A 168,297-nucleotide genomic window follows, 5' to 3' on the forward strand; every position below is an offset into this window, starting at 1 on the left:
GATCGCGAGCACCGCCACGGTCCGGCCGCACGCATCAGCGTCTACCCCGCGTCGGTGCCCGCCGCCGAACAGCCCGCAACCCGGCTCATCCCCAAGCGGCACACCGCCGTCACGATCTCCTGGCCCTGACCTGCGACGGCAGGCCCAGGCGTCCCACCGTCACCGAACACAGGGAGGAACCCACGTCATGTCCGCCACGACCGTGACCGCGTCGGCCATCGCACCCGAGACCGGCGCCGACGACCTGTTCGACCTCGACATCAGCGTCATCGAGTCCGGCCCGGTCATTCCCGAGCTGCTGCGCAGCACCAGCGACAACTGCGGCGGCACCTGCGCGTCGGCCTGCACGAGCTGCAGGTCGTAACCCCCATTCGGTGGGTCCGGTGCCAACGGCGCCGGACCCACCGCCACCCTGCGGGAGGCAACCGGTGTTCCAGGCACTCGACGCACTGCTGATCCGCGCGTCGACCCGTCCCGTCACCTTCGACCTTCCTCCTTGGCCGGACCTGACCGGCGAGGTCCGCCCCGACCTCGTCAGTGACTGGCTGACTGAGGTGTGGAGCCGGCAAGATCTCGCCGCGGCCATCACCGCCGCGAGCCCGACGCTGGCCGATCAGGTCGAGCGGATCCGCACGGGGCAGTGTCACGACGTACGTCAGCTCCGGCGAACCGTGGCATCGACGGCTCGGTACCTGCTACGGGTGACCGGTCGAAGCACCCCGTTCGCGCTCTTCGCCGGAGTCGCTCCTGCCCAGCTGGGCGCGAAGCCGGCTGTGCGGTGGGGTCAGCTACACCAGCCCGTACTACGAGCCGACGGTGCATGGCTCGCTGGCGTGATCGCCCTCCTAGAGGAATGCCCGGCGCTGCTGCGCCGGCTACCGGTCGGGCTCAACGACCTGGCCGAGGTACGCGAGGACCGCGTAGTCGTGCCGTTCGTAAGGCCTCCCGCCACCCAGGACCGGCCCGATGACGCGCCGGCTCCCGTTGATGTGTCGGTCCGGCGCACTGCCGCTGTAGCGGCCGTGACGGCCTACGCGCGGGGGCCCATCGTGGTCGCCGACCTGATCACAGAGCTGCGCACCGACTTTCCGAGCTGTTCGGCATCGGCCGCCGAGGCGGCAGTCGCACGGCTGGTGCGGACAGGGGTGCTGCTGACGGCGTTGCGGCCACCGATGACCGCCACTGACGGGCTCGCGCATGTCCTGGCGCAGCTGGCAGCCGTCGAGGCCGAAGCAATTCCGGAGCTGACTGACTCCGTCCGAGCATTGATGGCCATCGGCGATCAGATCCGAAGCAGCCGCCACGGCTCGGCCGCCCCAAGCAGCGGGCTTCACCGCAGACTCGTGGACCAGATGAACGCGGTGCGTGCCGGCATGAGCCAGCCGGCCGTCGTCGACCTCAAGCTCGACGCCACCATCACGCTGCCCAACACACTCATCAGGCACGCCCGCGAGGCTACGGCGGCGCTGACCCAGCTGACCCCGTACCCGCGTGGACTCCCGGCCTGGCAGGAGTACCACGCTGCCTTCCTCGAACGCTACGGCCCTGGCGCCGTAGTGCGGTTGCTGGACGTAGTCAACCCGGAGATCGGGCTGGGCTTCCCCGCCACCTACCGAGGGTCCGACCGGACCGTTCCGGCCGCGCCGCTGAGCGAGCGGGACCGCAACCTACTACGGCTGGCCCAGCAGGCGACGACGGGCGGCGGTGACGAGTTGTCGCTCGATGAGCGCACCCTCACCGACCTCGCCGGCCCCAACCGACCGCCGGTGCAGGCGCCACCACACGTCGAGATGTTCGTGCAGATCCACGCCAGCGACACAACAGCACTGCGCGAAGACCGTTACTCGCTGGTCGTCAGCGGCGCGGCTCGCGCCGCCGGTGCGACAACCGGCCGCTTCCTGCATCTGCTCGACGCCGCCGACCGGGACCGCTTCCGGGACGCCTACTCGACCGTCGCGACCATGCGCACGGGTGCGGTACCGGTCCAGTTGTCGTTCCCGCCGCTGCAGGCAGCGTCCGATCATCTCGCCTGCGCCCCGTCGATGCTGCCGATGGTGCTCTCAGCAGGCGAGTGCTCAGACGGCGATCAGGTTATCCGGGTCGAGGACCTGGCCGTCGGAGGTGACGCCGAAGGCATGTTCCTGGTGTCGCTGCGCCACCGGCTGCTGATCGAGCCCACGGTGCTCAACGCCGTGGAGTTCCGCTTCTTCAGCCATCCCCTGGCGCGCTTCCTGTGCGAACTGCCCCGAGCCCGCGCGGCGGTCTACATGCCGTTCTCCTGGGGTGCGGCGGCAGCGCTGCCGTTCCTCCCCCGCCTCCGGTATCGGCGCACGGTACTCGCCCCGGCTCGGTGGAACCTCACCGCCGGTGACCTCCCACCAGCGGACGCGCCTCGGCAGCAGTGGCAGCAGGCGCTGGCCGAATGGCGGTATCGGTTCCGCTTGCCCGACCGCGTGTACCTGGCCGAGGCGGACAACCTCCTACCGATGGACCTGACCGAGGACCTGCACCAAGAGCTGCTGCGCGCACACCTCGACCGTCACGGCCATGCTCGGCTCGATGAAGCCCCGTCCGTCGACGCGTACGGGTGGCTCGACGGTCACGCCCACGAGGTCGTCATCCCCTTGACCTGCACGGCACAGACGGCGGCGGCTCCACCTCTGGCCCGCGTCCGGACCGTGGAGCACGACGACGGGCACCTGCCAGGCGCCTCACCCTGGCTGTACGCGAAGCTGTACACCGCCGCCGATCGGATCGTCGACCTCGTGCACGACGTGCCGGATCTGCTCGTGACCTGGGACGGTCCCGCCGAATGGTGGTACCTGCCGTACCGCGACCCGGACCCCCATCTGAGGCTACGGATCCGACTACCCGACGCCGACGCCTACGGCCCTGCCGCTGCGCAGGTCGGCGCATGGGCCGCTCGACTACAACGGGGACGGCGTCTCGGCCGGCTTCAACTGGGCACCTACCACCCGGAAACCGGCAGGTACGGTCACGGCGCCGCGATGGCTGCCGCGGAACGCGTCTTTGCCGCCGACTCCAGCGCAGCGGTTGCCGAGCTGAACGCTGCCGCCGCGAACTCGGTACCGCTGGACGCGCTGGCGGCGGCGAGCCTCGTCGACATCGTCATGGCCTTCGCCGGCGAGGCCGCCACCGCGATGACATGGCTCACGACCCACCTGCCCAAGGAGACCGCTCCGTCCGCACGAGCGACGCACCACCAAGCCGTACGCCTGGCCGACCCGACGCAGGAATGGTCGGCGCTGTGCTCCAGCATCGACGCTGGGCCGGTCCTTGACGCGTGGCGATATCGCCGAGTCGCGGTGCAGGCGTACCGCGATCAGCTCGCCGCGCAACGTGATCCCTGGTCCGTCGTGCCGTCCCTGCTGCACATGCACTGCATCCGCCTGCACGGCGTCAACCCCGACCGCGAGCGTCTGATCCGCAAGCTGACCCGCGCCGCAGCCCTGCGCTGGTCCGCGCTTCACCTCGCGGAGGCCCGATGAACCCTGCCGCGCCGACCTTAGCCACTCGGATCGGCAACGCCGTGACGGCCGCCGCCGACCATCTCGCGGTGCCACCCACGCCACCAGGACGACCGGAACAGGCCCAGTCGCTGGCCGACGGGGCAGCCGGAATCGCGCTGTTACACATCGAGCGAGCCCTCACCGGGACCGGCACGTGGACCACCGCGCACCGCTGGCTACGCGCCGCCGCCCATGGCAGCGTGCTCGCCACCATCGAGAGCAGCCTGTTCCGTGGCGCACCTGCCCTGGCGTTCGTGCTCCACGCCACCACCGACCAAGCCGGCCGCTATGGCAACGCGCAGCACGCACTGCATCGGGCAGTCACCGCGCTGGCGCACCGCCGGATCGACCAGGCGCTCGACCGCATCGCCCGCGCCGAGCTGCCACGGATGGCGGAGTACGACATCATCTCCGGGCTGACCGGAATCGGCGCCCACCTCCTCCGGCACGCCCCGGACGATGAAGCCTTCGGGCGCATCCTGGCCTATCTCGTACGGCTCACCGAACCGCTGCGCCACGACGGCGAGGTCATTCCTGGCTGGTGGACCGAACAGGATCCCCACGCGAGGATCTCCACCGCCTTCCCGGGAGGCCACGCCAACTTTGGCCTTGCCCACGGCATCACCGGGCCGCTGGCCCTACTCGCTCTCGCCAAGCGGCACGGCGTCGTTGTCGAAGGGCACCTCGACGCCATCGAGCGCATCAACGCCTGGCTGGACAGGTGGCGGCAGCACGACGACAACGGAACCTGGTGGCCCCAATGGATCACTCACCAGGAACGTCGTACCGGCCGGCCTGCGCAGCCCGGCCCGCTGCGGCCATCCTGGTGCTATGGCACCCCGGGGCTGGCTCGCGCACAACAGCTAGCCGGACTGGCCCTGAACGACCGTGACCGTCGGCGGCTCTCGGAGAACGCGATGCTTTCCTGCCTGACTCAGCCGCGCCAGCTTCGACGCATCAGCGACGCCAGTCTCTGCCACGGCTGGGCTGGCCTCGCGCTGACCGCCTGGCGAATGGCCGAAGACGCCGCAGATACCAGGATCTCCGACCTCCTGCCGGGCGTCATCGACCAACTGCTTGATCACGCCCACCTGACGACGGACTCCGGCGATGGTTTCCTCGAAGGCGGGGCCGGCGTCGCTCTTGCGATGTTCGCCCTCGCACGTGACGCTCCACCGGCTTCGGGATGGGACGCATGTCTGCTGATCACCTAACCGAGCCGGGCAACGAACGAGCCCAGGACTACCGGCCACCGGCAGTTCCACCGCCGGTCGGGGACCTGACGAGTTCTCCGACGCTGGAGTCAGCGGTACTGGCGTTCCTGGCCGGGACGCCAGCACCGCTCGCCGCCGCCCGCGCAGTGGTCCCGGTTGCCGAACTCATCAAGCTGGCCAAGCGCTATCAGGACGCCGGGCGGGCTGCCCTCGCCTCGGATCGAGCCGCCAACTGGTACCAGGTCGAAATCGAGTTCCCCGATCGGTACGCCGCCGAGCGCACCGTAGCGACGCGGATCGCGCCGAGGCTGCACCTGGCCGAAGAATCGGGACTCATCACGTCGTGGTGGTACATCCGCAAGACTCCGTACTGGCGCCTACGGTTACATTCCGGCGAGTCCCATCGGCATTCACGAACGTTCGTCACGCAGATGCTCGATGAGCTGGCGTCGAAGAGATTCGTTGTCGCCTGGTCCTCCGGCATCTACGAGCCCGAGACATGCGCATTCGGGGGCCCCGAAGGCATGGAGGTGGCTCACCGCCTCTTTCGCGTCGACAGCGCCAACGCTCTGGCGTACTTCAGGCGCGTCGACTCCCCGCGAGATCCGCAATCCCCGCTGCTCGGCCGTCGAGAGCTTTCCATGCTGCTGTGCACCACGCTGCTCCGCGCCGCAGGCCAGGACTGGCACGAGCAAGCAGACGTCTGGCATCGGGTAACTCGTACCCGCCCCCTGGTTACGAAGCCTCCAAGCAGCCGTCTATTCGGCCTGGCTGGGCAGGTACATCGTCTCCTCGCGCTCGACGTCGAGCGAACAGCCCTGATGAATGACGGTCAGGACCCGCTCGCCCCCGTGCAGCCCTGGTTTGCCGCGATGAGCGAAGCCGGGATGGCGCTCCGCAGCCTCGCGCACACCGGCGTCCTAAGCCGAGGGCTTCGTGACGTACTGGCCCACCACGTGATCTTTCACTGGAACCGGGTCGGCCTTACCACCATGGTGCAAGCCGTTCTCGCTCACGCGACAACAGTCACCATGCTGGGTTCCCCCGCGGACGGCGATGCCTTGACCAGGGGATGATCTCGATGTGGCCGGAGCCCTCTGATCCCGCCGTCGTCCTGCGTATGCGGGCAGCGCACGCTCGCGCATGCGCGGCCCTTCACCTTGACCCAGCGACCGGAGGCACGGAGGCATGGGGCTGGAACGGCCGCACGCTGGGAAGGCCGGTCACCACACCCGACGGCCCGGCATGGTTGCGGGTGGCAAGCGCTCCGGCAGGCCAGATCATCGACACGTACTGGAACGGTGCTATCGAAGCCCAGGAGTCGCTTCCGCCGTCGATCCCACGACCACAGCTCTGGCACTGGCACGACTGGACCGACCAGACGTGGGCGTACCGGAGCGAACTGTACGAGTACGTCGCCGCCGACACCGTCGCCATGCACGCCGTCATCACCGCCCCGCTGAACATGCCGGCCGATTGGTGGACATCGGCTCGCACGGCGCTGCAGAACATCACCACGATCGACACGGCCCGCGTGACGGTACAACCCGGATTCCTCGCGTGGGCGATGCCTCGTTATCTCGGGATCTCTGCGAGTGACTACACCGCGCTTCCGTGGGCTCCCGCTCACGGCGACTTCCACTTCGCAAACCTCTGCGCCCCGGCCCTCCGAATCCTTGACTGGGAGGGCTGGGGGCTCGCGCCAGCCGGGTACGACGCCGCGATGCTACATAGTTACAGCCTGCTCACACCGGATGTGGCCAACCGTGTCCAGCACGAACTGGCTCATCTGCTCGCCACTCCCGCAGGTCGGTACGCCGAACTGACGGTGATCGCAGAGCTCCTGGACGCCGCTGAACAGGGGATAAACCGAGAACTCACCGAGCCACTTCGCCGCCGCGCCGCCACCATCTTGGGACGGTCGGCGGTGGCTGCCGGCGGGTCCGGATAGTGCGTGATCCGGCTGCCGGACTACCCGGCGTCGTCGGGTTCGGAGGCGGACTCATGGACGGTCTCGCCGTTGTTCCACGCCCGCCTCCCCCTGTCCCGGCAGCCTACGGGGGAGCCGGCTAGCTGCGGTGCGCGGCGAGCACGGAGCCGACGACGATCGCGCCGAGCCCGAGGACCGCGGCAACGCTGATCTCCTCGCGGAGGAAGACCACGCCGAAGGCGACGGCGAAGGCTGGTGACAGGTAGAACGCCAGTGCCGCGCGGGCGGGGCCGACGCGGGTGATGAGTGTGTAGAACAGGGCGAGCGTCGCGCCGGTACAGACGATCCCGAGGACGAGCAGGGCAGCTGTCGCGTCCACGCCGGGCAGCCTGGCCGGGGCCGTCGTGGAGGCGGGTACGACCACGGCTGCGGTGGTGACGAGCATGGCGGAGGTGGCGACGCCGAGGGGCGGAGCCTCGGCATACCTGCGGTGGATCATCATGGCGCCGGCGGCGTAGCACAGCGCGGCGGCGAGGATGAGCGTTCCGCCGAGCAGAGCCGTCCGGCCTCCGCGCAGATCGACGCCGAAGAGCATGACCAGCCCGGCCAGGCCGAGGACTATCCCGGTCAGGCCCCGCCAGCCCTGCGGGCGTTCGTCGGGTGCGAATCGGAGGGCGAGGAGCGCGACGAACAGTGGTTGTGCGCCGACAAGGATGCCGGCGACGCTGGCTGAGACGTACTGCTGCCCGTAGGTAAGCAGCAGCAGCGGGGCGGTGGACTGCACCAGCACCGTCTCGATGATCGCCCGGGGGTTGCTCCAGACGGGGCGGAGTGCGTCCCGGCGCAACGCGAGAGGAAGCAGCAGCAGCGCGGCGAGCAGCACCCGCCCGAGGACGACGAGCGCTGGCGGGAAGTCGCGCAGAGCGACGGTGATGAGCGGGTACACCGCGCCCCAGAGGGCCGACAGGACGACGAGGTCGATCCAGGAGCGGCGGGTCACAGCGGGTCGTGGCGGGTCGACGTACGCACGCGCTCTAGTTAATCAGGACCTGCCGGTACAGGCTCTGCACGCAGTCGAGACCACTCCAGGGCAGCAGGTCGACAAGGAGTTGGCGTAGCCGCTTGCGGTTGCGCTCGGATCCGGTACGTCGGGCGAGCACGTCGGCCTCGGTGGCGGCGTGGCAGGCCTGTTCGATCTGGTTCATCTGCGTGTACGCGACGGCGAGGTCGATGAATGTGCCGGAGCGTTCCCGCACGAACTCGGCGGGCAGCAGGGTCAACGCCTCGTAGAGGGAGCGGGTCGCGTCGGTGGGGCGGCTCAGCCGGGTCAGGCAGCGGCCCTTGAGGCGGGCGGCGTGGCAGTCGGCGTTGAAGAAGCTTAACCAGGCGGGGGTGTTGTCCCTGCTGACGCCATCGAAGGCCCGTTCGGCCTCGGCCAGGGCGATCATTCCCCGGTGGGGCTCGTCGAGGAGTCCGTACGCCTCCCCGGTGGCCTCGCCGAGCCAGGAGTTGACGGCGGCCGGGACGCCTCGGCCGGCGACGTCCCGGGCGGTGCCGAGCAGGCTGAGCGCGGTGCGGCCGTCCCCGTTGTGGAGGTGGATCTGGCTGAGAACGCCCAGGCCGTACGAGTGCAGGGCCCGGTCGTCCGCCTTCTCCGCGAGCGAGATGGTGAGCCGGCAGTATCCGTGCGCTTGCTGGTAGCGCTGCGCATCGATGGCGAGCCAGGCGGCGAGTTGGGCTGCGTCGGCGGCAGCGCGTAGCAGTCGGCGGTGGGTGCCGGTGCTCGTCGTGCGGTTGCTGACCTCCAGCATGCGGTGCAGATGGGTGCCGACATCCGCGCTCACCTTGCCGGCACCCTGCCGGTAGTCGAGACGCCGGTAGGTGTCGGTCAGGATCTCCAGGTCCTCGATCACCCGTTCGGTGACCCGTGTCAGGACGGTGCCGGAGGGCAGCGGAACGCCGGTGGCACGTTCGCTGGTGGACCGGCTGGCCGGCGCTTCCGGTGTGCCCGCGCGGAGGGCCTCCGCATCGAGGTGGCTGTGGTCCTCGCCGCCGAGCAGGTCGCCGGCGGCGCAGCGGTAGAGGAACGCCAGCTTGTTCAGCGTGTCCAGCGACGGTGCCCGGCCCGCCGGGCCCGGCCAGATTTCCCAGTACGAGATCTGCTTGGCGGTCTTCGGCGCGTCCGCGTCGGGCCACTGCTCGTTCCAGCGGCGCGCCACGTCGGCCTGCGTGAGGCCGTGGGCGAGGCGGAACGCCACCCTCGGGTTGATGCGGTACCGCTGCCGCCAGTGCGAGGCGATCCGCCGGTACGTCCACCCGATGGCCCGCAGCTCGTCGGCCTCCCGCTGGAAACTGCGCGCGCTCCTCGCCATCCCTGCCTCCGAAAGTGACCGCCACCAGGCCGACCGTCGGTAGCACGTTAGCGATCACCGTCGCCGTGACGGAAGCCATCGACACGCTACTCCCCGTGATCCGGGGAGTAGCGGTAGGTCGAAGGTCCCCACCAGCTGGGGTCGATCTTCCCCGCTGCGGACGGAACCCTCGAACACGACGCGGAACGCCTGCTCACGGCACCTGCTCACGACGGTGGCCCCCTCCACAACCTCCGGCGGCAGGCGATGACGGCGGCGCACCACAGACAGCTCGACCATGACCGACGAACGACGTCGGGCACTTCGCGCTCAACGGCACCGACCACCGCAGCCCCCCAGAGCAGGACGCCGCGATCGGCGCCTACATCCGATGGCGCAACCAACACGCCCGACCGAAATCCGGGTTCGCGATCCACTCCACGATCCGCCACCCCGATCACCCGTTCAAGGCTGCGTGACGAGGCACTAGATTTGGCGGGCCATCGGGGCACGACCCGGGCCGGGTCAGATGTCAGATAGCGACAAATAGCCAAACATCCCAAATTTCTCTCTCAGGCATCTACTGCCCATATCGCGGAAGCTTTGATCCATGCCGCCAAATTGATCATTGCGTCGAGGCTTACTATCGTCATTGGCGGCCAGCGGCGGGCGCGTTGCTATCGATCGCGCCACGGGAATCGCGGTCCGACGTAAATCATGCATCCGTTGCTTTAAATCTTGAGGGAGGTCCGGATGAACATAAGATCTCCTTGAAGTGCAGCATCGTGGCCCTGGGTCGGGTTGGCGACCGAGGGCTGAGCTACCTGCAGCGCCAGTGGTCCGCGTTTTCATTAATGAGAGTATAGCAATTACGTCACTGATGCTTTGAAGGACTAGGGGGCAAGGATGCTATCGAGTTTCCCCTTCCGGTGCCTAGCGCGCCGCGCCGGCGGTATTGCGATCGTAGCTGCTACCGTGCTAGCGCTAGCCGGGGTCGCGCCCACGCCCGCGCAGGCTGCCGGCGAGGTGTGCACTCCCTGGACCCAACTCCAGTACGCACCCAATTTTTATGGCATGGCCTGCGTCAGCAGCACCGACACGAACTCCACCAAGGTGTGGGGTCAGATGTACAATGGCAGCATTTTTACACCTACCGTCGATCTGGTCGGCTACGTCAACACTGATCCCACTGTGCGGTTCACCTGTGGGATAGGTGGCCCGAATGGATTCAAGCCCGGCTACACCACGAACTGCCAGTTGGGTGCCGGGTTCTGGAGCGCATCCCCTCGGTACGGCCGTGTTGATTTCTCCGTTAACCTCAGCCCTGCCGGGACGCTGTACACCCCCTGGCTGTACTGAAATCTACTCGTGACGGCCCTGGCGGCATGCCTTCTAGGTGGACGCCAGGGCCGGATTATCCGGGCGAGAGCTTTCTTGGCCTGCTGGTTTCTCGGCGGTTCGTCGACTGGCTCTTCTCATCGACATGTCACTCTCTTGGTGACCTTGGGTTCGCCTGGTCTGGCCCCGATGCTGGGCCGCCGCGACCGTTGGCGGATCCCGTTGGCGGTGGCGTTGCCGTAGCGCTGATGGCGTTGCTGGCGGATTGCTGATCTGCCCGGAGACCTCGGCGTGGACGCAGACGTGGCCAGTCATGACGGGGCCGGAATGCGGTGCCTCGCCATCACGGCATGTCGCTCGAACAGTTGTCCATGGCTGTCTAGAATCCGGCTCAGGTTTGGGCGACTTGGGGAGACGCATTCCCGTCGAGGAAGGTGAGGACGAGGAGTCCCGTCGTTTCCGGGAGCGCGGGTTGTTGCACGCGATGTCGGCGGGTGCCGGATCCCCGCGGCCCGCGCGGCTGCGCTACCCCCTCGCCGGGCTGCTCGCGGTCGCGGTGTGCGCGGTCATGGCCGGGGCGGCCCCTCGGTGACCGTGATCGCGGACTGGCTGCACGTTGGCCCGCCATCGTTGTGGCGGTGCGCCTCTACCGTCGTCGATATCGCTACTCGGGTAGGGGAGGTTCGATGTCAGGTGGTGGGGACGCGTTCATCCGACGTGATGCCTGGGGCAGCCGGTTCGACAAGGTGTGGTGGTTCGGTGGCCCGCTCTTCTACGGGTCGCCCTTCCTGGCGTTGCTGATCGGTGCGGCGCTTGCCGGAGATGCGATCGCGGTCGCTATCGCCGGCTCGCTGGTGGTCGGTGTCGGCCTCTTGAACTGGAGAATCCGCTCCAGACAGGACGGACGGCTGCTCGTCGAGATCAACGACGAGGGCATCCGATTCCATGACGGCCGCCCGATGCTGCCGTGGAGCACGGTGGCCTCGGTGGGCTTCGCCTGGACTGGTGGCTACGGTACGGTCGCGCCGAGCCGGACGCTTGTGATCCACCTGGTCGCTGGTGGGCAGGTCCAGCACGTTCTGGATGAATTCCGGATCGAGGGAATACATGCCGACGTGTGTGCGGCCATTCGCAGGTTCGCCCCGCAGATTCCGATCTCTGACGGCGACAAGCCACCCTCCGATGTGGACTAGGCGTCCGTCGGACTGCCGGAGCGGGCGGTCACCGGGGCCGGGGTGAGTAGCGGGTCGGCGTGGTCGGTGGTCATCAGCATGATCGGCCCGGTCGCGTCGTCGGACGTCCAGGTGTTGGGGTCTGCGAAAGCTGCGCGTAACAGGCGCCCTACCACGAGCACTTCCAGCACCGACGCGCCCCTGCTTGGCTGCTCAGGCCCCCTCGATCACGATGACAATGGCTCATTGAGATCAGGGCCCGCTGCCAGCCCGGCCGGCCATCAGAGATGCCTCCGTGACCAGCCGGACCAACTTACGGAACTGGGCGGGCTGCAACCCGGTGAGCGGGAGAATCCGTCTCGGACGGGTGTGCGGACCTACCGTCAGATGATCACCAATACACCCGGGGACTGACGTACCGGCCGTGGAAGGCGCCGCTGCAGGTGTAGACCTCGACTACGGTGACAGCGGATCCGTTCCGGTAGGGCATGGTGACGACCGGATGGGTCCGGGGGCCGAATCGGCCGGTTCGGCCCAAGGCTTCGGTCCGCCAACTGCTGTTGCCGGTGGTGGTGCTCTCGATGCGCCACAAAGCGGTGCATCGACTCCCGTCCGGCGTCGCATTCATGTAGAAGTCGCCAACGGCGTTGCTGCCGCTGAACGAGATGCACGAGCTGATTGGATAGGCACCCGTGCAGCCACCCCCGCTTGCGGCTTGGGCTGCGGTCGGCATCATCAGCCCCAGGCAGGCGGCGGTGGCGGCGGCTGCCGCGACGCGGCGAACTCGACTGCGCATGGAGGTCCCTCCGGTATGTCCGGCCGGCGGCCGGATGACTGCTGCCACCGTCACCCACACGTCTCGGCAGAAGCTTGCCGAAACCTTGCTGACGTTGTGATCTTGGAACCTAAGAGACCGTTGTGGGGTTCAGGGCCTTCAGGCCGATCGAGGTCCGGGCAGCAAGGCGTCGGGTCGACCTCGGGCCTGCCGAGCTCAAGATCGAACGGGGCGCCGGCTACGCCTACGGATCGACGGCGAACAGGTAGACCTCCGGCCGCTTCCACCGGCTTGTCGAGCTGTCCGGCCAACCACGATCTCTCTTGAAGATCTGGCCCGCACCCTTCAGGCGAACGGCACACGGCCGATGGGCCCGCCGGATCGACGGGCCCCGCCGGCCGGTCACGTCTCTCCGGCGTCCGTGAACCGGCGACGGACCCGCTCGGCGTCGGGGTGCCCGAGGTCGTCGAGGATGTCCAGCGCCGCCTGCCAGTTCCGGGTGGCCTCGCCCGGGTCACCGGCGTCGACGAGCGCCTCCGCCAGGTGCCCCAGCGTGTCCGCCTCGTAGTACCGGTCCCGGAACTCACGGTACAGCGCCAGCGCGTGCCGGTACGCGGCCACCGCCTCCGCCGGCCGCCCGGCACGGTGCTGCGCGTACCCGAGGGTGTCCCAGGTGGCCGCTTGGCCGTGCCGGTCGTCGAACTCGCGTAGCAGCGCCAGCCCTTGCTGGCACGCCTCGACCGCGGCGTCATGCTCGCCCAGCTGGGCCCGGTACCAACCGATCGCGTTCAACGCCATGGCCTGCCCGTACCGGTGTCCGGCCGCGCGGTACAACCCGAGCGCCGCCTCGGCGTTCTCGACCACCTCGACGCGTCGGCCCTCCCGGTCGGCCACCTCGGCCAGGTCCAGATAGGTGTGCCCCTGATTGGCCAGGTCGTTCAGGGCCCGGAACAGGTCCAGTGCCCGCTGGAGCTGACCGAGTGCCTCGTCGAGTCGGCCCAGCCGGGCCTGGGCCCGGGCGAGGCTGCGGTGCGCGTGCGCCTGACCGGCCGCATCGCCAATGCGGCGCGCGGCGACGAGCGCCGTACGCTGCACCGCGAGCTGGTCGTGCCAGCCGCCCTGCCGGTCCAGGAAACTGGTCAGGCTCCACGCCAACTGCCAGGCGTGCCGGTCGAAACCGCTGGCCGCGCACCGTTCGACCAGAGCGATGAGCACCTCCCGCTCCCGGGCGAACCACGCCGCCGCCTCGTCGTGGTCGGCGACCTTCTCCGGTCGCACACCGGCGGCGGCCGGGGGCAGCGTCACCGGATCCCAGTGCGGGTGCAGCAGCGCGGCCGCACCGTGTGCGCTGTGCAGGTAGTGGTCGAAGAGTCGGGCCCGCGCCTCGGCCCGGTCGCCGGCCCGGTCCTGCTCGCCTGAGAGCTCGGCAGCGAAGACCCGCAGTAGGTCGTGCATCCCGTACCGGTCGGGTCCGCGCTCGATCATGAGGTGCGCGTCGACGAGTTCGGCGAACAACGCCCGAACGTCGCGGCGCTCGGCACCGGCGAGGCTGGCCCCGGCCGCCGTACCGACCGGCACATCCGTACTGCCCCCGACCAGCCGGAACAGTCGAGCCGCCGGCTCGGTCAGCAGCCGGTAGGACCAGGAAAACGCCGTCCGCACGCTGCTGGCGTCCTCGCCCGCGTCCAGCCCGTCCAGCCCGCCGCCACGCAGCTGCGCCCCCAACTCGGCGAGGGTGAGCTGGGGGCGGACCACCGCCCGGGCCGCGACCACGACCAGGGCCAGCGGCAGCCGGTCGCAGAGCCGGACCAGTTCACCGACGGCGGGCCGCTCCGCCTCGGCCCGCGCTCCGATCCGCGCGTGCAGCAGTGCCCTCGCGTCCTCGGCGGACAGCAGGTCCAGCACCAGCGGCTCGGCACCCTCGGTGGCCACCAGGCCGGTCAGCCGGTCCCGGCTGGTCACCAGCACCAGGCAGCGGGCCGACCCGGGCAGCAGGGGACGAACCTGCGCGGCGTCTCGGGCGTTGTCCAGCAGGACCAGCATTCGTCGGCCGGCCAGCAGGCTCCGGTAGAGCGCCGTCTGTTCCTGCGGGTCGACCGGCAGCTCCCGGGGCGCCACACCGAGCGCGGCCAGGAAACCTCGCACGACCTGATCCGCGCTGCGCACCACGCCGCTGTGGCTGTAGCCTTCCAGGTTCGCGTAGAGCTGCCCGTCGGGGAAATGCCCCTCCACCCGATGCGCCCAGTGCACGGCCAGCGCCGTCTTGCCCACCCCGGCCGGTCCGGAGAGCAGCGCCACCGGCACCGCCCCGGGGCGTGCGTCGGCAGCCGCGCGCAGCGCGTCCAAGCGGGCCAGTTCCGCCCGCCGCCCGGCGAAGCCCCGTACGTCCGACGGTAGCTGCGCCGGGACTGGGCGAGACGGGTCCGGCCGTGCGACAGGGCCTGCCGTACCGGTTGGCGGGCCCGGCTCGGCGGGGGCCGCAGGCACGGTGATCTCCCCGCGCAGGATGGCCTGGTGCAGCTGGCGAAGCTCGGCGCTCGGGTCCGCGCCGAGCGCGTCGGCCAACCGGTCCCGAACCCGGGCGTAGTACGCCAGCGCCTGCGCGCCGCGCCCGGCCGCGGCCAGCGCGTGCACCAACGCGGCGGCGACCGGTTCGTCCAGGGGGTGGTCGTCGGCGAGCCGGGTCAGCGGGTCGATGACCGCTTCCGGTTCGCCCCGGCGTAGCAGGCTGCGAGCCCACAGCACGGCGGTGTCGGTGTGCCGGCGGTGCCAGTCCTGCCGGATCCGGGCCGCCCACTCGCCGGGCAGCCCGGCCAGCGGCTCACCCCGCCACAGCGCCAGCGCCCGGCGCAGCAGCTCGACCCGTTGCGGGTCGTCGTCGGCCAGCACGTCGGCCCGCTGCCGCAGCGCGTCGAAATGGGGACCATCCACTGTCGCCGGCGGCACGTCGAGCAGGTACCCACCGGAGCGTCGTACCAGTGCCTCCGGAGCTCCGGCGTCGGCAAGCACCCGGCGGATCCGGGCGAGATAGACGTGCAGGTTATGCCGGGCCCGGGGAGGTGCCGTGTCGCCCCAGACCCGATCCATCAGGGACTCCGCGCGGACCGGCCGGCCCACGTCGACCGCCAGCGCGGCCAGGACGGCGCGCTGGCGCGTCGCTCCCGCATCAATCAGCCGGCCGTCCGTCCACACCTCGACCGGTCCGAGCACCCGAATCTCCATGAACCGCCACTCGCCTGTGCCGCCGGTCGAGCAACCCGGCCCCGGGGCGGTCGGATTGAGGTTCCGGCAGGAATCCGTCGACCTTCCGCGCAGATCATCGTAGGCACAGCGGCACCTATCAATCTGATGTCGTTCATTCGACTCACGGCCAAGGCGGTCGTGACGACACCCGGAGGTCACAACGTGCGAAGCGCTCTACGAAGGCTCATCCCCGCCGCGGCCGGCGTGGTAGCTCTGATCGCCGTGACGGCGTCCCCCGCGGCGGCCTCCCCGCCCCGCGCCGCCGCGGCCAACTACCCCTGCTACGCCAACCTGCTCTGCCTGTACGACGGCATCAACTTCACCGGCAGGGTGGCCTACTTCGAGGTGGGGTTCGCCAACGACTGCCGGGACATTCCGGTGCCCCCGGACTTCGCCAACAAGGCCCGGTCGATCATCAACAACCGGCCGTCCGGCACCGTCTCCACCTTCTGGGACAACGCCAACGCCACCGGGCTGCTCGGCTACCAGCACGCCTACGGCTACCGCGCAAACCTGGCGTACGACTCGGCCGCGATCGGTGGCAACTGGGACCGGCGCATCGAGGCCGTACGGGTCTGCTGACGGTCGGTGCCTCCGTCGCGGGAGGGGCCGGAGGCGCCACGGCAGACGCCGGCCGGAGTCCAACGGGGGACTCCGGCCGGCGGCCTGGGATGGGTCAGCCCGGGTAGTAGCACGTGTTCGGAATGACAGGACCACCGTTGACCCCGAAGATCGCGAAGCCCATGTACGCCCGGGTCTGCGGGCCGTACTCGCCGTCCTCGGCGATGTTCGCGTACACGAAGGTCTCATTGATCTGGTGCTGTGCGGCCCGGACAGCATTGCGGGTATTGGTCCCGTACTGACCGTCGAGCCTCAGGGACTGGGCGTAGCAGTTGTTCAGCGCCTCCTGCAGCACCTTGACCGCGCTGTTGGAGTTGCCGTACTTCAGGTAGCAGGTCTTGTTACCGTCCTGCCAGCCGATAGTGGGTACGTGCATGTCGGCACCGCCCGGGTAGCCGCCGACGCGGTAGTAGGTCAGGCTGGTGCAGGTGCTGGCCGCCTGCGCCGAGGTCGGCGCGAGTACGGCCAGGCCGGCGCTGGCCAGCACGGCCAGCAGGGTGGCGGCTGCGCCACGGCGTCCGGTGCGACTGTCGAGGATCGGCATGGTCTCCTCCTGGATGGGGCTTGACTGCTCGGGTTGGCCCGGCACATCCAGAAGATCGCGGCCGGCGATCTATGGTTTCTTGCTCGAACGTCAATCCACCGACGCGCGAAAGCTCGGCCAGGGACTCTCCGGCCGTGCGTTCGCCTACTGGACGGGAGCGGGGCTTGGGCAAGGGCCCGAGCCCCGCTCCCGTAGCGGAGAGACTCTCTCAACGGCGATGGCGGGAAGATCGGCCGCCCGTGGGCGCGCACACCGTGACCTGCGCGAACGCCTCGACCTCGCCCCGGACGAGATCACCCAGCGACTCAACCGGCTCCTCGCACGCTGCCACTACGACACCACGGACGTCGACATCTAGGCTGACCACCTCGGCAAACACACGCCGGCACTTCCAACGCCGCTGCCTGGGACTACTCGAACAAGCGGTAGAAGACGGGAAAGCCGAGCCGTCCCACATGGCCTACCTGACCGACCGCGTCCGCCGCGCCGAGGGCAAACCACAGCTGTACGGCACCCAGTTCTGGCACGGACCCGACAGTCCAGCTCGATCACCGACGGGTCGGGATTGCATCGGCATACCTGGCGTCGGAGGCGCGCACTGGCCGACCGGCCCGAGCGCCGACCGGGACGCCGACACCAACCCGACCACCGCCGTGGTGGCCCGCTTCGGTCCGCGCGACTGGCGGCAGCAGGGTGCCCAGTACGTCATCCGGCACACCCTGCGCGACGTCGGGGCCGACAGCTACCTGCGGGTACGTGGCACCAGCACCGACGAGGCCGAGCCGCTGGCCGACGGGCTGGAGAGCCCGTGGAGCGATCTGTGGTTCTACTCCAACCCGGTGTTCGTCCGGGTGCGCTGACCGACCGGTCTCGGCCCGCCCTCGGTGGGCCGGGACCGCCGGCACCGGGAAGCCGGGGCCACGGTGGACGCGCAGACTCGCCACCAAACGCCCGCATTAGGTCGGGTGTGGGGCAGTTGACGAATCGTGTACCGGCCGCCGGTTGTGAATCTTGACCACCCGAAAGCGCAGGTCATACGCTCCGGGCACCCTTGATTCATTTCCCGGGAAGGGAAACGGGACACCCATGCGAACTGCCCCACTCCGCTCTACATTGCATTCCCGCAAACGGCTGGCGAGCGCCACCGCAATCGTACTACTGGCTGGAATGACCCCTCTGGTGGTCGGCCCCTCGGCCGCCGCCGCGCCCCCGACAACCTGTAGTACCGATCCCACCGACCGGTTGGCCTCGGTGCCCAGCCCGGAGAGCTACCTCGGCTTCCCGCTCGGCACCGGCCAGGAACGGGTGGTCACCAACGAGGAGGTGCGGGGCTACCTCGACGCCGTGGACACCGCCTCCAAGCGGGTCGTCACCGGCGTGATGGGCACCAGCGTGCTCGGCCAGCCGCTGCCGTACGCGATCGTGTCCAACGAGCGCAACGTGCGGCCGGCCGTGCTCAAGGGCATCGCCGAGGACGTCCGCTCGCTGCGCGACCCCCGGGTGGTCAACCAGCAGCGGGCCGGCGAGATCGCCGAGGCGGCGCCGGCGATCGTCTGGGTCACCGCCAACGTGCACGGCGGCGAGAAGAGCGGCACCGACGCCGCCCTCAAGACGCTGTACGAGCTGGCCGCCGGGCTCTCCTGCGAGGTCCAGCAGCGCAACGACAACCTGATCACGATCATCGTGCCGACGCAGAACCCGGACGGCCGCGACGCCAGCCGCCGGCAGAACGAGTACGGCTTCGACATGAACCGGGACTGGTTCGCCCGGACCCAGCAGGAGACCGACGGCAAGCTCGAACTGATGCGCAGGTATCCGCCGCAGGTCTTCATCGACGCGCACGAGATGGGCGGCAGGCAGTACTTCTTCCCGCCCAACGCCGACCCGATCCACCACGAGATCTCCGGCGAGGCGGTCGACTGGATCAACCGGATCGGCGAGGCCAACAAGGCCGGCTTCGGCTACAACGGCGCGTGCGGCGGCGCGGTGACCACCGAGTGCTACTTCAACTACTCCACCTACGACCTGTTCTTCATGGGGTACGGCGACACGGTGCCGGCCGCCGGCTTCGGGGCCGCCGGCATGACCTTCGAGAAGGGCAGCTCGTCGGCGGTGGCCGACCGGGTGCAGCAGCAGTTCCACACCCAGTGGTCGACGCTGGGTTGGGCGGCGGCGCACAAGGGTGAGGTGCTCAACGGCTGGTACAAGGTCTGGAAGGACGCCCTCGCCCAGGGGCGGGCCGGCACGTTGGAGCCCAACGAGGTGGTCCAGCCGACCAACACCGTCCAGTTCCCGGTGCCCGCGCAGACCGTCCGGTCGTACTTCCTGCTGCCCGACCGGCAGCTCGCCGACGCCCGCCAGCTCGTCGAGCGGCTGCGCCGGATGGACGTCGAGGTCTACCAGGTGAAGAAGGCCGTCAAGCTGCCCACCGCCAAGCTCTTCGGCGGCCGGTCGGCGACCAACCTGACCGTGCCGGTCGGGTCGTACTGGATTCCGATGAACCAGCCGCAGAAGCACTGGATCCAGGCGATCATGGGCGAGGACCCGTACACGCCGTTCCCGTACTTCTACGATGTGTCGTCGTGGAGCAACCCGCTGCTGATGGGCGTGAACGCCGTCTACACCGGCGCGGACGTCAAGCCCAACGCGGAGCTGATCGACAAGATCCAGAACACCGGTGGCGGCAAGATCCTGGCCGCGCCGCCGTTGAAGGGCTCCTACACCTACGAGCTGGACTCCGCCGCCGCGGCCGAGTTCACCTTCACCCTGCTGGGCCGGGGCGTGAACCTGGTCCGGGACCTCGACGACGGCCAGGTGGGGATGCCGGCCGGCGCGTTGACGCCGGAGCTGAACACCACGGCCAAGAAGTTGGGGGTGACCCTCACCCCGTACACCACGGCGGCCGTCGGCACCCCGATCAGCCGGCCGGACGTCGGCCTGTTCCAGGGCACCGGCATCTCCACCACCTCCGGCTCGCACGGCGAGGCCCGGTACGTGCTGGGCAAGCGGTGGGGCCTGGACCTCACCCCGGTCACCACCGCCGACATCAACGACAACACCCCCGCCTTCACCGGCCGGACGGTGCTGCTGGTGCCGGACGGCAGCAACGCGACAGGTGGGCTGACCGCGACCGGGCAGGCCAACCTGCGCAACTGGATCGCCCAGGGCCACACCTACCTGGGCCTGCGCAACGAGGGCACCCGGATGGCCCGCGCCGCCGGTCTCACCTCGACCACCGAGAAGCCGAAGCCGACCGGCTACACGGTGATCGGCTCGCACCTGCGGGTCGACGTGGACGCCGACAGCCCGGTCGGGCTGGGCCGGCCGGCGGAGGACTTCGAGTTCAACAACAACGACCCGATCCTCACCCCGAGCAGCACCGGCCGCAACGTGCTGCGCTACCCGAGCGGGGACACCTTCTGGGCCAACGGTTACACGGTGCAGGGTGACGCGCTCAAGGGCACGGTCGCGGTGGTGGACGAGCCGACCGGCGCCGGTCGGGCGGTGCTGTTCGCGTTCAACCCGCTGTTCCGGGCGTACAACGAGAGTGGCCTGCACCTGGTGGCCAACGCGCTGCTGTACCCGAGCAGCGGCACGGCGGCCCGGACCGCCTCGCCGGTCCGGGTCGACCCGGCCCGCGCCGCCGCGGCGGCCACCCCGGTCGCCGAGAACCTCGGCGGCGAGTGGCGGCCGTTCACCATCCAGGTGGCGGCCGGCGACCTGGCCCGCACCGAGGCGGTCGTCGACCGGTACACCGACACCGCGCGGGTCTCGGTGGCGAACGGCTCGGCGTACCTGGTGATCCCGAACCCGGAGGGTCTCCAGATCGACGAGCACCCGTTCCTGGGTGACCTGGTGCGGACCCTGCGGGCCGAACAGATCCCGCTGCGCTCCGTGGTGGGCTGACACCGCGGGTGGGGGCGGCACCTGCGGGTGCCGCCCCCACCCGCCCCGTGCGGAGCCGGGCGGGCCGCGTCGGCCAGGAACGGTGCATGTCCCGCTACCTGCTGTTTCCCGGCCGACATCACCTGCTGACCCGGTTCCAGGCCGACTATCTGCACCGGCTCGCCACCGCCGGTCACCACGACGCGCCGGACGGCGACCGCGCCACCCCCGACGGCGGGCCGACCGCCCCCGCCGGCGACGAGTCGTGGTTCGTGAGATCACCTCGCGCCATACCAGGCTAAACGAGCGACGCTCATGATCCGCAAGACAGAACCTGGGGCGTCGTCGCCCCGGGGCCGGTGGTGGAGGGTGTCAGGTCAGCGCTCCTGGCCGATGTGGAGCATGGTGGGATCCGGACACGGACACGGCCCCGGCCACGGCCAGGGTGGGAACACACGGCAGCAGACCAGCAGAGCGGCGCTGACCTGCGCCGGGGACAGGGCCGGGTTGGCCTGCAGGACGCGGGCGGCGGCGCCGGCCACATGAGAAGAGGCCATTGAGGTGCCGCTGATGAGGTTGGTCGCGGTGTTGCTCGTGCTCCATGCCGAGAGGATGCCGGTGCCCGGAGCATAGAGGTCGACGCAGATGCCCCAGTTGGAGAACGAGGACCGCGCGTCGTTGCTCATCGTGGCGCCGACGGTGATCGCGGTGGGGACCGAGGCCGGCGAGTAGTTGCAGGCGTCGGCGTTGGAGTTGCCGGCCGCCACCGCGTAGGTGATGCCGTCGGCGATCGAGTTCGCCACGGCGGTGTTCAGCGAGGCGTTGGGCGCGCCGTCGAGGCTCATGTTCGCCACCGCCGGCTGGCCGGCCTGGTGGTTGGATGTCACCCAGTTGATGCCAGCGATGGCCTGCGCCCAGGTGCCGCTGCCGGCGCAGTCGAGCACGCGGACGGCGACCAGCGTGACGTTCTTGGCGACGCCGTAGGTGGTGCCGCCGACGGTGCCGGCGGTGTGGGTGCCGTGGCCGTTGCAGTCGTCGGCGGGCAGCGCGTTGTCGATCGCGTCGTAGCCGTGGATGGCCCGGCCGCCGAAGTCGGCGTGGGTGGTCCGGATGCCGCTGTCGATGATGTACGCCGTCACCCCGGCGCCGGTGGTGGTGTAGCTGTAGGAGTTGCTCAGCGGGAGGGACTGCTGGTCGATCCGGTCCAGGCCCCACGGCGGGTTGCTCTGGGTGGTCGTGGCCTGCACGGTCCCGTCCTGCTCGACGTAGGCCACCGCCGGGTCGGCCGCAAGCTGCTTGGCGGTCTTCTCGGTGGCGTGTACGGAGAAGCCGTTGAGGGCGTCACCCCAGACGTCCCGGACGGTGGCGCGGTAACGTTCGGCGAGGGTGGTGGCCCTGCTGGCGACGGCGGCCTTGGCGTGGCCGGCGGTGCCGCCCACCGCGCTGTCCTTGAGGACGACGATGTAGCTGCCGGCGACGGCGGTGGCGCTGCCGGCGTTGAGAATCGTGCCGGTGGTGGGGGCGGCGACGGCGGGCGTGCCGATCATGGCGGTGACCATCGCCGATGCGGCGACGGCTCCCAGGGCACTCCTTACTGTGGCCGTCCTCGATTGGCGAGGCGCGCCGGCGAGCAGGGTGAGGGTGGATCGCCGTGCGCGTTGCCTCAGACGTGTGGACATGCATCCTCCCGGGGATGGGGTCGCCGCAGCCGCCTTGCCGGTGGCGGTTGCGGGTGGACACCCTTACCGAGAGGAATCTATCGATAGAAATACGTTCCGTGAGGGGGCATGTGTTCAGATAGTGATTGCTCGAATTCAGATAGTGTGGGAGATCGCGCGCGGGGTGACGCCGCACCCGCTTCCGGTGGCGTGGCGGCTGGGGGTGAGTGGTGAGGCGTCGCACGGTGCGGTCGTGACGAAGGCAAGACGGCGGCCGGGAAACGCCGTGGGGCGGGTGCCCCGGCGCGCGTGAAACAGACCGGCGGTGCCGGCCGCCCATGCCTGTCTTCTCCCACTATGGCGTCGACCCATGGGTGCCCGAGGTCGGCGGCGCTATCGATCCCGAGTCCGAAGCCCACGACCTGATCATGAGCGTGTTCGGCGGCATGTCCAAGGGCGAACGCACCCGCGTGAAGGTCCGCATCCGCACGGCGATGACCTCGCAGGCGAAGATAGAAGGACGGTTCCTCGGTGGGCGCTCACCCTACGGGTACCGCCTCGCCGACGCCGGACCGCACCCCGAACCCAGGCAAAGCCGCCGACGGCCGCCGCCTGCACAAGCTGGAACCCGATCCGGTCACCGCGCCCGTCGTCCAGCGGATCTTCGCCATGTGCCTCGCCAACAACGGCTACTTCGCCATCGCCGAGGCGCTCACCCGCGACGGCATCCCTTCCCCGTCAGCCGCCGACCCCGGCCGCAACCCCCACCGCACCGGCGAAGGCTGGGCCAAGAGCGCCGTCAAGAACATCCTGTCCAACCCCCGCTACACCGGCCGCCAGGTGTGGAACAAACAGCGCAAGGACGAGGCACTCCTTGACGTCAACGACGTCGCCCTCGGCTACGAGACCCGGATGCGCTGGAACGACAGGGACTCCTGGGTGTGGTCCGACATGATCGCGCATCCGCCGCTTGTCACTGTCAACGACTTCGAGCTGGTCCAGAGAATCATGGCGGCCAGCGGCCGGGGTCGCACCGGCACGCGACAACGAAAGGTGCGCCGCCATTACCTGCTTCGCGGCCTCATGCTCTGCGGACTCTGCGGACGCAAGAGGCAGAGCCACCAGGCACACGACGCCGCCTACTACCGGTGCCGCTACCCCAACGAGTACGCCCTCGCCAACCACGTCCAGCACCCGCGCAACGCCTACGTCGCCGAGCGGGACGTCGTGCCCGCGCTCGACAACTGGCTCCTCAAGGCGTTCGCCCCGCACCGGCTCACCGATACGATCCGCCGGCTTTACGCCGCCAGCCCAACGCCGGACCCGGCTCCGTCGCGCCGGATATCGTCGCGGCGAACAAGATCATTGCCGCGTGCGACGCCAAACTCGTTCAGTACCGCGCCATTGCCGACGCCGGAGGCGACCCCGCCACCGTCGCCGCCTGGATGGCCGAGGTCAACGCCCAACGCGCCGCTACCATCGCCCAACGCGACAAAGCAGCACGAGAACCTGCTCCCCGCCGCCTCACCGAGAACGACGTCCGAAGCCTCGTCGGCAGCTTCGACGACATCCGTAACACCCTGCGCGACGCCCGGAGCGAGGACAAGAGCAACATCTACCGCGAGCTACGGCTCGCACTCACCTACAACCCCGGTCAAAACAAAATCAGCGTCGAGGCTAAGCCTGACGCTGATTACTGTGGGGTAACTGTACGTGTCCGAGGGGGGATTCGGCCACTCGCCCGTAGCACCCAGATACAAGAATGGGTGCTCATGCGATTATCCTAGCAGGTCACAATGGGTGAACCTACAGGAATCATCTGCCCGCCGTCTAATCGCCATTGATGTCACTCCCGACGTGACTGAGAAGCGCCGAAACGAATGTATGGCCGTCGCGGTCGGCGTCCTCTGTGGTGTCGAGGCGGTTCGGGGTATCTCCGGGTGGGAAGGTGACCTCAGCGCGCTGCGGCGGCAGTTCGACGACTGACCCATCGACGGGCTGAAGGAACTGGCCGTGGTGCAACCCCGACGGTACGATTCAACAGATCATCCGGCGAGACTGAGGAAGGCGGGGCGGACATGGGCGTCGAGTTCCGGCTGATCCTCGCCGGCCATCCACCCGTCGACGAGATCGCCGCCCTCACCGCCGCGCACCCCGACGAGACACCGCGACCGACAGCGAACCCGCGGCTGTTCACCGGCCGCCTCTACGACCAACGCGGCTACGCCATCACCGTCCGCGCCGGCACCCACGGCTTCTACGAAGCCGAAACCGACAGCGGTGCCCGCTGGGAATGGGAACCCGACACGTACGTCAACATCACCTTCTTTCCCCACGCCGACGACCTCGCCGACAAAGCCATCCCCAACATGATCACCACCGTGTCCAGGGTCCTTGCCGGACGGGAGGGCGACGCCGCCCTCATCCAGGACGGCAACCACCTCCTCCTGACCCGCACCAACGGCGTCATTCACCTGCACCACCACACCGGCTGGTGGGACCACTACCACCTCACCCACCTCATCACCGGTTGAATCCACGCATCGCTCCGCACCACCTAGGCGGCACCAGACCAACGTTCGGGAGCGCAACTCGCACCAGGCCATGACTCGTCGCAGTGTTCAGGTCGGTCAGGCGATGGCGTTGACGCGGAATCTGGGTGGAACGATCGGGTCTTGACCGGTGAGGATCGGGCGGTGTCCGTTCCCGTACGTCAGATCCGCGCCCACTACTCGGCGACCACCATCACCGTGTACCAGGCGTACCCACCGCAGATCGTGCTACCGGCGGTGGCGGCCGGCCGTTTCGTCGCCCCGTTCAAGCGGGACCGGATGACGTGGATCAAGCCGTCCTTCCTGTGGATGATGTACCGCTGCGGCTGGGCCACCAAGCCAGGGCAGGAGCGCGTGCTGTCCATCGACATCACGCGGGAAGGGTTCGAGTGGGCGCTGGCACGAGCCTGTCTGAGCCACTACGACCGCGACGTGCACGGCGACAAGGCGACCTGGTCGCGGCAGCTGAAGACCAGCTCGGTCCGGGTGCAGTGGGATCCGGAGCGGTCCCTGCATTTGAACGCGTTGCCGTGTCGGCCTCTCCGGCGAGGCCGTCGACCGGTACGTCGACGACTGGATCATCGCCGTCACGGACATCACCCCCACCGTCCAGCGAGTCCGGGACCTGCTGCGCCACGGCGACGAACAGGCAGCGGCAGCTCACCTACCCGTCGAACACGTCTACCCACTTCCGCATCCGATCGCCGACGGCCTCAACGCCAGCCCGGACGCCCCCATCCGAGCAACAGCACAAACCCCGATAGTCGATCAGCAGAGGGCTGCTCCAGCCGTCCCGGTCGCGGCATGTCCGGACGGTCGGGGCCTGTCTCGCTGACGGTATTTCCGGCGATCTTGGTTAGTAGGCTTCAGCGGCTGGGAAGCGGTCGCTGACGCCCGGGGGCGCCTGGCCGCGGTCGTGCACACCGCCGGCGTCTCTGGGGCCACGCCCACCCCGGCCCGGATCATGCAGGTCGACCTGGCCGGAACCGCGTATGTGATCGACGCGTTCGAGCAGGTGGCGGAGCCCGGGATGTCTCTGGTCTGCGTGGCCAGTATGGCCGGGCACTACGCGCAGCTCAGTACGGGACGATGAGCAGGCCCTGGCCACCGCCCCCGCATCCGAGCTGGCCGCCTGGCCGGGGCCGGACGAATCGGTGGCCGCCTACATCCTGGCCAAACGCGGCAACCAGGTCCGGGTACAGGCAGCCGCACTCGGATACAACCGGCGTGGCGCACGGATCAACACGATCAGCCCGGGCGTCATCTCCACCGCGATGGCCAAGGCCGAGCAGGAAGCGTCCTCGGGCGAGCACATGATGGGAATGCTGACCGCGTGCGGCATCGGCCGGACCGGTACGCCGGCAGAGATCGCGTCGGCGGTCGCGTTCCTGACCGGCCCGGAGTCGCTCTACATCACCGGCGCCGCTCTGCTTATCGACGGTGGTCAGGCGGCGTGGATCTGCCGTCACCGCCCGCGGTAGGTAGCTGGGCGTGAATGGTGTAGGTGCCGTCCGCGCCCATCCCGCAGGTGAGCCGGCCGTCGGCGGCCTCGGCACCAAGCCAGATGCCCACCATTCAGGACGCAACGGCAAAGGTCAGGCCAACTGGCGGAAACTGTTGACCGTCGGCCCGGCGCCCCACCGCCGTACTCGCTCCGGGTCGGCTGGCCGCCGGCCACCGGCGCCCGTCTGTGACCGCGCGGACAGCCGGAAACGCGTTTCTCCGATTGGCGTTTCGCTGCGTAGGATCTCCGGCGATCAAGGGGGATGAAACGGTGGGCGATTTCCAGCAGTTCGTGACGGATGTGACTTCGCGTCTGTCCACGATGTCCAAGGGTGAGTTGTACGCCGTCGGCGACGGTCTCGACCGGGACTCACTCTGGCTCACCTTTCTCGATTCCTTCCCCGCCGGCACCAATCTGCGGTTCCGTGAGCGATCCGAGTACGACTGCTCGACCTGCCGCGGTTTCATCAAGCACTTCGGCAACGTCGTCGAGATCCACGACGGGCGGGTCCGTACCGTCTGGTCCGGGGTGTCGGCATCCGACCCGGTCTTCTCCGTCGTCGCCGCCGCTCTGGACGAATTCGTTCTTTCGCTGCCGTTGTCCACCATCTTCCGGTCCACTCAGGCTCAGTACGGGACGAAGACCACCCGAACGCTGCGCGACGGCCAGGTCGAGGTGTGGCACCACCTGCACGGCCGGGTGGAGAAGCGGCATCGCATCGAGGACGTCGGCGCGGCACAGGGCAACTTTGACGCCGCGGTGCAGGTCTTCCAGCGTGGCCTGGCCGAGCTGACCCGGCACGCTCTGGACACCGTCGTCGACCTCATCGACGACAACGCCCTCTACCGCGGCGCGGAGCATCGCCGGACGGTGACCGAGTTCCGCTCGCTGCAGAACCGGTGGACCCAAGCGACCGACCGACGTGCCTTCGTCTTCGCCAACGCCATGAACCCGGCGGCCCGGTTCCGCAACACGGTGATCGGCACCCTCGTCCAGGATCTCTCCGCAGGCGTCGACCTGGAGCAGGCGGTCCGGTCGTTCGAGGCGAAGGTGGCGCCGCAGAATTACCAGCGCCCCACGGCGTTGATCACCCCGGGCATGGTCAAGGCCGCCATGAGGACCATTGCCGAGCTGGGTATCGAGGAGTCGTTGCAGCGACGGTTCGCCCGGCTGTCCGACGTGTCGGTCACCAACGTGCTGTGGGTCGACAACGACACCCAGGCACGGATGAAGGACGGCATCGAAGGGCTGCTCATGCAGGCGGCCACCACCCGGTCGTCAGGTGCGTTCCTACGGGACGCCAGGCCGGAGGAGATTCCCGTGGTCTCCTTCATGAAGGACATCCTGCCCAGCGCCGCCACCATCGACCTGTGGGTCGCCAACACCTACGAGCCGCACTTCGTCAGCCTCACCACCGGCCGGCACCCGACTGCTCCGCGGTTGTTCAAGTGGGACAACGATTTCGGCTGGTCGTACGGCGGCAACGTCACCGACTCGATCAGGGAAAAGGTCAAGCGGGCCGGCGGCAACGTCACCGGCAAGCTGCGGGTGAGCCTGTCCTGGTTCAACCACGACGACCTAGACCTGCACGTGTACGAACCCAACGGCGACCACATCTGGTACCAGGAGAAGCGCAACAAGCTGGACGTCGACATGAATGCCAGCGGGACGCTTTCCCGCGAGCCGGTGGAGAACGTCACCTGGACCGACCGTGTCACCGACGGTGAGTACCGGATCGAGGTAAACCAGTACCGCAAGCGGGACAGCACCCAGGTCGGATTCGTGATCGAGACCGAGAGCAACGGGAAGATCGAGCATTACAGCCACAATCGTGCGGTCGGCCACAAGGAGACCGTCGAGGTGGGCCGGATGACGGTTGCCGGCGGGGTGATCACCGCTTTCCGGCCGGGTAAGGACGTGCAGCGGGGCAGTGCGGGCAAGGAGTTGTGGGGCATCACCACCGAACAGTTCGTACCGGTGTCCACCATCATGTACTCGCCGAACTACTTCGACGACAACGAGGTCGGCAACCGGCACTACTTCTTCATCCTGAAGGGGTGCGTGAACGACCAGCCGACGCGGGGGATCTACAACGAGTTCCTCCGCAGCGATCTGCAACCGCACCGCAAGGTGTTCGAGGTTCTCGGCGACCGCACCAAGTGCGAGCCGTCTCCGGATCAGCTTTCCGGCCTCGGCTTCAGCTCCACGGTCCGCAGCTCTGTGGTCGCCAAGGTGACCACGACCGGTGGCCGGCGCCGCCTTATCAGCATCCAGTTCTGATTCCCTACCCAGATACTTCAGAGAGGCTACCGTGACCATTTTCGAGAAGGCCACACGGGAGAAGTTCCGCTATCCGTCGGCCAAGGGACTGCTGACCACGGAACAGCTGTGGGAGCTGCCGCTGACCGCCAAGTCCGGCTTCAGCCTCGATGATGTGGCCAAGGCGGTCAACGCCGAGCTCAAGGCCGTCGACACCGAGTCGTTCGTGGCCACCGAGGCCAATCCAGCCAAGGCAACCTTGGAGACCAAGCTGGAGGTCGTCAAGCACGTCATCGCCGTCCGCCTCACAGAGGCCCAGGCGGCGAAGGCGGCGGCGGCCAAGAAGCTGGAGAAGGAGAAGCTGCTGGCGGTCCTGGCCCGCAAGCAGGACGCGGTCCTGGAAAACCTGACCGAGGCAGACCTACTGGCCCGAATCAACAACCTGTAGCCCGCCGACAATCAGCGTCTGCCAGCGGACCCGCACATCGCCGAGAAGTACGGTCGCCATGCAAGACCTGTGCGGCCAGGCCGACGCTCACGGCCACTTCTCGGCGAACTCACATCGGTACAACAACGACCGCGACGCCCTCTCTGAGCCACCCCCGCTTTCGTGGAGCTTCTTGATCATGGTCTGATGGCCGTGGGGAGGAAGACTCTGTGGCAGCACCGAAGAAGTACCCCGATGAGCTGCGTCAGCGCGCTGTGCGCTTGTACCGCGAGTCGGCGTGATCCGACGCCTGGCAGAGCAGCTTGGCGTTCATCACGAGGCGCTCAGGAACTGGATCCGCCAAGCCGAGGCTGACGCCGACGAGCGTCACGACCGGCCGACCAGCGAGATGGCGGAGGAGAATCGCCGGTTGCGCAGGGAGGTCGCCGAGTTGCGGCGGGCGAACGAGATTCTGAAGGCCGCGAGCGCGTATTTCGCGGCGGAGCTCGGCCCGACCCGGCGACGGTCATGAGGTCCATCCACGAACATCGTGACCAGTTCGCGGTCGCGCCCCTGCTACGGTTCCTCAACGTCGGCGCCTCGACCTATCACGCGTGGGTCAAGCAGGTCGAGCAGCCCTGCGACCGGGACGTGGTCGACCTGGGGCTGATCTCCACCATCCACGAGATCTGGGAGACCTCCGGGCGCACCTACGGCGCGGACCGGGTCCACCGGCAGCTACGCCGCGACGGCATCCACGTGGGCCGCAAACGCGTCGAGCGGCGCCGCCCACACGGCAGGAACCACCCCTTGAAGTTACAGAAGCATCTCAATGTCTGCCTAAACGGGGCAGGCCCAGAGGAGAACCTCCGTGTTCGTGCGTACCCGCGCGCGGTGTCACCACCGCGTGCCCGGCGTGCTGACGGCTACCCCGGCGGGTCGCGTCAGTCGGGTGACGACGGCCCGGCCGAAGGGGACATCGACTGGGTACCCGTACGCCGGGAGTTGGTCGCCATTGGGTCACTCAACGCCCAGCTCGGTACGTCACCTGCTCGGCGGAACTCAGCAAGTCGCCCTACCCTGCGGCGTCGCCGGGCGGGGACTTCTGCCTCCGTACGTCGAAGGGGAAGGTCGGGTTCGTCACCATCACCCGCACCTGTGACGACCACGCCTTCGTGGTCCACGTGGTCGTCTGGGACGGGTCGGGCGCGTAGGGCGGGGCGGCGGCGTCGACCTGGATGACACAGCGGGGATCCTGGAACGTCGCCGGTCGCTGCCGACGGGCCAGGGCCTTCAGCAGCGACTCGCGCAGCGGCAGTCCGAGCACCGTCGCTGAGTCGCCCGGCAGGTCGGTGAAGCTCGGGCAGGAGGTGCGGGACAGGATGTCCGCGTTGGGCACTATTTCCACCCCGCCCGCGTCGGACAGGATCGTGGTGGACTCCTCGTCGACCGAGACGACGTATCCCCGCAACTGCCGCACCGACGTGGTCTCGGAGCCGGCGTCCGGATCGGCCACCCTCGTGGTCGTCGAGTGCGGCGCCGGTGCGCCGACGGGTGCCTGCGGGCGGCTGACCTGGATCGCGGTCGACGGGAGGATCGGGGTGGTCACCACCGTGTAGAGGACGCCGATGGCGAGCAGCGCGGCCAGCGTGCCACTGGCCCGCACGAAGCGCGCGACGTCGCTCCGGCGTACCGCCGCGTCGACGCCGAGCAGCAGGACCGGTGCGGGCCAGCCCGCGACGGCGGCCAACACGGGCTCGTCCTGGCCCAGCGCCGCCCAGGCGATCGCGGCGGCCACCCCGGCGAGGAGCAGCCCGACCAGCGGACGCACCCGCGGTGCCGTGCGGTGACGGGTGGCGAGGTGCAGGGCAAGCCCCCAGACCGGGAGGAAGACCAGCGGCGTGCTGACGGCGGCGGCGAGCACGCTGGCCCCGACCAGCCAGCCGGGTGCCCGGGCGGTCCACCGGGCCACCGCGTACCGGCGCGACAGCAGTCGCCGGTCGGCCGGGTCGGCGGCGCTGCCCAGCACCACCGCGCCGACGGTGAGGACCACCGCCGGCACCGCGAAGAAGATCCATACGACCGAGAGGCTCACGGTGGCCAGGAAGGTGATCGGGTTGACGCTGTCGGCCAGCATCAGCGTGAACTGGCGGTCCCCGCCGGACTGGATCCACAGGTAGAGCGCGGACACCGCCACCGGGACGCCCAGCAGCAGGGACCAGAACTGGGACCGGTCGGTCGGTCCGGTGCCGGCCGGGGCCTCCGGCGACGCCGCCATCGGGCGTTCGGTGACCCGGCGGCGCCGTCGGCCCGAGTGCCGCCGGGCCCGGTGCCGCAGCGTCCGCCGCTGTCGGGCCGGTGTCGAGGCGGGCGGTGCCACGGCCGGCGGCACCCCGCTTACCGCGCTCACCGTCTCCTGGCCGTCGCCGGCGCCCCGCAGCAGCGTCCCCTCGGGCTGCGGCTGCCGGTTGAGGTAGCCGGCCCGGGCGAGGGTGTGGTTCATCGCCTGTTGCCAGGCGCCGGCCTCTCCCTTGGCGTAGCTGGCGAGCAGGAAGGAGTCGACGAGGGCCCGCAGATGGCGGTCACCCCAGGCGACACCGATACCGTAGCGCTGCACCGGCAGAGCACCGCCGAGCGGAAAGATCCGCAGGGCGCCACCGGAGGCGTAAGCGCCGCCGCGCAGGAGGACCTCGTCGCCGGCGAACGCGTCGACGCGCCCCGACCGCACGTCGGCGAGACAGTCGAGGGGGTTATCGCGGCGTTGCACGACAGCCGGCCGGCTGGTCAGGGTGAGGTCGGCGGTCGTGCCGGCCACCGTGCAGAACCGGCTGCCGCTGACCCGGCCGGACCAGGTCCGGCGGGCCAGCGCGACGAGGCCACCCTGCAGGTACGGGCCGGCGAAGTCGATCAGCCGCCGACGCTCGGTGGTCATCAGCAGGGCGGCGAAGACGACGTCGACCCGGCCCTCGGTCAACGCCGACAGGCGTTCCGGCGGGGCCAGCGGCACGAAGACCGGTGCGACGCCCAGCGACCGCGCCAGGGCCGCGGCCAGCTCGACGTCAAACCCGGTGCGCCGGCCGTCCGGCTCGACCTCGCTGAGCAGAGGCTGGTCGGCGAGCACGCCGACCCGTAGGTCCCGGCCGGCGATCGAGGAGCGCCGCAGGACGTCCTCGACGGTCGCGCCGCGCTGGCCGCCGAGGCTGAACGCCAGCGCGGAGGCGGCTACCAGGGCGAGGCTGAGGAACAGGCTCCACCCCCGGCGGCGGTGGAAAGTGATGCCGCGGCGCGTGCGTTCGGTGTCAACCAAGGAACCGTCCCGGCTCGTGACCAGCGGTGCCGGCTACCGCACCGGCCCCGGAACGGCCGGCGGCCGTACCGGTCACCAGCCGACCAGGTGGGCTGCGGGCGGCGCATCCGCCGTGCCGCCAGGTCGCCTGTCGCCAACCCGACTGCACGGGGTGATGGGGGCGGCGGCGTGCCGGGACACGCCGCCGCTCCGCTCGGTCAGGGGTGGCTGACCGCACCGGGAGGGCTCCGGCTCGGCCGCCAGGAACACCCGGTCACCGGCGGCCAGCCCACACCACTGCCGCACCACGGCCGGCAACCGCAGGCGCCCCTCCTTGGTCACGGCGAACACACCCGCTCGTCAGCAGCCACAACGATCAGCCCGCGGTGTTCCCGGATGTCGAGGCGACGGCCCGGAGCCCAGCCCAGGGCCCTCATCACCGTCCGGTCGGCCATGCGTCCATGACAATCCAGCGTCACCAGGGCATAGACCGTACGCGCAACGCGGCGGGGGAGCCGCGAGCCTGGCCAGCGGCAGAGGCGGCCGCCGGGTGGCTCCAGTGGATGATCTCCCGCTACCAGCGTTCACCTGGCCGGGCAGGACCACAGCCGGAATGACAGCGGAAGCAGAAGGGGTACTCACGATGCCCACCGCCCCGCCAGCGGGACCGTCAAGGGCTTACAGAGAGTAAACGAGGGTGGTTGAAGCCGCTCAACCACCGCTCCGCACAACGTCGCATGAATGCTACGCGGGAGTGTCCGAGGGGGGACTTGAACCCCCACGCCCTATACGGGCACTAGCACCTCAAGCTAGCGCGTCTGCCATTCCGCCACCCGGACCTACTCGCTCAACCTACCGTGTCGACCGAGGGTGATTTCGCCACCCTCCGGCCGCCCCGGTGGGCCGCACGGGGGCTTACTTTACACGGCCCGCGTGGATCATGCACATCACCCTCGGGCCGCGGTGGCCGCCCAGCTCAGCGGCGGCGATGGCCGACCGTGAGGCGCCTTGGAACGATCATGGCCGACACGGCGGGTGGCGTCGGGACGCCCTCTCCGGGCAGCATGGCTGACGTGTCACAGCCCTCTCCCCTGGCCGCACTCCAGCACCGGGCGCTCGCCCTGCGCGCCGCCGGCGACGTCGCGGGTGCGTGCCGGCTGTTGGCCGACGCGATCGACCCGCTGAGAGCCAGCTTCGGCGAGGACCATCCGGAGGTCCTGGGCACCGCCCACCTGCTGGCCCGGTTGCACCGGGAGGCCGACGACCCGGCCGCCGCGCGGCGCGTGCTGGAGGAGGCCCTCGCGGCCGGCGAGCGCCGGTGGCATCCCGCGGACCCGCTGATGCTCGCGTTCTCCTTCGACCTCGCCTCGGTGGCCGAGGAGTTGGGCAACCGACACGAGGCCCGTCGCCACTACTCGCGGGTGGCCGACGCCGGTCCGGCCGTGCTCGGCGCGGACCACCCGGCGGTGCAGGCGGCGCGGCACTACCTCGGGGGCACGGGGGCGGGCACTCGGCCGCTCCCGCCACCGCTGCCGGTGTCCGGCCCGCCGCGGCAACCGCCACAACAGCCGCCGCCTCCGCCCCGGATCCCGACGCCGTCCCGGTCGCCGGAGTCCACCGCGCCGGTCACCGCCCGGCACGTGTCGGGGCCGCCGCAACCGGCGGCGGTGCCGGGCGTACCGTCGGTGCCGCCGGCGGCCGGGCCCCCGGCGGCTGCGGCCCAGCCCTCTCCCGGCAGCGACGCTCCGCCGCAGCCGCCGGTCTCGCCGTGGGCTCCCCAGGCGGCTCCGCCGGCACCACGGATCCCGGCTCCCTCACGGCCGGGATCGGCGGGGCAGGGCGGGCCGGTGCCGCACCCGCCGGCGCCAGCCGCGCACGGCGGGGCGGTCGCGCACGGCGGGGCGGTCGCGCACGGCGGGGCGGTCGCGCCGCGACGGGCGCAACCGGAGGCTACGTCGGCCGGCGGTTCCGCGCCGGCCGCCACGGACTCGGCGTGGGCGCCGCAACCGGCCGAGGGCGGTCGCCCGGCGCCCGCGCCGCAGGCTCCGATGCCGGCGGTCCCGGCCCCACCGAGCGCCGCAGCGGCCCCGCCGGCACCGCGCGTGCCCGCCGAGGCGGGGCCGCAGCCGTCGCCGCCGCCCGGGCCGGCACACGGTTGGGACAAGCCGACCATTCAGGTACGGCAGATCGATCCCCTGCTGCGGGAGGAGGCGATCCGGCAGGAGGCCGCCCGGGCGGCGACCGAGCCGAGCGGCGGCCCCTCCCCGGCGCCGGCGATCGGGGCGGGTCCTCCCGTGGGCGCTTCCCCGATCGGCGCTCCGGTGCGCGACGGGGCCGCCGACGCCCCACCGGCGAGCGACCCGCAGGCCGGCGGTCGACCCGTCAGCGGGAGCCCAGTCAGCGGGAGCCCAGTCAGTGGGAGCCCGGTCAGCGGCGTACCCGTCAGCGGCACCCCGGTCAGCGGGTCGCCCGTGCCGCCGTGGGGGATGACCGCACCGCCCTGGGGCAGGCCCGCTTCGCCGCAGCCGCCGGCTGAGCCGGTCGGCGGGGAGCCCACCGCCCTGGGCCCGGACGGGGCCGGCCACCCGCCGGCCGAGGGCACGGGCCTGCCGTCCCTCGGGCCCGTTCCCGGGCATCGCGCGGCCCCGGCGAGGCCCGGACCGGACGCCGTCGCGACGCAGCCCGCCGCGCCACCGCCACCGCCACCGCTGGCGTCGCCACAGCCACAGCCACAGCCACGGATGGTTCAGGACCATCCGGAGCCGATCGGCCGGGGCCACGGGGACGGGCCGGCGTGGCCCGAGCGGGGTGACGGGGGAGCCGACGACGGTTACCCGTCCCCGCGCGAGGCGTGGCAGACGACGTACCCCCAGGAGGAGCGGGCCGGGCGCGGCCGGGTGATGGTCGTCGTGGCCGTGGTGGTGGCCCTGGTCGTGCTCGCGGTCATGGTCGGCGTCGCGGTGCTGGTGCTCGGCCGCGACGCGCCGGCGCCCCCGCAGGCCACGCCGCCGCCGGCGGCGGCCGGGCCGACGGTGGGCGGGCCGCCACCGGGTGACCTGGAGCTGCGCGACGACAGCAGCACGATCACCCTGACCTGGACGGACCCGTCGGCCGGCGCGGTGCCGTTCATGGTGGCCGGCGGCCGGGCCGGGCAGAAGCTGGGGGTGATGGCCACGGTGGACCCGGGGCAGACCAGCTACACGGTGAACGGGCTGAACGCCCGGGTGGACTACTGCTTCACGGTGCTCGCCGTGTACTCGACCGACGCGTTCGCCACGTCCGGGCAGGTGTGCACGCAGCGGGAGCGGACCGCGACGCCGCGCTGAACGACCGTCCACTCGGCATGCACGCTGGGTGCGCACGGGCCGACGGTGCGGGTTTCCCCTGTCTCAGGGTGGCCATATGATGGCACCCGGCTCACGGGAGGGTCGCCGGTGGACGGCGCTCACCTGCCACGACGACACGGGGAGGCAGCCGCTTGTGGCCACCATCGACGACGCCGTGAGCACGGAACCGGGCGCCTCCCGCCGGCGCTGGCGCGGTGGCCTCGTCACCGTCGGCACGGTGTCCGCGCTGCTGGCCGCGATGGGCCTCACCGTCCTCGGGTTGGGCGCCGCCGACAACGCGGTGGCCAACTACGACGCCAGCAGTTGGCTGTGGAGCGCGGCGCGCAGCGAGCTGGCGCGGGTCAACGGCGTGACGGCGCGGGTGGACACGCGGGTGGAGGTGCCCGACTCCCGGCGGCACCCGGTGCAGGTCGTCCAGACCGACCGGCTGCTGGTCCTGCGCGACCTGAACACCGGGCAGGTCAGCTCGCTGGACCTGGCCACCCTCCAGATCACCGCCACCACCCGCACCACCCCCGGGCTGGGCGTCAACGTGGCGCTGCACGAGGACGCCGCGTTCGTGGTGGACGCCGTGCAGGGCATCGTCCGGCAGCTCGACCCGCGTTCCCTGGCCCCGGTGGGCGAGCCGGTGCGCTACCCGCCGGGCATCACCGGCGGCGCGTTCGACGGCGAGGGCCGGCTGTGGGTCGCCGTGCCGGCCGAGGGCACCGTCTCGGCGGTCACGGCGGCGGAGCTGCCGTCCGAGCCGGGTTCGGCCGCGCCGCCGGGCGGCGGCATCTCGCCGAAGAGGATCGAGACGTACGACGTCGCCGAGCCCAGCCACGAGCTGGTGGTCTCCACGCTGGACGATGGTGTGGCGGTGCTCGACCGCACGGCCGGGGCGCTGGTGCGGGTGCAGCGCGGCGAGGTGGCCCGCACCCCGCTGACGATCGCCGGGCCGGGGGCGCTGCCGGCGCGGACGAGCGGGCCGAAGGTGCCGGTGACGGTCGCCGGCGAGCGGAAGGTGCACGTGATCGGCGCGGGCGGCGAGGAGCGGCAGTTCACCGTGCCGGGCCGGGGCGACAGGCTCAGCCCGGCCGTGGCGTGGGCGGACCGCTTCTACTGCGCCGACGAGTCGACGGGCACCGTCTACTCCTTCGACGCCTCCGGCCAGCTCGTCGACACGATCGGCGGCAGGGGCTCCACCGGCCCGCTGGAGCTGGAGGTGCGGGAGAACCGGCTGTTCATCAACGCGCCCGACTCGTCGACCGCCCGGGTGGTCGACGACAAGCACCAGGTGCGCGAGGTCAACAAGTACGCCAACGACGTGCTCGGCGGCGACCCGCCGCCGGTGCCCCCGCCGCCCCCGCCGAAGAAGCCGAAGGTGGGCAAGCCGAGCGCGCCGCGCAGCGTCACCGCGTCGGCCGGTAACGCGCGGGCCCGGGTGAGCTGGCGGCCGGCGGCTGCGAACGGCGCGGCGATCATCCGGTACGTGGTGGAGGGTGCCGGCGCGCGCCGCGAGGTGGGGGCCAACCAGCGGTCGGTGGAGGTTACAGGGCTGACCAACGGCGAGACGTACCGGTTCTCGGTGCACGCGGTCAACGCCAAGGGCGACGGCCCGGCGCGGTCCAGCAACCCGGTGACGCCGACGGCGGCGGTGCCGGACCCGCCGTCGGGCGTGACGGCCGAGGCCCGGCCCGACGGGACGGTCCTGGTGAAGTGGCCGGCCGCGAACGGCCAGGGCAACACCATCGCGAAGTACGCGGTGACGGCGACCTCGGCGGGCGCCAACGCGCCGGCCGGCGAGTCGTCGAAGACGGAGCTGGTGGTGCCGGCCGGCGAGCTGGAGTACGGCACGCAGTACGCGTTCACGGTCGTGTCGGTCAACGACAAGGGTGCCGGGTCGGCGGCCTCCCCGGTGAGCAACAGCGTGGTGCCGTTCGCCGCGCCCGGCGCGCCGGTCGACCTGCGGGCGACGACGGTGGCGAACCGGCCGGGCACCGTGGCGGTGCAGTGGTCGCCGGCTGCGGCCAACGGCCGACCGGTGACGAAGTACCTGGTGGACGCGGGTGGCCGCAGCAGCGAGGTGACCGACACCCGGGCCACCGTGGACGGCCTGGGCGACGGGCAGAGCGTCACGGTGACGGTGAAGGCGGTCAACGAGGCGGGTCCGGGGGCGGCGGCGACGGGCACCGCCCGCACGGTGGCGCCGCCCCGGGTCACGGTCACCGGTTCGTCGGCGACGGCGACGGCGGTCACGGTCACCTTCACGGTGGACGCCGGCGGCGGGCAGGCCACCTGCACGGTCAGCGTGCCGGGCGAGAAGCCGGTCACCGCCCGCAACTGCGCCAGCGCGACCGTGTCGGGGCTGACGCCGGGCACGGCGTACACGGCGACGGTGACGGCGAGCAACGCCGCCGGTGAGGGAACGGCGAAGCGGGCGCAGAGCACCGACCCGCTGTACGGGATCGCGACGTGCAACAACGGCCCCGACGGCGACCAGCGGACGTACTGCGACAAGGACGTGGCCGGCCGCAACGGCAACGAGATCTTCTCTGTTCCCCAGCAGGACAACGACAAGCAGGTTGGCTGGGCCCGACCGGGCAACCGGCTGAAGGCGTACTGCAAGCGGCAGGGCGAGAACGTCGACTCGTGGATCTACAACGACCAGAAACAGAGCAGCTGGTGGGTGCGGGTCGAGTTCGAGGGGAAGAACTACATCCCGTGGGCCTGGCTCAACCTCGAAGGCGGCGACAACATCAACGTCCTGCCGACCTGCTGACCGCGCCACCAGGCAAGGAGCACCGCCGTGAACACGCACGAACCGCTCACCCAGCCGGAGGTGCAGGGCTTCGCCGCCCTCGCCGCCCGGCTGGCGGAGAACGTCAACTCGGTGGTGCTGGGCAAGCCGCAGGTGGTCCGGCTGGCGTTGACGGCGCTGTTCGCGCAGGGGCACGTGCTGCTGGAGGACGTGCCGGGGGTCGGCAAGACCACCCTCGCGCGGGCGATCGCCGCGACGGTGAAGGGGCGGTGGCGGCGCATCCAGTTCACCCCGGACCTGCTGCCCTCCGACGTGTCGGGGGTGACCATCTTCAACCAGGCCACCCGGGGTTTCGAGTTCCACCCGGGGCCGGTGTTCGCCAACATCGTCATCGCCGACGAGATCAACCGGGCGTCGCCGAAGACCCAGTCGGCGCTGCTGGAGGTGATGGAGGAGCGCACGGTCACGGTGGACGGGGTGCGGCACCCGGTGCCGCAGCCGTTCCTGGTGGTGGCCACGCAGAACCCGGTGGAGATGGACGGCACCTACCGGCTGCCGGAGGCGCAGCTCGACCGGTTCCTGGTGAAGCTGTCCGTCGGGTATCCCGACGAGGCGGTCGAGGTGGAGGTGCTGCGCGGGGCGACCGTCCGCTCCCCCGAGGCGCTGCCCGCGATCACGGACACCGACACGGTCGGTGAGATGGTGCGGATGGCCCAGCGGGTGCACATCGCCGAGCCGTTGTACGCGTACGCGGTCCGGCTGGCCGCCGCGACGCGCGGTCACCCGCAGGTGCGGGTGGGGGTGAGTCCCCGGGGCGTGATCGCGTTGACCAGGGCGGCGTGCGCGTACGCGTTGATCGACGGGCGGGGCTGGATCATGCCGGAGGACCTGAAGGCCCTCGCCGAGCCGGTGTTCGCGCACCGGCTGCTGCTGACCTCCGACGCGCAGGTGCGCGGGGTGAGCGCCGCCGAGGTGCTGCGCCAGGCGGTCGCCTCGGTGCCGGTGCCGCTGCCGTCGGGCCAGGTCGCCCCGGCCCCGGCTTCGTCTCTGGCGCAGGGCTGAGGCGGCTGCGGGGCGTGGGGATCACCGCCCGGGGCGCCGGGCTGCTCGTGGCCGCGGTGGTGCTGCTCGGCGCCGGTTTCCGGTTCGCCTATCCGGAGTTGACGCTGCTGGGCGTGGCGGCGGCCGGGGCGGTGGGCTATGCGCTGCTGGTGGCGCTGTGGCGGCCCCGGCTGCAGGTGACCCGGCGCGCCGACCCGGACCGGGTGTCGCGGGGCGAGCCGGCGCGGATGGTGCTGACGGTGCGCAACGCGGGGCGGTTGCGGGCGGCGAACCTGCTCGCGGAGGACCGCTGCGGCGACCGGACGGTGCCGGTGCCGGTGCTGCGGTTGCGGCCGGGGCGGGACACGACTGTCGACTACGACGTGCCGACGGAGCGCCGGGGGGTGGTGCCGGTCGGCCCGCTGCGGGTGACCCGGCGTGACCCGTTGGGGCTCGTGGCGTTGGCGCGGTCGTACTCGGCGGCGGTGCCGGTGTGGGTGCATCCGCGGATCCACCCGCTGACGGCGGTGCCGACGGGGGCGGGGCGCAGCCTCGACGGCCGGGTGGACGGGGTGCCGCAGGGTTCGATCACCTTCGACTCGCTGCGGGAGTACGTGGTGGGTGACGAGCTGCGCCGGGTGCACTGGCGCACGAGCGCGCGGGTGGGCGAGCTGATGGTGCGGGAGAACGTCGACACCAGCCTGCCCCGGATCGTGGTGCTGCTGGACAACCGGGCGACCGCCCATCCGGGCCGGGAGCCGGAGTCGTTCGAGTCGGCGTGCGAGGCGGCGGCGTCGGTGGTCGCGGCGGCGCTGCGCGCCGACCTGCCGGTGTCGTTGCTGCTGGTCGCGCCAGAAGGGCTGTTGGTCGCGCAGGAGGGGCTGCTGGCCGCGCCGGCGGGGCCGGCCGGGGAGGCCGCCGGCGCGGGGATCGGGCCGCTGGACCGGCTCGCCGCCGCCCGGCTGGACGCCGGGGACGCCACGGCGGCGTTGCGCGCGGCGGCGACCCGGCTGCGCCGGGACCGGCTCGGCGACACGTTGGTCTTCCTCACCGGGCCGGGTGGCCGGGGCGAGCTGGGGCACCTCGGCGCGCTGCGCGGGGCGTACCCGTCGGTGGTGGTGGGGGTGTTCGGGGCGGCGGAGCCGACGCCGGCCGGCGCGACGGGGATGGTGGTCGTGGACGCCGCCGACGGGGCGGCGTTCGCGGCCGAGTGGGACGGGGTCCGCCGGTGGTGAGGGTGTTACGGGCGCTGCGGGCCGCGCCGCTGCCGCTCGCGCTGGTCGCGATGGTCACGCTGACCGGGGTGGTGCTCGGCCGGGTGTACGCGGGTGGACTGCTGACCCGGCTGGTGGTCGGCGCGGCGGTCGGTTCGGTGCTGGTCAGCGTGGCGGCGCGGCGGCTGCCGTCGTGGCTGGTCGCCCCGCTGTCGGTGGCCGGTCTGGCCGGTTTCACGGCGTGGTCGCTGCGGGTGTCGGCCGACGCGGCGGGGTTGCCGGGCTCGCTGGTCGAGGTGGCGGCGGACGCGGCCCGCAACGGCATCCCCCGGCTGCTGACCGCGATGATCCCGGTCGAGCCGACGCCGGACACGGTGCTGGTGCCGCTGGTCGCGGCGTGGCTGGCCGGGCTGGCCGGGGCGGAGGTGGCGCTGCGGGCCGGCCGGGTGCTGCTGGGCTACCTCCCGCCGGCGCTGCTCTACGCCGGCGCGGTGTACGTGGTGGGGCCAAACGCTGATCCGGCGGTGTGGCCCACGGTGGCGTTCGCGGCGGTCGCCGCGCTGGGGCTGGCGGTGCCGTCGGGGCGGACGGGACCGTCCGCCCCGGACCCGACGGCCGGGCTGGCTCCGGGGGTGCGGGCGGCCGTTCGGGTGCGCCTCGCCGCCACCGCCGCCGCGGGCCTCGTCGTGGTGGTGGGGCTGGCGGCCGTGGTCGGGCCGGTGGTGGCGGGCCGGGTCGACGGGCGTCCGGTCGACCCGCGCCGGTACGTGGAGCCGCCGCAGGTGGAGTCGCTGGACGAGAACCCGCTGATCCGGATCTCCGGCTGGGCGCTGAACCCGCAGCAGAAGCTGCTGGACGTGGCCACCGAGCGCCCCGATGCCCCGGCCGGGGCCGCCGGTCCGGCGGGGGCCCCGGAGCCGGCCCGCTCCCCCGCCGGCCCGCCGGGTGACGCCGGGGAGACCGCGGGGGGCCGGTCGGTGCGGATCCGGCTGGCGGTGCTCAGCGACTACGACGGGGTGACCTGGCGGGTCGGTGCGACGTACCGCAACGCCGGCCGGATCCTGCCGGCGGCGCAGCCCGCGCCGGGGGCGACGGTGGAGACGGTCCGGCAGGAGATCACCGTGGCGGACCTGAGCGGCCGGCTGCTGCCGGCCGTGGCCACCCCGCGTGAGGTCGGCGGGGCCCGGGTGGCGTACGACCCGTTGACGGGGACGCTGATCCGGCCGGAGGGGCTGACGCCGGGGCTGCGGTACACGGTCACCTCGGCGGTGGAACGGCCCGACAACAACCTGCTCGCCACGGCGGACGTGCCGGCCGGGGAGGAGGTGGCCCGGGTGCTGCGGGTGGCCGACGGGGTGCCCGACCCGGTGCGTCGGCTCGCCGCCCAGCTCGCCGAGGACAACGGGGCCCCGTACGCGCGGGCGGCGTCGATCGAGCAGTTCCTCGCCGAGCACTACCGGGTGGTGGCGGACGCGCCGAGCGGGCACGCGTACCCGAATCTGAACTTCTTCCTCTTCGGTCCGCGCAACGGGGGCGGGCAGCGCGGCACGTCGGAGCAGTTCGCGGCGGCGTTCGCGGTGCTGGGCCGGCTGTCGGGGCTGCCGACCCGGGTGGTGGTGGGCTTCTCCTCCCGCGGCGACGGGCCGGTGCGGGCGGCCGACGCGTTCGCCTGGCCGGAGGTGCTCTTCTCCGGGCTCGGGTGGGTGGCGTTCGACCCGCTGCCCCGCCCAGACGACGAGCCGCGCCCGGTGGAGGAGGACTTCCGTCCGGCGCCGGAGGACCCGCCGCCGTCGGAGGTGCCGGAGCCGACCGTGGAGCCGACGGAGGCGCCGCCGCCGCAGGCGGGGCCGGTGCGGCCGGCGGAGTCGGGCGGGCTGGCGACGCCGGTGCTGGTCGGTGGCGGCGCGGGCGGCCTGCTGCTGGTGGTGGGGGCGGTGCTGGTGGCGCTGGCCGGGCTGCGTCGGGCGCGGTCGCGGGCCCGGCTGTCCAGGGGCGACCCCGGCCGGCGCATCGCCGGCGCCTGGCGGGAGGTGACCGACGCGCTGCGGCTGGCGGGCCGGCCGGTGGGCGGGGACCTCGCCGCCACGGAGGTCGCGGAGCGGGCCCGCGCCGCCCTGGCCGACGCCCGCGCCACCCGGACCGACATCGGGGGCTCCCGCGACGCCCGGTCCGCCCCGGCGGATTCCCGGGAGGTGCCGCCGGGCCTGGCGGAGCTGGCCGGGCTGCTCAACCAGCTCGCCTTCGCGCCGGGCGCGGTCGCCGACGAGCAGGCGGACCGGGCCGCGTCCCTTGCCGGCGAGTACGTCGCCGCCCTGCGCGCCGCCCGCCCCTGGTGGCGCCGGCTGCTCTGGTCGGTCCACCCGGGCCCCCTCCGCTGGCGCCCCTGACCCACCCACCCACCCCGCCCACCCCCACCCCCCGCTTCGGTGATCAAGAGCTTTGCGTCACCGGCGCGGCGACGCCTGACGCAAACCTCTTGATCACCGGGGCGGGCGGGACGGCGGGGGGCACGCGGCGGCGCCGAGGGTCAGGCGCGGGGTCAGGCGCGGAGGCGGCGGACCAGTTTGCGGAGGCCGGCCTGCCAGCCGTCCGGGTCCTCGGCGCGGCGACGGGCGTGCTGGGCGACCTCGGGGTGGGGCAGGATGAGGAAGCGCTCCTCGGCCAGGCCGGCGATCACCGCGTCGGCCACCCTATCGGGGTGCAGCACCGCGCCGGAGGCGGCGATCACCCGCGCCCCGAGGTGCCCGGTGGCCAGCCCCTCGGCGAGCATCGGCGTGTCCACCCCCTGTGGGCACAGCGCGCTGACCCGGATGCCCTGGTCCCGGTAGGTGACGGCGAGCCACTCGGCCAGGCCCACCGCCGCGTGCTTGGTCGCGGTGTACGGGGCGTCGCCGACGGCGGTGAGCAGCCCGGCCGCCGAGCAGGTGTGCAGCAGGTAGCCCTGGCCCCGGGCCAGCATCCCGGGCAGCACGGCCCGCGTGGAGTGGACGTGGGCGAGCACGTTGACCCGCCAGGCCCGGTCCCAGTCGGCCTCGGGGGCGTCCAGCCCCGCCGCCGTGGCGACGCCGGCGTTGGCGCAGAACAGGTCGATGTGGCCGTACCGCCGCTCGGTGTCGGCCACCAGCGCGCGGACCTGGTCCTCTGCGGTGACGTCGAGGCCGGCGGCGTGGGCCACCGGGCCGACGGCTGCGGCGACGGCGCGGGCGGCGTCGGCGTCGAGGTCGGCCACCACGACGGCCGCCGCGCCCTCGGCGGCGAACCGGTGCGCGAGGGCCGCGCCGATGCCGCCGGCGCCGCCGGTGATCACGGCCACCCGGCCGGTGAGGTTCACGCCGGATCCCCGCCCCCGACCGGCCCGAGCCGGGCGATGAGGTCGGTCAGGGCCGCCGGGCCGCCGGCGGCCAGCTCGGGAGTGGGCAGCAGGGCCAGCACCGGTACGTCCACTCCGGCGTCGGCGTAGCGGCGCACCTGGTCGCGGCACTGCTCGGGTGAGCCGTGCAGCACGAGCGCGTCGACGACCTCGTCGGGCACGGCGGCTGCGGCGCCCCGCCGGTCTCCGGCCGCCCAGGCCCGCCACACCGGGTCGAGGATCTCCGCCCGGCCCAGCCAGCGGTGGAACGCCGCGTACGCGGGCACCGTCAGGTAGGTGGTGATCAGCCGACGGCCGAGGGCGCGGGCGTGGCCGGAGTCTGTGGTGGGGCAGACGAAGATGCGGGCGATCACCTCGAACCCGGCGGGCCGCCGGCCCAGCTCGGCGACGGCGGTGGGCACGTCGTCGGCGGCCAGCCAGTTGAGGATCACCCCGTCGGCCTCGGCGGCGGCGAGCCGCAGCATGCCCGGGCGCAGGGCGGCCAGCAGCAGCGGCGGCGGCACGGCCGGCGGCCGTTCCAGGGCGAACCGGCGCACCGCGAAGGTGTCGTACGCGCCGTCGACGGTCTGCCCGGCCAGGGCGGCGCGCAGGAAGCGCAGCACGTCCCGGGTGCGCTTGAACGGCTCGTCGAAGGCGACGGCGTTCCAGTCGCCCACCACGACGGGCGAGGACGCTCCGATGCCGAGCGCGAACCGGCCGGGGGCGGCCTCGGCCAGCGCGGCGGCGCTCATCGCGAGCAGCCCGGGGCCCCGGGTGAAGGCGGGGGCGATGGCGGTGCCGAGGCGCAGCCCCGGCTGCCAGGCGGCGGCCAGCGCCAGCGGGGTGAACGCGTCGGCGCCGTTGACCTCCGACGACCACACGTCGGTGAAGCCGGCCCGGTGCAGGGCCGCGTAGGCGGTGGCGTGGTCGGCCAGCGGGAGGCCACCCAGCGGCACGGTCATGCCCCATCGGTTCGTCACCGGTCGATCCTGCCCGCTGCCCGGGGTCGCGGCAAGGGCGGCGGATCTGCGGATCCGGGGAACCGGGCCTGGGCGGCGGGCCGGGGTGCTACGACTGCCAGGTGGAGCGCAACGACGGCGGGACCCGCTGAGCATGGCCGCCGGGGCGGACCGGCCCGGCCGGTGGTGGCGGCGCGCGCCCCCGGCGGGCTGGGTGAGCAGGCTGGAGCCGGCGAGCGGGGGAACCACCCGGGCCACGTTCCTGGAGCTGTTCTTCGACCTGGTGTACGTCTTCGCGCTCACCCGGGTCTCGGCCCGGGCGTTCGAGGACCTCGCGGTGGAGGTGGGCGGCACGAGCGGCTGGTCGCCGTTCACCGGCACCGGGAAGACCCTGCTGCTCCTGCTGGCGCTCTGGTCGGTGTGGCAGGGCACCGCGTGGGCCACCAGCCGGTACGACCCGTACCACTTCGGGTTGCAGGCGGTGGTGGTCACCGCGCTGGTGGCGAGCATGGTGATGGGGGTGGCGATCCCCCGCGCGTTCACGGTGGGCGGGTTGGCGTTCGCCGCCGCGTACGTGGTGGCGCAGGTGTTCCGGCCGCTGGTGCTGCTGCTGGTGCTGGGCCACCACGAGTACCGGCAGCTCAAGCTGCGCATGTTGATCACCTATCTGTTCCTCGGGGTGCTCTGGTTGGCCGGCGCGTTCCTGCCCACGAATCCCCGGGTCGTGCTGTGGGCGGCGGCGCTGGCCGGCGAGTACCTCGCTTCCCGGTTCGGCTGGCCGGTGCCGGGGCTCGGTCGTTCCGTGGTCAACCGGTGGCAGGTGATCGGTGAGCATCTCGCCGAGCGCTACCAGCAGCTCTTCCTGGTCGCGTTGGGCGAGACGGTCCTGGTGGCCGGGCTCGCGTACAGCGGTGACCCTTCCGGGCTGGCGCGCACGGCCGCCTTCGGCACGACCATCGTGATCTCGGTGCTGGTGTGGCGGATCTACTTCCAGCGGGCCGGGCAGATCCTGCCCGCGGCGGTGGCGAAGGCGACCCGGCCGGCGCTCATCGGCCGGTCCGCCGCCGACACCCACCTGGTGATGGTGATCGGCCTGACCGCCACCGCGCTCGGCTACGAGCTGACCATCGACCGCCCGCTGGGTCATCCGGCGGCGGCCTGGATCGCCATGGTGGTGGGTGGTCCGGTGATCTTCCTGGCCGGCCGGGCCCGCTTCGAGTACGAGGTCTTCGGCCGGGTGTCGCCGTCGCGGTGGATCGCGGCGCTGGCGCTGCTGGCGGCCGTGCCGATCCTGCTGCACCTGGCGACGCTGGTCTCGGCGGGCGCGGTGGCCGTGGCGCTGCTGGCGGTGGCGGTGGCCGACGCCCGGCGGGCCTGGGGCCGCCCGCCGGAGCAGCCGGCGCCGCCGTTCTGACTCCCGGCGGGACCGGGTTGCCGGCCGATCGGCAGGCCCGCGGCGGAGGTCAGCCGCCGAAGGCCAGCAGGCGCACCCCGGCGGCCTCGATCGCGGCCCTCTCCCGGTCGCTCAGCGGGTCCCGGCCGGTGGCCTTGCGGACCGTCGTCAACCGGTCCCAGCCCAGGTCGGGCGGCACGGCCCGGCCGCCGGTCAGCAGCGCCGTGACGACCTCGGCCGCGGCCGGGGTCAGCCACGGTTCGCGGCCGAGGGCGGCGGCCAGGTCCAGGCCGTGCACGCCGACCTCGACCACCCGGGTCACCAGGAACTCGGTCAGGGCCATCGGGTCGCCGTGCCGGGTGCGGACCACCCGGTCGACGGGCTCGCGGGCCACCGCCGCGTCGGCCGCGCGCCAGTCCCGGTCGAATGCGGCGGCGATGCCGGCCGGGTCGGTCGTCCCGCGGGCCTGTCGGCGGGCGCTGTCGACCCGGTCCCGGTCGACCTGCGGGGTGAACTTGGCCGCGCCGAAGTAGCCGGCGGCGTCCACCTCGGCGCGGGGCGGGGCCGGGGCGGCGAGCATGCCGGCGAGCCGGCCGGCGCCGGTGTGCACGTGGGCGATCAGGTCGCCCACCGCCCAGGGCGGGCAGCCGGTGGGCCGACCGAGGTCGGCGGGGGTGAGCCCGCGCAGGACGTCGCCCAGCGCCGTGCACTCGTCGCGGAACGCCGCCCGCGCCGCGTCGTGGACCGTCCGCACCGGTTCCCTCCCCCGCCGTCGACCTTCCGCACCCTCTCACGGATCGTTTCGCCCGTGCCCCGCCGGGTACCCGCCGCACGGACGAGGAGAGGGGGCCGCAGATGGCCGGCATCATGCTGCGCAGCACCGCGTTCACCGACCACGACCTGTTGCCGGGGCGTTTCGCCCACGAGGGTGGGAACGTCTCGCCGCCGTTGCAGTGGGCGGACGTGCCCGACTCGGCGCGGGAGCTGGTGCTGCTCGTCGAGGACCCCGACGCCGGGCGTGAGCCGTTCCTGCACTGGCTGGTCACCGGCATCGCGCCGGGCTCCGGCGGGGTGGCCGAGGGCGCGGTGCCCGACGGCGGCCGGCAGTGGCGCAACGGGGCCGGCGGGACCGGCTGGAGCGGCCCGAACCCGCCGCGCGGCGACGACCCGCACCGGTACTTCTTCCACCTGTACGCGCTGGACCGCCCGCTGGAGCTGCCCGCGGAGCCCTCCGCGGAGGACGTGCACCGGGCGGTGGGCGACCGGGAGCTGGCCAGCGGCACCACGGTCGGCACCTACCGCCGCTGACCGACCGACGCGAGGCTGCTGAGGCGGCGCGAGGCGAGCGGGACGGCCGGCGCGAGGCGAGCGGGGCGAGGAGGCCGGCGCGGGTGTGCCGTCAGCCCTTCACGCGGGGCACCAGGCGGTGCACGACGGCGAGCACCAGCGCCGCCACCACGGCCATCGTCCCGGCGATGCCGGCGGCGCTGCCGGCGTAGCCGACGAACAGCGACCGCCGGCCCATCTCGTCCGGGTCGAGCTGGGGCAGGTCGACCAGCCAGGACAGGGCCAACGCCGAGGCCACCACGGCGATCGCGCCGCCCAGGCCGAGCACGACGGCGGCGATCCGGTGCGCGTCGGCGGGCTCCACCTGGGCCTGTTCCCGCTGGGTGACCAGGAGCAGCAGCCCGGCCAGCGCCGCCCAGACGCCGACGACGAGGAACGCCGCGACGGCGTCGCTGGGCCGGTGCCAGCCGGCGGAGAGCGTCGCCACGCCGGCCACGGCCGCGTACGCGGTGCCGAGGTACGCGCCGAGCACCCGGACCGTGGGCGGGAGGACCAGGATCAGCGCGAGGGCCACCGACGCGGCCACGGTGGTGTGCCCGCTGGGCAGGCTGTTGCCGGCGGCGGCCCGCTCGGGGTCGATGCCGACGTCGGGCCGGTCCAGGAAGTGCTTGAGCAGTTGGGTGGACACGTTCGCCCCGGCGATGAGCAGGGTCGCCGTGATGGCCAGGGCGACCCGCCGGCGGATGAGCGCGATGAAGCCGATCACCGCCGTCGCGGCCAGCAGCGACAGCGCCGACATCGTGTTGAGGATCCGGTTCACCGGCTCGGCGATGCGGTCCTGGCCGATCCGGTTGCCGGTGAGCGCGACCGTGTCGAGCCACTGGCCGAGCTCGGTGTGCAGGGCGGCGCGCCAGACCACGAGGAAGGCGGCTGTCTGGGCCAGGGCCAGCACGACCAACCAGACCGCCGTCCAACCCCTCGCCGTCGCGCGCACCCGCACACCGTAGCGGCACTCGCCGGGGCGTCCCCCGGTGGCCCGCCGGGGCCCTGCGGTTAGTTTGGGACGGACGCACAGGAGGTTGCCGGTGACCGCCGCACCCGGGCCCGGAGGGCCGTCGCACCCCGTTCCGTCGCCGCCGGCCGACCGGCCCGAGTCCCTCGCCGACCTGCTCGGCGGGCGACGCGGGGCGGTGGACGCCACCGCGCCGCCGGTGGCGTTCGCGCTCGGTTGGCTGGTCACCGGCCACTCGCTGGTCGGCGGGGTGGCCGCCGCCGTGCTGACCGGCACGGCGGTGGCGGCGTGGCGGCTGCGCCGGGGCGACCGGCCCCGGTCGGTGCTGATCGGGCTGCTCGCGGTCTGCGTGGCCGCGCTGATCGCGCTGCGCACGGGGCGGGCCACCGACTTCTTCCTCGTCCAGGTGCTGTCGAACGTGGCCAGCGCGCTCGCCTGGGTGGTGAGCATCGTGATCCGCTGGCCGCTGCTGGGCGTGCTCGTGGGAGTGGCGGTGCGGCAGGGGGGCCGGTGGCGGCGCGACCCGGCGCTGTTGCGGGCGTACGGGCGGGGCAGTTGGGTGTGGGCGGCGACGTACGCGCTGCGGGTGGCGGTGTTCGTGCCGCTCTACCTCGGCGGGCAGGTGGTGGCGCTGGTCGTGGCGCGGGTGGCGCTGACCTGGCCGCTGGTGGCGTCCGCGCTGGCGGTGAGCTGGCTGGTGATCCGCCGGTCGCTGCCGGCCGGTCATCCGGGGTTGCGGCACCCGGTGGCCGGGCCCGGCCCCGCGCCGGAACCCGGGACGGAACCCGGTGCGGGGACAAAAAGGGAGAGGCCGCCACGGGGGGAGCGGCCTCTCCGGTGACGTACGTTACTCCGTCGGCGACCGTCACGTGATCCCTGGACGGTCACTTTTTCCGGGGCTTTTTCGCGGCAAGTTCGGCTTCGGGCGGTGGGGCGGGCCGGCCGGTCCGCTGCGTTGACCGGACGGCCGGCCCGCCCCGGCCTGACCGTGGGAGTCAGGCCGTCCGCCGACCGGGCTCATAGTTCCCCCGGGCCCGGTCGGGCTCCGGGTGGACGGGCCGCGCCGCCCACCCGGAGGGGTTGGGTCACCCGTTCGGGAAGAGCATCCCGTAGTCGGCGTACGCCATGGCGACGTCGGACTGGGCCCAGAACCGGTGGTAGTTGAACGTCGGCTCGGGGCCGCCGTCGAGGTACGCCTGCACCTTCGGCCAGTCCGGGTCGTTCTTGTAGAACGAGCGGATGTCCAGGAAGCTCTTGCCGGCGGCGATGGTGTCGCCGTTGGGCATCTTCCCGGTCCAGCCCGGGGGCACGTAGAGGCCCTGGCCGTCGGCGGCGTTGTAGACGTCGTCGAAGCGCTTGTAGTCGCCGCGCTTCTCCGTCGTCGAGACGCCCTTGCTGTCGGCGGACGCGGACAGGGCGTCGAGCAGGCCCTTGCCGGTGGTCTTGGCCGCGGTGTTGCCGGACTTGGCCGCGTACGCGATCAGGGTCCGGGCGAGGGAGGCCGTGACGCCGACGTCCTGGCCCTTGGCGGTGACCTCGACGTGCAGGTTGGTGTTGGCCGCCGGGCTGCTCGGGTTCCAGTTGGCGGGCTGGCCCGTCCACTTCAGGTCCGACGGGACCGACCAGTTGGCGCCCAGCGTGGTGTTCGCGATCGCCCACGGCACCCACTTGTCGAGCAGGGCCTTGGCCTTGGCGTTGCCGGTCTGCAGGTACAGCTCGGCGATGCGCTGCATCGACCAGACCTGCATGCCGAACCACTGGTTCGACGGCGGGTCGTTGTAGACCGGGTCGACGTCGTAGAACATGCCGTAGAAGGTGGCGGTGCCCGACGGCGGGGTGCCGTAGTTGCCGTCCCAGCTGTTGGTGGCGCCGCCGGCGATGCCGCCCTCGGACGACTGGAGCCAGGTGTAGAACTCCAGCTGCCGGTCGAGGCTCTTCTGCCAGTCCGAGACCGCGGTCGGGGACTTCGGCTTCAGCTCGTCGACGTTGGTCATCGCCCAGGCCGCGAACGGGTTCTGGTAGCCGAAGTGGCTGTGGCTGGAGCCGATCCGCCACGACCAGTTCTGGCTGGTGTCGTACGCGCCGCCCCAGGCGTAGTACCAGGACAGCAGGTAGTGCGCCGAGTCCCGGCCGCTGCCGGCGGGGCAGGTGCTGGCCCCGACGCAGTTGCCGATCTTCTTGAAGTACTTGTCGAACATCGCGTACCGCAGGTAGTCACCCATCTTTGCGGCCTTGGCCACGGTGGCGGCGACGTCGGTCTGCTTGTTCTGGGCCTTGGCCCAGGTCAGCGCCCAGTACGCGGCCTGCACGGCGCGGGCGTCGGCGTCGGGGGCGTTGGTGTACTTCCACTGCTTGGCGGGGGCGCCGGTGTCCTTGACGAACAGGTCGAGGTAGCCGTACTGCCCGCCGTGCTTGAAGGTGTCGCAGGACGGCTGCGGGATGGTCTCCCACACCGACTCCTGCGTGCCGCGCTGGAAGGTGTTGATGTACGCCGGCCGGGTGGTGCCGTCACCGCAGCGGCCGTAGCCGTAGGTGTTGTCGACGTCCATCAGCCAGTGCATGCCGTAGATGTCGCCGGTGCCGTAGGTGCTCTGCAGCTCCGAACGCAGCGGGTCCTGGCCGACCGCGATGTTCGGGTTCAGCGCCGAGGGGTACTGGCTGGGCAGGTTGTACTCCGCGGCGTACTGCGGGGTGCCGGCGGAGCCCGCGGTGGGCTGGTCGGCGTGGGTGGGGATGATGTACTTCTCCATCACCGTCCACGCGTTGTTGAACGGGGCCCAGTTCTGGGTGGCCCGGCCGTAGTACGCCTCCAGCCACAGCCAGTAGCTGAACGCCTCGGAGGTGGTCTCGTGGCCGTGGTCGGGCGCCTCGACGATCAGGGTCTCGATCGAGTGGTACGGCACGCCCTCGGGGCTGAAGTAGCCCGAGTTCTTGATCTTGCCGTACTGGTCGAGGAACTTCTTGATGTAGTCGTTGTCCCCGCCCGGCACGTCGTTGTCGACCTCGGTGGCGGTGATCGCCAGCGGGGCCAGGCCGGTGCCGGAGGCGGTGATGGTGGCGGTGCCGCCGACGGTGTCGGAGTCCTCCGCCGCCGCGACGGTGATGGTGACGCCGGTGTTCCAGTTCGCCGTCGTGAGGGTGGCCGAGGTCGGCGTGACGGTGATGTCGGTGTCACCGGTGCGGGTCAGGGTCACCGGGACGCTGGCCGACGGGGCCGCGCTGAGCTTCAGGTTGAACGTGGCGGTGCCGCCCTCGCTCACGCTGACCGCGGACGGGGTGGCCACCAGGCGGGGGCCGGAGGCCGCGCTGACGGTGAACGCCTTCTCGTCGACGGCGATGCCGTTGGCGTTGTCGTACGCCTTGGCCTGGACGGTGTAGCTGCCGGCCGGCAGGTCCTCCAGGGTGTAGCCGTACGGGGCGGTGGTGTCGGTGTTGACCAGCAGGCCGTTGCGGTAGAACTCGACCTTGCTGATCGTCCCGTCCGGGTCGCTGGCCGTGGCGGTCAGCGGCACGTCCGCCGGCGCCTCGAACGGCCCGCTCGGCACGCCGAGGGAGACCGTCGGCGGCTGGTTGGCGGGGGTGCCGTTGCAGGGGGTGCCGTTGAGGGTGAACGCCGTGGGCTTCGGGTTGCTGCCGGAGTAGCTGCCGTTGAACCCGATGGTGGTCGACGCCCCGGTGCCGAGGCTGCCGTTGTACGACTCGTTGGTCGCGGTCACCTCGCTGCCGGTCTGGCTCCACTTGGCCGACCAGCCCTGGACCACCCGCTGACTGCTGTTGGGGAAGGTCCACTTGAGCGTCCAGCTGCTGACCGGGTCGCCCAGGTTCTTGATGGTGACGTTGCCGGTGAAGCCGCTGCCCCAGTCGTTGGTGGCGTAGACCACGTCGCAGGCCGGGGCGGCCTGCGCGGCGCCGGCCGGCAGGGCGATGCCGCCGACGACCAACGTGGTGGCGGCGAGCATCGCCGTCCGGCGACGTCTTGCCATGAGTCTCATGTGCGCGGTGTCTCCTCGGACCAGGCCGGGGCCGCGGGGCCCCGGCGGGGCGCCTCCACGCACGCAGGGCACGGGGGGACGGAGGCGCTCGGGAATGGTGGTCGATCCGGCCCGGCCGGGGGTTCGGGTGTGGCGCGTCGACGCTGGTCGACGACGCCGTGGCCCTCCTGGGGTGCCGTCCGGATGACCGGATGCCCTCGGCGACCCGCACTCACGCGAGCTGGCTCCTCGTCGCAGTGTTCGACAGTCTTGCATGGAAGCGCTCCCACGACAAGAAGAGTCCACGAACGAGCAGCTACTTGTTTCGATCTCGTTTTGGGGCTTTCACAAACCGGTGACGGGCGTTACAGTCGCTGCATCGCCGATGGGAGCGCTTCCATCGACGGAGGTCACAGAAGGTGTTGACCGGGAGCGTCGTGCCCGCGACGTCCCCGGCACATTGCCCGAAGGCTGACGGCGGGCCAGCCCGGACGCCGCCGCCAGCCACCACCCACCGGCAATGGAGGGAGGTGGAACCAGAGCCACTCGCGTGGCCCGGCTCCCGCGCGACACGCACGACAGGACGCCAATTCCGCTCGTGCGTGTGTGCAAACAAAGGTGGGGACGGGGGTTGCCCTCCCCCGTCCCCACACTAAACCCCCCGACACCATGGGAAAAGAGGCCGACGGGTCAGGCGTGTCACGCCACCCGGCCGGCCTCGCTCGTTATGGGCGTAGCCGGCGGGCGTCTCGCAGCCACGCCCGACGCCCCGACATCGCCTCCCACCAGCGCATTCGCGCAACCGGCCACGCGCCGGGCCAGCCCGCACAACAGAGCCGACCCGCCATAGGCGGGCTCGGTCGCCCCCGCCTGCCTTATGCTGGGAGCGCTCCCGGCCGTGCGGCGGTGGGCACCCATCACGAGGAGAAGGCCCCATGTCGATGCTCACCCGGCGGCGGCTGCTCAGCCGCGCCGCACTCTCCGCCACCGCCGGGGCCACCGGCGCCGGCCTGCGCGTGGGCGGCACGGCCGCCACCGCCGCCGTCTCCGGCGGCCTGGCCACCGGATGCGACGCCGACACCGACCCCGACACCGACCCCACCGGCGGGTCCCGGGGCGACCTGCGCTTCCCGACCGGCTTCAGCTGGGGCGCGGCCACCTCGGCGTACCAGGTGGAGGGCGCCACGAAGGAGGACGGCCGGGGCGAGTCGGTCTGGGACACCTTCAGTCGCACCCCCGGCCGGACCCGCAACGGCGACACCGGCGACATCGCCGCCGACCACTACCACCGCTACGCCGACGACCTCGACCTGATGCGCGACCTGGGGCTGCGCAGCTACCGGTTCTCCATCTCCTGGCCGCGCATCCAGCCCGACGGCACCGGCACGCCCAACCAGCGGGGTCTCGACTTCTACCGCCGCCTCGTCGACGGGCTGCACGAACGCGGGATCTCGCCGATGGCCACCCTGTTCCACTGGGACCTGCCCCAGACGTTGCAGGACGCCGGCGGCTGGGAGAACCGCGACACCGCCTACCGGTTCGCCGAGTACGCCGAGGTGCTCTTCCGCGGCCTCGGCGACCGGATCCCGGTCTGGCTGACGATCAACGAGCCGAAGACCGTGGTGCAGAACGGCTACCTCCACGGCCACCACGCCCCCGGCTTCCAGGACCCGCAGGCGGCCTACCTGGTCGCCCACCACCTCCAGCTCGGGCACGGCCTGGCCGTGCAGACGCTGCGGGCCACCGGCAGCACCGCCCGGATCGGCCCCGCCCTCAACCTGCACCCCTGCTACCCGGCCGACGACAGCGCCGAGGCCGCCCGCGCCAGCCGGCTCTACGACGGGTACGAGAACCGCCTCTACCTCGACTCGATCCTCAAGGGCAGCTATCCGGCGGACGTGCTGGCCGACCTCGGGCCCGACAGCCGGATGGCACGCGGCATCCGCGACGGCGACCTGGAGATCATCTCCGCGCCGATCGACCTGCTCGCCGTGCAGTACTACACCCCGTACTACGTGACCGCCACCGGCGGCACGGTCATCCGCCTGCCCACCTCCCAGGCGGACTGGCAACAGATCTACCCCGACGGCATGTACGACATCCTGACCCGGGTGACCCGCGACTACGGCCCGGTCCCGCTGACCGTCACGGAGAACGGCCTGCCGCAGGCGGACACCCTCTCCCCGGACGGGACCGTCGACGACTCGGGCCGGATCAGCTTCCTGCGCGACCACATGGCCGCCGCGCACCGGGCCGTCACCGACGGGGTGCCGCTGGAGAGCTACCACGTCTGGTCGCTGCTGGACAACTTCGAGTGGGCGGAGGGATACGACCAGCGCTGGGGCCTGGTCTACGTGGACTACCCGACCCAGCGCCGGGTACCCAAGCGCAGCGCGCTGTGGTACCGCGAGGTGATCCGGGCCAACGGCCTGTAGCCGGGGGCTCCCCGCCGGGCGGACACGGTCGCTCCGCACCGCCCGGCGGGCGTTCTCCCGGGGCGGCGAACCGGCCGGGTCCACCCGGTCGCGCCGCTCAGCCCAGCGGGGGCAGCGCCTGCTGGAGTTCCGCGCGCAGCGCCGGGGTGAGCATCTCGCCGGCCTGCTTCGCCAGCCGCGCCATCTCGTAGCCGACCACGCCGATGTCGGCGTCCCCGGCGGCCAGCGTGGCCAGGATCGAGCCGTCGCGCACCTGCATCACCAGGAAGTAGCCGCGGCCCATCTCCACGACGGTCTGCTTGACGACGTCGCCGTCGAACATCTGCGCCGCGCCGGCGGTGATGCTCATCACCCCCGAGGTCACGGCGGCCAGCTTGTCGGCGTGGTCGCGCGGCAGGTGGTCGGAGACGGCGACCAGCAGCCCGTCCGAGGAGACCACGATGGCGTGCGCCACCCCGGGCACCCGTTGCGCGAACGCGCTGACCAGCCAGCTCACGTCCCGCGCCTCCTGGCTCAACGTCGTCACTGATGTCCCCCTTCGGTGCGTCCGCCGGCCGGCGGCAGGAAAATCTCGGTGGTCTCCTCGGCCTCGGCCCGCCGTACGCCGCTGTAGAGCCGCGTCAGCATGCCGCCCACGGCCTCCGGGTCCGGATCGTGCCGCGGGGCCGGCGCCTGCGGTCGCGCCGGCTGCGTCACGGCAGCGAGCTGGGCCATCGGCACCCGGACCGGCAGCCCGCGCTCGTTGACGCCCCCGGTGACCGGCACCGCGGGCGGCGCAGGATCGGGTGCCGCCGCGCCGGCCGCCGGGCCCTGGCGCGTCCACCAGCCGCCCCCGCTGGAGGCGGCCGGGCCGGCGGCCGGGGTGAGGACGTCCTCCGCCCGCACCGGCACCGGCCGTGCCGGCCTCGGCACGGTGGCGCTGCGCGGCCGGCGGCCCGCCACCGGCAGTTCCGCCGGGTCCGGGGGCGCGGCGACGCCCGGCGGCCGAGCCGGGCCCTGGACGGCGGCGACGCCCGGCGGCCGACCGCCCGCCACCGGGGCCGGGTCCTCCGCCAGGGGGGCGGTTATCCGGGGCAGGTTGGCCAGGGTGGTGGTCAGCATCCGTGGGGACACGGGCGGGTCCAGCTCCGCCGTCGGCGGGGCGGCGGTGAGCAGGGGGGCCGGGATGCCCACCCGGGCGACGAGGCCCTCGGGGGCGGAGCGCAGGCGCACGGCGACCGCGTGCCGGGCGGCCAGGTGGCTGACCACGAACAGGCCCATCCGCTCCGACGCCGCGACGTCGGCGGCGGGCGGGGTCGCCAGCACCTCGTTCGCCTCGGCCAGCGCGGCCGGGCCCATGCCCAGCCCCCGGTCGACGATCTCCACCACCGCGCCGTGCCCCTCGGGCCGGGCGGTGACCGACACCACGGTGTCCGGCCGGGAGAACGTGGTGGCGTTCTCCAGCAGCTCGGCGAACAGGTGCACCAGGTCGCCGATGACGTGCCCGACGACGTGCAGGTCGGCCACCTGCTCGTGGCGTACCCGCTGATATTGCTCGATCTCGGCGCTGGCGGCCAGCAGCACCGCGCCCAGCGCCACCGGCCGGTTCCACCGCCGGGTCGACTCGCTGCCGGCGAGCACCAGCAGGCTCTCGTCGTTGCGTCGCATGCGGGCGGCGAGGTGGTCGAGCTTGAACAGGTTCTCCAGCTGGTCGGGGTCGCTCTCCTCCCGTTCCAGGGCGTCGAGCAGCTCAAGCTGCCGCTCCACCAGGACCTGGCTGCGCCGGGCGAGGTTGACGAACATCAGGTTGACGTTGCGGCGCATGGTGGCCTGTTCCACCGCGACGCTCACGGCGCTGCGGTGCACCGCGACGAACGCCTCGGCCAGCTCGCCGACCTCGTCGAGGGAGCGGACGACCGCCGCCGGCACCTCGATGTCGGGCACCCCGCCGGTGACCTGCCGGAGCCGGTCGAGGGCGTCGGGCAGCTCGATCTGGGCGATCCGCAGCGCCTGGCCGCGCAGCAGCCGCATCGACCGGGCGATGGCCCGCCCGACCAGCACCGAGATCAGCAGGGCCACCAGCAGCACCGCGACGATCCCGCCGGCCACCAGCAGGGTGGTGCGCAGCTGGCCGGCGCTGGCCCCGTCGGCCTGGCCCACCGCGTCGTCGACGACGCTGGCCTCGAGCTGCCGCAGCAGCTCCTGGCGCTGCTCGCTGGCCGCCCACCACTGCGGGGCGGGCAGCACCCTGGGCTCCGCGCCGCCGGTGGGCAGGCTCTGCTCCTCCAGCCGTGCGGCGGCCGTGAACGCCGGATCGACGGAGACGGCGTCGTAGCGGCGGATCTGCTCGGTGGTGGCGGCGACCCGGAACGCGCCGAGCGCGGTGAGCTGCTGCGCCCGCAGGTCGGTCAGCTCGACCTGGTCCTCCACCCCGTAGCGGCCGGCGCGGGCGGCGGCGTACAGCTCCGCGCGGACGCGGGAGGAGAGTTCCTTGACCCGGGCGAGCTGGACGTAGCGCAGCACGGCCTCGTTGAGCGCTCGGCGGCCCTCCCCGGGTGAGGGCTGGGCGAGCAGGTTCAGCAGGGCGGAGACCGCCCGGTGGTAGTTGCTGAGGATCGTGTCGCTGGCCAGCACCGCCGGGGGCACCGCCGCGCGGATGTAGACGACCTGGTCGTACGCCTCCAGCGCCGCCGAGTAGGCCACCTGCCAGGCGGCGTCGGCGTCGGCCAGCGGGCCGGCCGCCCGCCGCAGCTCCTGCACGGCGGCGTCGGTGCTGGACTGCAACGGCTTCAGCGCGGCGGTCGCGGCGTCCCGGGCGGCCCCGCCGCCCCCGCTGCGGCGCAGCTCGGCCAGCTCGCCGGCGGTGCGGTCGCGTTCCTGCTGGAGCTGGTGCACCGCGTCGGTGATCTGCCGGCCGATGCCCACCTGGCGGGCGAAGTCGCTCAGCTCGGTGGTGCGCCCGACCAGGCCCTGCGTCTGCACGCCGGCCAGCACCAGGAACGCCACGGAGGGGATGACGAGGACGGTGGCGAGCTTGGTGCCCATCCGCCAGTCCCGCAGCCGCAGCGGCGAGCGGCGGCGGTGCGGCACGACGCGGACGTCGAACCGACGCCTGCGGTGGTTCGACACCCCGTTTCGCGCCGGGTCGGGACCTGCGCCCACACCTGCCTCCTAGGTCCCCGCGCCCGCCGCACCGGACAGCGGGTCCATCCAACCAGGCCCGACGGCGGTGTCAACGGGCCGACCTGAGGCGGGGCTCAGGAAGGACACCGGGGGTGGCGCTGTCCTGACGGGGTCGGCGAGGGCAGCTCATCCGTCCGGCCGATGGCCACGAGCGGCACCGCCGCGTCCAGCCGGCGCAGCGCCACCCGGGCGGCGCCGGTCGCACCGACCTCCGGGTCGGGGTGGTGGTAGACGCGGCGGGGCGCGAGGACGGCGGCGAACGACTCCCGCCACCACGCGGAGGCCCCCACCGCCCCGCCGCCCAGCACCACCTCGACGGGACCGCCCACGGTGGACTCCAGCTCGGCGAGGTCGGCCGCGACCAGCCGGCACACCCCGGACATCAGGCCGGCGAGGATGTCGACCGCGCCGGTGCCGAAGCTCAGCCCGCCCAGCCCGCCGGAGCCGGCCGGCGCGTGGCCGGGCGGCCGGTCGCCGCCGAAGTGCGGGTCCGCCGCGACGCCACCGCCCCGGGGGATCCGGGCCAGCGCGGCGTCCAGGGCGACGCCCCGGGGCAGCCGCAGTTCGCGGTCCGCCCAGGCGAACAGGTTCCCCCCGGAGGAGTACGCGGCCCCGGTGACCACGTGGTCGTGGTCGACCCGGTAGCGCCACAGCCGGTCCGGCAGCGGCGGCAGCTCCGCGCCGGCCGGCACCGCCTGCACCAGCCGGACGGCCGAGGAGGTGCCGACGGTCACCGCCGCCCGGCCCGGGTCCACCGCGCCGGAGCCGACGTTCGAGGCGGCCCCGTCGCCCACCGGCGCCGCCCAGGCCGCGTCGGCGATTTGCGGCCAGCGGCGGGCGTGCTCGGGGCGCAGCCGCCCGCGCCAGCCGTCGTCGGCCAGCTCGGGAAGCTGCCCCGGGCCGGCGGCGGCCAGCTCGCACGCCTCGGCGTCCCAGGTCAGGGTGCGCAGGTCGAGCAGGCCGGTGCCGGAGGCCTGGGAGACCGACATCGGGGCCGCGTCGAGCAGGCCGCCCAGCACGTACTCGGCGAGGCCGACGAACCGGGCGGGCGGGGCCGAGGCGTGCCCGCGCAGCCACGGCAGCCGCACCGACCAGTAGCAGCGGTGCCACCAGGTGCCGGTGCGCCGGTGGAACGCCGCCGCGTCGGCCGGGCCGGTCGCGCCCGCGGGGGGCTCCGGGCGGGTGTCGAGCCAGGTGAGCACCGGCCCCAGGGGCTCGCCGGCGCGGTCGACCGGCAGCACCGAGTGCCACTGGGCGCTGGTGGCGACCAGGCCGACGTCGCGCAGGTGCCCGCCGGCGGCCAGCTCGTCGAGGCACTCGGCGAGGCAGGCCAGGTAGGTGGGGGCGTCCAGGGTGCCCGCGCCGTCGTCGTCGACGGCGACGCGCACCTTCCGGCGGGCGAGGGCGCCGGGGCGCGGCACGGCGTCCGGATCCAGCACGAGGCCGCGCACCGAGGAGGTGCCCAGGTCGAGGGCGAGGATGTTCATCGTGGATCACCGTACCGGGCGCGCGCCGGGCCGGCCGGGCGCTCGACGTCGGCGCGGGTGCCCGGCCGCCGGTTCCCGTACCCCGGGATCGGGTTCCCGGGCCCCGGCGGCGCGCGTAGGGTGACGGCATGCCCGCGCACCCGACCTGCTGGTGGCCCGCCGACCCGGCGGCCCACCCCCGCGCGTAGCTTCCCACGCGGCCGCCCCACGAGGCGGTCGCCGGTTCTCCACCCGGCCCGGGGCCGCCACCGACGGCGTCGCCCGGCCACCACCAGGAGAACCCGATGACCCGCCTACACGACCTGCTCGCCGCCGTCGCCGACGGCGTCGACCCCGGCCCCTTCGCGCTCGTCCGCCGCGAGGGCGCCGACCACCTGGAGCTGTTCACCGGCACCGTACGCGCCGTCGACCGGCTCGCCGACGTCCCGCTGCCCGCCGGCCCGGCCGGACCGCGCACGCTCGCGCTGGTGCCGTACCGGCAGGTCACCGAGCGGGGGTTCGCCTGCGTCGACGACGGCGCCCCGCTGGAGTGCCTCCAGATCGCCGGGCACGTCCGGCTGCCCCTGGCCGACGTCGTCGCCGCCCTGCCCGACGCGCCGGTGGCGACCGCCGACGCCGGGTTCGACATCGCCGACGCCGAGTACGCCGACACGGTCGCCCGGGTGCTCGCCGAGGAGATCGGCCGGGGCGAGGGGGCGAACTTCGTCGTCCACCGCACCATGCGCGCCACCGTGCAGGGCTCCCCGCTGCGCGCCGCCCTGGCCGCGCTGCGCCGGCTGCTGCTGCGCGAGCGCGGCGCGTACTGGACGTTCGTGGTGCACACCGGCACCCGGATCCTGGTCGGGGCGAGCCCCGAGCGGCACGTCAGCGTCGACGACGGCCTGGTCATGATGAACCCGATCAGCGGCACGTTCCGGCACGGCGGCACGGCCGACACCGCGTCGCTGCTGCGTTTCCTCACCGACCCGAAGGAGGTCGACGAGCTGTACATGGTGCTCGACGAGGAGCTGAAGATGATGGCCACCGTCGCCGAGCGCGGCGGGCAGGTCGTCGGCCCGTACCTCAAGGAGATGTCCCACCTGGCGCACACCGAGTACCTGCTCGCCGGGCAGAGCTGCCTGGACGTGCGGGACGTGCTGCGCGAGACGATGTTCGCCCCGACGGTGACCGGCAGCCCGATGGAGAACGCGTGCCGGGTCATCGCCCGGCACGAGCGCACCGGGCGGCGCTACTACGCCGGGGTGCTGGCCCTGCTGGGCCGCGACGACGCCGGCCGGCAGACCCTGGACGCGCCGATCCTGATCCGCACGGCGGAGATCTCCCCCGGCGGGGAGCTGCGGGTGCCGGTCGGGGCGACCCTGGTGCGCCACTCGACGCCGGAGGGGGAGGTCGCCGAGACGCACGCCAAGGCGGCCGGGGTGCTGGCGGCCCTCGGGTTGCGCCCCGACGCCCCCGACCCCGGGCCGGGCCCGACGCCGCGGCTGGCCGACGACCCCCAGGTACGCGCCGCGCTGGCCGCCCGCAACGCCCCGCTGGCCCGGTTCTGGCTGGACCAGCGCCCGCCCGGGGCGGTGGCCCTGCCGGGGCTGGCCGGCCGGCGGGCGCTGATCGTCGACGGGGAGGACACCTTCACCGGCATGCTCGCCCACCAGCTGCGCGCCCTCGGGCTCGCCGTCGAGGTGGCCCCGTGGCACCGCCCGGCCGGCGACGACGGGCACGACCTGGTGGTCGCCGGCCCCGGCCCGGGCGACCCGAGGGCGGTGGACCAGCCGAAGATGGCCGCCCTGCGCGGGCTGCTCGCCCGGCGGCTCGCGGCCGGCGCGCCGACCCTCGCGGTGTGCCTGGGCCACCAGTTGCTGGCCGGGCTGCTCGGGCTGCGGCTGCACCGGCGCGACGCCCCGTACCAGGGGTTGCAGCGCGACGTCGCCATGTTCGGCACGAGCCGCCGGGTGGGGTTCTACTCCACCTTCACGGCCGTCGCCGCGGCCGACCGGGTGGCCAGCGCGTACGGGCCGGTGGAGCTGGCCCGCGACCCGGTCGACCACGCGGTGCACGCGCTGCGCGGGCCCGGCTTCGCCGGGGTGCAGTTCCACCCCGAGTCGGTGCTCAGCCAAGACGGCCTGGCGGTGCTGGCCGACCTGCTCGGCCACCTGCGGTCGGTGCCGCCGGGCCGGTCCCCGGCCGTGGCCCGCGCCAGGGGGTAGGGGGTGCCGGCCGCCGGCGGTCAGCCGGCGGCCAGGCCCCGCTTCAGCGCCGCGCCGATCTCCACCGCCCGCTTGGCGGTCAGGGCGGTGGCCGCCAGCGCCACGTGGTCCGGCGGGACCTCGCCGTTGTTGCTGGTGTGCGAGGCGCCGTAGGGGTTGCCGGCGACGAACTGGCTCGGGTCGGTGTAGCCGGGGGTGACGACGACGCCGCCCCAGTGGTAGAAGACGGTGAGCAGCGACAGCAGCGTGGACTCCTGCCCGCCGTGCGAGGTCGCCGTCGACGTGAACGCGGAATAGACCTTGTTCGCCAGCGCGCCGCGCGCCCACAGCGGGCCGGTGGTGTCGATGAACTGCTTGAGCTGGGCGGCGACCATGCCGTAGCGGGTGGGCGCGCCGAAGATCACCACGTCGGCCCAGGACAGGTCGTCCGGCTCGGCCTCCATGACGTCCTGGGTTTCGAGACGGTGCGCCTGCCAGCCCGAGTTGGACCGGATCGCCTCGTCCGGTGCCAGCTCACGCACCTTGCGCAGCCGCACCTCCGCGCCGGCCTCGCCGGCCGCCTCGCTCGCGGCCTGTGCCATCTGATACGTGATGCCGGTCGCGCTGTAGTAGATCACCGCGACCTTGATCCGGCCCTCCATCGGGTCCTCCTCGCTCGGGTTCAGCTCCCGCGACTACCCGTTGCTTGCGGCGTCAAACGCCGGCTGGCGAGCGTGGTGGACGGCCCGGGTCCGCCGGGCGATAGCCTGGTGCGGTGATCCTGCCCCTGCCCGACGGCGAGTTCCGGGCGTACCTGTTCGACTGCGACGGCACCATCGTCGACTCGATGCCCCAGCACCACACGGCCTGGCGGCGGGCCCTCGGCGAGTGGGGCTGCGACCTGCCCGAGGACCTCTTCTACGCCTGGGCCGGGCGGCCGGTGGCCGACATCGTCGCCGACCTCAACGCCCGGCACGGCCTGGCGATGCCGGTGGACGCCGTCGCCGCCCGCCGGGAGGCGCTCTACCAGGAGCTCCTGCCGACGGCGACCGGCGTGCCCGGGGTGCTGCGGCACATCGACGACGCCCACGGGCGGGTGCCCTTCGCCGTGGTCTCCGGCAGCACCCGCGAGTCGGTCACCGCGTCGCTGGGCGCGCTCGGCATCCTCGACCGGTTCGACACGCTGGTCTGCGCCGGCGACTACGCCCGGCCCAAGCCCGACCCGGAGGCGTTCCTGCTCGCCGCCCGGCTGCTGGGCGTGCCGCCGGCCGACTGCCTGGTGTTCGAGGACGCCGACCTGGGCATCCAGGCGGCCACCGCCGCCGGCATGGCCTCGGTGCGCGTCCCGCAGCCCCGGCGGGGCTGACCCGCCCGGAGCGCCTCGCTCAAGTTTTACGCAAGTTCCACGGCTCGCCGGTCCCCGCCGGGCCGCCGAGCGCCATCCTGATCGCACCGGCGTCGGCGGCTCGCGCCGCCGCCCGTGCGCCGGTCGACCTGAACGGGGGATCGCGCTCCGTCGGCGACGAGGCCGGCGTAGCGCGGTCAGGGGCCGCAGTGCCCGACGGATCAGGGGCCGGCGCGCTCAGCGGACCAGGGCGTCCAGCAGCCGGTCGAGTTCCGCCGCCGGGTCGGCGGTGAGCCCGGTGTGCACCGGCCCGGTCTGGATCATCGTGCTGCGGGGAGCCGCCAGCCAGCGGAACCGCTCGCCCCGCCGCATCCGCCCCGCCGGGCCCTGGCCGACGCACGTCCGGTCCCAGGAGCCCAGCGCCGCCGCGACCTCGGCGAGGTCCACGTCCGGCGCGAGCGCCCGGACCCGGTCGGCGTCGAGATGGGTACGCGCCGCGAGGAAGTCCCGGCCCTGGCAGTAGAGGATGACCCCGACGTTGATCTGTTCGCCGCGCTCGACCCGGGGCACCAGCCGGATCACCGCGTACTCGAAGGGTTCTCTCACGCGGCGCTCCCCTGCGGCAGCCAGTCGGCGGTGCGCGCCACCCGGCGGGCAAGGTGGTCGGCGTACGCGGCGCGGGCCGCGTCGGCGGAGTCGAAGTCGGTGCCGGCCAGCCAGGCGTCGGGCACCAGCGCCAGCACCTCGGCCAGCAGCCCGGGGGTGACCCGGGGCGTCAGGTCGGCGTCGGCCTCGGCCAGCCGGCTCGCGTAGGGGGCGAGCACGTGGTCGTCGGCCCGGTACGCCCGGCGCACGGCCGCCTCGGCGCGCGGCCAGTTGTGGTGGAAGTAGAGGCAGGCGCCGTGGTCGATCAGCCACAGCTCGCGGTGCCAGATCAGCAGGTTGGGGTTGCGCCAGCTCCGGTCGACGTTCTCGGTGAACGCGTCGAACCAGAGCACCCGGGAGGCCAGCTCGGGGGCGACCGGGTGCGCCACCGGGTCGTAGCCGAGCGCGCCGGGCAGGAAGTCCATCCCGAGGTTCGGCCCGCCGCTGCCGCGCAGCAGCTCCTGCACCTCCTGGTCGGGCTCGGCCCGGCCGATGACCGGGTCGATGTCCAGCACCACCAGCCGGGGCACCGACAGCCCGAGCCGGCGGGCCAGCTCGCCGCAGATCACCTCGGCGACCAGCGCCTTCGGCCCCTGCCCCGCGCCGGAGAACTTCGCCACGTACGTGCCGAGGTCGTCGGCCTCGACCACGCCGGGCAGCGAGCCGCCCTCGCGCAGCGGGGTGACGTACCGGATTCCGGTGACCTGACGGAGCACGAGGCCCACCCTAGCCGGAACCTCGCCGCCGCCCGCGCGGGCCGCTGCCGGCGCTCCTATTCGCGACCGGGCCCCGGAATGCTCCGGGTGCGGCTCGGGTAGCCACGGCGTGACCCACGAGAGGAAGGACGAGCCAATGCGACTGACCGAGCAGCAGGTCCGCTCGCTGTACGGGCAGGACGTCCAGGACCGCTCGGGCGCGAAGATCGGCAGCGTGGGCCAGGTATGGGCCGACGCCGCCGGCGAGCCGACCTGGGTCAGCGTCGCCACCGGCATGATGGGCCACCACGAGTCGATGGCCCCGCTGCAGTCGGCGCGGTTGCAGCAGGACACGCTGAGCCTGCCGTACGACAAGGCGACCGTGCGTGGCGCGCCCAGCGTGGAGTCGGGCACCGACGAGCCGCTGGACGCCCGGCAGCTCGCCCAGCTCTACGCGCACTACCAGCTTCCGCCGCCCGACCCGCCGACGCCGCCGCGCCAGCAGGCCGCCGGCTACCCGCGGGGGCCGGAGCTGACCCGCTCCGAGGAGCGGCTGCTGGTGGGCACCGAGAGCGAGCCGGCCGGAACCGCGCGGCTGCGCAAGCACGTCGTCGACGAGGACGTGCACACCACCGTCCCCGTCGAGCACGACGAGGTGCGCGTCGAGCGCGAGCCGATCGCGCCGGGCGACCGGGGGGCGCGGGCCGAGATCGGCGACGAGCAGCAGGAGGTACGGCTGCGCGCCGAGCACCCGGTGGTCAGCAAGGAACAGGTCCCGGTCGAGCGGGTCCGGCTGACCAAGGACGAGGTGGTCGAGGACCAGCCCGTCGACGAACGGCTGCGCCGCGAGCGGGTGGAGGCGGACGTACCGCAGGCGGCCCGTCGCCGCTGACGCGACGCCCGGCGGGCGGCACCCGCCGCACGGCGTGGCCCCGGGCGGGCGGGATCCCTGGTGATCCGCCCGCCCGGGCGGGCCCGTCGGGTGTCGGTGGCCGGCCCTAAGCTGGGGCACCGAGACGGAGGGTGGGCTGACGACGTGGCGACGAGCGGCGCGAGGCGACCGGCGGGCGGGGCGACGCGGCAGGCGGGCGCGGCCCCGGTGCCCGGCCGGGCGGCGCTGACCGGCGCGCAGGCGCTGGCGCTGCGGATGACCGCCCTCTTGCTGCGTCCCCACCCCACGGCCCGCCCCCGGGACGTGGCCGGGGTCGTCGAGTGGTTCGGCGCGATGCAGGCGCAGGACGCGGCAAGCGGCCTGTGGTCGCTGGGCCTGCGCCTGCCCGGCTGGACACAGGCCGACGTGCAGGAGGCCCTGGAGCGGCGGGAGGCGCTGCGCACCTGGCCGATGCGGGGCACCGTGCACCTCGTGCCGTCCCGCGACGCCCGCTGGATGCTGGACGTCACGGGCGTGCGCGCGCTGGCCGCGGCGGGGCCCCGCCGGGCGTTCCTCGGGCTCAGCCTGGAAGAGGCCGACCGGGCGGCCGACGTGCTCGGCGAGGCGCTGGCCGGCGGGGCGCGGCTGACCCGGGCGCAGTGCCAGGCCGCCCTCGACGCGGCCGGCATCGACACCGCCGGCCAGCGCGGCTACCACCTGCTGTGGTACGCGGCGCAGAAGGGCGTCACCTGCATCGCCCCGCATGTCGGCGGGGAGCAGACGTTCGCGCTGCTCGACGAGTGGGTGCCCGACCCGCGCCGCCCCGACCGTGACGAGGCCCTGGGCATCCTGGCGCTGCGCTACTTCCGCAGCCACGGCCCCACCACCCGGCAGGACTTCGCCGGCTGGACGGGCCTGACCGCCGCCGACGCGAAACGGGGCATCGCCGCGGCCGGCGACGCGCTCACCACCGTGACGGTCGACGGCGCCGAGGCCGTGGCCGAGGAGGCCCTGCTCGACGCGCCCCGCGCCCCGGTCGACGACGTGCACGCCCTGCCCGGCTTCGACGAATACCTGCTGGGGTTCAAGGACCGGTCGCTGATGGTCGCCCCGGAGCACAAGCAGGCGATCATCCCCGGCGGCAACGGGGTGTTCCAGTCGACGGTGGTGCGCGACGGCCGGGTCGCCGGCACCTGGAAGCGCACGCTGGGCAGGACGAAGGTGAAGGTGGCGGTGCGCCCGCTGGTCGACCTCGACGCCGCCACGCGGGCGCGGGTCAACGCGGCGCTGGGGGCGTACGCGGCGTTCGTCGGGCTCCCGCCCGTGGTGGAGTGGCCCGGCCCGGCCTGACGTCCACCGGCGAAATGGGGCGGTGAATGGCCCCTGTTCGACCTGACCTGCACCCGTGGCCCCGATTGGCCCGAGACCAGCCGATCGCCCGCTCTGTCGCGCGGGAAACGCGCCAGAAACATCATGCGGTCGCCGTCCGAGGCGGAGAGTTGAAAAAAACACTCGCACTTACATTGAGAAAGTTCTCTTGGTAAAGTCTCACCTCGACACCCCGTCAGCCTGGTCTTCCACATTCTGGGAAGCTCCGGAGGCATCACCGCAACCAACGCAGCCACAACTGAGTTGAATCATGCCATAACCGGAAGGTCGAGGTCGGTTGTGCGTACGCTGCTGCTCTTCGACGGCATTGGCAGCACCAACGAGAATCTGCTACCCGCGCTACGTGAACTGTATTCCGCCCCCGAGAACGCCGCATTCTTCCAGGCCGCATTCGACGCATTCGACGAGGTGGCCGCCTACCTCGACCCGCCGGCCCGGGCCCGGCTGTGCCCCGACGGTTCGGCGCTGCGGCAGTGGCTCGGCGCGGTCGGCGGCGCGCCGCAGGGCTCGGTGGCCGCGGGGATCTGCGTCCACCTCTACCAGGCCTGTCACCTCCAGCCCGCCCGGGGCCACCCCGACGGCGTGGTCGGCTCGCTGGGCCACAGCATCGGGCTGCTCGCCGCCATCCTCGCCGGCCTGCGCCTGCGGCGGATGGACGAGTTCCTGGGCGTCGCGACCGCGCTGCTGAGGCTGGTGGCGGTCAGCCTGGTGCGCGCCCACCAGCTCGACGACGGGCCGACCCCCGACGCGGACGCGGTGGCCCGGTACCTGACCCGGGGCCACCGGGGTGTCGGCCCCGGGCCGATGGCCGCGCTGTCGGGCGTCCCCCGCGCCGAGCTGCGCGGCATGGTCGCCGCCTTCAACGACACCGGCGGCTCGCTCACCGTGGGCCTGGCCAACTCCCCCGGCTCGCACGTGCTCAGCGGGCTGCCCGCCGAGCTTCTCGCGTTCTACTTCGCCCACGAGCCCCGCCTCGGCCGGGCCGGCGTGAGCTGGGCCTTCCTGCCCACCACCATCCCCTTCCACAGCCCGCGCCTGACCCCGGCGGCGCGCCGGATCGACGACGACCGCCGCTTCATCGGCCCGCTGCCGGCCGGCGACCGGCTACGGCTGCCGGTGTACGCCATCGACGGCCCGCGCAACCTCCAGGGGTCGCCGGACCTGGTGGCGGAGTTCCTCGCCCAGGTGCTGCTGCGACCGATCGAGTGGGAGGTCGCGGCGCGCCACGCCGTGTCCGACGCCGCGGTCGACCGCGTCGTGGACTTCGGCCCGGGGCCGGCCGCGCGCCGCTTCACCAGGGAATGTCTCGACGACGTCGGCCGACGCCTGCGCTTCGAGCCGGTTCGACAGTTTCCGCGCCCCGGGCGCTAGGAGGAAAGCATGCGATGTCTACTGTTTCCCGGCCAGGGCGTGCAGCGGCGGGGAATGGGAGCAGACCTTTTCGAACAGTTTCCGGACATCACCGCGCTGGCGGACGAGATCCTCGGATACTCGATCGAAGAACTGTGCGTCCGAGATCCCGAACGCAAGCTGCGGGACACCCGGCACGCCCAGCCGGCGGTGTTCGTCGTCAATGCACTGCTCGGCTTTCGCCAGGTCGCCGAGGAACCCGACGGATACCCGTTCTTCGCCGGGCACAGCCTCGGTGAATACAACGCGCTGGTCGCCGCCGGCGTACTCGAATTCGAAACGGCGCTGCGGCTGGTGAAACGGCGCGGCGCGCTGATGGCGGCCGTCACCGGCGGGGGGATGTCCGCGGTGCAGGGTGTCCCGGCGGCCTTCGTCCAACGCGCCCTGCGGGAGACCGGCCTGGCCAACGTGCACGTGGCCAACTTCAACGCCGACACACAGACCACGATCGCCGGCGACCGGGTGGAGGTCGCCGTGGCCGCCAAGGCCATCGGCGCCCTGCCCGGCGCGCGCGTCGTCCCGCTCAACGTCAGCGGCCCGTTCCACACCCCGCTGATGACGCCGGTCGAGTCGCAGTTGCGCGCGGAGTTGCGCGACTGCGTGTTCGCCTCCGGCCACGGCACCGTGGTCTCCAGCGTGACCGGTGAGGTCTTCGCGCCCGCGCAGGGGCCGGACCTGCTGGCCCGCCAGGTGACCGCGCCGGTGCAGTGGGTGCGCGCCGTCGCCACCCTGCGCGCGGCGGGGGTCACCCGGTTCGACGAGGTCAACGGCAGCACCCTCAACGCTCTCGTGAGCCGGATCCACTGAAGGGACGCACCATGAGCATCGCGATCGTCGGCACCTCGGTGGAACTGCCGGGAGTGGCCGGCCTGGACGCCCTGTGGCGCGTCGTCAGCGCCGGCGTCAGCCTCACCCGGCCGTTCCCCCAGCACCGCCGGGACACGTTGGGCGAGTACATCCACTTTCTGCGGGCCACGTCCGTCGAGCCGGTCGAGGACACCGACATCGACTACCACAACGGGTGCTACCTCGACGCCGTCGACAGCTTCGACTACACCGTGTTCGGCATGACACCCCGGCAGGCGGCCCTGACCGATCCGCATCACCGGATGGTGCTGCGCGCCATGTTCCTCGCGCTGGAGGACGCCGGATACTCCGCCGACCGGCTGCGCGGCAGCCGGACCGGCGTCTTCGTGGGCTTCGCGACGAACCCGGGCTCGACCTACCTGGACTACCTCTCCCGGGTCGACCCGTCGATCAACCAGCAGGCGATCACCGGCAACATCCCGGCCATGCTGGCCAACCGGCTGTCCCACCTGCTCGACCTGCGCGGCCCGAGCCTCGTCGTGGACACCGCCTGCTCGGCCACCCTGGTCGCCGTGCACCAGGCCAAGAACGCCCTGCTGGCCGGTGACTGCGACATGGCCGTGGTCGGCGGGGCGCGGATCGTCTTCGCCCCGGTCAAGCACCCGCATTCGGCCATCGGCATCGAGTCGTCCGACGGCGTGACCCGCACCTTCGACGAGGCCGCCGACGGCACCGGCTTCGGCGAGGGCTCCGGGGCCGTGGTCCTCAAGCGGACCGAGCAGGCGCTGGCCGACGGCGACCAGATCTATGCGGTGATCCGGGGCAGCGCGGTCAACCACGACGGCCACACCGACGGCATCACCAGCCCGAGCGCCCCGGCCCAGGCGGACCTGCTGCTGCGGGCCTGGGAGAACGCGGGGATCGACCCCCGCACGCTCGGCTACTTCGAGGCGCACGGCACGGCCACCCGGGTGGGCGACCCGATCGAGCACGAGGGCATGAAGCTCGCCTTCGCCCGGCACACGTCGGACAAGGGCTTCTGCGCGGTGGGGACGGTCAAGGCGAACGTGGGGCACCTGTTCGAGGGCTCCGGCGTGGTCGGCCTGCTCAAGGCCGTGGCCGTGCTGCGCAACCGGATGCTGCCGCCGCAGGCCAACTTCGTCAACCCCAACCCCGCCCTCGACTTCACCTCGGGGCCGCTGTTCGTCCCCACCGCCCTGCGGCCGTGGCCGGCGGACGGGGGCCCGCGGCGCTGCGGGGTGAGCGCCTTCGGCCTCGGCGGCACCAACGCGCACGTCGTCGTCGAGGAGTACGAGGCCGCGCCGGCGCCGCCGTCGGAGCCGGGCGAGCACCTGTTCACGTTGAGCGCGGCCACGCTGCGGTCGCTGACCGGGCTGATCCGCAGCTACCTGCGGTTCATCGACGACGGCGGGCTGGACGACCTCGACATCGCCGACGTCTGCCACACCACCCGGGTGTCGCGCTCCGCCCACCGGCACCGGATCGCGCTGGCCGTCGCCGACGCCGACGACCTGCGGCGCGGGCTGGAGCGGATCCTCGCCGACGACCCGCCGCCCGTGACCGGCCCGCTGGCCGAGGCGGCGCGGGCGTACCTGCGGGGCGGACCGGTCGACTGGCGGGCGTCGGCGACGGGCCGGGCCCCCCGGGTCGTCCGGCTCCCCTCGTACGTGTTCGACGAGACGACCGCCTGGGTGCCGTTCCCCGACGACTGGCGGCAGACGATGTCGCTGCAACGCGCCACCGAGCGGCACCCCGTGACCCACGACGTCGAACTGCGGCCGGCGCCGACGCCCGAGGCGGCCACGACGCGGGCGGGAACCGTCCTCGCCCTGGTCGACCCGGCGACCGACGCCGAGGCGGCGCTGGCCCCGGCGCTGCCCGCCGGCAGCGGGATCCTCCGCCTCGGTGAGCCGGTGGCCCCCGGCGGCGAGGTGTTCGCCGCCGACAGCGGCGCGTCGTTCGACGCCGTCGTCCGGCTCGTCGAGGAGCGCGACGTCACCCACCTGGTGTACGCCCTGGCGTTCGAGGACACCCCGGCGGGCGACGTCGAGGAGGTCGAGCGCCGGTCGGCGAAGAACCTGTACGGCCTGTTCCACCTGGCCCGGGCGCTGATGTCGGCCGGCGCGAAGCTCGACCTGGTCGTGCTGACCCGCAGCGCCGTGAGCGCGCACGAGGGGGACACCGCCGCGGTGACGGAGAACGCCGCGCTCGTCGGCTTCGGCAAGGTGCTGGTCCGCGAGTACCCGTACGTGAAGGTCAAGAACATCGACGTCGACCCGGCCGTGCCCCCGGCGGCGCTGTGCGCCGAGATCCTCGCCGACGAGCACGGCCTGTCGGTGCTGCGGGGCGAGCAGCGGCTGCGGGAGGTCTTCGTCGAGGTGCCCGACATCGACCTCGCCACCGGCGCGCAGGAGCCCCGGCCGTACCTGCGCGCGGGCGGCACCTACCTGATCACGGGTGGCACCGGGGCGCTCGGCCTCGCCGTCGCCCGGGACTTCGCCACCGCCCAGCCCGGCATCACGCTGGTGCTGCTCAGCCGGTCCGGGCTGCCGCCACGCGAGGAGTGGGACGAGCTGGAGGCCACGTCCGAGGGCCGGCTGGCGGAGCGGCTGCGGGCGGTGCGGGACCTGGAATCGCGGGGGGCCACGGTGGTCGGCGTGTCGGCCGACGCCGGCGACAGCAAGGCGTTCGCCGAGGCGGTCGCCCAGGTGCGCCACCGGTTCGGCCGCATCGACGGCGTGGTGCACGCCGCCGGGCTGCCCGGGGGCAGCACCCTCATGTTCCGCCGGCTCGACGAGTTCGACGCCGTGGTGCGGGCGAAGCTGCACGCGGCGTTCGTCCTCGAGGAGGTGACGCGCGAGAACCCGCCGGACTTCGTGGCCCACTTCTCCTCGGTCGCGTCGGTCTTCCCGGCCCCCGGGCAGGCCGACTACGCCGCGGCCAACTACTACCTGGACAACCTCGCCCGCTCCCGGGCGGGCGGGCGGTGCCACGTGCTCGCCCTGGACTGGGTGGCCTGGAAGGAGATCGGCATGGCCGTCGACTTCGGCACCAACGGCGACACCATGTTCAAGGCGCTGCCGACCGCCGTGGGCCTGGCCGTCCTCGACGCGGGGCTGCGGTCGCGCCGGTCGCGGCTGTTCGCCGGGGAGCTGAACTACGCCGGGGAGCTGATCCACCTGCTGCGCTCGTACGACGTCGGGCTGAGCCCCGACATCGAGGCCACCGTCGCGCAGCACATGCACGCGCTGGAGGAACGGCTGGCGAAGGCCACCGAGAAGATCCAGTCGACGGTCGCGGCCGTCGTGGTGGAGCTGGACGGACGGCCGGGCGGGGAGTACACCGACACCGAGCTGTCGGTGGCGCGCTGCCTCGCGCTCGCGTTCGGCTACGACCGGCTCGACGTCGAGGCCGACTTCTTCGACCTGGGCGGCGACTCGCTCATGGCGACCACGGTGGCCAACAACATCGCGGTCTGCCACGGCGTGCCGTACGACGTCGCGGACCTGCTCGCCGACCGCACCGCCGCCGAGATCGCCTACCACGTCGACGAGTTGCGCGAGTTCGGCGCGGACGCCGGGTGAGCCACCGACCACGATGGAGGACGTCGTGACCGACATGACCACGGGACCGCCGCTACGCCGGATCGTCGGTTTCGCCCTGCCGCTGACGGTGGCCAGCCTGTTCCAGCAGGTCTACCTGCTGGTCGACAGCGTCGTCGTCGGGCGCTACGTCGGCGTCGACGGGCTCGCCGCCGTCGGGGCCAGCGGCCCGCTGTTCTACCTGCTCAACGCGATGTTCATCGGGCTGGGCACCGCGTTCACCATCCGGCTGGCGCACCTGCGCGGCGCCGGGCAGGACCGGCAGCGCCGCGATGTCGTGGTGGCGCTGGCCGCGGTGACGGTGTGCTGGACGCTCGGCTGCGTGCTCCTGGTCACGGTGCTCGCCGAGCCGGTCCTGGCGCTGATGGGGATCACCGGGGCCCTAGCCGAGCAGTGCGCCCGCTTCATCGGGGTGCTGTCGCTGGGCTTCCCCGGCATCTTCGGCTCCGCGGCGGTCAGCGCCTACCTGCGCGGCCTGGGCAACTCGCGGGCGGCGATGTGGGTGCAGGCGTGCGGGAACCTGCTCAACATCGGGCTGGCCCTGCTGTTCGTCGGCGGCCTGGGGCTCGGCATCGCCGGCGCCGCCCTGGCCACGGCGGTCGCCGCCAGCGTGGCCACGGTGGTGGGGGTCGCCGCGGCGGCCCGGGCGTACCCGCTGCCGCGCGGACGGCCGACCCGCCGGGCGGTGCGCGGCGAGTTCGTCGACGCGGTCCGCCTCGGGGCCCCGCTGGCCACGCAGCACGTCATCCTCGCCGTCGGCATCATGGTGCTGGTCTGGATCATCGAGCCGTACGGCGAGGTGGTGATGGCCGCGTTCACGGTGGTGTCCCGGGTCGAGGCGTTCAGCGCCATCCTGTTCCTGTCGTTCTCCGGCGCGGTCACCACGTTCGCGGCGCAGAACCTCGGCGCCGGGCACGTCGAGCGGGCGCGGCAGGGGCTGCTGCGGACCCTCGGGCTGACGGTCGGGCTGACGGTGCTGGTCTCCGCCCTGGTCCTGCTGGCGCGGGGGCCGGTCGCCGCCCTGTTCACCGACGACCCGACGACCCGGCGGGTCACCGGGCAGTACCTGATGATCATCTTCCCCTTCCTGTCGCTCTACACCGTCATGGTCGTGCTGCACGGCTACCTCAACGGCGCGCGCCGCACCACCGCGCCGCTGATCTGCACGATCGTGGCCTTCGCGCTGGTGCAGGTGCCCTTCGCGTACGTGCTCAGCCGGCCGTTCGGCATCGAGGCGGTCATGTGGGCCGTGGTCGCGAGCTGGAGCACCGGCCTGGCGTACTCGATCTTCTGCCTGCGGCATGTCCTGACGCCGCGCCGGGCCCCGGCCCGCGGCCATCCGCCCACGCCCGTGGAGGTGCGAAGCTCCCCATGATCACCATCCGTACGACCGACGTGGACTTCCACTGCGGGCGGCCACGAACGGCGCCCCTGACCTGGGGCCAGGAGGTCATCTGGGACCTCGTGCGCGACTGGGACGACGCGCGCTCCTACGCCGTGCTCACCCGGTGGCTGCCCATCCCGCTGCTGTTGAGCGTCGGGGACGTGCTGCAGTGCGTGGCCGAGCTGCTGCGGCGGCACGAGGCGCTGCGCACGATGTACCGCCCCACGACCAGCGGCGACGCCACCCAGGAGGTGCTCGGGTCGGGCACGCTCCCGGTCGAGCTGTGCGACCGGCCGACCGACGACGACACCGACTGGACCTCCATCGTCACCGACTGCCTCGTCCGGGCCGCGCAGGCGGGGTTCGACCACGACAAGGAGCTGCCGATCCGGTTCTCGGTGATCATGAAGGACGGCATCCCGATCCTGCTCTCCTTCGCCGTGTCGCACCTGTCCGCCGACTTCGTCGCCGCCGACCTGCTCGTGGCCGACCTCACCGCCCTGCTGCAGGCCCGGGTGGACGGCCGGCCCGTGCCCCCCGCCCGGTCGGCCCTGCAACCGGCGGACCTGGCGGCGCTAGAGAACCAGCCCGAGGGCCAACTGCTCAACATCGAGGCGGCCCGGTTCATCCGGCGGCAGCTCGACCGCGCCCACCCCGGGATGCTGCCCGCGCGGGCGCAGCCGGCCACGCCACGGTTCTTCCGGGGCCAACTGGAGTCCGACGCGGCGGCCGTGGCGGTGGGCCCGGCGGCACGCCGCTACCGCAGTTCCCCCTCGGCGTTGCTGCTGGCCGTCACCTCGGCGCTGATGCGCTGCGTCTGCCCCGGCCCCGCCTTCCCGGTCGACATCATGCAGGGCAACCGCACGCTGCCCGAGCTCGCCGGCACGGTGTGCACGCTCAGCCAGAGCATCCCCACCGTGGTCGACCTGACGGCCGGCACCTTCGCCGCGCTGACGGAGCACTGCGCTGCCGTCCTCGCGCAGGCCCGCAACCACGGCCGGCACCGCCACCGCGTCGTCGCCGCACTCGCCGACGAGGCGGGGGTCGGCTCGGCCGCCCACTTCAACGACATCTGGTCGCACCTGCCCGGCCGACCGACCAGGCCGCCGGCCACCCTGGAGGAGCTGACGGCCCGCACGGCGACCAGCCACTTCTCCTGGCCGGAACGGGTCGACCTGAAGAACAAGGCCCTCTTCATGGGCGTCCGGGGCACCGCCGAACGGGTCCACCTCTCCCTGTTCGCCGACACGGCGGTGCTCCCGCCGGGCGACATCCGGGCGTTCCTGGACACGTTCGAGCGCACGGCGGTGACGCTCGCCTACCAGGACGTGCCGCTGGAGCAGGTCGCGGCCTGGTACGCGGAGAGCCGCACGCGGTACGCGGACGTCGACCACGGGTGAACCCGGCCGTCGGGGCCGGGCCGGCGCGCGTCCGGCGCGGCGGGCCCACGCGCACGTCGCCGTGGGCCCGCCGCGCGGATCAGGAGCCGCCGAGCGCGCCGGACGACCGCCCCTCGTGCAGGGTCAGGTTGCGTCCGGTGCCCGGGTCGAACAGGTGGATCTTGTCGAGGTTGAACCAGACCCGGCGGTCCTCGCCCTCGCGTACGGGCGACTCGGCCGACAGCCGGGTGACGAGGCTGGCCCCGCCGCCGCTGAAGTCGGCCCCGGCGTCGGCGGCCAGCTCCTCCAGCTCGGCGGCGCTGGCCCGCTCCCCCTCCAGCGTGAAGTAGACGTACTTGTCGGAGCCCATCGACTCGACGATGTCGACCGGCGCGGTGAACTCGACGCCCCGGCGGCGGGTGTCGTCGTCGACCAGCTCGGCGTCCTCGAAGTGCTCGGGACGGATGCCGAGGATCAGCTCGCGCGGGGCGTCGCCGGCCTCCAGCTCCCGGCGGATCCGGTCGCCGATCGGCACGTCGCCGATGGCGGTGCGCAGCTTCCCGTCGTCGACGGCGGCGTGCAGGAAGTTCATCGACGGGGAGCCGATGAACCCGGCCACGAAGAGGTTGCGCGGGTGGTCGTAGAGCTCCTGCGGCGGGCCGACCTGCTGGATCGCGCCGCCCCGCATGATCACCACCCGGTCGCCGAGGGTCATCGCCTCGGTCTGGTCGTGGGTGACGTAGACAGTGGTGGTGCCGAGCTGCTTCTGCAACCGGGACACGACCGTGCGCATCTGCACCCGAAGCTTCGCGTCGAGGTTGGACAGCGGCTCGTCCATCAGGAACGCCTTGGGCTGGCGGACGATCGCCCGGCCCATCGCCACCCGCTGCCGCTGGCCGCCGGAGAGGTTGGCCGGCTTGCGGTCCAGCAGCGGGGTCAGCTCCAGCACCTTGGCCGCCTCGTCGACCTTGGCGTCGATGGTCTCCTTGTCCAGCTTCGCCAGCCGCAGCGGGAACGCCATGTTCTCCCGGACGGTCATGTTCGGGTAGAGCGCGTACGACTGGAACACCATCGCGATGTCCCGGTCCCGGGGGGCCTTGTCGTTGACCCGCTGGCCGCCGATGCGCAGCTCGCCGGAGCTGATGTCCTCCAGCCCGGCGATCATGTTGAGGGTGGTGGACTTCCCGCAGCCGGACGGGCCGACCAGGATGACGAACTCGCCGTCGGCGATCTCCAGGTCGACGTCCCGCACCGCGACGGTCCCGTCGGGGAACGACTTGCTCACCTTGTCCAGCACGATGTCAGCCATGACTACACCACCTATCCCTTGACTGCGCCGGAGGTCAGGCCGGAGACGATGCGGCGCTGGAAGAAGAGCACGAACGCGATGATCGGCACGGTGATCACCACGGCGGCGGCGCAGATGGCCCCGGTGGGGTCCTCGAACTGCGACTCGCCGGTGAAGAACGACAGCGCCACCGGCACCGTGCGGGCCCGCTCGGTGGAGGTGAGCGTGATGGCGAACAGGAAGTCGTTCCAGCAGAAGATGAAGACCAGGATCGCGGTGGTGAACAGCCCCGGCGCGGCCAGCGGGGCGATGACCCGCCGGAACGCCTGGCCCTGGGTCGCGCCGTCCATCTTCGCCGCCTTCTCCAGGTCCCACGGGATCTGCTTGAAGAACGCCGACAGCGTGTAGATCGCCAGCGGCAGCGCGAAGGTGATGTACGGCAGGATCAGCCCCGGCCAGGTGTCGAAGAGCCCGAGCTGCCGCTCGATCTCGAACAGCGGCGACACCAGCGACACCTGCGGGAACATCGCGATCAGCAGGGAGACGCCGACGAGCAGCTTCTTGCCGGGGAAGTCCAGCCGGGAGATGGCGTACGCGGCCATCGCGCCGAGCACCACGGCGACCAGCGTGGCGATCAGGGCGATGCCGATCGAGTTGACCAGGGCCCGGACGAACTGGTCGGTGTCGAAGATCGACCGGTAGTTGTCAAGCGTCCACTCCCGGGGCCAGAACTTGCCGTCGGTGAGGGTGGCCGGGGTCTTGAACGACAGCGAGGCGATCCAGAGCACCGGGACCAGCGCGAAGACGACGACGATGACGTCCAGCAGGCCCCAGCGCAGCTTCGCCCGCGTGGTGGTGTCGGCCATGTCAGCGCCTCTCCCCGTCGTCGCTGCCGGGGGCAGCGGTGCCGAACAGCTTCACGAAGACGAACGCGATGACCGCCACCGTGAGGAAGATCAGCACGGACATCGTGGACCCGATGCCGAGGTTGAGGCCCCGGATCAGGTTGTTGTAGGCGAGCATCGACACCGAGGAGGTCTCGTTGCCGCCGGCGGTGAGCACGTAGATGTTGTCGAAGACCCGGAACGCGTCGAGGGTGCGGAACAGCAGGGCGACCAGGATCGCCGGCTTCATCACCGGCAGCATGACCTTGGTGAACCGCTGCCACGCGGTCGCCCCGTCGGTGGACGCCGCCTTGAGCAGGTCCTCCGGCACCAGGGCCAGGCCGGCCATCAGCAGCAGCGCCATGAACGGGGTGGTCTTCCAGATCTCCGCGAGCATGATGATCGCCAGGGAGCTGGCCCGCTCGGTCAGCGGCGCGCCGTCGCCGAACAGGTTGGCCAGGTAGCCGGTGCCCGGCGTCCACGCGTACCGCCAGGAGAACGCGGCGACGACCGTGACGATCCCGTACGGGATGAGCGCGGCGGTGCGCACGATGCCCCGGCCGACCAGGGTCCGGTGCATGATCAGCGCGAGCCCCATGCCGAGGACCAGCTCGACGGCGACGGTGACGACGGTGATCAGCATGGTGACCCCGAACGCCGTCCACCAGAACTCGTTGGTCAGCACGGTCGCGTAGTTCTCCAGCCCGACGAACTTCCGCTCGTCGGGGAAGCGCAGGTCGTAGCGCTGCAACGACAGCCAGATCGAGTAGCCGATCGGGTAGGCGGTGACCAGCACCATGACCAGCGCGGCGGGGGCGCAGAGCAGCCAGCCGAGCTTCCGTTCGGCCTTCTTGTTCTCGCTCAGCGCAGCCCTGGGCGGCCGGCCGGCCCGCTGGGCGGGGACCGGGGCGCGCCGGCCGGCGGTGTCGGCCCCGTCGGCCGCGACCGGAGTGGCGTTGACACTCACGGCGCCTCCTTCGTTCGCGACTGCGGGGCTCGCAGACACCGCTCACTCCTCACGCTCACGGCAGCACCCCCTTCGATTCCAGGGCGTCGGCGATGGCGTCGCGCAGCTCCGTGGCGGTCTGCTCGGGGCGGATCGCCGACGGCGGCGACAGGATCGCCGACATCACGGTGGAGATGCTCTGGTAGGCCGGGGTCAGCGGGCGCGTCGCCGGCTCCTTCAGCTCCTCCAGGATGGTCTCCTTCATCGGGTACGCCTCGGTCATCTCCGGGTCGTCGTAGACCCGCTCGATCGTCGGCGGCACGCCGTCGTTGACGGCGGAGAACTTCTGGTTCTTCGCGTTGCGGAGGCACTTGGCGGCCTCGAAGGACTCCGCCGGGTGCCTGGAGTAGGCGCTGACGGCCAGGTTGACGCCGCCGATGGTGACCTTGCTGGGGGTGTCGGCGTCGATCCCCGGGATCCGCGCCCACTTGACCTTCTTCGCCAGCTCCGGGTCGGCCTCCTGCAACGCCGGGTAGACGAAGGGCCAGTTGACCTGGAACGCGCCCTTGCCGGACTGGAACTCGAGCCGGACCGGGTCCTCGGTGGCGTTGCTGAACGACGGCGACGTCACGCCGGACGTGGCGAAGCGGCGGAGCTGGTCGAGCGCGGTGACGGTGCCGGCGTCCATGACCGCCTGCCTGCCGTCGTCACTGAGGATCCTGCCGCCCGCGCTCTCGGCGAGGGTGTTGTAGAGGACGACGAGCCCCTCGTACTGTGCGCCCATGGTGAGCACCTGGTACGGCTTGCCCTGCGCCTTCAGGTCCTGGGCCTGCTTGATCATGTCGTCCCAGGTCTTCGGGGCGTCCGGCGTCAGGTCGGCGCGGTACCACAGGAGCTGGACGTTGGTGTTTTTCGGCGCTCCGTACAGCTTGTCCTGGTAGCGGGCGGTGTCCAGCGGCCCGGCGAGGGTGCCCTCCTCCACCTCGGCCCGGTCCTGCCCGGTCCACTCCCGGATCCAGTCGGCGCTGGCGAACTCCTGCGTCCAGGTGACGTCGAGGCCGAGCACGTCCATCCCGGTGTCCCCGGCGGCGAGCCGACGGACCAGCTGCACCCGCTGGTCGTCGGCCTGGCGCGGCAGCACCCGGTAGGCGATGCGGTAGCGCCCCTGCGCCTGGGCGTTGCAGTCGTCGACGACCTTCTGCAGGTTCTGCTCGGGCGGGTAGTACAGGTTGATGGTGGGCGTGCCGCCGTCGCCGCCGGAGCCGCACGCGGCCAGCGGAGCGACCAGCGCGAGCGCGGCGGCGGCCACCGCCGCGCGGGTTGCGGGTCGGCGGCGATGTCGGGCCGGATCTGTCATGGCCCTCCCCCTTCCTTCGGCCAAGATCCGGGGAGGTCGCCCGTGCCCCGGCGCACGGCGAGACGGTCGGGAGCGGACCGGCGCCGACCGGTTCACCCCGGGCGTTTCGTGCGGGCAACACTGCCCGACCCGCCGAGCCGCGAAACCTGCCCGCAACGCGCGCGACCCGCAACCGCCGTTCGTCCGGTTCGTCCCGCCCCTGACGCCCCGCCTCGGCGGATGCCCGGGCGACCCGGGTGACCCGGCACGTCCGGCGCGCCGGACACGTGCGCGGGGAGGCTACCGGGCGCCGGTCGGTTCGACTAGCGTTTGCTGGGAGTTCCCCCGGACTCAGTTGCCAGCGCGTCGCCGCCGAAGTCGATACGCCTCCGGCCCATCCCGCCTGCCCGAACGGTGGGTAATCGAGCGAACCCCCCGCTGCCGGTCCACCGGTTGGGCAGGATCGTTGACGACGAGGAGGTGCCGTCGTGCAGGACACCCGCGCTCTCGCCCTGACGTTCGAGGTGAGCGGCCTGCCCCCGGTGAAAACCGAAGCCCTGTCCATCTTCGCCGCCGGCCACCGGCAGGCGACGAGGGTCCGGGCCCTGCTCCTGGCGGCCTGCTCGGCGGCCCAGCGCACCGGCTGGACCCCGCTGGGCGGGCCGGTGGAGGTGGAGTTGACCCTGCGGTGTCCGCCGGGGCACCGCACCTCCGACGCCAGCACCCTGCTCGGCGGGATCTGCGCGGTGCTGCAGGACAAGAAGCGGGTCGCCACCATCGGCCTGACCCACCTCGGGGTCCTCGCCGACGTCGCCCTCTACACCGACGACCGGCAGATCCGCCGGCTGTCGTACCTGGAGGAACCGGCGGAGGAGTTCTCCTACCGGGTGCGGGTGGCCGCCGTGCCGGCCGTGGTTTGACCGACGTCCGCGGCGGGGACCGCGGACGCCGACGAAGGGAGCGCCGATGTCGGAGCCACATGTCACGCTCGATCCGAGCGGGCTCGACCCCGTGCAGCAGAAGCTGCGGGGCCCGCTGGAGGACCAGCTGACCTCGGCCCTACAGGCGGCCACGGGCCGGGTCCGGTCGAGCTACGCCGGCGAGCCGGTCGAGCAGGTCTGCCAGCGGCTGCTGGACGAGACCCGGTCCGGGCTGCACCCGGACATCGCGGCCGGCTTCCAGCCGGACATGGACGAGTTCTGCCGGGTGGCGGTGGCGATCGTGCGGGGCGAGGTCTCCTGACCGCCGCCGCCCGCCGGCACGGTCAGGACCGGGTCCGCAACTCCCCGGTCCTGACCCACCAGCCGTCCGGTGTGGCAGCGGAATCGCCGCCGGTGGGCGCGCGGGCGGGACACGCCGCCCACGCCGGGCCCACCGGCGACGACGCGGCCCGCCTGCACTCAGCTCCACGGTGCGCCACCGCCGGACTTCGGCGCGTTCCGGCTCACCCCGAGGAGCCGTGAACGCCGGGCCAGGTTAGGCAGCGCGAGGCGGCCCGTACAAGCCGTCCAGGCCGCCCGCGGCGGCGTTTGTCGGCCACGCCGAAATCCGGCAGGAGGGCGTAACACGGGCAGCCGCGCGGGCGCTGTTCCCGATCGGGAGCGGGTGCGTCCGGCGGGACCGGCGCGGGGTGGCCGGGGGCCTCAGAAGTGCCGCAGCAGGTCCCCGAACGCGGCCAGCCGCAGCACGCCGGTGTCGGTCGGGTCGAGGTCGTCGTCCTCCAGCACCCAGGTGTTCTCGTTCGGGATGAACACCGCCCACATGCCGGCGGCCCGGGCCGGCAGGATGTCCGACTTCGGGGAGTTGCCGATCATCCAGGCGGACGCCGGGTCGAAGCCGTGCTCCCCGGCGAGCCACCGGTAGGTGTCGACGTTCTTCTCCCGCACGATGTGCGCGGCGTGGAAGTGGTGCAGCAGCCCGGAGGCGTCGAGCTTGCGCTGCTGCTCGGCCCGGTCGCCCTTGGTGAGCAGCAGCAGCCGGTGCCGCCCGGCGAGCGCGTCGAGCGTGTCGGCCACCCCGGGCATCAGCTCGACCTGGTGGTTGACCAGCGCCTCGGCCAGGGCGTCGATCTCCCGACGCTCCGCGGCGGAGGCGGGCCGCTCGCGCAGCCGCTCCAGGCACTCGCCCAGGCTGCGCAGGAAGACCTTGCTGCCGTAGCCGTGGACGGCCGCGTTGGCCCGCTCGATGTCGTCGAGGATGGCGCGGATCTGCGCCCGGTCCAGCGTCGGATGGTCCAGCCAGCCGAGGAAGTCGTCGATGACCCGCTCGAAGACGACGTTGTTCTCCCACAGCGTGTCGTCGGCGTCGAAGACCAGCACCTGCGCGTCTCGCCGGACCGGCGTGTCCTGTCGCATGCCTCTCCCCTCCCGTGGCCCGGGACACCGTACTGCGGGCGGCGCGGCTCGGGCACGCCGTTTCACGCCGGGTCGGCCCCCCTGCGGTGGCGCAGGGTGAGGATGAGGTCCGCGACCAGGGCGGTCCAGCCCGTCTGGTGCCACGCGCCCAGGCCCGCGCCGTTGTCGCCGTGGAAGTACTCCGGGAAGCTGATCAGATCCCGCCAGTCGGGGTGGGTCTGGAAGAGCTGGGCCGCGCCGTAGATGGGCCGCCGCCCCCAGCCGTCCCGGGTGAACAGCGAGATCAGCCGGGCGGAGAGGTCGTCGGCGATCTCGTCGAGGGTGCGCTTCACCCCCGAGCGGGTCGGGTACTCCACCTGGAGGTCGTCGCCGAAGAACGCCGCGTAGTCGCGCAGCGCGCTGATCAGCAGGAAGTTGGTCGGCATCCAGATCGGGCCGCGCCAGTTGGAGTTGCCGCCGAACAGGCCGCTGGTCGACTCGGCCGGCTCGTAGCCGACGCTGAACTCCTGGCCGCCGAGGGTGACGGCGAACGGCTTGTCGAGGTGGGCGCGGCTGAGCGTGCGCAGGCCGTACTCGGAGAGGAACTCCTCGGTGTCGAGCATCCGGGCCAGCAGCCGGACCACCTTCTCCGGGCCGACCATGGTCAGCAGCCGCTGCTGGCGGCCGTCCGGGCCGATGCGGCGGGCGCCGATCACGTCGGCGTACTCGGGACGGTGGGTGAGGAACCAGCGCAGCCGGGCCCCCAGCTCGGGCAGCCGGCGCAGCGTACGCGCGGTGAGCCGGGTGGTGGCCGCCAGCGGCAGCAGCCCCACCACCGAGCGGACCTTCAGCGGCACCTTGCTGCCGTCGGCCAGCCGCAGCACGTCGTAGAAGAACGCGTCCTCGTCGTCCCAGAGCCCCTGGTCGTACGCGGCGGCGGCGATGTAGGCGAAGTGCTCGAAGAACTTGGTGGCCGTGTCGACCCAGGTGCGGTCCTGCTCGGCGAGCACGACGGCGATGTCGAGCAGGTTGAGCGCGTACATGGCCATCCAGCCGGTGCCGTCGGACTGCTCCAGCGTGCCGGCCACCGGCAGCGCCGCCGAGCGGTCGAACGGGCCGACGTTGTCCAGCCCGAGGAAGCCGCCCTCGAAGACGTTGTTGCCGCCGGTGTCCTTGCGGTTGACCCACCAGGTGAAGTTGAGCAGCAGCTTGTGCATGACGCGGGCCAGGAACTCGTGGTCGCGGGAGCCGTCGATCTCGAAGACCTTCAGCGCGGCCCAGGCGTGCACGGGCGGGTTCACGTCGCCGAACGCCCACTCGTACGCCGGGATCTGTCCGTTGGGGTGCAGGTACCACTCCCGCAGCAGGAGCAGCACCTGAGACTTGGCGAACCCGGGGTCGACGCGGGCGATGCTGACGCAGTGGAAGGCGAGGTCCCAGGCCGCGTACCAGGGATACTCCCAGGGGTCGGGCATGGAGATCACGTCGAAGCTGGTCATGTGCCACCAGTGGCTGTTGCGCCCGTGCCGGCGGCCGGCCGGTGGCGCGGAGCCGGGGTCGCCCTCCAGCCACCGCTTCACGTCGAAGTGGTAGAACTGCTTGCCCCACATCAGCCCGGCGATGGCCTGCCGGGCGACGAGGGCCTCGTCGGCGGTGGCGGCGGCCGGGATGACGCCGTCGAAGAACCGGTTCGCCTCGGCCCGCCGCGCCCACACCACCGCGTCGAAGCCGGTGGCCAGGTCGGCGGCCGGCGGCGGCGTCCCGCCGGGCGGCGGCGCGGTGCGGGTCAGCCGCAGCCGGATCTGCCGGTGCCCGCCGGCCGGCACGTCGAGGACGTAGTGCAGCGCCCCCTTGGTGCCCTCCCGCCCGGGGTTGACCGTGGCCGCGCCGTTCACCACGTGGTCGTTGATGCCGTCCTTCGGGTACGGCGAGCGGCCCGGCAGCCCCCAGAGCCGCTCGGCGTTGGTGTCGTTGTCGCACAGCAGCGGCACCGGGTCGCCGTCGCCCTCCAGCAGGATCTGCCCGAGCACCCAGTGCTCGCCGACGAGCCGGGCGCCGACGCCGGCCCCGGCGGCGGAGCCGACGAGCCGGGGCACCCGGTCCCCGCCGGGCAGGCCCCACGCCCACGTGTTGCGGAACCACAGCGACGGCAACACGTGCAGCCGCTCGGCGGTGTCGCCCCGGTTGGCGACGGTCACCACGATGCACATGTCCGTCGGGGACGCCTTGGCGTAGTCGACGGTGACCGCCCAGTATCGGTCGTCGTCGAAGATGCCGGTGTCGACCAGCTCGTACTCGGTGTCGTCGCGGCCACGCAGCGCGTTGACGGCGACCAGTTCGTCGTACGGGAAGGCGGCCTGCGGGTAGTGGTAGCGCCACCGCATCCACGAGTGGGTCGGCGTGGAGTCGAGGTACCACCAGTATTCCTTGGCGTCCTCGCCGTGGTTGCCGCCGTCGCCGCCGAGGCCGAACATCCGCTCCTTGAGGATCGGGTCGCGGCCGTTCCACAGGGCGAGGGCGAAGCAGAACGTCTGCCGGTCGTCGCAGACGCCCGCCATGCCGTCCTCGCTCCACCGGTAGGCTCTGGACCGCGCGTGGTCGTGGGGGAAGTAGTCCCACGCCGTGCCGTGTTCGCTGTAGTCCTCCCGTACCGTCCCCCACGCCCGCTCGGACAGATAGGGACCCCATGCGCGCCAGTCCTGCTCCCCGGAGTCGGCCTGGGCCAGCCGGAGCCGTTCGGCGTCGGGTGCGGGCGCGGAGGAGGGGGGCACGTCGGTGATCACGTGCCTATCTTCGGTGCCGCCGGGGTACTTCACCACAGCGGCCATTCTCGTCGTGGCGTGTTACACCTCGCCGCCGCTGGAGGAAAGTTGATCGACATTCGTTTCGGTCCGCAGGTGTGCGGGGAGCTGACGGGCGGGGCCACCAGGGAATGGTTGGTCCCGGACGGCCTGGGTGGGTACGCCATGGGCACCGTGAGCGGACTGCGCACGCGCCGCTACCACGGGTTGCTGGTGGTCGCCGGACAAACCCCGGCGTCCCGGAACGTGGGACTGGTGAGTCTCGATCCGGCCGTCACCCTCCCCTCCGGGGCGCGGCTGCGCCTCGGCGCGCACGAGTGGTCCTCCGGCGACGTCGACCCGCGCGGCTTCGAGCTGCTGGAGCGCTTCGACCTGGCCGACGGGCTGCCGCGCTGGCGGTGGCGGATCGGCGACGTGGTGATCGAACGCGAGCTGGCCATGGCGTACGGGCGCTCGTGCGTGGCGGTGGTGCACCGGCTCGTGTCCGGCGGCCCGGTCCGGCTCGACCTGTCGGCGGCGTGCACCTGGCGCGACGCGCACGGCGAGCGGCGCGCCGACGGCCCCGCGCCCCGGGTCGAGCCGGTGGACGGCGGCGCGGTGGTGGAGGGCGCGTTCCGCCTCGCCGGGCCCGACTGGGCCCCGGAGGGGCAGTGGTGGCTCGGGGTGCACCACCGCGAGGAGGCGGCCCGGGGCCTGCACCCGGACGACGACGTCTGGCACGCCGGGCGGTTCTCCGGCGCGCTGGAGCGCCCCGGCGACACGGTGTCGGTGCTGGCCTGGGCGGGCGACCTGGCCGCCACGCCGCCCCCGGCGGAGGAGGTCGTCGCGGCGGCGCGGCGGCGCAACCGGCAGGTGGTGGCGCGGGCCGAGCCGGCGGACGCGGTCGAGGCCACCCTCGCGCTGGCCGCGGACGCGTTCGTCGTGCGCACCGCCGCCGGCCCGGACGTGGTCGCCGGCTACCCGTGGTTCGGCGTGTGGTCGCGGGACACCATGACCTCGTACGAGGGGCTGTTCCTGTGCGCGAACCGGGCCGACGAGGGCCGGGAGCTGCTGCGGGCCTACGCGGCGACGCTGTCGGAGGGGATGCTCGCCAACACGGCCGACACCGGGCGGGTGGAATACAACACGGTCGACGCCGCCCTGTGGTTCCTGCACGCGGTGAGCCGGCATGTCACCGTCACCGGCGACACCGACCTCGGCGACGAGCTGCTGCCGGCGCTGCGCGGGATCGTCGACGCGTACCTGGCCGGCACCCGGTACGGCATCGCCGTCGACCCGGCCGACGGCCTGGTCACCCAGGGCGGCACCCCGGGCACCGCGCTGACCTGGATGGACGCCCGCGTGTACGGGGTGCCGGTGACCCCCCGCACGGGCAAGCCGGTGGAGATCAACGCGCTGTGGGTCAACGGGCTCGCGGGGCTGGCCGAGCTGACGGAGCTGGCCGGCGGCGACGCCGCCGAGCTGTGGCGGCTGCACGCCCGGGCCACCGCGTCGTTCGCCGCGCGGTTCCCGTCCCCGGTCGGCTGGCTGCACGACGTGGTGGACGCGCCCGCGCCGGCCTACCCGCTGGGCGGCGCGCCGTTCCACGACGACGACCTGCTGCGCCCCAACCAGCTGCTGGCCTGGTCGCTGCCGTACGCGCCGCTGGAGCCGGACGAGCCGACGCTGCGCCGGGTCGCCGGCGGGCTGCTCACCCCGCTGGGCCCGCGCAGCCTCGCCCCCGACCAGCCCGGCTACACCGGCCGGCACCGGGGCGGGCCGGCCGAGCGAGACGGCGGCTACCACCAGGGCACGGTGTGGCCGTGGCTGCTCGGGCCGTACGTCGACGCGGCCCGCCGGGCGAAGCTACCGGTGGACGACCTGTTCGTCGGCGTGGAGGCCCACCTGACCGAGCACGGGCTGGGGTCGGTCAGCGAGACGGCCGACGGCGCGGCCCCGCACGCGGCGACGGGCTGCCCGTTCCAGGCGTGGTCGGTGGCGGAGGTGCTGCGCGCCCGCCGGGCGCGCCGGTAGCGCTTTACATCCCGGCAACGGCGACGTCTCCGCCGGTTATCCCATGGCGGGCAAGATGGGCCGGAGATCCAGGGCGCGTCGGCGGCATCCGTCCCACGGGTGCGGCCGACGCGCGCGCCGGAGACAACTCCAAGGGGGCCGCATGTCACCTGACGCCGAAGTTATCGACATCAACCCGGCCCGGCGCCAACGGGTGCTCATCCTCTCCTGGGAATATCCGCCGGTGCTCGTCGGCGGCCTCGGCCGCCACGTGCACGCCCTCTCCGTCGCCCTCGCCGCCGCCGGCCACGAGGTCACCGTCGTCACCCGCCACGCCGACGGCGCACCCCTGGAGGAATACGCCGACGGCGTCCGCGTCCTGCGCGCCGCCGAGGACCCCGTCGCCTTCCCCCTGGCCACCGGCAGCCTCCTCGCCTGGACCATGGCCTTCAACCACACCCTCACCCGCGCCGCCCTGCGCGCCACCGAATCCGGCACCTACGACGTCATCCACGCCCACGACTGGCTCGTCGCGCACACCGCGATCACCCTCGCCGAGCACCTGGACCTGCCGCTGGTGACCACGATCCACGCCACCGAGGCGGGCCGGCACCAGGGCTGGCTGCCGGAGGAGATGAACCGCACCATCCACGGCGTCGAGCACTGGATCAGCGGCGAGTCGACCCGGGTGATCGCCTGCTCCGGCTACATGCGCGACCAGATCTGCCGCCTGTTCGACGTGCCGGCCACCCGGGTCGACGTGGTGGCCAACGGGGTGGACGACCGGGTCTGGCGGGCCCGGCCCCGGGCGGTCGCCTCGGCCCGGGCCCGGTTCGCCGGCGACGGCCCCCTGGTCGGGTACGCGGGCCGGCTCGTCTACGAGAAGGGCGTGCAGCACCTGATGCACGCCGTGCCGCACCTGCGCGAGCGGCACCCGGGGCTGCGGGTGGTGATCGCCGGCGACGGCCCGTACCGGCAGGAGCTGGTGGACCAGGCGCACCGGCTGCACCTGGGCGACACGGTGCGCTTCGCCGGCTTCCTGGACTCCACCCAGCTCCCGGCCATGCTGGCCGCCACCGACGCGACCGTCGTGCCGAGCCTCTACGAGCCGTTCGGCATGGTCGCCCTGGAGGCCGCCGCGGCCGGCGCGCCCCTGGCGGTCGCCTCGACGGGCGGGCTCGCCGAGATCGTCGAGCCCGGGGTGACCGGGGTGACGTTCCCGCACAGCGACCCCGACGCGCTGGCGGGCGCGGTCGACCGGCTCATCGGCGACGAGGTCTTCGCCCGCCGGGTGGCCCGCCGGGCCCGGACGATGGTCAGCGAGCGGTACGGCTGGGCGACCATCGCCGCCCACACCGCGAGCAGCTACGCCGCCGCCCGCCGCGAGCACGGCTCGTTCCAGGCCCGCCGGGCGGCGAGCCGGCTGGGGGCGGGACGGCCCCGGATCGCCATCCCGGAGGGGAACCTCCTGGCGGCCGGGCACGCGGCCTGCTGACGAGTTGCCGACCTGTCGTCCGATTGGTCCCTGCCGATCCGCTGGCTATGGTGTACGTCCGCCAGCGGTGAGGAGAACGGTGCAGCAGGTAGTGATCGGCGGCCGGTACCGCCTGCTCGACCTCGTGGGTCGCGGCGGCATGGGCAAGGTGTGGCGTGCCAGGGACGAGATGCTGCACCGCGACGTCGCGGTCAAGCAGGTCGTCCCGCCGGCCGTGCTGGCCGGCGACGAGCTCGACGAGTTGCGCCAGCGCACGCTGCGGGAGGCGCGCACGACGGCGCGGCTCAACCACCCCAACGTGGTCCGGGTCTACGACGTGGTGCCGGTCGACGACGACCCTTGGCTGATCATGGAGTACGTGCCGTCCCGGTCGTTGCAGCACATCCTGGACACGTCCGGGCCGCTGCCGCCGCGGCGGGCCGCGGCGATCGGGCTGGCGCTGCTGGCCGCGCTGCGCGCCGCGCACCAGGCCGGGGTGCTGCACCGCGACGTCAAGCCCGCCAACGTGCTCGTCGCCCACGACGGCCGGGTGATGCTCACCGACTTCGGGCTCGCCGTCTTCGACGGCGGGGACGGGGTGATGACCCGGCCCGGGCTGGTGCTCGGCTCCCCGCAGTTCGTCGCCCCGGAGCGGGCCGCCGAGGGGATCTCCAGCGTGGAGGCCGACCTGTGGTCGCTCGGCGCGACGCTGCACGCGGCGGTCGAGGGCAGGTCCCCGTACGCCCGCAGCACCGCGATGGCGACGCTGAGCGCCCTGGCCACCCGGCCGCCGGACCCGGTGCCGCACGCCGGGCCGCTGCGGCCGGTCCTGGTCGGCCTGCTGCGCCGGGACCCCCGCCGCCGCATCGACCACGACGAGACGCAGCGCCGGCTGGCCCGGGCCGCCGCCCCGGGCGCCGAGCCCTCGCCCGTCGCGGTCTCCCCAGGGGCCACGGTGGTCCCGCCGGACGTGGTCTCGCCGGACGGCCCGGCCGGACTCACCGACGCGGGCCGGCTGGTCGTGCCGGGCTGGTCGGCCGGGCCGCCGGGACGGGACGGGCCGACGAAGGAGCCGACGGGCAAGGAACTGATGCGGGACGGGCCGACGGACCACGCCGCCTCGGCCGCCCCGGTGTCGGCCGACCTCCCGTTCGTCATCACGCCGACCGGGCCGGCGGACGCCGCCGCGCCGGCCGGCCGGCTCGGGCCGCTGGTCGTGTCCGGGGTGACGGTCACGCTGGTGGTCGCGCACCTCGTCGTGTTCGCGCTGTTCCGCCCGCACGCCGGCCGCGAGGCGGCGCCCCCGGCCACCCCCGGGGCCGAGCCGAGCCCGTCGGCGGCCGGGCCGATGCTGCCGCCGCTCGTGGCGGGTGTCCCGCCCCCGCCCTTTCCCTGCCTGCGGCCCTACCCGTTCGGCGAGCCGCCCCCGACCGTCGCGCCGGCCCAGGACGAGCCGCTGCGCCCGCCGCCGGGCTGGTCCTGGTACGCCGATCCGGCCGGCTTCCGGCTCGCCGTGCCGCCCGGCTGGCGGCAGTACCGGGACGGTGCCGCCGTCTGTTTCCAGGACCCGTCCGCCCGCCGCGTCCTGACCGTCTCCCCGGTGGACGACCCGGGCGTCGCCCCGCTGGAGCAGCTACGCGCGAACGAGCGCCGGGCGCAGGAGGCCGGGGCCCTTCCCCGCTACGCGAGGATCCGGCTGGCGGAGGTGACGGGCCGGGGGGCGGAGTGGGAGTGCGCCTGGGACGCGCCGATGGGGGCGCGCCTGCGCGGGGTGCAGGTGATCCCGGCCGGCGTCCGCTCGTGGTCGCTGGCCTTCAGCGGCCCCGAGCCGGACTGGGACGCCGGCGCGGCCGAGCGGGACACGACGCGGTCCAGTTTCCGGGCCGGCGGCACGGCCTGAGCCGGCCGGGCCGCCCGGTCATCCGCCCGAAGCGCGACACCGTCCGGTGTGGACCGTCCAGGTGATTGCTCCCCGGCGGCGACTCTGCCAGAGTGGCCTAGTTTGTGGATCAAGACCCTGGGGAGGGCGAGGCGTCATGATGGGACCGTCCCACGCGCTGTCGGGCGCGGCGGTGTGGCTGACCGGCTCCTGGGCGCTCGACCAGTTCGCCGACTATCACCAGTCGCCGCTGGCCCTCGCCGTCGGCACCGCGGTCTGCGCGGGCGGGGCGCTCTTCCCCGACCTCGACCTGTCGGGCAAGGTCACCCGCAACCAGGGCGGGGCCACGGTGGCCCGCACCTTCGGGGTGGTCAGCCTCTTCGTCGCCGAGGTGACGGAGAAGATCTCCCTCGGCGTCTACTACGCGACCAAGCTGAGCAAGGACCCGCGCCGCAACAACGGCCACCGCACCCTGACCCACACGATCCCGTTCACCGTGCTGGTCGGCTGGGGCACCACCGCGCTGTGCACCGCGTACGGCAAGTGGGCCGTGGTCGGCATCCTGTTCTTCATGTTCGGGCTGGCCCTGCGCGGGCTGTTCGACCGGTGGGCGGAGCGCGCGGGCTGGGTGATCGTGACCCTGGCCTCGGCCGCCGCCGCCTGGTTCACGTTCGCCAACCTGCCCGGCGACCGGGGGTACCCGCTGATCGGGCTGGCCGTGGGGGTGGGCTGCTTCGTGCACATCCTCGGCGACATGATCACCCGGGCCGGGGTGCCGATCCTGTGGCCGATCCCGATCAAGCGCCGGATGTGGACGATGATCGGCCTGCCGAACAGCATCGCGCTGCGCACCGGCAGCAAGACCGAGGTGGTCGTGCTGCGCGGCGTGCTGACCGCGATCTCCGTGCTCGCGGCGGTGGGCCTGGTCGCCCCGTCGGTGCTGCGCAAGTTCAACATCGAGATCTGAGACCGGGCCCTTCGCCGGGCCGGTCCCGCCCTCGGGCGCGGGCCGGCCCGGCGACCCATTTTCGTCATCGGCTATTGACGCCCTCGTAACACGTGCCCTACGGTCTGTCGAAACGCTTCGACTAACCGTTTCGACTAGCCGTTTCGACGCCGGCCGGGCCCGTCCGCCGGGCCGTTCGAGGGAGGTGCGCGATGGCCACGATGCACGACGTCGCCCGGCTCGCGCGGGTCTCCGTCAGCACCGTGTCGTATGTGCTGACCGGCGCGCGGCCCATCTCCCAGGCCACCCGCGACAAGGTCCGCGCCGCGATGGCGGAGCTGGACTACCAGCCGCATGCGATGGCCCGGGGGCTGGCCAGCCGGCGCAGCCGGATCCTCGGGCTGCTCCTGCCGATCGACGACCGCGGCCTGGGCGCCACCGAGACGGCATTCGTCACCGGCGCCGCCGCGGCGGCCAGCACGGCGGGCTACCACCTGCTGCTCTCCCCCGTCGACGCCGACGACCTCGACGGCCTGCGCCGGCTGGCCAGCCAGAGCATGCTCGACGGCGCGCTGCTGATGGAGGTGCAGCTCGACGACGACCGGGTGGCCGTGCTGCGGGAGGCGGGCGTGCCGCTGGTGCTGATCGGCCGCACCGGCGACACCACCGACCTGTCGTACGTCGACATCGACTTCGACCGCACCGTGCGCGACGCCGTCGCGCACCTCGTGGGCCTCGGCCACCGACGCATCGTCTACGTCAACCACTCGGCCGCGACCATCGCCGAGGGCTACGGCCCGGCGCTGCGCACCCGCGACGCGTTCGCCGCGGCGATGGCCGAGCACGGCATCGAGCCGCTGATGATCCCCGCCGAGGACAGCGCGGCGGGCGGGCGGGCGGCCCTGGCCACGGCGTTCGACCGGGCCCCCGACCTGACCGCCGTCCTCGCCATGAACGAGCGGGCCGTGTTCGGCATCCTCGGCGGGCTGGCCCGGCGGGGCCTCACCGTGCCCGACGACGTCTCGGTCGTCTCCATGGTCACCTCGCCGCAGGTCGCCGAGCTGGCCACCCCCGCGCTGACCGCGATGACGTCGCCCGGCTCGGCGCTGGGACGCATCGCGGTCGAGGCGCTGCTGCGCCACCTGGAGCTCGACAGCGCCCCGATCCACCAGGAGCTGCTGCCGTGCACGTTGGAGGTCCGCGGATCCAGCGGCCCTCCCGGTCGCCCGACTCCGGACACCACCGGCGAGGCCGACGCGGCCGACCCGGAGGCGTCGGGCGCGACGAGCAAGAACACAGCCCGTCGCCGCGCTGCCACGCGACGACGGGCCTAGAGGAGTACCGGCTCGATACTCACGAGGAGAATGGTAATGCAACGATTCCGCACAGTCGTCGCGGCGGTGACCCTGGCCGTCGCCGCGGCGGCGTCCCTGACCGCCTGCGGTGACGACGCCGACGAGGGCGCCAGCGGCGCGAAGGTGCTCAAGCTCTGGCACTACGAGGGCGAGACCAGCGCCATGGGCGTGGCGTGGGACAAGGCGATCGAGGTCTTCAAGCAGGAGCACCCGGGCGTCGAGGTGCGCTTCGAGCGCAAGGCGTTCGAGCAGATCCAGCAGAACGCCGGGATGATCATCAACTCGTCCGAGGGCCCGGACGTGATGGAGTACAACAAGGGCAACGCGACCGCCGGCCTGCTGTCCAAGCAGGGCCTGCTCACCGACCTCACGGCCGAGGCGACCAGGCGCGGCTGGGACAAGACGCTCAGCCCGAGCCTGCAGACCACCGCCAGGTACGACGACAAGGGCGTGATGGGCTCCGGCAACTGGTACGGCGTGCCCAACTACGGCGAGTACGTGATGGTCTACTACAACAAGGACCTGTTCGACAAGAATGGCGTGAAGGTCCCGACGACGCTCGACGAGCTGACCGCCGCGATGGACACGTTCGTCGCCAAGGGCATCACCCCGCTGGGCACCGCCGGGGCCGAATACCCGGCCGGCCAGCTGTTCTACCAGCTCGCGCTCGCCAGGGCCGACCGGGCGTTCGTCGACAACTACCAGCTCTACAAGAACCCGGTCGACTTCAAGGCCGACCCGCTCAAGTACGGCGCGGACACGTTCGCCGAGTGGGTGCGGAAGGGCTACGTCGGCAAGGGCGCCGCCAGCGCCAAGGCCGAGGACATGGGCACCGCGTTCATCGCCGGCAAGACCCCGATGATCGTCTCCGGGAGCTGGTGGTACGGCCGGTTCAAGGCCGAGATGAAGGCCAACTGGGACAGCTTCCTGTTCCCCGGCAACAAGCTGCACGCCGGCTCGTCCGGCAACATCTGGGTGGTCCCGGCGACCAGCAAGGCCAAGGACCTGGCGTACGACTTCATCGACATCACCATGCGCCCGGAGATCCAGGCCCTGATCGGCAACAACGGCGGCGTCCCGGTGGCCGCCGACCCGTCGAAGATCGCCGACCCCAAGGACAAGAAGCTGATCGAGAACTTCAACGCGATCAGCTCCACCGACGGCCTGGCCTTCTACCCGGACTGGCCGGTCCCCGGCTACTACGACGTGCTGGTCTCCGGCTTCCAGGGCCTGATCAACCAGTCGAAGTCCCCCGACCAGGTGCTCGACGCGATCGCCAAGCCGTACGACGAGGGCGTCGCGGAGATCAAGCGCGGCTGACGAGGACGCCCGGCGGGCGCGCCCTGCGCGCCCGCCGGCGCACCGGAGGGACCATCATGGCTGCAACCGACGCCCTCGTCACCCGACGCCGGGGCGACACCGACCCGAAGGGCCGCCGGGGCCCGCGCCGCCGCCGCGGCGACGCCGGATACTGGCTCTACCTGCTCCCCGGCGCGGTGCTCTTCGCGCTGGTCATCGGCGGGCCGCTGCTGTTCACCGGCTACCTGTCGCTGACTCGCTGGTCCGGCATCGGCGACCCGACGTTCGTCGGGCTGGAGAACTATGAGCGCCTGCTCGACGACACCGTCTTCTGGCAGTCGTTCCGCAACACCCTCGCCATGATCGTGGCGATGGTCGTGGTGCCCACCGTCGTCGGCCTCGTGCTCGCGGCGGTGCTGTTCGACACCATCGGGCGGCGCTTCAAGCCGCGCACCGCCAACGCGCTGCGGGCCGCGTTCTACCTGCCGCAGGTGCTGCCGGTCGTCGTGGCCGGCATCGTGTGGGGCTGGATCCTGCGCCCCGACGGGGCCCTCAACGGACTGCTCGACGCCGTCGGGCTGGGCGCGCTGTCGCACGACTGGCTCGGCGACCCCGACACCGCGCTGCCGGCGGTGATGGGCGTGATGATCTGGGTGCAGATCGGCTACCCGGTGGTCGTGTTCATGGCCGCGTTGCAGCGGGTCGACCCCGAGCTGTACGAGGCGGCGGAGATCGACGGCGCGGGCTGGGCCCGCCGGTTCCGGGCGATCACCCTGCCGCAGATCCGGCCGGAGACGTTCGTCGTCGCCCTGACCTGCACCATCGCCGCGATGAAGGTGTTCGGGCCGATCTACGCGCTGACCCGGGGCGGCCCGGAGAACGCCACCAACGTGCCGTCGTACTTCGCGTACTACACGTTCTTCAAGAAACTCCAGGTCGGGTACGGGTCGGCGATCTCGACCGTGCTGACGCTGATCATCGTGGTGGTGGCGCTGCTGTTCATCCGCGCGCAGCACCGCTCCGAGCGACGGGACGGGAGCGCCTGATGTCCGTCACCGCAACCCCCGCCAAGGTCCCCGCGGAGACCGGCCGCCCCGCCCGGGCGCCCGACCGGCACCACCGCGGCATCGGCCGGTGGATCGTGCTGGCCGTGGTCACCGCCGGCGCGCTGCTCATGCTGGTGCCGTTCGTGTTCATGCTGCTCAACGCGTTCAAGACACCCGGGCAATACTCGACGGACGGGCCGCTGAGCTGGCCGTCGGAGTTCTACACCCAGGGCCTGCGCACCTACTGGACGCAGGTCGACTTCCCGCAGAAGCTGTGGAACTCCGCGCTCATCGCCGGCTCGGTCGCGGTGCTCGCCGTCGCCGTGTCGCTGCTCAACGCGTACGCGCTGGGCATCGGCCGGGTCCGGGGCCGGCTCTGGATCGTCGGGGCGTTCCTGCTGGCCAACATGCTGCCGCAGGAGTCCCTGGTCTACCCGCTCTACTACTTCGCCAAGGAGGTGGGCCTCTACAACACCCGGCTCGTCGTGATCATCATCTTCACGGTCATCCAGAGCGCGTTCGGCACGTACCTGCTGGCCTCGGTGCTCGGCACGTTCCCCAAGAGCCTGCTGGAGGCGGCGGCGCTGGACGGGTCCGGCAAGTGGACGATCCTGTGGCGGGTCGTCCTGCCCAACGTCCGGCCCACCCTCGCCGTGCTGCTGGTCTTCTTCTTCATCTGGACCTGGAACGAGTTCCTCATCCCGCTGGTGATGCTCATCGACAACCAGACCCAGACCATCCCGGTGGCCCTCGCGTCGTTGCAGGGCGACCGGCTGATGGACGCACCCACCACCAACGCCGGGGCGCTGATCAGCCTCGTCCCGGCGATCGTGTTCTTCCTCATCTTCCAGCGCACGCTGAGCCGCGGCATCACGGTAGGAGCCGAGAAGTGAAGTTCACCGACGGGTACTGGCAACTGCGTCCGGGGGTCACCGTGCTGCGCCCCGGCACAGTCGAATCGGTGGAGCCGGACGAACGCGGCTTCACCGTCTTCGCGCCGACCGGTCAGATCACCGGGCGGGGCGACACCCTCAACCGCCCGGTCGTCACCGTGCAGTTCTTCTCCCCCGCCCCCGGCGTGATCGGGGTGACCGTCGGGCACCACAGCGGCGGGCTGCCCAAGCAGCCGCGCTTCGCCCTCGCGGCCGGCGACGACCACCCCGTCACCGTCGAGGTCACCGGCGTCAGCGCCGCCCTGACCACCGGCGAGCTGACCGCCCGCGTCACGCTCGTCGACCGGTGGCGGGTCGACTTCCTGCGCGGCGACCGCCTGGTCACCTCGTCCACCGAGCGCAGCGTCGGCGTCGTCACCGACGGCGAGGGCCGGCACTTCGTGCACGACCGGCTGGCGCTGGGCGTCGGGGAGACGATCTACGGCCTCGGCGAGCGGTTCGGCCCGTTCGTCAAGAACGGCCAGACCGTCGACATCTGGAACGCCGACGGCGGCACCGCCAGCGAGCAGGCGTACAAGAACGTGCCGTTCTATCTCAGCAGCGCAGGCTACGGCGTCTTCGTCGACCACCCCGAGCACGTGTCGTTCGAGGTCGGCTCGGAGGTCGTCTCGCAGGCCCAGTTCAGCGTCGAGGGGCAGTCGCTGACCTACTACCTGATCGACGGGCCCACCCCGAAGGACGTGCTGCGCCGCTACACCGCGCTCACCGGCCGCCCGGCCCGCGTCCCGGCCTGGTCGTACGGGCTGTGGCTGTCGACGTCGTTCACCACGTCGTACGACGAGAAGACCGTCACCGAGTTCATCGACGGGATGGCCGAGCGGGACCTGCCGCTGTCGGTGTTCCACTTCGACTGCTTCTGGATGCGGCAGTTCCACTGGGTCGACTTCGTGTGGGACCCGGCGACCTTCCCCGACCCGGAGGGGATGCTGCGCCGGCTGCACGAGCGCGGCCTGAAGGTGTGCGTCTGGATCAACCCGTACATCGCCCAGCGGTCGTACCTGTTCGAGGAGGGCCGGCAGGCCGGCTACCTGGTGCGCAACCCCGACGGGTCGGTCTGGCAGTGGGACAAGTGGCAGGCCGGCATGGCGCTTGTCGACTTCACCAACCCCGACGCGGTGGCCTGGTTCTCGGGCAAGCTCAAGGCGCTGCTCGACATGGGCGTCGACTGCTTCAAGACCGACTTCGGCGAGCGCATCCCCACCGAGGTGGTCTGGCACGACGGGTCGGACCCGCAGCGGATGCACAACTACTACGCCTACCTCTACAACAAGGCCGTCTTCGAGCTGTTGGAGGCCGAGCGCGGCGTCGGCGAGGCGGTCGTGTTCGCCCGGTCGGCCACGGCCGGCGGGCAGCAGTTCCCGGTGCACTGGGGCGGCGACTGCGAGTCGACGTTCCTGGCGATGGCCGAGTCGCTGCGCGGCGGGCTGTCGCTGTCGGCGTCCGGGTTCGGCTACTGGAGCCACGACATCGGCGGCTTCGAGGGCACCCCCGACCCGGCCGTGTTCAAGCGGTGGATCGCGTTCGGGCTGCTCTCCTCGCACTCGCGGCTGCACGGCTCCGGCTCCTACCGGGTGCCGTGGGCGTACGACGACGAGGCCGTGGCGGTGCTGCGCCACTTCACCCGGCTCAAGCTGAGCCTCATGCCGTACCTGGCGGCGGCGGCCGAGGAGGCGCACCGCGACGGGGTGCCGGTGATGCGGCCGATGATCGTGGAGTTCCCGGACGACCCGACGGCCGCGTACCTGGACCGGCAGTACATGCTCGGCCCGGACGTGCTGGTCGCGCCCGTGATGAGCGCCGACGGGGAGGTCACCTTCTACGTGCCGGCCGGCGTCTGGACCAACCTGGTCAGCGGCGCGCAGCTCACCGGGCCGGCGTGGGTGACCGAGAAGCACGGCTACGACAGCCTGCCGGTGCTCGCCCGCCCCGGGTCGGTGATCCCGTTCGGCGCGACGCACGACCGGCCGGACTACGAGTGGGCCGACGGCGTGCGGCTGCGGCTGTTCGCGCCCGTCGAGGGCCAGCGGACCCGGGTGCGCGTCCCGTCGCCCGGCGGCGGGCCGGGGGCCGAGTTCGAGGTACGGTACAACGGCGGGACGGCCGCCGTGGACGTGGTGGCCGGCGCGTCGTCCGGCTACCACTGCGACGTGGCAGGGACGGAGGAGAACCGGTGACGCGAGTGTTTCCCGAGGGCTTCGTGTGGGGCTCGGCCACAGCGTCGTACCAGATCGAGGGCGCGGCCACCGAGGACGGGCGGGGCCCGTCGATCTGGGACACCTACAGTCACACCCCCGGGCGCACCCTTAACGGGGACACCGGCGACGTGGCCGCCGACCACTACCACCGGTGGGCCGAGGACCTGGGGCACATCGCCGAGCTGGGGCTGTCGGCGTACCGGTTCTCGATCTCCTGGCCCCGGGTGCAGCCCGGCGGCTCCGGGGCGTTCAACCGGGCTGGGCTGGACTTCTACTCCCGGCTCGTCGACGGGCTGCTGGAGCGGGGCGTGCGGCCGGTGGCCACCATGTACCACTGGGACCTGCCGCAGGAGCTGGAGGACGCCGGCGGCTGGCCGGCGCGGGACACCGCGCTGCGGTTCCAGGAGTACGCGGCCGGCATCGTCGAGGCGCTCGGCGACCGGGTGCACACCTGGACGACGTTCAACGAGCCGTGGTGCTCGGCGTACCTCGGCTACGGCTCCGGGGTGCATGCGCCGGGCCGCACCGAGCCGGCCGGGGCGCTGGCCGCCGTACACCATCTCAACCTCGCCCACGGCCTCGCCGGCCGGGTGGTGCGCGAGCTGGCGCCGGCGGCGGAGCTGTCGGTGACGCTCAACCTGCACGTGGTGCGGCCGGCGTCGGGCTCGGCGGCCGACGCCGACGCGGTGCGCCGCATCGACGCGCTGGCCAACCGGGCGTTCCTCGGGCCGCTGCTCGACGGGGCGTACCCGGTGGACCTGCTCGCCGACACCGCGAAGGTGACCGACTGGTCGTTCGTGCGCGACGGCGACGAGCGCACGATCGCGGTGCCGCTGGACGTGCTCGGCGTCAACTACTACTCGACCACCCTGGTGCGGGCCTGGGACGGGGTCTCGGCCCGCTCGGACAACGACGGGCACGGCAGCTCGGCGCACACCCCGTGGATCGGCGCCGACGACGTGGACTTCCTGCCGCAGCCGGGCCCGTACACGGCGATGGGCTGGAACATCGAGCCCGCCGGCCTGACCGAGCTGCTGCTGCGGCTGCACCGGGAGCACCCCGGGCTGCCGCTGATGATCACCGAGAACGGCGCGGCGTTCGACGACGTGGTCACCCCCGACGGCCGGGTCCACGACGACCGCCGGCTGGACTACCTGTACCGGCACGTCGAGGCGGTCGGCGCGGCCATGGACGCGGGCGCGGACGTGCGCGGCTACTTCGTCTGGTCGCTGCTGGACAACTTCGAGTGGGCGTGGGGCTACGACCGCCGCTTCGGCATCATCCGCGTCGACTACGACACGCAGGAGCGGATCTGGAAGGACAGCGCCCACTGGTACCGGGGCCTGGCCGCCACGGGCCGGCTGGAGCCGCCGGCCGGCGACTGACCGGCCTCCTCGCCGCCCGCCGCCGCCCGTCCGCCGGGCGGCGGCGGGCGGCGCCTTCCGTCAGCCGGGCTCGGCCATCGCCGCGAGGCGGCGGGCGAGCCGGGCCAGGGCCTGTCGCAGCTCCGCCGGCTCCAGCACCTCCGCCTCGAACCCCAACCGGGCCACGTGCAGGGCGAGCCAGTCGAGGTCGTCCCCGCCGACGACGAGCACGCACCAGCCGTCGCGGTCGCCCTCGACGCGCCCCACCTGCGGCGGCACCAGCTCCCGCAGCACGTCAGGCGGGGTGTGCACGCGCACCCGGGCGAGGTGCCGGTACGGTGCCTCGGCCACCGCCCGCCGCACGTGGGCGACGGGGTCCGGGTGCTCCCGCGCCCGGAAGCGCCACGTCGTCGCCGCCGTCTCGCGCATCCGGTCCAGCCGGAAGGTGCGCCAGTCGTCGCGGTCGACGTCCCAGGCCATGAGGTACCACCGGCGGCCGGTGGTGACCATGCGTACCGGCTCGACCGTTCGCTCGCGCTCCGCGCCGTCGCGGCCGGCGTAGCGGAACCGGACGCGCACGGTGTCGCGGCAGGCCCGCGCGAGGGTCACCAGCAGTTCCGCGTCGATCTCGACGCCGGGGCCGACCAGGGTGTCGGTGGCGGCGTGCACCGCCCGCACCTCGGCGCGCAGCCGGGCGGGCAGCACCTGGTCGAGCTTGGCCAGCGCCCGCAGCGCGGCCTCCTGCGCCCCGGCGACCGTGCCGGCCGAGGCCAGCCGCAGGGACACCGCCGTCGCGATCGCCTCCTCGTCGTCGAGCAGCAGCGGCGGCAGCCGGGTTCCCGCGCCGAGCCGGTAGCCGCCGCCGACGCCGGCCGTCGCGTGCACCGGGTAGCCGAGGGCGCGCAGCCGCTGCACGTCGCGGCGCACGGAGCGGTCGGTGACCCGCAGCTCGGCGGCGATCTCGGCGGCCGTCCAGGACGGTCGCCGTTGCAGCAGCGCCAGCAGTCGCAGCACCCGCTCGGTCGTCGCCTCGACGGTCACCCGTCGATCGTTGCACAGGTCTAGGAACGAGCCTGTCCGCGATATGCCGGAGGCTGGCACCCATGACCGACGTTCAGATCACGTTCGACTGCGCCGACCCGGCCGCGCTGGCGGCCTTCTGGGCCGAGGCCCTGGGCCATCAGGTGCAGGCCCCGCCGCCCGGCTTCCAGTCGTGGGAGCAGGCGCTGGAGGCGATGGGCGTGCCGCCCGAGCGCCGCAACTCCGCCTCGGCGGTGGTCGACCCCGCCGGCGGCGCGCCGCGGCTGTTCTTCCAGCGGGTGCCGGAGCCCAAGCGGGTCAAGAACCGGGTGCACCTCGACGTGCGGGCCGCGCCGGGGCTGGTCGGCGACGCGCGGATGGCGGCCCTGGAGGCGGCGGCCGAGCGGCTCGTCTCGCTCGGCGCGACCCGGTTGCGCCGCCACGAGCCCGCCGCGCCGCTCGACGCGGGGCACATCGTCATGGCCGACCCGGAAGGCAACGAGTTCTGCCTCGACTGATCGCCCCGACCGAGCGGGCCGGCCACTCGCCGCTTGACCACGCTGCGCGATGATCGCTGGCCTTCTGGGGTGCAGGCCCGCCGGCGTGACTCTTCGTCACATTCGCTCGACCCCACGCGACATCTCGCGCCCCCTTTGCTCTGCACCCAGATCCGCAACACCGGGGATGGAATGCCAACATTCACGGCTTGGAATGGACCGAAGCATCCGACGGTCGACTGCGTTGCGTGCCCGTTGCGTACTTGGGTGCAGAGCAAAGACGGCGGAGAGAAGGGGTGGGGGGCGGCGGGTGCGACTGCATCGAGTGACGAGCGACCGGCGCCGCAGCTCGCGGGAGCGCGCTACGCGCCGACGCGCTGGGGCGGGACGGTCAGCCCGTACAGGGCCATCAGCTCCGGGGTGTCGACGCGGCTGCCGTCGGCCACCGAGTCGCAGGAGATGTCGACGATCTGGTCCTTGTGCGCCAGCAGGTACGGCCGGGCCCCGACGTCGGCGCTGGCCAGGGTGGCGATGCCGGACCAGTGCCGGCGGCCGAACAGCATCGGGTAGCCGCGCAGCCCGTCGTAGGTGGCGCAGACCAGCACGTCGGGGTACGGCAGCGCGGCCACCCGCCGCACGGCCTCCGGAGTGAGCCCCGGCATGTCCACCGGGACCACGGCCACCGCCTCGATCCTCTTGTCGGTCAGCGCCGCGAGGCCGGCCCGGATCGACGAGCCGACGCCGGTGCCCCAGGCGCGGTTGACCACCACCGTGGCCCGGGTCAGGTCGGCGGCCTGCCGCACCTGGTCGGCCGCCGCGCCCAGCACCACCACGATCTGCGCGCAGCCCGCCTCGGTCATCGTGTCGATCATCCGGTCCACCAGGGGCTGGTCGCCCTGGTGGAGCAACGCCTCGGGTCCACCGAGGCGGCGTCCCCCGCCCGCCGCGATGATCATTCCTGCGATACGCACACCGGGTGCAACGAGCACCCCCGGGATGAGTGTCGGGGCGAAACGGATATTTGCCGCACTCGGGGTGCCGTCGGCCGGTCAGGCGTCCGCGTAGCAGTCCACGACCGACAGGTCCAGCGGGAACCGCACCGGAGTGTCGCCGAACAGCAGGGCGGTGGCCCGCGCGCCGCTGGCGCGGACCGCCTCGGCCACCGCGTCGGCCTGCCCGGCCGGGCAGTGCACGATCACCTCGTCGTGCTGGAAGAAGACCAGCTCGGCGTCGCTGCCGGCCAGCGCCGTGCGCAGCGTGGCCAGCAGCGTGGAGGCCCACTCGGCGGCGGTGGCCTGGATGACGAAGTTGCGGGTGAACCGGCCCCGGGAGCGGGCCGCCCGCGCCCGGGGACCCTGCGGGTCGGCCGCCGCCTCCGGATCGACTGCCGCGTCGTCGCCGTCGGCGAAGCCCGCCGTGCCGGGCGGGCAGGTGCGCCCCAGCCAGGAGCGCACCAGGCCGCCGGCCTCGCCGGTGCGGGCCGCCGCCTCCACGTAGGCGAAGGCGGTCGGATAGTTGCGGCGCAGCACCGCGAGGGCGGGGACGGCCATCCCGCCGGTCTGCCCGTACATCGCGCCGAGCAGGGCCACCTTGGCCCGGGGCCGGTCGCCGCCGAAGGAGTCCCGGGCCAGGGCGGCGTAGAGGTCACCCGCCCCGCCGGCGGCGGCCAGCCGGGCGTCGCCGGAGACCGCCGCGAGCACCCTCGGCTCCAACTGGCCGGCGTCGGCGACGACGAACCGCCAGCCCGGGTCGGCCACCACCGCCCGCCGGATCACCTTGGGGATCTGCAACGCGCCGCCGCCCCGGGTGGCCCACCGGCCGGAGACGACGCCGCCGGGGACGTACTCCGGGTGGAACCGGCCGTCGCGCACCCAGGCGTCACGCCAGGCCCAGCCGTGCGCCGTCCAGATCCGGTAGAGCTCCTTGTGCTCCAGCACCAGCGGCACCGCCGGATGGTCGACCCCGCGCAGCACCCAGGCCCGGGTGTTGGGCAGCTCCACGCCGGCGCGGGCGAACGCCCGCAGCAGCTCGGCCGGGGAGTCGGCGTGCACCTGGCGCAGGCCGAACGCCTCGGCGATGCGGGCGGTCAGCTCGGCCAGCCGGCGGGGCGGGCCGCCGACCGGGGACGGCTCGCCGAGCAGCCCGGTGAGGATCTCGTCGTGCACCTCGGCCCGCCAGGGCAGGCCGGCCGCCCCCATCTCCGCCGCGATCAGCGCGCCGGCCGACTCGGCGGCCACCAGCAGCCGGAACCGGCCGGGGTGGGCGGTGGCGGCGATGCGGTCGAGCTGGTCGGCGTACACCCGGGCGAGGGCCTCGACGCCGGGGCCCGGCGGACCGGGCAGGGTGTCGAAGAGCGCGCCCTGGCCGTGGCCGGGCGGCTCGGCCGCGCGGGGCGGCGGATCCGGCGGCACGGGCGCGCCGGTCAGCCGGGCCCACGCGGCGGCCGGCGAGCGGGGCTCGCCCCAGCGGCCGGCGTGCCCGAGCAGCAGCGACTCGGTCAGCTCGACGTCGTGGCAGCGGTCGAGCCGGACCCCGGCGCGCAGCAGCGCCGGGTAGCCGGTGACGCCGCTGCCCCAGAGCCAGCGGGGGCGCTCGGCGGCCTCCCGGGCGGCGACGGCGGCGGCGAGGTCGGCGACCTGCTCGGCCGGGCCGGTGGGGCGGCCGGCGGGGTCGAGGGGCAGCAACGCTCCCCCGCCCCGGTCGTCCGCCTCCACCGCCACCAGCACGGACGCGATTCTGCCTCCCCCGTACGACGATCGCGTACGGCGGCTACTTGCTCACCCCGGCGGTCAGGCCGGACTGCACCTGACGCTGGAACACGATGTAGACGATGAGCACCGGCAGCATCGCCATCGTCACCCCGGCGAACAGGCCCGACCAGTCGGACTTGTAGCCCTGGTTGACCGACAGCTCGATGAGGCCCTGGGCGATCACCTGGTTCTTGGGCTCCCCGGCCACCGACTGCATGAGCAGCGTCGGCAGGTACCACTGGTTCCACTGGCCGAGGACGTTGAAGATGCCGATGCTGATCAGGCCCGGCTTGGCCATCGGCAGCATGATGCTGAAGAACAGCCGGCTGTGCGAGGCCCCGTCGACCATCGCGGCCTCGGCGATCGAGTCGGGCAGCGTCCGGAAGAACGAGTGCATGAAGAAGACCGTGAACGACAGCGACCAGGCGACGTAGACCAGGATCAGCATGAGGTGCTTGTTCGGGCCCAGCAGCGGCAGGGCGATCCCCGTGTTGTAGACGCCCTTGAACAGCGGCACGGCGGCGAGGTAGATGGGCAGGGTCAGGCCGGACAGGAACATGTAGTAGATCAGCCGGTTGCCGGGGAACTCGTAGCGCGCCAGCACGTACGCGGCCATCGAGCCGAGCAGCATGGTCAGGAAGACGCTGCCGACCAGGACCAGCAGCGTGTTGAGGAAGAACGCGCCGAGGTGCCCCTCGCCCCAGGCGCGGGTGAAGTTGTCCCAGTGCAGCTCGTCGGGGATCAACGACAGCGGCTCGCGGATGACCTCCGAGTCGTCCTTGAACGCCGACATCACCACCCACAGCAGCGGGTAGATCACCATCACGGCCCAGACCACCAGGAACAGGTGGGAGAAGCCGTTGAAGACGCGCCCGCCCAGCTCCCGGCCGCGGCTGACGAGGCCCCGGCTCGGCGCGGGGCGGGGGGCCGGACGCCCGGGGCGGGCCCGCTCACCGGACGGGTGGGTCACCGTGCTCATCGTCGGGGTCTCCTCAGTACTCGATCCGCTCACGGCGGGTGATCCGGAGCTGGAGAGCGGCCAGCAGGATCGTGAAGATGGCCAGCGCCACGCCCATCGCGCAGGCGTAGCCGAACTGCCCCTTCTGGAACGCGGTGAAGTTGAGCACCGACGCGAAGATCTCGCTGGCGTGGTTCGGCCCGCCCTGGCTCGGGGTCATGACGAAGACCAGGGCGTACATGTCCAGCGCGATGAAGCCCAGGTAGACCCAGGCCACCGAGATGGTGTCCCGCAGCAGCGGCAGGGTGATCCGGAAGAACGTGTGGAACCGGCTCGCCCCGTCGAGGAGCGCCGCCTCGTAGATGTCCTTCGGGATCGACTGCATCGCCGCCGAGAAGAGCACCATGTAGAAGCCGGCCCCGCTCCACACGGCGATGAACAGCAGCCACCACAGCACCGCGGGCACGCCGAGGAACGGCTCGGGGTCGGCGGTGAACCCGATCGGGTTGTCGGCGTCGACCAGCCCGATCTTCATCAGCAGCCCGTTGATCAGGCCCTGGCTGTCCGAGCGGTAGATCTGCTGCCACATCACGGCGATCACCACGAGCGACAGGACCTGCGGGAAGAAGAAGATGACCTTGTAGAGCCCGGAGCCGAAGACCCCCCGGATGCCGGCCCTGTCCTCGCGTCCGCCCACGTTGAGCAGGAACGCGAGGAACAGGGCCAGCGCGATCGTGAACAGCGGCACGGTGACCAGGAAGAACACGTTGTGCCAGAACGCCTTCCTGATCAGCTCGTCGGAGAACAGCCGGACGTAGTTGTCGAGCCCGACGAACTCCTGCTTGTCGGAGTAGCCGCCCCAGTTGGTCAGCGAGTATCCGGCCGCCTGGGCGAAGGGCCACACCACGTAGAAGAGGTACAGCGCGACGGGGAGGGCCAGGAAGCCCGTGACGAAGCGCGCGACACCGTGCCGCATTCCACTCACTCTCTCGAACGGATCAGTGGGCCGCCACCGGGATCAGGCGCGGGTCTGCTTCTTGACCGACGAGTCCTTGGCGACCTTGTCGGCCGCCGCCTGCATCTTGTCGACGAACTGCTGCGCGGTGAGCCGGCCGGCCATCAGCTCCTCGGAGAGGTTCTGGCTCTCCTTGTCCAGGTCGGCGTAGAAGTCGAAGAGCTTGGTCTTGATCAGGTCCTTCGGCGCGTTGCGCATCAGCTCGTTGGCGCTGGCCAGCGCCGTGTCCTGCACCCCGTCGCCGGAGCCCTTGGTGGAGGCGAGCGACTTGGTCAGCTCGGCGAACTTGGTGGAGCCGGACTTCGACAGCACGGCCCGCAGGAACTCCTTCGCCGCCGCCTTGTTCGGGGCCTTGCTCGGCACCACGAGGCCCTCGCCGGCGCCGGCGAAGACGTCCTTGGGCGCCTTGTCGGTGGCACCGAGGCCCCAGTAGTCCGACAGCTTCATCTCGAAGCCCGGCGGGATCGTCGCCGCCATCTCGTTCTTCAGCCAGGTGCCGACCTGGATGAACGCGGCCTTGCCGTCGAGCCACGCCTGCTGCGACTGGGTGTGGTTGAGGTTGCCCGGCAGCAGCAGCCTGTCCTTGACCAGCTTCTCCCACGCTTGGAGGGCGGGCAGCACCCCGTCGGCCTTCCAGGCGTTCTCCTTCAGGTTGTCGATGTCGACGACCGCCTGCTTGCCGGCGGACTTCCAGATCGTCGCCATCAGCGCCCAGCGCGGGTAGTAGCCGTGCACGGCGTCGTGCACGTACGGGGCGATGCCCTTGGCCTTGATCTTCGGCGCGAGGGCGAAGAACTCGTCGAACGTCGTCGGCGGCTGCCAGCCCTCCTTGGCGAACAGCGCCCCGTTGTACCAGTTGCCCCACACGGTGAAGGCCACGTTGACGACGTAGAACTTGCCCTGGAAGGTGCCGTCCTCCACCGTGCCGGGCAGCAGCGTGTCGGCGACGGTGCCCTCGCTGTCCCACGCCGGCGCGGTGAGCAGGTCGTCCAGGGGCTCGATCGCGCCCTCGTTGACCAGGGTGCTGATGTCCATCATGTCGGCGCCCGAGTTCATGACGAGGTCGCTCGGCTGCGTCGCCATCTTCGGCTGCTCTTCGGTCTTGATCTTTTGGGTGGAGCTCATGTTGACCGTCACGCCCGCGTGCTTGGCGCTGAAGACGGCCTTGTCCTCGTTGGCCCACTGGTCGCCGAGGCCGCCGTTGAAGATGACGACCTTGACGGCGCTGCCGTCCTTGACGCCGAACGGGTTGTCCTTGCTCTTGGCGGCGCCGGTGTCGTCGGACTTGCTCGGCTCGCTGCCGGCGCAGGCGCTGAGCAGGCCCACGGCGGGGGTGACGAGCAGGCCCGCCGCGGCGGCGCGGCGCAGCAGGGTCCGGCGGCTCAGGTCGGCCGGGTGCTCGGGGGTAACCGACATCGTTGTCTCTCCTTGAGGTGTCGAATCAGGCGGTGCGCCGGAGACGCCCGGCGTACCGCGACTCGAGGGCGAGGTTGTGCTCGTCCCCACCGGGGACGTTGGCGGAGAGGTAGATAGGGGGTACCTCCCCGGCCTGATGGAACCGTCGTACGACCTCCGCGGTCACCAACTGCGCCAGCAGCGCGGCGGTGACCGAGGAGACCGCACAGACCGCGCCGCCGCCGGAGAGCGGCAGCAGTGCGTCACCGTACGGCGCGCCGTTGTCCAGCACGACGTCGGCGAGGTCGACGAGCCGGCGCCCCGAGGGGTGCCGTGGGGCGACCCGCGAGGTGTGCTCGACCGAGGTGACCGCGATCAGCGGGTGGCCGTGCCCGGTGACCAGCGTCGCCAGCTCGACCACCGAGCCGTTGATGCCGGACTGGGACGCGATCAGGAACACGTCGCCCGGCTGCGGGGCGGCGAGGGCGTAGAGCTGGTGGGCGACGGCCGGGTCGCGTTCCAGCTTGGGGTCGGCGAGCACGTCGCGGGGCGCGTCGCCGTGCAGCACGAGGTCGTGCAGGGAGATCCGGTTGGTGGGGACCAGCCCGCCGGCCCGGGCGACCAGTTCGGCGGCGAACGCCTCGGAGTGGCCGGCGCCGAACGCCTGGAGCACCCCGCCGGCGCGCAGGCCGGCGGCGATCAGGTCGGCGGCCCGGCCGACCGCCGCGGCCTGCGAGTCGACGAGCCGGTCGAGGACGGGCCGGACGGCCTCGGCGTACCCCTGTGCGCTGATCATGCGGTGGCCCCCTTCGCGGCCTTGTGCCCGTCGACGGCCTGGGCGGTGCGCCGGAAGGCCGCGTGGGCGCGGTCGTGGGTGCGCTGGGCGACGGCGATGTAGAGCAGGTCGAGCACGACGAGCTGCGGGTGCCGGGCCGACAGCGCGTCGGGGCGGAACGTGGTGGCCTGGCTGGCGGTGAGCAGCACCAGGTCGGCCAGCTCGGCCAGCGGCGAACGGGGGAAGCCGGTGAGCGCGACGGTGGTCGCGCCCCGGCTGCCGGCCTCGGCGAGCAGTTCGATGGTCTCCCGGGTCTGCCCGCTGTGCGAGATGCCCAGCGCCACGTCGCCGGGGCCGAGCAGCGCCGCGCTGGCCAGCCCCTCGTGCACGTCGCTCCAGGCCCAGGCGGCCACCCCGATGCGGTGCAGGCTGAACTGCATCTCCTCGCCGACCAGCGCGCTGCCGGACGCGCCGAAGATGTTGACCCGGCTGGCCCCGGCGATGGCCACCGCCGCCCGTTCCACCTGGGCGAGGTCGAGCAGCGCGGCGGTGTCGTGCATGGCCCGGGTGTCGGCGGCCATGATCTGGCCGAGCACCCGCTCCAGGGGGTCGCCGGGCTGGATCTCCCGGCCGATGTCGACGGTCCAGCCGGCGGAGCGGGCCCGGCCGGTCTCGGCGGCGATGCCGAGCCGCAGGTCGGCGTACCCCTCGAAGCCCATCGCCCGGCAGAACCGGGTGATGGTGGCCGGGGAGGTGCCGCTGCGCTCGGCCAGCTCGACGATGGTGGCCCGCGCGGCGGCCTCCGGGTCGCTGAGCACGTGCTCGGCGACGCGGCGCAGCGCGCCGGTGAGCTCGCCCGCGCCGGCCCGGACGCGGGCGAGCACGCCGTCGCCGGGCAGCGCGCCCCGCCGATCGGCCGGGTCGGCGTCGACCACGGCGGCGCCCCGGGGGGTGTCGACCTCGTGATCCACCATGCGACGCCTTTCCGAAAAGAGTGTTAACTGTTAGTGGTAAAAGTTCTTACTGAAGGGCCCTCCGTGTCAAGACCGTGGTCGAAGTTTTCAAACTGTTACCTGACGCACGGCCCGCGGACCGGCCGGGGATCTTGCCCCGCGCAGCCGGGTCGACCAGCATGAATCCGCCCGCACCGCCGACCCGGGAGGCCCACCGGATGTCCGACACCGTCGTGGTCGGCCTCGACGTCGGGGGTACGTCCACCCGGGCGCTCGCCGTGACGCTGGCCGGGGAACGCCTCGGCACCGGCCGGGCCGGCGGCGGCAACCCGACCAGCCACGGCGCCCAGCGGGCCGCCGGGGAACTTGTGACCGCCCTGCGCGCCGCGCTGTCCGGCGTGGACCCGGCCCGGGTCCGGGCCGGCACGATCGGGCTGGCCGGGGCGGGGCGGCTGCTCGCCGACCCGGCCGGGCGGGCGGCGTTCGACGGGGCGTGGCGCGACGCCGGCCTGCGCTGCCCGTACGCGGTGCGCGGCGACGCCCTCGTGGCGTACGCCTCCGGCACGCCCAGCGCGCACGGCACGGTGCTGATCGCCGGCACCGGCGCGATCGCCGCGCAGGTCCGCGACCTGCGGCTGGACCGGGTCGCCGACGGCCACGGCTGGCTGCTCGGCGACGCCGGCTCCGGGTTCTGGCTGGGCCGCGAGGCGGTCCGCCGGCTCCTGGCCGACCTGGACGCGGGCCGGCACCCGGGGCCGCTGGGCCGCCGGGTGCTCGCCGAACTGGTCGGCGTCGACCGGGTCGCCGACCGGCCCCGGGACACCGTGGACGCCGTGGTGCAGGCCGTCACCCGCCGGCCGCCGGTCGAGCTGTCCCGGCTCGCGCCGCTGGTGGTCGCCGCCGCCGTCGAGGCCGAACCGGTCGCGGCGGGGCTCATCGGCGAGGCCGCCGGTCACCTGGCCGACAGCGCCGCGCGGGTCCGCCCGGCCGGCGCGGCCGACCCGGTGGTCCTCGGCGGCGGGCTGCTCACCGGCGGCACCCCGCTGGCCGCCGCCGTCCGCGCGGAGCTGGCCCGGCGGTGGCCGGCCGCGCCGCTGACCACGGCCGGCGACGGGGCGGCCGGGGCGGCCTGGCTCGCCGCCCGCGACCTGCCCGAGGTCGCCGACCCGGCCGCCCTGCACGCGCTGCTGGTGCCGGCGACGCCCTGACGATTCATCCCGCCGCCGGGGCCCGATCGACGTACGCACGGACTGCCGCCTACGCTGAAGGGCCGGGCCCCGCCGTCACGGTGGGAAGCCCGGCCCTCTGGCCCGATGGTCCGCGTCGGGCGCGCCCGCGCGTCGCGCCCGAGGTCAGGCGCGCGTGCTAATGATCGACGTCCAGCACTGCCGATCCGCGTCAGGACTGTCGCAGATCCGCAGCTTGATCAGGCTGTTCTCGTGCATGTCCTTGTTGCAGTAGCCCCACCCGGCGGACGTGAAGGTGCAGGTGCCCTGCCGGTAGAGCGTGCTGTCGCTGGGGTAGTAGTTCCACCACACCGCCGTGGGCGTGTCACCGAGCGAACTGTTGTTGGAAACCCACAGCACGTCCCCGTACGGCTGCCAACAGGCGACGGAGTTGCTGAACGGGTCCGCCGCCGTGCAGTCCTTGGCGTAGCCGTTGTCGACGGTTCCCCTGGTGGCCTGGTTCCGCTCCCAGCTGACCGCGAGGGCCGGGCTCGACCACGACACGGCGGCGAACAGACCCATCGTCAGAGCGACCACACCCGCAGCCGCCCGCCTTGCCAGATCCATCTTCTTCTCCCCTCGACAGACACGCCTTGGACATCCCTTGGTGCTCCGGACGCTCGGCCCGGTGCCGCCCGGTGCCGGGCGGCACCCCCCGTCGGGCCAAACGACCGGCGCGCGGCGGTCGCCATCCGCACAGGCTGGGCAGCCCTCGACGCCCCTTACCTCGACCAGGATGGCGACCCGGCACGCTCCCGCCCTCGATCCTGGACGTCCATGGACGATGTCGGACGCCGATGGAAGGATGCGACCGTGACCAATGGCTCGGCTGATCCGTCCGCAAACGATCCACTGGGGACGGAGGGCGAGCTGCTGGCGGAGCTCAACCGGCTGCGGGTCCGCGCCGCCCGCACCCGGGGAAAGGCCCGGCTCTCCCTCCAGGACCTGGCGGCGGCCACCGGCGTGCCCAGGAGCAGCCTGGCCAACTACCTCAACGGGCGCAGCGCGATGCCGATGGACGTGCTCGACCGCCTCCTGCTCGCCCTCGGGGTGACGCCGGCCGAGGCGGGCGCGTGGGCCACCCGGTGGGAACGGAGCGTCGGCGAGCGCCTGGCGCCGGGCGGCTCCCCGCGCGCGGCCACGGCCACCGCCGCGCCGGACCCGGGGCGCCCGGCAGCCGACCCGACGCCCGGGGCCGGGCCGCAGGAGCAGTCGGCCGCGGCCGGCCCGGGGCCGGCCCTGCCGGTGCCCGCGCAGCTGCCGCCCGCCCTCGGCGCCTTCACCGGTCGGCAGGACGCGCTGGCGCAACTCGACGGGCTGCTCGCCGACGCGGACGCCAACCCCGCCGCCCCGGTCATCGCCGTCGTCACCGGCACCGCCGGGGTCGGCAAGACCACGCTGGCGACGTACTGGGCGCAGCGGGTCCGCGACCGCTTCCCCGACGGGCAGCTACACGTCGACCTGCGCGGCTTCGACCCGCGCAAGCCGCCGGTGCCGCCCGCCGAGGCGGTCCGGGGCTTCCTGGACGCCTTCGAGGTGCCCCGGCACCGCGTGCCGACCGGCGCGGACGCGCAGGCCGCCCTGCTGCGCAGCCTGCTGACGGGCCGGCGCGTGCTCATGATGCTGGACAACGCCCGGGACGCCGACCAGGTCCGCCCGCTGCTGCCCGGCGCATCCGGCTGCCTGGTGCTGGTGACCAGCCGCGGCCACCTGCCCGGCCTGATCGCGGTGGAGGGGGCCCGGCCGGTGCCCGTGGGGCTGCTCGGCCCGGCCGAGTCGCGGGCGCTGCTCGCCGCCCGGCTGGGCCCCGGGCGGGTGGATGCCGAGCCGGGGGCGGTCGACGAGATCGTCGGGCGGTGCGCGGGCCTGCCGCTGGCCCTCGCCGTCGTCGCCGCCCGCGCCGCCGCCCACCCGAGCTTCCCGCTGGCCACGATCGCCGCCGAGCTGCGGGAGGCCCCGCGCCGCCTCGACCCGCTCGCCGGCACCGACCCGGGCATCGACGTACGGGCCGTGCTGTCCTGGTCGTACGCGCTCCTCGGCGCGCCGGCCGCCCGGCTGTTCCGGCTGCTCGGGCTGGCCCCCGGGCCGGACCTCGGCACGGCCGCCGTGGCCAGCCTCGCCGGGACGTCCGTCGCCGGGGTCCGGCCGCCGCTGGCCGAGCTGGTCGGGGCGCACCTGGTCACCGAGCACCGGCCCGGCCGGTTCACCTGCCACGACCTGCTGCGCGCGTACGCCCGGGAGCTGGCCGACGCGGACCCGGCGGCCGACCGGGCGGCGGCGACCCGCCGGCTGCTCGACCACCACCTGCACACCGCGCACGCGGCCGAGCGGTTCCTGGTCCCGCCGCGGGGCCCGATCGCGCTCGCCGACCCCGCGCCCGGGGTGACCCCCGAGCGCGTCGACGGCCGGGCCGCCGCGCTGGCCTGGTTCGCCGCGGAGCACCGTTGCCTCGTCGCCGCCGTCGAGCACGCCGCCAGCACCGGCCACCACACGCACGCCTGGCAGCTCGCCGCCGCCTGCGTCAGCTTCTTCGACCTGCGTGGGCACTGGTCCGACTGGACGTCGACGCAGCAGATCGCGCTGCGCGCCGCCCGCCGGCTGGGCGACCGCGGCGCCGAGGCGCACGCGCACCGCTTCCTCGGCGGGGCCGCGACCCGGCTCGGCCGGCTCCTCGACGCCCGCGCCCACCAGTCGCGGGCGCTGGTGCTGTTCGACGCGCTGGGCGACCGGCTCAACCAGGCGTTCACGCACCGCAGCCTGGGCTGGATCGCCGAGCGGTCGGGCGACCACCGCACCGCGCTGGACCACGACCTGCGGGCCCTGGAGCTGTTCCGGCGCGCCGGCCACCGTGGCGGCGAGGCGGCGGCGCTCAACTCCGTCGGCTGGTGCCACGCCCAGCTCGGCGACCACCGGCGGGCGATCGCGGACTGCGAGCAGGCCCTGGCCCTGTTCGACGAGCTGGGCGACCTCGACGGGGTCGCCATGACGCTCGACAGCCTCGGCTACGTCCACCGCCTCCTCGGCGAGCACGCGCGCGCCGCCGAGCTGTACCGGCGGGCCCGGGGGCTCTTCGCGGCGCTCGGTGACCGGCACGGCAAGGCCGAGGCCGGGGCGAACCTCGGTGACACCCTGCACGAGGCCGGCGACCACGAGGGGGCCGCCGCCGCGTGGCGGCAGGCGCTGGCCATCCTCGACGACCTCGGCGACCCGAAGGCCGACCGCGTCCGGGCCAGCCTCGACGCGGCTGTCTGCGCCGAGCTGGACCCGGATCCCCCGGGTGCGACCCGGCGCTGACCGATGCGGCCACCGGCCGTCCGGCTGGCCTGGCTCCAACGCCGGTGGTGGCCGCGGCCGTCTTCAGGCGAGGCCGCTCAGCCCAGCGTCGCCTGGAGACGGCCGCCGCCGCAACTGGCGCTGCTGACGTCGATGGATCCACGGGCTCGGCCGTTGGCGATCGTCACCCTCATCGACCCGCCCTGGACGGTGTACGGGCACGCGAGGATGCCGTTGGCCGCCGTGAACAGGCTCATCCCGGTCGACGCCGTCATCGGGTCCGCCTTGACGGTGATGGTCGCGCCGGAGACTGCGACCCGCCCCATGTCGAAGGTGTTGCTGCTGTTGGGGTCGCACACCGTGTTGCTGAGGAACTGAACGGCTCCCACCTGGGGCGCCCCGAGCGGGAACCCCGAGATCAGGCACACGTCGACGGGGTTGCCGCCGGCCGGCTTGGCCACGTGCACGGTCCCGGACCGGCGGAAGCCGACGCCGTTGACAGTGCCGTCGAGGGTCACGGGGTACGACCCGGGTCGCGGCCCCGTGTAGTGCGGTGGGATCTTGACGCCGGTCCTGACCCGGACCTCGCCCTGGACCACCGAGACGCTTCCCCCGCCCATCGGCTGGCCGCCGGGAACGGCCGCTTCGAACGCGTTGCTCTCCCACAGAAAGCTCACCTCGGCCGACATCAGGTCCATCGTGCCCTCGACGTGCGCGGTCGTGCTGGTCCCCGTCCCCGCGCTGGACGATCCCGAGGCGCGGAACGACACCGTGGTCCCGGCGACCGAGTAGGTGCCGACCAGCGGATAGAGACTGGCGATGACGTTTGTCGAGTCGAAGGTGAACCTGCCGCCGCGGAAGTCCCACATCGCGTCGGCGACCCGCTGCCGCTGATCACCTGTCGCGCCGGTGAGCGAGAGGACGGCGCGGGTGCGGAAGGTGCCCGGGATGCTCGCCACGGGCCCGGGCGACGTCGTGCTGACGACGACCGTGGTCGGCGGCGGCGCGGGTGTCTGCTGGCCGTCCTGGCTGCCGGTGGGCGACGGGTCCAGGCTCGGCGCGGACGCCGAGGGGCCCGGACCGGGGTCGTCGCCGCAGCCCGACGCCCCCACGAGCAGTGCGGTCGCCACCAGAACGGAGCAGACGCGACGGACGGTGCTCATGACTGACCTCATCTCATGCTGGCTGCTGACGTGCCGCGCGGTTAAGGCCGATCCGCACGGATATTCTCCCGTGGCGCGGGTGTCATTCAGCCGCTGAGTTGCTCATCCGACAACGGCGTCACTGCGCGCGGAGAATGGCCTCGACCTCATAGGAGGTTGTCGTAGCAAGCGCCGTGGTCGTCAAGGTCAGTCTGATTACCGGCTCGTTGCCGCTGAGATCCAACATGCCACCGACAACGGCGTCGGCCGCGGTGACTCCCTCACCCGACGAACGGTGCCCCGAGAGGACATAAACCGGAGCAGCGCGGACGACCGTCCCCGTTACCGGGAAGATGTCGGTGCGCGAATCCGGTGGATCGTAGACGAAACGGCCGCCATCCCGCGCGTCGACGATGAGCACCGCTCCCGAAAAGCGCGCTCGGGCCCTCTCGACGAACTCCGGGCTGCCCTGCAACCGACGGAACGAGGTGATCGTCTTGACGGTGTAGCGAATGCCCGCGACCTGCTCGCCAGGTCGGCCGGACGCGCTGGCGTCGGCGACCGGAGCGGGGGCGATCGGGATCGACAGCAGCGCTTCAGGATCCTCGGAGACCAGTGTCGCGGCCAGCGTCGCGGTGAAGGTGCTGCTGCCGCTTCCACCGAAGGCGTGCAGGCCCTGCAGACTGATGCTGCCCTCGATCTTCGACCCGGCAGGACGAAACCGGATCTCACCCCCGTCGGGAACGTATGCCATGGACGCGATGCCGCTCGTGGCGATGAACGCGTTCATGCTGTCCCTCAGCGCCGGGGGCGGATTCACCGGGACCAGCACCACCTCCCCCGCGCTCTCGGCGAGGGTGACGACCGGCGCGTCCGCTCCCGCACCGAAGCAGGTGCCGTTGGTGCCGAACAGGATCGCGCCGGGGACGGGATTCCCCCACGGGTCTCCGACCCTCAGGCACCACTCGTACGGCAGCGAGTCCGTCGCCTGACGGATCCGCAGCTCGCCCTGTTGCTCGAAGGGCGAACCGCCCACCACGCTCCCCCGAATGGTCACCGTGTAGGCGCCTGTCCGCACCGGATCGATCCGTCGGCCGTTGGCATCGCGGGCCGCCACGATCAGCACGGCGATGCCGCCGGTCGCGAGCAGGACCATCAGCGCGATGAGCCACAGCAGCCATTGATGACGCAACAGGTGAGACCCGACCCAGACCCTGTTGCGGTCTCCGGTGATGACCGGAGCGCCCACCGTGCCTCCGACATGGACGGAACGGTCGACGGCGGTCGGCTCGCGCCCGGCGTTCGTCACCGAACTGATTTCGGCTGCACGACGACATTGTCGTCTCCCGTGATCACCGGCGCTTCGACGTCACCCTCGACACGAACAGACCGGTCGGTGGCCGGTGACGCCGGCTCGGGTGTTCCGGAAATCGAAGTGTCACGTGGCCCACGGAGAGTGAGAATGCCCATCAGCACGCCCACGAGGCCGAAGGCCACGGCGGCGAACCCCGCGAACACACTCGACCAACTGTCTGCCTCCTGGAGGGTCTTCCCCGACAGGAACCAGACCCATCCGCCAATTCCCGCAGCGCACGCGATCAACGCCAGCGCCAGGACGGACTTCGTGCGAAATGTCAAACCAGACCACCCCACCCCGACCAGAGCGGTCAAAATGGACCAAGCTGCTCGATGAGTCGAGACGCATTTCATTTTACCGTCGAGGCACCATCAGACACAGCCCGGAACTGCACGGATTCGGCACGGGGCCCGGTCTGTGCCCGAGGTTCCCACCGAACTCGCCGCCGGCCGCCCCGGCCTGGCATAGCCTGGGCCCATGCGCCGCCTGCGGCAGCTCGCCGAGCGCACGCCGGCCGGGCGGGAACGCTACGTCGACCTGCTGCGGGCCGTCGCCATCTGCATGGTCGTCGCCGGGCACTGGGGCGTCACCGTCATCGGCCGCGACGCCGCCGGCCGGCCCACCGGCCACTCCGCGCTCGGCGACCTGCCGTGGACGTACCCGCTGACCTGGGTGGCGCAGGTGCTGCCGGTGTTCTTCCTCGTCGGCGGGTTCGCCAACGCCGCCTCGCTGACCGCGAACCGGGCCCGCGGCGGCGACGCCACCGGCTGGCTGCTCGATCGCAGCGCCCGGCTGGCGTCGCCGACCACCGTCCTGCTGCTGGTGCTGGCGGCCGGCGCGGGCGGGGCGTGCCTGTGGGGCGCCGGGCAGGCGCGGATCCGCACGGTGGTCTGGTTCGCCACCATCCCGCTGTGGTTCCTCGTGCCCTACCTGGCCGCCGTCGCGCTCACCCCGCCGATGCACGCCCTGCACCGCCGCTTCGGGCTGGCCGTGCCGGCGGCCCTGGTCGGCGTGGTCGCCCTCGGCGACCTGGGCCGGTTGGCCGGGCCCGCGCCGCTGGCGTACGGCAGCTACCTGGCCGGCTGGCTCGCCGTGCACCAGGCCGGCTTCGCCTGGTACGACGCCCACGCCGCCGCCCGGCCGCCCCCGGCGGGCGGGCGGAACACCGAGGGCGCCCGGCACCCGCTGCCGACGTCCCGGCCGGCGGCGGTCGGGCTGCTCGCCGGCGGCCTCGGCGCGCTGCTGCTGCTCACCGGCGTCGGGCCGTACCCGGTGGCGATGCTGCACGTGCCCGGCGAGCGGCTGGACAACGCCAGCCCGCCGAGCCTGGCGCTGCTCGCCCTGGCCACCGCCCAGCTCGGGCTGGTCCTGCTGCTGCGCGACCCCGCCGAGCGGTGGCTGCGCCGGCCCGGCCCGTGGCAGGCCGTCATCGCGGTCAACTCGGTGGTGCTGACCGTCTTCCTCTGGCATCTCACGGCCGCCCTGCTGCTGGTCGGCGCGCTGGACGCGCTCGGCCTGCTGCCCACGCCCGCGGCGGGGACCGGCGCGTGGCTGGCCTGGCGGGTGCCCTGGCTGCTGCTGCTCGCCGTGGTGCTGGCCGGGCTGGTCGCCGTCTTCGGCCCGGTCGAGGCGCGGGCCGGCCGGCGGCGGCGCGCCGGGGAGGGTGCGCGTCGCCGCCGGCCGGTGGAGGGCGGTCGCCGCCCGGCCCGCACCGGCCTGGTGGTCGCCGGGTACGCCGCCGTCATCGCGGGGCTGCTGGTCAACACGGTGACCCCGAAGGCCGCGCCCGAGCCGCTGGGGCTGCCCGCCCCGGCGCTGGTGGCGTACCTGGCCGGGGCGGGGCTGCTGCGCATGCTCAGGTCTGGGTGGGGAACCCGAGGTTGACCCCGCCGTGGCGGGGGTCCAGCCACCGGCTGGTGACCACCTTGCCCCGGGTGAAGAAGCGCACCCCGTCCTCGCCGTGGGCGTGCAGGTCGCCGAAGAGGGACGCCTTCCAGCCGCCGAACGAGTAGTACGCCATCGGCACCGGGATCGGCACGTTGATGCCGACCATGCCGGCCTCCACCTCGTGCTGGTAGCGCCGGGCCGCGCCGCCGTCGTTGGTGAAGATCGCCGTGCCGTTGCCGTACGGGTTGGCGTTCACGAGGTCCACCGCCTCGTCGTACGAGCCGACCCGCAGCACGCCGAGCACCGGCCCGAAGATCTCGTCGGTGTAGATCGACATGTCCGGGGTGACCCGGTCGAACAGGGTCGGGCCCAGCCAGAAGCCGTCCGGGTCGCCGTCCGGGGCGACGTCGCGCCCGTCGACGACGGGGACGGCCCCGGCGGCCACGCCGGCCTCGACGTACGCGCGGACCCGCGCGGCGTGCGCGGCGGTCACCAGGGGGCCCATGTCGCAGCCGCGCCGCCCGTCGCCGGTGCGCAGCCGGCCCATCCGCTCGGCGATCCGGGCGACCAGGGCGTCGGCGACCGGCTCCACCGCGACCAGCGCGGAGATCGCCATGCACCGTTCCCCCGCCGAGCCGAAGCCGGCGTTGACCGCCGCGTCGGCGGCCAGGTCCAGGTCGGCGTCGGGGAGCACCACCATGTGGTTCTTCGCCCCGCCGAGCGCCTGCACCCGCTTGCCGGCGGCGGTGCCGCGCTGGTGCACGTGCCGGGCGACCGGGGTGGAGCCGACGAACGACACCGCCCGCACCCCCGGGTGGTCGAGCAGCGCGTCGACCGTCTCGGCGTCGCCGTTGACCACGTTGAGCACGCCGTCGGGCAGGCCGGCCTCGGCGAACCACTCGGCCAGCAGCAGCGCCGCGCTCGGGTCCTTCTCGCTGGGCTTGAGCACCACCGCGTTGCCGCAGGCCACCGCGACCGGCACGAACCACAGCGGCACCATCACGGGGAAGTTGAACGGGGAGATCACCGCGACCACCCCGAGCGGCTGGCGCAGGCTGTAGGAGTCGACCTCTGTGGACACGTTCTCGCTGAACCCGCCGCGCAGGGCCGAGGGGATGCCGCAGGCGTACTCGATGACCTCCAGGCCGCGCTGCACCTCCCCGGCGGCGTCGGCGAGGACCTTGCCGTGCTCGGCGGTGATCACCTCGGCGAGCCGGTCGCGGCGGGCGTTGACCAGCTCGCGGAACGCGAACAGCACGGCCGTGCGCCTGGCCAGGGAGGCGTCGCGCCAGGCGCGGGCGGCGCGGCCGGCGGCCTCGACCGCGTCCGCCACGTCCGCGGCGCAGGCCAGGGCCACCTGCCCGGTACGCCGCCCGGTGGCCGGGTCGAACACGTCCCCGCGCCGGCCGGACGTGCCGTCGACCCGCTTGCCGTCGACGAAGTGCCCGATCAGGTTCACGCCGCCCGGCTCGGACTGCGGCCCGCCCGCCCCGGACGTCACGCCGCCGCCTCGCCGTCGGCGCAGGAGCGGACGGCGTCGACCAGGATGGCCAGCCCCTCGCGGGCCTCGTCCTCGGTGAGGGTCAGCGGCGGGCCCATCCGCAGCACGTTGCCGTAGAGGCCGCCCTTGCCGACGAGCAGGCCGCCGGCCCGGCACGCCTCGAAGACCCGGGTGGTCAGGGCCGGGTCGGGCTCGGCGGTGCCCGGGTGGACGAACTCGACGCCGAGCATCAGCCCCTTGCCGCGTACCTCGGCGACGCAGTCGAGGCCGCCCACGGCGGCCCGCAGCCCGTCGGCGAGGATCGCGCCGACGCGGGCCGCGTTGGCCTGGAGGTCGTGGTCGAGCAGGTAGTCCAGGACGGCGTTGCCGGCGGCCGTGGCGACCGGGTTGCCGCCGAAGGTGGAGAAGCTGATCGCCGGCACCGACTCCATGACCTCGGCCCGGCCGACGACCCCGGCGAGGGCGAAGCCGTTGCCGATGCCCTTGGCGAAGGTGAGCAGGTCCGGGGTGACGTCGTGCGCCTGGTAGCCCCAGAAGTGCTCCCCGGTGCGCCCCCAGCCGGTCTGCACCTCGTCGGAGATCAGCAGGATGCCGTGCTCGTCGAGCACCTTCTTCCAGGCGGCGAGCAGGCCGTCGGGGCCGTGCACGAAGCCGCCGACGCCCTGGACCGGCTCGGCGATCAGGCAGGCGACGTCGCCGGCGGTCTGGGTGGCGAGGACCTCGCGCAGGTCCTCCACCGCCGCGTCGAGGCGGTCGGCGGGGTCGAGGCGGGCCAGCAGGCCGCGCAGCCGCTCGCCGGAGTGCAGCCAGGCCACCTGGAGCGGGTTGAGGGCGCTGGCCGACCAGCCCCGGTTGCCGGTGACGCCCATCGTCGCGTACGTGCGCCCGTGGTAGCTGTTGCGCACGGCGAGGATCTGGTGGGAGCGGCGGTGGTTGGTGGCGGCCAGCAGGGCGGCCTCGTTGGCCTCGGTGCCGGAGTTGGTGAAGAAGACCCGCGCGTCGGGGATGCCGGAGCGCCGGGCGATCTTCTCGGCCAGCTCGACCTGCTGGCGGATCAGGTAGAGCGTCGAGGTGTGCACGAGGCCCGTGGCGAGCTGCCGCTGCACCGCCTCCCGGATCTCGGGGATGTCGTAGCCGATCATGTTGGTCAGCACGCCGCCGAAGAAGTCCAGGTAGGTGCGGCCCCGCGCGTCGGTGACCCGGCGGCCGGCGCCGGAGACCAGCTCGATCGGCTCGGCGTAGTAGAGCGGCATCCAGGACGGCAGCACGGCCCGGTGCCGGGCCAGCAGGTCGTCGGTCATTCGTCGCACCCTCCAGCGCGTTGGCGGTCACCGCACGCTCCCACCCACCGGCGGCGGGGACAACTGCCACTGTGTAGCGGACCGGCGGCCTTCGGCTGACAGCACGTCAACCGATCGGCTGCGGTTTCCGGGGCGTTCGGCGCGACCGACGCGCGTTTCCCGCGGCCCCGGGCTCCGGAGGCGACGCGATCCGCACGGTACGATCCGGGGCGTGCGGATCATGCGGGACGTGCCGCTACCCGACGGGGCGGCGGGCGCTCCCCCGGCACGGATCGTCGACGGGGTGCGCGCCTGGGTGTGCTCGCCGCCGCTGCGGGACCTCGTCGCGCGGTTCGGCGGCGGCGACGCGCCCCGGGGCGGCCCGTCCTCCGCCGACCCGTCCTGCGGCGACCCGTTCCCCGGCGACCCGTTCTCCGGCGATCTGGCGGCGGCGCTGGCCTGGCTGGACGACTTCTCCGCCCGGCACTGGGACTTCCGGGGCGGGCGGGAACGCCCCGAGGCCGTCGAGCCCGCGTTCGATCCCCGCACGGCGGGGCTGGTGCTCGCCGCGGCGTCCGCGCTGGGCCTGGTCCGCCCGGTCCCGCCGGCCCGCCGGGCGTACGCGCACCTGGTCGTCCTCGGCGGGCTCGCGCACGCCTGCCTGCGCCGGGTCGCGTACGCCGCGCACCTGGTGCGCTCGGGCACGGCGGTGGCCGGCGAGGTGGCCGTGCTGGGCAGCTTCCGCCCGCTGTCGGTGGCGGAGCGGCAGGCGCTGGCCGGCGCGGGCGTCGTGGCCGGCGACACCGAGGTGGACGCCCTCGACGCGGCGGTCCGGCTCGCGTTCGGGGTGGCCGGGCCGGCCGAGGAGGACGGCGTGGACGCCGGCCACCCGCACCGCTCCTGGTCCTCGCGCACCTGGCGGCCGGCGGGGTCGCCCCCGGTGCGGGTGCTCGCCGCCCCGTCCGGCGAGCCCGGTCGGCGGCGCGCGCACACCGCCGACACGCAGCGGTTCTGGGCCGAGCACGTCCGGCTCTCGCCGGGCGATCCGGTGCTGATGGTCACCGCGCCGGCCTACGTGCCGTTCCAGCACTGCGACGCGCTGCGCACGCTCGCCGTGCCGTACGGGTGCGGGATCGAGACCGTCGGCGTCGACCCGGCCCTGCCCGACCTGGTGCGGCTGCCCGAGCCGACCCTGACGCCGGGGCGCTACCTCCAGGAGATCCGCTCGGCGATCCGGTCGATGCGCGCCCTGCACGCCGCTGTCGCGGGCGGCTGAGCGGCCGGGGACCGGGAGCCCGGCCGGCGTCCGACGGGGAGATCGGACGCCGGCCGGGCCGGCGCGGATCAGTTCACGTAGACGGTCGCGCCGCCCTGCGTGGTGTCCCGGACCGGGGCGTACGTCGCGCTGAAGTACGCCGAGGAGAAGCAGGTGCCCGGGCCGGAGGACTTGGTGAAGGGCTGGTTGACGAAGGCGATCGAGGTGGTGGCGTTGGACGCCGTCCCCCGCACGACGCCGCCGTTGGCCTGGTAGACGCAGGTGACGTTGCCCAGCAGGGTGCGCAGCGAGACGGTGCTCTGAATCGACCCGGTGAGGGTGACCGCGCCGGCGCTGGTGACGGAGACGGCGTAGGGCAGGTTGTCGACCGTCACGCTGTTGACCCCGAGGGTGCCGACCACGTTGCTGGTGCAGCTGGTGAACGTCTGTCCGGTGAGGCTCTCGGTGGCGGTGCCCGGCGCGGCCGGGTTGGTGACCGCCTTGGCGGTGAAGGTGGACGCGGCGCACTTGACGCCGGTCGTGCCGGTGGCCGACGAATAGAAGTTGGCGGTGGTCCCGGTCTGGAGGCTGGCCTGGAGGGTGTCGCCGACGGCGACGGCGGTCCCGCCGGCGCTGCCGGTGGTGAGCACCGTGTTGGCGAGGGCGACCGGGCCGGCGGCGGAGGCGGGAGCCGCCACGAGGGAGCCGAGCAGCGCGGCGGCGGCGAGACCGACGGCGGCGCGTGCGTACCTGGGCATGGTGGGTCCTTTCGACGGTGGTGGTGCGACGGCGGCGGCCGGACCGGCGGGTCACCGCGCCCGGCGGGCCGGGCGTGGCCGGGTGGCCGCGGAGGTGGCCACGGAGGGACGCCGTGACCGTGGGCCCGCCGCCGGTGGACGGTCGGGCGACGGGGACGGGACGCCGCCGGGCGGCGGCGGGACGGGTGGTGCGGGTCGGTGGCCGGTGACCCGGCGGAGCGACCCTCGGGGTCCGGCCGGTCAGCGGCCGGTGCCGGCTGGGGCACTGCGGCGCAGCCGCGTCACCCGCACCTTTCCGGCCTTGGGGGCACCCGTGCGGTCGGCGATAATGGCGACCATCGAGCCCTCCTTCGGCGCTGCTCGGTGCGGCCATCCGGCGCAGATGACCATCAGTGACCCGACCGGAACCCAATGTGGTGAAGTTATAAACCCCGGAGGGTCGCAAAGTCAATCGTCGATTCAGGGAGGTCGATGTCAATGTCGCTGGCGCCCCACCCGGAGACCGGATCCGCGCCCCCGCCGCCGGAGCCCCGGCCCGGGTCCACGCCCCTGCCGGGGGCCCGGCCCGGGCGCGACCCCGACCGGGCGATCAAGCGCGGGCCGCGCCGCCAGTCGGCCGAGGCGGTCGCGGCGACCCAGCGCGACCGGCTCTTCGACGGGCTGGTCCACGAGGTGGCGGCCAGGGGCTACGACAACGCGCGGGTCACCGACATCTGCGCCGCGGCCGGCGTGACCCGCCCCGCCTTCTACGCCCTCTTCGCCGGCAAGGAGGACGCCTTCCTGGCCACCTACCGGCACGGCACGGCCGTCCTGCTGCGCCTCATGGACGACGCCTACGCCGGGGCCGGGCCGGACTGGCCCGACGCCGCCCGGGCGGCCCTGCGCACGCTGCTGGAGGTGCTGGCCAGCGTGCCCGCGTTCGCCCGGATGGCGCTCGTGGAGATCGACGCCGCCGGCCCGGCGGCCCGCGCCGAACGGGACCTGCTGCTGGCGCGGTTCCACCGGTTCTTCCACCCCGCCCGGCCCCGGTCGCCCCTGTCGGCCGAGGAGGACGACCTGCTGGTGACGACGGTGGTCGCCGGCATCTACGGCACCCTGCGCCTGCGGGTGAGCCAGGGCCGAACGGCCGAGCTGCCCCGGCTGCTGCCGGTCCTGACGTACGCGATGACCGCGCCGTTCCTCGGGCCCGAGGCCGGCGACCGGGCGGCGCGGGCGGCCGACGCGGGCGGCCCGGGCGTCTCGGCCCCCTGCGCGGTCGACCCGGCGCGCCCGGCCCGGGGCGGCGACTGAGCGGGCCGGCGAACCGCAGCATGGTCAGAAACCGTCGCGGTTTCTCACTATCGGCAATTTTTCGCAGATCGACCGGCTCCACTGGACATCAATCTTGACCAGCCTTTTACTCGGCGGTAACTTCGCCCTGCGACGGCCTCGACACGCCGCACGCGAACCAATTCAGATCATCGCCCCGCTCCGCGTCGCGGCCCCCGCATTGTCGCGGACGAATCGATCTCGAAGAGGAGCCGTCATGTCGGACGACACCGTATCCACCGAGCCGGTCCCGCCCTCCGGCGGCGTGCGCTGGCGGCGGTTCGCGGTCAGCCTGGCCGCCGCCGGGGTGGGCGCCGCCGGAATGGTGCTGCTCACCGCACAGGGGGTGCTCGGCGCGCAGTTCGCGATCTCCGGAATGCCCTTCGTCGTCACCGCCGACAAGCTCGACGGGACCGGGTTCGAGCAGTTCGCCACGCTCGACCAGATGATCGAGGACAGCCCCAACCAGGGCGACACCGGCGGCCAGGTCGTCGTGCTCGTCTCGGCGATCGACCGGGCCGAGCTGACCAACCTGTGCCAGAGCATCAACCTCGGCGGCATGTACATGAAGCTCACCGCCGGCACCGGCGGCAAGCCGGTGACCGCCCGCACCATGGTCGTCGACTCCGACGAGATCTCCGGCAACGCGTCGTTCCAGTCGATCGACATCGGCCAGGACGCCAGCACGCTGGACAAGGTCCCCGGGGTGCGGGGCAACCCGGGCGTCTTCGGCCAGCAGGCCGACAGGGTCACCATCACGGGGCTGCGGCAGAACAACTACGCCACCACGGCCGCGGTGTTCACCCTGCCGAACCTGCGGATGCGCTTCTCCTCCGAAGGCTGCTGAGATGGCCGAGGGTGACGCGGCGCACCGGGCCGCCGGGGGGTCGACCTCCGGCGGGGCCGGCCGGTGGCGGGCCTGGCGGCGCAGCCGTCCCTTCTGGGGCGGCCTGCTCGTCGCCCTCGGCGGCGTCGAGATCCTCGTGACGCTGCGCGCGCCACTGCCGGTCATCCTGCACGTCGGGCCGCAGGGGCTGGCCGGCTACCTGGTGCCGGTCGTCCTGCTGCTGTGCGGCGTGCTGCTGCTGGCCCACCCGCCGCAGCGGCTGTTCTACGCGCTGGTCTCCCTGGTGCTCGCCCTGGTCTCCTGGCTGACGTCCAACCTGGGCGGTTTCTTCGTCGGGATGCTGCTCGCGCTGGTCGGCGGCTGCCTCGCGTTCGCCTGGACGCCGGTCAAGGCGCACCGCCGCCCGGCCGGGGCCGCCCGCAGCGGCTAGCGGGCGGGGTGGGCGGCGGTGTCCCGGACCGCCTCGGCGAAGACCTCGGACCGGTGCTCGAAGTTGCGGAACCGGCCGTAGCTGGGCGCGGCCGGCGACAGCAGCACCACCCCGCCGGCCGGGGTGACCTCCCGGGCCCGGCCCACGGCGGCCACCAGGTCGTCCACCACCTCGGCCCGCACCTTCGGCAGCCCGGCCAGGGCGGCCACGATCCGCTCCCCGCTGTCGGGGATGCCGAGCACGGTGATCTCCCGCTCGGCCAGGTGCTCGCGCAGCGGGGCGTAGTCCAGCCCCCGGTCGGTGCCGCCGACGATCACCGTCAACGGCCGCCCCTCGTACGCGTCGATGGCGTGCATCGCCGCGTACGGGCTGGTGGCCAGGGTGTCGTCGACGAAGGTGAGCCCCGACGGGTCGGCGATCTCGGTGAGCCGGTGGGCCAGGCCCTGGAACCCGGCGACCGCCACGGCGAGGGTGTCGGCGCGGGCCGCCACGTCCACGCCGAGCGCGTCGAGCACGGCGAGGGCGACGCAGAGGTTGCCCTCGTTGTGCCGGCCGACCAGGGGCAGCACCGCGCGCGCGAACAGCGGCCGGTCGCCGAGGTGGAACCAGGGCGTGCCGTCCGGGCCCGGGGCCACGTGCGTGGTGTCCGGGGAGCCGGCGCGCACGGCCGGCCGGTCGCCCAGCTCGGCGGCGAGCCGCGGGTCGGCCCCGTTGACCACGATCGCCTGCGGCCCGTGCGCCAGCAGATTGAGCTTGTCCCGGTAATACTCCCGCTCGCCGCCGTGCGCGTCCAGGTGCTCGGGGAAGAGTGCGGTGACCACCGCGACGCGCGGCGAGTCGGTCAGGTCGGCGCACTGGTAGCTGGACAGCTCCAGCACGTACAGGTCGGCGTCGGGCAGGTCGAGCAGCGGCACCCCGATGTTGCCGCCGAAGACGTTCGGCCGGTCGACCGCCGTGAGCAGGTGGCTGATCAGGCTGGACGTGGTGGACTTGCCCTTGCTGCCGGTCACCCCGACGGTCCGCCGGGCGTGGTCGGCCATCCACAGCGCGCTGCCCTGGGTGACGGTGACCCCCCGGCGGCGCAGCTCCACCAGCCACGGGTGGGTGTTCGGCACCCCCGGCGAGCGCACCACCACCTCGGCGGCGGCCAGCCGGGCGAAGCCCTCCTCGCCGGTGACCAGCGGGGCCGCCTCGGCCAGCGGCCCCTCCCAGGGCAGGGCCAGGAAGTTGGCGCTGTCGTCGACCGCGACCAGGTCCGCCGGGCCGTGCGCGGCGATCGCGGTCACCGCCGCCCGGCCCTCCCGGCCGGTGCCCCAGACGGCGACGGTACGTCCGCGCAGGTCAGACAGGCGCACAGGGAATCTCCTCCACGGTGGGGCACGTCGGCGGGCCGGTCCGACGCAGCCGGGCACGGCCGGACGAACCAGGGCCTAGTATGGCGTGTGCCCAACGAGCAGCTCCGGCGGATGGACGCCTTCACCTTCCCGTCCTACTCGATCGACCTCGCCACCGGCGAGGCGTTGTTCGACTACGCCCTCACCGGCCCAGACGGCGAGCAGCGGTTCACCGAGGCGATCACCCTCCCGCTGCCGGCGCAGCCGCCCTCCGACGCCACGGTGGCCACCCTCGGCCGGGTCCTGGAGCTGCTGCACGTGGTCGCCGGCGTCAGCTACTACAAGGCCGCCGCGCCCCGCCGGCTGGTGCTGCCCGCGCCGCTGGGCGGGGCCGCCGCCGCGCTGGTCACGGCCGTCTACACCAAGGGCCTCGCCGAATACGCCTACCGCAACCAGCTCCCGCACGTGCTGGAGCTGGCCCCGGAGATCCCCGCCGGGTCGGTGTCGCCCGCCCGCGCGTACGACAACTCCGAGCTGCGCCCCCTGTCGGCCGTCGGCGGCGGCAAGGACTCCATCGTCAGCCTGGAGGCGCTGCGCCACGCCGGCCTCGACCCGGTGCCGTTCTCGGTGAACCCGAACCACGTCATCGTCGCGGTCAACGAGGCGTCCGGGCTGACCGCCCTCGCGGCGCGGCGGCGCATCGACCCGGTGCTGTTCGACCTCAACGCCGCCGGGGCCCGCAACGGGCACATCCCGGTCACCGCGATCAACTCGCTGATCGCGGTCGCCACGGCCGTGCTGGGCGGGCTCGGCCCGGTGGTGATGTCCAACGAGCGGTCCGCGTCCGACCCGAACCTGGTCTGGAACGGCCACGAGATCAACCACCAGTGGTCCAAGGGCGTGGAGGCCGAGGGGCTGCTGCGGGCGGCGCTGGCCGAGCACGCCGGGCTCACCGAGCCGTACTTCTCGCTGCTGCGCCCGCTGTCCGAGCTGCACATCGCCCGGCTCTTCGCCGAGATCGACCGGTACGACGACGTGGTGACGAGCTGCAACGCCGCATTCAAGCTGCGCGACGCGAGCGAGCGCTGGTGCCGCGACTGCCCGAAGTGCCGGTTCGTCTTCCTGGCCATGGCGCCGTTCATGCCGCGCGAGCGGGTCGTGCGCATCTTCGGCGGCGACCTGCTGGCCGACGAGTCCCAGCTCCCCGGCTACCGGGAGCTGCTCGGCGTCGACGGGCACAAGCCGTTCGAGTGCGTCGGCGAGGTCGAGGAGTCGGTGGTGGCGCTGAGCCTCCTCGCCGAGCAGGACCAGTGGCGCGACGCGCCGGTCGTGCGCGCCCTGGTCGACGCGGTCCCCGAGACCGCCTGGTCGGCGGCGGCTGCCTCGGACGTCTTCACCCCCGGCGGCCCCCACCACGTCCCGCCCGCCTACGCGAAGGTCCTCCCGCCGGGCTGATCGGGGGCCGGTCAGGGGGTGCGGACGGCGTCCAGGGCCAGCAGGGCCACGTGCAGGGACAGGCACGCCTCCACCGAGTCCAGGTCGGCGTCGAGGATCCGGGCGATGCGGGCCAGCCGCTCGTAGAACGCCGGCCGGGACAGGTGCGCGGCGGCGGCAGCCGCCGACTTGTTGCGCCCCTGCTCCAGGTACGCCCGCAGGGTGCCCAGAAGCTGCTCGCGGGGGTGCCGGGCGTCGTACGCCAGCAGGGCCCCCAGCTCGCGCTCGACGAACGTCTGCAGGCGCGGCTCGTCGCGCAGCAGGTGCAGCAGGCCGGCCAGCCCGACGTGCGGCAGCCGGAAGATCGGCAGGTCCCGGCGGTCCCGGCGGGCCGCGTCGGCGACCTGCCGCGCCTCGACCAGCGAGCGGCGCGCCTCCCGGAGGCTGCCCACCCCGGAGCCGGCGGCGACGATCACCGCGCCCGCCCCCGTGGCCCGCGCCGCAGCGGGCTCGGCGGCCCTCGGCCCGGCGGCGTCGACCCGGTTGCGGCGCAGCGCGGCGGCGAACGCGGCCAGCGCCCGGTCCTCGGCCGCCGGGTCGGGCAGGGCGAGCAGCACGCCCACGGCCTGGTCGTCGACGGCGCTGCTCAGCCCCGTCAGCTTCGCCTCCCGCAGGGCCTGCCCGACCGCCTCGGACAGGTCCCGCAGCCGGGCCGGCCCCGCCTCCGGGTCCGCCGGAACGGGCCCCTCCGGCGGGGCCCCGTCGGCGGCCGGCTCGTCGCTGCGGTAGCGCACCACCACGCCGACCAGGTGCCGGCGGTCCAGCACCACGCCCAGGGCCCGCGCGCGCAGGGCCACCTCGTCGACCGGGCGGGAGTGGTCCAGCAGGGCGGTGAGCAGCGTGCGGTGGATCTGCCGCTCCAGCCCCTCGGCGTCGCGGCGGATCAGCCGGCCCAGCGCGAGCGTGGAGGCGGCCCGCTCGACGAGGATCGTCAGCCGCGTCGGCGGGGCCTGGGGCGGCGGGGCGACGCCGGCCGGGTCCGGCTCCGCCGCCCCGTCGGGCACCGGCGCGCCGGTGGTCAGCTCGCCGCCGCCCGGCCAGCGCAGCAGCAGCCGGCCCCAGTCCTGCCCCCGGGCCCCGACGGTGGTGACCAGCCAGCCCCGGTCCGCGTCGTACGCGGTCCGCCCCGGCGGGCTGATCCGCCGGGAGTGCTGCTCCCAGCCGTCCAGCAGCAGCTCGGCGCTCTGCCCCGCCGGGTCGTACGCGAGCACCTGCCGCGACAGGTTCTCCAGCACCACCGGGCAGCCGGACAGCTCGGCGGCCTGCCGGACCACCTCGGCCGGGCCGGCGCCCTCGACCGACAGCTCGGTGAACCGCTGGTGGATCTCCTCGGTCGCCCGCAGCTCGGTGAGCTGGGCGTCGACGATCAGCGCGTGCACGGCCTCGGTGACCCGCACGAACGGGGTGGCCCGGCGCAGCTCGACCAGGGGCAGCCCGCGCCGGGCCGCGGCGGCGGCCATCACCCGGGGCACGCCGCTGACGTACCGGCGGCCCAACTCGACGACGAGGCCGGAGACCCCGACGTCGGCCAGCTCGCCGATGAACGCGCGCAGCCCGGCGTCGTCGCCGGGCAGCCCGATGCCGGTGGTGAGCACCACCTCGCCGCCGCGCAGCAGGGCGGCGATGTCGGGCACCTCCGCCACGTGCACCCAGCGCACCGGCCGGTCCAGGCCGGCTTCCCCGGCCACCAGGCGGGGCGCGCCGTGGCGGATCGGGTCGAGCGCGAGGATCTCACGGACGGTAGGGAACACGCGCGACACGCTACCGTCCGTGACTCCGATCCTGAACAGGCCGCCACGTGGGGCCGGCGGCCGGTGCCGGGCGGGCCGCCGCCCTCGCCGGGTGGCTCGGGTGCCGGACCGCCGTGGCCCGGTCAGTCGACGCCGAGCTCCATGGCGGCGCGGTCGAGTGCCACGTCGTCGGCGGAGGGGACGCCCCGCGAGGCGATGGCCTCCGCGCCGCCCTGCGGCATCGCGCCGATCAGCCCCGTCGAGGCGGCCTGCGCCGCGCCGATCATCCGCTGGGGGGCCGCGCCGCCGACCAGGCCGAGGGAGGCGTACTGCTCCAGCTTCGCCCGCGAGTCGGCGATGTCCAGGTTGCGCATGGTGAGCTGGCCGATCCGGTCGGACGGGCCGAACGCCGAGTCCTCGGTGCGCTCCATCGACAGCTTGTCGGGGTGGTAGCTGAACGCCGGCCCGGTGGTGTCGAGGATCGAGTAGTCCTCGCCCCGGCGCAGCCGCAGGGTCACCTCGCCGGTGACCGCCGCGCCGACCCAGCGCTGCAACGACTCGCGCAGCATCAGCGCCTGCGGGTCCAGCCAGCGCCCCTCGTACATGAGCCGGCCGAGGCGGCGGCCCTCGTTGTGGTAGTTGGCCAGGGTGTCCTCGTTGTGGATGGCGTTGACCAGCCGCTCGTACGCGGCGTGCAGCAGCGCCATCCCGGGCGCCTCGTAGATGCCCCGGCTCTTGGCCTCGATGATCCGGTTCTCGATCTGGTCGGACATGCCCAGGCCGTGCCGGCCGCCGATGGCGTTGGCCTCCAGCACCAGGTCGACGGGGCTGCCGAACTCCTTGCCGTTGATGGTCACCGGGCGGCCCTGGTCGAAGCCGATCGTGACGTCCTCGGCAGGGATCTCCACGGTCGGGTCCCAGAACTTCACGCCCATGATCGGGTTGACCGTCTCGATGCCGGTGTCGAGGTGTTCGAGGGTCTTCGCCTCGTGGGTGGCGCCCCAGATGTTGGCGTCGGTGGAGTATGCCTTCTCGGTGCTGTCCCGGTAGGGCAGGCCGCGCTCCAGCAGCCACTCCGACATCTCCTTGCGCCCGCCCAGCTCGGTGACGAAGTCGGTGTCGAGCCACGGCTTGTAGATGCGCAGCTGCGGGTTGGCCAGCAGGCCGTAGCGGTAGAACCGCTCGATGTCGTTGCCCTTGAACGTCGAGCCGTCGCCCCAGATCTGCACGTCGTCGGAGATCATGGCCCGCACCAGCAGGGTGCCGGTCACGGCCCGGCCCAGCGGGGTGGTGTTGAAGTAGGCCCGCCCGCCCGAGCGGATGTGGAACGCGCCGCAGGTCAGCGCGGCCAGGCCCTCCTCGACCAGGGCGGCGCGGCAGTCGACCAGCCGGGCGACCTCGGCGCCGTAGCTGAGCGCGCGGCCGGGCACGGAGGCGATGTCGGGCTCGTCGTACTGGCCGATGTCGGCCGTGTAGGCGCAGGGGACGGCGCCCTTGTCGCGCATCCACGCGACCGCGACCGAGGTGTCGAGGCCGCCGGAGAAGGCGATGCCGACACGTTCGCCGATGGGCAGGGAGGTGAGAACCTTGGACACGGGGAAGATTATTCATCACGCCGCATGGTCATGCAAGCGGACGCGCCCGACGCGACGGGCGTCACTCCCCCGCCCGCGGCGGCTACCCGCCGCCGGACGGCGGATCGTCGCGGCCCAGCTCCCAGAACGCCACCGCCGCGGCGGCGGCCACGTTCAACGAGTCCACCCCGCGCCGCATCGGGACGACCACCCGCACGTCGCTGGCGGCCTGGGCCGCCGCCGTGAGGCCGGGGCCCTCGGCGCCCAGCAGCAGCGCCGCCCGCGCGCGCTGCGCCGGGGTCAGGCGCTGGATCGGCACCGCGTCCGCCGCCGGCGTCATGGCCAGCACCGTGAAGCCCGCCTCCCGCACCTGGCCCAGGCCGTCCGGCCAGCGCTCGAACTTGGCGTACGGCACCGCGAAGACCTCGCCCATGCTGACCCGCACGCTGCGCCGGTAGAGCGGGTCGGCGCAGGTGGGCGACAGCAGCACCGCGTCGACGCCGAGCGCGGCGGCCCCCCGGAAGATCGCGCCGAGGTTGGTGTGGTTGTTGACGTCCTCCAGGATCGCCACCCGCCGCGCGGCGGCGAGCACCCCCGCGGCGTCCGGCAGCGGCCTGCGCCGGAACGAGGCGAGCACCCCCCGGTGCACGTGGAAGCCGGTCGCCTGCTCCAGCACGTCCGGGGTGGCCGCGTACACCGGGGCGTCGCCGGTGTCGAGGTCGGCGAGCTGGTCGACCCGCTTGGCATCCACCAGGAACGACCGCGCCGGGTAGCCGGCCCGCAGCGCCCGGCGCAGCACCAGCTCGCCCTCGGCGATGAACAGGCCGTGCGGCGGCTCCCACCGGGTGCGCAGTTCCACGTCGGTCAGCGCGCGGTAGTCGGCGATCCGCTCGTCGTCGGGGTCGGTGATCTGGTGCACGGGCATCCGGCGATTCTGCCGGACCACGCCGCCGGCTCCGAGCGCCGGTCGCCGGTCGGCGTTTTCCCGGCGTACGACGGGGAAGGGTGACCCGGGACAGCGGACGCGACCGGAGGGACCCTGCGGGTGAGCGCGAAACAGGCCGGCGAGCCGGCACCGGACGGGCACGGCGGGCTGCCCAGGGACGCCACCGTCGCCGACCACATCGTGGCCCGGCTGGCCCAGTGGGGCGTGCGCCGCTACTTCGGCTACCCGGGCGACGGCATCAACGGGATGACCTCGGCGCTGCAACGCGCCGCCGGGCGGGCGGAGTTCGTCCAGGTGCGCCACGAGGAGACCGCCGGCTTCGCCGCGTCGGCGCACGTCAAGTACGGCGGCGGGCCGCTCGGCTGCGCCCTGGCCACCAGCGGCCCGGGCGCAATCCACCTGCTCAACGGCCTGTACGACGCCAAGCTCGACCACCAGCCGGTGGTGGCCCTGGTGGGGCACACCGCGCTGACCGCCGAGGGGGGCGGCTACTACCAGGAGGTCGACCTGCTCGCCCTCTACAAGGACGTCGCCTCGGCGTTCCTGGCCCAGCTCGACGACCCGTCCCAGGTGCGGCACCTGGTGGACCGGGCCTGCCGGACGGCGCTGGCCCGGCGCACGGTCACCGCGCTGGTGCTCCCCTCGGACGTGCAGGACGAGCCGGCCGTGCCGGACCCGCCGCACGCGCACGGCTACTACCACACCTCCGCCGTGCCGAGCAGCGCCACGACCGTGCCGCCGGAGGCGGACGTCCGCCGGGCGGCGGAGGTGCTGCGCGGCGGCGAGCGGGTGGCGATGCTGGTCGGCCAGGGCGCCCTGGGCGCGGAGGCCGAGGTGCGGCAGGTCGCCGACCGCCTCGGCGCGGGCGTGGCCACCGCCCTGCTCGGCTTCGCCGCCGTCGACCACCGCGAGCCGTGGGTCACCGGCGCGATCGGGCTGCTGGGCACCCGGCCGAGCTGGCAGCTCATGCGCGACTGCGACCGGCTGCTGATCGTCGGCAGCAACATGCCGTACTCGGAGTTCTACCCGCCGCAGGGGCAGGCCCGGGGCGTGCAGATCGACGTGGACGGCAGCCGACTGGGGCTGCGCTACCCCACCGAGGTCAACCTGACCGGCGACGCCGGCCCCACCCTGCGGGCGCTGCTGCGCGAGCTGGGCCCCGGCGCCGCACCGACCGCCTGGCGGCAGCGCATCGCCGACGCCACCGCCGGCTGGCGTCGCGCCCAGCGGGAGATCGCCGGCCAGTCCGCCGACCCGGTGAACCCGCAGGCGCTGTTCGCGGCGCTGGACGACCAGCTCCCCGGTGACGTCATGCTCGCCGTCGACTGCGGTACCTGCACCGCCTGGTACGCCCGGCACCTGCGGGTACGCCCCGGCATGCTGGCCAGCCTCTCGGGCACCCTGCTGTCGATGGGCGGGGCGATGCCGTACGGGATCGCCGCGAAGCTCGCCCACCCGGACCGGCCGCTGGTCGCCCTGCTCGGCGACGGGGCGATGCAGATGAACGGCGTCAACGAGCTGATCACCGTGGCGAAGCACTGGCGGAGCTGGCCGGACCCCCGGTTCGTGGTGCTGGTGCTCAACAACCGGGACCTCGCGTTCGTGAGCTGGGAGCAGCGCTCCGGCGAGGGCACCCCGATGTTCCCGGCCAGCCAGGACCTGCCCGACGTGGCGTACCACCGGTGGGCGGAGGTGCTCGGCCTGCACGGCGTCCTGGTCGACTCCCCCGACCAGGTGCCGGACGCCTGGCGGCGCGCCCTGGCCGCCGACCGCCCGACGGTGATCAACGCGATGGTGGACCCGGCCGAGCTGATGCTGCCGCCGCACTTCACCGCCGCGCAGGCGCGCAAGACGGCGGCGGCGGTGCTGCGCGACCCCGACCGGGCGGGCATCGTCCGACGCGGCCTGCCCGCCGCCGCCTCCACCTGGCGTCCCCGGCTGCGGTAGAAGGAAGGGCCCCTTCTTAACGCCTCCGGTAGAGAAGGGTCCCCTTCTCACGCCGGGGGCCCGGCGGGCGGGCGGCGGCCGGGCGGCGGGTGGAGCGCGGGGAGCGCGGGGCGCGGGGAGCGCGGGCGAGAGCGTTTGGCGCGCCGTGGGTAGGGTGGCCGCCATGCGGCGTCCCGTGCTGATCGCGCTCGTCGGCGTCGACGGCTCCGGCAAGACCACCCAGGCGCGGGCGTTGGCGCGGCGGCTGACCGCAAGGGGCGTCCCGGCCGCGTACTTCGAGAACGCCGGCGGCCGGCCGCTGTGGAACAGGCTCGCCCGGGCGGTCGGACGGCCGGACGGGGTGGCGCTGTTCGGTCGTACCCTCTATCCGGTCGTCGAGGCGACGGTGCGCGCGGCAGCGATGGCCCGCACCGTGCTCTGGTCGTGGGCGACCGGGCGCACGGCGGTGCTGGACCGCTGGACCTACTGCCAGCACGTGATCGTACGGGCCCGGGGCGACCGGGGCGGGCGGGCCGTGCGCGCGGCGTACCGGGTCTTCCCCGCGCCGGCGGTGGTCTGCTTCCTGGCGGTCGCGCCGGAGGTCGCGCAGCGGCGGGTGCTGGCCCGCGGCATCGACACCGAGGAGCTGACGCACCTGCGCGCGCTGGACGCCGCCTACCGGGCACTGCCGGAGTTCGGCGGGTTCGTCGTGGTGCCCGGCGACGGCGACCCCGACGAGGTGGCCGCCGCGCTGGACCGGGCGGTCGGGCCGCACGTCGCCCCGGGTTCCGGGCGCTCCGGGCAGCAGTGAGACCCCCTTGGCGTACGCCCGGAGGCCCGCCGACCCGGGTCGGTGTCCCTGGTCGGCGGGCCGGTCGGCGTCCCTTGGCTCAGTGCAGGTTGGCGCTGGTGGCCCGGGTCATGTCGACCGCGGCCCTGACCTTCGGCAGCCCCTCGGTGTGACCACCGGAGTGCACCCGCGCCGACCAGTGGGTGTAGCGCTGCTTCAGCAGCTCCAGCCGGGCGGCGGCACCGCCGGCCAGGCAGGCGCTCACCGGGTCGCGCGGCTTGCCGGTGATGTCCCCCTGCGCGCAGCCGGCACCGTACTGCCCCTGGTTGGCCTGCGGGTCGAAGCCGGACTTGTCGTCCGCACACGCGTCCCAGTCGACCTGCTGGGCGCAACCGGAGTAGTTGACGACCGCCTGGGTGAACGCGTTGTGCAGGTGCTGGTTGCGCGACTGGTCGGCGTCGCTGCGCGGGCGGGCGTAGTCGGCGGGCAGCCCGTTGGTGCCGAAGAGCAGCCCGTTGAGGCTGTCGTCCTGCTCCAGCGCGCCCGCCCAGCCCAGCTCCGAGTACGCCTGGAGCATCCGCAGGGCGTTGGACACCGCCTTGCCCCGCTGCCAGAGCACCTGGGAGTCCGCCCAGCTGCTGCTGCTCGGCGGGTTGGGCCCGGTGCCGGCCAGCATCACCCGGTAGAAGTACTTCTGCCGGCCGGAGAGCATCGCCGCGGCCTTGGTCCGGGCGGTCGCCGCCTGCGCCGTGTCCACCGGGATGGCGGCCGACTCGAACGCCGCCCGGTAGGTGCCCCAGCGCTCGTTGAGGTACTTGCTCTCCTCGTAGCAGTAGCCGCTCGGGGTCGGCGACGTCGTGCTCCACGAGCAGAAGGTGCCGATGGGGAAGACCCGGGTGGCCCTCTGCACCTCCTGCCAGTCCCCGTTCGCCCACTTCACCCGGGACCGCACGGTGATCTGGAGGTCGCCGGTCCAGGTGTGGAAGCGCGGCCCCTCGTTCTCCTCGACGTTGACGTACTGGGCGTCGTAGCAGGAGGAGAAGGTCGGCTTCTGCCCCGGCGGCATCGCGTGGTTGGTCAGGTGGAAGGCGTTGGGCAGGTTGCCGCGCCGGAGGGTGGCGGGGATCGGGCGGCCGGGCAGGTTGCCGGTGGTGGTGCAGCCGCCGATCGACTCGTTCTCGGTGATCCGGTTGGCGGCCGGGAGTTCCTGGTCCGGGCTGCCCCACATGTCGTGCACCAGCTCAGGCTGGCCGTCGCCGTTCCACAGCACGGCCTTGCGCACCTTGTCCACCTGCGCGTTCCAGGCGACGACCGCGTTGCGGTAGTCGTCCATCAGCCTGGTGAACAGGGCGTTGGTGGTGCCGTCGGCGGCCGGGCGGCTGAACTCGCGCACCCGCTCGTTGATCGCGATGCCGGCGTCGGCGACGGCCGTGGCGCGGCCGGGGCTGACCTGGACGGCGTACGCGGGGTTCTCCAGTTGCAGGATGTTGTAGACGCGGGCGGCGGTGTTCCAGGCGGCGGGGTTGGCGACGGGGCCGGTGGTCCAGGTGCCGCCGACCGTCGCGCGGGCCCACTGCGACAGGTAGTTGATCGAGCCCTCGGGCAGGTAGAGGTCGAGCGCGCTCACCGGGTCGGCGAGGCTGGTGCCGGCCGGGACGGTGAAGGTGCCCTCCTGGGCCGCGTCGACGGTGGCGAACTTGAACGTCGGCGACTCGGCCTTCGGGTAGTACGTGTTGACGTAGTCCGGGATGGGCTGCCCGGTGATCTCCCGGTGGTGCACGTAGGTGGTGATCACCGAGTTCAGCTCGGACCGGGCGATGTTCTCCAGGGCGACGTGCGTGGCCAGGGCCATGGAGTCGATCTTGCGCTCGATGCTCTGCAGCTGGGTGGCGATCCTGCCGAGGTTGGCCCGCACCTCGTCGATCCCCTTCAGCAGCTCGTTGAGCTGGGTGATCAGGTTGGCGTACATCTCCTTGAGCGCCGACTCGATGCGGTCGAACCGCCGGTCCATGCCCTGGGCCAGCCGGTTGATCTGGTCGCGGAGCTTGCCGATCTCGGCTCGGATGGCGGCGTTCGGGTCGCCGCCGCCGGCGAACAGGCCGATCAGGCTGACCGCCGCGCCGAGGAGGTTGCCGGTCAGCACCGCCGTGCCCATCGCGGTCGCCGCCGCGCTCAGCCCCTGCCCCAGCACCGTCATCATGTAGGTGTTGATGGCGGTGACCGAGGTGACCACGGCCTTGCCGATGGTCGCCAACTGCTTGCCGAACTCGGGGTCGACGAAGCCGACCAGGGTGGACAGCACGCTGACGGTGGCGCCGAGGCCCTCGAAGACGAGCTTGTTCTCGGCGGTCTTGCGCTTCTCCGCGTCGATCACCGCCTGCTCCGGCTTCGGGTTCTCGTTGACCGGGTAGGCGGCGGAGCGGGCGATCACCTCCTCGACGCGGGTCCGGCCGCCCTCGTCCAGCACGGCCAGCGCCGCGTACGCGCGGTCCTGGGTCAACGCCTTGTAGGCGGTCGCGTCGTCGCGCTCGTCCCGGATCGCGGCCAGCGGCACGTAGTACCCCAGCGTCCCGGTGTTGCCCCCGGCCCGCGGCTCGTGGATCTTCGTGGCCAACAGGGTGTCGACGGAGGCGCGGACGGCGGTGCCGGTGCGAGCGGCGAAGGCGGTGTCCCAGCCGGCGGCGAGCGCGTCGTCGGTGGCGGCCCGGCGGTGCAGCTCCGACCAGGTCGCCCGGACGAGGTCCCGGCTGCGGGCGTTCCAGGCCGCGTCCTGGTAGCCCCCACGCACCAGGTCGAGCGTCTCCGGCACCACGTTGGCGCCCTCCGCGCCGACGGTGCTGGTCAGGTAGCCGCGCAGCGCCGGGCCGTTGGTCACCGCGCCGGCGCTGGTGGTCAGGACGAGCCGGGCCAGGACGGCCATCGCCACGGCGAACCGGGACCGCTCGTCACCGCCGCCGTCGGGCACGGTGACGTCGGCGGTCGCCCGGGTCGCCGCCACGTGTCCGGCGACCTGGACGGCGTCGGCGGCCGGGTGGGTGGTACGCCAGTCCAGCAGCTCGGCGGTGAGCAGAGCGTCCTTCAGGCCGGTCGGGCCGGGGTCGCGCAGCTGCACGACCGCCCCGAACAGCGCGCCGTGCACGGTCTGCTCGTCGAAGGACACCGGGTCGGCGGCCCGCGCAGGCGTCTGGTGCATCGTGACCGCCAGCACGGCGCTCAGTGCGGCGGCAATCCACCGCCCCCGGCCCGCCGGCCCACGTCGTCTTCCCCGGTGGCCCCCGAGGACGCCGCCGCGGCGTCCGATCGGTGTTCCAGTCGTCCTCACCACTGCTCCTCTCGCCGGGCAGGGTCCCCACCCGTCACCTGTGGACAGTGGTGGTCCTGCCGTCCCGAGAGGAAGGGACAGGTGTCCCCCGTCGGCGGGCGGTCAGCCCGGGGCGGGCGCCTCAGCCAGGGCCGCGGTTGAGCCAGCGCAGCACGTCCGGCGACAGGGTCTCCGGCTGGCGGGGGGTGGTCGTCGGCTGCGGGGCCGGGCGGCGCACCTCGCCGGCCAGCTCCCGGCTGGGCGGGGTGAAGTCGCGCACCGGCTGGCCGTCCACGGCGGCGCGGATCGTGCGGGCCACCGCGGCGATGACCTTCGCCTGCACGGCCGAGCCGACCGCGTCGCCCGGGTCGTCGGGGTTGGCGGCGATGCCGGCGACGGCGACCTGCGGGGTGAAGCCGACGAACGTCTCCGTGGCGGCCTGCTCCGAGCTGCCGGTCTTGCCGGCGACGGGACGCCCGACGATCGTGTCCACGGCGGTGGCGGTGCCGCCGTCGCACTGGCCGTAGGTGGTCTGCTGGCCGACGGGGCAGCGGGCCGCGTCGGTGGCCGCGCGGGCCACGTCGGCGTCGAGCACCCGGCGGCAGGACGGCTCGCCCACGTCGACCCGGTCGCCGTCGGCGGCGGTCACCGACACCACGGGCAACGGCGTGCAGTACGTCCCCTCGGCGGCGACTGTGGCGTAGGCGTTGGCGAGGTCGAGGGGGGTGGTGGCGGCCACGCCGAGGGTGAACGCCCCCCAGTTGGCGGCGTTGTCGCGGGCGAAGGCGGCGTCGGCCTCGGCGCGGAAGGTGATGCCGAGGCGCTGGGCCATCTCCACCACCTTCGCCGGGCCGACCTGCTCCGACAGCCACACGAAGTACGTGTTCACGGAGCGGCCGAAGCCGTCCCACATGGTGCGGTAGCCGTCCATCCACTGCGGGTTGGCGTTGGCGGGGCACCACCTGCCGCCGCAGCTCGCCGGCCCCTCGGCGGCGTACCGGGTGGGCAGCCGGCTGGGCGCGTCGAAGCCGGTGGCGAGCTGCCTGCCGTTCTCCAGCGCGGCGAGCATGGTGAACAGCTTGAACGTCGACCCCGCCTGGTAGCCGTCGACGCCACCGCCGCCGGAGATCAGCGGGTTGACGGTGTTGGGGTGGTTGGCCTGCCCGTCGGGGTTGGCGTCGAGGCTGTAGTGCCGGTTGACCGCCATGGCCAGCACCCGGCCGGTGCCGGGCTGCACGGCCGCGATGGGCAGGGCCCGCTTGTCGTCGTGCCCGTAGACGGCCGTGGCCTGCTCCTGCGCGGTCTGCTGGAGCTTCGGGTCCAGGGAGGTGACGACGGTGTAGCCGCCCCGACGCAGCGCCTGCTCCCGCTCGGCGACGGTCTCGCCGAACGCGGGCTGGGTGAGCCACCACTGGCGCAGGTAGTCGCAGAAGAAGCCCCAGTCGTCGTGGCCCTCGGCGACGGCGGTGCACCCGTTGGGCTGCTGGGTGGGGTGCAGGGTCAACCCCTCGGCCTGCGCGGCGGCGGCCTGCCCGGCGGTGATCTTGCCGGTGGCGGCCATCGCGTCGAGCACGTACGCCCGCCGGGCCAGGGCCGCGTCGGCGTCGCCGTCGATCGGGCTGTACGCGTCGGGCGACTGCACCAGGCCGGCGAGCAGGGCCGCCTCGGGCAGGGTCAGCTCGGCCGGGGACTTGGCGAAGTAGCGCTGGCTGGCCGCCGCGATGCCGTACGCGCCGGAGCCGAAGTACGCGATGTTGAGGTAGCGGTTGAGGATCTCGTCCTTGCTGAGCCGCTGTTCCAGCGCCGTGGCGTACCGGATCTCCTGGAGCTTGCGCCCGACGGTCTGCTCGGTGGCCGCGGCCTGCTCCTCGGCGGTGCGGTTCGGGTCGGTCTTGAGCACGTTGCGCACGTACTGCATGGTCAGCGTGGAGCCGCCCTGCTCGGTGCCGCCGCCGGTGACGTTGGCGACCAGGGCGCGGGCGATGCCGCGCAGGTCGGTGCCGCCGTGGGAGTAGAAGCGCCGGTCCTCGGCGGCGACGATGGCCTCGCGCATCACCGGGGCGATCTCGGCCAGCGGCACGTCGGTGCGGTTGACGTCGTAGAACGTGGTGATCAGCGTCGTGCCGTCGTTGGCGTACAGGTACGACCGCTGCGGGGTGGTCGGGGTGCGCAGCGCCTCGGGCAGCGCCGCGTAGGACCCGACGGCCGACTTCGCGGCGTAGCCGAGCAGCAGGCTGGCCGGGAGCGCGGCGGCGGCCAGGGCGAGGCCGGCGAGCAGTCCGGCGAGCAGCACGGTGAGCAGCCGCGACAGCGGCGACCGGGGTGGCGGCATGCCGCCAAGGATTGCCACGAAAGCCGCGATCCGGCCACCCCCGGCGGCGAGTTGTCGGCAAATTCACCGGCGGCCGGCGGCGTTCTGGTGGTGGATCTCCCCTGGTCGGCGGCCCTGTCCGGATCCGGGGGACGGCCGAATCGATTGACTTAGGACGATGTTAGCGCTAACAATGAGCCTGGTTGCCGGCGGGTGAGCGCAGCAACCTCCCCGAAACGGAAGGGAAGGGAAGGCCAGATGAGAGCAGCCACAGGGCCGGCCGGCACGGCACCGGCCAGGCGCGGCGCGACGGCCGTGGCCCTCGCGTTGGTCGCGGCGCTCGCGGGCGCGGCCGGGGCGGGCGCGCCCGCCGCCGCGGCCCCGGCGGCGGGCGCGACGTCGGGCGCGACGTCGGCGGAGGCCGCGGACGAGACGCCGACGGCCGCCGCCCCGAACCAGGTGGTCACCAAGCCCCCCATGGGCTGGGCGTCGTGGAACACCTTCGCCGCGAAGATCGACTACAACGTGATCAAGACGCAGGTCGACAGCCTCGTCTCCAGCGGGCTCAGGGACGCCGGCTACGAGTACGTCAACATCGACGAGGGCTGGTGGCAGGGCACCCGGGACGCCGCCGGCAACATCACCGTCGACACCACCGAGTGGCCCGGCGGGATGAAGGCCATCGCCGACTACATCCACAGCAAGGGCCTGAAGGCGGGCATCTACACCGACGCCGGCCGCGACGGCTGCGGCTACTACTACCCGACCGGCCGACCGGCCGCCCCCGGCTCCGGCAGCGAGGGGCACTACGACCAGGACTTCCTCGCGTTCTCCCAGTGGGGCTTCGACTTCGTCAAGGTCGACTGGTGCGGCGGCTCCGCCGAGGGGCTCAACCCCCGGACCACCTACCAGGCCATCAGCGACGCCATCGCCCGCGCCACCGCGCAGACCGGCCGCCCGATGGTGCTGTCGGTCTGCAACTGGGGCGTGCAGAGCCCCTGGGACTGGGCGCCCGGCATGTCCACCATGTGGCGCACCAGCGGGGACATCATCTACTACGGGCAGCAGCCGTCCATGGACCGCGTGCTGGCCAACTTCGACTCCGCCCAGCACCCCGCCGCCCAGAGCGTCGGCCACTACAACGACCCGGACATGCTGATCGCCGGCATGCCGGGCTTCAGCGCGGCACAGAACCGCACCCACCTGGGCCTGTGGGCGATCTCGGGGGCCCCGCTGCTCGCCGGCAACAACCTGGCCACCATGTCCGCCGAGACCCGGGCCATCCTCGGCAACCGCGAGGTCATCGCCATCGACCAGGACCCGCTGAGCCGGCAGGGCGTCAAGGTCGCCGAGGACTCCGCCGGGCTCCAGGTCTACAGCAAGGTGCTCGCCACCAGCGGCCAGCGGGCGGTCCTGCTGCTCAACCGCACCGGGTCGGCCGCCACCGTCACGGCCCGCTTCGCCGACCTCGGGCTGGGCGGCACCGCGGCCGTACGCAACGTGTGGACCGCCACCGACCTGGGCACCCGGACGAACAGCTACGCGGTGAGCGTCCCCGCCCGCGAGGCCGTCCTGCTCGTCGTCAGCGGCACCGAGGACACCGGCGGCGGCACCCGCACCGGGGGGCTGGTCGGCAGGCAGTCCGGCCGCTGCCTGGACGTCAACAACTTCGCCACCGCCAACGGCACCCAGGCCCAGCTCTGGGACTGCACCGGCGCGAGCAACCAGACCTGGACGTACACCTCCACGAGGCAGCTCAAGGTCTACGGCAACAAGTGCCTGGACGCGTACAACGCGGGCACCGCCAACGGCACGCGGGTGGTGATCTGGGACTGCAACGGCCAGGCCAACCAGCAGTGGACCGTCAACGCCGACGGGACGATCCGCGGCGCGCAGTCCGGCCTGTGCGTCGACGCGTCGGGGGCCGCCACCGCGAACGGCACGAAGATCGTGCTCTGGACCTGCGGCTCGGCCGACAACCAGCGGTGGAGCTGGCGCTAGCCGGCCGCCGACAGCCGGTCAGCCGGCGGCGAGCGGGCCGCCGGCCGACCCGGCCCCGGAGGCCGGGCCGCCCGCCGGCCCCAGCCCCGGCCCGGCTGCCGTCGCGACGCTGGCGCTGGCCGCGTCCCGGGCGATGGCGGCGGGCACGAGGCGGCCGGACCGGTAGCCGATGCCGATCCCCGCGACCAGCACGAAGATCGCCCCGAAGGTCTGCACCGAGCCGACCAGCGCGCCGCCGATGCCGAGCAGCGGGGCGGCGATCATCATCATCGTGCCGTCGCCGAGGCTGAACATGCCCGAGCGGGCCACCGCCCAGCCGGTGAGGAACCAGCCGGCCGTGTAGCAGGTGGCGCCGACCAGGACGAGCGTGCGGGCGGTGGTGCCGAAGACGGGGGCCTGCTCGGCCAGCCCGGCGAAGGGCAGCATGAGCACGGTGCCGGCGATGCTGGCCAGCAGGCCCGCGGCGGCCACCCGGCGGCTGCGGGTGGCGGCGAGCAGCCCGGTCAGGGCCAGCAGGGCCAGCAGGCCGAGCCAGACGGCCACCACCCAACCGACGAGGTAGAGCTGCCCGCCGTCGGCCGGGTACGGGTCGTTGCCGACGCCGCCGTCGCTGGCCATCGCGACGGCGCCGTAGAGCAGCGCGTACGCCGGCAGGAGCCAGACCGACGCGCGGCCGAAGCGGCGCAGCGACCAGGCCCAGGTGGCGTTGGTGGCGGGGGCGGCCGGGCCCGGCTCGGTGACGAACGGCAACACCCCGAATCCGCCGCCGGTGCGGCGGGTGCCGAGCGGACCGGCCGGGTCGTGCGCGCCGGGCACCGGCGGCTGGGAGAAGAACTTGTCCAGCGGATCCTTCATGCGACACCTCGCTGCGCTCGTCGGCGGGGCGGGACGCGCCGCGGCGCCCCGGTTCCTGGTCACGACCCGTCCTGTCGGACCGATCGTGTCAGGCACCGGGGCGCCGCATGAGGATTATTCGCATTTCCGTCCGCCGGGCGGGCGGGCGGCGCACCGCGCCGGGTGTCAGCCCCGTTCGCGCTGGTCGGCCGGGTCGGTCAGCAGGCTCGCCGGGGAGACCGGCTCCGGGGCCGGCAGGCCCTGGGGGGCCTTCCCGCCGGTGGCCTGCGCCTCGGCGACGCGTACCTCGTCGTGGATCTGCTGGGCGGCTGCCGCCGCCGCCTGCGCGGCCTCGGCGGCCTCGCGCTCCACGGCGCTCGCCCCGTCGGCGGCCTCCGGCGACGGCGCGTCGCCGACCATCTGGCTCAGCCCGCCCAGCGCGCCGCCCATCCCCTCCAGCGCCTTGGTCAGCTCCGCCGGGACGATCCAGACCTTGTTCGCCGTGCCGTTGGCGATCTGCGGGAGGGCCTGGAGGTATTGGTAGGCGAGCACCTTCTGGCTCGGGTTGGCCTGGTGGATCGCGTCGAAGACCGTGCGGATCGCCTTCGCCTGGCCCTCCGCCTGCAGGATGCGGGCCTGCCGGTCACCGTCGGCGCGCAGCACGGCGGCCTGCTTCTCGCCCTCGGCCGTGAGGATCTGCGACTGCTTGTGCCCCTCGGCGTTCAGGATCGCCGCCCGGCGGTCCCGCTCGGCGCGCATCTGCTTCTCCATCGAGTCGCGGATGCTCGGCGGCGGCTCGATCGCCTTGATCTCCACCCGGGTGACCTTGATGCCCCACCGGCCGGTCGTCTCGTCCAGCACGCCCGACAGGTGCCGGTTGATCTCCTCCCGGCTGGTCAGCGCCCGCTCCAGGTCCAGCGAGCCGATCACGTTACGCAGCGTCGTGACGGTGAGCTGCTCGATGGCCTGGAGGAAGTTCGAGATCTCGTACGTGGCCCGGACCGAGTCGACGACCTTGAAGTAGAGCACCGTGTCGATCGAGACCACCAGGTTGTCCGAGGTGATCACCGGCTGGGGCGGGAAGCTGACCACCTGCTCACGCATGTCGACCTTGGTGCGCACCGCGTCGATGAACGGCACCAGCAGGTTCAGGCCCGGGTTGAGGGTGCGCTTGTACCTGCCGAGCCGCTCCACCACGTCCTGGCGCTGCTGCGGCACGATCCGCACCGCCTTGATCAGGGTCACCATGGCGATCAACGCCACGGCGATCAACAGCACCGACACAAACTCCATACCCTTCACCCTCTCGCTTCGGGCAGCTCGCCCGAGGTGGAAACGTCGTCATCCCACACCAGGGCCGTCGCGCCCTGGACCTTGATCACCCGTACCCGCCGACCGGGGTCGAAGCTCTGCGTCGCGTCGTACGACCGGGCGCTCCACAGCTCGCCGTCGATCTTGACGAGGCCCTGCTCGGCGTCGACCCGTTCCAGCACCAGCGCGGTGGAGCCCTCGATCGCCGCCAGGCCGATCGGCTCGGCGCCGTCGGACGTGGAGCGGGCGTGCCGGCGGATCGCCGGCCGCGCCACCGCCACCGTGAGCGCGGAGACCACCGCGAAGACCACGGCCTGCACGGCGGTCGGGGCGCCCAGGGCCGCCGCGCCCGCGGCGGCGAACGCGCCGACCGCGAACATGATCAGGAACAGCGTCGTCGTGAAGATCTCGGCGACCGCCAACACCACACCCAGTACGACCCAGAACACCGCGTCCACCCCCCAAGGGTGACACGTCAAAGCACGCGCGGCCCGTCGGCAAGATCAGTAGGCTCGGCGGGACCGCCCCCGCGAAGGCCGGCGGAACCACCCCGAGAGCAGGAGGAACCCGTGTCGCTGCCGCCCGAGACCGCCCGCCGCGTCGACGCCCGGGTCGCCCGCGCCCAGTCCGAGGGGCGCGCCCCCTCGCTCGTGCTCGGCGTGGTGCGCGACGGTGAGCTGACCCACGTCGCCGCCGCCGGGGAGCGCCCCCGCCCCGACGCCGACCGGCAGTACCGGCTCGGCTCGATCACCAAGACCATGACCGCCGTGCTGATCATGCAGCAGCGCGACGCGGGCGCGCTCTCCCTCGACGACCCCCTGGAGCGGCACCTGCCGGGCACCGGCGTCGGCCAGCTCACCCTGCGCCAGCTCCTCGGCCACGCCAGCGGCCTGCAACGCGAGCCCGAAGGGCCGTGGTGGGAACGGGTCGACGTCGGCGACCTGGCGGCCGTGCTGGCCGGGGTCGACGGGCGCAAGATCGCGTACCCGCCGCACCGGGTCTACCACTACTCCAACCTGGCGTACGGGCTGCTCGGCGGGGCGCTGGAGGCCGTCACCGGCACGCCCTGGCGCGACCTGCTGCGGGCGCGGCTGCTGGAGCCGCTGGGCATGACCCGCACCACCTACGACCCCGTCGAGCCGTTCGCCCGGGGGTACGTGGTGCACCCGTGGCACGACACGCTGCGCGAGGAGCCGCGCACCGACACCGGGGCGATGGCGCCGGCCGGGCAGCTCTGGTCCACCGTCACCGACCTCGGCCGCTGGGCGGCGTTCCTGGCCGACCCCGACCCGGCGCTGCTGCGCCCGGACACGCTCACCGAGATGTGCACGACCGTGACGATGAGCGACCCGCAGGGCTGGACCGCCGGGCACGGCCTCGGGCTGGAGCTGTACCGCGTCGGCGAACGGGTGCACGTCGGGCACGGCGGCTCCATGCCCGGGTACGTCGCCGCGCTGGCCGTGCACCGGCCCACCCGCACCGCCGTCGTCGGCTTCGCCAACTCGTACGGGCTGCGCGTCGGCCACCTCGGCGCGCTCGCCCGGGAGGTGCTCACCACCGTGCTCGACGCGCTGCCCGAGCCCGTCGCGGCGTGGCTGCCCGCCGACGCCCCGCCCCCGGCCGACGTGGCGGAGCTGACCGGCCGCTGGTGGTGGATGGGCGGGGAGTTCGAGTTCCGCGCCGACCCGGCCACCGGCGACCTGTGGGCCAGCCCGCCGGAGAACGAGCCGGTGCTGCGGTTCACCCCGGAGGGGCCGGACCGCTGGCGGGGCCGCTCGGGCGAGCAGGACGGCGAGGTGCTCACCGTGGTCCGCGACGGCGCGGGGCGGCCGGTCGCCCTCGACGTGGCCACGTTCCTGCTGACCCGCACCCCCGACGAGGAGCCCTGACCCTCCGACGAGGAGCCCTGACCCGGCCTCACGCCGAGGGTTCGGTGACGAAGTCGATCAGCCGTTCCATCGCGTTGATCAGCGGGGTCTCCACGTCGGCGAAGCTGTCCACCCGGGACAGGACGCGCCGCCACATGTCGGCCGGCGACGCCACCCCGAGGGCGGCGCAGACCCCCTCCTTCCACGGCCGCCCCGGCGGCACCACCGGCCACGCCGCGATGCCCAGCGCGGCCGGCTTCACCGCCTGCCACACGTCGACGTACGGATGCCCGGTGACCAGCACGTGCGCAGACGTCACCCCGGCCACGATCCGGCTCTCCTTGGAGCCGGGCACCAGGTGGTCGACGAGCACCCCGAGCCGCCGGGTGGGCCCCGGCCCGAAGCCGCGGATCCGCGCGTCGAGGTCGTCGATGCCGTCCAGCGGCTCCACCACCACGCCCTCGATCCGCAGGTCGTCGCCCCAGATCCGCTCTACCAGGGCGGCGTCGTGCACGCCCTCGACCCAGATCCGGCTGGCCTTGGCGACCTGCGCCCGCACGCCGTCGACGGCGATCGAGCCCGACGCGGTGCGCCGCCGCGCGGCCGGCACCGGCGACCGGGCCGGGCGGCGCAGCGTCACCGGCTCGCCGTCGAGGAGGAACGCCGCCGGCAGCAGCGGGAAGTTGCGCCGCCGGCCGTGCCGGTCCTCCAGCACCACCGCGCCGGACTCGAAGCCGACCACCGCCCCACAGAACCCGGAGTCGGCGTCCTCGACCACGAGATCGGCCTCCGCGTCCACCTCGGGCACGACCCGGCGTCGCCGCCAGTCGCCCGCCAACACGTCCTCGCCGTAGCGCCCTGCCATGCCCGCCACGCTAACTCCCGCCCCGCCCGTCGGCGCGGCAGCCGCGCCGATCATGGGAGTGGGTGCGCCGAGCAGAGGAGTGGGCAGGGAAACCGGACGGACGCGACGGCGGCGGGACGCGCCGGGCGGTAGCGGGTAGGCGGGGGCAGCCGACGCCGGACGAGCGGCAGTCGAGACAGGGACGGCGCGCACCACGTACCCTCTCTTGCATGTCCTCCCCCGCAACGGGCGCGGTCAAGGTTGCGCCGCGCCGGTCGAGCCGGTTCGTTGCCTGGGTACGCGCGTGGCGCGCCGGGCTCGTGCCGTACGACGAGGTCGCCGAGGAGATCGCCGGCGACGAGGAGCACCTCGTCGCCGACGCCCCGGGCACCTGGACCGACGTCCCGCTGCGCGACGCGCTGCCCGCCCTGGCGAAGCTCTCGCCGGACGAGATCCGGCTGGTGCTGCCCGTGCCCGGCGACCCCCGGGGGCTGCCCGGGCCGGGCGACTTCAGCGGCGCGGCGCTGCTCACCGGCGAGGCGGTCGTCGCCGGGGGGATCGGGGTGATCCCGGAGGTCCGCACGCACACCTCCGGCTCGGGGATGACGTGGGAGACGGTGCTGTGGCGGTGCTACCCGCTGCCCGCCGACGCACCGGCCGCGTCGCTCGGCTCGCCCGGGGCCGCCGAGGCGGAGGCGGAGCTGGCCACCGCGCTCGCCGAGACCACCGCCGCGCTGACCCGGCTCGACGTCGCGCAGTGGCGGCCGGAGCTGGCCGGCGCGCTGGAGGCGCTGCGCCGCCCCGACGGCACCACCGACCTGCCACCGGGCTTCGACCCGCGGGCGCGCCGGCTGTTCGCCCGCGCCGCCGTGCTCGACCGGGTGCTGGCGCTGGCCGGGCACAGCGCGCCCGGCGGGGCGGTCAACAACCACGAGGCCCAGCAGCGCGACGCGGCGCTGCGCCCGCTCACCACGGCCTGCCGGCAGGCCCTCGTCGCCGCCTGCAACGCCCCGCTGCGCCCCTGACCGGTCCCGCCCCTGACCGCCCCGGGACCCGGGCGGGGACCGGCCCGGGCGGGATCAGATCTCGTCCATCAGGTCCGCCACCGAGCCGACGATCCGCGACGGCCGGTACGGATACCGCTCCGCCTCCGTGCGGGTGCTGATCCCGGTCAGCACGAGGATCGTCTCCAGCCCCGCCTCCAGGCCGCACAGGACGTCGGTGTCCATCCGGTCGCCGATCATCGCGGTCGACTCGGAGTGCGCGTTGATCGTGTTCAGCGCCGACCGCATCATCATCGGGTTCGGCTTGCCGACGAAGTACGGCTCGACCCCGGTCGCCTTCGAGATCATCGCCGCGACCGAGCCGGCCGCCGGCAGCGCCCCCTCCACCGACGGGCCGGTCACGTCCGGGTTGGTGCAGATGAACCGGGCCCCGTCGTTGATCAGGCGGACCGCCTTGGTGATCGCCTCGAAGCTGTACGTGCGGGTCTCCCCCAGCACCACGTAGTCCGGGGCGAAGTCGGTAAGCACGTACCCGACCGCGTGCAGGGCCGTCGTCAGCCCGGCCTCCCCGATCGCGTACGCGGTGCCGCCCGGCCGCTGGTCGGCGAGGAACTGGGCGGTGGCCAGCGCCGCCGTCCACAGCGCGTGCTCGGGCACCTCGAAGCCCATCCGGGTCAGCCGGGCCTGGAGGTCGCGCGGCGTGTAGATCGAGTTGTTGGTCAGGATCAGGAACGGCTTGCCGGAGGAGCGCAGCTTGTTGATGAACTCCGGCGCGCCGGGCACCGGCTGGCCCTCGTGCACCAGCACGCCGTCCATGTCTGTCAGCCAGCTCTGCACCGGCTTGCGTTCGTACATTCGTCGTCCCAGGGGGTGTCGGGTGGCGGGGCAGGACCGGGCGGACCCGGGGTCAGGGGCGGCGGGCCGGCACGCAGCACACCGTCGGGCAGGTGTCCCACAGCGGCAGCTCGCCGAGGCGGCGGCGCAGCCGCTCGCCGCCGGGCTCCGTGCGCTCGGCGACCAGCTCGCGCACCATCGCCACGAAGCGCGGGTCGGTGCCCGGGGTGCCGGCCCGGGCGAACTCCAGACCGAGCCGCTTGGCGGTCTCCAGCGCCTCGGTGTCGAGGTCCCAGACCACCTCCAGGTGGTCGGAGACGAACCCGATCGGGCTCACCACCACCCCGGTGGTCCCGGCCTCGGCGAGGGCCGCGAGGTGGTCGTTGACGTCCGGCTCCAGCCACGGTACGTGCGGCGGGCCCGACCGGCTCTGCCACACCAGGTCGTACGGCAGGTCGGGCGCGGCGGACGCGTGCACCAGGCGGGCGGTCTCGGCGAGCTGCGCCTCGTACCGGCCGCCGTGCGGGCCGGCGTTCGCCGCCGCGGAGGTGGGGATCGAGTGGGCGGTGAACACCAGCCGGGTGGTGGCCCGCCGCGCCGGGTCGAGCTGGCCCAGCGCCGCGCGCACCGCGTCGGCGTGCGGCTCGACGAAGCCGGGATGATCCCAGAACTGGCGCAGCTTCTCGATCACCGGGGCATCCGGGCCGACGGCCGCCCGGGCGGCGGCGATGTCCTCCTGGTATTGCCGGCAGGACGAGTAGCCGCCGTACGCGCTGGTCACGAACGCCAGGGCCCGGGTGACGCCGTCGTCGCGCATCCGCGCCACGGTGTCGGCGAGCATCGGGTCCCAGTTGCGGTTGCCCCAGTAGACGGGCAGGTCGACGCGGTGCTCGGCGAAGTCCGCCCGGATCGCCGCGAGCAGGTCCCGGCACTGCTGGTTGATCGGGGAGACCCCGCCGAAGTGCAGGTAGTGCTCGGCGACCTCCGCCAGCCGCTGCGGGGGCACGCCCCGGCCCCGCGTCACGTTCTGGAGGAAGGGCAGCACGTCCTCGGGCCGCTCGGGTCCGCCGAAGGAGACCAGCACCAGCGCGTCGTACACCATGGGGCCATTCTTCCCCGCGCCCGGCTGCGGCCCTGCTCCCGGGGGGTGACGGTTAGGAAGGGGCCCCTGCTATGCAGAATGCGTTAACAGGGGGCCCTTCCTTGCGCCTCAGGCGCCGAGGGCGTGGTAGCCGCCGTCGACGTGGACGATCTCGCCGGTGGTCGCCGGGAACCAGTCCGACAGCAGGGCCAGGCAGGCGCGCGCCGCCGGCTCCTGGTCGGTGAGGTCCCAGCCCAGCGGCGCCCGCTCGGACCAGGCGTCCTCGAACTGGACGAAGCCGGGGATCGACTTCGCGGCCATGGTGCGCAGCGGCCCGGCGGCGACCAGGTTGCTGCGGATGCCCTGCTTGCCCAGGTGCAGCGCCAGGTAGCGCGACGCCGACTCCAGCCCGGCCTTGGCCACGCCCATCCAGTCGTAGACCGGCCACGCCTTGGTGGCGTCGAAGGTGAGCCCGACCACCGCGCCGCCCGGCGACATCAGCGGCAGCGCCGCCATGGCCAGCGACTTGTAGGAGTACGTCGAGACGTGCAGGGCGGTGGCCACGTCCTCCCACGGTGCGTCGAGGAAGCCGCCGCCGAGGCAGCTCTGCGGCGCGAACCCGATGGAGTGCACCACCCCGTCGAGGCCGTCGACGTGCTCCCGGACCTTGTCGGCCAGGCCGGCGAGGTGCTCGGTGTTGGTCACGTCCAGCTCGATCACCGGGGCCGGCTCGGGCAGCCGCCGGGCGATCCGCTCGACCAGGGAGAGCCGGCCGAAGCCGGTGAGCACGACCTGCGCGCCGTTCTCCTGGGCGAGCTTCGCCACGGAGAAGGCGATCGAGGCGTCGGTGATGACGCCGGTGACCAGCAGCCGCTTACCGGCCAGCAGTCCGGACATGTGCAAGTTCCTCCGTTGGGATTCGTGCGGTGGGCGCGGTGGCGGCGTCGACGACCCGTGCGGGGCCGGTCAGTGGCCCATGCCGAGGCCGCCGTCGACCGGGATCACGGCGCCGGTGACGTAGCCGGCGGCGTCCGAGGCCAGCCAGGTGACCACCGCCGCCACCTCCTCGGGCGCGGCGAGCCGGCCGGCCGGGATGGCCTTCACGTACTCCGCCCGGCGCTCCTCGGGCAGGGCGGCGGTCATGTCGGTGTCGATGAAGCCGGGCGCGACGACGTTGGCGGTGATGTTGCGCCCGCCCAGCTCCCGGGTGATCGAGCGGGCCACGCCGACCAGGCCGGCCTTGCTCGCCGCGTAGTTGACCTGCCCGGGGCCGCCGTAGAGGCCGACGACCGAGGAGATGAAGATCATGCGGCCCCACCGGGCCCGCAGCATCTTCTTGGACGCCCGGCTGGCGCAGCGGAACGCGCCGGTGAGGTTGGTGTCCAGCACCCGGGTGAACTGCTCCTCCGACATCCGCATGATCAGCGTGTCGTCGGTGATGCCGGCGTTGGCAACCAGCACCTCCACCGGGCCCAGCTCGGCCTCGACGGCGGTGAAGGCGGCGTCGACGGAGGCGGAGTCGGTCACGTCGCAGACGACGCCGAACAGCCCCTCGGGCGCGTCGCCGCTGCGGTGCGTGATCGCCACCCGGTCACCCTGCTTGGCGAACGCCTGCGCGATGGCCAGGCCGATCCCCCGGTTGCCGCCGGTCACCAGCACGGTACGGGCCACGGGTCCCCCTCTTGCTCAGCTGATCCACGTCGGTCCGGAGCCTAGGCGTTACCGGCAGGTAAGCGCTAACGCACCCCCGCGCCACGCGGACCTGGCGCAAGGAAGGGCCCCCTGTTAACGCTTTCGGCGGTAAAAGGTGCCCCTGTTAACAGCGGCGGGCCGCGCGACGGCCACAACCCTTGCGTGGCACCGGGTTGCGGGGCTCACCGCCCGTCCGGCCGAGTGTGGGCCGCGCCGTGACCGCATGTACGATGACTCGCGTTCCGGGCCAGGCCGACCGCAGGAGGTGATCGCTGTGCGAGATAGCGATCCTCCGAGTCGTGGCCGGGCCGAACGTCAGCCCCGCTGAGTCACGACTCAGCAGGTGAGCTGACCAGCTCCGCTCCTTCCGCACCGCCCGCCCCTCGGCCCTCGGCCAAAGGTGGCGACCGGGCAGCGCCGTCCGCTCGGGACGGGGAGGGGGCACCCGGTCACGACTTCGTGTGCGCGCCCCGTCTTCCCTCGCGGTCACCACGCCAGCGTGGACCGTCCAGTCGCCACCGGAGCCTTCCCATGAGCCGTTACGTCGCCCCGCTGGGCTTCACCCTCGCCGCCGTCTGGGTGGCCGTCGTCTTCGTGCTGGCGAGCGCCGGCCACTGATCAGACCAGCCGGGACGTCCAGAGCAGGCTGGTGGCGCCCGCGCACAGGGCCAGCAGCAGGGCGATCCCCGCGTACCACTGGGTGATCTCGCGCGGCTCGGTGCGGAACCCGATCGAGCTGCCCATGTCCTGGTAGACCTGCTTCAGCTCGCTGACCGAGGCGGCCTCGTAGAAGTAGCCGTCGGTCGTCTCGGCCAGCTCGGCCAGCGCCATCCGGTCCACCGGCACCCGCTGCAACTGGCCGCCGATGTCGACCTGCCCGTCGTCGGTGCCGAAGGCGATGGTGGAGACCGGCACGTTGGCCGCCTGCGCGGCGGCAGCCGCCTCCTCCACCGACCGCCCGGAGGTGCGGAACCCGTCGGAGAGCAGCACGATCCGGGCCGGCGGAATCCCCGCCGCGCCGTCGGCCGGCACCGACCGGATCGCCTCCAGGCAGGTGAAGACCGCCTCGCCGGTCGCGGTCGCCTCGGCCAGGACCAGCCCGTCGATCGCGGCGGTCACCGCGTCCCGGTCCTTCGTCGGTGGCACCAGCACGTTCGCCGCCTTCGCAAACGAGACGAGACCGAGGTTGTAGGTCTGCGGCAGCTCGCCGACGAACTGCTTGGCCGCCTCCTGGGCGGCCTCCAGCCGGTTCGGCGCGACGTCGTCGGCCTGCATGGACAGCGACACGTCGATCGCCAGCATGACGGTGGCCCGCTCCAGCGGCTCCCTCGTGTCGATCGCCGGCCGGGCCAGCGCCGTGGACAGCACCAGCAGGCAGAGCAGGAACGCCACCGCCGGCACGTGCCGCCGCCAGCCCAGCCCCCTGGGCGCGAGGGTGCGCAGCAGGTCCACGTTGGTGAACCGCATCGCGTACGCCCGGCGGCGGCGCTGCCGCCACACGTACAGGGCGGCGAGGGCGAGCGCCGGCAGCACTGCCAGCAGCCACCACGGTTGCAGAAAACGGATCATCGTGTCGTCCCCCGGGTGCGGGCGTGCCGCTGCGCGGCGACGAAGCGCACCATGTCGAGCAGCCAGTCGGTGTCGGTACGAAGTCGCAGGTGGGCCGCGCCGGCCCCGCGCAGCTGCGCGGAGATCTCCGCCCGCTGGGCGGCGGCGGCCTCGGCGTACCGGCGGCGCAGCCGGGGGTCGGCGGTCTGCACCTCGTGCAGCTCGCCGGTCTCCGGGTCGACCACCGGCAGCACCCCCACGTCGGGCAGCTCCAGCTCGCGCGGGTCGACCACCTCGATCGCCAGCACGTCGTGCCGGACCCGCAGCTTGCGCAGGGGCCGCGCCCACTGCTGCGGCGGCGCGAGGAAGTCGGAGATCACCACCGCGACGCCGCGGCGGCGGGGCGGCCGGTTCAGCGCGTCGACCAGCGCGCCCAGGTCGCTGCGCCCGGGCCGAATCTCGGTGCCGGCGATCGCCCGCAGCAGGCCCTGCGTCTCCCGACGCCCGCCCCGGGCGGGCAGCCGCACGAGCCGCCCCGGCCCGGGCGGGGGCGTCGCGCCGCGTCGGCGGCCGGGCGGGGCCTGCGGGTCCGGGCCGCTGCCGACCACCGCCCCGATCCGGTTGCCGCCGCGCACCGTCAGGTGGGCCAGCGCGGCGGCGGCGGCCACCACGACGTCCCGCTTGAGCCACCGGCCGGTGCCGAAGTCGAGGCTCGCCGAGAGGTCCACCGCGAGCCACGTCTCCAGCTCCCGGTCGGCCACCGTGCGCCGCACGTGCGGCATCGTCGTGCGGGCGGTCACCGGCCAGTCCATCCGGCGTACGTCGTCGCCGGGGCGGTATTCGCGCGACTCCCCCGCCTCGCTGCCGGGGCCGGGCAGCAGGCCGGCGTAGTCGCCCTGGAGCAGGCCGTCGAGCTTGCGGGTGACCAGCAGCTGGAGCCGGGACAGCACCGCCTCGCTGCGGGGCGCGGCGGCGGGCGAGACCGGGGTCCGCGTACCCGATGAGGGGTGGGGGTCGGACGGGGTCACGGCCGCTGCCCGGGCCACCCGGCGGCGGCCGGCGGCGCGCCGCCGGGGGTGGCCTGCTGGCGCGGGGCCACCGACGGCAGCGGGATGGTCGACATCACCCGGTGCACGACGTGGTCGGCCGGCACGTCGTCGGCGAGCGCGTCGTAGCTGAGCACCAGCCGGTGGCGCAGGATGTCCGGCGCGATGTCCTGCACGTCCTGCGGCAGGGCGTAGTCCCGGCCGCGCAGCAGCGCCAGCGCCCGGGTCGCCCGGACCAGGCCGAGCGAGGCGCGGGGGCTGGCGCCGTACTGGATCAGTTGCGCGACGTCGGGCATGCCGTGCTCCGCGGGGGTACGCGTGGCCAGCACCAGCCGCACCGCGTAGTCGACAAGCGCGTTGTGCACGAAGACCTGGTCGGCCTTGCGTTGCAGGGCGATCAGGTCGGCGGTGTCGAAGACCCGCGCCGGCTCCGGTGGCGTCACGCCCATCCGGTAGACGATCTCCCGCTCCTCGGCGTCGGTCGGGTAACCGACGACGATCTTCATGAGGAAGCGGTCCCGCTGCGCCTCGGGCAGCGGGTAGACGCCCTCCTGCTCGATCGGGTTCTGCGTGGCCATCACGAGGAACGGGTCGGGCACCCGGTGGGTCTGCCCGCCGATGGACACCTGCCGTTCGCTCATGACCTCCAGCAGGGCGGACTGCACCTTCGCCGGGGCGCGGTTGATCTCGTCGGCGAGCAGGAAGTTGACGAAGACCGGCCCCAGCTCGACGTCGAACTTCTCGCTGGACTGGCGGTAGATCCGGGTGCCCATGATGTCGGCGGGGACCAGGTCCGGGGTGAACTGCACCCGGGCGAAGGACCCGCCGACCACCCGGGCGAGGGTCTCCACGGCCAGGGTCTTCGCCACCCCGGGGACCCCCTCCAGCAGGCAGTGGCCCCGGGCGAGCAGCGCCACGAACATCCGCTCGACCATCCGGTCCTGCCCGACGATCACCCGCTTGATCTCGAACAGCGCCTTCTCCAGCAGCGTCGCGTCCTGCGCGGGTGTGCTCGGCGGGGCGGCGGTGGGCGGGGGCGGCTGCGGCGCGCTGCCGTTCGGCGTCGGGGCGTCGGGCGTGGTCGGCTGGGCCACCGGTCCTCCACAGCATGATCGATCGTCGCGGCGTGGTGCGTGGTGCGTATCAAGACTCGCATGCCCGGCTGAGTGCCGCGGCGGGGAGAACCCGTTTTTCGCCACGCCCTCTCGGCGGTTCCGAATCGCCGGTCACGGGTTTACAGCAGGGGGTCCGGCGTGTGTACCATTCACCCCGTCGCCGGGCGGCTCCCCCCGTGGTCGCCCGGCGCTCATCCCCCGCCCGGCGTTGGTTCTTCGCCCCGCGCTCCTAGACTGGCCCGGATGAGCATCCCCCCTTCCACCGGCGACGCGCCCATCTGTTCGGCGCGGGGTTGCCGCGCCCCGGCGGAGTGGGCGTTGCGCTGGAACAATCCCCGCCTGCACACCGCCGACCGGCGCAAGACCTGGCTCGCCTGCGCCGGCCACCGCGCCTCGCTCGGCGACTTCCTCGACGCACGGGGCTTCCTGCGGGAGGTCGCGCCGCTGGCCGGATCGCCTACGCTCGACGGGTGAACGCGCGCAGCGGACGTCCCCGGTGACCGGCGATCCCCCCGGCGGCCCACCGCCGCACCCGCCCGGGCAGCACCCGCCCGGCCCACCGCCGCACCCGCCCGCGCCTGCGCCGTTCCCGCCCGCGGCGGTGGCTGCTCACCCGCCCGGGCCCCTGGAGCCGTGGCCGGCGACCGTGCGCTGGCAGGCGGTCTCCGCCGACCTGATCTGGGTCGAGCTGCTGCGCCTGGCGGCGCTGCTCGGGGTGGTGCTGCTCGGGCTGGCGATCGGCTGGGCGGTGAGCGGGCACTGGCTGTTCGGGGCGGGGATCGGCGCGGTCGTGCTGGCCGGGGCGTGGCGGGTCGTCACGATCGTCCGGGCGGTGCACGCCTGGGGGTACGCCGAGCGGGAGAACGACCTGCTCGTCCGGCACGGGCTGCTGGTCCGCCGGCTGTCCATCGTGCCGTACTCGCGGATGCAGTTCGTCGACGTCAGCGCGGGCCCCCTGGAGCGGGCGTTCGACCTGGCGACGGTGCAGTTGCACACGGCCGCGGCGGCCAGCGACGCCCGGGTGCCGGGCCTGCGCCCGGCGGAGGCGGCGCGGCTGCGCGACCGGCTCACCGCCCTCGGCGAGGACCGCGCGGAGGGCCTGTGACCCACCCCGGCCCCGAGCTGCCCCGCCCGGCGACCGACGCGCCGCCGACGCCGCACGACCACCCGGCCGCCGCGGCGTCGCACGACGACCAGCCGACGCCCCACGCGCCGCCGGCACCCCACGACCACCCGGACGGCGGCGCGGAGCCCCGGCGGCGGCTGCACCCGCTGAGCCCGGCCCTGCACGGGGCCAAGTCGCTGGTCGTGGTCGTCGCGGGCCTGTCCTGGTCGACGCTGTCGCGGGTCGGCTTCGGCTGGTTCGCGGCGATGGCCACGGTGCTCGCCCTCGGCGCGACGGTGCTCGCGGTGGTGAGCTGGTACAACACGGGCTACCACGTGGTCGGCCGGGAACTGCGCGTCTACGAGGGGCTGCTGTGGCGGCGCACCCGGGCCATCCCGCTGGAGCGCCTCCAGGCCGTCGAGGTGGTCCGGCCGCTGCTCGCCCAGCTCACCGGCCTGGCCGAGCTGCGGCTGGAGGTGGTCGGCGGCGGCAAGACCGAGGCACCGCTGGCATACCTCGGGGTGGCCGAGGCCGGCGCCCTGCGGCGGCGGCTGCTCGCGCTCGCCGGCCCGGGGCCGCACCCGGGGGCAGCCGCGGCGCAGCCGTCCGCCTCGGCCGAGCCGGCGGTCTCCCCCGTGCCGCCCGGGCGCGCCCTGCACGCCGTGGCCAACCGGGACCTGCTGGTCAGCCAGCTACTCACCCCGCAGGCGTTCCTGCTCCCCTTCGGCGTGGCCTTCGTCGTGGCGCAGTTCCTCTCCGAGGGCTCGTGGTCGTTCATCGCGGTGGCGAGCACGATCACCGCGATGGCCGGCGTGCTGCTGCAACCGATCCGCCGGGTCCTCGACGACTGGAACTTCCGGCTGGCCCGTGACGAGGGCATGCTGCGGGTCCGCAACGGCCTGCTGGAGACCCGGGCGCAGACGGTGCCGCTGAACCGGGTGCAGACGGTCGGGGTGACCTGGCCGCTGCTCTGGCGGGCCAAGGGCTGGCTGCGGCTGCGCCTGGAGGTCGCCGGCTACTCCGGCGGCGAGGCCGACGACCGGAACCGGCCGGACCGGCTGCTGCCGGTGGGCGACCAGGGCACGGGCGAGCGGATCGTCGCGGAGGTGCTGCCGGGGGTGCGGCTGGGCGGGCTGGCGACCGGGCTCCCGCCGGCCCGGGCCCGGTGGCTGCGCCCGCTGGGCTGGCGGGCGGTCGGCGCCGGGCTCGACGAGCGGGCCTTCGCCGCCCGGTCCGGCCTGCTCACCCGGCAGCTCACCGTCGTGCCGTACGCCCGGATCCAGAGCGTGCGGGTGACCCAGGGCCCGGCGCAGCGGCGGCTGCGGCTGGCCACCGTGCACGCCGACACGGCGGGCGGCGCGGGCGTCGCCGCCCTCGATCGCGACCTCGACGAGGCGTGGTGGCTGGCGGCTGAGCTGACCGCCCGGGCGCACGCCGCCCAGCGGGCGGGCTGAGCCGGAGCGCGCGGCCGGGCCGGCGGCGGCTCAGCGGGTCGCCGGCACCGCCGGCGGGTCGGCGACGGGTTCGGCGGGCTCCGCGCCGCGCGGCCCGCCGCCGGCCGGCCCCAATCCGGGGGTACGCCGGGCCCGGCGCGCCGCCCACCAGCGCTCGCCCAGGCCGACGGCCAGGAAGGTCAGCCCCACGTACGCCCAGCCGACCAGCACGTCGATGACGTAGTGCTCGCCGGAGTAGACCAGGGTGAACGTCATCGCCAGCGGGTACGCCAGCAGCAGCGGCCACCACCGGCGGCGGGCCGAACGGAGGAAGAACACCACCACGAACAGGGCGAACGCGGTGTGCAGCGACGGCATCGCGGCCACCGGGTTGGACGCGATCTGCCCGGCGTTGAGCAGGTTGCCGGCGCCGTGCATGCCGAACGCCTTCCAACCCCGGGTGGAAATCCGGGCCACCTCGCTGAGCAGGCCATTCTGCGCCGCCCACCAGGGCGGGGCCGCCGGGTAGAGGAAGTAGGTGACCAGCCCGGACGCGCACAGGAACCCCCAGCGGCGCATGAACGCCGCCCAGCGACCCCGGTCGCGCAGCCAGAGCACGGCGGCGGCGGCGAGCGCCACCACGAAGTGCGAGAAGTACACCCAGCTCGCCGCCACGTCCCACCAGCGCACCTCGGGGCGGTAGAGGTGCTCCTGCAACCAGACGGTCGGCACCTGGCCGCCGGTGGCCCAGCCGAACATGAACCGGTCGGCGACGATCAGCTCCATCGCGTGCGGGGTGGCCCCGTTGTCGGCGAACCCCCGGGACAGGTTGTAGACGGCGAGCAGCAGCACCACGGGCACCCAGTCGCGGGCGAAGCGCAGGTGGCTGCGCCACGGGCGACGGGAGTTCCAGGCGATGGTGGCCGCCCAGATCCACAGGAACGCGTACGCCGGGTCGGTGGGCAGGCCGATGAGCAGCCAGCCGGCGACGAAGGCGACGGCCCAGGCCGCCATGGCGACCACGCGGCGACGGCCGCCGTCGGGCGGGGCCGGTGGTCCGGTGGGGGCGGGGGGCGGGGGGTCAGTCACGACGGCCATCGCCGTCCAGGTTAACGGCGGCGGCCTTCCCGCCGACGGCGGCACCCCGGCCCGTCGGAGCACGGCGCCCCCTGCCGGTCGACGGCGCCCCGGCCGATGCGCGGCGACGGCCCTGCTCGCGTCGCGGCGGCGGCCCCGCCCGATGCGCGGCGACGCCGGAACGGCGGACGCCGACCACCTAGGCTGTGCCCATGCAGGAGCAGTCGGAGCATTCCCTCGCGCCGGGCCGGTCCGCCCGGGTCGAGCTGACCGTGACCGACGCCGACACCGCGCGGGCCGCCGGCTCCGGCGACGTCGCGGTGCTGGGCACCCCCCGGGTCGTCGCGCTGGCCGAGGCCGCCACGGTGGCGGCGACGGCCGGGGCGCTGCCGCCCGACGGCACGACGGTCGGCACCCGGGTCGAGCTGGACCACCTCGCCCCCACGCCGGTCGGGCGGACGGTGGTCGCGCAGGCCCGGCTCACCGACGTCGACGGGCGGCGGCTCGGCTTCGAGGTGACGGTCACCGACGACGACGGCCGGAGCGTGGCGCGGGGGCGGGTGGAGCGGGTGCTTGTCGACCGGCAGCGCTTCGTCGCCCGGGCCACCGGCGCGCCGGCCGGGGCGGGCACGCCGTGACGCCGCGGTTCGTCGAGGTCGCCGACCGGGTGTACGTGCTGCGCGAGCCGCTGCTCGACGTCAACGTCACGCTGGTCGTCGGCGACGGCGCGGCGCTGGTGGTGGACACCCTCTCCACCGCCGGCCAGGCCGCCGAGCTGGTCGCCGCCGCCCGCGCGGTCACCCCGCACCCGTGGACGATCGTGAACACCCACCACCACTTCGACCACTGCTTCGGCAACGCCGTCGTCGCCGGTGACCCGGCCCGTCCGGTCTACGCGCACGAGGTCGCCGCCGTGGCGCTTCGGGACCGCCCCGACGAGGTGCGCCGGGCCGCGTACGAGGAGATGCGCGCCGACCGGCCGGAGCTGGCCGCCGAGCTGGCCGGCGCCCGGCTGCTGGCCCCGACGCACGTCGTGCGTGCGGAGACGGTGCTGGACGTGGGCGGCCGGCGGGTGGTGCTGCGCCACCCGGGCCACGGGCACACCGACGCCGACCTGGTGGTGCACGTGCCGGACGCGGACGTGCTGGTCGCCGGGGACCTGGTGGAGCAGAGCGGCCCGCCCGCGTTCGAGGAGTCGTACCCGTTGCAGTGGCCGGACACGCTGGCCGAGGTGCTCCGGCTCACGACGCCGGGCACGGTGGTCGTGCCGGGGCACGGCGAGCTGGTCGACCCGGAGTTCGTCCGGGCCCAGCACGGGCAGTTGGCCGAGCTGTCCTGGCTGATCCGGGCCGGCCACACCGGCGGGGCCCCACCGGAGCGGGTGGCCGCCGAGGCGCCCTTCGGCGCCCGCGCCGCCCTCACCGCCGCCCGCCGCGGCTACGCCGAACTAGACGGCCCCCCCTAACCCACCCCGGCACCCACCCCGCCCCGCCCAGCCCGGCCCCGCCTCGCCCCGCCCCGCCCCGCCTCGCCTTGCCTCGCCCGGTGATCAAGAGCTTTGCGTCACTTTTGAGATCAACTCTGACGCTTTTCTCTTGATCACCGGGGCGGTGGCGGGGCGGGCGCGGGGGCGAGGGGGCAGGGCGGGGGGGTGGGAGCGGGCGGGGGGTGGGAGCGGGCGGGGGGTCAGGGGGGTCAGGTGGGGAAGCGGGTCAGGACCTCGGCGCGGGTGGGCATGGCGACCGCGCCGCCCGGCGACTCGCAGACCAGGCCGGCCACCCGCAGCGCGAACGCGACCCGGCGGTGCCAGTCGGCGGGATCGGTGGGTTCCCCGTCGACCAGCAACTCGGCGACGAGCGCCCCCATCACCGAGTCGCCCGCGCCCGTGGCGTCCACCGCGTTCACCTTCGGCGCGGGCACGCGTACCGGATCGGCGTTGGCGGCGGCGACCACCGCGCCGTCCGCGCCGAGGGTGACGACGACGGTGGCCGCCCCCAGCTCACGCAGGTGCGTTGCGACGCCCTCGACCGGCTCGCCGGGGTAGAGCAGCTCCGCGTCGGCGGTGCTGAGCTTGACCAGGTGGGCGGAGGCGGCGAACTCCGCGACCGTCCGGCGCAGGGCGGCCAGCGCGGCGGGGCCGTCGAGCAGCCGGGGCCGGACGTTCGGGTCGAACACCCGCAGCCCGCCCGCGAGGGACCAGGCCCGGCGCGCGGCGGCCAGGACGCCCGGGGACAGCAGCACGATCGATCCGCAGTAGAGCACGTCGGCGCCGGCGACCAGGTCGACGTCCAGGTCGTCGGCGGTGAGCAGCCCGTACGACGGCGGTTCGCCGTAGAAGCGGAAGTCCGGCTCCGCGCCGGTGTGGGTGGCCACCGCCAGGGCGGTCGCCGCGGGCACGGTGACCGCCCCGGCCAGCCCGACGCCCGCGCCGGTCAGGAAGGCGCGGATCCGGTCGGCGAGCGCGTCGTCGCCGAGCGAGCCGACGAACTGCACCGCCCCGCCGAGCCGGGCCACCCCGACGGCGACGTTGAGCGGGCCGCCGCCGATCGCCTGCCGGAAGACGGGCTGGCCGTCGCACTCCGCGTCGAGCAGGTCGATCAGTGCCTCGCCGAGCACCGCCGCGTATCCCATCGTGGTCCTTCCGTCGCCTCCGCTGCCGTACCCCGATCCTTTCCTACGCGGCGGCGACGCCGGCACCGAACCCCCACCTGACGGGGCCACGGCCTGGAAGACGCCCGGATATCATCGACAGTCAACTATTGCGGCGGTCGGCTTCGGCGTGGTGTGATGACGCTGCCGGTCGATGCGAGGGGCTGTCGCGTCCGCCGGCGCCGGGAGAGAGCCAGCGCGAGGGGCACACCGGTCCGCCGAGGCGGACCGTCGGTGACGCGCGCCGTCGGCCCACGGGCATGGGCGCGGCACCGCGATCGTGACATCCGCTCGTCGCAGCGGAACGGCCGGTGCGGTCGTTCCGCGAGTCAGGAGAACCCCGTGACCCGTTCCCGCACGGCCGCGCTGCTCATCGCGGCCGCCACCCTCGCCGCGGGTGCCGCCACTGTGATGGCCAGCCCCGACCCGGCAGCCGCACACGGCGCATCGATGACCCCCGGCGCCCGGACCTACCTCTGCTGGAAGGACGGCCTCGCCCCCACCGGCGAGATCAAGCCGAACAACCCGGCCTGCTCGGCCGCGGTCGCTCAGAACGGGGCCAACTCGCTTTACAACTGGTTCAGCGTGCTGCGCTCGGACGCCGGCGGGCGCACCGTCGGCTTCATCCCCGACGGCAAGCTGTGCAGCGGCGGCAACACCAGCTTCAGCGGCTACGACGCGGCCCGCACCGACTGGCCGCTGACCCACCTGACGGCCGGCGCCCGGTTCAACTTCACGTACAGCAACTGGGCCCACCACCCGGGCACCTTCTACTTCTACGTGACGAAGAACAGCTGGAGCCCGACCCGGGCCCTGGCCTGGAGCGACCTGGAGGAGCAGCCCTTCCTCACGGTGACCAACCCGCCGCAGAGCGGTGGGCCGGGCACCAACGACGGGCACTACTACTTCAGCGGCAACCTGCCCTCGGGCAAGAGCGGCCAGCACATCATCTACTCGCGCTGGGTCCGCTCGGACAGCCAGGAGAACTTCTTCGGCTGCTCGGACGTCGTCTTCGACGGCGGCAACGGCCAGGTGACCGGCATCGGCCAGGGCGGCACCCCGAACCCGACCACCCCGGCGCCCACCACCCCCGCGCCCACCACGCCGGCCCCGACGACGCCGGCCCCCACCACCCCCGCCCCGACGACGCCGCCGCCGGCCGGCGGCGACTGCATGGCGACCTACAAGGTGGTCAGCTCCTGGTCCGGCGGGTTCCAGGGCGAGGTGACCATCATGAACCACGGCTCGACGCCCTTCGCCGGCTGGAAGGCGACCCTGACCTGGCCGACCGGCCAGACCATCAACAGCCTGTGGAACGGCACGTACACCACGTCCGGGTCGACGGTGACGGTCACCAACAGCCCCTACAACGGGACGGTCGCCCCGGAGGGGACGACCACCTTCGGCTTCGTCGCCAGCAGCAGCGGCCAGAGCTCGCTGCCGACGGTGAGCTGCACCCGGGTGTGATCCCGCGCCCGACCGCCGGCTGAGCCGGCGACGCCAAGCAGAAGGGCCCCCGCCGTCGGCGGGGGCCCTTCCTCGTGCGCTCAGTGGCGTGCGGCGGGCGCCCTCACCGGACCATGGAGCCGACGACCGGCTTCGTCAGCAGCGCCGACTGGTTGCGCTGGATGCCCGGATCGAGCGTCTTGGCCACGAAGATCGCGTGCCAGATGCAGAAGATCAGCACCGTCCACACCTTGCGGGAGTGGTCGGCCTCCTCCCGCTTGTGCTCCTCCAGCAGCCGCATCGCGTACGACAGGTCGATCAGCTCGCCCGCGCCGGAGTTGGACAGCACCCAGCGGGCCCACTCGTACATCTCGCCGCGCAGCCAGACCCGCGTCGGGGTGGGGAAGCCCAGCTTCTTACGGTTGACGATGGCCGGCGGCACGACGCCCTGGAGCGCCTGGCGCATGGCGTACTTGGTGGCGTCGGAGCGCGGCGGGAGCTTCAGGTCCACCGGGATGGTGGCCGCCACGTCGAACACCTCCTTGTCGAGGAACGGCACCCGCACCTCCAGCGAGTGCGCCATCGAGATCCGGTCGGCCTTGACCAGGATGTCGCCGCGCAGCCAGGTGTAGAGGTCGACGTACTGCATCTTGGTGACGTCGTCGAGCTCGGTGCACTCGGCGTAGATCGGGGCGGTGACGTCGGTGTAGCGCACCGAGGGGTCGTAGCGGCGCAGCAGGTGCTGCTTCTCCTCCTCGGTGAACATCCGGGCGTTGCCGTAGTAGCGCTGCTCGATCGGGGTGGTGCCGCGCTCCAGGAAGCTCTTGCCCTTGACCCCCTGCGGGATGGCCTTGGAGACCGCGCGCAGCCCCTTCTGCACCCCGCCGGGCAGGCCGTTGACCGTGCCGAGGGACAGCGGCTCCCGGTAGATGGTGTAGCCGCCGAAGAACTCGTCGGCGCCCTCGCCGGAGAGGACCACGGTGACGTGCTCGGCGGCCTTCTTCGCCACGAAGTACAGCGGCACGAGCGCCGGGTCGGCCACCGGGTCGTCGAGGTGCCAGACGATCTTCGGCAGCGCGTCGATCATGTCCTGCGGCCCGATCTTGGTCGGGATCGTGGTCACGTCGAGGTGCCGGGCCGAGTCCTGGGCGACGTCGATCTCCGAGTACCCGGGAACGTCGTAGCCGACGGTGAAGGTGAGGATGTGCGGGTTGAACTCGCGGGCCAGCGCCACCACGGCGGTGGAGTCGATGCCGCTGGACAGGAACGAGCCGACCGGCACGTCCGAGCGCATGTGCATCCGGACGCTCTCCCGCAGCGTCTCCCGGATCTGGTGGTAGAGCCGCTGCTCGTCGGCGACCGGGGTGGGCCGGAACACCGGGCGGTACCACCGGCGCACGTCGATCCGGCCGCCCGGGGTCCAGGTGAGGTACTCCCCCGACCCGATCCGGCTGATCCCCTGGTGCAGCGTGCCGGGCTCCGGCACGTACTGGAGGGTCAGGTAGTGGCTGAGGTTGGCCGTGTCGATGCCGGCGTCCCCGGCGTACGCCGACTGGGCGAACGGCAGCAGCGCCTTCTTCTCGGAGGCTAGGTAGAGCCCGTCGGCGGTCTCCAGGTAGTGCAGCGGCTTGATGCCGAAGTTGTCGCGCGCGCCGAACGCCCGGCGCTCCTGCCTGTCCCAGATGACGAAGGCGAACATGCCGCGCAGCCGGGTGAGCACCTGCTCGCCCCAGTAGTGGTAGCCGGCGACGATCACCTCGCCGTCGCCGGCGGTGGCGAACTGGGCGCCGAAGTTGCGCACCAGCTCGTCGCGCAGCTCGATGTAGTTGTAGATCTCGCCGTTGAAGGTCAGCAGGTAGCGCCCACCCGCGTACGGCAGCGGCTCGTGGCTGGACGCCACGTCGATGATCGCCAGGCGCTTGTGCGCGAAGACCCCGTCGGCGTACTGGCCGCTTGCGTCGCCGACCACCTCGACCCCGGTTTCGTCCGGTCCGCGGTGGTGCAGGCATTCCAACGCCCCCGCGATGTGGTCGCGGTGGGCGGCGGCGTTGCCGTTAGCGCTGAAGAAGGCCAGAAGTCCGCACATGGTGGTCATCTTTCCACGCGACGCGGGCGGCCGTCGCGGGCACCGCAGGGTCTCCGCCCGCGCCTGCGCCGGGGTACCGTCTGGACCAGCGACGAGGCGGAGGGAGCGGACCATGAGCGAGGACCGGACGGACGGCCAGCCGGCGGACGGCACCGAGTCGCACGACCCGGATTTCCCGGAGGCGTTCCTGTCGTTCATGCGCCAGGGATGGCGGGACACGACCCTGCCGGTCGGCCCCCGGGTGGAGGTGCCCAACCACGCCAAGCGGCGGGCCGCGCTCTCCGCGGCCTTCCCGGGCGAGACGCTGGTCATCCCCACGGGCGGGGAGAAGACCCGCGCCAACGACACCGAGTACCGGTTCCGGCCGGGCAGCGACTTCGCGTACCTGACCGGCGACCACGACCCGGACAGCGTGCTCGTGCTGCGCCCGAACGGCTCGGGGCACGACCCGGTGCTCTACGTGCGGCCCCGCTCCTCGCGGGACAACGACGAGTTCTTCCGCAGCCGGCACGGCGAGCTGTGGGTGGGCCGGCGGCACACCCTCGCGGAGAAGTCGACCGAGCTGGGCCTGCCCACGGCCGACCTGGCCGAGCTGGACGCGGCGCTGGCCGACCTGGCCCCGGCGCGCACGCGGGTGCTGCGCGGCTTCGACGCCCGCGTCGACGCGGCCGTGCGCCCGTATGACGGGCCCCGGAAGGAGGGCCAGCCGGCCCGCGACCGGGAGCTGGCCATCGCGATCTCCGAGCTGAAGCTGGTCAAGGACGAGTGGGAGATCGCCCAGCTCCAGGACGCGATCGACGCCACCGTGCGCGGCTTCGAGGACGTGGCCCGGGTGCTGCCGGCCGACCGGGGCGTCTCGGAGCGGCTGCTGGAGGGCGTCTTCGCGCTGCGCGCCCGGCACGACGGCAACGACGTCGGCTACGGCTCGATCGTCGGGGCCGGCGAGCACGCCACGATCCTGCACTGGGTGCACAACCACGGCGTCACCCGGCCGGGCGAGCTGCTGCTGATGGACATGGGCGTGGAGAACCGCAACCTCTACACCGCCGACGTCACCCGGGTGCTGCCGGTCGGCGGCCGGTTCACCCCGCTGCAACGCCAGGTCTACGACATCGTGTACGCCTCGCAGCAGGCCGGCATCGACGCGGTCCGGCCGGGCGTGGCGTTCAAGGACGTGCACCGCACCTGCATGCGGGTGCTCGCCGAGGGGCTGCACGAGCTGGGCCTGCTGCCGGTGAGCGTGGACGAGGCGATGGACGAGAAGTCGACGGTCTACCGTCGGTGGACGCTGCACGGCTTCGGGCACATGCTCGGCATCGACGTGCACGACTGCTCGAACGCCCGCAAGGAGGCGTACCGCGACGGCGCGCTCGGCGAGGGCTACGTGCTCACCGTGGAGCCGGGGCTCTACTTCCAGCCCGAGGACGACCTGGTCCCGGAGGAACTGCGCGGCATCGGCATCCGGATCGAGGACGACGTGCTGGTCACGGCGACCGGCGCGGTCAACCTGTCGGCGGGGCTGCCGCGCCGGGCCGACGAGGTGGAGACCTGGCTGGCCGAGCAGCGCGAGGCGGGCCCCCGCCTGCCCGGCTGACCGCTTCGGCCACCGACGGGCCCAGTCGTGGGCGTGTGACGGCTCGACCCGTCGACGCGTCCGCGGCGGGGCCCGTCGCCGTGTGACGCCCCTTCCACCCGACACCGTTGATGCCCCTTTCAGGGGCAATGCGGGTTTTACTCGGATATGAACTCCTCGCGAGGAAACTTCTCATACGGTGGGCATCAGAACGCTGCAACCGATTTGTAGCTGGTCGCGCCCCTTCGGGAGGTGCGGCCCCTTCTGGTAGCAGGAAAGGGCGGAAGGCTCTGATGTCCCACGACGAAACGACTCCCGACGGCGGGATGCACACCGTCCCGCCGGCACCGGTGAAGAGGCGGCGGGCGCTCTGGGTCGCCACCGGCGTGGCCGGCCTGACCGGCGTCGTCGGCCTGGCGGCGCTCGGCGGGCTGGCCGCCCGCGACGACCCGTCCGACGACGGGCAGCGGCTGTCCGACCAGCACTCCGCGACGGCCCGGCAGAACGTCAGCGACGCCGACCGGGCGCAGGACGGTGACAGGAAAGCCGACGAGGACGCCGGACGGCACGGCGGCCAGGACCCCGGCGAGCAGGACGACCGGTCCGGGCAGGACGACTGGTCCGCCGGGGGCGGCGGGCCCGAGGGCAGGGGCGAGGGCCGCAGGGACGGCGAGCAGGCCCGGGCGCAGGAGGTGCCGTGCAACCCGGACGGGTTGATCGCGGCGATCACCCGGGCCAACGCCGACAACGGCGGCACCCTGAAACTGGCCCGGGGCTGCACCTACACCCTCACCGCCAACAACGGCCCCGGCGGCAGCGGACTGCCACCCATCACCCAGAACATCACCATCAACGGCCAGGACTCCACCCTCACCCGCGCCGCCAACGCGGCCCCGTTCCGCTTCTTCGACGTCGTCTCCGGCGGCCACCTGCGCCTGACCGACGTCACCCTCACCGGCGGCGAGGCACCCCAGGGCGGCGCGATCCGGGTCGCCTCCGGCGGTGCGGCCGACCTGGAGAAGGCGAAACTGGTCGACAACAACGCCCTGACCGGCACCGGCGGTGCCATCGACAACGCCGGCACCACCACGCTGGGCCACAGCACCGTGACCGACAACACCGCCGTCCTGGCCGGCGGCGGCATCAACAACACCGGCCTGCTCACCATCAACGACTCGACGATCGCCGGCAACGTCGCCGGGGCCGCAG

129 protein-coding genes, 1 tRNA gene and 3 pseudogenes (1 of these 133 cut by a window edge) are annotated in these 168,297 nt (G+C 73.3%); 72 read left to right on the forward strand and 61 right to left on the reverse strand.

Annotated elements, in window-relative coordinates:
- The 6 genes from fxlM to ACFYWL_RS21820 all read left to right on the forward strand — a co-directional run.
- Positions 1-129: the 3' end of a methyltransferase, FxLD system gene (gene fxlM, locus ACFYWL_RS21795; protein WP_386975432.1), read on the forward strand. It extends 1,092 nt beyond the left edge of the window; only the last 129 of its 1,221 coding nucleotides appear in the window; its start codon lies beyond the left edge, outside the window; it ends in the stop codon at positions 127-129.
- Between the two features lie 58 nt (positions 130-187).
- Positions 188-364 (forward strand): FxLD family lanthipeptide, encoded by a 177-nt coding sequence (locus ACFYWL_RS21800; protein WP_386975434.1) that lies wholly within the window; start codon positions 188-190, stop codon positions 362-364.
- Positions 365-428: 64 nt separating this feature from the next.
- Positions 429-3,509 carry a lantibiotic dehydratase gene (locus ACFYWL_RS21805; protein WP_386975436.1) on the forward strand — a complete coding sequence of 1,027 codons (3,081 nt, stop codon included), beginning with the start codon at positions 429-431 and terminating at the stop codon, positions 3,507-3,509.
- Positions 3,506-4,744, forward strand: coding sequence for a lanthionine synthetase C family protein (locus ACFYWL_RS21810; RefSeq protein WP_386975437.1), 1,239 nt, complete (start codon positions 3,506-3,508; stop codon positions 4,742-4,744). The genes ACFYWL_RS21805 and ACFYWL_RS21810 overlap by 4 nt, the downstream gene beginning before the upstream one ends.
- Positions 4,726-5,820 carry a thiopeptide-type bacteriocin biosynthesis protein gene (locus ACFYWL_RS21815; RefSeq protein ID WP_386975439.1) on the forward strand — a complete coding sequence of 365 codons (1,095 nt, stop codon included), beginning with the start codon at positions 4,726-4,728 and terminating at the stop codon, positions 5,818-5,820. Before ACFYWL_RS21810 ends, ACFYWL_RS21815 begins: the two co-directional genes overlap by 19 nt.
- A 179-nt stretch (positions 5,821-5,999) precedes the next feature.
- Entirely contained in the window at positions 6,000-6,695 is a 696-nt protein-coding gene (locus ACFYWL_RS21820) for a phosphotransferase (protein ID WP_386975441.1), read from the forward strand.
- A gap of 118 nt (positions 6,696-6,813) precedes the next feature.
- Here the strand turns inward: ACFYWL_RS21820 and ACFYWL_RS21825 are convergent, their stop codons facing one another.
- Positions 6,814-7,674, reverse strand: coding sequence for a DMT family transporter (locus tag ACFYWL_RS21825; protein WP_386975443.1), 861 nt, complete (start codon positions 7,672-7,674; stop codon positions 6,814-6,816).
- 34 nt (positions 7,675-7,708) lie between these two features.
- On the reverse strand, positions 7,709-9,046 hold the full coding sequence (locus tag ACFYWL_RS21830) for a hypothetical protein (protein ID WP_386975446.1): 1,338 nt from the start codon (positions 9,044-9,046) through the stop codon (positions 7,709-7,711).
- Positions 9,047-11,049: 2,003 nt separating this feature from the next.
- Between ACFYWL_RS21830 and ACFYWL_RS21835 the strand changes: the two genes are divergently transcribed.
- A complete protein-coding gene (locus ACFYWL_RS21835; protein WP_386975448.1) occupies positions 11,050-11,556 on the forward strand; it encodes a hypothetical protein in 507 nt (168 codons plus the stop codon).
- A gap of 370 nt (positions 11,557-11,926) precedes the next feature.
- On the opposite strand, the gene ACFYWL_RS21840 is transcribed toward ACFYWL_RS21835, so the two are convergent.
- Entirely contained in the window at positions 11,927-12,331 is a 405-nt protein-coding gene (locus ACFYWL_RS21840) for a hypothetical protein (protein ID WP_386975450.1), read from the reverse strand.
- 381 nt (positions 12,332-12,712) lie between these two features.
- A complete protein-coding gene (locus ACFYWL_RS21845; protein WP_386975452.1) occupies positions 12,713-15,520 on the reverse strand; it encodes a BTAD domain-containing putative transcriptional regulator in 2,808 nt (935 codons plus the stop codon).
- Positions 15,521-15,775: 255 nt separating this feature from the next.
- On the opposite strand from ACFYWL_RS21845, the gene ACFYWL_RS21850 reads away from it, so the two are divergent.
- Positions 15,776-16,135: a peptidase inhibitor family I36 protein gene (locus ACFYWL_RS21850; RefSeq protein WP_386975454.1), complete on the forward strand. Its 360-nt coding sequence runs from the start codon at positions 15,776-15,778 to the stop codon at positions 16,133-16,135.
- A 94-nt stretch (positions 16,136-16,229) separates the two neighbouring features.
- Here ACFYWL_RS21850 and ACFYWL_RS21855 read toward each other — a convergent pair whose 3' ends face one another.
- The gene (locus ACFYWL_RS21855; protein ID WP_386975456.1) at positions 16,230-16,718 is read right to left on the reverse strand and encodes a peptidoglycan-binding protein; all 489 of its coding nucleotides are present in this window, start codon (positions 16,716-16,718) and stop codon (positions 16,230-16,232) included.
- Positions 16,719-16,935: 217 nt separating this feature from the next.
- Between ACFYWL_RS21855 and ACFYWL_RS21860 the strand changes: the two genes are divergently transcribed.
- The 4 genes from ACFYWL_RS21860 (at position 16,936) to ACFYWL_RS21875 (ending at position 20,905) form a co-directional block, all read left to right on the forward strand.
- Positions 16,936-17,076: a hypothetical protein gene (locus tag ACFYWL_RS21860; RefSeq protein WP_386975458.1), complete on the forward strand. Its 141-nt coding sequence runs from the start codon at positions 16,936-16,938 to the stop codon at positions 17,074-17,076.
- Positions 17,077-17,173: 97 nt separating this feature from the next.
- Positions 17,174-17,578 carry a hypothetical protein gene (locus ACFYWL_RS21865; protein ID WP_386975460.1) on the forward strand — a complete coding sequence of 135 codons (405 nt, stop codon included), beginning with the start codon at positions 17,174-17,176 and terminating at the stop codon, positions 17,576-17,578.
- A gap of 307 nt (positions 17,579-17,885) precedes the next feature.
- Positions 17,886-20,624 (forward strand): M14 family zinc carboxypeptidase, encoded by a 2,739-nt coding sequence (locus tag ACFYWL_RS21870; protein WP_386975462.1) that lies wholly within the window; start codon positions 17,886-17,888, stop codon positions 20,622-20,624.
- Between the two features lie 86 nt (positions 20,625-20,710).
- Positions 20,711-20,905 carry a hypothetical protein gene (locus ACFYWL_RS21875; RefSeq protein ID WP_386975463.1) on the forward strand — a complete coding sequence of 65 codons (195 nt, stop codon included), beginning with the start codon at positions 20,711-20,713 and terminating at the stop codon, positions 20,903-20,905.
- Positions 20,906-20,980: 75 nt separating this feature from the next.
- On the opposite strand, the gene ACFYWL_RS21880 is transcribed toward ACFYWL_RS21875, so the two are convergent.
- Positions 20,981-22,150, reverse strand: coding sequence for a S8 family peptidase (locus ACFYWL_RS21880; protein ID WP_386975465.1), 1,170 nt, complete (start codon positions 22,148-22,150; stop codon positions 20,981-20,983).
- 642 nt (positions 22,151-22,792) lie between these two features.
- Between ACFYWL_RS21880 and ACFYWL_RS21885 the strand changes: the two genes are divergently transcribed.
- From ACFYWL_RS21885 to ACFYWL_RS21920, 8 genes and pseudogenes are all read left to right on the forward strand, one after another.
- Positions 22,793-23,968 (forward strand): recombinase family protein, encoded by a 1,176-nt coding sequence (locus ACFYWL_RS21885; RefSeq protein WP_386975467.1) that lies wholly within the window; start codon positions 22,793-22,795, stop codon positions 23,966-23,968.
- Between the two features lie 371 nt (positions 23,969-24,339).
- The gene (locus ACFYWL_RS21890; RefSeq protein ID WP_386975469.1) at positions 24,340-24,795 is read left to right on the forward strand and encodes a SitI3 family protein; all 456 of its coding nucleotides are present in this window, start codon (positions 24,340-24,342) and stop codon (positions 24,793-24,795) included.
- A 162-nt stretch (positions 24,796-24,957) separates the two neighbouring features.
- Positions 24,958-25,648, forward strand: a pseudogene (locus ACFYWL_RS21895) (DUF4291 domain-containing protein).
- Positions 25,649-25,967: 319 nt separating this feature from the next.
- Complete coding sequence (locus ACFYWL_RS21900; RefSeq protein WP_386975471.1) at positions 25,968-26,294, forward strand: SDR family oxidoreductase; 327 nt, start codon at positions 25,968-25,970, stop codon at positions 26,292-26,294.
- 293 nt (positions 26,295-26,587) lie between these two features.
- Complete coding sequence (locus tag ACFYWL_RS21905) at positions 26,588-28,597, forward strand: hypothetical protein (RefSeq protein WP_386975669.1); 2,010 nt, start codon at positions 26,588-26,590, stop codon at positions 28,595-28,597.
- Between the two features lie 31 nt (positions 28,598-28,628).
- Entirely contained in the window at positions 28,629-29,024 is a 396-nt protein-coding gene (locus tag ACFYWL_RS21910) for a hypothetical protein (protein WP_311411283.1), read from the forward strand.
- Positions 29,025-29,301: 277 nt separating this feature from the next.
- Positions 29,302-29,535 (forward strand): transposase, encoded by a 234-nt coding sequence (locus tag ACFYWL_RS21915; protein ID WP_386975473.1) that lies wholly within the window; start codon positions 29,302-29,304, stop codon positions 29,533-29,535.
- A pseudogene (locus ACFYWL_RS21920) lies at positions 29,532-29,774 on the forward strand (IS3 family transposase); the annotation flags it as partial. The gene ACFYWL_RS21915 and the pseudogene ACFYWL_RS21920, both read left to right, overlap by 4 nt.
- A gap of 304 nt (positions 29,775-30,078) precedes the next feature.
- Here the strand turns inward: ACFYWL_RS21920 and ACFYWL_RS21925 are convergent.
- The 3 genes from ACFYWL_RS21925 to ACFYWL_RS21935 all read right to left on the reverse strand — a co-directional run bounded on the left by ACFYWL_RS21925 (position 30,079) and on the right by ACFYWL_RS21935 (position 33,128).
- Positions 30,079-32,310 (reverse strand): substrate-binding periplasmic protein, encoded by a 2,232-nt coding sequence (locus ACFYWL_RS21925; protein WP_386975475.1) that lies wholly within the window; start codon positions 32,308-32,310, stop codon positions 30,079-30,081.
- Between the two features lie 72 nt (positions 32,311-32,382).
- The gene (locus ACFYWL_RS21930) at positions 32,383-32,631 is read right to left on the reverse strand and encodes a hypothetical protein (protein WP_386975477.1); all 249 of its coding nucleotides are present in this window, start codon (positions 32,629-32,631) and stop codon (positions 32,383-32,385) included.
- A 413-nt stretch (positions 32,632-33,044) separates the two neighbouring features.
- A tRNA-Leu gene (locus tag ACFYWL_RS21935) sits at positions 33,045-33,128 on the reverse strand.
- 234 nt (positions 33,129-33,362) lie between these two features.
- Here ACFYWL_RS21935 and ACFYWL_RS21940 point away from each other — a divergent pair.
- From ACFYWL_RS21940 to ACFYWL_RS21960, 5 genes are all read left to right on the forward strand, one after another.
- Positions 33,363-35,615 (forward strand): tetratricopeptide repeat protein, encoded by a 2,253-nt coding sequence (locus ACFYWL_RS21940; RefSeq protein WP_386975479.1) that lies wholly within the window; start codon positions 33,363-33,365, stop codon positions 35,613-35,615.
- 154 nt (positions 35,616-35,769) lie between these two features.
- Positions 35,770-38,397 carry a fibronectin type III domain-containing protein gene (locus ACFYWL_RS21945; RefSeq protein ID WP_386975671.1) on the forward strand — a complete coding sequence of 876 codons (2,628 nt, stop codon included), beginning with the start codon at positions 35,770-35,772 and terminating at the stop codon, positions 38,395-38,397.
- Positions 38,398-38,424: 27 nt separating this feature from the next.
- Positions 38,425-39,438, forward strand: coding sequence for an AAA family ATPase (locus ACFYWL_RS21950; RefSeq protein ID WP_386975481.1), 1,014 nt, complete (start codon positions 38,425-38,427; stop codon positions 39,436-39,438).
- 14 nt (positions 39,439-39,452) lie between these two features.
- The gene (locus ACFYWL_RS21955) at positions 39,453-40,652 is read left to right on the forward strand and encodes a DUF58 domain-containing protein (protein WP_386975483.1); all 1,200 of its coding nucleotides are present in this window, start codon (positions 39,453-39,455) and stop codon (positions 40,650-40,652) included.
- Positions 40,628-43,018 (forward strand): transglutaminaseTgpA domain-containing protein, encoded by a 2,391-nt coding sequence (locus ACFYWL_RS21960; protein WP_386975485.1) that lies wholly within the window; start codon positions 40,628-40,630, stop codon positions 43,016-43,018. The genes ACFYWL_RS21955 and ACFYWL_RS21960 overlap by 25 nt, the downstream gene beginning before the upstream one ends.
- A gap of 152 nt (positions 43,019-43,170) precedes the next feature.
- Here the strand turns inward: ACFYWL_RS21960 and ACFYWL_RS21965 are convergent, their stop codons facing one another.
- Together ACFYWL_RS21965 and ACFYWL_RS21970 are read right to left on the reverse strand one after the other, a co-directional pair.
- Positions 43,171-43,962 carry an SDR family oxidoreductase gene (locus ACFYWL_RS21965; protein WP_386975487.1) on the reverse strand — a complete coding sequence of 264 codons (792 nt, stop codon included), beginning with the start codon at positions 43,960-43,962 and terminating at the stop codon, positions 43,171-43,173.
- Complete coding sequence (locus tag ACFYWL_RS21970; RefSeq protein WP_386975673.1) at positions 43,959-44,942, reverse strand: LLM class F420-dependent oxidoreductase; 984 nt, start codon at positions 44,940-44,942, stop codon at positions 43,959-43,961. The genes ACFYWL_RS21965 and ACFYWL_RS21970 overlap by 4 nt, the downstream gene beginning before the upstream one ends.
- A gap of 151 nt (positions 44,943-45,093) precedes the next feature.
- Here ACFYWL_RS21970 and ACFYWL_RS21975 point away from each other — a divergent pair, with 151 nt between their 5' ends.
- Positions 45,094-46,353 carry a low temperature requirement protein A gene (locus ACFYWL_RS21975; protein ID WP_386975489.1) on the forward strand — a complete coding sequence of 420 codons (1,260 nt, stop codon included), beginning with the start codon at positions 45,094-45,096 and terminating at the stop codon, positions 46,351-46,353.
- Positions 46,354-46,402: 49 nt separating this feature from the next.
- Here the strand turns inward: ACFYWL_RS21975 and ACFYWL_RS21980 are convergent, their stop codons facing one another.
- Positions 46,403-47,086 carry a maleylpyruvate isomerase N-terminal domain-containing protein gene (locus tag ACFYWL_RS21980; RefSeq protein ID WP_386975491.1) on the reverse strand — a complete coding sequence of 228 codons (684 nt, stop codon included), beginning with the start codon at positions 47,084-47,086 and terminating at the stop codon, positions 46,403-46,405.
- 101 nt (positions 47,087-47,187) lie between these two features.
- On the opposite strand from ACFYWL_RS21980, the gene ACFYWL_RS21985 reads away from it, so the two are divergent.
- Positions 47,188-47,640, forward strand: coding sequence for a YbhB/YbcL family Raf kinase inhibitor-like protein (locus tag ACFYWL_RS21985; protein ID WP_386975493.1), 453 nt, complete (start codon positions 47,188-47,190; stop codon positions 47,638-47,640).
- A gap of 91 nt (positions 47,641-47,731) precedes the next feature.
- Here ACFYWL_RS21985 and ACFYWL_RS21990 read toward each other — a convergent pair whose 3' ends face one another.
- Entirely contained in the window at positions 47,732-48,619 is an 888-nt protein-coding gene (locus ACFYWL_RS21990; RefSeq protein ID WP_386975495.1) for a phosphatase PAP2 family protein, read from the reverse strand.
- A gap of 85 nt (positions 48,620-48,704) precedes the next feature.
- Here ACFYWL_RS21990 and ACFYWL_RS21995 point away from each other — a divergent pair, with 85 nt between their 5' ends.
- Positions 48,705-49,472, forward strand: a complete 768-nt coding sequence (locus tag ACFYWL_RS21995) for a DUF3159 domain-containing protein (protein WP_386975497.1) — start codon at positions 48,705-48,707, stop codon at positions 49,470-49,472.
- 244 nt (positions 49,473-49,716) lie between these two features.
- On the opposite strand, the gene ACFYWL_RS22000 is transcribed toward ACFYWL_RS21995, so the two are convergent.
- On the reverse strand, positions 49,717-52,614 hold the full coding sequence (locus ACFYWL_RS22000) for a glycoside hydrolase family 48 protein (RefSeq protein WP_386975675.1): 2,898 nt from the start codon (positions 52,612-52,614) through the stop codon (positions 49,717-49,719).
- A gap of 923 nt (positions 52,615-53,537) precedes the next feature.
- Here ACFYWL_RS22000 and ACFYWL_RS22005 point away from each other — a divergent pair.
- Positions 53,538-55,037, forward strand: a complete 1,500-nt coding sequence (locus tag ACFYWL_RS22005) for a GH1 family beta-glucosidase (protein ID WP_386975499.1) — start codon at positions 53,538-53,540, stop codon at positions 55,035-55,037.
- Between the two features lie 97 nt (positions 55,038-55,134).
- Here ACFYWL_RS22005 and ACFYWL_RS22010 read toward each other — a convergent pair whose 3' ends face one another.
- The 3 genes from ACFYWL_RS22010 to ACFYWL_RS22020 form a co-directional block, all read right to left on the reverse strand.
- The gene (locus tag ACFYWL_RS22010; RefSeq protein WP_386975677.1) at positions 55,135-55,554 is read right to left on the reverse strand and encodes a roadblock/LC7 domain-containing protein; all 420 of its coding nucleotides are present in this window, start codon (positions 55,552-55,554) and stop codon (positions 55,135-55,137) included.
- A 5-nt stretch (positions 55,555-55,559) separates the two neighbouring features.
- Positions 55,560-58,178 (reverse strand): nitrate- and nitrite sensing domain-containing protein, encoded by a 2,619-nt coding sequence (locus tag ACFYWL_RS22015; RefSeq protein ID WP_386975501.1) that lies wholly within the window; start codon positions 58,176-58,178, stop codon positions 55,560-55,562.
- 95 nt (positions 58,179-58,273) lie between these two features.
- On the reverse strand, positions 58,274-59,686 hold the full coding sequence (locus ACFYWL_RS22020; RefSeq protein ID WP_386975503.1) for an FGGY family carbohydrate kinase: 1,413 nt from the start codon (positions 59,684-59,686) through the stop codon (positions 58,274-58,276).
- A 284-nt stretch (positions 59,687-59,970) separates the two neighbouring features.
- On the opposite strand from ACFYWL_RS22020, the gene ACFYWL_RS22025 reads away from it, so the two are divergent.
- On the forward strand, positions 59,971-61,890 hold the full coding sequence (locus ACFYWL_RS22025) for a chorismate-binding protein (protein ID WP_386975505.1): 1,920 nt from the start codon (positions 59,971-59,973) through the stop codon (positions 61,888-61,890).
- A 20-nt stretch (positions 61,891-61,910) separates the two neighbouring features.
- Here the strand turns inward: ACFYWL_RS22025 and wrbA are convergent, their stop codons facing one another.
- Positions 61,911-62,531 carry an NAD(P)H:quinone oxidoreductase gene (gene wrbA, locus ACFYWL_RS22030; RefSeq protein ID WP_386975509.1) on the reverse strand — a complete coding sequence of 207 codons (621 nt, stop codon included), beginning with the start codon at positions 62,529-62,531 and terminating at the stop codon, positions 61,911-61,913.
- Between the two features lie 113 nt (positions 62,532-62,644).
- Between wrbA and ACFYWL_RS22035 the strand changes: the two genes are divergently transcribed.
- Positions 62,645-63,235, forward strand: coding sequence for an HAD family hydrolase (locus tag ACFYWL_RS22035; protein WP_386975511.1), 591 nt, complete (start codon positions 62,645-62,647; stop codon positions 63,233-63,235).
- Positions 63,236-63,451: 216 nt separating this feature from the next.
- Here the strand turns inward: ACFYWL_RS22035 and ACFYWL_RS22040 are convergent, their stop codons facing one another.
- Positions 63,452-63,820 carry a DUF3037 domain-containing protein gene (locus tag ACFYWL_RS22040; RefSeq protein ID WP_386975513.1) on the reverse strand — a complete coding sequence of 123 codons (369 nt, stop codon included), beginning with the start codon at positions 63,818-63,820 and terminating at the stop codon, positions 63,452-63,454.
- Complete coding sequence (locus ACFYWL_RS22045) at positions 63,817-64,575, reverse strand: HipA family kinase (protein WP_386975515.1); 759 nt, start codon at positions 64,573-64,575, stop codon at positions 63,817-63,819. The genes ACFYWL_RS22040 and ACFYWL_RS22045 overlap by 4 nt, the downstream gene beginning before the upstream one ends.
- Positions 64,576-64,711: 136 nt before the next feature.
- Between ACFYWL_RS22045 and ACFYWL_RS22050 the strand changes: the two genes are divergently transcribed.
- The 7 genes from ACFYWL_RS22050 (at position 64,712) to ACFYWL_RS22080 (ending at position 75,438) form a co-directional block, all read left to right on the forward strand.
- Entirely contained in the window at positions 64,712-65,446 is a 735-nt protein-coding gene (locus tag ACFYWL_RS22050; RefSeq protein WP_386975517.1) for a YsnF/AvaK domain-containing protein, read from the forward strand.
- Positions 65,447-65,590: 144 nt separating this feature from the next.
- Positions 65,591-66,775 carry a winged helix DNA-binding domain-containing protein gene (locus ACFYWL_RS22055; protein ID WP_386975519.1) on the forward strand — a complete coding sequence of 395 codons (1,185 nt, stop codon included), beginning with the start codon at positions 65,591-65,593 and terminating at the stop codon, positions 66,773-66,775.
- Between the two features lie 318 nt (positions 66,776-67,093).
- Positions 67,094-68,185 carry a hypothetical protein gene (locus tag ACFYWL_RS22060; protein WP_386975521.1) on the forward strand — a complete coding sequence of 364 codons (1,092 nt, stop codon included), beginning with the start codon at positions 67,094-67,096 and terminating at the stop codon, positions 68,183-68,185.
- Between the two features lie 9 nt (positions 68,186-68,194).
- Complete coding sequence (locus tag ACFYWL_RS22065; protein WP_386975522.1) at positions 68,195-69,031, forward strand: ACP S-malonyltransferase; 837 nt, start codon at positions 68,195-68,197, stop codon at positions 69,029-69,031.
- 11 nt (positions 69,032-69,042) lie between these two features.
- The gene (locus ACFYWL_RS22070) at positions 69,043-72,636 is read left to right on the forward strand and encodes an SDR family NAD(P)-dependent oxidoreductase (RefSeq protein ID WP_386975524.1); all 3,594 of its coding nucleotides are present in this window, start codon (positions 69,043-69,045) and stop codon (positions 72,634-72,636) included.
- Positions 72,637-72,670: 34 nt separating this feature from the next.
- A complete protein-coding gene (locus tag ACFYWL_RS22075) occupies positions 72,671-74,029 on the forward strand; it encodes an MATE family efflux transporter (protein ID WP_386975679.1) in 1,359 nt (452 codons plus the stop codon).
- Entirely contained in the window at positions 74,026-75,438 is a 1,413-nt protein-coding gene (locus ACFYWL_RS22080; protein WP_386975526.1) for a condensation domain-containing protein, read from the forward strand. The genes ACFYWL_RS22075 and ACFYWL_RS22080 overlap by 4 nt, the downstream gene beginning before the upstream one ends.
- Positions 75,439-75,517: 79 nt before the next feature.
- On the opposite strand, the gene ACFYWL_RS22085 is transcribed toward ACFYWL_RS22080, so the two are convergent.
- The 4 genes from ACFYWL_RS22085 to ACFYWL_RS22100 are packed head-to-tail and all read right to left on the reverse strand — an operon-like array spanning position 75,518 to position 79,892.
- Positions 75,518-76,726 (reverse strand): ABC transporter ATP-binding protein, encoded by a 1,209-nt coding sequence (locus ACFYWL_RS22085; RefSeq protein ID WP_386975528.1) that lies wholly within the window; start codon positions 76,724-76,726, stop codon positions 75,518-75,520.
- Positions 76,727-76,737: 11 nt separating this feature from the next.
- On the reverse strand, positions 76,738-77,571 hold the full coding sequence (locus ACFYWL_RS22090; protein WP_386975530.1) for a carbohydrate ABC transporter permease: 834 nt from the start codon (positions 77,569-77,571) through the stop codon (positions 76,738-76,740).
- 1 nt (position 77,572) lies between these two features.
- Positions 77,573-78,556 carry a carbohydrate ABC transporter permease gene (locus ACFYWL_RS22095; RefSeq protein WP_386975532.1) on the reverse strand — a complete coding sequence of 328 codons (984 nt, stop codon included), beginning with the start codon at positions 78,554-78,556 and terminating at the stop codon, positions 77,573-77,575.
- Between the two features lie 55 nt (positions 78,557-78,611).
- Entirely contained in the window at positions 78,612-79,892 is a 1,281-nt protein-coding gene (locus tag ACFYWL_RS22100) for an ABC transporter substrate-binding protein (RefSeq protein ID WP_386975534.1), read from the reverse strand.
- A gap of 467 nt (positions 79,893-80,359) precedes the next feature.
- On the opposite strand from ACFYWL_RS22100, the gene ACFYWL_RS22105 reads away from it, so the two are divergent.
- Positions 80,360-80,791, forward strand: coding sequence for a hypothetical protein (locus ACFYWL_RS22105; protein WP_043967698.1), 432 nt, complete (start codon positions 80,360-80,362; stop codon positions 80,789-80,791).
- A gap of 46 nt (positions 80,792-80,837) precedes the next feature.
- Complete coding sequence (locus ACFYWL_RS22110) at positions 80,838-81,113, forward strand: hypothetical protein (RefSeq protein WP_386975536.1); 276 nt, start codon at positions 80,838-80,840, stop codon at positions 81,111-81,113.
- A 401-nt stretch (positions 81,114-81,514) separates the two neighbouring features.
- On the opposite strand, the gene ACFYWL_RS22115 is transcribed toward ACFYWL_RS22110, so the two are convergent.
- Together ACFYWL_RS22115 and ACFYWL_RS22120 are read right to left on the reverse strand one after the other, a co-directional pair.
- Positions 81,515-82,225, reverse strand: coding sequence for an HAD family hydrolase (locus tag ACFYWL_RS22115; RefSeq protein ID WP_386975538.1), 711 nt, complete (start codon positions 82,223-82,225; stop codon positions 81,515-81,517).
- A 62-nt stretch (positions 82,226-82,287) separates the two neighbouring features.
- On the reverse strand, positions 82,288-85,032 hold the full coding sequence (locus ACFYWL_RS22120) for a glucosidase (protein WP_386975540.1): 2,745 nt from the start codon (positions 85,030-85,032) through the stop codon (positions 82,288-82,290).
- Positions 85,033-85,074: 42 nt separating this feature from the next.
- On the opposite strand from ACFYWL_RS22120, the gene ACFYWL_RS22125 reads away from it, so the two are divergent.
- The 10 genes from ACFYWL_RS22125 to ACFYWL_RS22170 all read left to right on the forward strand — a co-directional run bounded on the left by ACFYWL_RS22125 (position 85,075) and on the right by ACFYWL_RS22170 (position 99,529).
- Positions 85,075-87,018 (forward strand): amylo-alpha-1,6-glucosidase, encoded by a 1,944-nt coding sequence (locus ACFYWL_RS22125; protein WP_386975542.1) that lies wholly within the window; start codon positions 85,075-85,077, stop codon positions 87,016-87,018.
- A 142-nt stretch (positions 87,019-87,160) separates the two neighbouring features.
- Positions 87,161-88,492: a glycosyltransferase family 4 protein gene (locus ACFYWL_RS22130; protein WP_386975544.1), complete on the forward strand. Its 1,332-nt coding sequence runs from the start codon at positions 87,161-87,163 to the stop codon at positions 88,490-88,492.
- Between the two features lie 79 nt (positions 88,493-88,571).
- Positions 88,572-90,371, forward strand: a complete 1,800-nt coding sequence (locus tag ACFYWL_RS22135) for a protein kinase (protein ID WP_386975546.1) — start codon at positions 88,572-88,574, stop codon at positions 90,369-90,371.
- A 136-nt stretch (positions 90,372-90,507) separates the two neighbouring features.
- Positions 90,508-91,317, forward strand: a complete 810-nt coding sequence (locus tag ACFYWL_RS22140) for a metal-dependent hydrolase (RefSeq protein WP_386975548.1) — start codon at positions 90,508-90,510, stop codon at positions 91,315-91,317.
- A 191-nt stretch (positions 91,318-91,508) separates the two neighbouring features.
- Complete coding sequence (locus ACFYWL_RS22145; protein ID WP_386975550.1) at positions 91,509-92,630, forward strand: LacI family DNA-binding transcriptional regulator; 1,122 nt, start codon at positions 91,509-91,511, stop codon at positions 92,628-92,630.
- 36 nt (positions 92,631-92,666) lie between these two features.
- Positions 92,667-93,971, forward strand: a complete 1,305-nt coding sequence (locus tag ACFYWL_RS22150) for an ABC transporter substrate-binding protein (protein ID WP_386975552.1) — start codon at positions 92,667-92,669, stop codon at positions 93,969-93,971.
- A 56-nt stretch (positions 93,972-94,027) separates the two neighbouring features.
- The gene (locus ACFYWL_RS22155; protein WP_386975554.1) at positions 94,028-94,996 is read left to right on the forward strand and encodes a carbohydrate ABC transporter permease; all 969 of its coding nucleotides are present in this window, start codon (positions 94,028-94,030) and stop codon (positions 94,994-94,996) included.
- On the forward strand, positions 94,996-95,889 hold the full coding sequence (locus ACFYWL_RS22160; RefSeq protein ID WP_386975556.1) for a carbohydrate ABC transporter permease: 894 nt from the start codon (positions 94,996-94,998) through the stop codon (positions 95,887-95,889). Before ACFYWL_RS22155 ends, ACFYWL_RS22160 begins: the two co-directional genes overlap by 1 nt.
- Entirely contained in the window at positions 95,886-98,123 is a 2,238-nt protein-coding gene (gene yicI / locus ACFYWL_RS22165) for an alpha-xylosidase (protein WP_386975558.1), read from the forward strand. The genes ACFYWL_RS22160 and yicI overlap by 4 nt, the downstream gene beginning before the upstream one ends.
- A complete protein-coding gene (locus ACFYWL_RS22170; protein ID WP_386975560.1) occupies positions 98,120-99,529 on the forward strand; it encodes a GH1 family beta-glucosidase in 1,410 nt (469 codons plus the stop codon). Before yicI ends, ACFYWL_RS22170 begins: the two co-directional genes overlap by 4 nt.
- Before the next feature lie 60 nt (positions 99,530-99,589).
- Here ACFYWL_RS22170 and ACFYWL_RS22175 read toward each other — a convergent pair whose 3' ends face one another.
- On the reverse strand, positions 99,590-100,549 hold the full coding sequence (locus ACFYWL_RS22175; RefSeq protein ID WP_386975562.1) for a helix-turn-helix transcriptional regulator: 960 nt from the start codon (positions 100,547-100,549) through the stop codon (positions 99,590-99,592).
- A gap of 62 nt (positions 100,550-100,611) precedes the next feature.
- Here ACFYWL_RS22175 and ACFYWL_RS22180 point away from each other — a divergent pair, with 62 nt between their 5' ends.
- Entirely contained in the window at positions 100,612-101,046 is a 435-nt protein-coding gene (locus ACFYWL_RS22180) for a VOC family protein (protein WP_386975564.1), read from the forward strand.
- A gap of 341 nt (positions 101,047-101,387) precedes the next feature.
- Here the strand turns inward: ACFYWL_RS22180 and ACFYWL_RS22185 are convergent, their stop codons facing one another.
- The 7 genes from ACFYWL_RS22185 to ACFYWL_RS22215 form a co-directional block, all read right to left on the reverse strand.
- On the reverse strand, positions 101,388-101,981 hold the full coding sequence (locus ACFYWL_RS22185) for an NTP transferase domain-containing protein (protein ID WP_386975680.1): 594 nt from the start codon (positions 101,979-101,981) through the stop codon (positions 101,388-101,390).
- Positions 101,982-102,074: 93 nt separating this feature from the next.
- Positions 102,075-103,760 carry a bifunctional 3'-5' exonuclease/DNA polymerase gene (locus ACFYWL_RS22190; RefSeq protein WP_386975683.1) on the reverse strand — a complete coding sequence of 562 codons (1,686 nt, stop codon included), beginning with the start codon at positions 103,758-103,760 and terminating at the stop codon, positions 102,075-102,077.
- 34 nt (positions 103,761-103,794) lie between these two features.
- Complete coding sequence (locus tag ACFYWL_RS22195) at positions 103,795-104,754, reverse strand: carbohydrate ABC transporter permease (RefSeq protein WP_386975566.1); 960 nt, start codon at positions 104,752-104,754, stop codon at positions 103,795-103,797.
- A 13-nt stretch (positions 104,755-104,767) separates the two neighbouring features.
- Positions 104,768-105,709, reverse strand: a complete 942-nt coding sequence (locus tag ACFYWL_RS22200) for a carbohydrate ABC transporter permease (protein ID WP_386975568.1) — start codon at positions 105,707-105,709, stop codon at positions 104,768-104,770.
- 42 nt (positions 105,710-105,751) lie between these two features.
- Positions 105,752-107,164 (reverse strand): N-acetylglucosamine/diacetylchitobiose ABC transporter substrate-binding protein, encoded by a 1,413-nt coding sequence (gene ngcE / locus ACFYWL_RS22205; RefSeq protein WP_386975570.1) that lies wholly within the window; start codon positions 107,162-107,164, stop codon positions 105,752-105,754.
- Between the two features lie 25 nt (positions 107,165-107,189).
- The gene (locus ACFYWL_RS22210; RefSeq protein WP_386975572.1) at positions 107,190-107,939 is read right to left on the reverse strand and encodes a sugar isomerase domain-containing protein; all 750 of its coding nucleotides are present in this window, start codon (positions 107,937-107,939) and stop codon (positions 107,190-107,192) included.
- Positions 107,936-108,892: a MurR/RpiR family transcriptional regulator gene (locus ACFYWL_RS22215; protein ID WP_386975574.1), complete on the reverse strand. Its 957-nt coding sequence runs from the start codon at positions 108,890-108,892 to the stop codon at positions 107,936-107,938. Before ACFYWL_RS22215 ends, ACFYWL_RS22210 begins: the two co-directional genes overlap by 4 nt.
- Before the next feature lie 197 nt (positions 108,893-109,089).
- On the opposite strand from ACFYWL_RS22215, the gene ACFYWL_RS22220 reads away from it, so the two are divergent.
- Complete coding sequence (locus ACFYWL_RS22220) at positions 109,090-110,079, forward strand: N-acetylglucosamine kinase (RefSeq protein ID WP_386975576.1); 990 nt, start codon at positions 109,090-109,092, stop codon at positions 110,077-110,079.
- Positions 110,080-110,223: 144 nt separating this feature from the next.
- On the opposite strand, the gene ACFYWL_RS22225 is transcribed toward ACFYWL_RS22220, so the two are convergent.
- Positions 110,224-110,664 carry a hypothetical protein gene (locus ACFYWL_RS22225; RefSeq protein ID WP_386975578.1) on the reverse strand — a complete coding sequence of 147 codons (441 nt, stop codon included), beginning with the start codon at positions 110,662-110,664 and terminating at the stop codon, positions 110,224-110,226.
- Between the two features lie 246 nt (positions 110,665-110,910).
- Between ACFYWL_RS22225 and ACFYWL_RS22230 the strand changes: the two genes are divergently transcribed.
- The gene (locus tag ACFYWL_RS22230; protein ID WP_386975580.1) at positions 110,911-113,391 is read left to right on the forward strand and encodes a tetratricopeptide repeat protein; all 2,481 of its coding nucleotides are present in this window, start codon (positions 110,911-110,913) and stop codon (positions 113,389-113,391) included.
- 77 nt (positions 113,392-113,468) lie between these two features.
- Here the strand turns inward: ACFYWL_RS22230 and ACFYWL_RS22235 are convergent, their stop codons facing one another.
- From ACFYWL_RS22235 to ACFYWL_RS22245, 3 genes are all read right to left on the reverse strand, one after another.
- Positions 113,469-114,533, reverse strand: a complete 1,065-nt coding sequence (locus tag ACFYWL_RS22235) for a hypothetical protein (protein ID WP_386975582.1) — start codon at positions 114,531-114,533, stop codon at positions 113,469-113,471.
- 118 nt (positions 114,534-114,651) lie between these two features.
- Positions 114,652-115,821 carry a hypothetical protein gene (locus ACFYWL_RS22240; protein WP_386975584.1) on the reverse strand — a complete coding sequence of 390 codons (1,170 nt, stop codon included), beginning with the start codon at positions 115,819-115,821 and terminating at the stop codon, positions 114,652-114,654.
- Complete coding sequence (locus ACFYWL_RS22245; protein WP_386975585.1) at positions 115,818-116,183, reverse strand: hypothetical protein; 366 nt, start codon at positions 116,181-116,183, stop codon at positions 115,818-115,820. The genes ACFYWL_RS22240 and ACFYWL_RS22245 overlap by 4 nt, the downstream gene beginning before the upstream one ends.
- Positions 116,184-116,346: 163 nt before the next feature.
- Here ACFYWL_RS22245 and ACFYWL_RS22250 point away from each other — a divergent pair, with 163 nt between their 5' ends.
- The gene (locus tag ACFYWL_RS22250; RefSeq protein ID WP_386975587.1) at positions 116,347-117,753 is read left to right on the forward strand and encodes an acyltransferase; all 1,407 of its coding nucleotides are present in this window, start codon (positions 116,347-116,349) and stop codon (positions 117,751-117,753) included.
- On the opposite strand, the gene ACFYWL_RS22255 is transcribed toward ACFYWL_RS22250, so the two are convergent.
- Positions 117,725-119,215 (reverse strand): CoA-acylating methylmalonate-semialdehyde dehydrogenase, encoded by a 1,491-nt coding sequence (locus tag ACFYWL_RS22255; protein WP_386975685.1) that lies wholly within the window; start codon positions 119,213-119,215, stop codon positions 117,725-117,727. The two genes, ACFYWL_RS22250 and ACFYWL_RS22255, sit on opposite strands and share 29 nt — an antisense overlap.
- 38 nt (positions 119,216-119,253) lie before the next feature.
- The gene (locus tag ACFYWL_RS22260) at positions 119,254-120,558 is read right to left on the reverse strand and encodes an aspartate aminotransferase family protein (protein ID WP_386975589.1); all 1,305 of its coding nucleotides are present in this window, start codon (positions 120,556-120,558) and stop codon (positions 119,254-119,256) included.
- Between the two features lie 220 nt (positions 120,559-120,778).
- On the opposite strand from ACFYWL_RS22260, the gene ACFYWL_RS22265 reads away from it, so the two are divergent.
- Positions 120,779-121,813, forward strand: a complete 1,035-nt coding sequence (locus tag ACFYWL_RS22265; RefSeq protein WP_386975687.1) for a hypothetical protein — start codon at positions 120,779-120,781, stop codon at positions 121,811-121,813.
- Between the two features lie 68 nt (positions 121,814-121,881).
- Here ACFYWL_RS22265 and ACFYWL_RS22270 read toward each other — a convergent pair whose 3' ends face one another.
- On the reverse strand, positions 121,882-122,550 hold the full coding sequence (locus ACFYWL_RS22270; RefSeq protein ID WP_386975590.1) for a Tat pathway signal sequence domain protein: 669 nt from the start codon (positions 122,548-122,550) through the stop codon (positions 121,882-121,884).
- Between the two features lie 471 nt (positions 122,551-123,021).
- Here ACFYWL_RS22270 and ACFYWL_RS22275 point away from each other — a divergent pair, with 471 nt between their 5' ends.
- The 3 genes from ACFYWL_RS22275 to ACFYWL_RS22285 all read left to right on the forward strand — a co-directional run bounded on the left by ACFYWL_RS22275 (position 123,022) and on the right by ACFYWL_RS22285 (position 125,135).
- Entirely contained in the window at positions 123,022-123,840 is an 819-nt protein-coding gene (locus ACFYWL_RS22275) for a TetR/AcrR family transcriptional regulator (protein WP_386975592.1), read from the forward strand.
- Positions 123,841-124,075: 235 nt separating this feature from the next.
- Positions 124,076-124,705, forward strand: a complete 630-nt coding sequence (locus ACFYWL_RS22280; protein ID WP_386975594.1) for a DUF6230 family protein — start codon at positions 124,076-124,078, stop codon at positions 124,703-124,705.
- Position 124,706: 1 nt separating this feature from the next.
- Positions 124,707-125,135, forward strand: coding sequence for a DUF6114 domain-containing protein (locus tag ACFYWL_RS22285; protein WP_386975596.1), 429 nt, complete (start codon positions 124,707-124,709; stop codon positions 125,133-125,135).
- Here ACFYWL_RS22285 and murD read toward each other — a convergent pair.
- Positions 125,132-126,490 carry a UDP-N-acetylmuramoyl-L-alanine--D-glutamate ligase gene (gene murD / locus ACFYWL_RS22290; protein WP_386975598.1) on the reverse strand — a complete coding sequence of 453 codons (1,359 nt, stop codon included), beginning with the start codon at positions 126,488-126,490 and terminating at the stop codon, positions 125,132-125,134. The two genes, ACFYWL_RS22285 and murD, sit on opposite strands and share 4 nt — an antisense overlap.
- 87 nt (positions 126,491-126,577) lie before the next feature.
- Here murD and ACFYWL_RS22295 point away from each other — a divergent pair, with 87 nt between their 5' ends.
- Positions 126,578-127,924 (forward strand): hypothetical protein, encoded by a 1,347-nt coding sequence (locus tag ACFYWL_RS22295; RefSeq protein ID WP_386975600.1) that lies wholly within the window; start codon positions 126,578-126,580, stop codon positions 127,922-127,924.
- A gap of 11 nt (positions 127,925-127,935) precedes the next feature.
- Here the strand turns inward: ACFYWL_RS22295 and ACFYWL_RS22300 are convergent, their stop codons facing one another.
- The 3 genes from ACFYWL_RS22300 to ACFYWL_RS22310 all read right to left on the reverse strand — a co-directional run bounded on the left by ACFYWL_RS22300 (position 127,936) and on the right by ACFYWL_RS22310 (position 132,192).
- Positions 127,936-129,723, reverse strand: coding sequence for a PucR family transcriptional regulator (locus ACFYWL_RS22300; RefSeq protein WP_386975602.1), 1,788 nt, complete (start codon positions 129,721-129,723; stop codon positions 127,936-127,938).
- A gap of 113 nt (positions 129,724-129,836) precedes the next feature.
- Positions 129,837-131,288, reverse strand: coding sequence for an argininosuccinate synthase (gene argG / locus ACFYWL_RS22305; protein ID WP_386975604.1), 1,452 nt, complete (start codon positions 131,286-131,288; stop codon positions 129,837-129,839).
- Between the two features lie 82 nt (positions 131,289-131,370).
- The gene (locus ACFYWL_RS22310) at positions 131,371-132,192 is read right to left on the reverse strand and encodes a TrmH family RNA methyltransferase (protein WP_386975606.1); all 822 of its coding nucleotides are present in this window, start codon (positions 132,190-132,192) and stop codon (positions 131,371-131,373) included.
- Between the two features lie 120 nt (positions 132,193-132,312).
- Between ACFYWL_RS22310 and ACFYWL_RS22315 the strand changes: the two genes are divergently transcribed.
- Together ACFYWL_RS22315 and ACFYWL_RS22320 are read left to right on the forward strand one after the other, a co-directional pair.
- Positions 132,313-134,160 carry a thiamine pyrophosphate-requiring protein gene (locus ACFYWL_RS22315; protein ID WP_386975608.1) on the forward strand — a complete coding sequence of 616 codons (1,848 nt, stop codon included), beginning with the start codon at positions 132,313-132,315 and terminating at the stop codon, positions 134,158-134,160.
- A gap of 163 nt (positions 134,161-134,323) precedes the next feature.
- Entirely contained in the window at positions 134,324-134,950 is a 627-nt protein-coding gene (locus tag ACFYWL_RS22320; protein ID WP_386975609.1) for a dTMP kinase, read from the forward strand.
- 79 nt (positions 134,951-135,029) lie between these two features.
- Here the strand turns inward: ACFYWL_RS22320 and ACFYWL_RS22325 are convergent, their stop codons facing one another.
- On the reverse strand, positions 135,030-138,122 hold the full coding sequence (locus ACFYWL_RS22325) for a hypothetical protein (protein ID WP_386975611.1): 3,093 nt from the start codon (positions 138,120-138,122) through the stop codon (positions 135,030-135,032).
- A gap of 250 nt (positions 138,123-138,372) precedes the next feature.
- Positions 138,373-140,562 carry a transglycosylase domain-containing protein gene (locus ACFYWL_RS22330; RefSeq protein WP_386975613.1) on the reverse strand — a complete coding sequence of 730 codons (2,190 nt, stop codon included), beginning with the start codon at positions 140,560-140,562 and terminating at the stop codon, positions 138,373-138,375.
- 237 nt (positions 140,563-140,799) lie between these two features.
- Here ACFYWL_RS22330 and ACFYWL_RS22335 point away from each other — a divergent pair, with 237 nt between their 5' ends.
- Complete coding sequence (locus tag ACFYWL_RS22335) at positions 140,800-142,542, forward strand: glycoside hydrolase family 27 protein (protein ID WP_386975615.1); 1,743 nt, start codon at positions 140,800-140,802, stop codon at positions 142,540-142,542.
- A gap of 18 nt (positions 142,543-142,560) precedes the next feature.
- Here the strand turns inward: ACFYWL_RS22335 and ACFYWL_RS22340 are convergent, their stop codons facing one another.
- The 3 genes from ACFYWL_RS22340 to ACFYWL_RS22350 form a co-directional block, all read right to left on the reverse strand.
- Positions 142,561-143,397 carry a hypothetical protein gene (locus ACFYWL_RS22340; RefSeq protein ID WP_386975617.1) on the reverse strand — a complete coding sequence of 279 codons (837 nt, stop codon included), beginning with the start codon at positions 143,395-143,397 and terminating at the stop codon, positions 142,561-142,563.
- A gap of 165 nt (positions 143,398-143,562) precedes the next feature.
- Positions 143,563-144,669, reverse strand: a complete 1,107-nt coding sequence (locus tag ACFYWL_RS22345; RefSeq protein ID WP_386975619.1) for an SPFH domain-containing protein — start codon at positions 144,667-144,669, stop codon at positions 143,563-143,565.
- A gap of 5 nt (positions 144,670-144,674) precedes the next feature.
- On the reverse strand, positions 144,675-145,145 hold the full coding sequence (locus tag ACFYWL_RS22350; protein WP_077939230.1) for an NfeD family protein: 471 nt from the start codon (positions 145,143-145,145) through the stop codon (positions 144,675-144,677).
- 111 nt (positions 145,146-145,256) lie between these two features.
- Here ACFYWL_RS22350 and ACFYWL_RS22355 point away from each other — a divergent pair, with 111 nt between their 5' ends.
- The gene (locus tag ACFYWL_RS22355; RefSeq protein WP_386975621.1) at positions 145,257-146,576 is read left to right on the forward strand and encodes a serine hydrolase domain-containing protein; all 1,320 of its coding nucleotides are present in this window, start codon (positions 145,257-145,259) and stop codon (positions 146,574-146,576) included.
- A 28-nt stretch (positions 146,577-146,604) separates the two neighbouring features.
- Here the strand turns inward: ACFYWL_RS22355 and ACFYWL_RS22360 are convergent, their stop codons facing one another.
- Positions 146,605-147,420, reverse strand: a complete 816-nt coding sequence (locus tag ACFYWL_RS22360; RefSeq protein WP_386975623.1) for a DUF3097 domain-containing protein — start codon at positions 147,418-147,420, stop codon at positions 146,605-146,607.
- A gap of 209 nt (positions 147,421-147,629) precedes the next feature.
- On the opposite strand from ACFYWL_RS22360, the gene ACFYWL_RS22365 reads away from it, so the two are divergent.
- The gene (locus tag ACFYWL_RS22365) at positions 147,630-148,424 is read left to right on the forward strand and encodes a hypothetical protein (protein ID WP_386975625.1); all 795 of its coding nucleotides are present in this window, start codon (positions 147,630-147,632) and stop codon (positions 148,422-148,424) included.
- Between the two features lie 54 nt (positions 148,425-148,478).
- Here ACFYWL_RS22365 and ACFYWL_RS22370 read toward each other — a convergent pair whose 3' ends face one another.
- The 7 genes from ACFYWL_RS22370 to ACFYWL_RS22400 all read right to left on the reverse strand — a co-directional run bounded on the left by ACFYWL_RS22370 (position 148,479) and on the right by ACFYWL_RS22400 (position 155,698).
- The gene (locus ACFYWL_RS22370) at positions 148,479-149,258 is read right to left on the reverse strand and encodes an HAD-IIA family hydrolase (protein WP_386975627.1); all 780 of its coding nucleotides are present in this window, start codon (positions 149,256-149,258) and stop codon (positions 148,479-148,481) included.
- 52 nt (positions 149,259-149,310) lie between these two features.
- Positions 149,311-150,339, reverse strand: a complete 1,029-nt coding sequence (locus tag ACFYWL_RS22375) for a ferrochelatase (RefSeq protein WP_386975629.1) — start codon at positions 150,337-150,339, stop codon at positions 149,311-149,313.
- Between the two features lie 108 nt (positions 150,340-150,447).
- Positions 150,448-151,215, reverse strand: coding sequence for an enoyl-ACP reductase FabI (gene fabI, locus ACFYWL_RS22380; protein WP_386975631.1), 768 nt, complete (start codon positions 151,213-151,215; stop codon positions 150,448-150,450).
- Between the two features lie 69 nt (positions 151,216-151,284).
- Positions 151,285-151,989 (reverse strand): beta-ketoacyl-ACP reductase, encoded by a 705-nt coding sequence (gene fabG, locus ACFYWL_RS22385; RefSeq protein ID WP_043967618.1) that lies wholly within the window; start codon positions 151,987-151,989, stop codon positions 151,285-151,287.
- Positions 151,990-152,628: 639 nt separating this feature from the next.
- Positions 152,629-153,579 (reverse strand): VWA domain-containing protein, encoded by a 951-nt coding sequence (locus ACFYWL_RS22390; RefSeq protein WP_386975633.1) that lies wholly within the window; start codon positions 153,577-153,579, stop codon positions 152,629-152,631.
- Entirely contained in the window at positions 153,576-154,604 is a 1,029-nt protein-coding gene (locus ACFYWL_RS22395) for a DUF58 domain-containing protein (protein WP_386975635.1), read from the reverse strand. The genes ACFYWL_RS22390 and ACFYWL_RS22395 overlap by 4 nt, the downstream gene beginning before the upstream one ends.
- Positions 154,583-155,698: an AAA family ATPase gene (locus tag ACFYWL_RS22400; protein WP_386975637.1), complete on the reverse strand. Its 1,116-nt coding sequence runs from the start codon at positions 155,696-155,698 to the stop codon at positions 154,583-154,585. Before ACFYWL_RS22400 ends, ACFYWL_RS22395 begins: the two co-directional genes overlap by 22 nt.
- Before the next feature lie 264 nt (positions 155,699-155,962).
- Between ACFYWL_RS22400 and ACFYWL_RS22405 the strand changes: the two genes are divergently transcribed.
- The 3 genes from ACFYWL_RS22405 to ACFYWL_RS22415 are packed head-to-tail and all read left to right on the forward strand — an operon-like array spanning position 155,963 to position 158,278.
- Positions 155,963-156,193, forward strand: coding sequence for a hypothetical protein (locus ACFYWL_RS22405; RefSeq protein ID WP_386975639.1), 231 nt, complete (start codon positions 155,963-155,965; stop codon positions 156,191-156,193).
- A 22-nt stretch (positions 156,194-156,215) separates the two neighbouring features.
- Entirely contained in the window at positions 156,216-156,824 is a 609-nt protein-coding gene (locus ACFYWL_RS22410) for a PH domain-containing protein (protein ID WP_386975641.1), read from the forward strand.
- On the forward strand, positions 156,821-158,278 hold the full coding sequence (locus ACFYWL_RS22415; protein WP_386975643.1) for a PH domain-containing protein: 1,458 nt from the start codon (positions 156,821-156,823) through the stop codon (positions 158,276-158,278). Before ACFYWL_RS22410 ends, ACFYWL_RS22415 begins: the two co-directional genes overlap by 4 nt.
- A gap of 30 nt (positions 158,279-158,308) precedes the next feature.
- Here the strand turns inward: ACFYWL_RS22415 and ACFYWL_RS22420 are convergent, their stop codons facing one another.
- Complete coding sequence (locus ACFYWL_RS22420) at positions 158,309-159,355, reverse strand: phosphatase PAP2 family protein (protein WP_386975644.1); 1,047 nt, start codon at positions 159,353-159,355, stop codon at positions 158,309-158,311.
- A gap of 191 nt (positions 159,356-159,546) precedes the next feature.
- Here ACFYWL_RS22420 and ACFYWL_RS22425 point away from each other — a divergent pair, with 191 nt between their 5' ends.
- A complete protein-coding gene (locus tag ACFYWL_RS22425) occupies positions 159,547-159,972 on the forward strand; it encodes a thioesterase family protein (RefSeq protein WP_386975646.1) in 426 nt (141 codons plus the stop codon).
- A complete protein-coding gene (locus ACFYWL_RS22430) occupies positions 159,969-160,799 on the forward strand; it encodes an MBL fold metallo-hydrolase (RefSeq protein WP_386975648.1) in 831 nt (276 codons plus the stop codon). Before ACFYWL_RS22425 ends, ACFYWL_RS22430 begins: the two co-directional genes overlap by 4 nt.
- Positions 160,800-161,029: 230 nt before the next feature.
- Here the strand turns inward: ACFYWL_RS22430 and ACFYWL_RS22435 are convergent, their stop codons facing one another.
- Entirely contained in the window at positions 161,030-161,965 is a 936-nt protein-coding gene (locus ACFYWL_RS22435; protein ID WP_386975651.1) for a PfkB family carbohydrate kinase, read from the reverse strand.
- Between the two features lie 360 nt (positions 161,966-162,325).
- On the opposite strand from ACFYWL_RS22435, the gene ACFYWL_RS22440 reads away from it, so the two are divergent.
- Positions 162,326-163,450, forward strand: coding sequence for a lytic polysaccharide monooxygenase (locus ACFYWL_RS22440; RefSeq protein ID WP_386975653.1), 1,125 nt, complete (start codon positions 162,326-162,328; stop codon positions 163,448-163,450).
- 103 nt (positions 163,451-163,553) lie between these two features.
- On the opposite strand, the gene asnB is transcribed toward ACFYWL_RS22440, so the two are convergent.
- Positions 163,554-165,515 (reverse strand): asparagine synthase (glutamine-hydrolyzing), encoded by a 1,962-nt coding sequence (gene asnB, locus ACFYWL_RS22445; RefSeq protein WP_386975655.1) that lies wholly within the window; start codon positions 165,513-165,515, stop codon positions 163,554-163,556.
- A 112-nt stretch (positions 165,516-165,627) separates the two neighbouring features.
- Between asnB and ACFYWL_RS22450 the strand changes: the two genes are divergently transcribed.
- Both ACFYWL_RS22450 and ACFYWL_RS22455 read left to right on the forward strand, forming a co-directional pair.
- Positions 165,628-167,109 (forward strand): aminopeptidase P family protein, encoded by a 1,482-nt coding sequence (locus ACFYWL_RS22450; protein WP_386975657.1) that lies wholly within the window; start codon positions 165,628-165,630, stop codon positions 167,107-167,109.
- Between the two features lie 272 nt (positions 167,110-167,381).
- Positions 167,382-168,297 (forward strand): annotated as a pseudogene (locus ACFYWL_RS22455) (hypothetical protein); the annotation flags it as partial.

Source organism: Micromonospora sp. NPDC002575 (assembly GCF_042889525.1).
In the GTDB taxonomy this organism is placed as follows: domain Bacteria; phylum Actinomycetota; class Actinomycetes; order Mycobacteriales; family Micromonosporaceae; genus Micromonospora; species Micromonospora carbonacea.

What these genes read in the sequence shown, in the direction of transcription:
- ACFYWL_RS21800 (WP_386975434.1), top strand. Translation starts at nt 188, where the DNA reads ATGTCCGCCACGACCGTGACCGCGTCGGCCATCGCACCCGAGACCGGC.
- ACFYWL_RS21810 (WP_386975437.1), top strand. Translation starts at nt 3,506, where the DNA reads ATGAACCCTGCCGCGCCGACCTTAGCCACTCGGATCGGCAACGCCGTG.
- ACFYWL_RS21815 (WP_386975439.1), top strand. Translation starts at nt 4,726, where the DNA reads ATGTCTGCTGATCACCTAACCGAGCCGGGCAACGAACGAGCCCAGGAC.
- ACFYWL_RS21830 (WP_386975446.1), bottom strand. Translation starts at nt 9,046, where the DNA reads ATGGCGAGGAGCGCGCGCAGTTTCCAGCGGGAGGCCGACGAGCTGCGG.
- ACFYWL_RS21835 (WP_386975448.1), top strand. Translation starts at nt 11,050, where the DNA reads ATGTCAGGTGGTGGGGACGCGTTCATCCGACGTGATGCCTGGGGCAGC.
- ACFYWL_RS21840 (WP_386975450.1), bottom strand. Translation starts at nt 12,331, where the DNA reads ATGCGCAGTCGAGTTCGCCGCGTCGCGGCAGCCGCCGCCACCGCCGCC.
- ACFYWL_RS21855 (WP_386975456.1), bottom strand. Translation starts at nt 16,718, where the DNA reads ATGCCGATCCTCGACAGTCGCACCGGACGCCGTGGCGCAGCCGCCACC.
- ACFYWL_RS21860 (WP_386975458.1), top strand. Translation starts at nt 16,936, where the DNA reads ATGGCGGGAAGATCGGCCGCCCGTGGGCGCGCACACCGTGACCTGCGC.
- ACFYWL_RS21865 (WP_386975460.1), top strand. Translation starts at nt 17,174, where the DNA reads ATGGCCTACCTGACCGACCGCGTCCGCCGCGCCGAGGGCAAACCACAG.
- ACFYWL_RS21870 (WP_386975462.1), top strand. Translation starts at nt 17,886, where the DNA reads ATGACCCCTCTGGTGGTCGGCCCCTCGGCCGCCGCCGCGCCCCCGACA.
- ACFYWL_RS21875 (WP_386975463.1), top strand. Translation starts at nt 20,711, where the DNA reads ATGTCCCGCTACCTGCTGTTTCCCGGCCGACATCACCTGCTGACCCGG.
- ACFYWL_RS21880 (WP_386975465.1), bottom strand. Translation starts at nt 22,150, where the DNA reads ATGATCGGCACGCCCGCCGTCGCCGCCCCCACCACCGGCACGATTCTC.
- ACFYWL_RS21890 (WP_386975469.1), top strand. Translation starts at nt 24,340, where the DNA reads ATGGGCGTCGAGTTCCGGCTGATCCTCGCCGGCCATCCACCCGTCGAC.
- ACFYWL_RS21970 (WP_386975673.1), bottom strand. Translation starts at nt 44,942, where the DNA reads ATGACCGTGCCGCTGGGTGGCCTCCCGCTGGCCGACCACGCCACCGCC.
- ACFYWL_RS21975 (WP_386975489.1), top strand. Translation starts at nt 45,094, where the DNA reads ATGGCCGCCGGGGCGGACCGGCCCGGCCGGTGGTGGCGGCGCGCGCCC.
- ACFYWL_RS21985 (WP_386975493.1), top strand. Translation starts at nt 47,188, where the DNA reads ATGGCCGGCATCATGCTGCGCAGCACCGCGTTCACCGACCACGACCTG.
- ACFYWL_RS22000 (WP_386975675.1), bottom strand. Translation starts at nt 52,614, where the DNA reads ATGGCAAGACGTCGCCGGACGGCGATGCTCGCCGCCACCACGTTGGTC.
- ACFYWL_RS22005 (WP_386975499.1), top strand. Translation starts at nt 53,538, where the DNA reads ATGTCGATGCTCACCCGGCGGCGGCTGCTCAGCCGCGCCGCACTCTCC.
- ACFYWL_RS22020 (WP_386975503.1), bottom strand. Translation starts at nt 59,686, where the DNA reads ATGAACATCCTCGCCCTCGACCTGGGCACCTCCTCGGTGCGCGGCCTC.
- ACFYWL_RS22025 (WP_386975505.1), top strand. Translation starts at nt 59,971, where the DNA reads ATGACCCGCCTACACGACCTGCTCGCCGCCGTCGCCGACGGCGTCGAC.
- wrbA (WP_386975509.1), bottom strand. Translation starts at nt 62,531, where the DNA reads ATGGAGGGCCGGATCAAGGTCGCGGTGATCTACTACAGCGCGACCGGC.
- ACFYWL_RS22050 (WP_386975517.1), top strand. Translation starts at nt 64,712, where the DNA reads ATGCGACTGACCGAGCAGCAGGTCCGCTCGCTGTACGGGCAGGACGTC.
- ACFYWL_RS22065 (WP_386975522.1), top strand. Translation starts at nt 68,195, where the DNA reads ATGCGATGTCTACTGTTTCCCGGCCAGGGCGTGCAGCGGCGGGGAATG.
- ACFYWL_RS22070 (WP_386975524.1), top strand. Translation starts at nt 69,043, where the DNA reads ATGAGCATCGCGATCGTCGGCACCTCGGTGGAACTGCCGGGAGTGGCC.
- ACFYWL_RS22075 (WP_386975679.1), top strand. Translation starts at nt 72,671, where the DNA reads ATGACCACGGGACCGCCGCTACGCCGGATCGTCGGTTTCGCCCTGCCG.
- ACFYWL_RS22080 (WP_386975526.1), top strand. Translation starts at nt 74,026, where the DNA reads ATGATCACCATCCGTACGACCGACGTGGACTTCCACTGCGGGCGGCCA.
- ACFYWL_RS22085 (WP_386975528.1), bottom strand. Translation starts at nt 76,726, where the DNA reads ATGGCTGACATCGTGCTGGACAAGGTGAGCAAGTCGTTCCCCGACGGG.
- ACFYWL_RS22090 (WP_386975530.1), bottom strand. Translation starts at nt 77,571, where the DNA reads ATGGCCGACACCACCACGCGGGCGAAGCTGCGCTGGGGCCTGCTGGAC.
- ACFYWL_RS22100 (WP_386975534.1), bottom strand. Translation starts at nt 79,892, where the DNA reads ATGACAGATCCGGCCCGACATCGCCGCCGACCCGCAACCCGCGCGGCG.
- ACFYWL_RS22110 (WP_386975536.1), top strand. Translation starts at nt 80,838, where the DNA reads ATGTCGGAGCCACATGTCACGCTCGATCCGAGCGGGCTCGACCCCGTG.
- ACFYWL_RS22115 (WP_386975538.1), bottom strand. Translation starts at nt 82,225, where the DNA reads ATGCGACAGGACACGCCGGTCCGGCGAGACGCGCAGGTGCTGGTCTTC.
- ACFYWL_RS22120 (WP_386975540.1), bottom strand. Translation starts at nt 85,032, where the DNA reads ATGGCCGCTGTGGTGAAGTACCCCGGCGGCACCGAAGATAGGCACGTG.
- ACFYWL_RS22130 (WP_386975544.1), top strand. Translation starts at nt 87,161, where the DNA reads ATGTCACCTGACGCCGAAGTTATCGACATCAACCCGGCCCGGCGCCAA.
- ACFYWL_RS22140 (WP_386975548.1), top strand. Translation starts at nt 90,508, where the DNA reads ATGATGGGACCGTCCCACGCGCTGTCGGGCGCGGCGGTGTGGCTGACC.
- ACFYWL_RS22145 (WP_386975550.1), top strand. Translation starts at nt 91,509, where the DNA reads ATGGCCACGATGCACGACGTCGCCCGGCTCGCGCGGGTCTCCGTCAGC.
- ACFYWL_RS22150 (WP_386975552.1), top strand. Translation starts at nt 92,667, where the DNA reads ATGCAACGATTCCGCACAGTCGTCGCGGCGGTGACCCTGGCCGTCGCC.
- ACFYWL_RS22155 (WP_386975554.1), top strand. Translation starts at nt 94,028, where the DNA reads ATGGCTGCAACCGACGCCCTCGTCACCCGACGCCGGGGCGACACCGAC.
- ACFYWL_RS22160 (WP_386975556.1), top strand. Translation starts at nt 94,996, where the DNA reads ATGTCCGTCACCGCAACCCCCGCCAAGGTCCCCGCGGAGACCGGCCGC.
- ACFYWL_RS22180 (WP_386975564.1), top strand. Translation starts at nt 100,612, where the DNA reads ATGACCGACGTTCAGATCACGTTCGACTGCGCCGACCCGGCCGCGCTG.
- ACFYWL_RS22185 (WP_386975680.1), bottom strand. Translation starts at nt 101,981, where the DNA reads ATGATCATCGCGGCGGGCGGGGGACGCCGCCTCGGTGGACCCGAGGCG.
- ACFYWL_RS22195 (WP_386975566.1), bottom strand. Translation starts at nt 104,754, where the DNA reads ATGAGCACGGTGACCCACCCGTCCGGTGAGCGGGCCCGCCCCGGGCGT.
- ACFYWL_RS22200 (WP_386975568.1), bottom strand. Translation starts at nt 105,709, where the DNA reads ATGCGGCACGGTGTCGCGCGCTTCGTCACGGGCTTCCTGGCCCTCCCC.
- ngcE (WP_386975570.1), bottom strand. Translation starts at nt 107,164, where the DNA reads ATGTCGGTTACCCCCGAGCACCCGGCCGACCTGAGCCGCCGGACCCTG.
- ACFYWL_RS22210 (WP_386975572.1), bottom strand. Translation starts at nt 107,939, where the DNA reads ATGATCAGCGCACAGGGGTACGCCGAGGCCGTCCGGCCCGTCCTCGAC.
- ACFYWL_RS22215 (WP_386975574.1), bottom strand. Translation starts at nt 108,892, where the DNA reads ATGGTGGATCACGAGGTCGACACCCCCCGGGGCGCCGCCGTGGTCGAC.
- ACFYWL_RS22220 (WP_386975576.1), top strand. Translation starts at nt 109,090, where the DNA reads ATGTCCGACACCGTCGTGGTCGGCCTCGACGTCGGGGGTACGTCCACC.
- ACFYWL_RS22225 (WP_386975578.1), bottom strand. Translation starts at nt 110,664, where the DNA reads ATGGATCTGGCAAGGCGGGCGGCTGCGGGTGTGGTCGCTCTGACGATG.
- ACFYWL_RS22235 (WP_386975582.1), bottom strand. Translation starts at nt 114,533, where the DNA reads ATGAGCACCGTCCGTCGCGTCTGCTCCGTTCTGGTGGCGACCGCACTG.
- ACFYWL_RS22250 (WP_386975587.1), top strand. Translation starts at nt 116,347, where the DNA reads ATGCGCCGCCTGCGGCAGCTCGCCGAGCGCACGCCGGCCGGGCGGGAA.
- ACFYWL_RS22260 (WP_386975589.1), bottom strand. Translation starts at nt 120,558, where the DNA reads ATGACCGACGACCTGCTGGCCCGGCACCGGGCCGTGCTGCCGTCCTGG.
- ACFYWL_RS22265 (WP_386975687.1), top strand. Translation starts at nt 120,779, where the DNA reads ATGCGGGACGTGCCGCTACCCGACGGGGCGGCGGGCGCTCCCCCGGCA.
- ACFYWL_RS22270 (WP_386975590.1), bottom strand. Translation starts at nt 122,550, where the DNA reads ATGCCCAGGTACGCACGCGCCGCCGTCGGTCTCGCCGCCGCCGCGCTG.
- ACFYWL_RS22275 (WP_386975592.1), top strand. Translation starts at nt 123,022, where the DNA reads ATGTCAATGTCGCTGGCGCCCCACCCGGAGACCGGATCCGCGCCCCCG.
- ACFYWL_RS22280 (WP_386975594.1), top strand. Translation starts at nt 124,076, where the DNA reads ATGTCGGACGACACCGTATCCACCGAGCCGGTCCCGCCCTCCGGCGGC.
- ACFYWL_RS22285 (WP_386975596.1), top strand. Translation starts at nt 124,707, where the DNA reads ATGGCCGAGGGTGACGCGGCGCACCGGGCCGCCGGGGGGTCGACCTCC.
- ACFYWL_RS22310 (WP_386975606.1), bottom strand. Translation starts at nt 132,192, where the DNA reads ATGCCCGTGCACCAGATCACCGACCCCGACGACGAGCGGATCGCCGAC.
- ACFYWL_RS22320 (WP_386975609.1), top strand. Translation starts at nt 134,324, where the DNA reads ATGCGGCGTCCCGTGCTGATCGCGCTCGTCGGCGTCGACGGCTCCGGC.
- ACFYWL_RS22325 (WP_386975611.1), bottom strand. Translation starts at nt 138,122, where the DNA reads ATGCACCAGACGCCTGCGCGGGCCGCCGACCCGGTGTCCTTCGACGAG.
- ACFYWL_RS22330 (WP_386975613.1), bottom strand. Translation starts at nt 140,562, where the DNA reads ATGCCGCCACCCCGGTCGCCGCTGTCGCGGCTGCTCACCGTGCTGCTC.
- ACFYWL_RS22335 (WP_386975615.1), top strand. Translation starts at nt 140,800, where the DNA reads ATGAGAGCAGCCACAGGGCCGGCCGGCACGGCACCGGCCAGGCGCGGC.
- ACFYWL_RS22340 (WP_386975617.1), bottom strand. Translation starts at nt 143,397, where the DNA reads ATGAAGGATCCGCTGGACAAGTTCTTCTCCCAGCCGCCGGTGCCCGGC.
- ACFYWL_RS22345 (WP_386975619.1), bottom strand. Translation starts at nt 144,669, where the DNA reads ATGGAGTTTGTGTCGGTGCTGTTGATCGCCGTGGCGTTGATCGCCATG.
- ACFYWL_RS22360 (WP_386975623.1), bottom strand. Translation starts at nt 147,420, where the DNA reads ATGGCAGGGCGCTACGGCGAGGACGTGTTGGCGGGCGACTGGCGGCGA.
- ACFYWL_RS22365 (WP_386975625.1), top strand. Translation starts at nt 147,630, where the DNA reads ATGTCCTCCCCCGCAACGGGCGCGGTCAAGGTTGCGCCGCGCCGGTCG.
- ACFYWL_RS22370 (WP_386975627.1), bottom strand. Translation starts at nt 149,258, where the DNA reads ATGTACGAACGCAAGCCGGTGCAGAGCTGGCTGACAGACATGGACGGC.
- ACFYWL_RS22375 (WP_386975629.1), bottom strand. Translation starts at nt 150,339, where the DNA reads ATGGTGTACGACGCGCTGGTGCTGGTCTCCTTCGGCGGACCCGAGCGG.
- fabI (WP_386975631.1), bottom strand. Translation starts at nt 151,215, where the DNA reads ATGTCCGGACTGCTGGCCGGTAAGCGGCTGCTGGTCACCGGCGTCATC.
- ACFYWL_RS22390 (WP_386975633.1), bottom strand. Translation starts at nt 153,579, where the DNA reads ATGATCCGTTTTCTGCAACCGTGGTGGCTGCTGGCAGTGCTGCCGGCG.
- ACFYWL_RS22405 (WP_386975639.1), top strand. Translation starts at nt 155,963, where the DNA reads ATGAGCATCCCCCCTTCCACCGGCGACGCGCCCATCTGTTCGGCGCGG.
- ACFYWL_RS22420 (WP_386975644.1), bottom strand. Translation starts at nt 159,355, where the DNA reads ATGGCCGTCGTGACTGACCCCCCGCCCCCCGCCCCCACCGGACCACCG.
- ACFYWL_RS22425 (WP_386975646.1), top strand. Translation starts at nt 159,547, where the DNA reads ATGCAGGAGCAGTCGGAGCATTCCCTCGCGCCGGGCCGGTCCGCCCGG.
- ACFYWL_RS22435 (WP_386975651.1), bottom strand. Translation starts at nt 161,965, where the DNA reads ATGGGATACGCGGCGGTGCTCGGCGAGGCACTGATCGACCTGCTCGAC.
- asnB (WP_386975655.1), bottom strand. Translation starts at nt 165,515, where the DNA reads ATGTGCGGACTTCTGGCCTTCTTCAGCGCTAACGGCAACGCCGCCGCC.
- ACFYWL_RS22450 (WP_386975657.1), top strand. Translation starts at nt 165,628, where the DNA reads ATGAGCGAGGACCGGACGGACGGCCAGCCGGCGGACGGCACCGAGTCG.